Source organism: Streptomyces sp. NPDC041205, assembly GCF_055591765.1.
This window is the reverse complement of the sequence record NZ_JBVIZH010000008.1, coordinates 228,882-448,258: the sequence shown is the minus strand read 5'-3', so window position 1 is coordinate 448,258 and position 219,377 is coordinate 228,882. Positions and strand designations below refer to the sequence as shown.

Sequence of the window (219,377 nt, the reverse complement as noted above, 5' to 3'; positions counted from 1 at the left end):
CCCAACACAAACAACGGCCACACCCGCCGCACCACCAACACCACCACCACAACCACCTGCAACCCCAACCCCGCCCACGGCCCAAACCGCGGATGCTCTTCCCGGGGAAAGCCGCTCCAAAAGGCAACGAAGACGTTGAGTGCGATGAGAGTGGCGACGAGGATGGTGTCCTGAACGGCGCTGCGGCCCAACCATCGAATCGGCCCTGTCACGCGGTCACCCTACTGTCGCCCACACGCCCACGAAGCGGACGTGGTCCATACGAAACAGCGGAGCGTACGAAAGTGGGTAGCGCGCTCCCGAAGTTGCAACCTTGGTCGCTTCCACTGCACACGAAGCGCTCTGCCTCGCTCCCCGCCCCGGTTGTTTGGCTGGTGGGACAACGACAGCCACAGGGGCGGAGGGGCAGTGCCACAGCAGATGCGGCAGGCAGCGCGGGCCGGGGCGGAGGCGTCACATGCGGACGCTCATGTTCCGCTCCCGCTCGGTGTGCCGCGGCCCGCCCGCCGCCCGGACCGGCGTGCCGTCTCTTGGTGGCTGACGCAGAACCTCCTGGTCGTCGTGCCGGTGCTGGCCGCCCTCGTGGCCGCGGCGCTGATCCCCGACGCCCCGTCCTGGCTGTGGCCCGTCTTCGCGGTCCTGTGCCCCCTCGGCGTCGGCTACGCGCTGCTCACGCCCTGGTACCGCTACCGCGTGCACCGCTGGGAGGCGGGTGACGACGCCGTGTGCGCCACCTTCGGTTGGCTCACCCGCGAATGGCGGGTCGTGCCGTTCACCCGCATCCAGACCCTCGACACCAAGCGCGGCCCGCTGATGCAGCTCTTCGGGCTGTCCGCGGTGACCGTGACGACCGCGTCGGCGGCGGGCCCGGTCACCATCGTCGGCCTGGACCGGCGCCTGGCCGAGGAACTGGTCCAGGACCTCACCGAGCGCGTCCGCGCCCTGCGTGAGGACGGCACGTGACCGTGCGTACACCGGTGCTCGACGTGCCGAACCAGCAGCCGCCGACCGCGGAGCAGCCGTGGCAGCGACTGCACCCGCGCATGATCGTGGTCAGCGTCAGCTGGCTCGTGGGCCCGGCCGTGCCCCTGCTCGGCGCCATCCTCGTGGCCCGTGACCTGCTCAACACCCACGGTCTGATCGTGCTCGGCTCCTACATCGTGGTGGCGGGCGTCCAGGCCGGACACGAGTGGGTGCGCTACCGCACCACCCGCTTCCGGATCACCGACAGCAAGGTCGAGCTGCACTCCGGGCTGTTCTTCCGTACCGACAAGTCGATTCCCCGCGACCGCGTCCGCAGCGCCGACCTGACCGCGAACCCCGTGCACCGACTTTTCGGGCTCGCGGCCGTCAAGGTCGGCACCGGGCAGCACACCGCCCGCAGCGAGGACGACGAGCTGGTGCTCGACGGGATCTCGCGCGAGCAGGCGGTCCAGTTCCGGGCGCTGCTGCTGAGCCGCGCCGAGGGGCGGGACACCGGCGGTGAGGCCCCCGCGCTGCCGGTGCCGCTCGCGCGGACGCGCTGGTCCTGGGCCCGCTACGCGCCGCTGACCGTCACCACCTTCGCCGGGGTCCTCGCCGTGGTCACCGGTGTCTCCAAGCTCCTGGACACCCTCGGGCTCGACGTCACCGACAGCGGCACCGCGCGGAGCGTCTGGGACTGGCTGGCCGCCGTGCCGCTCGCCGTGGCGATCGCCGTCGTGACGCTGGTGCTGGTCGCCGTCGGCGTCGCGGGCTCCCTCGTGACGTTCGCCGAGGCCTGGTACGGACACCGCGTCGAACGCGAGCCGGAAGGCGCCCTGCACCTCAGCCGCGGCCTGCTCACCTCCCGGTCGGTGTCCGTGGCCGAGCGGCGGATCTGTGGGGTGGAGCTGAGCCGCCCGCTGCCCCTGCGGCTGCTCGCCGCCGGGCGGCTGACCCTCCTGGCCACCGGGCTCGGCGGCCGCGGCACCCAGTTCCCCGGCGCGTTCGGCCCGGCCCAGCTGATCCCGGCCGCGCCCCTGAACTCCGCGCACCAGATCACGGCCGACGTCCTCAACGAGGCCGCGTCGCCGACCACTCAGGCAGTGCTGCGCGGCCACCCCCGGCCCGCGCTGCGCCGCCGTCTGGTGCGCGGTTGCCTGTGGGCCCCGGCAGGGGCCGCCGCCCTGGCCGGGGCCGGCACGGTCGCCGGAGCGCTGCCCTGGTGGGCCGCCCCCGTGGCCGCGGCGCTCACCGCGGTCTGCGGGGCGCCGCTCGCGGTGGACGCCTACCGCGGCCTCGGCCACGCGCTGTGCGGCGACTACCTCGTCGTACGACAAGGCACGTTCGTCCGGCGCACGGTGGTGCTGCGGCGCGACCGCGTCGTCGGCTGGACCGGCAGACAGACGTACACGCAGCGCCGCGCCGGACTGTGCACGCTGACCGCCACCACCGCGGCCGGGAAAGGCGCCGTCCGCATACGCGACGTCGGCGTCGCCGACGGGCTCCGTTTCGCGGAGGAGGCGCTGCCCGGCCTCGTCGCCCCCTTCTGCGGCGCGCCGACCGACCCGAGCAAGCACCGCGACTAGCACCGAGCCGCACCTCAAGCCCCCGCAAGACCAAGTACTTCGGTGTGATCCGGAGTGGAGGAAGGAACCGTGTTCAAAGCACTAGGACGTTTCGTCGTCGGCCACCGCTGGCTGGTGATCATCGGCTGGCTCATCGCCGGGGCGGCCGTGATCGGCTACGCCCCGTCGCTGACCACCACAACCGATCAGGCCGAGTTCCTTCCCAAGCACTACGAGTCGATCCAGGCGCAGAAGATCCAGGAGAAGGCGTTCCCGAGGGGCTTCAGCCCCTCCGCGATCGTGGTCTTCACGCGTGCGGACGGCAAGCCCCTGGACAAGGCCGACTCGGCAAAGGTCACCAAGGTCGGCAAGGCGCTGCAGGCCAAGAAGTACGACAAGGTCGAGCAGGTCATCACCGCGCCGCCGTCACCGCACAAGAAGGTGCAGACGGTGATGGTGTCGATGGCCGACGTGAAGGCGGGCGACAAGAGCCAGCAGCACGCGGTCGAGGACATGCGCGACGACCTCAAGCCGCTGGTCGCCGACTCCGGGCTGAAGTACGGCGTCACCGGTGACGCGGCCACTCAGCTCGACAACGAGGAAGCGTCCAAGAAGGCCGACGGGCTGATCTTCATCGGCACCATCGTCCTGATCGTCGTCCTGATGACGATCATCTTCCGCAGTCCCACGATCACCGTCCTCACCATCGTCGGCATCACGCTGGTCGCCCAGATCGCCAACGGCCTGATCGCGACCGCCGCCAAGGAGTTCCACCTCAAGGCCGACAGTTCGGTGTCCTCGCTGCTGATCGTGGTGCTCTTCGGCGTCGGCACCGACTACATCCTGTTCCTGATGTTCCGCTACCGGGAGCGGCTGCGGCTCGGTGAGGACCCGAAGACCGCGATGATCTCCGCCGTCGGCCGGGTCGGCGAGGCCATCGCCTCGGCCGCCGGTGCCGTCATCGTCTGCTTCCTGGCGCTGCTGCTCTCCTCGCTCAGCTTCCTCGTCTCCATGGGCCCGGCCCTGGCCATCGCCATCGGCGTGACCCTGCTCGCCAGCCTCACCCTGATCCCGGCGATCATCTCGCTGATGGGCACCAAGGTGTTCTGGCCGTCCAAGTCCTGGCAGCGGGAGCCGCGCGCGGCCCGCTTCGAGGCCGTGGGCAAGTCCGTGGCGCGCCGCCCCGGCCTGTTCGTCATCGGCTCCGGCCTGCTCATGATCGTTCTCGCGCTGGGTTCGTTCGGCTACAAGCCGACCTTCGCGAGCCAGGAGGACGAGAACTCCAAGAAGGAGTCGCAGGTCGCCCTGCACGCCATGAGCCAGGACCTGCCGGCGGGCAGCACCAACCCCAGCACCGTCCTGATGCGCTCCACGAACGGCGAGAAGCTGGACGAGGGCGACATGAAGGCCTTCGTCGGCAAGCTGAAGCAGGTCGAGGGCGTGGGCAGCGCCTCGCGTGCGCAGCTCAGCAAGGACGGCACGGTGGCCGAGTTCAACGCCGTGCTGACCATGGACCCGAACGGCCGCAAGGCCATGGACGTCGTCCGCGGCCCGCTGCGGACCACGGCCCACGAGGCCGCGCCGCCCGGCACCGAGACCAAGGTCGGCGGCGTCACCTCGGTGTTCGTCGACATCAACAAGGCCGTCAACCGGGACTTCTCCGTGGTGTTCCCGACCGCGGCCGTGCTCATCATGCTCATCCTCGGCCTGCTGCTGCGCAGCATCGTCGCACCGATCTACCTGATGATCTCCGTGGCCCTCGGCTTCGGCGCGACCCTCGGCGCGAGCGTCATCCTCTTCCAGCAGATCGAGGGCCAGTCGGGCCTGACCTTCTTCCTGCCCGTGATCATGTACTTGTTCGTCGTGGCCATCGGCACCGACTACAACATCCTGATGGTCGCGCGCCTGCGCGAGGAGGCGAAGGAAGGCCTCGGACCGCGTGAGGCCACCGCCAAGAGCATCCAGCACGCGGGCCCGACGGTGGCCGCTGCCGGTGTGATCCTCGCGGGCACGTTCGCGTCGATGCTGCTCGCCAGCGATGTGTCGCTCGCCCAGATCGGGTTCGCGGTGGCCTTCGGCATCGTCATCGGGGCCTTCGTGATGGCCATGTTCTTCACACCCGCCCTCACCGCCCTGCTCGGCCGGGCCGCGTGGTGGCCGCGCCGCATCCGGCAGGAGCCGCCGCGCCAGGGCACCCCGCCGGGCGCCGGACACCAGCAGCCGGTGCCCGCCCAGGGCGGCAGCCCGTACGCGTCCCACCGGCCCCAGGGACGCGGCGACTGACGGGACCGGATTCCCCCCCGGGTCCGGTCCGCACGAGAAAGGGCCCCCACCGCGAAAGCGGTGGGGGCCCTTTCTCGTGGGGGTTCTCGAAGAGCGTGACCCTGCTGGTGAGTTCCGCTCGGCTGCTACTCGGCGATTTTCGTGCGGCCGACCCAGCGCAGTTTCAGCGGCCCCGACGCGTCGTCGAGCGAAGCCGCGTCGAGCGTGACCGGCGCGTCAATGAACTCGTAGTGCTCGTAGCCATTTCCGTGCCGAATCTTGATCTTCTCGGCGGAGCAGATCACTTCGTTCAACTCGGCGAGGACGACATTCCCCGAAAGCGTACTCGGACCGCCTTCGAGGTGGACGGAGTTCAACGTGATGGCGGAGATGGTGCTGTCGATTCCTCGCATGGGTCACCTCTCGTCTTGACACCTCTGACTTGTGAGATTGTTCTGCGGCCGCGCGGGGTTCGGATAGCCCCGTAGTACCCCTCAATAACCCCTATCGCCGGGGTGTCTCACTCCGTGGAAGTGGGGGAAGTTCACGACCGCACAGCAGTCGGCACCGGCTCGGGGTGCCCTTGCGGCTGCTGCCCGTTCGGCGCGTACGGAAGGGGGCCGGACGCGAGCGCGCTGAACTTCTCGCCGAGCGGCTGGATGACGTTCCGCTCGACCTCGTAGTAGCTCGTGAGCGCCGAGAGCGGCACCCGGCGCAGATGCCAGCGGCCCGTGAGATTGCAGCCGATCTCCGGGTCCGGCGTGAAGTGCCCGGTCAGCCAGCCCTGGTCCTCGCCGTCGAGGGTGTGCTCCAGACGGAAGTGGTTGAACAGGCTCTGCGCCGTCGTGCGCACCGTCTCCCGCGGGTCCTGCGGCCGGGGCTCCGCCACGCCGAACCAACACTCGGGCTCCGCGGCGTCCTTGACGTAGGCGTCGTTGAAGCCGAGCCACGGCCACACGAACGCGATGTGGCGGGCGTCGGCGGTGCGCACGTCGTCGGCGCTGCTGCCGTCCGAGATCCGGTCGGCGTCGATGTAGAACCGGCCCAGCCAGCTCGGCAGCCACAGGTAGTAGGGGTACGAACTGTCGTCGGACAGCAGATAGCTGTTGGCATTCGAGAACAGTTCGTTCCCGGCTATGGGGCGCAGCCGCACCCCGTACTCGGGCAGACTGAAACGCACGCTGAGAACCTCGAAGAACGACCGGACGTCCTGGAAGTAGGCGGCGAACGTGTCATAGGCGCCCGCGGTTTCGGCGACGACATCTTTGCGGAAGATCATGCGGTTTCTCCAGCGGCTCAGGCGTGCGTCCCCAGGCGGCAAGAAGCGCGGGGGCGGAATGTGCTAAGACGTGTACGTGAGCGCGACTGTAGATCAACAACAGAGTGCGGTAAACCATGCAGTGGCAAACATGACCACGCCGTCGACGGCGCGAACTCGCCAGCCATTACCGGCCGTTCCCGAACTCGACACGGCGATAGTCGGAGCCGGAATCAGCGGCTGTCTCCTGGCGTCCCGCCTCGCCCGGCACCGGGAACGCGCCGGTGAATTCCACCCCGGTCGTGTGGCGCTCTTCGAACGCGCGCACCGCGTGGGTGGACGGCTGTGGTCGGTCCCCATGGGCGACGGCCTGTACGCCGACCTCGGGGCGATGCGCCTGCACAGCGGACTGCGGCAGGTCCTCGACGTCGTCGACGAGGCAGGACTCACGGGCGACCTCGTGCCCTTCGACTTCGGACGCCCCGAGAACCCCACCCACATACGCGGCGTGACCCTGCGCCAGCGCCACCTGGCCGACGCCGGGAGCATCCCGTACCACCTCGCGGGCGGCGAACGCGGCCTGAGCCCCGGCGACCTCGTGCTCCGCGCGGCCGACGCGCTCGTCCCCGGCTTCACCGCACTGCGCCGCCGCCACCACGAGGCCCTGGAACGGGGCGACACGGAGCGCGCCGCCCGGTGCGCCACCGCGTTCCGCACCCGCCGCGGCCGGGCGACCGTCGGAGGACAGCCCCTGCGGTGGACCACGTACGCCGACGCCCTGCGGGCCGTGCTCGGGGCCGAGGCGGTCGCGCTCCTCCACGACACCGGCGGCTACGACGTGGCGTACAGCCGGGAGAACGCCGCCGAACAGCTCGGCATCCTCTTCCGCACCCCGCCCCGCGCCGCGTATCTGACGCTGCGCCGCGGCATGCAGAGCCTGCCCCTCGCCCTGCGCGACCGCTTCACGGCGGCGGGCGGCACCCTGCGCCTCGGCCACCGGCTCCTGCGCGTCGAGCGCGCGGAGCCGCGCCACGACCGCGCCGCGCCCGACGGCACCGCACCCCGGGACACCCGCCGCCCCCGCTACCGCCTGACGTTCGCCCTGGAGGACCCCGAAGGCCGCGCCACCGGCGCGTACGCCCACGTCCACGCGCACACCGTCGTCCTCGCCCTGCCCCAGGGCCCCCTGCTGCGGCTCGACGGGGACGGGCTGCCGTTCACACCCCGGCTGCGCGCGGACCTGGCGGCGGTCGAGGCCGTGCCCGCGCACAAGCTCTTCCTGCTGTACCGGACGGCGTGGTGGCGCGGCCTCGGCATGACCCGTGGCCGCGCCACGACGGACCTGCCGCTGCGGCAGCTCTGGTACGGCGGCACCTGCCCGCCCCCAGGCCCCGCCCGCGCCGACGGCCCCGCGCTGCTCCTCGCCGCCTACCCCAGCGGGCCCGCCACGAAGACCTGGGACGCGTTGCGCGAGGCCGGTGCCGTCCCCTGCGATCCCGGTGCCGCCCGCACCGACCCCGGCCCGGCCCTGGTCGAGCGTGCCCAGCGCCTCCTGGAGCGGATGCACGGCCTGCCCCGCATCGAGGCCCCGCTGTCCGTGCGCTGGCAGGACTGGAACCTGCCGCCGCACGACGGGGCCTGGCACGTGTGGCGGCCCGGGCACGACCCCGACGAGATCGCGCCGCGCGTCCGCCGGCCGCTGCCCGGCGAGGCGGTGCACATCGTCAGCGACTGCTGGACGTCCGACCCCGGCTCGATCGAGGGGGCCGTGGCCAGCGCCGAAACCGTGCTGCGGGAGCACCTGGGGTGCGGGCGGCCGTCGATCTCCCAGGCCCGACAAGGTAGGTTCGGGCTACAGATTCATTCGGTTGTGGGGGCTCACACAGGGTGATGCCCCCCCGTGTGGCGTGTGGTGAGGTGTGCTGGCATGGCTGTGCTGACGGCGGGGAAGGTCCTGCGGTTCGACGAGGTCCGCGGTTACGGGTTCATCGCCCCCGAGGTGGGCGACGAGGACGTGTTCATGCACGCGAACGACCTGGTGGACGAGAAGTACCTCTACCAGGAGGGAAGCCAGGTCGAGTTCTTCCTGGAGATGGGGGAGAAGGGGCCCAAGGCGTCCAACATCCGCCTGGTCCACCAGTCCACCTCGCACCAGCTGCCCCGCGGCGGCCTCGCCGCGCGCCCCGCCGCTGCCGCCGACGGCGAGCGCACCGCCTCGGCGGCCGACGCCTTCAGCCAGGAGCTGACCGAGGCCCTGCTCGACTCGGTGGGCTCGCTGACGGGCGACCAGATCAAGCGGGTCAGGGCCTGCGTCCTCGACCTGGCGCAGGCGCGGGGCTGGGTGGCCTCGTAGGTTGGACACGGCGTGGACACGGCCAGGACACGGCCCGTTGGAAGGACACCCCCCTGCGGGACGGGCGCCCTCGGTGGGACGGACACGGCCCGGCCCCGACAGGTCGGGCACCGTCCCGTGGGACGGACAAGGTACGGACAAGGTGAGGAGCGGCGATGAGTGACACCGGCGGAGCCATCGGCATCCACGACGACCGGACCGACGGAGCCCTGCGGGCCCGCGAGGACGGCCAAGTCGTCGGCGAGATCGTCTACTTCACGCTGTCCGAGCCCGCGCCCGCCCTCGTGCCCGTGCACACGGAGGTGCCGTCCGCGCACGCGGGCCGGGGCATCGCGGGCGCCCTCGCCCGGGAGCTGTACGCGATCGCCGCCCGCGAGGGCCGCGCCGTCGTACCGCTGTGCCCATACGTCGCCAAGTGGGCCGAGCGCCATCCGGACGAGGCACCGGCCCCGCCCGCCGCGCTCGTCGAGGCCGCCCTCGCCAAGGCCGAGGCGGACCCGTCGGCGTGGTGACCCTGGCGCTCCTGCACACCTCGCCCGCGCACATCCCCGTCTTCGACGCCCTGCGCGACGCGGACCACCCGGGCCTCACGCTGCGCCACCTCGTCCACGAGGAACTGCTCGCGCGCGCCCGCGCCGAGGGCCCCGACGCCGTCGCCGACGCCGTCCGCGCGGCGCTCGTCGAGGCCGCCGAGGGCGCCGACGCCGTGCTGTGCACCTGCTCGACCATCGGCGGTGTCGCCGAGGCGCGCGCCGCCGCCACGGGAGTGCCCGTGCTGCGCGTCGACCGGCCCATGGCGGCTGCCGCGGTGCGCGCGGGCCCGGCCGTCGCCGTCGTCGCCACGGTCGCCTCGACCCTGGAGCCGACCGCTGCCCTCGTGCGCGAGGAGGCCGCCCGCGCGGGACGGCCCGTCGACATCCGGACCGTCCTGGTGGACGGCGCCTGGGAGCGGTTCGATGCGGGGGACCGGGCGGGGTACCTCGGGCTCGTCGCCGACGCCGTCGAGCGGATCGCGGGCTTGGTCGGCGCGGTCCTCCTCGCGCAGGCTTCCATGGCCGAGGCGGCCGACCGCGCGCCCGCAGGAACACCCGTGCTGAGCAGCCCCCGCACCGGCCTGCGCGAAGCCGCACGCCTGTGCGGGCACACCGCGGCGCGACCCGCGCCGGAACCGGCCGCCGTGCGGCGGACGGATCACCCCCAGGCATGAGGCGTCCGCGCAGGAGCCCCGCCTAGGGTTCGACCATGACCTCACCCGAAGAAGCCGTGATCAGTCCGACGGGCTGGGTGGCCGAACAGGCCCGTCTGTACGAGGAGTCGGGCGGGACGAAGGGCGCCGTCGTCCAGGGCGCTCCCTGTCTGCTGCTCGACTACCGGGGCCGCCGCTCCGGGCAGTGGCGGCGCACCGTCCTCATCTACGGCCGCGACGGCGACGACCATCTGATCGTGGCGTCCAACGGCGGCGCCGACACGCACCCGCTGTGGTACCTGAACCTGCGCGACGAGCCCGACGTCCGGCTGCGCGTGGGCACCGAGCGGTTCGACGCCCGCGCGGAGACCCTTTCGGCCGAGGAAAAGGAACGCGTCTGGCCGCACCTCGTCGACGTCTTCGCCCCGTACGCCGACTACCGCCGGAAGACCACCCGGGACATCCCCGTCGTACGCCTCAGCCGCGTTCGCGACTGACCTGGCGCCGCCGTACGCCGATCGGGTGCCCCGGGTCCGCGGGAGCCCGGGTGGCCCGGATCACCGGGACGGGGACGCGTGGACTCGCCGGGCGTGGGCACGCGAGGCGGGAGAGAGTGGAGACGCCCGTGGCCCGGCCCTCCGGGTCTCCCGTGGGCCGGTTCCGGCCCCGGGCGCGACCCGCCTCCGATCCGCTGGAGGAACCATGACCCACCCGTTCCCCGACCCCGTACCGCCCGGACCCACCCCGGGCCCCCACCCGGACCCGACGCCGGGCCCCGGCCCCGCGCCCGACCCGGGCGGGCCGCCGCGCCCCGTCCCGGACCCCGTGCCGCTGCCGGAGCCGTCGCCGTCCCCGGTGCCGAGGCCGCCGGGCCCCGGCCCGGACCCCGTACCGCCGGAGCCCGAGCCGTCACCCATGTGACCGAGCGCTAGGCGGACACCTCGGAGCGGTCGCCGCCCCACAGCGTGTGGAACGACCCTTCCCGGTCCGTGCGCCGGTAGGTGTGCGCCCCGAAGTAGTCCCGCTGCCCCTGCGTGAGCGCGGCCGGGAGCCGGTCGGCGCGCAGCGCGTCGTAGTAGGCGAGGGCCGCGGCGAAGCCCGGTGCGGGGACGCCCTGGAGCGTCGCGGCGACCAGGACGGCACGCCAGTCGTCCTGGGCCTCGCCGATCTCCCGCGCGAAGCCCTCGTCGGCGAGCAGGCTCGGCAGGTCGGCGCGCGCGTCGTAGGCGGCGCGGATGCGGTCGAGGAACGCGGCCCGGATGATGCAGCCGCCGCGCCAGATCGAGGCGACCTGACCCAGGTCGATGTCCCAGTCGTACTCGTCGCTGCCCGCAGCGATCTCGTGGAAGCCCTGCGTGTACGACACGATCTTGGACGCGTACAGCGCCTGCTCGACCTGGTCGGCGAACGCGGCCGCCTCCTCCTTGTCGAGCGGCTCCGCCTTCGGGCCCGCGAGGCCGCGGGAGGCGTCGCGCAGGTCCTTGTGACCGGACAGCGAACGGGCGAACACCGCCTCCGCGATGCCCGACACCGGCACACCGAGGTCGAGGGCGATCTGCACGGTCCAGCGGCCGGTGCCCTTCTGCTCCGCCTGGTCCTGGACGACGTCCACGAACGGCTCGCCGGTCGCGGCGTCGACGTGCGCGAGGACCTCGGCGGTGATCTCGATCAGGTAGGAGTCGAGGCGGCCGGTGTTCCAGGTGCGGAAGATGTCCGCGATCTCGGCGGGGGAGTATCCGGCGACGTCACGCAGCAGTTGGTACGCCTCGGCGATCAGCTGCATGTCCGCGTACTCGATGCCGTTGTGCACCATCTTCACGAAGTGACCGGCGCCGTCCGGGCCGATGTGCGCCGTGCAGGGGCTGCCGTCGGCGGCCTTCGCGGAGATCTTCTCCAACATCGGTCCGAGCGCCTCGTAGGACTCCTTGGAGCCGCCCGGCATGATGCTCGGGCCGTTCAGGGCGCCCTCCTCACCGCCGGACACACCCGTACCGACGAAGTGGATGCCCTGCTCGCGCAGCTCGCGCTCGCGCCGCCGGGTGTCCGCGAAGTGCGCGTTGCCGCCGTCCACGATCATGTCGCCGGGCTCGAGCAGCGGCGCGAACTCCTTGATGACCGCGTCCGTGGGCTCCCCGGCCTTGACCATGACGACAAGGCGGCGCGGGCGCTCCAGGGCCGCGACGAAATCCTCGGCGGACTCGGCGGCGACGAACTCGCCCTCGTGGCCGAACTCCTCGACGAGGGCACGGGTCTTGGCCGCCGTGCGGTTGTGCACCGCGACCGTGTAGCCGTTGCGGGCGAAATTGCGGGCGAGGTTGCGCCCCATCACCGCGAGTCCCGTGACACCGATCTGCGCTGAAGCACTCATGCTCTGGCTCCTGAGTTCCTGGGTAAACCGAGGTATCGCATCTGTGCGCCAGTATCACCCGGCGGCGTACCGTGACTTCCCGACACCGTGTCCGAAGAAGGAGCCGCCCGTGCCCCATTTCGACCTGCCCTTGGAGGAACTCCGCCGATACCGTCCGGAATTGCCCGAGCCGGACGACTTCGACGCGTTCTGGGAGAAGACCCTTTCGGCCGCGCGTGCACACGATCTGAACGCGCGGTTCGAGCGGGTCGCGACGCCCCTGGCGACGGTCGAGGTGTTCGACGTGACGTACGCGGGCTTCGGCGGGCAGCCGGTCAAGGGCTGGCTCCTGGTCCCCGCGGGGGCGACCGGGCCGCTGCCCGCGATCGTGGAGTACATCGGGTACGGGGGCGGGCGGGGGCTGCCGCACCAGCGGCTGCTGTGGTCGGCCGCCGGGTACGCGCACTTCGTGATGGACACGCGGGGGCAGGCAAGCAGCGGCTCCGCGGGGGACACGCCGGACCCGGTGGGCAGCGGTCCCGCGCACCCTGGCTACCTGACCCGCGGCATCGACGACCCGCACGACTACTACTACCGGCGCGTGTTCACCGACGGCGTGCGCGCCGTCGAGGCCGCCCGCAGTCACCCCCTGGTGGACGCCGCACGCGTCGCCGCGGTAGGCGGCAGCCAGGGCGGCGGCATCTCCATCGCCGTCGGCGGGCTGGTCGGCGACCTCGCGGCGATCGCCCCCGACGTGCCGTTCCTGTGCGACTTCCCGCGCGCGGTGACGCTCTCGGAGCGGCTGCCGTACCAGGAGATCGCCCAGTATCTGCGGACCCGGATCGGCCGGGACGAGCGGGTGTTCCGGACGCTTTCGTACTTCGACGGGGTGCACTTCGCCGCGCGCGGTCGTGCGCCCGCGCTTTTCTCCGCCGCCCTGGAGGACGAGACCTGCCCGCCGTCCACCGTTTTCGCCGCATTCAACTCCTATGCGGGGGCGGAACGTTCGATGGAGGTGTACTCCTTCAACGACCATGAAGGTGGCGGACCTTATCAGGAAGACGTGCAACTCCGGTGGCTTGCGGGGCATTTGGGAAAGTGACTCGGAACCACCCCGTGCAAAGCCCCCTCGGCGCCGTACTCTTGTCACGCCCATGGCCGACCGGCTAGCTTGCGGCCTTGTCCTGTGGCTGAACGTGTGACCAGTCCGACGTGTGTCTGAGGGGGCTTTCATGGCCTTACGAGGCCGGCATCGCCGGTACCAGCCGAGCCGGATCAACCGTGCCTCGCTCACGGTCACGGCGGGCGGGGCCGGCATCGCCCTGCCGCTGATGTCCGCCGGCACGGGCCACGCCGCGGACGTGGACACCTGGAACAAGGTCGCGGCCTGCGAGTCCACCAACAACTGGAGCATCAACACCGGCAACGGCTTCTACGGCGGCCTCCAGTTCACCCAGTCCACCTGGGAGGCCTACGGGGGCACGGCCTACGCCTCGCGCGCCGACCTCGCCACCAAGAGCCAGCAGATCGCCGTCGCCGAGAAGGTCCTCGACGGCCAGGGCCCCGGCGCCTGGCCGGTGTGCTCCCAGCGCGCGGGCCTCACCCGCGGCGGCGACAGCCCCGACATCAGGCCCGCCACCGCCCCGCAGCAGCAGAAGGCGACCGGCGCGGCGAAGACCGACGGCGCCCCCAAGACCCCCAAGCGCACCGTCCGTGACGTCAAGCCCGAGGTGACACCGCAGTCCACCGCGGGCACCGCCCGGATGTACACGGTCGTCCGCGGCGACACCCTCTCCGGCATCGCTGAGGAGCGCCGCGTCCGGGGCGGCTGGCCGCAGCTGTACGAGAACAACCGCCGCTCCATCGGCGCCGACCCGGACCTCATCACACCCGGCCAGCGGCTCTCGCTGCGCGGCGCGGAGCGGGGCAAGGCCCCCGTGCGCCCGCCGGAGCGCCGCACGCCGCCCGAGCGCGAGAAGCGCCCGGAGAAGCGGCCCGTGCAGCACGACGAGAAGAAGCCCGAGAAGAAGCAGGAGCGCAGGCCCGAGCGGGCGCACCCGCCGGCCAAGGAGCACAAGCCCGCGCCCAAGCCGAAGCGGGACACCGCGCCCGCGGGGCGGCAGAAGGCCGAGGCCGCCACGTCCTCGTCCGGCGCGACCGCACCCGTCTCCGGCTCCATCGGCACGCCGTACCACGCCACGGGCAGCTCCTGGTCGAAGGGCTATCACACGGGCGTCGACTTCCCCGTGCCCACCGGCACGTCCGTGAAGGCCGTCGCCTCGGGCACGGTCGTCTCGTCCGGATGGGGCGGCAGCTACGGCTACCAGGTCGTCATCCGGCACACCGACGGCAAGTACTCGCAGTACGCCCATCTGTCGGCGCTCACGGTGAAGGCCGGGCAGAAGGTCGGCCCCGGCCAGCGCATCGGCCGCTCCGGCTCGACCGGCAACAGCACCGGGCCGCACCTGCACTTCGAGATCAGGACGGGCCCCGGCTTCGGCGCGGACGTGGATCCGCTGGCGTACTTGCGGGCGCGCGGGGTGCGTATCTGAGGCTCCGCTCGGCGCACGGGCTCAGGGCCCCGCGCGGGCTCGGCAGCGGCTGTCGCGCGCTCAGGGCACGCTGTGCTGCTCCCGCGCGGGCCGCGTCAGCGACGCCCGCGGGAACGTCGTCTTCATCGACGGCGGCTGGAGCGGCATCGCGGTCAGGGGCTCGGGCACCAGATGCTGTTCCGGAGCGGGCTGTTCGCCGGTCAGCGGGCGGCGGCCCGGCTCGGTCCGGGGGCGTTCGTCGTGGACGGGCCTGCGCTGCTCGGTGACCTTGGTGTCGTCGGCCGTGCGGGCGGCGGGTGACGGCGACGCGGTGGCGTCGGTGTCGGTGCCGTCCAGGCTGTCCAAGGGGCGGTCGAGGAGCTGGGTGCCCGTCCCGGCGCCTGTGGGGCGTTCGCTCGTCGTGGCGGGCGCGTTGCTCTGGTGCGGGGCGCTGATACGTTCCGTCGTCAGCAGGATGAGCCCGCCCGCCGCGACGACGCCGCAGGCCAGGGCGACGGCCGTGCCCGCCGTGCCGTAGCGGAAGGATTCTCCGAACAGGGTGAGCCCGACCGCGGCCGCGATCACCGGGTTCACGACGGTCACCGCCGACAGCGGCGCCGCGAGGCCCGCGCCCCGGTAGGAGGCCTGCGAGAGGAGCAGCCCGCTGACCGCGAGGACCGCGATGACCGCGAGGCTCGGCACCTGCCGCGTCAGCGGCTCGTGCGCGTCCCAGTCCACCGCGACCGTCTTGGTGAACACCGAGGAGATGCCGAAGGCGATGCCCGCGGCCGTGGCGAGCAGCATCCCGCGCACCGCGGGGTGCCGGTGGGCGGCGTGCGCCAGGAGCATCAGCGTGACGACCGCGCCACCGGTGCCGAGCGCGAGCCCGACCCGCTCGGCGTCGGCGAGCGACTGCGAGGCGGTCGCCTGCGTCAGCGAGAGCATCCCGACCAGGCCCACCGTCGCCATGATCGCGCCGCGCCAGGCCGTGGAACCTGCCTTGCGGCGGACGAACACCGCCGCCATCGGCAGCGCGAACACGATCGTCAGGGCGCCGAGCGGCTGCACCAGGCTCAGCGGCCCGTAGGCGAGCGCCACCACGTGCAGCAGGCCGCCGAGGCCGTTCAGGACCACGGCGATCCACCAGGCGCCGTTGCGCAGGGGAGCGTACTGCTGCTCCGCGGACTTGGCCGCCACCTGCTCCTGGATGATCGCCCCGCCCGCGTAGGCCACGGCGGAGATCAGGGAGAGCACGATGGACAGCGCGAGGGCACTCATGAGGTGCTCCCGGGCGCGCGGCACGACCGTGCGGAACGGTCGGCGGGATCCCTGCGCATCCGGTGTGCCCGGTGCGGCGAGCGGTCGGCTTCCATGTTCACCACAATGTCGCGCGGAGCGCGCCAAGTCGTCGTCCCTGAGCAGTCAATCTGTCCTACTACCGATGGAGTACGACCCCCTCCATGTCCTCCCCAGGTCTGGTTGCCCCTGGGAATCGGTGGCCTGCTGTACTGCTCTGGTGACTACTCAGGAGTATCGGGAGCGCGGAATCGACTGGGCCGTCGTCGGGTCCGTGGGCGGCTTCTTCTCTCTCAGGATGGGACAGGCTGGCGGCGGGCGCCATGTGCCGCTGGCAAGTTGCTACGCGAGTGACGGGACGGACGCGGAGGGTGACCCGATCGCCTTCCGGGTGGCCAAGGTCGCCGCCCGCCTCGCCGCCCCCGAGGACCGCGTCGCCGCCTCGGTGGCGCAGCTCGGCCTCGCCGCCCGGCTGTGGTCCCTGGCGCTCGGGCCCGCGGCGCTGTACGGGCGCGTGCCCGACCTGGACCCGGAGCGGCTGCTGTGGGACGCGGACGGCACCTCGCCCGACGATCTGCGGCTCACCGGCGACCGTACGTTTCCGGCCGACGCCGCCCGCGTCCACGAGGTCGTCCACGACCGGCACCTCGCGCCGCTCGCCACCGCCCTGCGCGCCCGCTTCCGGATCTCCCCGGCCCTTTTGCGCGGCAACGCCGGTTCGGCCCTCGCCGGAGCGGCCCGCGAACTGCACGCCTGGGCCGCCCGCGAGGGCCGCCCCGACGTGGGGGAACGGGCCCTGGGCCTCGCCGCCGAACTCTTCGCCCACCCCTCCCTCGCCGGAACCGGAACCCTCCGGGGGACCGCGTTCAGGCGACGCAGCTGCTGCCTCTACTACCGCTGTCCGAATGGCGGCCTGTGCGGCGACTGCTGTTTCGACCGGCCCCCGCAGCGGTCTTCCCACGGAGCGGCGTCTGGGTGACCATGAGGGAGCCGGCCGACGACGGGGGGCTCCGCTCGTGAAAGTGGGACTGCTCACCCGCGAGTACCCGCCGGACGTCTACGGCGGCGCGGGCGTCCATGTCGAGTTCTTGGCGCGGGAGTTACGAAAGCTCACCGACCTCGACGTGCACTGCTGGGGCGAGGGCTCGGCCGACGGCGTCGTGCGCCACCGCGCCTGGGCGGACCTCGACACCGCCAACGACGCGCTGCGCACCCTCTCCGTGGACCTGTCGATGGCGGCCGCGCTCGCGGGCCGCGACCTCGTCCACTCCCACACCTGGTACGCCAACCTCGCCGGGCACGTCGGCAACCTCCTGCACGGCATCCCGCACGTCATGACCACGCACTCCCTGGAGCCGCTGCGCCCCTGGAAGGCCGAGCAGCTCGGCGGCGGCTACGCCCTCTCCAGCTGGGCCGAACGCACCGCCATCGAGGCCGCCGACGCCGTCGTCGCCGTCTCCCGGGGCATGCGCGAGGACATCCTCGGCTGCTACCCGGCCGTCGACCCGGCGAAGGTGCACGTCGTCCACAACGGCATCGACACCGACGTGTACCGCCCCGACCCGGGCACCAGCGCCCTGCACCGGAACGGCATCGACGAGGCCCGCCCCTATGTGCTGTTCGTCGGCCGCATCACCCGCCAGAAGGGCGTGCCCCATCTGCTGCGCGCCGCCCGGCACCTGGACCCCGGCGTCCAGCTCGTGCTGTGCGCGGGCGCCCCCGACACCCCGGAGATCGACCGGGAGTTCCGCAGCCTCTTCGAGGAGCTCGGCCGCACCCGCGACGGCGTCACCTGGATCCCGCGCATGCTGCCCCGCGCCGAGGTCGTCCAACTCCTCACCCACGCGGCGGTGTTCGTGTGCCCGTCGGTGTACGAGCCGCTCGGCATCGTCAACCTGGAGGCGATGGCGTGCGGCACCGCCGTCGTGGCCTCGCGCGTCGGCGGCATCCCGGAGGTCGTCTCCGACGGCACGACGGGTCTCCTCGTGCCCTACGACGCGCGCCAGCCGGAACGTTTCGAGCACGACCTGGCCGTGCTCCTCAACCACCTCGCCGCCGACCCGCGCCGGGCCGGGGCGATGGGCGCGGCCGGACGCCACCGCGCGGAGCGCGAGTTCGGCTGGGGCGCGGTGGCGCGGCGCACGCTCGATGTGTACGAGGGCGTCACAGGGTTACTCAAGTCCTAGAGCGGCAGGGGGCGGCCATGCGCGGTGGACCTTCGGTCCTTGGGATCGTGCTCGCGGGCGGGGAGGGCAAACGGCTGATGCCGCTCACGGCCGACCGGGCGAAACCGGCGGTGACCTTCGGCGGGACGTACCGGCTCGTCGACTTCGTGCTCTCCAACCTCGTCAACGGCGACATCCTGCGGATCTGCGTCCTCACGCAGTACAAGTCGCACTCCCTGGACCGGCACGTCTCCACCACCTGGCGGATGTCGAGCCTGCTCGGCAACTACGTCACCCCCGTCCCCGCCCAGCAGCGCCTCGGCCCCCGCTGGTACCTGGGCAGCGCCGACGCCATCCTGCAGTCCCTGAACCTCGTGCACGACGAACAGCCCGACTACATCGCGGTGTTCGGCGCCGACCACGTGTACCGCATGGACCCGCGCCAGATGCTGGCCCGGCACATCGAGTCCGGCGCCGGCGTCACGGTCGCCGGGATCCGCGTGCCGCGCGCGGACGCCTCGCAGTTCGGCATCATCACCCCGGCCGGGGACGGCACCCGCGTGGAGAGCTTCCTGGAGAAGCCCGCGAGCCCGCCCGGCCTGCCCGGCTCCCCGCACCAGGTGCTCGCCTCCATGGGCAACTACATCTTCACGACCAAGGCCCTGGTGGACGCGTTGCAGCGGGACGCCGAGGACCCGGACTCCGTGCACGACATGGGCGGTTCGATCCTGCCGTCCCTCACCGAGCGCGGCGTGGCGCAGGTCTACGACTTCGGCGACAACCACGTCCCCGGCGAGACCCCCCGCGACCACGGCTACTGGCGCGACGTGGGCACCCTGGACACGTACTACGAAGCCCACATGGACCTGATCTCCGACCAGCCCGCCTTCAACCTGGACAACCGCCGCTGGCCCATCTACACCCACTCAGGCCAGCTCCCGCCCGCCAAGTTCTGCGCGGGCGGCATCGCGAGCGAGTCCGTGGTCAGCCCCGGCTGCGTCATCCGCGGCCAGGTCACCCGCTCCGTCCTCTCGCCCGGGGTGAGCATCGACGAGGGCGCCGTGGTCCAGGGCTCGGTGCTGCACGACAACGTCCGCGTCGGCCGGGGTGCGGTGGTGCGCGGTGCCGTCCTCGACAAGAACGTCGACGTCCCGCCCGGCGCCACCATCGGCGTGAACCCGGAGCGGGACGAGGAGCTGTACACGGTGTCGCAGGGCGGGGTGATCGCGCTCGGGAAGGGGCAGCGGGTGGCGCTCGACGGCGCGTCACCCACGTACCCCTAGAGCACCCGCCGTCCGCCGTACTCCTACAGCACCCGCCTCCTGCGCCCGAGCCAGGTCTGCGCGATGACGACCACGGCCAGGAACCCGCCGCTGACGACCTGTTGGTAGGCGGAGTCCAGGGAGCCGATCTGGTTGATGACGTTCTGGATGACCTTCAGCAGCAGTACGCCGACGAGGGAGCCGCTGAGGAAGCCGAAACCGCCGGACAGGAGCGTGCCGCCGATGACGACGGCGGAGATCGCCTCCAGCTCCATGCCGGAGCCGAGGATGGTCACGCCGGACGCCAGCCAGGCCGCGTTGAGCGCGCCCGCGAGGCCCGCGCACAGGCCGGACAGCGTGTAGACGGCCGTCTTCGTGCGGGCCACGGGCGCGCCCATGAGCGCCGCAGCGTCCTCGTTGCCGCCGACCGCGTACACGTACTGCCCGAAACGGGTGCGCCGCAGCACCACGGCGCCCGCCACGAACAGGCCCGCCGTGATCCACACGGGCGCGCCGATGCCGAGCAGCTTGCCCTGGCCGAGGGTCGCGAAGAAGGAGTCCTTGTCGACGAGGTACGTCTTGGAGCCCTCGTCGGTGACGGCCAGCAGGATGCCGCGCGCGCCGAGCAGCGCGGCCAGCGTCACGATGAACGGGGCGAGCCGGGACCGGGCGATCAGCAGGCCGTTCACCAGTCCGATGAGTCCGCACACCGCGAGCGGGAGCAGCAGCGCCACCGCCGTGCCGTACCGCGAGCCCCATGCCGCGAGCACGCCGCCGAGCGCGAACAGCGAGCCCACGGACAGGTCGATGCCGCCCGTGACGATCACGAACGTCATGCCGAGCGCGACGACGGCCAGGAATGCCGAGGACACCGCCATGTTCTGCGTGTTGTCGGTCGTCATGAACGTGTCGAAGGACAGCCAGGCGGCGAGGACGGCGATCACCAGGGTGACCAGGGCGCCGTGCTGCTGGGCCAGCGCGCTGAGGCGCTCCGAGCGCGTCGCGCCGAGCGGTTCGTCCTGCGGGAGTGTGTTCATGGGCGCGACCGGGCTCTCCGTGCCGACCGTCATCGCTTTCCCCTCTCGCGGGCCGCGTACACGGCCAGGACGATCACCACTGCCTGCGCGATCTGCGTCCACGACGGCGGCAGGTCGTGCTTGATGAGGGTGGCCGTGAGCAACTGGATCAGGACGGCGCCCGCGACGGTGCCGCCGACGCGGACCCGGCCGCCGCTGAGCGGGGTGCCGCCGACGACGACCGCGGTGATCGCGGACAGCTCCATCAGATTGCCGAGCGACGTCGGGTCGCTGGCGGTCAGGCGCGCGGTCGCGAGGACGCCCGCGATCGCGGCGAGGGCGCCCGAGCACACGTACACGAGGACGAGGACGCGGCGCACGGGCAGTCCGGCGAGTCTGGCCGCGGGGCGGCTGTCGCCGATCGCGAGCAACTGGCGGCCGAAGGTCGTGCGGCGGACGACGAACGCGACGAGCAGGGCGAGCGCCACCGCGATGAGCACCAGGTAGGGGACGCCGAGGAGGTCGCCGGAGCCGAGCGAGGCCATCGTCGGGTCGTGGACGTCCTTGAGCTGGGGCAGCAGGACCTGGGCGAGGCCACGGCCCGCCACCATCAACGCGAGCGTGGCGACGATCGGCTGGACGCCGATGAAGGCGATCAGGGCGCCGTTCGCGACGCCGACGGCGACTCCGCCGAGCACGGCGACGAGCAGCGCGATCCACATGCCGTAGCCGAGATACAGGGAGAGCAGGGACGTGGAGAGCGCCATCACCGAGCCGACCGACAGGTCCACGCCCTCGCTGCCGATGGCGAGGGCCATGCCGAGCGCGACGATCAGGACGGGCGCCACCTGGACGGCCTGGGTGCGGAAGTTCTCGGCGGACAGGAAGTGCGGGGTGATGGCGATGTTCACCAGGAGCAGGACGGCGACGCCCAGATGGACGCCGTAGTCCTGGAGCAGGCGCAGGAGGCGGTCGCGGTCGACGCGGGTGCGGCCGCCGAGGCTGAGGTCAGTCATCGTCACCTCCAGGTGGGGCGGGGGCGGCGGTGGGAGTGGCCTGCCCGGCGGGCGCGGCCGCGATGGCGCGCATCAGGCGGTCCTCCGTGACGGCGTCGCCGGTGAGTTCCTCGACGACCGCGCCGTCCTTGAGGACCACCACGCGGTCGCTGCCCTCGATCAGCTCCTCCACGTCCGAGGAGATCAGCAGCACGCCGAGCCCGTCGTCGGCCAGCTCGTCGATGAGCTTCTGCACCTCGGCCTTCGCGCCGACGTCGATGCCGCGCGTCGGCTCGTCCAGGAGCAGCACCTTCGGGTTCATGGCGAGCCAGCGGGCGAGGAGGACCTTCTGCTGGTTGCCGCCGGAGAGCTCACCGACCCGCTGGTGCGGTCCGGACGCCTTGATGCGCAGGCGCTTCATGAAGGTGTCCACGACGCGGTCGATGCGGGCCTCGTCCACCAGGCCGAACCGGGACAGTCCCGGAAGGGCGGCGAGCGCGATGTTCTCGCGCACCGAGAGGCCCGGCACGATGCCCTCGGCCTTGCGGTCCTCGGGCAGCAGGCTCACCCCCGCCCGGATCGCGGCGGGCGTGGAGCCGGTGCGCACGGCCACCCCGGCGACCACCACCCGGCCGGAGTCAGGTGGCAGCGCCCCCGCGATGGCCTTCGCGGTCTCGCTGCGCCCGGAGCCGAGCAGCCCGCCGAGCCCGACGACCTCCCCGGGCCGGATCGCCAGGGACACGCCCCGCAGTCGGTGTCGGACCGTCAGCTCCGTTGCTTCCAGGACAGGCTGGGCCTCGGTGTCGTGGCTCCCGCTGAACTTCGTCAGGCCTTCCTCGCGTACGTCGCCGATGTCGCGGCCGAGCATCAGCGAGACGAGCCGCAGCCGGTCGAGGGCGGCGATCGGGCCGCTGTGCACCGACTTGCCGTCCCGCAGCACGGTCACGGTGTCGCACACCTCGTACAGCTCGTCCAGGCGGTGGCTGACGTAGATCACGGCGATGCCGCGTGCGCGCAGCATCCGGATCACGCCGAACAGTGTGGCCACCTCGCGCGGTTCCAGGGACGAGGTCGGCTCGTCCATGATGACGACGCGCGCGTCGACCGCGACCGCGCGGGCGAGGGCCACCATCTGCTGTGTGCCGACGCCGAGTTCGCGCAGCGGGCGGCGGACGTCGACGCGGACGCCGAGGCCGTGAAGGGCTTGCTCGGCCTCGCGGTGCATCCGGCGGAAGTCGATCAGGCCGAGGCGGCCGCGCGGCTCGCGGCCGAGGAAGAGGTTGCGGGCCACGCTCATCAGCGGGACCAGATTGACCTCTTGGTAGATGGTGGAGATCCCCGCGTGCTGGGCGGCCAGGGGCGTGGTGAACTCCACCTGGCTGCCGTCGTACGTGATGACGCCCGTGCCCGGCGTCGCGGCCGGGTCGGGCCGGTACACGCCGGTGAGGACCTTGATGAGCGTGGACTTCCCGGCGCCGTTCTCCCCGATCAGCGCGTGCACCTCGCCCGCGCGGGCCGTGAAGTCGACGCCGTCCAGGGCCCGTACGCCGGGAAAGGTCTTGCTGAGGCCCGTCACCGAGAGCACGGCGGCCCCCATGACCGGCCGCGCCGCGGACTGTGTCACCGACGGCACGTCAGTACGCCTTGCCGAGGTCCGACTTCGCGTTGTCCTTGGTGTAGGCACTGTCCTTGATGACGATGTCCTGAGCGACCTCGCCGCCCTTGGTGAAGGTGTCCAGGGTCTTGAAGGCCAGCGGCCCGAAGCGCGGGTTGGACTCGATGACGCCGTCGATCCAGCCGTCGACGATGCCGCGCACGGCGTTCTTCGTGCCGTCGATCGTCACGATCTTCACATCGCCGACCTTCTTGCCCGCGCCCTTGAGGGCGCCGACCGCGCCGAGGCCCATCTCGTCGTTCTCGGCGTAGATCCCGTCGATGCCCGGCTTGGACTGGATGAGCTGCTCGGTGACCTGCTGGCCCTTCTCGCGGGCGAACTCGCCGGTCTGCTTGAAGACGACCTTCAGGTCCGGGGCCTTGGCCTTGAGCCGTTCCTGGAAGCCCTTGGTGCGGTCGGTGGTGACGTTGTTGCCTGCCGCCCCGAGCAGGATCGCGATCTCGCCCTTGCCGCCGGTCGCCTCGATCATGCGGTCGGCGGCGCGCCTGCCCTGCTCGACGAAGTCCGAGCCGATGAAGCTCACGTAGTCCTCGCAGGCGGCCGCGTTGATCTTGCGGTCGATGGTGACGATCGGGATGTGCTTGGCCTTGGCCTGGCGCAGGACCGGCTCCCAGCCGTCGGAGTTCAGCGGGGCGATGACCAGCAGGTCGGCGCCCTTGGCGATGAGGTCCTGGACGTCGCTGATCTGCTTGGAGAACTGCGACTGCGCGTTGGCCGTCAGAAGCTTCACGCCGCGCTTGTCGGCCTCGGCCTTGATGGACGCGGTCTCGGCGATCCGGAAGGGGTTGGCCTCCTTCTCGGACTGCGAGAAGCCGACCGTCGCGGACTTCAGGTCCAGCTTCTTGGCGCCGTAGTCCCCGATCACGCAGGTCCTGCCGCCCGCGCCGGGGGAGGAGACGACCTGGCCCGCGTCGCCGTCGGCGGCGGACTTGGAGTCGCCGGAGTCGGCCCCGTCGTCCTCGGACTTGGCGCATCCCGTGGCGGTGAGCGCGAGGCTCGCGGCGAGGCCGACGGCGAGCAGGGTGCTGGCCGAGGCGCGGCCCGCGGAACGGCCCGAGGTACGGCGAAGGAAGATGTTCGGCTTCATGGGAGTCCCCAAACGGCACGGCCCCGGCGCACACTGAGAGCGCTCACGGGAGATACGGGTTTGCGGTCAACTCAGCGGTACGGGGAGCTTTTTACATCGTTGAAAGAGGGCTGTAAACCCTTCGCGCACGCACGCGCCGCACACCGGCACCGCGCCGGGAGGGCCGGAACCGCCCGGAGGCAGAGGGGACTTGGGTCTTGCTCCAGGCGGATCCAGCGTGCGGACACGGCCCCCGCGACTCACCGGCGCCCGAGCGTGCTCTCCCGCTCCACCAGCCGGAACTCCGCCGACAGCGTCCGCCCGCCGGGCTCCCCGTCGCCCGCGAGACTGCGCAGCAGCGAGGCCACCGCGAGCCGGGCGATGGCCTGCTTGTCGGGCGAGATCGTGGTCAGCGTGACGGCGCCGAACTGCCCCTCCGCGATGTCGTCGAAGCCGACCACCGCCACGTCCCACGGCACCCGAAGGCCCCGCTCGTGCAGCACCCGCATCGCCCCGATCGCGACCAGGTCGTTGTACGCGAACACCGCGTCGGGCCGCACCCCGGAGTCCAGCATCCGCGCCATCGCCTTCGCCCCGTCGTCGCGGTTCCAGCCGCCGACCGCACCCACCAGGGACTCGGGGGCGGGGATCCCGGCCGCCGCCAGCTCCGCCCGCCAGCCCTGAAGGCGCAGGTGGGCGGGTCGGTTCGCGGAGTCGGTGCGGGCCCCGAGGTAGGCGATGGCGCTCCGGCCGCGGCTGATCAGGTGGCGCACCGCGGCGCGCGCGGCGGCGACGTTGTCGATGGCGATGTGGTCGTAGGGCAGGTCGTACTCGCGCTCGCCGAGCAGCACCAGCGGCACATCGTCGTTGCGGCCGTCGCGGCCGCGCAGGTCCTCCGCCTCCAGCTCCAGCGGGCTGAGGATCAGGCCGTCGATGACGCGGGCCCGGAAGCCCTGGCTGACCAGGACCTCCTGCTCGCGGTCGCCGCGGGTGTGGTCGAGCAGGACGGTGAAGTCGTGCGCGGCGGCGGCGTCGATGACGGCTCCGGCGAGTTCGGCGAAGTAGGGGTTGCCTAGCTCGGGGACGGCGAGTGCGATGATGCCGGTGCGGCCCTTGCGGAGGTGACGTGCCGTCAAGTTCGGGCGGTAGCCCAGCTCGTCGATGGCCTGCTGTACCCGTGCCCGCATCGCCGGGGTGACGTGCTGATACTTGTTCACCACGTTCGAGACGGTCTTGATCGAGACGCCCGCGCGTTCCGCGACATCCTTGAGGCTCACCCGCACGTGCCACTCCTCGCGTCGATGTGCGCCCCGGCCCCCGGGGCGTTCGGCGGCATGCGCCGCGGCCCTGGACAGCGCGCCCGGAGCCGTGCTGTCATGCCAACTGCCGTTCCTTCCAACGTTGTACAGACTCGTTGTACCGACTGGAGCGACGAGCCGCCACCCTTCCTCGACAAGGAGGATCCGTGCGCCCTAGACGATCAGGAAAGCTCCGGCACCAACTGGCCCTGCTGCTCACCGCCGCCCTGGTGTTCTCGGGGCTCGTCGCCCAGTCCACCGCGAGTGCGGCGGGCGACGAGGCACCCGAGGTCCACGGCCTGAAGGGCGAGTACTACACCCAGTCCGCCCCCGGGGCCTTCGACTTCCACGAGCTCAAGGCCACCGGCTTCGACCGGAACATCGACTTCGACACCCTCGAACCCCGGCTGAACCTCGCCACCGGCAAGTCCGACGACGCCACCGTCCGCTGGACGGGGAAGATCGTCCCGGAGAGGTCCGGTGCCCACACCTTCGCCATGACCGGCGACAACGGCTTCCGCCTCTGGGTCGACGGAAAGCTCGCCATCGACCACTGGGTCGACGACTGGGACCGCGAACAGACCTCCCTGCCGGTCGAGTTGACCGCCGGCCAGGCCTACGACTTCAAGGTCGAGTACTTCGAGCACTACGGCGGCTCCAACCTGCACCTGCGCTGGACCGAGCCCGGCGGGACCAAGAAGGCCGTGCCGCAGTCCGCGTTCCGCCTCCCCGACGGCTGGGACTACGACGGGGCGACCGCCGCCACCGTGCAGAAGGACGGCCGGGCCCTGAGGCTGGAGTTCGTCCAGGAGCTCGCCGCACCCCCCGCCGGTCTCGTCGGCCACCTCGAAGCCGTCATCGGCGGCGCCAAGTGGCCGCTGGACACGGCCAGGCAGGACCCCGCCGACCCGCGCGCCCTGCTCGTCACCCTCAAGCAGCCCGTCGTCGGCAACAAGACCGGCACCGCCCGCGGCACCGCCGATCTGCGCTACGACGGCAAGGGCGGCCTGACCGGCGCCGACGGCAAGCGGGTCGGGGCGTTCTGGAGCAGCGGCGGCAACAAGTCCACGTACGAACTGCGCTCCAAGTGGGCGGACGACGTCGGCCCCGGCAACGCGCTGCCCGAGTATCCGCGCCCGCAGCTGAAGCGCGCCGACTGGCGCAATCTCAACGGCAGGTGGCAGTTCGCCGCGGCCGAGGCGGGGGAGCGGCCGCCGGTCGGCAAGAAGCTCAAGGAGAAGATCCTCGTCCCCTACCCGGTGGAGTCCCAGCTCTCGGGCCTCCAGCGGCACGAAGACCGCATGTGGTACCGCCGCACCTTCACCGTCCCGGCCGGCTGGAAGGTCGGGGACCAGCGGAACGACCAGCGGCTCAAGCTGAACTTCGGCGCCGTCGACTGGCACGCCAAGGTGTACGTCAACGGCACCGAGGTCGCCGACCACAAGGGCGGCTACGACAAGTTCAGCGCCGACATCACCGACGCCCTGAAGCCCGGCCGGACGCAGGAGCTGATCGTCGGCGTGCACGACCCGACCGACGCGCCGGGCGGCCCGAACCCGCCGGTCGGCAAGCAGCGCCTGGACCCGTCGGGCATCTGGTACACGCCGTCGTCGGGCATCTGGCAGACGGTGTGGATGGAGCCGGTGGCCCGCGACCACGCCGAATCCCTGAAGATCACCCCCGACGTCACGAGCAAGCAGGTCACCGTCGAGGCCAAGGGCGTCCGCGCGGGCGTGCCTTTCAAGGCGGTCGCGTACGAGGGCAGGAAGAAGGTCGCCGAGGCGAGCGGCCGCACCGGCGAGCCGCTGAAGCTCACCCTGAGGAAGCCGCACCTGTGGTCGCCCGACGACCCGTTCCTCTACGACCTGAAGGTCACCGTCGGCGGGAGCAAGGACGGGGGCGAGCACGGCAGCCGCGCCGATGAGCTGCGGAGCTACTTCGGGATGCGCTCCATCGCCGTGGAGAAGATCGACGGCACCCCGCGCACTGTCCTGAACGGCAAGCCGACCTTCCTGATGGCCACCCTCGACCAGGGCTTCTGGCCCGACGGCCTGCACACCGCGCCCACCGACGAAGCCCTCGCGCACGACCTGAAGATGCACAAGGAGATGGGCTTCAACTCCGTCCGCAAGCACATCAAGGTGGAGCCCGACCGGTGGTTCTACTGGGCGGACAGGCTGGGCCTGATGGTGTGGCAGGACATGCCGTCCATGCGGGCCGAGCGGAACCCGGACGCCGCCGCCCGCGCCCAGTACGAGCACGAGATGAAGCAGATGATCGACGAGCACGGGAACAGCCCGTCCATCGTCATGTGGGTCACCTTCAACGAGGGCTGGGGCCAGTACGACCAGGGCCGCATCGCCGAACAGGCCAAGGCATGGGACCCCACGCGCCTGGTCAACGGCATGTCGGGGCTCAACCTGGGCGCCGACGGCGGCAAGGGCGACCTCATGGACGAGCACGGCTACCCGAGCCCGGCCCTGCCGCCCCGGCCGGACGGCGAACGGGCCCTGATCAACGGGGAGTACGGCGGCCTCGGACTCGCGGTGCCCGGCCACGCCTGGTCCGTGCAGCAGAGCTACGTCGACGTGGACCCCGCGAAGTACACGGAGGAGTACCTCGGCAAGCTCCGCGAGGTGCGCGCCCTGGCCTGCAAGGGCGGCAACGGCGCCGTCTACACCCAGATCTCCGACGTGGAAGGGGAGTTGAACGGCCTGCTCACCTATGACCGCAAGGTCGTCAAGCCCGATGTGCCACGGCTGCGCGCCGCGCACGAGTCCCTGATCAAGGACGCCTCGCAGGCGCCCGTGCGGGGCTGCGCCTGACGGACCGATGCGCTCCGGTCCGTCCGTGGGGGGCGGGCCGGGGCACATCTCCGTGCTCGCGGCCGTATCCGGACAATCAGGGCCGGGGCGTCCGCACGCCACCCCCGCACCACCCCTTGACGAGTACACGTACGCGCCCGAAGAATGAGCGCGCCCGAGGCAGTGACAACGTTGTCCAAGGAGGCGTTCCCACCCATGAGATGGACCCACCGGCTGCGCGGCGCGGGGACGGCGGCCGTGGCGGCCGCGCTCCTCGGCGGGGCCCTCGCCGTCCCGTCGGCCGACGCCGCCCCGCGCGGCGAGCGCCTGACCGACCTGGTCAACCCGTTCATCGGCACCGAGAACGAGGGCAACACCTACCCGGGCGCCGCCGTGCCCTTCGGCATGGTGCAGCTCTCGCCCGACACCGGCCACAACACCGGCTACGACCACTCCGACACCCACATCCGGGGCTTCTCCGCCGTGCATCTGTCCGGTGTGGGCTGCGGCCTCGGCGGGGACCTGCCGGTCCTGCCGACGACCGGGGACGTGACGGAGACCGACTACGCCAAGTACGCGGCGGAGTTCAGCCACGACACGGAGACGGCGCGCCCCGGCTACTACAAGGTCGGCCTGAAGTCAGGCGTCGACGCCGAACTGACCGCGACCGAGCGCACCGGCGTGCAGCGCTACACGTTCCCGGCCACGGACAAGGCCAACGTCCTCATCAACGCGGGCCAGTCCCTGCACAAGACGGTCGGCACCGACGTGGAGATCCTCGACCGCCGCACCGTCCGCACGAAGATCACCGGCAGCGGCTTCTGCCAGGACACCAAGCCGTACACGCTCTACACCGTCACGCGCTTCGACCGGCCCTTCACGTCGGCCGGGACCTGGAAGGGCGGCACGGTGACGGCAGGCTCCCGGAAGTCCTCGGCCGACGGCGAGCGCAACGGCGCGTACGTCCGCTTCGACACCTCCAAGGACCGCACCGTCGAGGCGACGACCGCGCTGTCCTACGTCGACGCGCGGGGCGCCGCGCTCAACCTCCGTGCGGAGGGCGGGCGTTCCTTCGGTCGTGTCGAGCACGCGGCGCGCGCGAAGTGGGAGGACCGGCTCGACGACGTGCGCGCCCAGGGCGGCGACAAGACGCTGCGGCGCACCTTCTACTCGTCCCTGTACCGCTCGTTCCTCGCGCCCAACATCGGCAGTGACGTCGACGGCCGCTACACCGGATGGGACCAGAAGACCCACCGCGCGAAGGGCTTCACGTATTACCAGAACTGGTCGCTGTGGGACACCTACCGCACCCAGGCCCAACTCCTCGCGCTGCTCGCCCCGCGCGAGTCCCGCGACATGGCCCTGTCGGTCCTGCGGATCGACGCGGAGAGCGGCTGGCTGCCCAAGTGGGGCTACGGCACCGTCGAGACGAACATCATGACCGGCGACCCGGTCACGCCGTTCCTGACCAACGCCTACCAGCAGGGGCTGTTGAAGGGGCCCCCCGGACTGGAAGAGGATGCGTACCGGGCGCTGAAGAAGAACGCCGACGGGGTGCCGCCCGCCGACTCCGCGCCGGTGGGCCGCGAGGCCAACAAGGAGTACATCGCCGAGGGCTTCGCGCCCTACGTCAAGGGCCGCCCGCACGCCAAGCCCGGCGACTCCGACTACGACCACGGCGCGTCGGCCACGCTGGAGTACGCCCTGTCGGACGCGATGCTCGGGCAGATGGCGCGCGAGCTGGGGCACAAGAAGGACGCCGAGCGCTATGCGGCGCGGGCCCAGAATTACCGGAAGATCTTCGACGGTTCGACCGGGTTCTTCCGGGCCCGGGACAAGGCGGGGGCGTTCACCGGGCCCGCCGATCCGGCCAAGAGCGAGGGCTTCCACGAGGGCACGTCCTGGCAGTACCAGTGGCTGGTGCCGCAGGACCTGCCCGGCATGGTGGACCTCATCGGCGGCAAGCAGGCCACGAACAGCCGCCTGGACTCCTTCTTCGCCTACGACCAGCTCCTGAAGGACCCGGCGAAGACCGCCCGTGAGGTGTGGGTCAACGGCCCGTACGACTACTACAACGCGGACAAGTACAACCCGCAGAACGAGCCCGACCTGATCGCCCCGTACACGTATCTGTCCACCGGGCAGCCGTGGAAGACGACGGACGTGGTGCACGCCGCGCTCACGCTCTTCACGGACACCCCGACCGGCATGACCGGCAACGACGACCTCGGCACCATGTCCGCCTGGAACGTGCTCTCGTCCATCGGGATCTTCCCGGTGCAGCCGGGCACGGACACCTGGGGCCTGTCGACGCCGGTCTTCGAGCGGGTCGACCTCAGCCTGGACCGCCGCTATTACCCGAGCGGGCGGTTCACGGTGAAGGCGCCGGGCACGTCGCCGGAGCGGCGGTACGTGCAGTCGGTGAGGGCCGACGGCGCGGACTACGGGCGGACGTATCTGCGCACGGGTGACATCCGTGGGCTGCGGGAGCTGTCGTTCGCGGTGGGGGACAGGCCCTCGGGGTGGGGTACGTCACCCGAGGCGGCGCCGCCCGTGGTGAGGTGAGCGCGCTCGCGGTGCGCGGGTGACCGCTGAGGCCCCGCGAGGCCCGCCCTTCCCGGCGGTTTCCGGGAAGGGCGGGCCTTAACCCGTTGTTAACTGTACGTAGCTAGATCGTACTTGACCGTAATTGTCGGAGGGTGATTGGCTGCTGGCTCCGTCATCGACCAGCCGTCATCGACGCGAGAGCGAGCCATGACCTCTGAGAGCTCGGACCTGCTCGCCCCTCTCGATCTCGCCTTCTGGAGCATCGAGTCCGCCGAACACCCCATGCACCTGGGGGCCCTCGGCGTCTTCGCCGCGGACTCGCCGTCCGCCGCCGCGCACGCCGCCGATCTGCTCGCCGCCCGCGCCCCGGCCGTCCCGGGCCTGCGCATGCGGATACGGCCCGTGCTGCTGCCTCCCGGCGGTGCCCAGCGGCAGCCCGCGCCCGACTTCGACCCACTGGACCACGTCCACCTCGCCCCGCCCGCGGCCGACTTCCACGCGGCGGCGGGCGCGCTCATGGAGCAGCCCCTCGACCGGGACCGGCCGCCGTGGGAGGCGCACGTCCTGCCCGCCGCCGACGGGACCTCGTTCGCGGTCCTGTTCAAGTTCCACCACGCCCTCGCCGACGGGCTGCGCGCCCTCACCCTGGCCGCCGGGGTCATGGACCCGATGGAAATCCCGCCCGCGCGCGAGCCCCGCCCCGTCCCCGGGACGCCGTGGTGGCACGCCCTCGACCCGCGGCGGCTGCCCGACACCGTCGGCTCCGCCCTGTCCGGGGCCCGCTCCGCCGCCGCCGACGTCGGGCGGGCGCTCGACATCGGCGCGTCCGTGGCGCGGGCGACCTGGGGCGTCCGCTCCTGCGCCGCCCTCACCTCCCGGCCCACCGGCACCCGCCGCACCGCGGGCGTCGCCCTGGACCTGGACGATGTGCACCGGGTGCGCAAGACCGTCGGGGGCACCGTCAACGACGTCCTGATCGCCGTGGTCGCCGGGGCGCTGCGGCGCTGGCTGGACGAGCGGGGCGACGGCAGTGAGGGCGTCGTCCCGCGTGCGCTCGTCCCGGTCTCGCGGCGCCGCCCGCGCACCGCCCACCCGCAGGGCAACCGCCTCTCCGGCTATCTGGTCCGGCTGCCCGTCGACGACCCGGACCCGGTGGCCCGCCTTCGCGCCGTGCGTACCGCCATGGACCGCAACAAGGACGCGGGCCCCACCCGCGGCGCGGGAGCCGTCGCGCTGCTCGCCGACCACGTCCTTCCGATCGGCCACCGCGTCGGCGGCCCCGCCGTCGCGCACGCCGCCCGGCTGCTCTTCGACATCCTCGTCACCAGCGTGCCGCTGCCCAGCCTCGGCCTGCGCCTCGCGGGCTGCCCGCTCGCCGAGGTCTACCCCTTCGCCCCGCTGGCCCGCGGGCAGGCGCTCGCCGTCGCCGTCTCCACGTACCGCGGCCGCGTCCACTACGGTCTGGTCGCCGACGCCGCCGCGGTGCCGGACCTGGACCTTCTCGCGCGGTGTCTCGGCGCGGAACTGGCCGCGCTGGTGGCGGTGTGCGAGCGCGCACGGGGCGTGGCGGGCGACCGTTCGGGTTTGGTACCGGGCGCCCGGGCTACGTAAAGTTCCGCTTTTGGAGCTTCCGCGGTCACCTCAGACGAGCCGCGGCACGAGTGCGGTGAGGAACGACAGCGGCCATGACGGTGACAGAGGACAGCCAGCAGCAGGGTGCCGGCGCCGTTGCGGACGGCCGCGGGGGCGACCAGGGGCACGAGGGGCACCAGGGGCAGGGGGCCGCCGCCGACGCCGGGGACTTCGGTCCGTACGGCCCGGGCATCGACCCCGAGCGACTCGCCGTCTGCCTCAGCGTCCTCGACGAGCTGGACCAACTGGACGTCGACCACCCCGACGCGATCACCGTGCGCCGTGCCACCGCCGGGATCTACCGCACCGTGAAGCAGCGCCGCCGCCAGGAGCGCAGGGCCGCCAAGACCGCCCACGACAAGGCCGTCACCGAGGCCACCGCCACCGGCTCCGCGCAACGCATCGACGACGAGACGGAGGGCATCCTGCCCTCCTCCGTCACCGAGGCCGGCCAGATCGCGGGGATACTCCAGCGCCCCCGCTCCTGCTACACCTGCAAGACGCGGTACGTGGAAGTCGACTACTTCTACCACCAGCTCTGCCAGGCCTGCGCCGCCGAGAACCGCGCCAAGCGCGACGCGCGCGCCGACCTCACCGGCAAGCGCGCCCTGCTCACCGGCGGCCGCGCCAAGATCGGCATGTACATCGCGCTGCGGCTGCTTCGCGACGGCGCGCACACCACCATCACGACCCGCTTCCCCAAGGACGCCATCCGCCGCTTCAAGGCGATGGACGACTCGGCGGACTGGATGCACCGCCTGGAGGTCGTCGGCATCGACCTGCGCGACCCCGCGCAGGTGGTCGGCCTGGCCGAGCAGGTCGCCGAGCAGGGCCCGCTCGACATCCTCATCAACAACGCGACGCAGACCGTGCGCCGCCTGCCCTCGGCCTACGCCGCGCTCGTCGAGGGTGAGAGCGCCCCGCTGCCCGCCGGGGAACTGCCCGCCCACCACGTGATCGGCGCCTTCAACTCCGGCGCGGTCGGCGAGCTCGGCGGACCGGCCGCGCTGCCCGTCGGCGTCAGCGGCCTGGACGCGCAGCAGGTCGCCGACCTCGCCCTGGTCGCGGGCAACGCCAGCGTCGAGCGGCACCTGGAAGGCACCGCCATCGACGCGGGCGGCCTGGTGCCGGACGTCGTCGACACCAACACCTGGGTGCAGACCATCGAACAGATCTCCCCGGTGGAGCTGCTCGAGACCCAGCTCTGCAACTACACCGCGCCGTTCATCCTGATCAGCCACCTGCGGCCGATGATGGCCGAGGCCGCGAAGAAGGCGGCCAGCGGACGCGCCTACGTCGTCAACGTCTCGGCGATGGAAGGCGTCTTCGGCCGCGGCTACAAGGGCGCGGGGCACCCGAACACCAACGCCGCCAAGGCCGCGATGAACATGGTGACGCGCACCAGCGGCCAGGAGATGTTCGAGGCCGACGGCATCCTCATGACCTCCGTCGACACCGGCTGGATCACCGACGAGCGCCCCCACCACGACAAGCTGCGCCTCGCCGAGGAGGGCTTCCACGCCCCGCTCGACCTGGTCGACGGCGCGGCCCGCGTGTACGACCCGGTGGTGCGCGGCGAGGCGGGCGAGGACCTGTACGGGGTGTTCCTCAAGGACTACAAGCCCGGCAAGTGGTAGTCACCGCGGCGACCGGAGTGCCTCGCGAATAAGGCATGTCCGGAATCCACCCTTTGTTTTGGCGCCATCGAGCAGACCCGCGCTCATTTGGTTAACCTAGGGCGAACGGACGGCCACGAGGCGCACACCAGCATCTCTACGCCGCCCCGGGACAGGCTGCGACCCGCTGCCGCGATCCCGCCCGGACACGGCGCCACCGCGACCGAGAAGACAGCGCAGTAAGCGCAGCCATCGTTCTTCCGTTACGCGACACAAAGGAGTGCGCGGTGACACCAGATCTGACCAAGCAGGAGAAGCGGCCGGCCGATCGTGGCGGTGAGCGGGGCGGACGTCCCCAGAAGCTCCGCAACCTGGACTCGTGGGCCAAGGCGGCTCCCATCCGGCTCGCCGGATACGAGGACGACCTCGCGGAGCCGCACATCCTCCCCGGTATCGACTGACCCTGCGTGAGTGCGCCCCACGCCCCCCGTCGCGAGTCGCGGCGGGGGGCGCGGCACGTCCGGGGGTGGTTGACCGTACCGCGTGGGGGTGCCACCTCGGCTGCAACTTTCCCAAAAACATTCTGCAAAAAGGCTTTTGGAAAGTGGTCGAGGCGTTCTACGCTCGCCGTATGGCAGACGAAGAGCGCCCGGCGGGCGCCGGACAGGAGGCCGGGGGAGAGCGCGCACAGGACGCGGCGCGGCCCCCGGCCAGGCGGGACCACCTGCGGGTTCTCGACCCGGAGCGGGAGCCCGCCGCCATCAAGGCACTGACCCACCCGCTGCGGGTCCGGCTGCTCGGCCTGCTGCGCATGGACGGACCCGCCACCGCGAGCGAGCTGGCGGCCAGGACGGGCGAGTCGTCCGCCTCGACCAGCTACCACCTGCGCGTCCTCGCGAAGTACGCGTTCGTCGCCGAGGCCGAGCACCGCGACAGCCGTGAGCGCCGGTGGCGGGCGGTGCACGCGGTGACCACCTGGGACCACGCGGCGATGGAGGCCTCGCCGGTCGGCCGGGAGTTCACGGGCAGGATGGCCCGGCGCCAGCTCGACCACCTGCGGGAGTCCCTGGAGTGGTACGAGGCCGACCTGGCCGCCGGACGGATCGGCCGGGAATGGCTCGAGCCGTCCGGCATCACGGACCTGCTGCCGGACCTGACCCCCGAGTCCCTGACCGAGCTCAAGCAGGCGTTCGAGGCCAAGCTTGAGGAGCTGACGGCGCGCGACGCGGGGGACCCGCGCGCCAGGAAGGTCGTGGTGGCCTTCATGGGGCTGCCGGTCGCCGGTCGGCGGGCGAGGGAGGAAGGGGCCGGAGGGCCGGACGGTTCGGCGGGCGCGGGCGGTCCGGCGGCGGCGGTCGGCCCGGGCGAGGGGGACAGCCCGGGCGAGGCAGGCGGTCCGCGCGAAGGGGAGGGCCGGACGGGAGCGGACGGCCCGGCCGGGGCAGGCCGTCCCGGCGACGGGGCCGCCTCGGACCCGGCAGGCGGCACGGCCGCTGGGCGCACTCCCGCCCCGGCGGACGACCCCTCCGAGGAGGGCGCCCCCGCTCCGAGACGCGTGCGGGGCTACACCCATGACTGAATCCCGCGCCTCCATATCCGACGACCCTCGCTCAAGCGGCCCCGGCCCCCTCGACCCCCGCACCGCCCGCCGTCGGTACGTCACGGTCTGCGCGCTGTTCTGGCTGCCGCTGGGCCTGGCCATCGCGCCCATGGTGGCGCTCCTGACCGAGCGGGGGCTCGCCCTCGCGGCCGTCGCCGGATGTGTCGCCGCGCACTCCCTCACCGCCGCCGCCCTCGAACTCCCCACCGGGGGCCTCTCCGACGTGCTCGGACGCCGCGCCGTGCTCGCCGCGGCGGGCCTCTTCGACCTGGTCGCGCTGGTAATGCACGCGCTCGGCACCACCGCCTGGGTGCTCGCCCTCGGCATGGCCCTCAAGGGCGCGGGCCGCGCCCTGTCGAGCGGCCCCGCCGAGGCCTGGTACGTCGACACGGTGCACGCGAGCGCCGGCCCCGACGCCGAGCTGCGCACCGGCCTGGCCCGGGGCGGCGCCGCCACCTCCGCGGCGCTCGCGGCCGGGGTCCTGATCGGCGGCGCCCTGCCCTGGCTCCTCAGCCTCGGCCCCGACCTCGGCGCCCGCCTCGGCGACGCCACGTCCGGGCTCGTGATCCCGCTGTCCGTACCGGCCCTGCTCGGCGCGGCCGTCGAGGTCGGCTTCCTCGCCTACGTCCTGACCGCGCTGCCCGAGCCGCCCCGGCGGCGCACCACCCTGCGCGGAGTCCTGCGCGGCGTCCCCGCCACCGTCGTCGCAGGAGTCCGCCTCGGCGGCCGGGACGCGCTGGTGCGGCGGATCGTCCTCAGCGCCGGTGCCGCGGGCAGCGCGCTGATCACCGTGGAGGTCCTGACCCCCGGCAGGGCCGTCGATCTGACCGGCGCGCCGGAGTCCGGGGCGGTCCTGTTCGCGGGCCTCGCCTGCGCCGGATACCTGTGCTCGATGGCAGGCAGCCACCTCGCGCCGCCGCTGGCCCGGTACGCGGGCGGGAGCGAGCGCGCGGTCCTCCTGGGCCTCGGCGCCGCCGCGGGCGGCCTGCTGCTCCTCGGCCTCACCGCCGTCGCCTCGGGCCCGGCCCCGCTCACCCTCGCGGTGCTCGGCTACGCCCTTGTGTACGTGGGCCTCGGTGCCGCGGGCCCGAGCGAGAACGACATCCTGCACCGGCGCGTCGACAGCGCGGGCCGCGCCACCGCCCTGTCCGTCCAGTCGCTCTCCCTCCAACTGGTCGGCGCCGGAACGGGATTGGTCATCGGGCACCTCCCGGAAGGCTCTCCGCGCTGGCTGCTCGGCGGCGCCGTGATGCTCGCGGGCGCCCTCCTGTGGGTGCGCCGCCGCACGGTGCCGGAGGATACGAAGAGTGCGAACGGTGCGAAGGGCGCCGGGCACGGCAAGGACAGCATGGGGGGCGAGGCGGCGGGGTCGGCGACCGGCGCGGCGAGTTCCCAGCCGGTCCCGCTCCCCTGAGCACGGTGACCACGGCGAAGACCCGCACATCCCGCAAGCCCCCGTAGCCACGCGAAAGGCACGCCCCGATGCGCAGCATCCACGTCATCGCCCACCCGGAGGCCACACACCACGTCGAGAAGGTGGTCGGCGGCTGGCACGACTCCGACCTCACGCCCGCCGGTCGCCGGGCCGCGGCCACCATCGCCCGGGCGCTGCGCGCCGACATCCCCGAGGGCGCGGACGTCGAGCTGATCTCCTCGGACCTGCGCCGCGCGGCGCAGACCGCCGACGCGGTGGGCGAACTGTTCGGCGTACGGCCGGTCCTGGACCGCAGGCTGCGGGAGAAGTCGTACGGAGAGGCGGAGGGCGGACCGCAGGAGTGGCTGGAACGGCGGTTCGTGCCGCCCCCGGCCGACGGCGACAGGATGGGGCACCACGAGGGCGTGCCGGGTGCCGAGACCAGGGGCGAGTGCGCGCGCCGCGTCTACGACGCCATGGCCGAACTGCTGCGGCGCCCCCGCGCGCACCAGATCGTCGTCACGCACGGGTTCGCCCTGACCTTCGTCGTCGCGGCCTGGATCAAGATGCCGTACGAGTCCCTCGGCTCCGTCAGCTTCCGGGCGCCGTCGGGGAGCATCACGCTGCTGCGCGAGGACGACTTCTTCCACAACCGCCAGGTCGTCAGCGTCGGTGACACCCGCCACCTCGCCACGCCCTGACGGGGCCTCACCGCCGCCCGGGGCGGCCTGGCGCCGTCAGGACCCGGAGGCGGTGGTCCCAGCCGAATGAGCCTCTTCTACGCTCATGGCGGTCGCGCCGACCCTCGTCGCCCCGGCCAACTCCCGCCGCCGGGGCGCTGATCTGCCTCACCGGCGAGATCGGCTCGATCCCCGCGCCGCTCCTCGGCGGCGTGCTGCACGCCCTGAACGGCCCCGGGCCGGTGTCGCCTTCACGGCCGTCACCATCGGGGTGACGCTGCTGCCGCGTCGCGTGGGGCCACTGGCACCGGCCCGCTACGAGGCTCCAGGGCAGGCCTCGGACGAGACGCCCGGCGGTACCTCCGGCAACGGCGCGGAGGACGACAGCGGTTCACCGCTCGTCGCGTTCCGGTATGCCGCGCGTCGGCGGCCTCCTGGCCCAGGGCGGTGTCACCGCCCTGTTCAACCTGCCGGTGATCCTGTTTCCGGAGAGCGTGGACACCCGTTTCGGCGGCGGCGAGCTCATGCTCGGCCTGCTGTACACGGCGCCCGCGCGGGCGCGGTCCTCGTCTCGGCGACCAGCGGCTGGGTCACGCGGGCCGCGCGCCCGGGCCGTCTGTTCCTGGCCTCCGCCCGCGTCGACGGCCTCGCGACCATCGGGTTCGGCCTCGGCGGCCAGGTGGCGGTCGCCGTCGTGATGCCGACGGTCGGCGGCGCGGCGGGCACGGTCTACGAGAACCTGGAGTACGCCCTCGTACAGCACCACAGCCCCGACCGGCTGCGCGGGCGCGTCGTCGGCGTCATCACCACCCAGGGCACCACGGGCGACGTGGTCGACGACATGGAAGTCGCGGTGATGGCACGGTGGTTCAGCCCGGCGGGCGCGGCCGTGGTCAACGGCGCGGTGCGCGTGGCGGCGGCCGTGCTGGTGGCGGTGTGCGTGCCCGGGCCGCGCCGGGCGACGCTGCCCGGGTCGGGGGTTCCGGCTCCGGCGGCGCCTGAGGGTGAGGGGCGGGCCGTGGGGCCCCGTTCCTGACGCGGGGCGCTGGCGGCGGCCTGCCCTGGCCGGGTTCGCGGCCGGGGCAGGTCCAGGTCCGGGGCAGGTCCGGGGGCCCGGGTCCGGGGCCGCCGAAAAATCCCCTGCACCGGCCGCCACCTCCGGATACCTTCGCCGCCATGGCATCCGAACACTCCCAGGACCCGCGCCTGGCCGCGCTCTACGACCCGCTCGACCCCGACCGCAGCGACCTCGACCCGTATCTGCGCCTCGCCGAGGAGTTCGGGGCGCGGCAGGTCCTGGACATCGGCTGCGGCACCGGTGTGTTCGCGCTGCTCCTCGCCGCGCGGGGCATCGACGTCGTCGGTGTCGATCCGGCCGCGGCCTCCCTCGACGTGGCCAGGGGCAAGGCGGGTGGCGAGCGGGTGCGGTGGATCCACGGCGACGCGACCACGCTGCCGCCGCTGCAGGCCGACCTCGCGACGATGACGGCGAACGTCGCCCAGGCGATCGCCGACCCGGGGGAGTGGCGGGCGACCCTGAAGGGAGCCCGCGCGGCGCTGCGTCCGGGCGGGCACCTCGTGTTCGAGACCCGCGTTCCGGCGCGGCGCGCCTGGGAGGAGTGGAACCGCGAGGCCTCGTACAGCGTGACGGACGTGCCCGGCTTCGGCGTGGTCGAGGGCTGGTTCGACCTGCTGGAGGTCGACGGGCCGCTCGTGACGTTCCGTGGGAACTGTGTGTTCGCCGACGGGCAGGTCCTGACGGCGGACTCGACGCTGCGGTTCCGCGAGCGGGAGGAGGTCGAGGCGGACCTGGTCGCCGAGGGGTACGCGGTGGTGGACGTACGGGACGCACCCGACCGGCCGGGCCGGGAGTTCGTGTTCCTCGCGCGCAGGCCCGCGACGTGAGACCAGACCGCCTGCGCCCGTCCATGAACCGGGCCCCTCGCCTGAACCAGACCCTCACGTGAACGGCCGCACCACCCACCGCCGCACCACCTCGGCCGCCGCGTCCGCGACTTTATGCCCCTCCGGCCGTGTCACCAGGTCGCTGAGGGCGAACAGGTCGAGGACCCGGCCCAGGTACTCCCAGTCCGCGTCGAGGGGATGGGTGCGCTCTCCCGTACGAAACCCTTCGCGGAAGCCGTCGAGGAACCCGTCGGGGTAGGCGTCCCCGAAGCGCAGCATGTTCGCCGCGTCCCCGTACGGACAGCCGGAGTACGCGAACTCCCAGTCCAGGACGGCGTCCACGCGCCAGCCGGGCCCCGCGCGGGACACCAGGATGTTCTTGGGGTTGATGTCGGCGTGCACCAGGCACGCCAGCCGGTCCACGCTTCCAGCGCGGGCGCGTGGGCCTCGCACAGCTTCACCCAGGCCCGCCGTGCGGCGGTGTCGAGCCGCTCCCCGGGCACCGCGGCCACGCACGTCTCAGCGACCTCCGGCAACTGCCGTGACCACGGCTGCTTGTCCCGCCCGACGGTGAGCCGGTCGTCCGTGAAGAAGCCGGGCCAGCCGAACGTCACGGCCCCGACGCGGGCGACGACCCGGCCGACCTCGGTGCCGAGCGCGGCGAGGGAGTCCCGGTCGACCCCGCCCGCGCCGAGCACGTGACTGAGGGGCGTCCCCGGCACGTACTCCAGGACCATCGCCGCGCGGGCCTCGTCCGGTTCCACCACGGCGGGCAGCACGTGCAGCACCTCGGGCACCGGCACCCGGGCGCGGCCCGCCGCCATCACCGCGGCCTCCACGGCGGGCGCGGCGCCGCCGAGCCGCGCGACCACCCGCCCGCCACCGGCGAGGTCGAGCAGCGCCGTCTCGTGGGAGAACCCGCCCGCCAGCGGGCGCGCCACGACCACCGCACGGCCAAGCGCCTCGCCGATCCGCCGTGTCTCCGCCAGCTCCATGACCCCAGTCTCCCCGACACCACCGGACCGGCGGGGCCTCCCGCACGTGACCGGACCGGCGGACTCTCCCGGACCCCACGGGCCACCGGGGATCGGCCAGCTTCAGCCGGACGTCCGGGAGCGCCCCCAGCTTCAGCCGGACGCGCGGGGCTCGCGAGCTTCAGCCGGACGTCCGGGAATCCCCAGCCTCAGCTGGACACCCGCGGTTCCCCAACCTCAGACGGTCACCCCGGGAATCCCCAGCCTCAGCCCAACGCCCGGGGACCCCCAACTCACCCCGACACCGGACCCCGCACCGCCCCCGTGCTCTCCCGCTCGATCAGCCGCGGCAGCGGCACCTGCACCGTGCCCGAAGGGCCGTCGTCGAGGAGGCCGAGGAGTTCGCGGGCCGCCGTCCGGCCGAAGGACACCGTGTCGCGGGACAGCGCGGTGAGCCACGGGTGCACCATCCGGCACAGCGCCGAGTCCTCCCAGGCCACCACCGACACGTCGGCCGGCACGCCGAAGCCGAGGGAGGCCGCCGCGGCCACCCCGGCCACCGCCATCACGTCGTTGTCGTACACCAGGGCCGTCGGCGGTGTCTCGGAGCCGAGGACGCGGCGCGTGACCGCCGCGCCCTCGGAGTCCGAGTAGTCCGTGGTCACCGACCGCACCTCGGTCAGGCCGCGCCGGTCGGCCTCCGCCCGCAGGGTGCGGATGCGGCGCTCGGTGTGCGCGAGGCCGGGCAGCCCGGCGATGTGCACGACGCGGCGGTGGCCGAGGGCGTGCAGATGGCCGACGACGGACGCCATCGCGCCCGCGTCGTCGGCCCAGACGGTGGAGAGGCCCGGGTGCGACGCGCTCTCGGGATCGGGCACACCACCGGTGACGACTGCCGGAATGCCCAGCTCCGCGAGCAGCGCGGGCCGCGGGTCGTCGGTGCGCGGGTCCACCACGAGCACACCGTCGACGCGGTGCTCGGCCCACCACCGCCGGTACACGGCGCACTCCGCGTCGACGTCCTCCACGACCTGGAAGAGCAGGCCCAGTTGGCGCTCGGCCAGGACCTCCTGGACACCGGAGATCAGCTGGAGGAAGAACGAGTCGACGCCGAGCGTGGCCGCGGGCCGTGCCACCACCAGGCCGACCGTCGCCGCGCCCTCGCCGGACAGGGCGCGGGCCGCGGTGCTCGGGCGCCAGCCCAGTTGCTCGGCGACCCTGCGCACCCGGTCGCGGGTGATCTCGGAGACTCCGGGACGGTCGTTGAGCGCGAAGGAGACGGCGCTCTCGGAGACTCCGGCGCGCCGTGCGATGTCCTTCATGGTCGGCCGGCGTGCCGCTGACCGCTTGCCTTGCACGCGTTGCCCCTTTCCGCCTGCGGCGTTACGCAGGGTCCCTGCCGCGGTACACGCATGCCTTGCCGGGTACGCACGGCGGCTCGACCTCGTACGTACTAATGCGCTTGAGCCCGGTCAGCCTAAAGCGCATTAGCTGTTCCTCGCAAGGGATTCAACCAACCCTTCTGAACAGGGAGTTCGTACCCGCGAACGGGATCCGGGACAGCAAATCGTCCCCAATCCATTGACTTTTTACTTCCGCTCCATGCAGGGTCTGCCTCGGCACGATTCGCCGCGGCCGGCGCCGCGGACCGAGGTCGTGACCGCCCACGCCGGGCCGAGCAAAGGAGCCGTTCACCGTGCGTCATTCCCGGATATCCAGAAGCCCCCGCAGGGCGGTCGTCGCCGCCGCGCTCGCCGCCGTGATGCTGCCGCTCAGCGCGTGCGGCGGCGGCGACGAGGGCGGCTCGTCCGACGCCTCCGGCAAGGTCGAGGGCGAGATCACCTTCCAGACCTGGAACCTGAAGGCCAACTTCAAGTCGTACTTCGAGGGTCTGATCGACGACTTCGAGCAGAAGTACCCGGACGCGAAGGTGAAGTGGGTCGACCAGCCCGGCGAGGGCTACGCCGACAAGATCAGCGCCGACGCCGCCGGGGGCACCCTGCCCGACGTCGTGAACGTCTCGCCCGACCTGGTGGCCCCGCTCGCCAAGGCCGGGATCGCCCTCGACCTCGACAAGTCGGCGGGCAAGTACGAGAAGGAGTACCTGCCGGGCGCCTGGAAGAGCCACCAGGTGCCGGGCCTGGAGGGCACGTACGCCTTCCCCTGGTACCTGAACACCGGGCCGCTGTTCTACAACAAGCGCCTGTTCAAGGACGCGGGCCTGGACGCGAACAAGCCGCCGAAGACCTACGACGAGCTGTTCGCCGACGCCGAGGAGCTGGCGAAGAAGAGCAAGGGCAAGGTCGCGACGCTCGCCAACGTCCCGACGATCGAGGACTTCGGCCGCTACGGCGTGCCCCTGATGAACAAGGAAGGCACCGGCTTCACCTTCAATGACGCCAAGGGTGTCGAACTCCTCACCAAGTACAAGGAGTTGTACGACGTCAAGGCCCTGGACGGGCAGGCGCTCACGGCCACGCCGGAGTCGACCGGCAAGAAGTTCCTCACCGAGGCCGTCGCCATGAACCCGGGCAGCGCGCTGGACCTGGAGAAGTTCAAGAAGGACGCGCCCCGCCTCTACAAGAACATCGGCATCACGCCGCAGATCAGCTCCACCGGCAAGGACAACATGTACGTGATGGGCGTGATGGTGAACACCCGCACCAAGCGGACGCCCGCCGCCGTCGCCTTCGCGCACTTCGTCACCGACGCGCAGCGCCAGATGTCCTTCGCCAAGAAGGTCGCCATCTTCCCCAGCACCAAGGGCTCCCTGGACGACCCGTACTTCACCAAGGAGGACGGCTCGGACGAGACCCGGGTGCGCATTGCCGCCGCCAAGTCCCTGAAGACGGCCGTGAATTACACGCCGGTGCTGTTCAGTGAGCAGATGAAGATCGAGCTGCGCAACGCCGTCGCCCGCGCGCTGCAGGGCAAGCAGAGCCCCAAGGAAGCGCTTGACAACGCTGTCAAGGCCTGCGACCGGCTGCTGAAGCAGAGCTGAGCCCCGAGCGCATGAAGAGCACAGCAGCCGCCTCCGCGCCGGCCACCGCCCGCCCCTCCAGGACAGCGAAAGCCGCCGCCCCGCCGAGGCGCCGCATCCGCCGTCAACTCGTCACCAGCCCCTGGCTGTTCGCCGCGCCCGGCCTCGCCGTCGTCGGCGTCTTCATCCTCTATCCGTTCGTCAGCACCGTCATCAACTCCTTCACGGACAAACGGCAGTTGGTCGAGGGCAAGTACGTCGGGCTCGCGAACTTCCGTGAGCTGCTGCACGACGACATGTTCTGGATCGGCCTGCGCAACAGCACGCTGTACGTCCTGGTGGTGGTGCCCGCGCTGGTCGTCCTGCCGCTGCTGCTCGCGCTGCTCGTGCAGAAGCAGATCCCCGGCATCACGTTCTTCCGGTCGGCCTTCTACACGCCGGTGGTCGCCTCCATCGTCGTGGTCGGCCTGATCTGGGTGTGGATGCTCGACGAACGCGGCCTGGTGAACGCCGTCCTGGAGGCGGTGGGCGCGGGCAAGGTCGGCTTCCTCAGCGACCAGTGGCTGCTGCTGTTCTCCGCCATGGCTGTCACGGTCTGGAAGGGCCTCGGCTACTACATGATCATTTATCTCGCGGCGCTCGCCAACGTGCCCCGCGAACTGCACGAGGCCGCCGCCGTGGACGGGGCCGGGCCGGTGCGCCGCTTCATCTCCGTCACCGTCCCGGCCGTCCGCTCCACCATGGTCCTGGTCGCCGCGCTGTCCTCCGTCGCCGCCTTCAAGGTCTTCTCCGAGGTGTATCTGATGGCGGGGCCGACCGGCGGGCCGGCGGGCGAGGACACCACCCTCGTCATGCTGGTCCAGCGCACCGGCACCGGCCTCACCGGCCGCGTCGGCTACGCCTCCGCGATCTCCGTGGTCATCTTCGTCGTCACCGTCGCGCTGATGCTGCTCGTGCTGCGCGCGGACCGGAAGGAGGACAGGTGATGTCCACGCCGACGACCACCACCGAGGACACCTCCGCGCCCCGGAAGGATCCGGCCGGATCCACGCCCCGCGCGCGCGGGCGCCGTCGTCGGGTCACCGACGAGAACGGGCGCCGCATGCCCCTGTGGGAGCTGGCCCTGCGCTACACCCTGCTGCTCGTCATGCTCGCCCTGATGATCGGGCCGTTCCTGTGGCAGCTCTCGACCTCCCTCAAGGGCCCGCACGAGAACATCTTCAGCTCCCCGCCGAGCTTCCTGCCCTCCGACCCGACCCTGCACAACTACGAACGCGTCGCCGACACGATCCCCGTCTGGGACTACGCCCTCAACTCCCTCAAGGTCGCCGCCGCGAACGTCTTCACCAACTGCGTGGGCGCCGCCCTCGCCGGCTACGCCCTGGCCCGGCTGCGCTACCGCGGCCGCAAGGCCGCCACGCTCGTGTTCATCCTCGCCATGCTGGTGCCCGTCGAGGGCATCATCATCGCCCAGTTCACGACCATGCGGGACCTCGACCTCAACAACACCCTCATCGGCGTGCTGCTGCCCGGCTGCATCTCCGCACTCAACGTGCTCCTGATGCGCAACGCCTTCCTCAACCTGCCCTACGAGGTGGAGGAAGCCGCCTTCGTCGACGGGGCGAACGTGTGGCAGCGGTTCTTCCGCATCGCCCTGCCCGCCGTGAAGGGCACCCTCGCCGTCGTCGCCATCTTCGCCTTCATGGGCGCCTGGGACGACTTCCTGTGGCCCCTCATCGTGCTCAGCGACCCCGACAAGTTCACGCTCACCATCGGCCTCAACTACCTCCACGGCACCTTCGCCAACGACGAACGCCTCGTCGCCGCGGGCACCGTGATCGCCGTGCTGCCGCTGATCGTGCTCTTCGCCTGCCTCCAGCGGTACTTCTTCCGCGGCGTCGGCGAGGGAGCGGTCAAGGGCTGAGGCCCCGCGGCACCCCGCACCCGTTCCAGAACCAGCGTTCAAAGAACCAGGATCCGCATGACGTCTGACGACCAGCGCGGCGCGGCCCCCGCCGCACCGCCCCGCTTCGGCGCCAACTACACCCCCGGCCAGGGGTGGTTCCACCACTGGCTGGACTTCGACATCGACGCCGTACGCCGTGACCTCGACGCCGTCGCCGCCCTCGGGCTCGACCACGTCCGGGTCTTCCCGATCTGGCCGTACTTCCAGCCCAACCGCACCCTGATCCGGCCGCGCGCCGTCGAGCAGCTCGTCGCCCTCGCCGACGCCGCCGCCGAGCGGGGGCTCGACGTGAACGTCGACGGGCTCCAGGGTCATCTGTCGAGCTTCGACTTCCTGCCCGCGTGGACGCAGACCTGGCACCGGCGCAACCTCTTCACCGACCCGGACGTGATCTCCGGCCAGCGCGACTACCTGCGCACCCTCGCCGCCGCGCTCGCCGACCGGCCCAACTTCATCGGCATGACCATCGGCAACGAGATCAACCAGTTCGCCGCCGGGCCGCACCCCGACCCCGACCGCATCACCCAGGAACAGGCCGACGCCTGGCTGCGTGAGGTCCTTGCCGCCTGCGAGGAGGGCGCCCCCGGGCGGCTGCACCTGCACGCCGAGTACGACGCCGCCTGGTACCAGGACGACCAGCCCTTCACGCCCGCCCAGGCCGCCCGGCTCGGCGCCGTCACCGCCGTCCACTCCTGGGTCTTCAACGGCACCGCCCAGCGGCACGGGCGTGACGGCGTCGCCACCGGGCAGCACGCCGCCTACATGATCGAGCTGTCCAAGGCCTGGGCCCTGGAGCCCGGCCGGCCCGTCTGGCTCCAGGAGGTCGGAGCGCCCGCCCCCCTCATCCCCGCCGCGGACGCCGCCGCCTTCACCGAGGCCACCGTCGCCGCCGCCCTCGACTGCGCGGACGTGTGGGGGGTCACGTGGTGGTGCTCCCACGACGTCTCCCGCTCCCTCGCCGACTTCCCCGAACTCGAGTACAGCCTCGGCCTCCTCACCAACGACGGGCGCGTCAAGCCCGCGGGGGAGTCCCTCGCCCGGCTCGCCAAGGAGTGGCGCGACGGGCGTCCGGCGCCCGCGCCCCGGACGACCGCGCTCGTCGTCGACGTCGGCCCCGACTTCTCGCGCCGGTCCGTCTGCGCGCCCGGCGGCGCCGTCTTCGAGGCCTTCGCCCGGCTCGTCGCGGACGGGGTCCGGCCCGCGTTCGTCCTCGCGGAGCGGGCGGAGGACGCGGCGCACCTCGCTGCGCGGGGCATCCGGGAGGTGGTGCGCCCGCCCGAAGTCCTGGGCTGAGGCGGCCCTGCCGGGGGCTCCCCCATCCCGCCCCTTTCCCGAAACTGGGGGCGCTGCCCCCAGACCCCCGCTCCTCAAACTCCCCCAAGCTCTCAAGGAGCAGGGGGGACCCCATGAGGGGCTGGAATACAGCCGCACATGCCCAGCCCGCCCCGGCAACCCACTAGCCCGTCCGGCGTTTGAGGACGAGGCGCGGAGCGCCGACAAGCGGGGGTCCAGGGGGCGGCAGCCCCCGGTTTCGGAGAAGGGGCGGGACTGGGGCGCTCCGCGAGGACCCACCCGCACCACACCACACACCTCCCCCCGAACACGGAGACCCCTCATGCATGACGACCGCACCCTGGTCGAGGGCCGCCTCAAGCGCGTCCTCGACGAGCGCATCCGCCCCGCCGTCTACCCCCACGCCGTCCCCCTGGACATCGCCGTCTGGAACGCCCCGGACGAACCGGTCCCCGTGGCCGAAGGCCTGGCAGCCGAACCCGAGCCGATCGAGGCGGGCACCCGCTGGGGCAAGCCCTGGGGCACGAGCTGGTTCCGGGTGACGGGCACGGTCCCGCAGGAGTGGGCGGGGAAGACGGTCGAGGCGATCCTCGACCTCGGCTTCGACGAGAACATGCCGGGCTTCCAGTGCGAGGGCCTGGTGTACCGCCCGGACGGCACCCCGGTGAAGGGCCTCAACCCGCGCAACCAGTGGGTGCGGATAGCGACCCCCGCGGCGGGCGGGGAGGAGGTGCGCCTGCACATCGAGGCGGCGTCGAACCCGGTGATCCTCGACTACCACCCCTTCCTGCCGACGCAACTGGGCGACAAGGAGACGGCGGGCAGCGAGCCGCAGTACCGCCTGGAGCGCATGGACCTCGCGGTGTTCGACGAGACGGTGTGGCAACTGGTCGTCGACCTGGAGGTCCTGGGCGAGCTGATGCAGGAGCTGCCGCAGGACTCCGGCCGCCGCCACGAGATCCTGCGGGCCGTCGACCGCGCCCTGGACGCGGTCGACCTCCAGGACGTGAACGGCTCGGCGCCCGCGGCCCGAGCCGAGCTGGAGGGCGTGCTCGCCGCCCCCGCGCACGACTCGGCGCACCGGATCAGCGCGGTCGGGCACGCGCACATCGACTCCGCCTGGCTGTGGCCGCTGCGGGAGACGGTGCGCAAGGTGGCGCGGACGACGTCGAACATGACGGCGCTCCTGGAGGACGAGCCGGACTTCGTGTTCGCCATGTCCCAGGCGCAGCAGTGGGCCTGGATCAAGGAGCACCGCCCCGAGGTGTGGGCGAAGGTGAAGAAGGCCGTCGCGGACGGCCGCTTCGTGCCCACGGGCGGCATGTGGGTGGAGTCGGACACGAACATGCCGGGTTCGGAGGCGATGGCCCGTCAGTTCGTGCACGGCAAGAGGTTCTTCCTGGACGAGTTCGGCGTCGAGAACGACGAGGCGTGGCTGCCGGACACCTTCGGCTTCGCGGCGGGCCTGCCGCAGATCATCAAGGCGGCGGGCGCCAAGTGGCTGCTCACGCAGAAGATCTCGTGGTCGCAGACCAACAAGTTCCCGCACCACACCTTCCAGTGGGAGGGCATCGACGGCACCCGGATCTTCACGCACTTCCCGCCCGTGGACACGTACAACTGCTCCATGAAGGGCAGCGAGATCGCCCACGCGGCCAAGAACTTCAAGGACAAGGGTGTCGCCCGGCACTCGCTCGCGCCCACCGGCTGGGGCGACGGCGGCGGCGGCACGACCCGCGAGATGATCGCCAAGGCGGGGCGGCTGCGGAACCTGGAGGGCTCGGCCACCGTCCAGTGGGAGACCCCGGCGGCGTTCTTCGAGAAGGCCGAGGCCGAGTACCCGAACGCGCCGGTATGGGTCGGCGAGCTGTACCTGGAGCTGCACCGCGCCACGCTCACCAGCCAGGCGGGCACCAAGCAGGGCAACCGCCGCAGCGAGCACCTGCTCCGGGAGGCGGAGCTGTGGGCGGCCACGGCCGCGGTCCGGGCCGGATTCCCTTACCCGTACGAGGAGCTGGACCGGATCTGGAAGACGGTGCTGCTGCACCAGTTCCACGACATCCTGCCCGGCTCGTCGATCGCCTGGGTGCACCGCGAGGCCCGCGCGACCTACGCGGCGGTCGCGGCCGACCTGAACGACATCATCGCCGCGGCCCAGCGCGCCCTCGCCGGTGACGGCACCAGCACCCTGGTGTTCAACTCCGCGCCGCACACCCGCGACGGGGTCCCCGCGGGCGCCGCCGCCCTGCCCGTGGCCGCGGGCCAGTCCGCCATCGCCGCCCGCGCGGACGGCGGCTACGTCCTCGACAACGGCCTGCTGCGCGTCGAGATCGACGGGCGGGGCCTGGTCGTGTCCGCGTACGACATCGAAGCGGGGCGCGAGACCGTCGCCCCCGGGCACGCCGCGAACCTGCCGCAACTGCACGCCGACTTCCCGAACATGTGGGACGCCTGGGACGTCGACGAGTTCTACCGCCACTCCGTCACCGACCTGATGGACGCCGAGGAGGTCGTGCCCGGCGACGGCGCCTCGGTCCGGGTCGTGCGCGCCTTCGGCTCCTCGCGCATGACGCAGGTCCTGACCCTCGCGCCCGGCGAGCGGCGCCTCGACATCGACACCGAGGTCGACTGGCACGAGACGGAGAAGTTCCTCAAGCTGGCCTTCCCGCTCGACGTGCACGCCGAGCGGTACTCCTCGGAGACCCAGTTCGGGCACTTCTACCGGCCCACCCACACCAACACCAGCTGGGAGGCCGCCAAGTTCGAGGCCTGCAACCACCGCTTCGTGCACGTCGACGAGCCGGGCTGGGGCGTCGCCCTCGTCAACGACTCGACGTACGGCCACGACGTCACCCGCGACGTACGCGACAGCGACGCCGGTACGACCACGACGGTGCGGGTGTCGCTGCTGCGGGCCCCGCGCTTCCCCGACCCCGAGACCGACCAGGGCGTGCACCGCTTCCGGCACGCGCTCGCGCCCGGCGCGACCATCGGCGACGCGGTGCGCGAGGGCTACCGGATCAACCTGCCCGAGCGGACCCTCACCGGCGGCGCGCCCGTCGCCCCGCTGGTCGCCGTCGACAACGACGCCGTCGTGGTCACCGCGGTCAAGCTCGCCGACGACGGCAGCGGCGACGTGGTCGTCCGCTTCCACGAGTCCCGGGGCGGGCGGGCCAGGGCCACGCTGGCCGTGGGCTTCCCCGCGGGCTCGGTCGCCGTGACGGACCTGCTGGAGCGGCCGCTGGCCGGGGCGGCCGCTCCGGAGCTGGCGGGCGGCGAAGTGGCCGTGTCGTTGCGGGCGTTCGAGCTGGTCACGCTGAGGTTCTCGCGCGCCTGAGCGGCTCAGGCGCCCACGTAGGCCGCGAGGTGCTCGCCGGTCAGCGTGGCGCGGGCGGCGACGAGTTCGGCGGGCGTGCCCTCGAAGACGATCTCGCCGCCGTCGTGGCCCGCGCCCGGGCCCAGGTCGATGATCCAGTCGGCGTGCGCCATCACCGCCTGGTGGTGCTCGACCACGATGACCGACCTGCCGGAGTCGACCAGGCGGTCGAGCAGGCCGAGCAACTGCTCGACGTCGGCGAGGTGGAGTCCGGCGGTCGGCTCGTCGAGTACGTAGACGAGCCGGTCGCCGCCCTTCTCGGCCATGTGGGCCGCCAGTTTCAGGCGCTGCCGCTCGCCGCCCGACAGGGTGGTGAGCGGCTGGCCGAGGGTGAGGTAGCCGAGCCCTACGTCGGCGAGACGGCCGAGGATCTTGTGCGCGGCGGGGGTGTGCGCCTCGCCGGAGCCGAAGAACTCCTCGGCCTCGGTCACGGACATCGCGAGCACCTCGCTGATGTCCCGGCCGCCGAGGTGGTAGTCGAGCACCGAGGCCTGGTATCGCTTGCCCTCGCACTCCTCGCAGGGCGTGGCGACCCCGGCCATCATGCCCAGGTCGGTGTAGACGACGCCCGCGCCGTTGCAGGTGGGGCAGGCGCCCTCGGAGTTGGCGCTGAACAGCGCCGGCTTCACGCCGTTGGCCTTCGCGTACGCCTTGCGGATCGGGTCGAGCAGACCGGTGTACGTCGCCGGGTTGCTGCGCCGCGAGCCGCGGATCGGGGTCTGGTCGATCGACACCACGTCGGCGTCGGCCGGGATCGAGCCGTGCACGAGGGAGCTCTTGCCGGAGCCCGCGACGCCGGTGACGGCGACGAGCACCCCGAGGGGCACGTCGACGTCGACGTGCCGCAGGTTGTGCGCGCTCGCGCCGCGGATCTCCAGGGTGCCGGTGGGTTCGCGCACCGTGTCCTTGACGGCGGCCCGGTCGTCGAAGTGGCGGCCGGTGACGGTGTCGCTCGCCCGCAGCCCCGCGACGGTGCCCTCGAAGCAGACCGCGCCGCCGCCCGTGCCGGCGCCGGGGCCGAGGTCGACGACATGGTCGGCGATAGCGATGACCTCGGGCTTGTGCTCCACGACGAGCACCGTGTTGCCCTTGTTCCGCAGCCGGAGCAGCAGTTCGTTCATCCGCTGGATGTCGTGGGGGTGCAGGCCGATGGTGGGCTCGTCGAAGACATAGGTGACGTCGGTGAGCGAGGAGCCGAGGTGGCGGATCATCTTGACGCGCTGCGCCTCGCCGCCGGAGAGCGTGCCCGCCGCCCGGTCCAGCGAGAGATAGCCGAGGCCCAGTTCCACGAACGAGTCCAGCGTCCCCTGGAGCGCGGTGAGCAGCGGCGCCACCGACGGCTCCTTGAGACCGCGGACCCATGCGGCCAGGTCCCTGATCTCCATCTGGCAGGCGTCGGCGATGCTGACGCGCTTGATCTTCGAGGACCGGGCACCCTCACTGAGCCGCGTCCCGTCGCACTCGGGGCAGGTGGTGAAGGTGACCGCCCGCTCCACGAAGGCGCGGATGTGCGGCTGCATCGCTTCCTTGTCCTTGGACAGGAACGACTTCTGGATCTTGGGGATCAGGCCTTCGTAGGTGAGGTTGACGCCGTTGACCTTCACCTTGACCGGCTCGTGGTGGAGGAAGTCCCGCATCTCCTTCTTGGTGAACCGGCGGATCGGCTTGTCCGGGTCGAGGAAGCCCGACTGGGAGTAGAGCCCCACCGTCCACACGTTGTCCGACTTCCAGCCGGGGATGGTGAACGCGCCCTCGGCGATCGACTTGGAGTCGTCGTAGAGCTGGGTGAGGTCGATGTCGGAGACCGCGCCCCGGCCCTCGCAGCGCGTGCACATCCCGCCGACGCGATTGAAGGTCGCCTTCACGGTCTTCGTCCTGTCCGCGCCGCGCTCGACGGTGATCCCGCCGCTCGCCCGGACCGAGGCGGTGTTGAAGGAGTACGCGCTGGGCGGGCCGATGTGCGGCTTGCCGAGGCGGCTGAAGAGGATGCGCAGCATCGCGTTGGCGTCGGTCGCGGTGCCGACCGTGGAGCGCGGGTCGGACCCCATGCGCTGCTGGTCGACGGTGATGACGGTGGTGAGCCCGTCGAGCACGTCGACCTCGGGCCGCGCGAGGGTCGGCATGAAGCCCTGCACGAAGGCGCTGTACGTCTCGTTGATCAGCCGCTGCGACTCCGCGGCGATGGTGCCGAACACCAGCGAGCTCTTGCCCGAACCCGAGACGCCGGTGAACACCGTCAGCCTGCGCTTGGGGATCTCGATGGTGACGTCTTTGAGGTTGTTCACGCGCGCGCCGTGCACACGGATCAGATCGTGGCTGTCGGCTTCGTGCGGCGCGGGCGACCGCCGGTCCGTCCTGGTGGCCATGGTGGTCATGTCTCCATCTGTCGCGCGGCGGTGCCGTCGGGGATCACGGTGGGTTCGGGGAGGTGCCGGCGGAGGCCTGGTGGCTCCTGCTCACCGCTCGGTGGGGGAGGGCCGGCTGAAGCGGAGCATGTTGCCGGCGGGGTCGCGGAAGGCGCAGTCGCGGACGCCGTAGGGCTGGTCCATGGGCTCCTGGAGGACCTCGCCGCCCGCGGCGCTGATCCGCTCGAAGGCGGCGTCGACGTCGTCGGTCCGGAAGATCACGCCGCGCAGCAGGCCCTTCGCGAGGAGTTCCGCCATGGCCTGCCGGTCGGCGGGTGAGGCGTTGGGGTCCGCGAGCGGCGGCTCCAGGACGAGCTCCACGTCCGGCTGCGCAGGCGAGCCGACGGTCACCCAGCGCATGCCCTCGAACGCGACGTCGTTGCGCACTTCCAGCCCGAGCGCGTCCCGGTAGAAGGTGAGCGCCTTGTCGTGGTCGTCGACGGCGATGAAGGCTTGCGAAAGCGTGATGTCCATGCCGTTCACGCTACGGGCGGGGGCTGCGGTTCGCTTCTCGATTCCTGATCGGTCCGGGGCCGGTCGGCCTTGGGCTGGTCGGCCTTGGCCTGGCCGTTCCTGATCGGCCGGGTGTGGATCTTGGCGATGCAGGCGGGCACGTCGGCGCCCTCGCCATGGGGGCGGGCCCGGTACGCGGACGGGCTCTCGCCGACCAGTTCCGTGAACCGGGAGCTGAACGACCCCAGCGACGTACAGCCCACCTCGAAGCAGACCTCCGTCACCGACAGGTCGCCGCGCCGCAGGAGCGCCTTGGCGCGCTCGATCCGGCGCGTCATCAGATAGCTGTACGGCGTCTCGCCGAAGGCGGCGCGGAAGCTGCGGGAGAAGTGGCCCGGCGACATCAGCGCGAAGCGCGCCAGCTCCGGCACGTCGAGCGGCTGTGCGTACTCACGGTCCATCCGGTCACGGGCCCGGCGCAGCCGGACGAGGTCCTCCAGGTTCACGCGACCACCATCCCACAGCAGCGCGCTGCTGCCCCCGGTCACGCCTGCCTCATCCGCCCCACCTGCCCCGCCCCGCCCCCGGTCCGGGCCTAGCCCGCCTCCCCGGGGTCCCCCGCCCCTGCTTCTCCTGCCTCCAGATGCACCCGCAGCCACTCCTCGACCTCTCCCACATGTGCCGCCGCCGCGGCCCGCGCGGCCTCCGGGTCCCGGGCGACCAGGGCCCGGTGGATGCGGGCGTGCTCCCTGCGGGTCCGCTCGAAGGCGCCCTCCTCCTGGTAGCCGCGCCACACGCGGGCCCGGAACGTGCGCGAGGAGAGGCCTTCGAGGATCGCGGCCATCGTGTCGTTGCCCGCGGCGTGCGCGATGGCCCGGTGGAAGGCGAGGTCGTGGGAGAGGATCTCCTCGGGGTCGTCGGTGGCGTTCATGGCCGCGAGGTGCTTCTCCACGTCGGCCAGCTGGTCGGGGGAGATGCGCGCGGCGGCGAGGGCGGTCGCCGTGGACTCCAGGACCCGGCGCACTTCCAGCAGCTCCACCAGGCGCGGGCCGCGGGACAGATCGGCGACGACGCCGAAGGTCTCCAGGAGGTCACCGGCCTCCAACTGGGTCACGTAGATGCCCGAGCCGTGCCGTGCCTCCAGAACGCCGAGCACCGTCAGGGCCCGGATAGCCTCCCGCATGGAGCTGCGCGAGATCCCCAACTGGGCGGCCAGATCCCGTTCCGTGGGCAGCCGCTGGCCCGGTTCGAGCAGGCCTTCACCGATCATCGCCTTGATCTGCTCGATGGCCCGCTGGGTCACGGTGCCCTTCTGCGCGGGTGCCGCGACGCCCTCCTGCGCGGGCGCGGTGCCCTGGTGCACGGGTGGGGCGCTCTGGGCGCTCTGATCCACGGACCGCTCCTTCACTTGCCGGGTGCCGCGCAGTTTAGCCACAGATGTGGTCGGACCACTATGGCCGAAAACCAGGAAAACTTGCCGTGTAGGGGTGTTGTGGCCGCCAAGTGGTCTGATAAATATTCGCCCACGGTCACTCGACCGACTCGCAGTCCCGTGATGAGTCCCCCCTTGATTCGCTCGATGAGGAGCCGTCAGATGGTCGGCAGTACAGTGCGGAACAGCCCTCGGAGGAAGCGGCGCGCCCAGGGCGTCCGCGTGGGAGCCGCGGCGGCCTGCGCTGCGCTCGCGCTCACCGCCTGCGGCAGTACGAAGGACACCGGGAAATCCGGTGGCGGGGACGGCGGCGAGGGCAAGGTCGGGGTGATCCTGCCGCTGCTGACCTCGCCGTTCTGGCAGTCGTACAACGACTACGTGCCGAAGATGGCGAAGTCCGAGGACGTCGACGCGCTCAAGACCGTCAACTCCAACAGCGACCCCTCGCAGCAGATCACCGACATCAACAACCAGCTCAACCAGGGCGTCAAGGGCCTGGTCGTGGCCCCGCTCGACAGTGCCGCCATATCCGCCGGCCTCGACCAGGCGGAGCGCAAGGGCGTGCCCGTGGTCGCCGTGGACGTGGCGCCGGAGAAGGGCAAGGTCGCGATGGTCGTGCGCGCGAACAACGTCGCGTACGGCCAGAAGGCCTGTGACTACCTGGGCAAGCAGGTCAAGAGCGGGAAGGTCGTCCAGATCATGGGCGATCTGGCCTCCGTCAACGGGCGTGAGCGCTCCAAGGCCTTCCGGGACTGCGTCAAGGACAAGTACCCGAAGCTGAAGGTCCTGGAGATCCCCGCCAAGTGGGAGTCGGACACCGCCGCGTCCAAGCTGGACACCCTCCTGAACTCCAACTCCGACATCAAGGGCATCTACATGCAGGCGGGCGGCGTCTACCTCGCGCCCACCCTCCAGACCCTGAAGTCCAAGGGGATGCTGAAGAAGGCGGGTGCCAAGGGGCACATCACGATCGTGTCGAACGACGGCATCCCGCAGGAGTTCGACGCCATCCGCAAGGGCCAGATCGACGCGACCGTCTCGCAGCCCGCCGACGCGTACGCGAAGTACGGCATGTACTACATCAAGGCCGCGATGAACGGAAAGAAGTTCAAGCCCGGCCCCACCGACCACGACTCCACCATCGTGAAGCTGCCCAACGGCATCCTGGAGGACCAACTGCCCGCGCCGCTCGTCACCAAGGAGAACGTCGACGACGCCAAGCTCTGGGGCAACTCGGTCAAATGACGACGTCAGCGAACCGGCCGGTCGCCGGGCACGGGGGCGTCCCCCTCGTCGAGGCGACCGGCATAGCCAAGCGGTACGGACCCACCGTGGCCCTCCAGGACGGCCGCCTCACCGTCAGGGCCGGCGAGTCCCACGCCCTCGTCGGCCGCAACGGCGCGGGCAAGTCCACCCTCGTCTCCATCCTCACCGGCCTCCAGGCACCGGATGCCGGCACCGTCCTGTTCGACGGCGAGAGCGCGCCGCCGCTCGCCGACCGCGACGCCTGGCGCCGCAAGGTCGCCTGCGTGTACCAGCGGCCCACCGTCGTACCGGAACTGTCGGTCGCCGAGAACCTGTTCATCAACCGCCAGCCCCAGGGCCGCGGCGGACTCATCAGCTGGCGCCGCCTCAAGGCCGAGGCCGCGGAGGTCCTGCACACCTGGGACGTCCACGTCGACCCCGACGCCCGCACCGCCGACCTCAAGGTCGAGGACCGCCAAATGGTGGAGATCGCCCGGGCGCTCAGCTTCGGGGCGCGCTTCATCGTCCTCGACGAGCCCACCGCGCAGCTCGACAACCGCGAGATCGAGCGCCTTTTCACGCGCATGCGGGCCCTGCAGGAATCCGGCGTGACGTTCCTGTTCATCTCGCACCACCTGCAAGAGGTGTACGAGGTGTGCCAGACCGTCACCGTCCTGCGCGACGCCCGCTGGATCACCACCGCCCCCGTCGCCGAACTCCCGCGCGCCGCCCTCGTGGAGGCCATGGCGGGCGAGGCCATCACGGAGAGCAAGGACCGCGCCCGGCCCGAGGTCCCCGCCGAGGCCCCCGTCCTGCTCGACGTGCGCGGGCTCACCAGCCCCTCGTACGAGAACGTCGATCTCACCGTGCGCCGGGGCGAGGTCGTCGGGCTCGCCGGGTCCAGCGGAAGCGGCAAGATCAACCTCGCGGAGTCCTTCGCGGGCCTGCACACCCCGACCGCGGGCACCGCCCTCCTGGACGGCGCACCCCTGCCGTTCGGCGACGTGCCCGCCGCGCTGCGGGCCGGAGTCGGCTGCGTACCGCGCGACCGGCACGACGAGGGCCTCGTGTACGGCATGTCCATCGGCGACAACGCCACCATGAGCGTCCTCGGCAGCCTCGGCCGGTACGGCTTCGTCGGCCCCGACCGCAAGCGCGCCTTCGCGGGCGGTCTCATCGAACGGCTCGACATCCACGCCGAAGGACCCGACCAGCCCGTGTCCGACCTCTCCGGAGGCAACGCGCAGAAGGTCGTCATGGCCCGGGCCCTCGCCTCCGACCCCCGGCTGCTCGTCCTCATCAACCCCACCGCGGGCGTCGACGTGAAGTCCAAGGAGTCCCTGCTCGCCCGCGTCGACCACGCCCGCGACGACGGCACGGCCGTGCTCGTCGTCTCCGACGAACTCGACGACCTGCGCCGCTGCGACCGGGTCCTGGTCCTCTTCCACGGCCGCGTCGTCGCGGAGCACGCGGCGGGCTGGCACGACCACGAACTGATCGCGTCGGTGGAGGGAGTCGGCCACACGGGCCCCGACAGGGGCGCGGGGCCGTCACATGCGCCGCTCAGGAGCCCCGTAAAGGGCGCGGGGAACGGCGCGACCAGCCCCCACCGGCCCGCAGCAGAACCACAAGGAGACCACCATGGCTGACACCAAGGCCCCCTCGGCTGCGAGGACAGCCACCCCTGTCGCCGGGGCCCGCCCCAAGGAACCCCGCTCAGCGAAGAGCATCGTCCTGCACCGGGCCAGGGAACTCGCCCTCGTCCCCGCGCTGCTGCTGCTCATGGTGTTCGGCGCCTTCGTCAACGACTCGTTCCTCACCGAGCGCAACCTCATCTCCATCCTCGGCGCGTCCGCGGCCCTCGCGATGGTCGTCCTCGCCGAGTCCCTGGTGCTGATCACCGGCAAGTTCGACCTGTCCCTGGAGTCGGTCGTCGGCATCGCGCCCGCCATCGGCGCGCTGCTCGTGCTGCCCGCCGCCCAGGCCGGGTTCGGCACCGACCTGCCCACCGCCGTCGGGCTGATAGCGATCGTCCTGGTGGGCGCGGTGATCGGTGCCTTCAACGGCGTGCTCGTCGTCAAGCTGAAGCTCAACGCGTTCATCGTCACGCTCGCCATGCTGATCGTGCTGCGCGGCGTCCTCGTCGGCGCCACCGAGGGCAAGACGCTGTTCGGCATGCCCGAGCCGTTCTTCACGCTGGCCACCTCCACGTTCCTGACCGTGCCGCTCTCGGTGTGGATCGCGGCGGCAGCCTTCGGCATCGCGGGCCTCGTGCTCAAGTACCACCGGGTGGGCCGCGCCCTGTACGCCATCGGCGGCAACCCGGAGGCCGCGCGGGCCGCGGGCATCCGGGTCGACCGCGTCATGCTCGGGGTGTTCGTGGTCGCGGGCGGCCTCGCCGCGGTCGGCGGCCTGATGCAGACCGGCTACGTCGGCGCGATCAACGCCAACCAGGGCACCAACATGATCTTCACGGTGTTCGCGGCCGCAGTCATCGGCGGCATCAGCCTCGACGGCGGCAAGGGCACCATGTTCGGCGCGCTGACCGGCGTCCTGCTGCTCGGCGTCGTACAGAACCTGCTCACGCTCGCCCAGGTGCCGTCCTTCTGGATCCAGGCCATCTACGGCGGCATCATCCTGGTCGCCCTGATGATCGCCCGCGTCACCACGGGCCGCGCCCAGGACTGAGGTCCGCGCCCGCCTGGCTCCCCGTTCCTTTCCGGAAAGGCCTCCTGTGTCCCCAACCCCCGGCCGCGTCACGGCGGTCGACACCTACGACATCCGCTTCCCGACCTCACGGGAACTGGACGGGTCCGACGCGATGAACCCGGACCCGGACTACTCGGCCGCCTACGTGGTGCTGCGCACCGACGCCGAGGACGGACTCGAAGGACACGGCTTCACCTTCACCATCGGGCGCGGCAACGACGTGCAGGTCGCCGCGATCGACGCCCTGCGCCACCACGTCGTCGGCCGCCCCGTCGACGAGCTCTGCGGGGACCCGGGCACGCTCAACCGCGACCTGATCGGCGACAGCCAACTGCGCTGGCTCGGGCCCGAGAAGGGCGTGATGCACATGGCGGTCGGCGCCGTCGTCAACGCCGTCTGGGACCTGGCCGCCAAACGCGCCCGCACCCCGCTGTGGAAGTTCCTCGCGGACGCCGACCCCGAGTGGCTGGTCTCCCAGATCGACTTCCGCTACATCGCCGACGCGCTCACCCCCGAGCAGGCCCTCGCGCTCCTCCGGGCCGGCCGCACGGGCGCGGCCGACCGCGAGGCCGGGCTGCGCGCCCGCGGCTTCCCCGGCTACACCACCTCACCGGGCTGGCTCGGCTACAGCGACGACAAGCTCACCCGGCTCGCCCGCCAGGCCGTCGCCGACGGCTTCACGCAGATCAAGCTGAAGGTCGGCGCGGACCTCGACGACGACATCCGCCGCTGCCGCACCGCCCGCGCCGCCATCGGACCCGACATCCGCATGGCCATCGACGCCAACCAGCGCTGGGACCTCGACGAGGCCGTGCGCTGGACCCGCGCCCTCGCCGAGTTCGACCCGTACTGGGTGGAGGAGCCCACCAGCCCCGACGACGTCCTCGCGCACGCCGCGATCCGCAAGGCCGTCGCCCCGGTGAAGGTGGCCACCGGCGAACACGTGCAGAACCGCATCGTGTTCAAACAGCTCCTCCAGGCGGGCGCCATCGACGTCCTCCAACTCGACGCGGCCCGCGTCGGCGGCGTCAACGAGAACCTCGCGATCCTGCTGCTCGCCGCCCGCTTCGGGGTGCCGGTGTGCCCGCACGCGGGCGGTGTCGGCCTGTGCGAGCTGGTCCAGCACCTGTCGATGTTCGACTTCGTCGCGCTGTCCGGCACCACGGAGAACCGTGTCATCGAGTACGTCGACCACCTCCACGAACACTTCGTGGACCCCGTCGTGATCCGCGACGGTCACTACACGGCGCCCGTCGCGCCCGGCTTCTCGGCGACCATGCGCCCCGAGTCCCTAGCGGAGTTCACCTACCCCGGCGGCGCGTTCTGGGCCGCCGACCTCGCGCGCCAGGCCGAGCCGGCGGGCACGACGGCGACCGCGGCACCGGCAGCGCAGACGGCGAAGAAGACGGCCAAGCGGAAGACGGCACAGAAGGGGGCAGCGGCATGACGGACTTCACCGGCTTCAGGGCTCTGGTCACCGGCGGCGCGTCCGGCATCGGCCGGGCCACGGCGGAGCTCCTCGCCGCCCGGGGCGCCCAGGTGGCGGTGCTCGACCTCGACCCGAGCGGCGTGCAGAAACCACTGCGTGGGTACGCCGCCGACGTCACCGACGACACCGCGGTGCGGGCCGCCGTCGCAGCGGCCGTGGCCGACCTCGGGGGACTCGACGTCCTGGTCAACAACGCGGGCATCGGCGCCCAGGGCACGATCGAGGACAACGACGACGCGCAGTGGCACACCGTCCTCGACGTGAACGTGCTCGGCATCGTCCGCACCACCCGGGCCGCGCTCCCGCACCTGCGGACGTCCGCGCACGCCGCGATCGTCAACACCTGCTCCATCGCCGCGACCGCGGGCCTGCCGCAGCGCGCCCTGTACTCCGCGTCCAAGGGCGCCGTACTCTCACTCACGCTCGCCATGGCCGCCGATCACGTCCGCGAAGGAGTGCGCGTGAACTGCGTCAATCCCGGCACCGTGGACACCCCGTGGGTCGGCCGCCTCCTCGACGCCGCACCCGACCCGGCGGCCGAGCGCGCCGCCCTCGCGGCCCGCCAGCCCACCGGGCGCCTGGTCGGCGCCGACGAGGTCGCCGGGGCCATCGCCTATCTGGCGAGCCCGCTGTCCGGTGCGACCACCGGCACCGCGCTCGCCGTCGACGGCGGCATGCAGGGCCTGCGGCTGCGGCCGGTGGCCCAGTGAGCGGCATAGGTGGGGCCGGTGGGACCGGTGCGACTGATGTGACAGACGGGACCGGCGGCATAGGCGAGCCCAGCAGGGCCAACGGGACTGGCGGGACCAGCAGGGCCAGCGAGACCCGCGGGACCGGCGGGACCGGCGTCGGCGGCATAGGGGAGCGGCCCCTCGGCCGCAGTGGCGTCCGGGTCAGCGAGCTGTCGTTCGGCGGCGCGGGCATCGGCAACCTCTACTCGCCCGTCAGCGACGACGACGCGGCCTTCGCGATCGGCTCCGCCTGGGACGCCGGGATGCGCTACTTCGACACGGCGCCGCACTACGGCCTCGGCCTGTCCGAACGCAGGCTCGGCGCGGCCCTGCGCGGGCGCCCCCGGGACGCGTACACCCTCTCCACGAAGGTGGGGCGGATCCTGGAGCCGGTCACCGGCGCGGTGACCGGCGACGACCTGGCCGACGGCGGCTTCGCCGTGCCCGCCGCGCACCGGCGGCGATGGGACTTCAGCGCGGACGGCGTGCGCCGCTCGATCGAGTCCAGCCTGGCGCGGCTCGGGCTCGACCGGGTCGACATCGTCTTCCTGCACGATCCGGACGACCACGGCGAGCAGGCCTTCCGCGAGGGCTACCCGGCCCTGGAACGGCTGCGCTCCGAAGGCGTCGTGGGCGCCATCGGCGCAGGCATGAACCAGGCCGAGATGCTGACCCGCTTCGTCCGCGACACCGACGTCGACGCCGTGCTGTGCGCGGGCCGCTACACCCTCCTCGACCACCAGGCACTCGCCGAGCTGCTGCCCGCCGCGAGCGCGCGCGGCGCGTCGGTCGTCATCGGCGGCGTCTTCAACTCCGGGCTCCTCGCCGACCCGAAGGAGGGCGCGCGCTTCGACTACACCGAGGCGCCCGGCGAACTCCTCGACCGGGCCCGGTCGTTGCAGTCCCTCGCCGTCCGCCACGGCACCACCCTGCGGGCCGCCGCTCTCGCCTTCCCCTTCGGCCACCCGGCGGTGGCGAGCGTCCTGGTCGGCATCCACGCGCCCGGCCAAGTGGCCGATGCCGCCGAACAGTTCGCGGCCGACGTGCCCGCGGACTTCTGGAAGGAGGCCCGGGCGGAGGGCCTGCTTCCGCCCGAGGTGCCCGTGCCCGGAGAGGGCCTTCCCGGAGAGGTCTGTGCCCCATGAGAGTCGCCCTGCACACCAGGGTCCGCGCTGGCTGCTTCGAGGAGTACGAGGCCGCACACCGCGAAGTTCCGGCCGAGCTCGTCGCCGCCATCCGCGCCGCGGGCGCCACGTCCTGGACGATCTGGCGGGTGGGGTCTCCCCTGCTCGAGCGCAGCCGAGAGCTTGGGGAAGGCACCGACCTGTTCCACGTCCTGGAGTGCGCGGACTACGCCCGCCTCCTCGCCGAGCTGGAGCGGCTGCCCGTGAACGTGGCCTGGCAGGCGCGCATGGCGGAGCTGCTCGACGTGGTCCACGACTACTCCGGCGACGGCGCGGACGCGGGCCTGCCCGTCGTATGGGAACTGCCATGACACCAGGGGTCGTCGACGCCCACCACCACGTGTGGGACCTCGCCGTGCGCGACCAGGACTGGATCACCGGGCCCGCGCTGGCCCCGATCCGGCGGACCTACACCGTCGACGACCTCGCGCCGCACGCGCGCGCCGCCGGAGTCGTCGCCACCGTCCTCGTGCAGACCGTCACCGTGGCCGAGGAGACCCCGGAGTTCCTGGCCCTCGCGGCGGGCAGTGACCTGATCGCCGGGGTCGTCGGCTGGACCGACCTGACCCGCCCCGACGTCGTCGACACCCTGGCCGCCCTCGCCGAACTGCCGGGCGGCGCGCACCTGGTGGGCATCCGTCACCAGGTGCAGTCCGACCCCGACCCCCAGTGGCTGCTGCGCGCGGACGTGCGTCGCGGTCTCGCCGCCGTGGCCGACGCGGGGCTCGTGTACGACCTCGTGGTGCGCCCCGAACAACTGCCGATGTGCGCCGAGGCGGCCGCGCGCCTGCCGCACCTCACGTTCGTGCTCGACCACCTGGGCAAGCCGCCCGTCGCGTCCGGCGGTCTCGAACCCTGGGCGAGGTCCCTGCGCGCCCTCGCGTCCCTGCCGAACACCGTGGCCAAGCTGTCCGGCCTGGTGACCGAGGCGGACTGGGCGTCCTGGACGGTGGCCGGGCTGCGGCCGTACGCGGACACGGCCCTGGAGGCGTTCGGCCCCGGCCGGCTGATGTTCGGCTCGGACTGGCCGGTGTCGGGCCTCGCGGCCTCGTACGGCCAAGTCGTCGATGCGGCACGGGCGTTGACGGAGGAGTTGAGTGCCGCCGAGCAGGCGGAGGTCTTCGCGGGGACGGCGCGGCGGGTCTACGGGCTGCCGGGGCAGGGGTGGGGTCTTCCTGACCGGTGAGGCCCGCTGGACCAAGGGAACTGACGTAGATGAAGTGGGCCGACCCGGAGGGGATGACCGCCCTCATCCCCAGCCGTCACCCGCCCGGTGAAGCGGCCGTGTCGAGTCGCGTCGGCGGCAGGAACTCCCTCACGTACGTCCGCTCCCAGCACGCGCCCGTCGCGCGCAGCTCACGCCACGTCGTCATGCGGTAGCGGTACAGGCGGGCCCGCACATGGAGCGGCGGCCGGTCGGGGAAGGGGCAGCGGCGCAGCAGTCGCAGCGTGTCGGGGTCCCCGGCCAGCAGCCGCTCGATCAGCGGCCCGAACCACGGCTGCGCGTAGCCGGGCGAGAGCGCCGCGAACCACATCATCCAGTCGAGCCGCAGATGGTACGGAGCGAACTGGCGCGGCCACCGCCGTACGTCCCCGGGCTTGCCCTTGAACTCGTACTCCCGCCAAGGGGAGTCCACCCGGGGTACGGGGTCCGACGTCCCCTCGATCACGACTTCATGCCGCACCCGGTTGACGCTGCCGAACGCGCCGTAGGCGTTGACCAGATGCAGGGGGTCGAAGGAGTAGTTCATGATCTGCCGCCGGGAGAGGAGGTTGCGGGCCGGGCGGTAGCTCAAGGTGAGGAGACCCGCCGTCACGGCGATGACCAGGATCTCGTGCCAGAGCGGAGGCGGGCCGAGGTCCGTGGGCGGGGCCGCCGCGTCGCCGAACAGGCGACGGAAGTCGACGGCGCTGAGGGCGAGCGCGATCGTCAGCCAGTTCAGCCAGGAGAAGTTGCCGGACAGGACCAGCCACAGCTGGGTGGCGGCCATCAGGAGGGCGGCGCCCGTCGCGATCGGCTGCGGGGTGAACAGGAGGAAGGGCACGGCGAGTTGGGTGACGTGGTTGGCGGCCGCCTCCACGCGGTGCAGCGGCCGCGGCAGCCGGTGGAAGAACCAGCTCAGCGGCCCCGGCATCGGCTGGGTCTCATGGTGGAAGTACAGGCAGGTCAGCCTGCGCCAGCACGGGTCGCCGCGCATCTTGATCAGACCCGCGCCGAACTCGACCCGGAACAGCACCCAGCGCAGCAGGAACAGCACGAGCACCGGCGGCCCGACGTCGTCCCCCGCGAGGAACACGGCGAGGAAGCCGACCTCCAGGAGCAGCGACTCCCAGCCGAAGCCGTACCAGGTCTGCCCCACGTTCACGATGGACAGATACAGCGCCCACGGCACCAGCCACAGCAGCATCGCGCCCCACAGCGGTAGCAGCCCGTCGGCGCCCGCGAGCAGCGCCACCGCCACCGCGCAGCCCGTCCACGCCCACAGCGCGAAGAACCGGTCCGAGTAGTGGAAGTGGAAGACGCTCGGAGCCCGGCGGAACGGCACCCTCGCGACGAACCGGGGCACGGGCAGCATGCCGCGCTCGCCGATGAGCGCGCGGAACTGCAGCGCGGCGCCCAGGAAGGCGACGAGGTAGACCGCGGCCAGGACCCGCTGGAACACCAGGCGGCCCAGCCAGTAGGAGTCCGCCGTGAACCACTCCACCCCTCCATTGTGGCGGGGAGTGAGGCCGGGCGCCGCTCAGCGGGCCCCGTGGGCCGAGGGCGCCCGCCGCCCGGTTCAGCGGGGCGGCGCGACCAGACCCGTCTCGTACGCGATGATCACGAGCTGCACCCGGTCGCGGGCGTCCAGCTTGGAGAGCAGGCGCGTCACGTACGTCTTGGCGGTGGCGACGCTGATGTGCAGCCGCTCGGCGATCTCGGGGTTGGACAGGCCGCCGCCGACGAGGGTCAGGACCTCGCGCTCACGGTCCGTGATGCCCGTGACGTCCCGGGGCGCCGGGGCGGCCGCGGGGCGGTCGGCGAACTCCTTGATCAGGCGGCCGGTGACGCTCGGCGCGATCAGGCCGTCCCCGGCCGCGACGATCCGGACGGCGGCGAGGATCTCGTCGAGCGCCATGTCCTTGACGAGGAACCCGGAGGCTCCGGCGCGCAGCGCCCCGTAGACGTAATCGTCGTCGTCGAACGTCGTCAGGACGACGATGCGGGTGGCGTCCGTTGCCCGGGTGATCAGACGGGTGGCCTCGATGCCGTCCATACCGGGCATGCGGATGTCCATGACCACGACGTCGGGCCTCAGGTCCGCGGTGAGGCGGACCGCCTCGCTGCCGTTTCCGGCCTCGCCGACGACTTCGAGGTCGTCGGCCTCGGTGATGACCATCTGCAGGGCCGTGCGCACCAGCGGCTGGTCGTCGGCCAGGACGACGCGCACCGGCCGCCGGTCGTCCGCCGGGGCGGCGGGCGCCGTCATCGCACACTCGCGGGAACGGGCAGCCGTGCCGCCACGCGGAAGCCGCCCTCGGGACGCGGCCGCGCGCTGAACTCCCCGTGCAGCAGGCCGACCCGCTCGCGCATGCCGAGCAGGCCGTAGCCGGGAGCGTCCACGGCCGTGCTCCGGGCTGTCCCCGTTCCGCCTGCGGCCGCCGCCTCCCTGCCGGGTCCGCCGTCGAGGACCTCGATCGTCAGCTCGTCGTCGCGGCGGTCGACGGTCACCCGGCAGGAGCGGGTGCCCGCGTGGCGGACCACGTTGGTGACGGCCTCCTGGATGATGCGGTACGCCGACACGTCGATCTCCGGCGGCACCGGCCGGAGTTCGCCGAGCCAGCGCACGTCGACGCGCACGCCCGCGGCCGTGGTGGTCCGCGCGAGCCGGTCCACGTCGGCGAGGCCGAGGCCCGGGTCGAGCGGGGCCGTCTCCTGGGCCTTGCCCGGTTCCGGGGTGCGCAGCGCGCCGAGCATGCGGCGCAGGCCGGACAGCGTCTCGCGGCTCGCCGTCTCGATCTCGCCGAGGGCGCCGCGGGCCCGCTCGGGCTGGGTGCCGATGACGCGGCGAGCCGCCCCGGACTGGAGGGCGATGATGCCGATGCTGTGCGCGACCATGTCGTGCAACTCGCGTGCGATGCGGAGCCGTTCGGCGGTGACGGCCTGGGCGGCGGCCCGCTCGCGAAGCTGCTCGGCGTGGCGCCGTGACTGGTGCGCCGCGTCACCGAGGAGCCAGGCGACCACGGCCGTCAGCGCGACGGTCAGCTCCGCCGAGGTCCCGACGACCCAGCCGAAGGCCAGCCGCGTGAGCAGATATCCGGCGAGCGTGCCGAGCGCCAACGACAGCGCGGCCAAGCCGGTCCTGCGCGGCCGGGCCGAGGCGATGACGTACACCGCGACATCGGCCGCGACGAACTGCAGCAGCGGGATCTCGCCCACGCTCAGCGTCGTCGACGCGCCCGCCGCGGCGAGCAGGATCAGGGAGAGCCCGGCCAGCGGGCTGCGGTGCAGGCGGTGGCCGCCCGCGAAGGCCAGCACGGTGGCGAGGGCCAGCATCGCCAGGCCGTCCCAGCGGAAGAAGAGGACGCCCTGTTGCGCGGGCTGGGCCTCGCCCGGGAGCCGGAACCGGAAGAGGAACGTCAGGGCCGACCCCACCAGCCAGGCCAGCGCCGTCCACGTATGCGGCGGCACGCGCTTGAACGGGGGCTGCGGTGGTGTCACGGACATGTCGACATCGTAATCGCGTGATCAACGGCGGGGATCGGCCCACGGGTGTACAACCAGGGTCGACACCGGGCGGCCCGGATTGTCGGCGCCGGGCCGATGCCGGACGGCCCCCGCCCCGGCACCGTTGACGCATGATCGAAGTCAAGGACCTGACCAAGCGCTACGGCGCGACGACGGCCGTCAAGGACCTCACGTTCACGGTGCGGCCCGGATACGTCACGGGCTTCCTCGGGCCGAACGGCGCGGGCAAGTCCACCACCCTGCGCATGATCCTCGGCCTGAACGAGCCGACGGGCGGCTCCGTCACCGTCGGCGGCCGCTCCTTCCGCGACCGGCCGCGCGGCCTGCGCCACGTGGGCGCGCTGCTCGACGCGGGCGACATGCACGGCGGCCGCAGCGCCGCCGCGCACCTCGCCGTGCTCGCCCGCAGCAACCGCATCCCGCGCCGCCGCGTGGACGAGGTCCTCGCGGAGGTCGGGCTCGCCGGGGCGGCGGGACGGCGCCGCATCGCGGGGTTCTCGCTCGGCATGCGCCAACGCCTCGGCATCGCCGCCGCACTGCTCGGCGACCCGCCGGTGCTCCTCTTCGACGAGCCGCTCAACGGGCTCGACCCGGAAGGGGTGCTGTGGGTGCGCGGCCTGTTCCGGCGCCTGGCCGCCGAGGGCCGCACCGTCTTCGTGTCCAGCCATCTGATGTCCGAGATGGAGAACACGGCCGACGAACTGATCGTCATCGGGCGCGGCGAGCTGATCGCGGCCGAGAGCCTCACGCGGTTCGCGGCCCGGGGCACCGGGGCGAACGTCACCGTGCGCACCCCGCGCGCCGCCGACCTGGCGGACGTCCTGACCGCCGAGGGCGCCGTGGTCCACCAGGACGGGCCGCTGCTCACCGTCACCGGCCTGGACGCGGCCCGCGTCGGCGACCTGGCCTGCGCCCACGCCCTGCCGCTGCACGAACTGGCCCCACGCTCGGCGTCCTTGGAGGAGGCCTTCATGGAACTCACGGCCGGAAGCGTCGAATACCTCGCGGGAGAGACACGATGACCACAGGGACTGCCACCGGTACCGCCCCCTACGAGGCCGGGACGGCCGGTGAGCCCGCCGCCCGCTTCCGCGACCTCCTCGCCGCGGAGTGGCTGAAGCTCTGGTCGCTGCGGTCGACGCCGTGGGCGTACCTGATCACCGCGCTCGCCGTGATCGGCTTCAACGTGGGCCAGGCATACGACACCTACCAGTACTGGACGGACGAGAACGCGGGCGACGCGGACGCGTTCATCCGCGACGGCATCCCCCTCGCCGAGGCCTTCACGTCCAACGCCGTCGTGATCCACCTCCTCGCGGCGGGGGCCATCGGCGCCGTGACGGTCGTGGGGGAGTACGGCAGCGGGCTCATCCGGACGACGTTCGCGGCCGTCCCCGCCCGCCGTGCGGTGATGGCGGCCAAGGCCGCCGTGGTCGCGGTGGTGACCACCGTGTTCGGCGCCCTGGTCGCCTTCGTGTCCTTCTTCTCGACGCAGGCGATCCTGTCCGCCCGGGACATCGGCGTCTCCCTCGACCACCCCGGCGCTCTGCGCGTCGTCGCGGCGTCCGCGCTGCTCACGCCCGTCGCCGCGCTGGTGGGCATGGCGATCGGCACGCTCCTGCGCCACATGGGCAGCACCATGATCGTCACTGTCGCGACGCTTCTGGTGCTGCCCATGGTCGTCAGCCCCGACCGCTACTGGTCCGCCCTCATCGCCCACGCCCTGCCGTACCCGGCGTGGCGACGGCTCACCGAGCCCGGCGCGCACTTCGAGGCGTACCCCTGGTCGGCGGGGGGCGCCTGGACCGTGTACGCGCTGTGGGCGCTGGCCGCCGTGGCGGTCACCGTGTTCAGCGTGGACAGACGGGACCAGTGAGGGGGACTGCGTGCCGGCTCAGTTCGTGTTGAGCGTCAGGCCGTAGTACCGCAGCGTGTCGTCCAACGGCTGGAAGTAGGACGAGCCCTGGAGGTTCACCCCGCCGCAGGACTGGTTCGTCGGGCCGCCCGAGGTCATTCCCTGGGCCTGGTTGCCCGCGATGTACGCGCCGCCGCTGTCGCCGCCCTCGACGCACACCGTGGACCGGCCGAGACCCCTGACCACGGTGTCCGGGCCGCCGTTGCGGTCGGTGTAGGTGACGGTGACGTCGTAGGCGTTGACCTTTCCGCAGGTCCAGCCCGTCGTCGAGCCGGACTTGCAGAGGCTCGCGCCGACCGCCGCGCGCTGGCTGCCGCGCACCGCGACCGGGGCGCCGTTGCCCCAGGTGCCGACCGCCGTCGTGATGGAGGAGCCCGCGTCGACCGTCGCCAGGCCCATGTCCACGCTGTCGCGGCCGAGCGCGAAGCGGGTCGTCGATCCCGAGGCGAACTTGGAACCGTCGAAGTAGAGGCCCGGGTTGCCGGTCACGCAGTGGCCCGCGGTGACGAGGTACTGCTTGCCCGCGGCGTTCCGCGCCCCGAAGCCGACCGAGCACCACGACCCCGGCTGGTTGTTGATGTTCATCCGGCTGCCCGGAGCGACGGCCGCCTTTGCCTGGAGCTCGCGGTCGCTCTTGACGACGCGGACGGCGTCCCCGTACTTGCGGGCCTCCTTCAGGAAGGCGCGCGCGGCCGGGGTGGCGGAGTCGGTCACGGTGACCTTGACCGTGTCGGAGGCCAGGTCGGCCTCCCAGGAGGCGACGCCGCTCGGGACGCGCTTGGCAGCCGTCGCGTCGAGTGCGGCGGTGATGCGCGCCAGTTCGGCCTCGCCGCGGCTCGGTATGCGGGCGGTCAGGCCGGTGGCCTTGACCTTCTTCGCCTCGCGGGCCGCGCCGACGTTCACCGTCAGCGTGCCCTTGGCGTCGAAGAACGCGCCGTCCGTCCGGACGCCGTCCGTGCGCAGCCGGTCAAGTCTCCGCTGCTGGTCGGCCTGTTCGTCGAGGTGTCTCACGGCGGCGGAGTCGCTCACGCCGAGGGTGTCCGCCAGGGCCGCGATCATCCGCGGTTCGTAGCGCGGTGCGGGGGGAGCGTCGGCTTGTGCGCCGGTGGCGCCGGTTGTGGCCACCAGGGCTCCGGCCGCGGCGGCGGCGAGGAGGAAATGCCGAGCATGCGCCATCTGAATGCCTTTCAACTGAGTGGGGGCTCACGGCGGTTCGGTGCACCGGGGTGGGGTCATTCGGTGCACCGAACTGCCATCGGCGCGGTACGCGGGATTTCCCGGACCGGGCCGTGGGCGAAACCCTCCCGTCGCTCCGGGCGGTCACACAAGGCATCGCGGGGCACGGGGTCTTAAGGCGAAAGACGTAAACACTTAATGCGCGAACTCGGGGAATGCGAGGGCGCCGGAGAGCGACGCGGGCGCAACGATCCGTGCTCCTCCAGGGGTTGATGCGGGCGAAAAGTGATGCGGAAGCGGCGTTCCGGATATTGACGTACGCGGCCTCGGCGGGGTTTGGTAGCGGAGCCGTGGGTCGTCATCTGTCATGCCGGGAGGCGGAATTCGTGACGGATACATCCGGGCTGAAGCCGAGCAAGCCGAATCATGGAGAAACCGATACGGAATCGGTCCTTTCACCGGCCCTGTCGGTGGAACGCCCCGCTCCGTTCGCCGCCGCACTGCGCGAGGCGGTACGTCGGCGCGGGCTCCCTCTGGACCGTATCTGCGAGCGATTGTCCGCTCGCGGTATCCGGCTGACCCCCGCGACCCTCAGCTACTGGCAGCGCGACCGCACCCGGCCCGAGCGCTCCGACTCCCTGCGCGCGGTCGTCGCCCTGGAGAGCATCCTCGACCTGCCGCCCGGCGGGCTCTCCGCGCTGCTGCCGCCCCAGCGCCCGCGCGGACGGCGGGTCGCCCGCACCGACGAGCACGCGACCCGCCGTCTCTACGGCCAGGAATCCTGGCAGGAGCAGGCACTCGGAGACGCCTTCGCGGACTTCAACCGGGACATCGTCGTGCTCCTCACCCGCGAGGTCCTGCACCTGGACCGGCGCGGCTGCGTACGCCGCCTGATCGTGAATCACCTGGTCCGCGCCGTCGCCGACGGGCCGGAGCAGATGATGAATCTGCACTTTCTGGACGACCCTGACGGTGGGCTGCCCGAGGCGACCGTGCGCTGCGGGCGGCTGGAGTCGCTGCGGCAGGACGCGGCCTCGGGCGGAGTGATGCTCCAGATCGGCTTCGGCCGTCCGCTGACGCTGGGCGAGACCATGGCCGTCGAGTACGAGATCCGTGCCGCCCCCTACGACCGCCCGACGGGATTCCACGAGCGCGGCATACGCGGCAACCAGGACTGCTACCTCCTGCACGTGTACTTCCCCCACGACCGTCACCCGGCGCTCTGCCACTCGTACTACCGCGAGAACTCCTCCGCGCAGCAGCGCAAGGTGCGCCCCCTGGCCGTGGACACCTCGGGCACGGCCCATCTGTACGCAGCGCAGTGCCGACAGGGCATCTACGGCATGAGCTGGCGGTGGCCGGACGACACCTCTTCCTAGTCCCCGCCCGCTCCGCCTCCGTTTGCGGGGCCCCGCTCCGCCCGCCAGACAATGAGGGACGAATGCCCCGGCAACAGGCGGGAGACCCCCCGTGCGCGCATCCACCAGAACGTGGGCCACGGCCCTCGGGATATCCGCGGCGCTGACCGTCGCGGGATGCTCCGGTTCGGACAGCGGCGGCCAGGAGAAGAAGAAGCAGGCCGACAGCGGCCGTGAGCTGTTCCTGGAACCGGTGGCCGCCCAGGGCCCGGACCCCTTCACGGACTCCACCGCACGAGCTGCCGAGACCCCGCCTCCCGTCACCCGTTCGCAGCAACCGTCCCCAAGGGGCTCCTCCTCGCCCGCCGACCAGGGCCTGCGCTCCCTGGCGGGCGGCACCCCCGGCCTGTACGGCGGCACGCGGCGGACCGGCAGCTGCGACGTCGGCCGCCAGATCCAGTACCTGACCGCCGAACCCGCGCGCGCCCGCGCCTTCGCGGGGGCCGTCGGCATCGCGCAGGACCGCGTACCCGCCTATCTGCGGGGCCTGACGCCCGTCGTCCTGCGCGCGGACACCCGCGTCACCAACCACGGCTACCGCGACGGGCGCGCCACCGCCTTCCAGTCCGTCCTCCAGGCCGGTACCGCCGTCCTCGTCGACGACCGCGGCCTGCCCCGGGTGCGCTGCGCGTGCGGCAACCCGCTGCGGCCGCCGGTCGCCTTCCGGGAAACACCGACCCACAGCGGGCAGCGGTGGCAGGGCTACCGGCCCACCAAGGTGGTCGTGGTGACGCCCGCGCCCCGGCCGATCAACGTCATCGTCATCGTGAACATCGTCAACAACACCTGGATCGAGCGGCGGACCGGCGACGAGCACTGCAGGGACGACCGGCCTGTGCCGCCCCCGAAGCCGTCACCCTTGGATCCCACGGACTCCACGGATCCCACGGACTCCACCGACTCCACGGATTCCACCGATCCGACGGACGCCACCGATTCCACGGACCCCTCCGACTCCGGCGACCCGGACGGCACCCGCGACCCCGACCAGCTCCAGGACCCGTCCGACGGCACGGACCCGTCCGACGGCACGGATCCCTCCGACCGCTCCGACACCACCGACCCGTCGGACGCCACGGACCCGGGCGACCCTTCCGATCCCTCGGACCCTTCAGATCCCTCAGATCCCTCAGGCCCGTCCGACCGTGTCCCCGGCCCCACCACCCCCGACGAGGACGGCACGCCGGCCGACTGCCCCACGCCGGGCACGGGCGACCCCTTCGGCGGCCCCCGGCCCCCGCTCCCACCCGGCTGTCCCTCGCTCCCGACCGGCGCGCGCGGCCGCTGACGGGCGGCTCCGCGCGGGACGCGCCGCAGGTCGGCGGCCGTCCACATGCGGCCGTCCGAGGGTCGGCCTAGCGTTGGCCCATGGACGCGGGCACGGGAGGTGTCGAGGCAGCGCTGCGGCGCTGCGGCGGCTCCGCATCCCCTGCCACCGGCTGCTTCCTCGACACCTACGGCGCCGGGCTCGGGATGGGCAGCTTCGAGTGGGACCTCAGGAGCGGTGAGCTGCTCCTGGACGACGAGGGCCTCGCCCTCTTCGACCTGCGGCGCGACGAGTTCGACAACCGGCCGCAGAGCCTCGCCGTCCGGGTGCCGTCGGGGGAGGCCCACCGCCTGGACGTCCAGGTGTCACAGGCACTCAAGAGCGGCGACTGCGGCTACGGCGCGTACTTCCGGGTGCGGCTGCGCGACGGCAGCCTGCACTGGCGGCACACCCAGGGCCACGTCCTGCGCGACGGCTCCGAGCGCCCGCAGCGCATCGTGGGCATCCTGCGCGACGCCACCCGGGAGCTGAGCGACAGCACCGCGCACCGCGAGCGCGTGGAGGCGGAGGCGGACCGGCGCCGCCGTACCAGCGTCGTCCAGGGCACCACGGCCGCGCTCGCCCACGCCCGGACCGTCGCCGACGTCATCGACGTGCTGAGCGACGCCCAGGGCCTCGCACACCTCGGCGCCTCGCACCTGGTGATGGGCCTGGTCGAGGCCGGCCGGATCCGGCTCGTCGCGGAGGGCCCGCCGGAGGGCTATGTGCCCGGCACCCGTCTGACCCGCGTCGACGACGCGTACCCCATGAGCGAGGCCGTGCGCACGCTCTCGCCGCGGTACATCGAGACGCCGGAGGAGTTCGCCGCCTCCTACCCGCTGCTCTGGCCGCACATCGAGCACCTCGGGATCGCCTCGGCCGCGTATCTGCCGCTGATCGCCCAGGCCAAGCCGCTCGGCGTGCTCGGTCTGCTCTACCAGGACCGCACCGGCTTCACCCAGGAGGAGCGCACCGTCCTGGTGGCGCTCGGCAGCAGCATCGCGCAGAGCCTGCAGCGGGCGATGTTCTACGAGCAGGAGAAGGACCTCGCCCAGGGCCTCCAGCAGGCGATGCTGCCCCGCTCCATCCCCGGCGTGCCCGGCGCCGACATCGCGGTGCGCTACCGCAGCGCGGCGGTCGGCCGCGACATCGGCGGCGACTGGTACGACGTGATCCCGCTGCCCGGCGGCCGCGTCGGCGCCGTCATCGGCGACGTCCAGGGCCATGACACGCACGCCGCCGCCGTCATGGGCCAACTGCGCATCGTGCTGCGCGCGTACGCCGCCGAGGGCCACACCCCCGCCACCGTCATGGCCCGCGCCTCCGGATTCCTGCACGAACTCGACACCGAGCGCTTCGCCACCTGCCTGTACGCGGAGGCCGACCTCAGCACGGGCGTGGTGCAGCTCGTGCGCGCCGGGCACATCGACCCGCTCCTTCGCCTCACCGACGGCACCTGTCGCCGGGTGCCGGTCGAGGGCGGCCTGCCGCTCGGCCTGTCCGCCGAGTTCGGGCGCCTCGACTACCCCGTCACCACCCTCGAACTCGACCCCGACCAGACGCTGTTGCTCTACACCGACGGCCTCGTCGAGGAGCCGGGCGCCGACCTCGACGACGGCACCCAGGCGCTCGCCGAGATGGTCTCCGTCGGCCCCCGCGACCTGGAGGACCTGGCCGACCTGCTGTGCGGGCGGGTGGACGACGGGCGGGGCGACGACGACGCCGCGCTGCTCCTGCTGCGCCGCCGCGTGATGGACGCGCCGCGCTCCGGCGGCCGCCTCCAGCAGCACGTCGCGCCCAACGACCCGGAGGCGCTCGCGGAGGCGCGGCACATGATCAGGGCCGCCGTGCGCGCGTGGGGCGCGCGGGACCGGGCCGACGAGATCGAGCTGGCCGCCGACGAGCTGATCACCAACGCCCTCATGCACACCGAGGGCACCGCCATCGTCACCCTGCGGGTGGTGTCCGGCGCCGACCGTCGGCTCCGGGTCGACGTCGAGGACTCCTCCAGCGCGCTGCCCCGGCTGCGGGCGGCCTCCGACGACGGGGTGTCCGGGCGCGGGCTGCTGCTCGTGGACCGGCTCGCGGACGTGTGGGGTGTCGACTCGCGGGGCGGCGGGAAGTGCGTGTGGTGCGAGTTCGTCGTGCCCGCGCGTGACGGGACGGGTGAGGGGTGAGGCGGTCGTGCCGGAACTGCCGGAGGTCGAGGCCCTGCGGGCCTTCCTCGCCGATGAGCTGACCGGGCGTGAGATCGTCCGGGTGCTTCCGGTGGCCATCAGCGTCCTGAAGACGTACGACCCGCCGGTGACCGCGCTGGAAGGGCGCGAGGTGACGGGCGTGGCCCGCTACGGCAAGTTCCTCGCCGTCGACACCGGCGGCCTGCACCTCGTCACGCACCTCGCCCGCGCGGGCTGGCTCCAGTGGAAGGACCCGCTGCCGAGCGGCCCGCCGAAGCCCGGCAAGGGACCGCTGGCGCTGCGTGTGGCCCTCGCGACCGACGCGGGCTTCGACCTCACGGAGGCCGGTACGCAAAAGCGCCTCGCCGTGTACGTCACCGAGGACCCCGCCGCGCTGCCCGGCATCGCCCGCCTCGGCCCCGACCCGCTGGCGGCGGACTTCACGCTGGAGCGGTTCGCGGGGCTCCTCGGCGGTGAACGGCGCCGCATCAAGGGCGCGTTGCGCGACCAGAGCCTGATCGCGGGCATCGGCAACGCCTACAGCGACGAGATCCTGCACGCGGCCCGCATGTCGCCGTACAAGCTCGCGGGCAGCCTCTCCGAGGAGGAGACGGAGCAGCTGTACGAGGCACTGCGGTCGACGCTGGACGAGGCGGTGACGCGCTCGCGCGGGCTCGCCGCGGCGCGCCTGAAGTCCGAGAAGAAGTCCGGCCTTCGCGTGCACGGGCGGGCGGGCCTGCCGTGCCCGGTCTGCGGCGACACGATCCGCGAGGTGTCCTTCGCGGACTCCTCCCTCCAGTACTGCCCCACCTGCCAGACCGGCGGCAAGCCGCTGGCCGACCGCCGCATGTCGCGACTCCTCAAATAGCCCGCCGACAGGCAGCCCGCCGAAAGGGGCGCCGCTGACAGGAGCCCGCCGATCGGGGCCCGTCGCACCGGCCGCGCCGTCCGCCGCCGGTGCGCGAGCGGGCAACCCCGCTCCCCTGTGCCGGGGTTGCCCACGGCTAACGCGGCCGCAGCGTGAGCAGCCGCTCTCCTTCGTCGTCGCGGACCTCGAACCGGTCGATCCGGTCCGGCGGAAGGGCGGTGCCACCCCGGGTCTCCCACGCCCGCTCCACCGTCCGCCCCGGCTCCGCGGGACCCGGCGCCCGCCATGTGGTCACGACCTCCCGGGACCCGTCGTCGCCGACGGCGACCAGCTCGCACACCCGGCGGCCCGCGCCCCCGTCCCGCACCTGGATCCCGACCTCCGTGCCCCACGCCCGCTCCCTCGCGGTGAGCACGGCCGCCATCCCGCTGCGCCCGTCGTGCGCCGCGACCCGTGCCGCCCCGTCGCCCCCGCCCGCGCTCAGGACCGCCGCGGCGGGTCCGACGACGGCGAGCACCACCCCCGCGGCGACGGCGCAGAGCCACCGCCGACGGCGGGCCCTGCGGACGCGCCCGGTCTCGTCGACGAGGCGGTCGAGCAGGTGGGGGCCGGGCGCCGCGGCCGGATCGAAGACGTACGCGACGGACCTGCCGTGGGTCCTCAAGAGCCTCGCGGGAACGGCGAGTTCGGACACCCGCTCCCGGCAGTGGACGCACTCCGTGAGGTGGTCCTCGAAGCGGAAGGCGTCCGCCTTGTCCAGGACGCCGAGCGCGTAGGCGCCGGCGTCACGATGCCGCTCCAGGGACCTCATGGCGTTCCTTGTCGGTGAGGGTGCTTCTTGCCCTCCCGTACGCAATCGGCCACCGAATCACTCAAGGGCGGACGAGATCGAGTGCCGTGTCGGACGCCGGGCCGGATGTCGAAGAGGATGCCGAACTGGATGCCGAGGTGGACGCCGAAGGGGGGAGCCGTCAGAAGAGCTGGATGGCCAGATGTCCGAGGGGCAGGCCGAGCCGCCACGCGGGGGTCCACACCTTGGGGCCGTCGTCCTCGCCGAGGACCGAGCCGCCTCCGGGCACCGCGTCCAGGTCCGGCGCGAGGAGTTCGGTCTCCTCCAGCCAGCGCCACGCCGCCTCGGCGAGCACGAGGTCGGGCGCGGGGCCGCGCGCGGCCATCGCGTCGGCCGTGACGCCGTCCATGCGCTCGCGGACCCAGTCCTGCCAGTGCTCGTCGTGCGCCGTGAGGGAGAGCCAGGTGTCCAGTTGCGAGACCACGCGGATGCAGGACAACTCGCCGCGTGTGTCCGACAGGAAGATGGTGAGCGCGAGCGCGTCACGACCGGCCCGGTACTCGAAGGACGTGGGCGGCATCAGGTCGCCTGTGCGCAGCAACTCGTCCGCGATGTACTCGGCGTACAGCCAGGCCATCGGGACCGTCAGCTCGTCGCCGCCGGGGCCCTGGGTGCCGTCCGTGCTCTCGTGCAGCATCACGCTCCGCCTTCCTGTGCTCCGTGTACGCGTCACCGGCTTCAGGCCCCCCGACCCGGAACACGGATGAGGACAGCCGATTACCCAACGGGGGTGCTGAGCAAGGCGCTTTACGGAGCCTTGACCTTGGGCCCGGTTTCGCCGCAGGTGAGGGCGGCTGTGTTCTTCGGGTCACATCACTCTGGGTTTAAGTCCGTTTCGGTGAATTGAACGGCATTGCTCCTTGACTCACCCTTGTATTCGTATGTGGATCGTTTTTGCCTAAAAACTCCTCATACGGAAGTCCGGTCGATGACACAGCGCACACGCCCCGCCCGGCCCGACCGCCTCACTCTCAGCAACCGACGCGGCCGCAGCACCCGGCACGCCCGCCGCACCCGCCAGGCACTGGCCGTCCTCACGGCCGCCCTCGTCGGTGCCACGGCGGCCTGCGCCGCGCAGCAGCCGTCCGCCGGGGGCGAGAAGGAGCAGCGGCGGGTGTCCGTGCCCCGGCACCCGGCGCCCGCGCCGTCCGCGGCGGGGGGCGGCGCTGGCGACGCTCGGTCCTTCACCCTGGTCGCCACCGGCGACGTCCTGCCACACGCCTCGATCATCCGCAGGGCGAACGCCGACGCGGGCGGCGACGGCTACGACTTCGCGCCGATGCTCGCGGGCGCCCGCCCCGTGGTCGCCAAGGCGGACCTGGCGATCTGTCACATGGAGACGGTGTACGGCGCGAACGGCGACTACACGGGCTATCCGTCCTTCAAGTCGCCCCCACAGGTGGCCACCGCCCTCAGGGCCACCGGCTACGACGCCTGCTCCACCGCGTCCAACCACACCCTCGACGACGGCGCGGACAGCATCCACCGCACCCTGGCCGCCCTCGACCGGGCGGGCGTCAAGCACGCGGGCTCCGGCCGCACCGCCACCGAGGGCCGCTCCCCGGCGTGGCTGCGCGCCGGCGCCGCGAAGGTCGCCCAGCTCGCGTACACGTACGGCACCAACGGCATCCCCCTGCCCAAGGGCAAGCCCTGGTCGGTCAACCTCATCGACCGGGACCGCGTCCTGGCCGACGCCCGCGCCGCCCGGAAGGCGGGCGCGGACGTGGTGGTCGTCTCGCTGCACTGGGGCAGCGAGTGGCAGGACGCCCCGGACCGCCAACAGCTGAGCCTCGGGAAGCAGTTGACGTCCGCGCGCACCGCGGGGCGGCCGGATGTCGACCTGATCATCGGCACCCACGCACACGTCCCGCAGGCGTACGAGAAGGTCAACGGGACCTGGATCGTCTACGGCATGGGCGACCAGATCGCCGGCGACATGATCAACCACGCGGGCGCCCACGACCCGCGCGGCAACCAGGGCACCGCGGGTCGCTTCACCTTCGCCGCCCCCGAACGCCCCGGTGGCCGCTGGGAGGTGCGCAGGGCCGAGTTCGTGCCGTTCTGGTTCGACACGGACGCGGGCCGCGTCGTCAACCTCAACGCGGCCCTCGCCCGCGGCGCGGACGTCGCCGACGTCCGCGACCGCATCCGCCGCATCACCCTGAGCCGAGGGGCCGCCAAGGACGGTCTGGTGATGGGCCGTTGAGGACCTAGCGCGCCACGCGGTGGCGGAGGTAGGCCACGCGGGAGTTGAAGGTGCGGGACTCGACGAGTTCCAGGTCCACCCGGCGCTCGTCCCGTGGAAAGAACGGGATGCCGCCGCCGACGAGCACCGGGTAGACCATGGCCCGGTACTCGTCGATCAGGCCCGCCGCGGCCGCCTCCGCGGCGAGGGTCGCGCCGCCGATCGCGATCTCGCCCGCACCCGGCTCGGCCCGCAGCCGCTCGATCTCCTGCGCCACGCTGCCCGAAGCCAGGCGGGCATGACCCTCGACCGTCGACAGCGTGGTGGAGAACACCACCTTGGGGAGCGGCTTCCAGAGCGCGGCGAACTCGAGCATGGAGTCGTCGAGCGAGGGGTCCTGGTCGGCGGTCTCCCAGTACAGCATCGTCTCGTACAGCCGCCGTCCCATCAGGTGGACGCCGACCCCGCGGATGTCGTCGATCCAGAAGCGGAATACCTCCTCGTCGGGCTCCGTCCAGTCGAAGCCGCCGTCCGGCCCGACGATGTAGCCGTCGAGCGAGACGCTCATCGAATAGGTCACGCTGCGCATCGGAAGTCCTCCTTGGTGACGGGGCCGCCAGTATGGCTACGGCGTGTTCTTCTCCGCCGTCCCCGCCCCCGTCCGCGCCAGTTCCGACTTGCGGTAGGAGTACGCGAAGTACACCACCAGGCCCAGCGCGAACCACGCGGCGAACCGGACCCAGGTCTGCCACTCCAGGAACGTGATGAGCCAGATCGAGAAGACGACGCCGATCGCGGGCACCACCGGCATGCCGGGACAGCGGAACGTCCGCGGCAGGTCGGGCTGCTTGTAGCGCAGCACGATGACCGCGACGCACACCACGACGAACGCGAGCAGGATGCCGATGTTGGTGAGCTCGGCCGCCTCGCCGATCGGCAGGAACCCGGCGATGGCGGCGGACGCGACGCCCACGATCCAGGTGACGCGCGTCGGCACATGGCGGGTCTCGCTGGTCTTCGCGAACCACTTGGGCAGCAGCCCGTCGCGGCTCATCGAGAACCACACGCGCGTGCAGCCCAGCATGAACGTGAACATCACGGTGAGGATGCCGATGATCGCGCCGACGGCGATGACGTCCGCGAGCCCGCCGAGGCCCGCCGCCTTGAAGGCGGACGAGAAGCCGCTCTCGGGGTCGATGTGCTTGTAGTCCTGCATACCGGTGAGGACCAGGCAGGCGAGGACGTACAGGACCATCGAGATGGCGAGCGAGTACAGGATCGCCTTCGGCATGTGGCGCTGGGCGTCCTTGGACTCCTCGGCGGCCGTGCTCATCGCGTCGTACCCGAACACCGCGAAGAACACCGTGGCCGCGCCCGTGAAGGCGCCGCTGACGCCGAACGGGAAGAACGGCGAGTAGTTGCCCGTCTCGACGTGGAAGAAGCCGACGCCGATGACGAGGAGGACGACGAGGACCTTCAGGACGACGACGATCATCTCGAAGCGCGCCGCGTTCTTGATGCCGAGCGTGAGCATGTAGGCGATGAACAGACACAGGACGGCGGCGAACAGGTCGACCTTGTGGCCGTCACCGGTGCCGGGCGCGCCCAGCATCCAGGTGGGCAGCTCCGCACCCATGTCGTTGAGCAGGAAGTTGAAGTAGCCGGAGATGCCGATCGCGACCACCGCGACGATCGCCGTGTACTCCAGGATCAGGTCCCAGCCGATGAACCACCCGACCAGCTCGCCGAGGACGGCGTACCCGTAGGTGTACGCCGAGCCCGCCTTCGGGATGAGTCCCGCGAACTCCGCGTAGGAGAACGCGGCCGCGGCGCTCGCCACGCCCGCGATCAGGAACGAGATGAGGACCGCGGGGCCGGCCTTCTCGTTGGCGACGGTGCCCGCGAGCGTGAAGATGCCCGCCCCGATGATGCCGCCCACGCCGATCGCGGTGAGCTGCCACAGGCCGAGCGTGCGGGTGAGCTGCCCCGCACCGCCTGTCTCGGTTTCGTCGATACGGTCGATGGGCTTGCGGCGCAGGACGCCCTGCCCCGGTCGTAGTCCGGCCATGAGCCTCACCTCTTCGCTGGCGGCGGTCGGCTGATGGCCGATCATGATGGCCCAGCGGCCGGAGGCGAGGAAGACGCCACGCACCCGCCACGCGCGCGGGCGCGCGCCGGGGACGAGGTTCGCCCGGTCGGCCTACGACGGCCTCCCGAGGTGTCCCGGGGGACGCGCTACGGCACCACGGTGACCGGCCAGCGCCCCGCCTTCACCAGGCGCACCGCGACCGATCCGACGATGCGGTGTCCCGCCTGTTCGGACGCGCCGACCACGACGGCGTCCGCTTTGAGCTCGTCGGCGGCACTGACCAGGCCGTTGTAGGGGTCGCCGCGGAAGGTGTGGAACTCCCAGCGCACGTCGAATATCCCCTTCACGCGCTCCGTGGCGTCGCGGATCTCGGCGATCAGGTTCTCCGCGATCGCCTCGGTGGTGTCCGCGACGGGTGCGCCCAGGGCTGCGCCCGCTGCGAGGACCGGCTGGACGTACACCACCGCGAGCAGCGCCCGCTGCCGCCGCGCCAGGCCTCCGGCATATGCCGCTGCGCGCAGCGAGGAGTCCGAGCCGTCGACCCCGACGACGATTACCTTCGGCCCGTCGGTGCCGCGTTCGAACTGATGGCCCTGCGCAGGAGCGTCTTCCGTCACCCTCCGAGGCTAGCCCAGGTCCCGGGGCAACCGGGCCCGGGGCCCTGGGGTGGGGCGCCCCGTAAGGGGCGCGGGGAACTGCGCGACCAGCCCCCACAAAGCCGCAGACGCGTCTGCCGGGATCTCAGCAGACGCGTCTGCGGATTTTCGCGCGCCGAGCGCGCAGTTCCCCGCGCCCCTTACGGGACGCACCTCGGCCCCGAGAGCGGCGGCCGACGGGCGGCCCGGGCCCGGGGTTCCTAGAGTCGGATGCATGAGTGAGTCCGCGGCCGAGCCGGGCGCAGCCCCCCGCGCGGCGGAGCGACGCCGCACCCTGGCCAAGGTCCCGGAGGGCTTCGCGGTCTTCTTCGGCGCCCTCGGCCTGTTCTGCGCCGTCCTCGCCGTCATCGCGCCGCTGCGGCACCTGCTGCGGCCGGTGATCCGCTTTCTCGACCTGATCACCGTCCCCGTCAGCGCGAACCTCGCGTACGCCGTCTTCCTCTTCCTGCTCGCCGCCGCCATCGCGGCCCGCAAGAAGGTCGCGTGGTGGCTCGTCGTCATCTACCTGGGCCTGCTGCTCGCCTTCGACGTGCTCGGCATCGCCCTCGGCTACTGGGCCGAGTCGGTGCCGTCCCTGGTGGTGTGCGGCGTCGCGCTGGTGTTCCTGATCCTGGCGCGCGGCGAGTTCTACGCCGACTCGCGGCGCGGGGCCGTACGGCGGGCCGTCGGCGTGCTCGCCGCCGGGCTCGGCGTCGCGGTGCTCCTCGGCTGGGGGCTCGTCGAACTGTTCCCCGGGACGCTGCCGCGCGGCGAGCGGCTGCTGTGGGCGGCCAACCGCGTCTGCGGCGGGCTCATCCACGGCCACGACTACTTCGACGGCGCGCCGCCGCGCCCGCTGTTCTTCTTCCTCGGCCTGTTCGGCGCGCTCGCGCTCCTGAACGCCGCCATGACGCTGTTCCGCTCGCAGCGCATGGAGGCGGCGCTGCACGGCGACGAGGAGCCCCGCATCCGCGCCCTGCTCGGCCGGTACGGCGACCAGGACTCCCTCGGCTACTTCGCGACGCGGCGCGACAAGGCCGTCGTCTTCTCGCCCAGCGGCAAGGCGGCCGTGACCTACCGCGTCGAGGCGGGCGTGTGCCTGGCCAGCGGCGATCCCGTCGGCGACCGGGAGGCCTGGCCGCGCGCGATCGACGCCTGGCTGGACGTGGCCCGGCGCTACGCCTGGGCGCCCGCGGTGATGGGCGCGTCCGAGGAGGGCGCGAAAGCCTTCGCCCGCGCCGGGCTCGGCGCGCTGCAACTCGGCGACGAGGCGATCCTGCACGTGCCCGACTTCGACCTGGACGGCCGCGACATGCGCGTCACGCGCCAGGCCGTCAACCGGGTCCGCCGCAGCGGCGCCACCGCCCGCGTACGCCGCCACTCCACCCTCACCGACGAGGAGATGGAGGAGATCATCGACAAGGCGGACGCCTGGCGGGACACCGAGACCGAGCGCGGCTTCTCCATGGCCCTCGACCGGCTCGGCGACCCCGAGGACGGCGACTGCCTGCTGGTCGAGGCCCTGGACGCCGACGGGCGCCTGCTCGCGCTGCTCTCGCTCGTGCCCTGGGGCCGCGACGGCATCTCCCTGGACCTGATGCGCCGCGACCGCAGCGCGCCCAACGGCGTCATGGAGTTCATGGTCGCCGAACTGTGCGCGGTGGCGCCGAAGTTCGGAGTGAGGCGGATCTCGCTGAACTTCGCCGTGTTCCGCTCGGTGTTCGAAGAGGGCGCCCGGATCGGCGCGGGTCCGGTGCTGCGCCTGTGGCGCCGGCTGCTGCTGTTCTTCTCCAAGTGGTGGCAGCTGGAGGCCCTGTACCGCTCCAACGCCAAGTACCACCCCGAGTGGTACCCGCGCTTCATCTGCTACGGCGACACCGGCCCCCTCGCCCGCATCAGCCTCGCCTCCGGGATCGCCGAGGGCTTCGTCTCCGTGCCGTCGCTGCGCAAGCTGTGGGGCAAGGGCCACACCAAGCCCCGCGGCGTCACCAAGCCCGTCACCACCGAGGGCCTGCCGCCCCTCACCGCGCTCGGCCTCGGCGCCGCCGCCGACGACACCGCCCGCGACCCCGTGGAGTCCCTGCCCGAGCAGATCCGCGTCCGGCACCGCACACTCGACCGGCTGCGCGCGGACGGCGTCGACCCCTACCCGGTCGGCATCACTCCCCGCACCCACGAACTCTCCGCGATCCGCCCGGACATGACGGGCGATCAAGTGACGGTCGCGGGCCGCGTCATGCTCGTACGCGACTTCGGGGGCGTCGTCTTCGCCGTGCTCCGGGACTGGTCCGGCGACCTCCAACTCGCCTTCACCCGCGACCGGTCGGGCCCGGACGTCCTGGACGCCTTCACCGCGGGCACCGACATCGGCGACCACATCGTCGCCACCGGCGAGGTCGGCCGCAGCGACTGCGGCGAGCTGACCGTCTTCGCCGCCTCCTGGCAGCTCACCGGCAAGTGTCTGCGCCCGCTGCCCGACAAGCGCCGCGGCCTCACCGACCCCGAGGCCAAGGTCCGCCGCCGCTATCTCGACCTGGTCGCGAGTCCCGCCGCCCGCGACGCCGTGCGCGCCCGCTCCACCGCCGTCCAGGCCCTGCGCCAGGGCCTGCTCGACCGCGGCTATCTGGAGGTCGAGACACCGATGCTCCAGCAGATCCACGGCGGCGCCAACGCCCGCCCCTTCAACACCCACATCAACGCCTACGACCTCGACCTGTATCTGCGCATCGCCCCCGAGCTGTACCTGAAGCGGCTCTGCGTCGGCGGCATGGAGAAGGTCTTCGAGATGGGCCGCACCTTCCGCAACGAAGGCGTCTCCTACAAGCACAACCCCGAGTTCACGATGCTGGAGGCCTACCAGGCCTTCGCCGACTACGACGTCATGCTCGACCTGACCCGCGAACTCATCCAGGGCGCCGCGACCGCCGCCTTCGGCACCCCGATCGCCCGCAGGACCGCCGCCGACGGCACGGTCACCGAGCACGACATCTCCGGGTCCTGGCCGGTCAAGACCGTCTACGGCGCGCTCTCCGAGGCGCTGGGGGAGGAGGTCGACGCGGACACGGAGCTGCCCGCCCTGCACCGGCTCTGCGACCGCGCGCACGTCCCGTACACGATCGACGACGGCCGCGGCGACATCGTCCTGGAGATGTACGAACGCCTCGTCGAGGAGCCGACGACGCTGCCCACGTTCTACAAGGACTTCCCCACGGACGTCTCTCCGCTCACCCGCCAGCACCGGGCCGACCCGCGCCTGGCCGAACGCTGGGACCTCGTCGCCTTCGGCACCGAACTGGGCACCGCCTACTCGGAGTTGACCGACCCCGTCGAGCAGCGCCGCCGCCTCACCGCGCAGTCGCTGCTCGCCGCCGGGGGAGACCCCGAGGCCATGGAGCTCGACGAGGACTTCCTGGACGCCCTGGAGTACGCCATGCCTCCCACCGGAGGGCTCGGCATCGGCGTCGACCGGCTCGTCATGTTCCTCACCGGCCTGACCATCCGCGAGACCCTGCCGTTCCCACTGGTCCGCCGCCGCTGACCGGCCCGCCGCCGCGCACGGCCCGGCTGGTCCCATCGGGTGCATTCACGCGCCCCGCCGGTGTCGCGGAGGTGCCGCGGCCTTCGGCCATGCGACGGATTAATGATGAAAACCGATCAGATGCCTTCGGGGCGCCGGGCGCTGCTCCGCTGTGCCGCCGTGCTCGGCGCGGCCACCACGGCCCGGCTCCTGACCGCGGACACCGCCGCGACCCCCGGCCGGGCCTCGTCCGCGACCGCGGCGGCCGGACCAGCCGCGGGGCCGCAGTCCGGCCGCCTGCCGAAGTCCCCGGCGCGGGCCTCCGCGTACCGGCTGCGTCCCATGACCGGGTACGGGCCCCAGCGTGGCGCCCCCGCACGCCCGCCGGTGCGCCGCGCGCCGATCCTGCGGCTGCCCGGCCGCGTCCGCTCCATGGTCCTGAGCTTCGACGACGGGCCCGACCCGCGCTACACCACGGACATCCTGCGCACCCTGCGGCGGCACGACGCCCGCGCGATGTTCTTCGTGTGCGGGGAGATGGCGGCGGCCCACCCGGACCTGCTGCGCGCGATGGTCGACGACGGGCATGTGATCGGCAACCACACCTGGAGCCACCCGCTGCTTCCGCGCCTCTCGCGCGAGTCGATCCGCCGCCAGATGGAGCGCACCTGCGACATCGTCGACGCCACGGTGGGGCGGCCGCCGGAGTGGTTCCGCGCCCCGTACGGCGCCTGGAACCGGGCGGCCTTCGAACTCGGCGCGGAGCTCGGCATGGAGCCCCTCGCCTGGACCGTGGACACCCTCGACTGGCGCACCCCCGGCACCGGCACCATCGTGCGCCGTGTCCTCGGCGGCGCGGGCCCCGGCGTCGTGGTGCTCTCGCACGACGCGGGCGGCGACCGCTCGCAGAGCGTGCAGGCGCTGCGGGCCTATCTGCCGGAGCTGGTGGACGCCGGGTACCGGCTCACCGTGCCCAGCCGGTACCGCGTCTAGGCGCGGTACCGGCCGAGGCGTCCGGGCGCCGGGCCGGGCCGAGGCGGGCGGGCAACACGGAAGGGGGCGCGGGCTCTGTGCCCGCGCCCCGGTCGTGGCGGCCGCCCGGCCGGGGCGCGTCAGCGCACCTCGACGAGGCGGGCGAACACCACGACGTTCCCGTCGTAGCCGTTCTGCTTGGAGAAGCCGCCGCCGCAGGTGATGACGCGAAGTTCGGGCGTGGCGCCGCTCGCGTACACACGGCCGCCGGGGAAGTTGTTCTTCTCGAAGACCTCGATGCCGTAGATCTCGAAGACGGCCGTGCGCCGGTCCTTGCGCAGGACCTCGACGCGGTTTCCCTTCTTGAGCGAGCCGAGGCCGTAGAAGACGGCGGGCCCGCGCTGATTGTCGACGTGCCCGACGACCACGGCCGTGCCCTTCTCGCCCGGCGACACCGCGCCGGTGAACCACCCCGCCAGATTGGGGTCGTCCGGCGGCGGCGCGTCCACCCAGCCCTCCGCGTCCAGGCCGACCGCCATCACGGGCGCGTCGACCCGGATCGCCTTGACGCGGACGCGGTCGGCGGGGGAGAACGCCAGCGGCGCGGGGCCGTCCGACTTGGCGGGCGCGCGGTCCGCCGCCGCGGCCGACGCGGGCTGCGGCGGGCCGACGTCGAACTCGCCGGAGCCGTTGCGGATCAGGGCGAGACCGGTCAGCAGGACCAGCGCCATGACGCCCCACGGCGCGCGTTTCCGCTGCCTTTCCTCCTCGTCGAATTCTTCCGAAGGCTGGGACGAAGACATTCTCTATCCCCTCTCAACGCGGCATTTCGGCCGCGTCCATTGCGCGTGGGAAAAACGCTATGCGCAGCGCGCGCGGCGTGCGAAAGGGCGGGAGCGAACGGGTGGCGACAGACAGGGGTCTGCGCCATCCGAGTCGTCGCCCGCAGGAAATTTCTGACGGTCCGTGACCTGCGGCAATATCCGCTCGCGCGGAGGCGCCCCGGCGTGTCACCTCACCAGGACGGCCGATTCCCGAAATGCGGCTGCATGCAGGGCGTCTGAGGGTCTATCTGGGAGGCGCTCTCGCCGATCGACCGGGGAAATGGTGTCCCCGGGGCGCCTGCCGCGGAGGAAGATACCCATGCGCAATTCTCGTGCTCTGGCGGCCGTGGTCGCCGCAGGCGCCCTGGTCGGGTTCGCGGCGCCGTCCGCCGCGGCCTGGGCGGAACCGAGCAACATCGTCGCCATGCCCAGCGTCATCGCCCGGGGCGGCCAGCTGACGGTCACCGTCGACGGCAGCTCCTGCAGCTCGCCCGGCAGCTACGTCGAGTCACCGGCGTTCCCCCGGACCAACCTGAAGCACATCCCGGGCGGCTCCACCGCGAGCGCCACGGTCACCGTCAACCACAACGCCCACCCCGGGGCGTACGACATCACGGCGAACTGCGGCGGCAAGCCCCTCACCCGGCCCGCCGCCTTCACGGTCATCCACGGCGGTGTCCGCGGCGGCATCGGCGGCAGCACCACGTCCGGGGCGACGCGGACCGACATGGCGATCGGTGGGGCCCTGGTGGCGGCCGCGGCTGTCGGCGGTGGAGTGTTCTGGATGCGCCGCCGGTCCGAGAGCAAGGCCTGACGGCTCCCGCGGTCGGACGGGCCGTCACGCCCCGTCCGGCACCCACACGGCCGACCGGCCCGGCGCGTCCCCTTCCGCGCCGGGCCGGCCGCCTGCGCCGGGGTGGGTCAGGACTCGTCCTGGCCGGTGCGCCGCCGGGTCCAGTAGTACGCCGTGCCGAGGACGCCCGCGATGAGGGCGCCGCCGAGGGCGAACTGTTGGCCGTCGAAGCCGCCGGAGCTGCCGCCGACGCCGGCCTTGACGCCCCGGGTGTGGTGCGGGGTGGGGTGGTGGCTGGGGCTGCTGCTGGAGTGCCCGCCGACGATGGTCAGGTCGGTCGTGCCCGACTCCTGGCCGCAGGTGAACGTCACCTCGTACATGGCACCGGGCTTGGCGTCCCAGAAGACCATCGCGGTGGCCGACGACTGGCCCTTGGGGATGGTCACGTCGTCGAAGACGCCCGACGTCACCTTGGTGTTGTGCTCGCAGCCGTCGACGCTGAGCGTGACCTGGCCGCCCGCGGCGATCGTGGACGGCGTGACCCGGAAGCCGAACGACGTGATGTTCTCCTCGCCCGCGACGGCCGCGGACGCCGGGGGCGCGGTGAGGGTGAGGGCGGTGGCGGTCAGCAGAGCGGCCGAAGCGACGCGTATCGCGCGCATGAGCAATTCCTCCGGGTCCCCGAGGAGCAGCCGCGGACCTTCTTCCGCTTGCGCCTGATATGCACCTCGATGTCCCGAACGCTAGGCAGGGCCCGGGACACCCGCGATCGGTGTCGTGCGAACGGGGCATTCCTGTGGGCCGGACAGGGGAACGCGACGGCGCGGCGTGGCGGTGCGGGCGCGGGGATGTGGCACGGCGTCAGGCGTGGGCAAGGGCCGGGCGGACCCGGTCGGGCGGGGCTGAAGGCGGACCGGGGCGGAGGGTGGACTTCCGGCGCTCGCGGGTCCGCGCGGGTCACACACCGTGTGCTCGCCGCGCACACATTGGCCCGGCGCACACACTCCCCGTGAGGCGGGGGTGGGGGGTTTGATGACGCATATGCCGCACGGATGGAACGCCACGGGGGAAAACGGGGGCGTCCGGCGGCTGGGCCACCGGTACTTCCCCAGGGCCGGTGGCCCCCGCGGCCGCCGGGCGGGATCGGATCCGTGCCTCCCGAAGGGTTGGTCCCGGCCCGGCCCTGCGCCGCGCCCGCGGCCGCCGACCCGCCGGACACGGCCGGGCGCGCGTCCCGGACTCGTCCTAGCGCGCGTCCGGGAACAGTGACTCGAACGGCTCCGCCGTCGCCGCGATGCCGCGGCTGTAGGGCGCGTCGAAGTCCCAGATGAGGAAGAGCAGGAAGGCGATCAGGGCGGAGAAGAGCCCGGCGAGGATCAGTTCGCGGGCGGTGCGGCGGATCTGGAGGGCGAAGATGAGGCCCACCGTGACGAGGCCGCCGCTGATGAGGCCGAACCAGACGACGCCCGGCATGGTGGCCCCCGCGCTGTCGGCGCGGGCGCCGCGGGCGTCGTCGGCGAGCGCGACCTGGTCGATCAGGGGCTGGTAGGCCTGGGCCTGGAAGTCGGACTTCGGTTCGAAGTCGGTGACATCGTGGCGCAGCCGGGCAAGCAACTCGTCCCCGCGCTCGGTCAGCTCGCTGTGCTTGGTCATGGTGTCCCACTCGGTGGTCACGACATGGCCGACATACGCCCGTACATCGGCACGGATCCGATCCCGGGCCTCCTGCGGGTACACCCGGACCCGTTCATTGACCTCGTGCAGGGCCTGGGCCTCGGCACGCACATGATCCTGGGCGGCGCTGCGGGCCTCCCACACGCCGGCGATGGCGAGGCCGAGGACGATGGCGTACACCACGCCGATCATCATCGTCATGTACTCCATGACATCCGGAGTTTCCGAAGTGTCGTAGTCCGTGGAGGTTCGTCGGTGCCGGAGCACCACGATGACGAGGACGACGGCGCAAGCGGCGGCCATCGCGAGGGTGAGAACAAGCCATTCCGACAAGGGTTCCTCCGGCGGTCAGCGCGGTCGCAGGGCGGCGACGGCGAACACCGCGGGCGCGGTGACGAGCAGGGTGAGCGAGACCAGGGACGGCCCGCCTCGGGGCGGCTGCTTGCGCGGCGGCGCGTGGTACATGGGGTAGGTGACGGGCTGGGGTGACGGGGCGGGTCGACGGGTCCTGGGGGCGGCCGGGGGAGGGGGTGTGACCTGGGGTTTGACGGCCGGTGGGGGAGCGAGGGGCGTGCGGGGCACGGGTGGTGCGGGGGCCGCGCGGGGTGGTGGCGGCGCGGGCGCCGGGGGTGGTGGCGGCTCCGGTGGCGGCGTCGGCTTGGGGGTCGGGGCCGGGGTGGGTGCGGGGGTCGGCTTCGGTGGTGTGGGCTTGGGGGTTGGTGTGGGTTTGGGGGGATGGGTGGGCTTGGGGGGCTTCGGGGTGGGTTTCGGTGGCGTGGGCTTCGGCTTCGGCGGGGGTGTGGGCGGCGGCGTGCACCCCGGCCCGCTCCCCGCGAAGACGACCCCGCCCTGACCGGTCGACGCGGACGCGCACGCGTCGGCGGGCGCCGCCGCGGCGCCCGCCGGTGCGCCGAGGAGCCAGGTCAGGGTGAGCAGCGCGAGGGCGCGCGTAACGGGGGCCGTACGGCCCCTGGAGGATCCGGGCACGATCGAGATCATGGACCGCGCGCCCCCTCGCGCGGGCGCGAGCGGGCGTCGAATCGTCCGAACGTGGGAGCGGCCGTACGCGGGTTCGCGCGCCCTGGAGCCATCCGGGTGCCGACGCGACCCTTTCGGCGGCGCGGGAAACTTTTTTGAGACCGCGTTGAACGCTGCGCCCGGTCCCGCCCGTACCTAGGGCCATGCGTGACGCAGCAGGCGTCGCCGGGCGCTACTGGCGTCACAACAGTCAAGCACACAGCGGGAGTTGAAGATGCAGCATGTATCAGGGGGTTCCCCCAGGGCCTGGCGGAGCGCCTCGCTCGTAGCGGCAGCTGCGGCCATGCTGGCGCTGACGACGGCGTGCGGTCAGGAGAAGGGGGAGCAGACCCCCAAGGGTCAGAACGTGGGCAACGAGGCCCCGGTCAAGGACGGGGCGGGTGCGGGTGACGGCTACGGCTCGGGCGGTGGCTACGGCTCGGAGTCCGGGAGCGGCGCGAGCAAGGCCAAGGCCGCCGGGCAGTTGGCCGTGTGGGACAGCAAGAAGCTCGGCAAGGTCGTCACCGACAGCGCGGGCTTCACGCTCTACCGGTTCGACAAGGACACCGCCGAGCCCCCCAAGTCCAACTGCGACGGGGCCTGCGAGACCGCCTGGCCCGTGGTGGCGGCCAAGGGCGCCAAGGCCGCCCCCGGCGTCGACAAGTCGCTGCTCGGCGAGGTCACCCGGTCCGACGGCAGCAAGCAGCTGACCATCGACGGCTGGCCGATGTACCGGTTCGCCAAGGACGCCAAGCCCGGTGACGCCAAGGGTCAGGGCGTGGGCGGCACCTGGTACGCCGCGGCGCCCGACGGGAAGAAGGCCGCGCCCGCCGCCGACTCGGGCGCGGACTCCGGCGGCGACGCCGCCAAGCCCGCCGACCTCGCCGGACTCTCCACCCGCAACGACCCCGAGCTCGGCGAGATCGTCGTCGACAAGAACGGCATGACCGTCTACCGCTTCACCAAGGACTCCGCCTGGCCCATGAAGTCCGCGTGCACGGGCGCCTGCCTGGAGAAGTGGCCCGTGGTCAAGCCGGTGGCCAAGAACGACACCAAGGGCATCCTGAAGAAGGGCTTCGTCACCTTCAACCGCCCCGACGGCCTCAAGCAGCAGACGATCGACTGCTGGCCGCTGTACACGTTCGCCGGAGACAAGAAGCCCGGCGACACCAACGGGCAGGGCGTCGGTGGCACCTGGTTCGCGGCCGCCCCCACCGGCAAGGCGGTGGGTGCCACGAAGTAGCCCAAGCACTCCATCGGGCACGGCGGCCTCCCCCCCCCGCAGCCTCCCCCCACGCCGACCGGTCCGTTCCTTCCGCACCAAAGGGAAGGAATGGACCGGTTCTTTGGGCTGTGTACGGCACTTGCCATAGGCAGTGACCGAGAACGGACGGCCAATTTCCGTTTTGACTCGCTCCGTTGGCTGACGATCAGTAGCCTCACCTTCGAACACCGGCTCGCCTTGACTACGCCTAAGCCCTGGAGTGTTGATGGAGCGTCCCGACTGGGCCCCGCCGGGCATCGACATCACGATGCCGAGCGTGGCCCGGATGTACGACCACTATCTGGGCGGTTCGCACAACTTCGAGGCGGACCGGGAGGCCGCGCGCAAGGCGATGGAGTTCATGCCGGGGCTCCCCAAGATCATGCAGGCGAATCGTGCCTTCATGCGCCGAGCAGTGCGTTTCTGTGTCGACGAGGGCGTCACTCAGTTCCTCGACATCGGCTCCGGGATCCCCACGTTCGACAATGTCCACGAGGTCGCGCAGCGGGCCGAAAGCGCCGCGCGCGTCGTCTACGTCGACCACGATCCGGTCGCCGTTGCGCACAGCCGTGCGGTTCTCGAAGGCAATGACCAGGCCGCTGCGGCCTACGCGGATCTGCGGAAACCCCGCGACATCCTGGGCAGTTCCGAAGTCGGAAGCCTCCTGGACCTCGATCGGCCAGTGGCGCTTTTACTGGTGGCCATACTCCACTTCGTCGAGGACGCGTACGATCCCTACGCGGCGGTCGCCGAACTGCGGGACGCGCTGCCGCCCGGCAGCCTGATCGCCGTGACGCACGCCTCGTACGAAGGGATACCGGTCCCGCAGGAACAGGCCGACGGGACCGTCGGCGTGTACAAGGACATCCGCACTCCATTGATCATGCGATCGCGTGCCGAGATCGCGCGGTTCTTCGAGGGATACGACATGGTGGAACCCGGCCTCGTGCCGATGCCGCACTGGCGGGCCGACACGGAGCTCGCGGAGGAGGACCCCTGGTCCTTCTCCGGGTTCGCCGGCGTGGGGCGCAAGCGTTGAGCGCGGACCAGGACGGGCCGGAGGACAGACTGCGCAGGTTCGCCACCATCTGGAGCCGCGCACTGTTCCCGGTGACCGCCACCTCGCTCACCCGCCCCGAGTTCGAGAGCCAATTGCTGCCGCTCGCCCGGCAGTTGCGGTCAGCCCTGGAGGAGCGGGTCTTCCGCGCCGCCGGGAGCGAGGCCGTGGGCGCCGCGCTCGTCGGGGCGCACTGCACCGAGCCGGAGGCCCTGAGCCGCACACTCGACGTCGTCGACGCCTACCTGGTGCTGTACTGCGGGGCCGCCGCCACCGACGAGGGCGCGGCCGCCGAGGCCGGTACCGGTGACCGCGAGGAGCTGCGGGCCCGCTGCTCCCGGATCCAGCACGCCGTCGCCGCCGGGTTCGCCCGGGCGCTGCGCGAGCGCACCCGCGCCGAGCAGGAAGCCATATCCCGGGCCGCCCTCGACGCGCGCGGCACCGTCGCCGAGGCCCTGCACGCCAGTGAGGCGCGGTTCCGCGCGGTCTTCCACGGCGCCGCCATCGGCATCGGCATCGCCGACCTCAGGGGCACGGTCCTCGAGGTCAACGACGCCCTGATCCGCATGTTCGGCGGCCTGGAGCACCAGTTGCGCGGGCGCAACGTGGCCGAGTGGACGCACCCCGACGACTCCCCGCACGTCTGGCGCCTCTACGAGGAGCTGGTGCGCGGCGACCGCGAGCACTACCGCGTCGAGAAGGCCTTCTACCGCCCCGACGGCACCGTCCTGTGGACCAATCTGACGGTGTCCCTGCTGCGCGACGCCGACGGTGTGCCGCAGTACCAGCTGGCGCTGATGGAGGACACCACCGAGCGCCGCCTGCTCAATCTGCGCCTGCGCTACGAGGCCACCCACGACGCGCTCACCGGCCTGCCCAACCGGACGCTGTTCTTCGAGCGCCTGGAGAAGGCCCTTTCGGCGGGCGAGGGCGCCCGCTTCGGGCTGTGCTACCTGGACCTCGACGGCTTCAAGACCGTCAACGACAGCCTCGGGCACGCGGCGGGGGACCGCCTCCTCGTCGAGGTCGCCGACCGCCTCCAGGCCTGCGCCACCGCCCCCGGCGAGATGGTCGCGCGACTCGGCGGCGACGAGTTCGTGGCGCTGACCACGGGTGCCGACACCGAGCACGAGGTCGACGAGCTGGCCGGGCGCATCATGAACGCGCTCGCCACCCCGATCCGCGTCGACGGACGCGAACTGACGGTGCGTGGCTCCATCGGCATCGTCGAGGGCCCCGCGGCCGAGCGCGGCGCCGCCGAGGTGCTGCGCAGCGCCGACATCACGATGTACCGCGCCAAGCACGCGGGCGGCAACCGCTACGAGCTGGCCGACCCGGAGGCCGACGCCCGCGCCATCACCCGGCACGGTCTGACCACGGCCCTGCCGGTGGCCCTGGAGCGCGGCGAGTTCTTCATCGAGTACCAGCCGCTCGTGCACCTCGGCGACGGCAGCGTGCGCGGGGCGGAGGCCCTGGTGCGCTGGCTGCACCCGCAGCACGGCGTCATCAGCCCGGACCGCTTCATTCCGCTCGCCGAGCACACCGGTCTCATCGTGCCGCTCGGACGCTGGGTCCTTGAGCAGTCGGTGCGTCAGGCGCGCGCCTGGGAGGCGGCGACCGGGGCGGAGCAGTGCGCCGGCCCGCTGCGCGTCAACGTGAACCTGTCGCCGTGCCAGCTCACCCACCCCGGCCTGGTCTCCGACACCGTCGAGATCCTGGAGCGCGCGGGCCTCGCGCCGGGCTCCCTGTGCCTGGAGGTCACCGAGTCCGCGCTGATCGGCGCCGACGACGACCTGCTCAAGCCGCTGCGCAGGCTCGCCGAGATGGGCGTGGACATCGCGCTCGACGACTTCGGCACGGGCTACTCCAACCTCGCGAACCTGCGCCGCCTGCCGGTCAGCGTCCTCAAGCTCGACCGCGCCTTCACCCAGGGCATGCAGCACTTCCCCGCCGACCCGGTCGACCTGAAGATCATCGAGGGCATCGTGTCCCTCGCGCACAGCCTGGACCTGGCTGTCACGGTCGAGGGCGTGGAGACCGGCGCCCAGGCCGACCAGTTGCGCGAACTGGGCTGCGACACGGCCCAGGGCTGGTACTACGCCCGGCCTGGCCCGCCGGACCGGCTGCACGAGCTGGCCCTCGCGGACGCGACGTGAGCTGGCGGGGACGCCTTGGGTGTGGGCGTCTCCCCGGTGCTGGGGGGCCTTGGCCTCGGCGTTGATGTGGCGTGGCCTTGGCGCTGCGGGCTGCCGCCTGGTGCTGTGAGCGCGGCCGCGGGTGGTTCGTGGTTGCTCGCGCAGTTCTCCGCGCCCCTTCGGGGCGGCTCCGGGGGTGCCCCTGATCTTGCGGACGCGGCTGCGGGTGGTCTGTGGCTGGGCGCGCAGTTCCCCGCGCCCCTTCGGGGGCTGCCTCCGTCACGGGCGTTCGGGTGCCGACGACGTCGCCGACGGTGACGGGCTGGGGTTCTCGACGGGGGACGTGACGTTGTTCGCCCAGGTCGTCGCGAGCACGGTGGCCACGGCCGCCATGGTCGCGACCAGGACGGCGCTCAGCGGCGTGGCGAGCGACGACAGGCGGCGGAAGTTGCGGATGTGGCCCCACAGCAGGTCCGCGCGGCGCACCAGGCGTACCTCCCAGTACAGGGCGAGCCCGAGAGCGAGGACGGTGCTCTGGGCGAGCAGCAGGAACACCGAGAGCGCGACCGGGCCCTGCGGCACCCGCAGCCGCGGCACGAGCAGCAGCACCTGCACCGCGGACATCACCAGCCACAGCCAACCCGCCTTGCCCACGGGGGTGTTGCCCCGCAGCCACGGATACAGGTACCCGTACACGAAGCCGTGCGCGAGCCACACGCAGGTCGGCGCGCCCGCGACGGTCACCGCCTCCGGCACCCCGCTGTAGCCCTGGGCCTGCCATGCCGTCCACGCCGTCCACGGCAGGCTGAGCAGCGCGGTGGCGGCCGCCGCGGTCAGGCCGTTGTTCCAGGCGGTGCGGCCCCCGGAGCCGCCGAGCGCGACGCTCTTGAGCTGCGCCGTCTCGTCCGCCGCGTCCCCCGCGGTGGGCCTGCGCAGGCTCTGCCACTTGTCCTCCCAGTCGTCGGCGGGCAGGGACGTGTCGGCGAGGGTGCCGCGGGACGACGTCAGGAAGCGGTGGCGCCCCTCGGCGAACAGCAGGGCGCGGGCCAGGGAGTTGAGCAGCCGGGCGTGCGCGGCGCCGGTCAGGCGGTGCAGCCTCTTCGCGTGCTCCGCGCGGGCGGGCGGCAGCACCAGATGGGCGCCCGCCCAGGCCATGAACAGCGCGGCGGCGGTGGTCCAGTACGGCAGCCAGGTGTCCGGGGCGCCGATCACGGTCGCGGCCGCGGCGAACAGGAGCAGGGTGACGCAGTCGCGCCGGGCGCCGGGGCCGAGGCGGCGGGGCTCGGTGCCGGTGGAGTAGAGGTGGGCGACGAGCACGACGACGGCCGCGCACCACATGATCTGGGCGCCGGGCGCGAGGGTGCGCACGCCGTAGATGAAGTCGTCGCCGGGCCACTGGCCCGCGAGTTGGGCGAAGAGGTCGCTGGTGGGCGGGCGCTGCGGCTTGCGCAGGGTCGTCCACCACGGGAGCAGGGCGGTGACGAGGACCGCGCCCAGGGCGAGGCGGCCCCGCCAGCCGGGCCGGATCAGCGGCGGAAGCAGCGGGCAGGTCAGCAGGAGCAGGGCGGTCACCCAGGGCACGGGCAGCAGGAAGGCCAGGGGCCAGGAGACGCCGACGGTGCGGTCGTCGATCGTCCAGGCGTTGTCGGTGGGCGACCACTGGAAGTCCCAGGGCAGGACCTGCAGGACGACGGAGGTGGCCACGGCCGTCCAGGCCGCCACGGCGAGCGGCGCGGCCCAGGGGCGCGCACCGCTCCCGCACAGGCCGAGCCGCAGCGCCGCGTACACGGCGCCGGCCGCGACGGACGCGGTGACGAGGCAGGTCACCACCGCCCGGGTCCAGCCGTCGGCGCCCATGAGCCAGGCCATCAGGACGAGGGCCACGGCGGGGGCGGCGAGCATGCACAGCTCCCAGCGGCGCGGGAAGCGTCCGCCGCGCAGGTGCAGGGTGACGGTGACCGCGAGTACCGGCAGGACGAACAGGATGGTGCCAAGGAGCGTGCCCTGGGTGCGGGACTCCAGCGGCAGGGTGTTGGTCATCAGCGAGGTTTGCGGGTAGCTGACGGATCCCCACAGCCAGAACAGCACCCGCCACTTGGTGGAGTAGGCGTGCAGGAGCAGCGACCCGACGGCGAGGAGCAGCGCGGTGACGGTGACGACGATGGCGGCGCGGGTCCGCCGGGGGCTCGCCGCGGAGCGGCCCGGCGCGGTCAGGAAGGCCGTGAGCGCCCCGCCGGCCACGGCGCCCAGGGCGAGCAGGGACAGCAGGGCCTCGGGGCTGCTGCCGGGGCGGACCTGCCAGACCGGCGGACCCGTGTCCTTCTTGGGTGCCGGAGGGCGCACGAACTCGGCGGTGACGAACGTCGACGTGCGCCGCTCGGGCTGGGGCAGCGTGAGCTGGACGGTGCGGGCCGTCTGGCTGGAGGGCTGGCCGTACACGCTGAATCCCCAGCCGTGCGGGACGTCCAGGCTCCACCGCCAGCGGCCCGGAGGATTGGGCACCAGGTGTCCCTTCGCGTCGGGGGCCCGAGAGTTGAGGGCGAAGGAGATCCGACGGCCGGGTGCGAGATCGGCGAACGTGACGCCGTGCTCGGCCGTGACCGTCACCACGCCGCGCGCGGACGCCTGGCTGACAGTGCAGCGGGAGGGGAAGGCCGTTTCCGTCTCCTTCACGGCGGGCCGCATCGCGACGAGGGTGCCGTATCCGCCTGGGACGGCGTTGGACACCTGGCTGAAGGCGGTCGGCGTGGGCCGGAGCCGTTCGACGAGGGGGTCCGACTCGCGCAGCCGGAGCCGGTAGCGCGCGGTGACCCGCCAGTCGTCGCCCTTCGCCCGGCTGATGCGTACGGAGATCTCGCCGCTGCCGCCCTTGCCCGGCAGGAGCTTCGGATCCGCCACGGGCAGGGCCGCGTTGCCCGGAGGCACGATCATCCCCCGCTGCGTCTGCCAGCGTTCCAGGTTCTGCGCGGCCACCTGCCGCCGCGTGGTGTCCCCCCACTCGTCCGACGCCCACACGGCACACCCCACGACCACCGCGCACAGCAGCACCACCACCGCCCTCCGGCCCGCGGTCACCGCTCTGCTCCCCGTCGTCGTGCCCCCGCCCGCAGCTGTTGCCATGGGCGCCCCCTCCCGCTCACGGACGGCCAGGTTAGAGCCGGGCGCACACCTTGGGGGACCCGTCGGATGGCGTGAAATACCCAGCGCACAGGGCATATTGGGGGGCGCGCGTGGGGGCGCGCGCCCCTTGGGGCGACCCTTGCCGGGGCGTCACGACACGGCTACCTCGCCAGCAACATTCGTTGCAGCTCCCGCGCCGCCCGCGGCGGCGCGACATCGCTGCGGTGGGCCAGCGCGATGGTGCGGCGAAGGCGCGGCCGGGACAACGGCGTCATCCGGAGCCCGCTGCCCGCCCGCTCCGCGACCATGCGGGGGACGACGGCGACACCGAGCCCCGCGCGGACGAAACCGAGCACAGCGTCCATCTCGCCGCCCTCGACGGCGAATTCGGGCTCGAAGCCCTCCGCGCGGCACGCGGCGACCGTCAGCTCCCGCAGGTCGTAGCCGTGCCGGAACATCACGAGGCGCTCGCCCTGGAGGTCGGCGACGCGCGCGGTCGCGCCGAGGTCGGGCGCGTCCGGCGACGACACCACCACCAGGTCCTCGCGCAGCAGCTCCACCGTCGTCAGGGCGGGCGACGGCGTCGGCAGGGGAAGCACCACCAGCGCCAGGTCCAGGGCTCCGCGCGCGAGCTGGCGCACGAGGTCGTGGCTGCCGCCCTCCTCGATCAGGAGCTGGATGCCGGGGTGCCGGTCGTGGAAGTCGCGCAGGACCTGCGGAAGCAGCCCCGTGCAGACGCTCGGGGTCGCCCCGAGCCGCACCCGGCCCCGGCGCAGCTGGGCCAGCTCCTGCACCTCGATGCGGGCGGTGTCGGCGTCGGCGAGGATGCGGCGGGCCAGCGGGAGCAGCGCCTCGCCCGCGTCGGTGAGCGCGATGTTCCCGCGCGCCCTGCTGAACAGCTCGGCGCCCAGCTCCTTCTCCAGGGCCCGCACCTGCTGCGAGAGCGACGGCTGGGAGACGTGCACCTGCTCGGCGGCCCGCGTGAAGTGGCGGGTCTCGGCGACCGCGACGAAGTACAGAAGCTGCTGGAACTGCATGGGCACCACGATAAGCCATGCATAGGGAAGGCCTATGGAGATGAGCGCAACCATCTCTTGGACTGATCGGGACCTTCGGCCGTAGCGTTCCTGGCATGGCTCTGGCAACGCGGACGGACCGACGGCCGTCACTACCGCGCACGGTGTGGGACTCCACCGTCGGCAAGAAGACCGTGATGGCGGTGAGCGGCCTGATCATGCTGCTCTACCTGGTCGCCCACATGATCGGGAATCTGAAGATCTTCTTCGGTCCCGGCGACTTCAACCACTACGCGCACTGGCTGCGCACCCTCGGCGAGCCCGTGATGCGCTGGGAGTGGACCCTGTGGGTCGTCCGCGTGGGACTCGTAGCCGCCGTCGTCGCGCACGCCGTGTCCGCGTACCAGCTCAGCCGTCGCGACATCAAGGCACGCCCGAGCAAGTACGTGCACAGGAAGCCGCGCTCCAGCTACGCGACCCGCACCATGCGCTGGGGCGGGATCATCCTCGGCCTGTTCATCGTCTGGCACATCCTCGACCTGACGACGGGCACCGTGCACCCGGGCGGCTACGAGCACCTGCACCCGTACCAGAACGTCATCGACACCTTCTCCACCTGGTACGGCAACGTCATCTACATCACGGCCGTGATCGCCCTCGGCTTCCACGTCCGGCACGGGTTCTGGAGCGCCGCCCAGACCCTCGGCGTGGGCAACGCGACCCGCGACCGCTTCCTGAAGATCTGCGCAGGCGGCCTCGCGCTGCTGCTGACCGTGGGCTTCGTCTCCGTACCCGTCGGCGTCATGACCGGAGTGGTGAGCTGACCGATGAACGACTTCGTTGAGTACACCACCGGCGAGCCCGTCGTCGACACCAAGGCCCCGAAGGGGCCCGTCGCCGAGCGCTGGGACACCCGCCGCTTCGAGGCCAAGCTGGTCAACCCGGCCAACCGCCGCAAACACACCGTGATCGTGGTCGGCACGGGCCTCGCGGGCGGCTCCGCGGGCGCGACGCTCGCCGAACAGGGCTACCACGTCGTGCAGTTCTGCTACCAGGACTCGCCGCGCCGCGCGCACTCCATCGCCGCGCAGGGCGGCATCAACGCGGCGAAGAACTACCGCAACGACGGCGACTCCGTGCACCGCCTCTTCTACGACACCGTCAAGGGCGGCGACTTCCGCGCCCGTGAGTCCAACGTGCACCGCCTCGCGCAGATCTCCGTCGAGATCATCGACCAGTGCGTGGCGCAGGGCGTGCCGTTCGCCCGCGAGTACGGCGGCCTGCTGGACACCCGCTCCTTCGGCGGCGTCCAGGTGTCCCGCACGTTCTACGCCCGCGGCCAGACGGGCCAGCAACTCCTGCTCGGCGCGTACCAGGCGCTCTCGCGCCAGATCGCCGCCGGGAACGTCGAGATGCATCCGCGCACCGAGATGCTCGACGTGATCGTCGTCGACGGCCGGGCCCGCGGCATCGTCGCCCGCGACCTCATCACCGGCAGGATCGACACCTACTTCGCCGACGCGGTCGTGCTCGCGTCCGGCGGTTACGGCAACGTCTTCTACCTGTCGACGAACGCCATGAACTCCAACGCGACGGCCGTGTGGCGGGCCCACCGGCGCGGCGCGTACTTCGCCAACCCCTGCTTCACGCAGATCCACCCCACCTGCATCCCGCGCACGGGCGACCACCAGTCCAAGCTCACCCTGATGAGTGAGTCGCTGCGCAACGACGGCCGTATCTGGGTGCCGAAGGCCAAGGGCGACAAGCGGCCGGCCAACGAGATCCCCGAGGGCGAGCGCGACTACTACCTGGAGCGCATCTACCCGTCCTTCGGCAACCTCGTGCCGCGCGACATCGCGTCGCGTGCCGCGAAGAACGTCTGCGACGAGGGCAGGGGAGTGGGCCCCGGCGGCCAGGGCGTGTACCTGGACTTCGCCGACGCGATCCGGCGCATGGGACGCAAGGCGGTCGAGGAGAAGTACGGCAACCTCTTCGACATGTACGAGCGGATCACCGCGGAGAACCCCTACGAGGTGCCGATGCGGATCTACCCCGCCGTGCACTACACGATGGGCGGCCTGTGGGTCGACTACGACCTCCAGACCACCGTGCCCGGCCTGTTCGCGATCGGCGAGGCCAACTTCTCCGACCACGGCGCGAACCGCCTCGGCGCCTCCGCCCTGATGCAGGGCCTGGCCGACGGCTACTTCGTCCTGCCCTCCACCATCAACGACTACCTGGCGCGCAACCCGCACAAGGACGAGGTCGACGCCGAACACCCGGCCGTCCGGGAGGTCCTCGCCGAGACCGAGGACCGGCTCAACCTCCTCCTCGCCGTCGACGGGGACCGCACCCCGGACTCCTTCCACCGCGAACTCGGCGAGCTGATGTGGGAGTTCTGCGGCATGGCCCGCACGGACTCGGGGCTGCGCAAGGCCCTGGAGCGCATCCCGCAGATCCGCGAGGAGTTCTGGCGCCGCATCAAGGTGCCCGGTACCGGCGAGGAGTTCAACCAGTCCCTGGAGAAGGCGAACCGCGTCGTCGACTACCTGGAGCTGGCCGAGCTGATGTGCCTCGACGCGCTGCACCGCGCCGAGTCCTGCGGCGGCCACTTCCGCGAGGAGTCCCAGACCCCGGACGGCGAGGCCGCCCGCGTCGACGAGGAGTTCTCGTACGCGGCCGCCTGGGAGTTCACGGCCACGGGCGACGCCCCGGTGCTGCACAAGGAAGCCCTGACCTTCGAGTACGTCCACCCCACTCAGCGGAGCTACGCATGAAGCTCACCCTGCGCGTCTGGCGCCAGAAGAACGCCGACGCCGACGGCGCGATGTCCACGTACGAGGTGGACAACATCTCCTCCGACATGTCCTTCCTGGAGATGCTCGACACCCTCAACGAAGAGCTCATCGTCAAGGGCGAGGAGCCGGTCGCCTTCGACCACGACTGCCGTGAGGGCATCTGCGGCGCCTGCTCGCTCGTCATCAACGGCGACGCGCACGGCCCCGAGCGCACCACGACCTGCCAGCTCCACATGCGGTCCTTCGACGACGGCGACACCATCGACATCGAGCCGTGGCGGGCGGCCGCCTTCCCGGTCATCAAGGACCTGGTCGTCGACCGCTCCGCCTTCGACCGCATCATCCAGTCCGGCGGCTACATCAGCGCCCCCACCGGCGCCGCCCCGGAGGCCCACGCGACCCCGGTGCCGAAGCCGGACGCCGACTTCGCCTTCGAGCACGCCGAGTGCATCGGCTGCGGCGCCTGCGTCGCGGCCTGCCCCAACGGCTCGGCGATGCTCTTCACTTCCGCCAAGGTCAACCACCTCAACGTGCTTCCGCAGGGCGCCCCCGAGCGCGAGACCCGCGTCCTCGACATGGTCGCCCAGATGGACTCCGAGGGCTTCGGCGGCTGCACCCTCACCGGCGAGTGCGCGACGGCCTGCCCGAAGGGCATCCCGCTGCCCTCGATCGCGGCGATGAACAAGGAGTGGCTGCGGGCGACGCGGAAGGTGCGCTGACGGCCCGCCGGGCGAAGGCGGGCGCCGACATGCCGCTGGGAGAAAGGGTGCTGACGCCGCGTCAGTGGGCGGGCCCGCGCGGTCGCAGGTCCGCCCCGTACACCGTCTCGTAGTCCGGCACCACGAGCCGCGACTCCGGACTCGCCTCGCGCACCCGCGCGACGAAGTCGTCGAGGGCCGTGCCGTCCTTGCGCGGCGGCTCGCTCAGCGGCTTCTCGAAGTCGTCCCAGTGCACCGGCACGACCACGCCGGGGCGGCCGAGCGCCGCGAGCAGGCGCGGCACGTAGCGGTACGTCGACCCCGTCGACGCCACCGCGATCATCGCCAGGTCCGGGGCGAGCCCCGCGAAGGACCGCTCGTCGAAGTCGCTCGCCCCCATGAACAGCGCCGACGGCGCGCCGTCCGGCGTCACCTTGAAGGCCAGCGTGTCGCCCTCCGGCAGGTCCGCGATCGTCCGGGGCGCGGTCGCGGGCGGCGCGGTCAGGGTGCCGGGCGCGAAGTAGGAGTACGCGGCGTTGCGGCTGTGCCGCGAACTCGCGACCTCCACCACGTACCCGTCGAAGTCGAGCACCTCACCGCCCTTGACGACGACGAGTTGCGCCGCGTCCACGCCGAAGGACCGCAGCACGTGGTACGTCGTCTCGGTGCCGATGACCCGCGCACCCGTGGCCCGCGCGAGGAAGGGCACGTCGTTGAGGTGGTCCCAGTGGGTGTGCGTGACGCAGATGACCTCGGGTGTGCCCGCGTGCCTGCGGACCAGTTGCTTGTCGGTGCGCAGGCGTGTGGCGGGGTCGAAGGCGCCGTTGAACAGGCCGGTGTCGAAGCGGGTGATGTAGGGGTCGACGAGCACGGTGGCCGCCGTCGGCTTCTTCTGCGCCTGCCCCCGTTGGATGTCGATCCGCCACCCCGAGGTGCCGAGCCAGCGGTACGTGACGGAGCCCGCCCTCCGCGTACGACCGGCCGTAGGCGCGGCGTCGGCGACCGCGGTCCCCGAAAGCATCGGCGCGGCCGCCCCGAGGGCGGCGCCGCGCAGGAGGGTGCGGCGGCCGGGTCGTGAGGATCTCCCGTTGGTGTCCATGACGGCAGCGAAGCAGGTGACACGCTGTCATGTCCAAGAGTGAATTGGTCGCGCATTGATATGAGTTGAGATATCACCGCAGGCCAGCCCGTCCGTGTGGCACTGCACGCTGGTCCCTAGGGGGTGTCCGGTGCGTCGTCGGCGGCAGCGGTTTCGTGGTCGGCGGAGTGCGTGGCCAGTTCGGTGGCCCAGGCGACGGACCAGTCCACGAGGGGGCTGAGTGCTGCGCGGGCCCCTCGCCCCAGCGAGGTGAGGGCGTAGTGGCCTTCGGGGGTCTGGTGCACCAGGCGTGCCTCGATCAGCTCGACGAGGCGTTGGCGCAGCACGCTGGACGACATGTCGCCGCAGCGCCGGCGCAGGGCACGGAACCCCAGTGCGCCTTCGTGGAGTTCCCACACCACACGCAGACTCCACCGGCGGCCGAACAGATCGAGCGCGGCCATGAGCGGGCTTCCGGTGGCCGAGCCGCGCACCGGCCGTCCTGGTGTCGGTGTGACCATCGTGCTCCTCCCGCGCTCCTGGAGACCCATGCCCCTGGTGATTCGAATTCCGAAACACTAGCATCGCGGGTGGTTCGGAAACCGAAGCACTCGCGCGAGGAGGACCGCATGACGTTGACCACGCCGTTGTGTCGGCAACTGGGCATCGAGGTACCCGTGGTGCAGGCGCCCATCGGGTCCGCGGTCACCCCCGAGCTGGTGGCCGCGGTGGCGGGCGCGGGAGGGCTCGGCAGCCTCGCCCTGACCTGGGTCGGCGCCCAGGAGGCGGTGTGCCGGATCCGCCAGGTTCGGCGCCTGACGCCGAAGCCCTTCGCCGCGAACCTGGTCCTCGACTTCCCGGTCGACGAGCTCCTCGACGTCTGCCTGGCCGAGGGCGTGCCGGTCGTCTCGACGTTCTGGGGCGACCCCGCGGGCGTTGCCGAACGCGTGCACGCGGCCGGTGCCCTGCATGTGCACACGGTCGGTTCCGTCGCTGAGGCCGAGGGCGCGGTGGCCGCGGGCGTCGACGTGATCGTGGCCCAAGGATGGGAAGCGGGCGGGCACGTTCGCGGCGAGGTCACCACGATGGCGCTCGTGCCCGCGGTCGTGGACGCCGTGCACCCGGTGCCGGTCATCGCGGCCGGCGGCATCGCCGACGGGCGCGGGCTCGCCGCCGCACTGGCTCTCGGGGCCCAGGCCGGATGGCTGGGCACCCGATTCCTGACGGCGTCCGAGGCGGCCACGCACGAGGTCTACCGTCACGCCGTGATCCAGGCGGCACCGCAGGACGCGGTGCGCACAGGGTGCTTCGACGGCGGCTGGCCCGACGCCCCGCACCGCGCGTTGCGCAACTCCACACTCCGGGCCTGGGAGGCCGCGGGCCGTCCAGCGGCGCCGAACCGCCCGGGCGAGGGTGCCGTGGTGGCCCGGAGCGCCGACGGGCGGGCCTGGTCGTGTTACGACGACATGGTCCCCGTGCCCGGCATGGCGGGCGACGTGGAGGCGCTCGCGCTCTACGCGGGCCAGAGCGCCGGACTCGTCCATGGCGTCGCCCCGGCGGGACGGATCGTGGCGGACATCGCTGCCGATGCGGCGGCCCTCACTCCAGGGCCCAGGGCTGTCCGATGAACCGACACCCTGCGCAGCAGCACCCGGGCCGACTCGCGTGCTGGTCGAGACCCCCGGGCTATCGCCCCAGCGCCCGCGCCAGATACGGCCCTGTCCGGCTCCCGGCGACCCTGGACACGTCGGCGGGCGTCCCCGCGGCGACCACCTGCCCCCCGGCGACACCACCCCCGGGCCCGAGGTCCACCACCCAGTCCGCCCCGGCCGCCACAGCCATGTCGTGCTCGACGACGACCACGGAATTGCCCCCGTCGACCAACTCGTGCAGCCGCCCCACAAGGACCTCCACATCCGCCGGGTGCAGCCCGGCGGTGGGCTCGTCGAGGAGGTAGAGGGTGTGGCCGCGCCGCACCCGCTGCAACTCGCTGGCCAGCTTGATCCGCTGGGCCTCCCCACCGGAGAGCTCCGTCGCGGGCTGCCCGAGCCGCAGATAGCCGAGCCCGACGTCGAGGAGCGTGCGCAGGCTGCGCAGCACGGCGGGGGTGTCGGCGAAGAAGTCGGCGGCGGCCTCGACGGTGAGGTCGAGGACGTCCGCGACGGTCAGCCCGGCGTGGGTGACCTGAAGGGTCTCGGGGTTGTAGCGGGCGCCCCCGCAGTCCGGGCAGGGGGCGTACGTGCTGGGCAGGAAGAGCAGCTCCACGCTCACGAACCCCTCGCCCTGGCACGTCTCGCAGCGCCCGCCCGCCACGTTGAAGGAGAAGCGCCCCACGCCGTAGCCGCGCGCCCGCGCCTCGTCCGTCTCGGCGAAGACCTTGCGGACGACGTCGAAGAGCCCGGTGTACGTGGCGAGGTTGGAGCGCGGTGTGCGCCCGATCGGCTTCTGGTCGACGCACACCAGACGGCCCACCCCCGCGAGGTCCTCCGTGATCTCCCCGATCAGCGTGGACTTGCCGGAGCCCGAGACCCCCGTGATAGCGGTGAACGCGCCGAGCGGGAACTCCGCGGTGACGTCCCGCAGGTTGTGCCGCGAGACCGGCCCCACCTTCAACCAGCCGCGCGGCTCCCGCACCTGACGTACCGTCATGGGAGCGTGGTCGAAGAGGAAGCGTGCCGTCGCCGAATCCGCCACCTGCTCCAGCTCCGCCACCGGCCCGCTGTGCAGCACCCGCCCGCCGTGCTCGCCCGCGCGCGGGCCCACGTCGACGAGCCAGTCGGCGTGTCGCATCACGTCCAGGTGGTGCTCGACCACGAACACCGAGTTGCCCGCGGCCTTCAGCCGGTCGAGGACGGTGAGCAGGGACTCCGTGTCGGCGGGGTGCAGCCCGGCCGACGGCTCGTCCAGGACGTACACGACACCGAACAGGCCGGAGCGCAACTGTGTGGCCAGGCGCAGGCGTTGCAGCTCGCCCGCCGAGAGGGTGGGGGTGGCACGGTCGGGGGAGAGGTAGCCGAGGCCCAGCTCGGTGATGGTGCCGATGCGGGCGAGCAGGTCGGCGGTCAGCACCTCGGCCGTGTCCGCCCCGGCTGTTCCCGAGCCCGAACCAGCCGCTTCCTCAAGGCGCTTGGCCAGCTCGGCGAGCGGCAGCGCGGACAGCTCGGCGATGGTGCGGCCCGCGAACGTGACCGCCATCGCCTCGGGGCGCAGCCTGCTGCCGCCGCACGCCGGACACGGCTCGCTGGCCAGGAAACGCTCGGCCTTCGTGCGCAGCGTCTGGCTCTTGGAGTCGGAGAACGTCTTCATGACGTAGCGTCGGGCACTCATGTACGTGCCCTGGTACGGGCGTTGGATGCGCCCCGCCTCGCGCACCGGGTGGACCGTGACGACCGGCTGTTCGTCGGTGAACAGGATCCAGTCGCGGTCGGCCTGCGGCAGTTCGTGCCACGGCCGGTCCACGTCATGGCCGAGGGTGTCGAGCACGTCCCGCAGGTTCTTGCCCTGCCAGGCGCCGGGCCAGGCGGCGATCGCGCCCTCGCGGATGGACAGCGAGGGGTCGGGGACCAGCAGCTCCTCGGTCGTGCGGTGCACCTTGCCGAGGCCGTGGCACTCGGGGCAGGCCCCGGCCGCCGTGTTCGGCGAGAACGCATCGGAGTCCAGCCGCTCGGCGCCCGCCGGGTAGTCGCCCGCGCGCGAGAACAGCATCCGCAGCGAATTGGAGAGCGTCGTGACCGTGCCCACCGACGAGCGGGAGGTCGGCGCCGCGCGCCGCTGCTGGAGCGACACGGCGGGCGGCAGCCCGGTGATCTCCCCGACCTTCGGCGCGCCCACCTGGTGGATCAGTCGGCGTGCGTACGGGGCGACCGACTCGAAGTAGCGCCGCTGCGCCTCCGCGTAGATCGTCCCGAAGGCCAGCGAGGACTTCCCGGAGCCGGAGACGCCGGTGAAGACGGCGAGGACGTCACGCGGGACGTCCACGTCGACCCCACGCAGATTGTGCTCGCGGGCACCCCGGACCCGTACGAAGGGGTCGTGCTCGTGGGCGGGGCGGCTGTGCATGGGCTGGCTCCGTACCGGGCTCGGGGGCAAACCCCACGATTCTAGGCCGGGGCCCGATCCGCACCCCGGGGCGGATCGGGCGGCGGGGCATGACTCCGGGGCCGAGCCCCGGCGGCCGGTGTCAGGGCCCGGGTGCGAGCGCCCCGGGAGCCCGCAGGCCCGCGACCCGCGCGAGCCGCCGGAAGGAGTCCTTGAGGCCCTCGCGGTCGTACGTGCTCGTGGTCACCAGGACCTCCTGGGCGCCGCTCTCCTTGAGCAGCGTCTCCAACTCGGCGGCGACCTGGTCCTCGGTGCCGTGGATGTGCCCGCGCAGCCCCGACTCGTAGAAGCCGCGCTCCTTCTCCGTCATCGCGCCCGTCGCCGCGCGCTCCTCGACGCTCTCCGCGGACGGCAGCGGCGGGAACGTGCCGTGCGTGCGGGAGTACGCCATCGACCAGGCCTCGGGTACGAGCAGACGGCGGGCCGCCTCCTCGGACTCCGCTACGGCGATGGTGCCCGAGATGACCACGTACGGCGCGTCCGACCAGGCGGAGGGCCGGAACGCGGCGCGATAGCGGTCGACGGCGGCGAGCATCTTCTCGCGGCTCCTGATGTCGCCGACGACCATCGGAAGCCCCGCCTCCGCGGCGATCCGGGCCCCCTCGCCGATGGCGAGGACGTACGGCGGGACGCGCATGCCCTCGGCCGGGCGCGCGTGCACCCCCGTGTCCGAGGTGCCGCGGAACCAGCCGAGCAGCTCGGTGAGGTGCTCCGCGAAGTCGTCCGCGTCGTGCTTGTCGCGGCCGAGCGCCCTGCGCACACCGTCCGTGAACCCCACCGAACGGCCGAGCCCCATGTCGATCCGCCCGGGGAAGAGCGCTTCAAGCACCCCGAACTGCTCGGCCACCACCAGCGGCTGATGGTTCGGCAGCATCACTCCGCCCGTGCCCACCCGGATGGTCCGCGTGGCCCCCGCGACCGCCGCCGCGAGCACCGTCGGCGCGGAACCGGCGACTCCGGGCACGCCGTGGTGCTCGGACACCCAGAAGCGGTGGTAGCCGAGCGCCTCCAGCTCCTGGGCGAGGGCGACGGTGTCCCGCAGGGGCTCCGCGCCGTCGTGTCCCTCACGGGTGCGGGAGCGGTCGAGGACGGAGAACCGGACGTTCCCGGCGCCGAGGGCCGATCCCCGCGGCACGTTGCTCTGCTGTTGCTCTCGCACGGGTGCTCCGGGGGACTTGTGGCCGGTGATTTCCTCTGCGGCTTCCATGATCCGCCAGGTGCGCGGGGCGGGCAAAGTGATTCTGATCTCCGGGGCGCCGGGGACCTCGTGGGCGTCCGGCTGCGGCACCCGTGCGCCCCGGAGCCCCTCACCAGGCGGGGTGGCCACCTTTTTGTGGGTACTTGGCGGTGTGCGGCAACGGGGTGATCCTGATGAAGGGCGGCCGCGGGGCCACCGGAGCCGGGTGAGGAGCGGGGTGATCGCGAGATGCGTCAGGAAGCCGACTGGACGTCGATGAGCTTCTGCAGGCGACGGTGGCCCCAGTCGGAGACGGGCCCCAACGCCTCGGAGAGTTCCCGGCCGAACGTCGTCAGGGAGTAGAAGGTCTTCAGTGGAAGCCCGTCATGGACCTCCCGGTGCACCAGCCCGTCGGTCTCCATCTCCCGCAGCGCCTGGGTCAGCACTTTCTCGGTGAGGCCCGGCAGCCGTCGCCGCAGCTCGCCGGGGCGGCGCGGGCCGGATTCCAACTGCCAGAGCAGGGTGGTCTTCCACTTCCCGTCGATCACCGCGATCGCGGCGGTCACCCCGCAGACATCCGGGTCCAGAGCACGGCTGCGCGTCATTTTCGTCCCCCTCAGCAGTCAGTACACGCTCATCAATCGGTACATGTTGTCGATCTATCTATATATCTATCCACGGAGTTGAGTCATGTCCGTACACACGGAACAGTCTGCCGTCACCGTCCTCGGACTGGGGCCGATGGGTCGAGCCCTGGCGGGCGCGTTCCTGGACGCCGGTCTGCGCACCACGGTCTGGAACCGGACGCCGGGCCGGGACCAGGAGTTGGTCGCGCGGGGCGCGGTCAGCGCCCCGTCGGTGGAGGAAGCGATCGCCGCGAGCGGACTGACGGTGGTCTGCGTCGTGAACTACGACGCGGTGGACACCATTCTGCGGCGCGAGGCCGTCACCGACGCGCTCAAGGGGCGCACGGTGGTCAACCTGACCGCGGACACACCGGACCGGGCCCGGGACACCGCGGCCTGGGCGGACCGGCACGGCGTGCGCTATCTGGACGGTGCGATCATGACGCCGACGGTGACCATCGGCACTCCTGCCGGGGTGTTCATCCACAGCGGCCCGAAGGACCTCTACGACGAGCACCAGCCCGTCCTTGAGGCGCTCGGCGGCACCCACACCCACCTCGGTGAGGACATCGGCCGGGCGGCGGCGTACGACATCGCGCTGCTCGACATCTTCTGGACCGCCATGGCGGGCTATGCCCACGCCGTGGCGGTGGCACGGGCGGAAGGGATCACCGCGCGTGAGCTGGCGCCGTTCGCCAAGGGAATCGGCGACATACTCCCGCCCATCTTCGAAGAGCTGTCGGTGGAGGTGGACAACGGAACGGCCTCCGCCGAGGGCAGCCCGCTCACCTCAGCCGCGTCGTCCATGGCTCATATCGTCCACACCTCCGAGGCCCATGGCATCGACGCGGGCGTGATGCGCGCGGCGGAAGGCCTGGCCCGCCGGGCCATCGGACAGGGCCACGGCGCTGAAGGGTTCATACGGGTCGCCGAACTGCTGGGCCGTCGCTGAGGAAGACGCCGCAGGCCCGCTGTCTCCTATCCGCCATGACGCCGCGGCTACGGAACTCGACGACCTGACCGACTGCCAGGAACTGATCCACTTTTCAGGCCGCGGCGAACGCCAGGACCGTGTTGTGTCCGCCGAAGCCCAGGGAGTGGCTGAGTGCCAGGCGTACGGGTTGCGCCCGGGCGGCCGTCGTCACGACGTCGATGCCGGTGGTGCTGTCGTCCGGTGCGGTGAAGTTGGCGGTCGGTGGCACCGTGCCGCTGACGATGCTCAGCACGGTGAGGGCGGCCTCGATGGCTCCCGCGGCCCCCATGGTGTGTCCCAGAACTCCCTTGGCGGATGTGACCGACGGCGGCCGGCGGGGATAGAGCTCCCGGATCACGGTGGCCTCCACGCTGTCGTTGAGGGGCGTGCTGGTTCCGTGGGCGTTGATGTGGTCGACGTCGTCCGGGCCGGCCCCCGTCTGCTCCAGGGCTGTGAGGGTCGCGGCTCGCAGCCCCGTCCCTTCGGGGTGCGGTGCCGTGGGGTGGTGGGAGTCGCTGGTGCTGCCGTGGCCCGCGATGAACGCCAGCGGACGGGTCGCGCGGGAAGCCGCGTGCCGCTCGCGCTCCAGGACGAGCATTCCGCAACCCTCGCCGAGGACGAATCCGTCTCGGTCCCTGTCGAAGGGGCGTGAGGCGCTGCCGGGATCGTGGCTCCGGGGGGACAGCGCGCCCATCTTGGCGAAGGCGGCGGCGCACAGGGGAGTGACCATGGCGTCGGTACCGCCCGCGAGGGCGATGTCGCAGGCCCCGGAGCTCAGGAGGAGGCCGGCGGTGATGAGGGCGGTGGCTCCCGAGGCACAGGCCGTGGAGGTCTGCAGGGAGGGGCCGGTGACGCCGAGTTCGAGGGCGAGATGGCCGGCGGTCATGTTCGGGAGGAAAGCGGGCAGCGTCATGGGCGAGACGACGCTGTGGCCGGTGGTGAGCAGCTTGCGGTGTTGGGTTTCGAGGGTGCCGATGCCGCCCGCCGCGGTGCCGACGACCACGGCCACGCGCGTGGGATCCCACGCGGCAGGGTCCAGGCGGGCGGCGACGAGCGCCTCTCGGGCGGCGGTCAACAGGAAGCGCATGCCGGGGTCGAAGCGCCAGAGCCGCCCCGGCCCGCGTTCCATGGGCGGTACGCGGCACGACATGGTCACCGGGCCGCCGCTCAGGGCGGGGTCGGCCTGGGCGGTGGGTCTGCCCGCGCACACGGTCTCCCAGGTGGGTCGGGCTCCCACCCCTGCGGGGGTCACCAGGCCGACACCGGTGACGGCGATTCTCTCGCTCCCTGGACGGCTTCGCGTCCGGATGCTCCCCGCACGGCTTCGCGTCCGGACGCTCACTGCACGGCCCCGCGTCCGGACGCCGGTTCGTCCAGGAGCGCGGTCACCGACCGGGCCACGTCGGCAACGGTGGGGTCGGCGACGGCGGCGGAGTCGTCGAGCGGGATCTTCCACTCCTCCTGGAGCGTGACGTACAGCTCCACCACGGCGAGGGAGTCCAGGTCCAGTTCGGCGAGGGTGACGTCGGGGCGGACGCGTTCGGCGTCGACCTCGAACTTGTCGCGGAGGAGGGTCACGAGGTGCTCGTAGACGGGGTCCATGGATGGCTCCTTGAGAGGTCGGGCGTGCACAGGGGCGCGGGGTCCAGGTCGGCGGGCGGTGCTTCGGACCGGGGCACGGCGGCGGGCCAGTTCAGCGCGACGGAGGCCCAGGTGAGCCCGCCGCCGAAGGCGGTGAGGAGTGACCGTTCGCCGGGGGCGACGGCTTGGTGGACGGCGGGATCGGCCAGGACCAGCGGGATGGAGGCGGCCGCGGTGTTGCCGAGTTCGTCGATGTTGCCGAACCGGTGCGCGGGGGCGATGCCGAGGCGGTCGCCGACGGAGTCGAGGATGCGCTGGTTGGCCTGGTGGCCGACGAAGGCCCGTACGGTGTCCGGCGCCCAGTCGGCTCGGCGGAGGACCGAGCCCGCGGACTGGGTCATCCGGCGGACCGCGTGGGCGTAGACCGCGCGGCCCCGCATGTGGAAGTAGCGCGCGCCCGGTTCGGGCGGCGGCAGACGCTGCGGGTGGCGGGATCCGCCGTACGGGACGGTGATGAGGTCGCTGCCGCTGCCGTCGGCTCCGAGGTCGACGGCCGTGACGGCTCCGGGGTCGTCCCGGGTGCCCGGACCAAGGAGCACGGCCCCTGCCCCGTCGCCGAAGATCGGCGCGGTCTCCCGGTCCGCGGGATCGACGATGCCGGTGTAGGTCTCAGCGGCGATCACCAGGACCGCGGTGCAGGTGTCGCTGCGGACGAGGGCGGTGGCCGTGGCCAGGGCGTACAGGAAGCCGGAGCAGACGGCCGAGATGTCGAAGGCCGGGATGTGGCCCAGTCCCAGCCGGTGGGCGACGGCCGGAGCAGTGGCGGGGCAGGGGTGGTCGGGTGTGCTGGTGGCCAGCAGGAGCATCTCGGGGCGGTGGCCTCCGGCGGAGGCGAGGGCCGCCCGCCCCGCGCCGACGGCCAGGTCGCCGGTGCTGGTTCCGGGGTCCGCGTGACGTCGGCGTGCGATGCCGGTGCGGTCGCGGATCCAGGCGTCGTCCGTGCGCAGAGCCCCACGTGCGACGACCGTGTCGTTGTCGACGACGCGCGGCGGGAGGCAGGATCCGATTCCGGTGATGACCGCGGTGGAGGGAGCCGGGCGCAAGGAGGACCTCTCGTACGTGTTCATGCGGCGGCGAACGGCGAGGGGGGCTTGGGATGGCCGGCCAGGCCGCCGTCGGGTACGGCCAGGCCGCCGTCGACGACGAGCGCGTGCCCGGTCACGAACGACGAGGCCGGGGAGGCGAGGAAGAGCGTGGCTCCGACCACCTCGTCCACGGTCGCCCAGCGGCCGAGCGGCACATGGCTGGTCAGCCAGTCCGACAGCGGGCCGGTCCCGCTGGCGAAGGCGGTCATGTCGGTGCGCGTCCAGCCAGGACACAGGGCGTTGACACGGACTCCCTGACGGGCCCAGCCGACCGCGAGGCTGCGGGCGAGGGAGAGCTGGGCCGCCTTGGTGGCGGCGTACGCCTCCATCATCGGGGTACCGACGAGTCCGGCGACGGAGGACATCAGGACCAGGCTGGCGCGGCCCGACTCGGCCAGGTGGGGGTGGGCGGCCCGGCACACCGCGGCCGTCGCGTTGAGGTTGACGGCGACGACGGTGTCCCAGTCCTGCTGACGGCTGTTCTGGAGCGGTGCCAGCAGAGGGCTTCCGTCCGCTGCCGTCGGGAGGGTGCCCGCGTTGTGGACGACGACGTCCAGGCCACCCAGTGCGGTGGCCGCCCCGTCGACGAGGTCGGCCGCGACGCCCGGCTCCGCGAAGTCCCCGGACAGGGCCACGGCCTTGCGGCCCCGGTCCTCCACCGCCCGTACGGTGCCTTCGAGGGCGGGCGGCGTCCGGGCGGTCACCGCCAGATCGCAGCCCGCGTCGGCCAGAGCCTCGGCGACGGCCTTGCCGATGCCCCGGGAGGCGCCTGTCACCAGCGCGCGGGCGCCGTCCAGGCGGAACAGGTCCATGGCGTTCATCGAGGGACTCCTTCGGATGCGGGCGCCGGTGCGGCGAAGGTCGCGGTCGTGGTGGATGCGGGTGCGGCGGCCGTCTCCGGGGTGCCGGCGCGGGCCCCGCTCCAGGTGAGGAGTGCGCTGCCCCAGGTCATGCCGGCGCCGAAGACGGCCAGCAGGACGCGGTCGCCGGACTGCAACTGCCCGCAGGCGGCGGCGCGGGCGAGCGCGTACGGCGTGCTCGCGGCACCGATGTTGCCGACCTCGTCGCCGACGACCACCAACCGGTCGGCGGGGATGCCGAGATCGGCGCCGATGCGCCTCAGCAGTACGGGGTTGGGCTGGTGGGCGACGACGCAGTCGATGTCCCGGATGCCCAGCCCACCGCGTTCCAGGGCGTCGGTGATCAGCCTGGGGAAGACGTCGGTGATGAACCGGCCGATGGTGCGGCCGTCCATGCGGATGCAGTGGTCGCCGCCGGCGAGCGTGGCCGCGCTCGCCGGAAGGCGGCTGCCGCCCGCCGGGATGAGGACCCGGTCGGCGAGGGCGCCGTCGGAGCCGAGGCTGAAGTGCGTGAACCCCTGGGAGTCGGCCACCGGTCCCAGGACGGCCGCCGCGGCGCCGTCGGCGAACAGGACGGCGGTGCCCCGGTCGGCCGGGTCGAGGAACTTCGAGTACGTCTCGACGCCCACCACGGCCGCGTACCGAATCTCCTCGGTGCCCCGCAGCCAGTCGTGCGCCACCTTGGCCGCGAAGAGCCAGCCCGAGCAGGCGGCGCTGACGTCGAGAGCGACGGCGCCGGAGGCACCCACCAGGGTCTGGATCCGGCAGGCGGTCGACGGTCCCAGTTCGTCGGGGGTCGAGGTGCCGCAGACCAGCAGTCCGATGTCGACGACGTCGATGCCGGCGGCGTCGGCCGCCGAACGGACGGCGTGCGCCGCCAGGTCCGAGGCCGCCTCATCCGGTCCGGCCACGTGGCGTTTGAGGACACCGGTGCGTTCGCCGATCCACTCCGCCGTCACGCCGGCGCCTTCGGCCACCTCGGCGTTGGTGCGTACCGTCGGCGGGAGATGGGTGCCCATGCCGAGGACGCCGATACTGCGCTCGCACGTCATCGCGTGCCTCCTCGGGTCCAGGTGAGCGTGGCCCGCAGCGCGGTGTCGTAGTCCGTGGCGGCCAGCGGGGAACACACCACGTCATCGGGATGGGCGAACGCCTCCGTCAGCAGTGGGAGATGGGGCCCGACCGCATCGCACAGCTCGTCGGCGACAGCGGACAGGGCCCGGATGTCCGCCGGCCGAAGCGTCTTGTGGGCGAGCAGTGAACCTGCCCAGCGACGCGCGGCCATGACGCCGTGCAGGGCCGCCAGCGGCCGAAGGGCCTGTGCCAGGTCGCGGTCGCGTACCCCGTCCAGCGTTCGGGTGACGTCCTCGGCCACGAGCGCGGTCGCGTAGACGTCGCCGAGGAGGCCGACGTCCTCAAGGAGCGGGTTCCAGGCGTCGAACGGGGTGCTCGGATCGGTGGCGCGCAACTGCTCCGACAGGCGTCGGGTCAGGCTGTCTTGATGCCGACGCACGGTCGCGGGCCACCAGTACGGGGACGCGGGTGGTCCTGACAGGGCTGCCCCTGGAACCTGTCCCCCCTCTTCGGCTTCTTCGGCTTCTTCGACCAGGGCGCGGCCGATGTCGTAGCAGATGAGCTGGCTGTCCCCGCCGGCCGCGTCGAAGGCGTGGTGGAAGCCGTGGTACGCGGCCAGGCCGTTCACATCGAGGTGCCCGGAGAAGCCGCAGCGGCTCTGGCAGTCGGCCGCGACCCGGGCGGCCAGTCGGACCGTGGCCGCCTTGTACGCGGCCAGGGGACGGCTGACGGCGGCCCACGGCGTGAACCCCATCGCCTCGACTTCGTCGCCGGCCGGGGCGGCAGGGGCCGTGAGGGACTCCGTCCACAGGGCACGCGCCCCGTCGGCGGCGCACGTCAGGGCGAACGCGTCGGCCAGCGCCCCCAGCACGGCGCGCTGCTGCGTCCGGTACGCGAGCAACGGGACGCCGGGCGCCAGCCTCCCCTGAGTGCGGCGCTGCCGCGCGTAGTTGACGGCCTGCACCGACGACTGGCGTGCGGTCGCGGCCGCGACCGCGGGCATGGTCGCCCACAGCCCCTGCCCCACACGCAGGGTGCGCTGCAGACGTCGCTCGTTCGACCCGGCCGGGTCGTGGAACGTGCCGTCGGCTCCGACGCTCGCGCCGTCGGCCAGCCAGTCGGCGTACGGGACCCGGACGTGATGAAAGCGCACCAGGACGTAGTCGAGGGGCAGCGCGCCCAGGCCGAGCGGCGAGGAGACCTCGACGCCGGGCCGCAGCCCGTCGTCGCCGGTCAGATCGACCACGAACGCGAAGGTCCCATGGTCGGTTCCGTCCGTGACCAGGCGCGCGAGCACCACGGCCGTCTGCGGTACGTCCAGGGTTCCGGCGCTGCCGAACTTGGCGGCCTGCGGGTCCGGCGTGTGCAGGACGAACGTGCCTGTGGCCCGGTCGAATTCCGCACGCGTCCGGGTGGCGAGGTGGCTGTTGGCCCGGCCGACCTCGGTGATCAGGTAGACGCCCTTGGCCTGGCCTGCCCGCAGCGCCTCCATCCGCGGCCCCAGGTGTTCCCCCTGGCCGTCGGCGAGTTGGGCCATGGACCCCAGACAGAGCAGGTGGTGGACCAGGGCCGCAAGGCACAGGGACGGGTCGGCGACGGCGGTCCAGGCGTGGACGGCGGTCAGCCGCGCCGGATGGTCGAGGAGACGGTCCGCCGTCGGCAGGGTTCCCCCCAGCAGGCGGAGCCGGTGCAGCAGGTGGCCGCCACCGCCGTCGCCTTTCGCGGCGTCGGGACCGCGGGCGGCGAGCGCCTTGTGCAGTGAGGAGAGGAAGGAGGAGTCGCAAGGACCGTGGAGCAGTCGTTGAATCTCGTCACGGGTGGCCACAGGCAGGGACGCGAGGGGCATCGCTGGTTCTCCAGGTCGGGGAGCGGGTGTCACCAGGGGAAGTCGGGTTCCGTGAGAGGCGCGTGGACGGGTGGTGCGGTGTCCGCGGACAGCACCCTGCGGGCGCTGGAGGCCAGGGCGTGCCCTGTTCCCGCTTCGAAGACGACGTCCGGAAGATGCCCGGCCGCCTGGCGCAGGACAGCGGGCACGACGGCAGGCCGTACCAGGCAGTCGGCAAGGCACCGCGCCAGGTCGTCGTCCGGACGGTAGCGGCGCCCGGCCACGGCGGAGTACACCGGGAAGCGGGCCTCGGACCAGGTGCGGGCGCGCAGCGACGTGGCGAACGCCTCGGCCTGGAGGACGAACGACGGGTGGTGGGAGGAGAACGGCAGGCGCAGCCGTGCGGTGGGCACGTCCGAGTCCGCGGCCGTCTTCTCGACACGGACCAGGTCCGGCACGGGGCCGGCCACCACCACCGACCGGTCGTCGTTGACCACGGCCACCACCGCGTCCGCCGCCCCCGCCCGCTCCAGCAGACGGCGGGCGGCGGGCTCCGAGCGGGACAGCAGGGTCAGTCCGCCGGGACAAGAGGCGAGCACGAGTGCGAGATCATGGGCCGCGTGTGCGCCGTCGTGGACGCTGAGGACTCCGGCGGCGGTCAGGGCGGCGATCTCGCCGAAGCTCACTCCGACGGCGGCCTTCGGGGCTCCATAAGCGGCGCACAGCGCCTCGTGGACCGCCACGGACGCGCCGAACAGGACGAGTTGAGCCACGCCGGTGGCCGCGTGCGCGAGCTCCCGGCCGTTGGGGGGATTCGGCCCGAGCAGCCACGGGCCGAGCGGCCGCACACCGCGCGCGACCGCGATGTCGTCGACCTCCTGGAAGACCTGACGGACGACGGAGAGCACGCCTTCGTCGGCGCGGGCAGCGCGTACCAGAGAGCTGACGGAGAAGTCCCCCTGCCCTGGGAACAGATGGACGGAACGCCGCCAGTCGGACGGACGCCCCGGTCTGAGCGCGGTGCTGGTGTACATCTCACCCTTCCGTTCGGACAGGTCAGCTCTGCACAAGGGGCGTACGGCTGCAACGCGTGCCTGCTCAGTGCGCACTGTGCGCGGCCGCCCATGGAGCCACACCCTGAGCCTGCACGACCGAAAGCGCTTCCAGTGGCTATGCGGGAGGCAAACCTGTTGAACACATGCGCGTGTTGAACACCGGTACTGACCAACGGCGAACCGGGACAGGAAGAGGAGCGTGCGATCGCCCCGTACACCGAACCAGGCCCTGCGGGTCCTCCTGGCCGAAGCCGGGTGGACCGGTGCCCACCTGGCGCGCCAGGTCAACTCGCTCGGCGCGGCCCAGGGAACCCCCCGTCACTACGACCGCACCGCGGTCGCCCACTGGCTGGCCGGCAGCCGCCCGCGCCCACCCGTGCCCGAACTCGTCGCGGAAGCCCTCTCCCGGCACCTCGGCAGAACCGTCCGAGTGGAGGACACTGGGCTGCTCGGCACCGGACCGTGGGACCACGGCGTCGGGGCACCGCCGGGTGAAGGGCGCGCCGTGGAACGCCTCGACCAGGTACTGCGCGACACGGGTCGGCGCAGCGTCGCACTCCTCGGCGCCTACTCGCTGGCGGCGCTGGCCGTCCCGCACGGAGCGCTGCCCTCGACAGGCCCGAGCACGTCCGCGGCCGCCCCGCCGACGCGCGTCGGCGGCGCGCACGTGGCCTCCGCCAGGGAACTGCTCTCCCTCTTCTCCCGAGCCGACGCCTCCTTCGGAGCCGGACCGATCCGCGAACCACTGCGCCTGTTCCTCTCGACGACGCTGCTTCCCTGGCTCAGGTGCGACATGAGGCCCGCCGTCCGACGCGAGTTGTTCACCGTGGCCGCCCAGCTCACCTACCTCTGCGCGTTCACCCACTTCGACATGAACCGCCATGCCGCCGCGCAACGCCTCTACCTCACCAGCATCGAACTCGCCCGCGAGGCGGGAGACCCGGTCGGACACGCGCTCGGTCTGCGCGGACTGAGCGTGCAGGCCCACGCGCTGGGGCACTTCGCCGAAGCCCAGCGCCTGGCCGAAGCCTCCGTTCGCACGGGCGCACGTCACGTCCCGCCGCACCAACAGGCGTTCCTCTTCGGGCAGTTGGCGGTCGCCGAGGTAGGGCTCGGTGGCACCCGTGCCACCCGCCTGCTGGCCGCGGCCGAACGGTGCCTGGAGAAGTCGTCGTCCAGCGCCTCACCTGTCGGGGCCTTCCACCACGGCTCCCTGGCCCTTCAGCATGCCGCCGTGGCCAGAAGCCTGGGTGACAACCGCGCGGCCACCCGGGCGCTCGACCTGTCACTGCGGTCCCGTCCGGCCGGTGAACGCCGGTCCGGTGCCCTCGGCCTCGCCGAACTGGCCGAGGTCCAGCTGGTGGCCGGCCACCTCGAGCAGGCGTGCCGGACCTGGCACGACTTCCTCGATGTACATCCCCATGTACGCAGTGCTCGCGCCGACGACCGGTTGCGTGCCCTGACAGCGGCGCTCCGGCCCAACGCCACGCACCCCGCTGCCGCGGCACTCCTGGCGCGATCACGCGAGATGCGCCGCGGCGTCAGTCGCGGCAGCGATAGCACGCACCGTCCCGGACGCGTTCCGTGAGAGATCCGGGCAGGGCCCCGCTCCGCTGTGCCACCACTGCCCCAGCAGGGTGAAATCGGAAACCAAGGTGGATATAAGTCGATTCCGGCCTGTTGGATGGTGGTCGCGGCCTCTCCTTCACTCACCCCCCTTCACCCACGTGTGTTCCTGCGACCCCCACCAGGAAGATGAACCGAAGCGTCCTCTCCGAAGTACTCCACTCCACCACCCCGCACATCGCCCAGGGCGCGCTCGTGGTGGCCAGAGCCTTCAAGCACCCCACGCGCGGCCTGGTCGACTGTCCGGCCCACCACCTGCTCGCCGCGCACGCCCGGCGAGCGGGCCTCACCGCCAACAGCCTCTCCTTACCGGACACCGACCTGTGGGACGCCCTCCCGGAGGCGCCGACCACGGTCTTCACCGTCTCCTACGAGACACCGGAAGGCGGGCATCGCGGCCTCGCCCTCGCCGCGCGCCGCGACGACCCCGCCGCGATCGCCTTCGCACGCCGACAGATCGAGTCCTGGAGAGCCGTACTGCGCACACGCCGGGTGCTGTACGTGGTCGCGCCGACGGCCGGGGGCGCTGCCGACAGCCCTCCAACGCCGGGTTCCACGGTTCCGTCGCAGACCATCGACGGTCCCCGCAGCCCGTGGCGGCCGTGCGGCTGCCCCGCCGACGTCTCGTGCCCCGCGGTCGTGAACGCGCAGCGCGCCGTGCGCCGGTTCCTGGGCCAGGGACACGAGGTGGTCGTCGTAGGGGTACCGGCCGTCGGCTCCGGGGAATGGGCGGCGCGGGCCCTCGGGGGAAGCGCCGTCCTGGTGCGGACCCCGCAGGAAGCGGAGTTCCTCGGCCTCGCCGACCCTGACCGCCTGGCATTCGTCGTCGCCCCCGGTGCCGTCGTGTCCGCGGTGACCGAGATCCTGCACGTGCTGCGCCGACGCTGGCCCCGCCTGCGCGGCCAGCACCCGCGGGAGTGGTGCTACACCATGGACGATCTGCACACGGTCGTCGCTTCGACTCTGGCCCAGTCCGACATGCTGCTGGTCGCGGGCCAGGCTTCCGCTCCCGCGGTCCGGACCGCGATCACACAGGCCGCCGCGGCCCGCGTACGGGTCCGCGACGTGGCCGAGCTGGCGAATCTGCGGCCCAGGGACATCGACGGTGCGACGATCACCTTGCTGGACGTGACGCCGGACGGGCGGAGCCGACGGGAGGTCGGCCAGGCCCTGGACGGTCTGGGACCGGCGAGCCACGTCCGCCGCGAGGCCCGCTCATACCCCGAGCCGTCCCACGACGCCGCCCGCCGGATCGCCGCGAGATGATCCACTCGCGGCCACAGCGGCCACAGCGGCCACAGCGGCCACGCGGGCTCCGCCATGAGCCGGTGGCAGGCGTCGACCAGCGGTGGACGTCGTGGTGGCGCCCCACCCGCTCCAGGCCCACGATGGTCACCGAGGTGTCCACATTCGCCCCGGACGCCGAAGGGTGGATCTCCCGCACCCGGCCGGGGAAGGCCTCCAGCAACGTCCGCAGCCGCGCGGCGAGTTCATGATCGGGCACGACGCTCCGCTCCACCCCGTTCTCCGTCAGGAACACATACGCCCGGCTGTCCGAGAAGAGCACGAGGCCCTCCGAGTCGGCCTTCCCGGCGAAGTGATGGATGCCGGTGGCCCACGAGGGCCGGAGCGCCAGCGCCCGCCAGACCATCTGCCCTGGTAGCCGACGGGGCCTCAAAGCCGGGCAGGCGCCGCACCGTTGAGCGGATCCCGTCCGCGCCGACCAGCAGTTCGGCCTGCCGGACCGTCCCGTCGGGCAACCGCACGCGGACGCGTTCCCCGTCCTGCTCCACCGCCGTGACCGTCAGCCCGTGGCGCACCACCACACCGCACCGCCCGGCCTCCGCGTACAGGAAGCGGTGCAGCAGCGGGCGCGCGATGCCGGCCATCGCCGGTCACCGCGCACCGATCAGACGTGGCAACGGGACCTCGCCCGCGGGCCCGCCGTCCACCTCCACCTGCGTGCAGACGCTCATGCCGTAGCCCTCGGCCAGGCACGCGTCCGCAAGGCCGAGATCGTCCAGCGCGCGCAGCGCGGGACCGGTCAGGCGCAACCCCCAGCCGGACATCGACTCCGACAGGCCGACCTCGGCGATCTCCAGCCGCCATCCCCTGCGTGCCAGGGCCGTGGCCGCTGTCAGCCCGGCCACGCCCGCACCCACGATCACGGCTGTCCGCGCACCGCGAGACCTGTCCATGTGCGCCTCCAGAGCGTCGATTTCCTGGAGACCGTAGGCGGCGGAGGGGTTCCGCCTCGCCCACATTCGGCGAGGCCCATCCGCTGTCGGCAATGAGTCACCCGGGGTCCGCAGGACAGGCCCTAAGGTGGTCCGGCCCCGGGCCTGAGGCAGCCCGCGTACGGCAGGATGCGCAAGCCTCCCGATGTGGCGCCCCCACCTTGGTGACGACGCTGGAAGCACAGCAAGTGACCAGCTCGTTCAAGGAGGCCGTCGTGATGCATCACGAGTTCCAGACCGCCCGGCAGGCCGAGATCCTGTCCCGCGCCGCGCGGCGCCGCCTGGCCCGCGAGGCCGAGGCGGCCGCGAAGGCGGCCCGTACCGCCGCCGACAGCGGCTCCGGCCCGGACAGCCGTACGCACTACGTCCGCACCGCGTGACGGAGCAAGGGCATCGCGGGACCGGGCACCCGGCCGCCGCGGCCCCCGCCGACGTCGAAACGGTCGCCCCGCCTCTCGCACGGCATGCGATGCTCAGCACCATGCAGAACAGGCACACCAGCCCCGTCTTCGTCGGCCGTGGCGCCGAGCTGACCGCCCTCGGCGAGGCCCTGTCCCGGGCGAACGCCGGGGAGCCCCGCGCCCTTTTCGTGGGCGGCGAGGCCGGGGTCGGCAAGACCCGGCTGATCCAGGAGTTCCTCGGCAGGGCCGCCGCGGACGGAGCCGTCGTCGCGCTCGGCGGCTGCGTGGAAACCGGCGCCGACGCCCTGCCGTACCACCCCGTCTCCGCCGCTCTGCGCTCCCTGCGCCGCCAGCTCGGCGCGGAGCTCGACGACGCCGTCGCCGGACAGGAGGGCGAGCTGGCCCGGCTGCTGCCCGAACTGGGGGAACCCTTGGCGGCGCCCGCGGGCCACCTGGAGACCGACGGCCGCGCCCGGCTCTTCGAACTCACCGTCCGCCTCCTCGAACGCCTCGCCGCTGACCGCACCCTCGTCCTCGTCCTGGAGGACCTGCACTGGGCCGACCGCTCCACCCGCGAACTGCTGAGCTATCTGCTGCGCGCCCTCACCGACAGCCGCATGCTCATCGTCGCCACGTACCGCACCGACGACCTGCACCGCCGCCACCCGCTGCGCCCCGCCCTCGCCGAGTACGAGCGGCTGCACACCGTCACCCGCCTCGAACTGCTCCGCTTCGACCGCGCCGAGGTCCGCCGCCAGCTCACCGCCATCCGCGGCGAGGCCCCGGCCGAGCAGGTCGTCGACCGGATCTTCGACCGCTCCGAGGGCAACGCCTTCTTCGTCGAGGAGCTGGCCTGCAGCATCCTCGAAGGCTCCCCGGGCGGCATCAGCGACTCCCTGCGGGACCTCTTGCTGGTCCGGGTCGAGGCGCTGCCGGACGAGGTGCAGCGCGTGGTGCGGATCGCCGCCGAGGGCGGCTCCGCGGTGGAGTTCCCGCTCCTCGCCACCGTCACGGGCCGCACCGAGGACGAGCTGATCGAGACCCTGCGCACCGCTGTCGGCGCCGCCGTCCTGCAGCCCTGCGACGAAGGTGAGTCCTTCCGCTTCCGGCACGCCCTGATGCGCGAGGCCGTGACCGGTGACCTGCTGCCCGGCGAGCGCTCCCGGCTGAGCCGCCGCTACGCCGAGGCGCTGGAGGCCGACCCCGCGCTCGTACGGTCCGAGGAGCGGGCCGGACGCCTCGCCGGGTACTGGTTCGGCGCCCGTGACCCGGCTCGGGCGCTGCCCGCCGTGATCGCCGCTGCGGCCGCCGCCCGGGGACGGCACGCGTTCGCCGAGCAGCACCAACTACTGGAGCGGGCGCTGGAGTTGTGGGACGACACTCCCGAGGATTTGCGCCGTCGGACGATGCGGAAGGGCGTCGAGGACGGCCTTGGCCTGGCCTTCTCCTCGGACGTCCCCGGAGACTTCGTGGACCTGCTCGCCGCGATCGCCGTCGCCGCGCGTCTCGCGGGGGAGCGGGAGCGGGCGCTGGCCCTCTGCAAGCGGGCGCTGCGCCAGCTGGAGGGTGCCCCTTCCGGGCGCTCTCGACCCCGCTCGGGCGAGGGGGACCCCATTCGGGCGGCCTGGTTCTGGACCGAGCGCCACCGGCTGATGCGCGCCCTTTCCCGCTCCGACGGCTGGGACGAGATCGCCCACGCCCAGGAGCTGGTGAAGGGTCTGCCGCCGTCGGTCGTACACGCCGAAGTGCTGATGAACGCGGCGTACTGGTACGCGGTGCACCAGCCGGGGCCGACGGCGCTCGACATCGCTCAACAGGCGGTGGAGCTCTGCCGGTTGACGGGCGCCGAGACCACGGGCCTCGCCGCGCAGCACACCCTGGCCTGGCTCATCATGGACACGGGCGACCTGGAGGCGGGGCTCGAACTGGCCCGCGACGTGTGCGCACGGGAGCTGGCGCCGGGCAACACGGACGTCGTGCTGCGCGGCTACGGCAACCTGTCCACGGCGCTGCACGGCATCGGCCGCTTCGGTGAGGCCGTCGAGGTCGCCGAGGAGGGCACGGCACTGGCCGAGCGGCACGGGCTGCCGGACATCGCCTCGTTCATCGACGGCAACCTCGCCGAGTCCCTCACCCAGCTCGGCCGGTGGGCCGATGCCGACGCGGTGCTCGCCCGGGCCCTCGGCCGCCGCGGAGTGAGCGCCCGCACCTGGGGACAGATCGCCGAGCAGCGGGCCGAACTGGCCCTGGCCCGGGGCGCGTACGACGACACCCTGCGCTTCATCGAGGAGTCCGGCGGCTGGACCACAGGACCCTACCCGGAGCCGCAGCACACCCTGACCGTCGCCCGCGTCACCATCGCCCTCGCGGCCGCCGACGGCCGGATCCTCGACGTCCGCTCCCTCCTCGAGACGGCGGTCGGCGATGCCATCCCGTCCGGCCACCAGCGCTACGGCTGGCCGCTCCTGTACGAGGCCGCGGCGGCGGAGGCGCGGGCCCGCGGGCAGGCGGTGGCCGAGCCGGGGCGCGAGGCGGCGGTGGCGCGGATCCGCGAGGCGATGCGGGGCCAGCCCGAGTTCGTACCGCTGTGGGCCGCGCAGGCCCTGATGATCAAGGCCGAGCTGCGCACGGCCGAGGGCGGCGATGCCACCGCCCTCTGGACGGAGGCCGTGGCCGCCACCGAGCAGCTACAGGCCCCGGTGCTCCTCGCCACCGCCCGGCTGCGGCTCGCGGAGGCCCTGATCACCCATGGCGGCAACGGGTCCCGGGAAGCGGCCGGTGAGCTGCTGCGGCAGGCCGAGGCGGTGGCGCGCGAGCTGGGCGCGGCGCCGCTGGAGGCGGAGATCGCCACGCTGGCCGGCCGCGCTCGGATCCCGCTGCGGCAGGCCGGCGGGGAGGCGGCCCCGCCCCCGGCGGCGGCGCTGGGGCTGACCGCCAGGGAGCGGGACGTGCTGCGGCTGGTCGCCGCCGGGCGGAGCAACCGGCTCATCGCGGAGGAGCTGTTCATCTCGCCGAAGACGGCGAGTGTGCACGTCTCCAACATCCTGGCCAAGCTGGGCGCGTCGGGCCGAGGGGAGGCCGCGGCCATCGCGCACCGGCTGGGGGTCTTCGACGAATGACCTTCCGTTCGCGCTCCGCGAGCAGGGTCAGGCGAGGCCGTCCGGCCCCACGACGTCCACGGGGTCCAGCACGAAGACAGGGATCGTGCGGCCGGCCTTCTCCCGGTAGTCGGCGTACGTCGGAAACGCGGCGACCGCGCGCTCCCACCACTCGGCCTTCTCGTCCCCGGTGACCTCACGGGCCGTCATGTCCTGGCGTTCGGCCCCGTCCTGGAGCTCCACGCGCGGGTCGGCCTTGAGGTTGAAGTACCAGACCGGGTGGCGCGGGAAGCCGCCCTTGGAGCCCACGGCCGCGTACCGCCCCTCGTGTTCCACGCGCATGAGCGGGACCTTGCGGAGCTTGCCGGTCCGCGCGCCGCGCATGGTGACGATGACGACGGGCAGGCCCGTGTCCCACAGCGTGGTGCCCCGCGTACCGCCCGAACTCTCGTACAGCTCGACCTGTTCGCGGATCCACTGCGCCGGACTCGGCTCGTACTCGCCCTCAAGAGGCATCGCGGTCCCCTCCGTCGTCACGTGCGGATGATGTCGCGCCGTTCACCATGAGCCTCGCGCGGGGAGGCGAGGCACTCGCCTCCCACCTTCGTTCCCGTCTCCCGCGGGGCAAAGCGGCAGTCCGCGAAGTTTTTGTGAGCGCTCCTTGCCCCGAGCATGGGCAAACAATGACGGCGGCCGGTGGGGCGCTCGGAGGCTGTCTGGGCAGGGAACAGCAGCAGACCGCCTACGACGGCCTCGGGCTCAGCCAGATCATCTGCACCGCGGCCAACGCCCGGGGCGCCGACGGCAAACAGCTCACCGACGTGGGCGTACGGGTCCATGAGGAGGGCTGCGGAGCGCCCTGGACCGTCCCCTGCAACGCGGCGGGCGACGTCGTCCCGTCTCCGATCCCTCCCCGAACCGGAGTGCCACGCGGTAGGTCGGCTACCTGGTGAACCGGGCCAGATAGGCGTCCGCGCCGTCCGGGTCCATCAGCCACTCGCGGTACGTCGACGGGTCGGCGTAGCCGTTGGCGAACCGGTGGGCGACCTCCGGGTGGTCGAAGGCGGTCTCGATGGCGAGCCGCACCTGCTCGGGCTGCGGTTCGCGCAGCATGAACTCGGTGAAGGCGTGCGTGTGCCGGGCGTTCTCCCAGTAGGCGGCGAAGGTCTCCCGCATCCACCGCTCGTCGAAGGGGAGTTCGCCGCGCTCAAGGACGGCGACGAGGTAACTGGCCGCCGCCCGCGCGGCGTTGTTCGCGCCCTGGCCGGTGATCGGGTCGTGGACGGCGAGCGCGTCGGCCATGCCGAGGACGGGGCGGTCGCCGTCCACGTGTGCCACGGGGCGGCGGACCGTCGGGGTGATCGCGCCGTACAGGGCCGCACCGGGGTCGGTGGGTTCGGTGTCGCGGAAGCGCGCGTACTCCCAGGGCGCGTACGTACGCAGCAGTTCGAGGGCGCGCCGCCAGCCGTCGGCGGCGCCGGGGCGGTCGCCCCAGCAGTCGTAGGCCCCGCCCCACCGCCCTTCGAACAGCACGATGTCGCAGGGCCCGCTGACCGTGAGCGCCCGCATGATGATCACGTCACCGGCGGGCGGCACGCCGGTCGTCCGGACGTACCCGGAGGCCGGGTCGGAGTCGTCGTGGGCGACGCCGTGCACGTAGAAGCAGGCGAGGGTGCGGGGCGGCCGATCGTGGAGCGGCCAGGACGTGTCGTGGCCGAAGAGCGCGGAGAGCTGCCCGCGCCCGGTGGAGAGCACGGTCAGGTCGTGCGCGGAGGCGAGGCCGGCCACGTCGGCGGGGCCGACGGACCGGTACTCCACGCGCCCGCCCCGCTCCTCGAACAGTTCGAGCCACGTGGCCAGCTTGACCCGCTGGTCCACGGAGCGCACCTCGTCGTCGAACGGCGCGGTGAACCGGTGCACCGGCGCGTCCGGTCGCCCCTCCGGCTCCCAGTGGCTGAGTTCGAACCCCGGCATCACGGGTGCGGTGTCGTCCCAGAGCGCGAGCCCGGCCTCCCGCTCGATGCGCAGGGCCGGGCCGAACATGAGCTGGGTCGAGGTGACCCGGCCGCCCCGCACCTCCTCCGGGCGCCGCTCGGCGACCAGCGTGACCTGGCGTCCGGCCGCCAGCAGCCCAAGGCCCAACTGCAGGCCCGCCTGCCCCGCCCCCACGATCGCGATCCCGCGCACCTCGTCCTCCGTTCCGCTCCGGCCGCGTCGGCCGGGCACGGTTCAGTCGTACCCAGGCACCAGGGGCGCCACCGGCTCCCGGGCCGCCGTCCGCGTTCGTTCCGTACGCTGACGACGTGACGCACGACAACAGACCGAAGCGCGAAAGCGCCGCGGCCGAGCGGCCCCTGGCCGTGTTCGACCTCGACGGCACCCTCGCGGACACCGCGCACCGCCAGCGCTTCCTGGAGCGCAGGCCGCGGGACTGGGCGGCGTTCTTCGCCGCCGCCCCGCACGACCCGCCGCTGCCGAAGGGGGTGCGGCTCGCCCTGGACAGCGCCGTGGAGTGCGACATCGTCTACCTCACCGGTCGGCCCGAGCGCTGCCGCGCCGACACCGAGGCGTGGCTGGCCGCGCAGGGGCTGCCTGCGGGGCCGATCCGGATGCGGCCCGACCACGACCGGCGGCCCGCGCGCCGCACCAAGCTGGAGTCCCTGCGGGACCTCGCCCGCGACCGCGAGATCCGGATGCTCGTGGACGACGACGAGTTGGTGTGCGTCGACGCCGAGCGGGCCGGGTTCACGGTGGTGCGGGCGCGCTGGGGCAGCACGTCCGCGGAACTGCGGGACGCGCAGGAGCGCCAAGGCCGTACGTGAGGGCGGGCCGCGTCGGGGCCCGGTGGCTCAGGCCGAGTCCTCCAGGCGGAAGCCGACCTTCAGGCCGACTTGGTAGTGCTGGATGTGTCCGTCCTCGATATGGCCGCGCACCTGCGTGACCTCGAACCAGTCCAGGCCGCGCAGGGTCTGTGAGGCGCGTTCGATGCCGTTGCGGATGGCCTGGTCGACGCCTTCGTGCGAGGTGCCGACGATCTCGGTGACCCGGTAGGTGTGGTCGGACATGGGCGGGCTTCTCCTCTCCGCGGCGTTGCGGTGCCCTCCACCGTAGTGCCGGGGGCGGGTGGGGGCCTGTCGGCGGATGCGGGGGATGCGGGGACCAGCCGGCCGGTGCGGGGGCGAGTCCCGGGCCGTTGGCGGCCGACGGGGCCGGAGTGTGTGAGGGATCGGCGACGGATGTGCCGGGAATCCGTGCCCACGGGTCCACTGAAGTGTCACGGATCGACGCACGCCCCTTGACCTGCGGGTTGGTCCATACCAAAATCCTGCACACCCGTTCGAGCTTCAGCTCTTCCCCACGTCGGGCTTCCCCCGCCCTGTCCGCAGGCAGAAAGTGACCGACGTGAACCCCCGCCGCCTCCGCATCGCCCTCTCCCTCACCCTGGCCCTCGCCTCCACCGCCCTGCTGCCCGGCTGCGGCCATCTGCCCGGGGGCGGCGGGGACGACCGCAGCACCGTGCAGGTGTGGCTGATGCGGGGCAGTGCGTCGGACGCCTTCGTCAAGCGCTTCACGGAGGACTTCGAGAAGCAGCACGGCGACATCGACCTGGACATCCGTGTCCAGGAGTGGACCGGCATCGGCGAGAAGGTCAAGGCCGCCCTGAAGGACGACGACGGACCGGACGTCATCGAGGTCGGCAACACCCAGGTCGCCCAGTACGTCGACCAGGGCGGCCTGGCGGACCTCACCCTGGAGTCCGCGCGCGACCTCGGCATGGAGGACTGGCTGCCGGGCCTCGCCGAACCCGGCCGCTACGACGGCGGTCAGTACGGCATCCCCTGGTACGCCGCCAACCGCGTAGTCATCTACAACAAGGACCTCTTCGCGCGGGCCGGGATCGAGCAGCCGCCGAAGACGCGCGAGCAGTGGCTCGCGGACACCCGGCGGCTCGACTCGGGCGGGAACCAGGGGCTCTATCTGGCCGGCCAGGACTGGTACACGCTCGCCGGATTCATCTGGGACGAGGGCGGCGACCTGGCCAAGGGGGAGAAGTCCGGCTCCTGGCGGGGCACCCTCGACACGCCAGCGGCGCTGCGCGGCATGGAGTTCTACAAGCAGCTCCAGGCGCTCGGCGACGGGCCGCCCGACGCCGACGAGGAGCACCCGCCGCAGTCCGGCGTGTTCGCCAAGGGCGACGTCGCGCAGATCATCGCCGTGCCCGGCACCGCGCGCGCCATCGAGGCGAAGAACCCCGAGCTCAAGGGGAAGCTCGGCTACTTCCCCATCCCCGGCAAGACCGCGGGCAAGCCCGGTGCCGTCTTCACCGGCGGCTCCGACCTGGTCGTGCGGGACGGCACCGACGAGCGCAAGGGCGCCGTCGAGGTGGTGAAGGCCCTCGCCGGGGACAAGTGGCAGAAGGACCTGGCCCGCACGATGGACTACGTACCGAACAAGACGACGCTGGCGTCCGCCGTGTCCGGGGAGGCCGGGGTCGCCGCGATGGCGGTCGGCGCCGCGCGGGGGCGGGCCACGCCCAAGTCGCCCGCGTGGGCGGCCGTGGAGGCGGACAACCCCATCAAGGCGTACATGTCCAAGGTCCTCGCCGGTGGTGATCCGGCCGTCGAGGCCAAGGCCGCGTCCGGCCGGATCACCAAGGCGCTGGACCCCGCGGGGCCCTGAGGCCGTCCATCCGGGCGCGCCGCCCTGTCCACGCGGCGCCGTGGGCAGGGCGGCCGGCATCAGGCCTCCGCTCCGGACACCGTGCTCAGCGACAGCGCGAAGCGGGCCCGCTCGTCCGTCCACCAGTGGGTCAGGGACAGGTCCGCCGCCGCCAGTTCCGACTTCACCACCTCCTCGCGGAACTTCGCGGAGATCTCCGTGCGCAGGTCCTCGCCCTCCGCGAAGTGCACGGCGAGGTCGAGCGCCGGGACCTTCACGGTCTGGGCGGTGCGGGAGCGCAGCCGCATCTCGATCCACTCGTGGTCGCGGTCCCAGACGGCGACGTGGGCGAACGCGTCGGGTTCGAAGTCCGCGCCCAGCTCGCGGTTGATGACGTGCAGGACGTTCTTGTTGAAGGCGGCGGTCACGCCCGTCGAGTCGTCGTACGCCGCGACGAGCACCCCCTCGTCCTTGACCAGGTCCGTGCCGAGGAGCAGCGCGTCACCGGGGGACAGCAGGCCGCGTACCGAGGTCAGGAACGCGGCGCGCTCGGCGGGCAGCAGATTGCCGATGGTGCCGCCGAGGAACGCGACCAGACGCGGCCCCGGCGTGCCGGGCAGCGCGAGGCCGCGGGTGAAGTCGGCGATGAGGGCGTGCACGTCGAGCGCGGGCCGCTCGGCGAGCAGCGCGTTGGCCGCGCCGGTGAGCGCGGACTCGCTGACGTCGACCGGGACGTAGGTGTGCAGGGAGGGCATCGCGTCGATCAGGTGCCGGGTCTTCTCGGAGGAGCCCGAGCCCAGCTCGACGAGGGTGCGCGCGCCCGTCGCCGCGGCGATCTCGACGGCCCGGGCGATGAGGATCTCCCGCTCGGCGCGTGTCGGGTAGTACTCGGGCAGCGTGGTGATCTCCTCGAACAGGGCGCTGCCGCGCGCGTCGTAGAACCACTTGGGCGGCAGCGACTTCGGGGTCCGCGTGAGGCCGTGCAGGACGTCGGCGCGCAGTGCGGCGCCCGCGGCGTCTTCGGGCAGGGTGCGGGTCAGCAGGAACGGGCTCACGCGGTGGGCTCCTTGAGCGGGGTCAGCAGGATGTCGGTGCTGGTGGCGGCGAGCAGGGTGCGGTCGGGCACCTCGCGCCAGGACGGGTCGTCGTCGTAGGGCTCGGAGGCCACGACGGTGCGGCGGCCCGGCCCGGTCAGATACCAGAGGGTGTCGCCCCAGGCCGTCGCGGCGATGGTCTCGCCGTCGGTGAGGAGCAGGTTCAGACGCGAGGCGGGTGCCGCCCGCGCGACCTCCACGGTGACGTCGCCGAGCGCCTGCGCCGCCTCGTCGCCGCGCCGCAGCCGCTCCAGGACCAGCGCCCACACCAGCGCCGAGTCGCAGCGCGCCTCCAGGGCCAGCAGGTCGGCGGGCGGCAGCGTGGTGGCGACCGCGGCGAGCGAGTCAGGCCAGCCCGACACCGCGCCGTTGTGGCTGAACAGATAGGGCCCCGCGGCGAACGGCGCCGCCGCGGCCTCCCCGTCCGCGCCCGCCTCGGTTGCGTCCCGCACCGCGGCGAGCACCGCGCCGGAGCGCACCACCCGGCCCAGGTCCGCGAAGGACTGGTCGCCCCAGATCGGCCCGGCCCTGCGGTAGCGCGCCGGCACCGGATCGCCGTCCGCGTACCAGCCCACGCCGAAACCGTCCGCGTTGACCGTCCCGTGCCGCTGCCTGCGCGGCGCCCAGGACTGCCGGAACAGGCTGTGCGCGGGCTCCACGAGCAGAGCGCCGAGCGCCTCGGGCGCGCCCAGGAACGCGAGGTGACGGCACATCAGAGAACCCCCTCGGAGGTCTCGGCGGCCGTGACGTCGCGCGCCGTGCGGAAGCCGGAGAAGATCTGCCGCCGCACCGGATGGTCCCAGTTGCGGAACGTGCCCCGGCACGCCACCGCGTCGACGGAGAAGGCGCCGCCGCGCAGCACCTTGTAGTCGCCGCCGAAGAACACTTCCGAGTACTCGCGGTAGGGGAAGGCCGCGAAGCCCGGATAGGGCAGGAAGTCGCTGGCCGTCCACTCCCACACGTCGCCGATCAACTGCCGTACGCCGAGCGGCGACTCGCCCAGCGGATAGCTGCCCGCGGGCGCCGGGCGCAGATGCCGCTGGCCCAGGTTCGCCCGCTCCGGCGTCGGGTCCGCGTCGCCCCAGGGGTAGCGCAGCGACCGGTCCTCGCCCGGGTGGTGGCGCGCGGCCTTCTCCCACTCGGCCTCGGTCGGAAGCCGCCGCCCGGCCCAGCGCGCGTACGCGTCCGCCTCGTACCAGCTGACGTGCAGCACCGGCTCGTCGGCCGGCACCGGCTCCAGGGCGCCGAAGCGGCGCCGCAGCCACTGGCCCGCCTCGCGCCGCCAGAACAGCGGCGCCGTCAGCTTGTTGCGGCGCACCGCCTCCCAGCCCCGCTCGTGCCACCAGCGCGGCTCGTCGTAGCCGCCGTCGTCGATGAAACGCTGGTACGCGGCGTTGGTGACCGGAGTGGTGTCGATGAAGTACGGCGGTACGAAGCGCCGGTGCGCGGGGCGTTCGTTGTCGAGCGCCCACGGCTCCGCCGACGTGCCCATCATGAACGGGCCGCCGGGCACGAGGACTTCGGGCGGACCCGTGAACAGGGGTGCCGGGTCCGGGTCCGGCGCGGTGAGCGCGGGGGCGCCCGCGCGGAGCTGATGGGTGATCAGCATCGTCTCGTCGTGCTGCTGTTCGTGCTGCGCGATCATCCCGAAGGCGAAGCCCGCGTCGGTGAGCAGCGAACCGTGGAACGGCGTGCTCTCCAGCACGTCGAGCGCGCGGCCCCGCACGTCGGAGGCATAGCGGCGGGCCTCGTCGGGGGCGAGCAGCGGCAGCGAGGGCCGGGTCGCCCGAGGGTGCTCGAACGCGTCGTACAGGGAGTCGATCTCGGGCCGCAGCGCCTCGCGGCCGCCGACCGCGCGCAGCAGCCACTGCTCCTCCTGGTTGCCGATGTGCGCGAGATCCCACACCAGCGGGGACATCAACGGCGAGTGCTGCGCGGTGAGTTCACTGTCCTCGACGCAGGAGGTCAGCAGCGCGGTGCGCTCGCGCGCGGCGAGCAGCGCGCTCTGCGCGCGGGTCCGCAGCGCCTCGGGGTCGGTCGGGGAGCCGTGCTGGGGTCCCGTCGTGGAACCGGTCATCGGTGTGCGTCCTTCCCGAAGAGAGGGGTCCCGTCCATGGGTGCGTCGGCCCCGTGCGCGCCGTCCGGGTGCGCCGCGTCGAGCAGGTCGTCGGCGGGGCAGCGGCCGCGGGCCACATAGCGGTCGGCGTGCGCCGCGACGACCGACAGGACGTGGCTGTCGGCGCCGAGCCTCGGCAGCGCGTCGAGCGCGGCGGCGAAACAGGCCGCGGCGGCCTCGTGCAGCTCCGGGTCGGCGAGGCCATGGCGCGCCGCGTCCAGCCACAGCGGGCTGTGCGGCGGCGGGGTGGCACCCGCGCGCTCGGCCAGGGGCTTGACGGTGCGGTAGGCCGTCTCCGCGGCGCCCGCGTCGTCGAACAGCGCGCTCGTCACCGCGAGCGGCACGATCCAGCCGTCCTCGCCGGGCTGCGCGTCGACCATCCGCAACTCCAGGTGGCCGCGCGGTCTGACCGGCGGGAACAGCGTGGTGAGGTGGTAGTCGAGGTCGGCGCGGGTGGGCGGGCGCGGTGCGCCGGAGCGGGCCCAGGACCGGAAGCTCAGGCCGTCCGGGACCAGCCAGGGCGCCTCGTCGGAGGGTTCGCCGCGCACGCACATCACGGGTGCGTCCAGGGCGTGCCGGGTCCACGCGGCCCGCGGCTCCTCGTCGAGCGTGGGCGCCCCCGACCTGCCCGGGTCGATGCCCGCCCACACCGCCTGCCGGGTGGAGCGCCAGCCGGTGCGGCGGCCCTCCTGCAGCGGGGAGTTGGCGAACGCGGCGACCAGGACGGGGCCGAGCAGATGGGCCAGGCGCCAGCGGCGCGCGTAGCCCAGCGGCCCGGGCTCCTCGTACCCGGCGTCGAGGCAGATCTGCACGGACGCCGTGGAGCACATCATGCGCCGTCCTGCCTCGCCGGTGCGGTCGAACCAGCTCTCCATCGCGTCGTAGCGCGGCTCGTGCAGGATCCGCGCGGGCGCGCGCCAGGGATCGGCGCCGAGGCCGGTGAGGGTCAGGTCCAGGGAGCGGAGCGTGTCGCGGACGACGGCCAGATCGGCCGATACGGCTGACACGCACTCCATCAGGGACGAGGCGGGAAGCGAGCTGAGCTCAAGCTGGCCGCCGGGTTCGACGGTGACCGTCGAGTGCAGGGGCTTGGTCCGCAGTGCCGCGCGAGCGGCTTCGACACGGGCGGACGACACGGGCGTGCGGGGCGCGTCCGGTGTGTGCAGGAGCCATTCCAGCTCCACACCGGTCACGGCGGGTGGGCCCGTCTTGAAGCAGATGCCGCGCACCAGGGCCTCTATCTCGGCCTCGGTGACGGCTTCGCCGAGGCGGGCTCGGCGTTTCGTACAGTCTCCCTCTGGCATGTCGCGGATCCTCCTGTTCGGCCCGCGCGGGCGGACTGCCCGCGCAGCGCTCGTAACACCCAAGACCGTGAACCTATTTCGCACAAGACTGCCCTCGTGGCCGGGAAATGCCGTTGCGACGGCCGACAGGCACGGCACACCATCTGTTCATGTTCGACACGGGGTATGGACGCGGACACGGCACTGGGGACACCGGAGACGGGGCCATGTCCAGCATGGGGGACAGCACGGCGCACGGCACGCGGAGCATGGTGGCGCGTGGCACGTGGAGCACGATGGCGCACGGCGAGGGGCGCCGGTGAGCGCGCGACTGCGCGGGATCGCGCAGGACACGGTGGACATCGTCGCCGTCGGGGCGTACACGGCGCCGGACGGACGGCGCGTGCGGCTCGCGGCCGCGGTGGCCGCCGCGCGGGCCGGGACCCGGCTGTACGGCCCGGACCCCGTCGAGGTGCCCCCGCGCCCGCCAGGTACGACGACCGTCGAGGTCACGGGGGAGTCCAGCCTGGAGGCCGTCCACCGTCTGCACGGCGCGGGCGGCGGCCCGGTCGCCGTCCTGAACTTCGCCTCCGCCCGCAATCCGGGCGGCGGCTTCCTGAACGGCGCGCAGGCGCAGGAGGAGGCGCTCTGCCGGTCCTCCGCGCTGTACGCCTGCCTTCTGGAGCAGCGCGGCTTCTACGACCACCACCGCGCGCACCGCGACCCGTTCTACAGCGACCGCGTCATCCACGCGCCCGCCGTGCCCGTCTTCCGCGACGACCGCGGCAACCTCCTCGGAGACGCGTACACGCCCGGGTTCCTCACCTCGCCCGCGCCCAACGCCGGAGTGGTGCGGCGCACGGCGCCCGAGCGGGCCGCCGCGCTCCCCGCCGCGCTCGCCGCCCGTGCCGAGCGCGTTCTGGAGACCGCCGCGGCCTGCGGCTACCGGCGGCTCGTGCTCGGCGCGTGGGGCTGCGGGGTGTTCCAGAACGATCCGGCGCAGGTGGCCGAGGCGTTCCGGGCGCCGCTGGGGGCGGGCGGCAGGTTCGCCGGGTACTTCGACCACGTGGTCTTCGGGGTCCTCGACCGGACGCGGGGCGAGACGACACGCCGGGCCTTCGAGCGGGCCTTCGAGGCCGCGGGGGTGACGGGGCGGACTTCGGGCTGAGGCCGTGAGGCCGTGGGGACCGGGGGGCGTGCGGGTGCCCGCGTCAGCCCTGCCCCTGACCCTGCTCGATGCGGTACTGCTCCGCCAGCTCGTCGAAGGTGTCCGTGACGGCCTCCCTGAGGACCGCCGGGTGCGCCTCGCCCACGAACGCCCGCACCCGCTCCAAGACCTCCGCGGCCTTCTCCGCGCTCGCGAAGACGCCGAGGACGAGGAGGCACTCCGGGTCGTCCGCGCCCCGCGCGTCACCCAGTGTGAAGCCCCACGGAACCTCACAGGGCCCGTCGTGGTCCTCGACGGGGCACAGGAGCCGGGCGAGCGGCTCCTGGAGGGCGAGCGCGGCGTCGGTCCCGCCGCAACCGTGGATGTGGATTTCGTAGATCTGCACGCTCTGGACGGTAGGCGGGCGGGGCGGTGGCCGCACGGGGTTTTCGGCGTGGGGTAGGGGGTACTGGGGCCTGCTTGGCGTGTGGCGTCCGCCGGGAGTTCCGTGCCCGCCGAGAGCGCTGCGGCCACCGGGTGTGCCGTGCTCACCGGGCTGCCGCGGGCTCACCGGGCCGCCGGAGCCTTGCGGCGTGCGAGGCCTCCCCGTGCCGCCGCGCGTGCCGCGCGTACGGCCTTACGGTGCGTACGGCCTCACGGCGCGGCCTGCGCGTCGGCCAGCGGCGTCGGCCAGTCCTCGTGCCAGCGCAGGTCGTCCTCCAACTGCGCCGCCAGCGAGATCAGCAGGGGCTCGCTGCCCGCGGGGCCAAGGAGCTGGGCGCCGACCGGCAGGCCGCCCGCGACCCGGCCCGCGGGCACGTTCACGCCGGGCCAGCCGAGCACGTTCCACGGCCACGCGTACGGGCAGGCCGCGATCATCGCCTGGTCGGTGCGCCAGCCGCTGAGCGCGGCCATGGTGCCGACGGGCGGGGGCGGGGTCGCCGTCGTCGGCGCCAGCACCACGTCGTACGTGTCGAAGACCGCCCCGACCCTGCGGTGCAGCGTCGCCTCCGCGCGCCGCGAGAGCCGCAGCGGCGCGCCACCGAGCAGCCGTCCCAGGCGGGCGGCCTCCCGGGTGCGCGGGTCGAGCAGCGACGGGTCCGGCACCCGGCGCACCCAGTCCGCCACGCCCGCCGTGGCCCGGGGCACGAAGGCGAGCCCGATCTGGCCGTAGCGGGGGTCGGCCTCGGACACGTCGTGGCCCAGCGCGGCGAGCCGCTCCGCGAGCGCCACGACCTTGCCGCGCACCAGCGGGTGCAGCCGTTTCGGCGTCGCCGTGAACGGCATGCCCAGCGAGAGGGCGACCCGCAGCCGCCCCGGCTCGCGGGTGGCCGCTTCGGCGGCGCGGATCGCGGGCGGCTGGTGCAGGTCGTCCGCGTGGTTGCCGCTGGCCACGTCGAGGAGCAGGGCGGCGTCGGCGACGGTCCGGGCCAGCGGGCCGTTGACGGTGATGCCGTTGAAGGCCTCCGGCCACGGCCACGTCGAGATCCGGCCGCGCTGCGGCTTGATCCCGACGAGGTGTGTCCACGCCGCCGGAATCCGCACCGAGCCCGCGCCGTCCGAGCCGAGGGCCGCCGGGACCAGGCCCGCGGCGACCGCGGCCGCCGAGCCGCCCGACGAGCCGCCCGGCGTGTACCCGGTGTGCCACGGATTGCGGGTGTCGCCGAAGGCCGGACCCTCCGTGAACGGCCACTGCCCCAGCTCGCACGTGTTGGTCTTGCCGACGATGACCGCGCCCGCCGCCCGCAGCCTGCGCACCGCCTCGGCGTCCTCGGCCTTCGGCGGGAAGTCCCCGGGGCAGCCGAACGCGGTGGGCTCGCCCGCCACGTCGGTGTCGTCCTTCACCGCCACCGGCACCCCGAGCAGCGGCAGCCGCTTGCCCGCCGCCAACTCCCGGTCGGACGCCTCCGCTTCGGCCGTCGCGGCCTCGGCGCGCACCACCCGGAACGCGTTGAGGCGGGGCTGCGCCGCCTCGATCCGGGCGAGCGCCCGCTCGGTCAACTCCCGTGCGGTCACCCCGCCCTCGGCGAGCACACGGGCGGTCTCCGCGAGTCCCGCGGAACGGTCGGCGGTCATGTGGGGGCACCTTCCAGGGGGTGGCACGGCCGTGGGGCGGGGGAGGACAGTGGGTATGCGGGGTACAAGAGGGCAGGGGAGGGGGCCGGCGGTCGGCGGCCCGGGCGGGCAGGTGACCGAACGGTAGCCTCCGGCGGCCCAACGCGGTATCCGGACGGGGGAGTTCACGCCGCTCACCGGGTGTGCCCCGCCCTCGTGGCGGCGCGCGGAGGAGGCGTGCGACGCCCCCGCGGAGCCGTGCGTGCGCCGTCGCGGGCGTGCGTGACGTGCCGCGCGACCAGGCACGACGGCGTGCGCGGCCATGCCCCGCCGCCTGCCTGGCAGCGCCCCCGCGCCCGCCTGGGTGCGCCCCGGGGTCGTCTGGAAGGATTGCGAGGGTCATGGTGCAGATACCGAAGCAGCAGCCCGCGCCGGTTCCGGCGCCGGACGCGCCGAACTCCCCGCCCGACTCCGTGCCGCAGGGCACCCCGCACTCCGTCCCGACGAGCGCCGACGTCGCCCGCCTCGCGGGCGTCTCACGCGCCACCGTCAGCTACGTCCTGAACAACACCAGCGCCGTCCGGATCAGCGAGCCCACCCGCCGCCGCGTCCACGCGGCCGCCAAGGAACTGGGGTACGTCCCGCACGCCGCCGCCCGCAGCCTGCGCGCCGGGCACAGCCGCATGGTCCTGATGCCGACCCCGCAGATCGCCGTCGGCCCGCTCCTCAGCGAGTTCATCAACGAACTCCAGTGGGCGCTCAGCCGGTTCGACTACACCGTGGTGCAGTACGGCAGCCTCGGCCTGACCGGCGAGGAGGCCGCCCGCGCCTGGGCGGAGCTGCGCCCCGTGGCCGTCCTCGCGCCCGACGCGATCGCGCTCGGCGCCCGCGGCGTCGCCGTACTCAAACGCTCCGGCGCCAAGGCCGTCTTCACCCTCGGACCGCAGCGGGCGGACGGCGCCCACGCCCTGCTCATGGACCAGCGCCTGGTCGGCCGCGCGGCCGCCGCGCACCTGCTGGCGCAGGGCCGCCGCCGCATCGGCGTCGTCGTCCCCGAGGAACCCGGCCTCGAGGCCTTCTCCCGGCCGCGTCTGGACGGCGTGCGCACGGCCGCGCGCACCGTCGAGGGCAGCTCGGTCACCGAACTGCCCCTGGCCTACACGGAGGACTCGGCGGCCCGCCTCGTCGACGGCTGGCGCTCCCTCGGCCTCGACGCGGTCTTCGCGTACAACGACGAGTACGCCATGCTCCTGACGCGCGCCCTCCAGGACGAGGGCGTCACCGTCCCCGACGACGTCGCCGTCGTCGGCGCGGACGACCTGATGCTGGCCCGGCTGCTGCGCCCGCGCCTGAGCAGCGTCCGCATCGCGCTGCCGTCGGGCCGGAGCCTCGCGGAACTCGTCGACCGGGTGGTGCGGGAGCCGGGCGGGCGGCCGGAGGTGCACGACGTACTCGGTGCGAGCGTGGTGCACCGCGAGTCGAGCTGACCGAGGCCGGCGCCCGGGGCACCGGTCGGAGCTGTGGAGACGCGCGGGGCGTGGGCGGCGGGGTCGTCCACCCCTCCACCCACGCCCGCGAGCACGCTCTTGACCAGCTCTTACTGCTCCTGCTCCTTGGCCTGCTGCTCCGCCACGGACTTGCGCACCTCGTCCATGTCCAGCTTGCGCGCCTGGCCGATGACGTCCTCCAAGGCCTCCTGCGGCAGCGCGCCCGGCTGCGCGAACACCGCGACCTGATCGCGGACGATCATCAGCGTCGGGATCGACTGGATACCGAACGCGGCCGCGAGCTCGGGCTGCGCCTCCGTGTCGACCTTGCCGAAGACCAGGTCCGGATTGGCCTCCGCGGCCTTCTCGTACACCGGGGCGAACTGGCGGCAGGGCCCGCACCAGGACGCCCAGAAGTCGATCAGGACGAACTGGTTGTCCGTCATCGTCTGGTCGAAGTTTTCCTTCGTGAGCTCCACTGTCGTGCTGCTCATGGTTTGTTCTCTCTTCCTGATGAGGGCGAAGCCGTCGTGCACAACGGCCGGGGCGACGGCCGTATTCCGCGCGCGTACCCGTGTGGCCACGCCGCACACCTGGGACCAGACTGTCTCCATGACGGATGCCACGGAAGCCAGCGAAACCATCACCTACGACGTCGTGGTCGTCGGGGCGGGCCCGGTCGGCGAGAACGTCGCCGACCGGGCCCGCGCGCACGGCCTGAGCACGGCGATCGTGGAGAGCGAACTCGTCGGCGGCGAGTGCTCGTACTGGGCCTGCATGCCCAGCAAGGCCCTGCTGCGCCCGGCCGTGGCCCGCGCCGACGCCCGTCGCGTACCGGGCCTGCGCCACCTCGTCGAAGGCCCCCTGGACGCGGCCGCGGTCCTCGCCCACCGCGACGACTACACCTCGCACTGGAAGGACGACGGCCAGGTGGGCTGGCTGGACTCCATCGGCGTGGACCTCTACCGCGGCCACGGCCGCCTCGCGGGCGCCCGCCAGGTCACGGTCACGGCCGGGGACGGCACGCTCCGGCGGCTCACCGCCCGCCACGCCGTCGCCGTGTGCACCGGCAGCCGCGCCGTCGTCCCCGACCTGCCGGGCGTCGCCGACGCCAAGCCCTGGACCAGCCGCGAGGCGACCAGCTCCGATCACGTCCCCGGGCGCCTCGTCGTCGTGGGCGGCGGCGTGGTCGGCGTGGAGATGGCCACGGCCTGGCAGGCCCTCGGGTCGCGGGTGACGCTGCTCGTACGCGGCGAGGGGCTGCTGCCCAAGATGGAGCCGTTCGCCGGGGAACTCGTCGCCGACGCGCTGCGCGAGGCGGGCGCCGACGTCCGCACGGACACCTCGGTGCGCGAGGTCCACCGGGAGGGCGCCACCCTCACCGTCACCCTCGGCGACGGCACCACCGTCGAGGCCGACGAGATCCTCTTCGCCACCGGCCGCGCGCCGCGCACGGACGACCTCGGCCTGGAGACGGTCGGCCTGGAACCCGGCGCGTGGCTGACCGTCGACGACAGCTGCAAGGTGACGGGCAGCGACTGGCTGTACGCCGTCGGCGATGTGAACCACCGGGCGCTGCTCACCCACCAGGGCAAGTACCAGGCCCGGATCGCGGGCGCCGCCATCGCCGCCCGCGCCCAGCAGGTGCCCCTCCTGGAGACCGACCGCTGGGGCACCCACAGCGCCACCGCCGACCACGACGCCGTCCCCCAGGTCGTCTTCACCGACCCCGAGGCCGCCTCCGCGGGCCTCACCCTGGCCGCCGCCGAAGCCGCCGGACACCGTGTCCGCGCCGTCGACCACGACCTCGCGTCGGTGGCGGGTTCGGGACTGTACGCCGACGGCTACCGCGGCCGGGCCCGCATGATCGTCGATCTGGACCGCGAGATCCTCCTCGGCGTGACCTTCGTCGGCCCCGGCGTCAGCGAACTCCTCCACTCCGCCACGGTCGCCATCGCCGCCGAGGTTCCCATCGAGCGCCTGTGGCACGCGGTCCCGGCGTACCCGACGATCAGCGAGGTGTGGCTGCGGCTCCTCGAGACGTACCGGGGCTGACGGGCGGCCCCGCCCCGGCGGCCCCATCAACGGCGGCCCGGGTCACGGTCGGTCGTACGACGGGCGGGGCCGCCCCGCGCCCTGCCCGTCGCGCAGACCCGTGCGAGCGCGCGGAACGCCTCGTCACCCCGCGCTGCGCACGCCCCGCCCCGCCTGCCATCGCTCGGCCGCCCGCCGCTTCCGCCGCAGCGCCGCCAGCTCCGCCTCGTCCTTGCCGCCCCAGACGCCCGACGTCTGCCCTGACCCCAGCGCGTACGCGAGACACTGCTCCACCACGGGACAGCGCGCGCACACCCGCTTGGCCTCCTCCTGATCCCGTTCGGCCGGTCCTGTCGTCCCCACCGGGAAGAACAACTCGGGATCGGCGTCCGCGCACGCGGCCCGGTGGATCCACTCCTGTCGCAGCGGTACCTCATCCATGGGGCGGCGGGTGCCCGGGGCCGCTCTGGACAAACGACCCCGGTTTGACGATTTCCCCGAGTGGTTACACGTGGATTTCCCGCCCCTGGCCCGGAGCACCCCGGGGCCGGGGCCCGCCGAGGAAGGAGAACCGGCCGTGCCACGAGGGTCGAATGCCAAGCGCGAGCGTCAGTACGAACACATCAAGGAGAGCGCCGAGCAGCGCGGCGAGAAGCCGGAGCGGGCGCGGGAGATCGCGGCGCGCACCGTGAACAAGGAGCGGGCGCGCAGCGGCGAGGCCAAGACCGCCTCCCGTACGTCGACGAAGGACATCTCGTCCGGCCGCAGGGGAGGCCTGCGCTCGCACAGCGGCGCCCAGGGGCCGACCCGCGACCAACTGTACGAGGAGGCCAAGCGGCGCGGGGTGAAGGGCCGCTCGTCGATGACGAAGGCACAGCTGGCGCGCGCTGTGGGCCGCTGAAGGGCGGGGCGGACGTCGGCACGGCCGGCGTCCGCCCCGCGCACGACGTACGCACCTGTGCCGGAGCCTCAGGCCCCGTCCGCGAGGATCCCCTCCAGATGCCGCAGCGCCGTCGTCACCCGCGCCGGATCCTGCTGGAAGAACGGGTCGTCCGGCACCGGCAGCGACCCGGCCAGGGCGATCCCCCGGCCGCGCGCCCACATGGCGTCGTCGGCGCCGACGGCCTCGCGGTACGTGGCGCGGGCCTGCGGGGGCAGGAACATCCACGCCGGTATCAGGTCGCACGCGGGGTCGCCCACGGCCAGCGTGCCGAAGTCGATCACCCCGGTGAGGTGGCCGTCGACGGACAGGAGATTGCCGGTGGCGAGGTCGCCGTGCAGCCACACCGGCGGCCGGTCCCACGCGGGGGCGGCCAGGGCCTCCTCCCACACGGCGGTCACCGCGTCCGTGTCGACCATCCCGCGCAGCTTCGCGATCTTGGCGCGTACGAGGGAGTCGGCGGTCAGAGCGTCGCACTCGGCGCCGACCCGAGCACCGCGGAAGGCATTGCTCCACTGCGGTTCGGGACCGCCCGTGGCATCGATCGACCGCAGCGCGGTCACGAACCCGGCGAGTTCCACCGCCGTCCGCCGCGGATCGGCCAGGCCGTCCGTCGTCGCGGGCTCGCCGTCGAGCCATCGGCAGATCGACCACGGGAACGGATAGCCCTCTCCCGGCTTCCCCCGCGCCACCGGCTGGGAGACGGCGAGCGGCAACCGCGGCGCCAGCCACGGAAGCCAGCGCTGCTCGCGCTCGACCTGGCCGACCCACCGTTCGTAGCGCGGCATCCGGACCGTCAGATCGTCGCCCAGGCGGTACGTGACGTTGTCCATGCCCGAGCGCGGCACCGGCCGGATCGGCAGGTGCGCCCACTGCGGGAACTGCGCGGTCAGCAGCCGCCGCACCAGCGCTTCGTCGACGCGGACGTCCCCGTCCTCGCCCTCCCCGCCGCCTTCTTCGTCATCCTCGTGGTCTTCGAAGTCGTCGTGATCCTCGTACTCCTCGTACGCGAACGGCTTGCCGGCACCACCTGTTGACACTGACTCTCCTCGACGCGACTCGACCGTACACGGCCCGGCGGCCGTGGCCACCGGATCCGCGAAGACCTCATCCCACCTACCGTGCGACCCGTTGTCCACCGAGTTTCCGCACGCCACAGCCATCCCGGCACGCTCATGTGCCCCGGCACGCGCGACAATGAGGCTGCGGCCGAGGGCACGGGACGGCACGCGGAGGACACACAGGCGGACGCACAGGCGGGAAAACGGGAGACGGATGAGCGGGACGGTGGCGGTGCCACGCGACGGGTGGCCGGTTCTCGCGGCGGTGGCCGTGGGCGGCGCGGCCGGGGCGTCGGCCCGCTATGGCGCGGCGCTGCTGTGGCCGGTCGCGCCGGGCGGCTTTCCGTGGACGACGTTCGCCGTCAACGCCGTGGGGTGCGCGCTCATCGGCGTCCTCATGGCGCTGATCGCCGCGGCCCGGACGCCCGCCCTCCGCCTGGTCCGGCCGTTCCTCGGCACCGGGGTGCTCGGCGGTTTCACCACCTTCTCCACGTACGCGGTGGACACCGAGCGGCTGCTGGACGGCGGCCGCCCGGGGACCGGCCTGCTCCACCTGGCGCTGACGCCGCTGACCGCGCTCGCGGCGGTGGGGGCGGCGACGGTGGCGACGCGCCGGGTCCTGGCGGCGCGGCGGGTCCTGGCGGCGCGGCGGGAGGTGGTCGGACGGTGAACTGGCTGTGCGTGGTGGCGGGAGCGGCGATCGGCGCTCCGCTGCGGTACCTGACCGACCGGGCGATGCGTGCCCGGTACGGACCGGCCTTCCCCTGGGGGACGTTCACCGTGAACGTGGTGGGCTGCCTCGTCCTCGGCGTCGTCACCGGCGCCGCGAGCGCGGGCGCGGCGTCCGCGCACACCCAGCTGTTCCTCGGCACCGGCCTGTGCGGCGCGCTCACGACGTACTCGACCTTCGGGTACGAGACGTGGCAGCTGGCCGAGGGCCGGCTGCCGCTCGCCGCGGCGGCGAACGTCGTCGGCAACGTCGCCGTGGGCCTCGGCGCCGCCTTCCTGGGCGTGGCGGGCGGCGAGGCGCTGTGGGGCTGAGCGGCGCCGCACCTCACGAGAGGCACGGCACCGGGACCCTTGGCTCGCCCGGCCGCTGCCTCAGCGGGCCCGGGCCAGCGCCGACGACACCTCCGCGGCCCACCGCCACGGCTGCGCAGTCCCGCCCGGCTGTGAGTTGAAGTACTCCCAGCCCATGACTCCGCCCATGTCCGGGTACTTGGCGACGAGGGCCCGGATCGTCGACTTCAGCCGGGCCGGGGCGACGTAGCCGCTGCCGCCGTTGGAGGGGTCCGTCAGGGTGCCGGCGACCACCTTGGACGCCGGTATCAGCCCGCGCCGGATCACCGCGTCGTAGCTGGACGTGGACGTCATGCTGCCCCAGCCGTTGTAGAACTGCGCGTTGAACCAGGCGATGTCGTCGCCCCGGGCGCGGTACAGCCGCTCGTAGTCGAAGCCCGACAGGTTCCCGCCGCCGCTGAGCGCGGACCCCACCGGGGCGAGCGTGATGAGGAAACCAGGGCCGAAGTCGGCGCGCAGCGCGTCGATGACGCGCACGATGCCCGCGAGGGACATCCGCTCCTCCACATCCAGATCGACACCGTCGAGCCCGTACCGCCGAATGAAGTCCCGCAACAGCGGGTAATACGTGTCGAATTCAGTGTCGAGCCGCGTGAAACTCCCCGGCGCCGCGCCCCCCACCATCGCCAGAACGTGCACGCCCTGACCCTGCATCTCCTTCAGATCCCGCCACATCTGGTCGTACTTCGCGGCGCCCGGCGGATCGTCGTTCAAGTGCACCGGCGCGTAGGGACCGTTGAGGTCATTCAGATGCACCGCGGCGACCAGCACATCGGTCACACCGGTCTTGTTCCTGGTCAGGCCCAGGGGCGAGACGTACGTGCCGTTCGTGTACTGCGTCTGGTAATAGACGACGACACGCTTGCCCACCGCGGCACGGGTCGCGGCCGTGGCCGCCGCACCCGACGTCACGGTCAGGGCGAGGGCACCGAGAAGGACGCTCCGTCTCTTCATCATCCTGAACTCTCCTCCAGGTGTGTCGAATTGCCGTGACACGGTCGTTCCAGGTCCCGGCAATTCTGACGAGGGAGGAGGGTTGAGGCTAGAGTGCGGCGGCAACTAATGCGCTTTAGTTGCCGCCGCGCTCCCCGCCCGATCGTGAGGGCCTGGCCGATGGCTCGGCCCTGGCCGAAGGGTCGGCCCTAGGCCGCGAACTCGCCCGCCAGCGCCGCCGCCATCCGCAGATGCGGCGCCGCCTCGGCGTCCCTGCCCTGGCGTTCCAGGGTGCGGCCCAGCATCAGGCGGGCGTAGCCCTCGACGGGGTCGAGGTCCAGGACCGTGCGCAGTTCCGTCTCGGCGCGGCGGAGCTGTGCCGAGTGGTAGTAGGCGCGCGCCAGCAGCAGGCGCGGGGCGACCTGCTCGGGGACCTCGTCGGCGAGCGGGGCGAGGATGCGGGCCGCCGTCGTGTACTCCTTGGCGTCGAAGAACTGGCCCGCGCGCTCCCAGCGCTCGGCCGCGGTGCCGTGGTCGAAGTAGGTGAACTCCACTGTGTGCCTCCTTGACCGCCCATAACGGTCCTAGAAAGTTGAATATTCCACGACTGGCATGCGCGGCCCGGGACGGGATATCGGATGTATCGGGTGTCTCGTCGAAGACCGGCTCAGGAGGAGGCGATGGGGTGGACAATGAGCCGACTTTCAGGACCCCGTCGCAGAGCGGCATCCGTGGACGTGGCGCGACCGGCGCCACGTAACGGAACCAGCGGCGGCAGCGGACGCGGCGCAAGCGGCGGCCGGTCGCCCGAGCAGAGGGAGCACATGCGGTGAAGGACATCTGGGCCTATCCGCCCGGCAGCGGCCATCAGGGCGTGCCGCAGGAGCCCATGACGGGATTCACGGTCGAGGCGACCGACGGTGTCATCGGGCAGGTGGACCGGCACGTGGACCAGCCGGGCCGCCAGCATCTGGTCGTGGACACCGGAGTGTGGGTGTTCGGCAAGAGCGTGCTGATCCCGGCCGGGGCCGTCACGCGGATCGACCGCGAGGCCGGGACGGTGACGGTCGGACTCTCCAAGGATCAGGTCAAGGAGGCGCCCCGGTTCACGACCGACAGCCAGACGACGGATCCCGCGTATCTCAACGAGGTGGGCGCGTACTACGCCACGCTGGACAGCGGCTCGGAGCTCTGACCCCGGCGCCGCCGCGCGGTGGCGGCGCCGACCGGGCCCGGGTCGGGGAGTTGCCCTGTCCGCTCCGGGTGCTCGGGGCTAAGTTGTGCCCTATGAGCAATCTTGATCGCGAGGCGGTGCCCGCGCTGTGCGGCGGTCGCGGGTTCGTCGTCGCGGAACCGGTGCGGGAACTCCTCAGCCCACGACGTGTGAAGCTCGGCGAGTCGACCGAGGTACGGCGACTGCTTCCGAACCTGGGCCGCCGGATGGTCGGCGCCTGGTGCTTCGTGGATCACTACGGCCCCGACGACATCGCCGACGAGCCCGGCATGCAGGTGCCGCCGCACCCGCACATGGGCCTGCAGACGGTGAGCTGGCTGCACGAGGGCGAGGTCCTGCACCGGGACAGCACCGGCAGCCTGCAGACGATCCGCCCCCGCGAACTGGGCCTCATGACGTCGGGCAGGGCGATCTCCCACTCCGAGGAGAGCCCCAAGTCGCACGCCCGCCTGCTGCACGGCGCGCAGTTGTGGGTCGCTCTGCCGGACGCCCACCGGCACACCGAGGCGCACTTCGAGCACCACGCCGACCTGCCGGTCGTGACCGCGCCGGGCGTCAGCGCGAAGCTGCTCCTGGGCGCGCTCGACGGCGCGGAGTCGCCCGGTACGACGTACACGCCGATCGTCGGCGCGGACCTGACCCTCGCGCAGGGAACGGATGTACGCCTTCCGCTGGAGCCCGACTTCGAGTACGCCGTCCTGTCCATGGCCGGCGAGGCCCACGTGGACGGAGTCCCCGTGCTCCCCGGCTCCATGCTGTACCTCGGCTGCGGCCGCACCGAACTCCCCCTGCGCGCCGAATCCGACGCGGGCCTGATGCTCCTCGGTGGCGAGCCGTTCGAGGAGGAGCTGATCATGTGGTGGAACTTCATCGGGCGGACCCAGGAGGACATCGAGCGGGCGCGGGCGGATTGGATGACGGGGTCGCGGTTCGGTGAGGTGAAGGGGTACGACGGGGAGCCGCTGGCTGCCCCCGAGCTGCCGCCGGTGGCGTTGAAGCCGCGGGGGAGGGTGCGCTGAGCCGGGTGGATGTGGATGGGCTGTCAGGTGTGGTTTGGGTCCCGTTGCGGCTGGTCGCGGCTGCTTCGAATACGAGATCCAGCGTCTGCTGTTGGGTGTCTCCGGGGGCCGCGGTAGCGGACGCCGTGGGAAGGGTGCACCTTCCACATGGCGTCCTTCGTCTCTCCAGGCCCGGTTCGTGCGGGGTACCGAAGATCAGATAGAGCTTCCTGCTGCCCTCGTCGACCCTCTCGAAGTGCAGCGTGTGGGTGAGACCGGCCTGTCGTAGCGTGGCTCGGTATTGCTCGCGCAGGAACGTGAACTTGTGCGAGGAAGGCGGGCTCGAAGATCACCATCACTTCGGCGCTGGGGTAACGCCCCCGACTCCTTGAGGAGTGAGAAGGGGATGTCGGGTCCGCCGAAGCTGTCGAGCAGGACGAACAGCGGTTTCACCAACGTGCCGGTGCTCCGCAGTCTCTGCAGATCACCGGGAGTTGGAGTCCGTTGCGGGCGACCTGATGCGGCGGGACAGTCTCAAGGCGGAGCAGGTGGGCGGTCGCGGGGAGGATGCGTGCGGGTGAGGACCTGGGGACCCGCCGGGGCCTGCGTCACGAGTCATCATGGACGGGCTGGTGAAGCGTCCGGGCCAGGCACTGAATGCTCTCGTCCACACGCTGCAGGTGCCGCAGGACGCGTCGGGTCGCGTTGATGTCCTTGGGGTGCGCCGCACCCTCGGTCATGCCGAGGTGGGCGGGGACCCCGAGCCCGCGTACGAGCGTGGTGTCGCCCTCGCCCTGGACGGCTGGCTGGCTGATCAGGGTCGCGAGGGTGCGGTCGATGCGGCAGGCCTCGTTCACGAGGCGCGGATCGGCGCCGATGTGGAGGCCTGCCGGCACCAGTTCGGCGGTGACAGCCAGGCTGCGGGCGTGGAAGGCCGCCGTTTCCAACAGCCCCAGCACCAGGAGCGCGGTGCGCCGCCGGGACCGCAACGGGCTGATCGGGGTGATCAGCGGCTGCACCGACAGGCGCAGACTGTCCAGGGCCACATCCAGTGCGCGGGCCGGACCAAGCAGGTCCCCGCCGGACTCGCCACCCAACTGGGCCAGCGATTGGGCGACCACCGCGCGCAGCCGCTCCAACACCTCACGCAGCAACTGGTCCGTGCGTTCCCGGGTGCGCACGGGCAGCACGAGGAGCGCAGCGGTCAGCCCGCATGCGATGCCCAGCGCGGTCTCCTCGATCCGCACCACCAGCAGACCCGGGGTGAGGGTGTGGAGCAGCGTGTACAGCATGCCGAGCATCGTGGTGACGAAGAAAGACATCAGCGTGTAGGACACCGCGAGCGTGTAGTACATCCCGAACACGCTGAGGCCCGCCAGGGCGAAGGCCAGCCAGGAGGCGTCGCCTATCAGTGCGGCGAGGGCCAGCCCGGCGACGACACCCGTCACCGTGCCGATCAGGCGTCGGTATCCCCTGACCAGGATCTCGCCGGTGGAGGTAGTGCCGATGAACACTACCCAGCACGTGAACACGGCCCAGTACCAGCGCTCGGGTGAGAGCAGTTCACCGCCGACGACGGCGAGCGCCGACCCGGTCGCGACCTGGAGAGCGGTCCTGGTGGTGGGGCGGATGCGGGGGCCCTGCCGGGGTACGGCGTCCTTCGTCAGGCCGGATCGTTCCGCCTTGAGCTCCGCACGCAACCGTGGTGCCGCGGTGGTTGCCTGGGGGGCCGGGGTCTGTCCGTTGACGGCCAGGCGGAGGCCGGACAGGGCGCGGGCGAGGTCTCCCGCCGAGCGGAAGACGTCCTGCATCGCCGGGGACGCGTCGGACAGATGCTCGTCATCGCGGTAGCCGAGCAGCCGGTCGCGCGCCTCGGCGGGATGGGCGCCCGCCGGGTGCAGCGGCCCCGGGCCGATCGTCGCGCGCAGCGCACGGAGCCGCGAGACCAACGTGGGGAGCGTCGTCGTATCGCGGGTATCGATGGCGGATCCGGCGGGGCGGACCTTCGTCAGGTGCGGGGTCAGGGTGTCGACGTCGGAGCCGGGCTCCAGGACCCGCAGCACGAGGATGGCCAGCCGCTCCACGGCCGTCTCCGCGTCCGCCACGCGGCGCTGGATGGCGGTGGCGGTGCGCTCATCGGGCGTACTGGTTCCCAGCCGGTTCTGGATCATCAACGCGGCCGTGTGCAGACGGGCCGTGCGTCGGCGCAAGGCGGCGATCGCCCGCTCGGCGCGCGATCCCTCCCGCGTGCCCTCGGCCACCTCGATCAACGCGTCGATCACCAGCATCAGACGCAGATGGAAGGCTCGCTGCAGACATGCCAGCGTCCGCCCGGGCGGCGAGCGCAAGACGGCGAACCGGACCAGCGCCGAGCTGCCGAAGGCCACCAGCACGGCCAGGAACAGCCGCGGCAACTGCTCCACGCGGGTCTCGACGAACTGGGTCACGAAGAAGAGCTGAAAGGAGAAGACGCCCAGCGCGGTCGCGCGCCGGCCCAGCCGCCGGATGTAGAGGGCGGCGAAGATCAGCAGCACGAACACCACGTCCGCCGCGACCCGGTACGGCGCCAGCGCGCTGCCGACCGCCATGACCGCCAGGGCGACCGGCACCCCCATCGCGAGCGTCAACGCCTGATCGCGCGGCCGGGGTTCGGTGACCGCGGCCGTGCTGACCATCGCCGTGAGGGCACCCGTCACCAGGATCGGCACCGGGGCATCCAGCGCCGCGAGGACGCCGAGCGTCAGCAGCACCGCGCAGACCGTGCTGAGCGCGGACCACATCCGGATCAGTCCGGGATCGGATGCCAAGAACCGATCATGAACGTCCGCCAACCGTGTTCGTGCCCGCTGCATGCCCCCGCTGCTTTCTGGCCGAGTCGATGGTGAAGGTGTTACGCCGCCGACTCGCCGAGCGAGGCCAGGAAGTCGTCCACGCCGACCACGTTGTGGGAGACCATGTTCAGGCCGCGCATCATCGCCTGATAGGTGACCAGGCCGCCGGGAGCGGCTATGGCGTCGGTGAACGCGGTGACGTGGTAGCCGCGCTCCATCGCGGTGCGGGCCGTCGACTCCACGGCCATGATCCCGGAGACCCCGGCGATCGCCAGGTACTCAACTCCGCGTTGCCGCAGCTGGAACTCCAGGTCCGTGTGCTGGAGAACGTCGAGGCCCTTGTGCGGCGCCAGGACCACGTCGCCCGGCCGGGGAGCCAGCTCCTCGTGGAACTCGGTGTTCCACGTGCCGGCCGTGAACATCCGGTTGTCGAACATCTGCCGGTGGATTCCGGAAACGTGCCTCCAGGCCGTGTAGTCCTCCTCGGTGAAGGAAGTCCTCGAGTAGAAGACGGGAACGTCTTCGTGCTGCCGCACCCCGGCGATGAGCTTCTTCAGGCTGTTGACCGTGTCCAGGCGTTCGTACTCCGGCGCGTAGATGGAATAGGCCTTGCCGTCCTTCGAGAAGTTCTCGTTGACGAGGTCGACGAGCAGCAGCCCCACTCGACCGGGTTCATAGGTGCTTGCCATGGCTGTCCTCCAGCGTGGAAATGGTCAGCGACGGGCCCGCGGCTCCGCGAACCAATCGTTACAAGTAATGACTGTAACGTAAGTGATCGTCGAGTGCTAGCCGCTCCTGACGCCGCCTGCCGCAAGCGCGCGGACGCCAACCGGCAGGGGCGTGGCCGCCGTTGGCGGTGCCGGGAGTCGGGATGTGCTGCTCCCCGGGCATCGCCCAGGTACCGGCCGGGGCCCGGATCGCTGCCCGGCTGTGCGATGGCGGCTCCATGGTCTGCCGGAGGAGGCGGGCCGCGGAGGCCAGGAACCTCGGATCGGGCCGTGCGGTCAGGCGCGGGCGGCGACCTCGACGCGGTTACGGGCTCCGAACTTGCGCTGAATGCCGCCGAGATGGGTCTTCACTGTGGAGAGGGTGACGAAGAGAGCGGCGGCGACCTCGTCGTTGGTCAGGCCTTGGGCGACCATGGCGACGACTTCCTGCTCGCGCGTGGGTGGCATCGGTGTGGGGCGTGGGCATAGGGGTGGGGGTCCTTGCTGGGGGCCGTGTGGCTTGGCGGTCAAGGGCCACACGATGAGTAACGTTACGGGGAAGCCGCGTAACTGAATCCAGGTCCGCGGCCCTCGGGGAAGTCAGTGGTGGCTGCCGGGGGCGGGCGCGGTTCAGGCTGGCCCCGGCCGGTCGCTCGGTCCGACGAACTCGGCGCCGGGGCCGATCGGTACGAGGAGGTTCAGTCCGCCGTAGGGGTAGGCGCGATACCGGCCGCGGGAGCGTTCGGCGTGGTCCCTGTAGACGGCGGTGATGCCGTCCTAGGGATGTCCGCCGAGGGCTCAGCGAGCTTGCTGCGCCGGGTTCGAGGGCGCCGTCTCAGTGGGTGTGGTCCAGCGCGGGGGTGACGGGGTGGGCGAGGAGCTGGTCCATGCGCCGGTGGCTGTCCTCGTCGGCGGGGGTCCACACGGTGACGATGGTTTCGGCGACGGCGGGCAGCTCCATGCGCGTCAGGGACAGCGACAGGTCACCGACCGCGGGGTGGCGGTAGGTCATGGTCTGGGTCGGTGGTGCGGCGACGTCGTGGGCGGCCCACAGCCGTGAGAACTCCGGGCTGATGGTGGCGAGCGAGCGGATCAGCTCGGTCCAGGCCGGGTCGTCGAGGTGGCGGGCGAAGTCGGCGCGGAACGAGGCGACCATGTGGGGCAGGCCGATGTCGCGGTTGACGAAGCAACGGCAGCATTCGGGGGTGGTGAACATCTCCCACAAGACGTTGCGGGAGCCCTCGGGCGCGGTGAGCCGTGGCCACAGCGCGGCGGCCGCCGCGTTCCAGCCCAGCATGTCCCAGCGGCTGTTGATGGCCGCGGCGGGGAAGTCGGAGATGGCGTCGAGGATCGCCTGCAGCGTAGGGGTGATCGGATCGGCGGTGGTGGCCACCGCGGGAAGCGGCACCTCGGCCAGGCGGAACAGGTGAGCGCGCTCGGCCGCGTCCAGGCGCAGGGTGGCGGCGATGGCGGAAAGGATCTGCGCGCCGACGTTGATGGGGCGTCCCTGTTCGAGCCAGGTGTACCAGGTGATGGAGACCCCGGCCAGGTGGGCGACCTCTTCGCGACGCAGTCCTGGTGTCCGGCGGCGCAGTCCTGGTGCCATGCCGACCGCCGCGGGCGTCAGGCGCTCACGGCGGCTGCGCAGGAACGAGGCGAGTTCGGTGCGGCGAGGGGCAAGAGCGGAGTTCACGCACCCATCATCAGCCACCCCCGGCACCGGTTGCCAGGTGCTGCCGGCACCAGCGTCGGCAGCGTCTGGCAATGGTGTCGCGGCGGCCACAGGCTCGTTCTGCGACACCTCGTCCGACAAGTGCCTGGAGGTCTTTGCCGTGCGTGCCGCGCCGTACACCATGCGATTCACCGTCCGCGGTTCCGAACTCGGCCCCCATGAACAGGTGCTGACGAGACCGGACGGCACCCTCGCCGCCGAAGCGCACAGCGTCAGCGGCCTGCCGGCTGCCCGACCCCGGCGACGGGCCGACGATCCGGCGCGCGAGCCGGGCACATGCCGCCAACTCCGTCCTGCTGGACCTGGCGTGAACACGCGCCTCATGCCCGCGACTGAGTCAGCCGGGCCGAGGAAGGTGACATGAAATACCGTCTGGGACGAATAGATCACGGCTTCGTGCCGCGCAAGCTCACGGTCAGTTACGTGGCTGTCTGCACCGGTGCGGTCGACATCGCGGGACTGCGCACCGCGTTCGGGCTGCTGTGCGGCAGGTATCCGATGCTGCGCGGCACGATAGAGACGACCGGCGAGCAGTGCTGGCTGCACATCCCCGACGACGGCACCAGCGCCGCGACCACCGAGCTCATCGAAGGTACGGTCTCCGACTGGCTCGAGCACGGCCTGACGGTCCTGGACCCCGCACGCGGCCTGGCGAAACTCACCATCGTGGCCGAAGGCCAGCAGACCGCGGTCGCCCTGCAGGTGTCTCACGCGATCAACGACGCCACACTGGGACTTCAACTGCTCGAATACTTCTGGCACACCGCCGCCACCCTGCCCGTGAGCGCGGCCTTGTCCGATCCGGCCCCGGTGCACCCGCGCAGCCTCGAAGACGCCTACCGCGCCCGCGCCATGACCCTGCCGGACCTCGCCGTGACGAACTCGGGCCCCGTGCACAGCACCGCCGTCGCTGACACCGGTGCCGACGCGGTCTTCGCTCCCGAGCCGGCCCAGCGGGTCTGTCTGTCGCGCGGCGACACAGCCGCGCTGCTCGCTCACGCGCGGACAGCCGGGACGACCCTGCACGCTCTGTTGGCCGCGGCGATCATCCGTGCCGAACGTGCGACGCTCACCGCACCAGCCGAGGCCCCAGAACTGCCAATGATCATGTTCCACCTCGCCGATCTGCGCCCCCACCTGCAGCCCGTGGCACTCCCCGACGAGGTCACCAACGCCCTGGGATTCACGCCCACGGTCACCGCGTGCGGGCCCGCTTCGGATCTGGAGGTCCTGGCCAAGGAGACGAAGGCGCAGATTGTCGCCGGTATCGAGGGCGGCACGGCACTCGCGGTCATGTTGACCGCGGCGTCTGCCGCCGCGCAGGGCCGCGCGCGTACGAGCGTCGGGAACTTCATCACCAACTGGGGCCCGGTGCCCGAACTCGCTGTGCCGGAGGGGATCGAGATCGTCGACTTCCGCGGCTTCGCCACCTCAGAGGCGGTGACCTGGGTCGGCTACTTCGTCTCCACCTTCACCGGGCGCTGCAGCATCGAACTGGCCTACTCCCCGCAGTACCACCGGCGCGCACAGATCGCGCAACTGCGGGACCTCATCGCCGCGGGTCTGGCCGAACTGACCCACCCCACGGCGCGCTAGCGCGTGGCAGGCGGCCGTCGCGATGTCCGGCTTCGGCCCAGTGCCTCTGGTGCGCCGGTGAGGCCCGGCACCAGCCGACCGGCCGAGCCAGGCGCTGGTGGAATTCGTCTTTCGGCTGCTCCACCGGGCCGTATCCGCTCAGATCATGGAGCTGTGCCCCGGCCTGCCGGTCCTCTCCGTGAAGGGCCCCGTATCCGCATTCCCGGCTCTCACGCCATCCGACAAGGGCAAGTAATGAAGGCTCAGCACCTATCCGTTCCGACGACCGCGGCGAGAGGCAGCGTGGCGCTGCCCGGCAAGGCAGGTGCTTCGTCATGACGGTCACCGCACCCCGCCCTGCCGCCGCACCATCCAGTGCCTCCGTTCCGTCGGCGCGCGTGGTCATCACCACGCTCCTGGCAACGACCTTCCTGGTCAAAGCCTGCGGATTCGCCTACGACTTCCTCGGTTACTCCATCAGCGACGCACACGGCACGACAGCCGCCGGCGGCGCGTTGACGCTCTTCGGGGTCGGCTGGTGTGTCGGGCAACTGGCCAGCGGGGCGATGACGGACCGGCTCGGAGCCCGCACCGCGTGCACGACAGGACTGCTGCTGGCCGCCGCGGTCTGCGCCGGGCTCACCGTGGCCAGCAGCCTGAACGCACTGATGCTGCTCGCCTTCTGCCTGGGCTGCACCATGGACGTGCACAGGCCGGCCGTCTCCGCGCAGATCAACGAACGCCTGACGAATGAGGGAGCGCGCACCCGCGCCCAGGGCTGGGTCTACTGGGTTTCCAACGTGGGCATCTCGCTGAGCGGCGGCGTCGGCGGCTTCGTGGCCCAGGCCCACGGCTACCGGTTCCTGTTCGCCCTCAACGCCGTCGCCTGCGTGGCCGCGGCCCTCCTGGTGCGCCGCATGCTGACCGGCCGCCCCGCCGCACCCCGGGCCGAACACGCGCACGTGACCTACGCACAGATCATCTCCGACGCCCGGCTGCGCTGGATGGTGGCGGCAGCCATCGCGGCGACGACCTGCGCCTACGGGCTGATCAGTGTCCTGCCCCTGGTCATGAGCGCGGACCACCTTTCTCCGTCCGCGTACGGCACCGCCATGCTCGCCAACTCGGCTGCGGTCCTGCTGCTCAGCCCGCCTCTGACCCGCCTCCTGGTGGGCCGCGACGACCGCGTCCGATACCCCATCGGCCCGATGCTCGCCGGGGGCAGCCTGATCCTCGGCGCCGCCATGGCATTGGCGGCACTGCAGCACACCACCGTGGGCTACGCCACCGCAGCGGTGATCATGGTGCCCGGGGAGATCTGTTACAGCGTCGCCGCCGGTGCCTTCGTCGCGACGGCCGCCCCGGCCGGTGCCATCGGCCGTTACCAGGCCGCCCTCAGTGTCGCGGGCGCGATCGCCTCGCTCACCCCGCTGGCCGTCGCCGGTGCCCTCAACGCGGGAGGGCGCCCCCTGGTGGCCGGCCTGCTGGTGGCGAGCGCCGTCCTCGGGGCCCTGGCCTGCGTGCCTCTCTCGCGCACTCTGCGCGCACCGGCCCCAGCAGATCCAGCCGGGCACCGCCACCTGCCGAAGTGACCCTGCGCCAACCACTCTTCCCGCACTCCGTACAGCATCATGAGAGGAACAGCACCATGAAGGTAGCGATCGTCGACGGGTATTCCACCGGGGCGACGCTGGCCAAGCGGCTTGCCCAAGCGGGTGTCGCATGCATTCACGTGCGAAGCCGGCCGGACACCAGCGCCTTCCTCCTGCGCTCATTCAGCCTCGACGACTACGTCCTCGACCTGGGCTTCACCAGCGACTTCGACGACCTCGCGCGGGAGCTCGCGCGCCTGCACGTCTCCCGCGTGCTGGCCGGTACCGAAACCGGCGTCGTGCTGGCCGAGATGCTCGCGAGCGCGTTGAGTCTGCCGACCAACGACCCCGCGCTGGTCGCGGCCCGCCGCGACAAGTCCCTTATGCGGCAGGCGGTCCAGGCCGCAGGACTCGCGACCCCGCACACCACCGTCGCCCACTCCGCCCGCGCCGCAGCCGACTGGTTCACCGCGTCAGGGCTCGACGAGGCGGTGGTCAAGCCCCTGGCCAGCGCCGGCACCGACGGCGTGACGTTCTGTGGCTCGGCCGAAGAAGTCGGCCAGGCCGCCACCGCCGTCTTCGCCACCGCCAACATCTTCGGCGAGCCCAACGAGGCCGTGCTCGTCCAGGAACGCCTGCACGGAACCGAGTACTGCATCAACACGGTCTCCTCCGGCGGAGAACACCACGTCGCCGAGATCTGGCAGTACACCAAACGCCTCGGCCCGTCGGCCGCACCCATCTACGACTTCCAGGAGCCGGTCGAACCCGCCAGCAGCAACGGGCAAGCCCTCCTCGCCTACGTCCGCGACGTACTGGACGCGCTCGGCATCGCCGAGACGCCCGCACACACCGAAGTCATGCTCACTCCCCGGGGACCGGTGCTCATCGAGACCGGGGCCCGCCTGGGCGGAGCCACCGGGCCCGACGTGGTGGACGCCCACCTCGGCCCCTCCCAAACCGCCCTGGCCGTCACCGCCACGATCGACCCCGCGTCCCTGCGCACCCGCAACACCCCCGCCCCGGGCCGAGGTCCGGTGCTGCGATGGGTCGACTTCATCAACCACCACCCCGGCCCCGCCAACCCCGACGCCCTCACCAAGATCGCGGAACTCCCCAGCGTCATCGCCGTCTTCCCCGGCTTCGCCCCCGGCCAGCACCTCGCCCCCACCAGCGACATGCTGACCTCACCCGGATTCGCCTACCTCGCGGCCAGCAACCGCCAAGAGCTGATCGAGGACTACGACATCCTGCGTGCCTGGGAGCACGAAGGCCTCTACACCAGCTGACCACGAAGGCCTCTGCATCAGCTGACGCCGAGACACAGCACGTCCAGCCCCTGCACCGTCAGCAGCGGCTCCACCGGTCCAGAAGTCGCCGCGCACGGTGAGCCCGACCGGCGCATCACTCAACGGCGCCCTGCCGCACGGCCCGATCCCCAAGCCACCGGGCCCACTTCTCCTCGCCAGCGTGGCAGAGCACGAAGAAAGATCATGAACAAGGTCACTGCCCACGAGAACCACACCGTCGCGGTGCTGCACCGGATCGCGGCCCGAGGCAGCCGGGACGCAATCGCCCCGGGCGAGTCGCACCCCCGCGTGCGCGGCTGTAGCGGGCGCAGGCAGCGATCGACGCCCCCTGAAGGGCGCGCTGCCGGCCAGGACGCTCGCAGCAGCGCTTGCACCACTCCACTCCGTACAGCGTCGGCAGCGCGGCTCGCTGCGTGCCGCGCCCGTGTCCGTCGAAGAGAGAACCCCGTGACCAACTCGATTCCCCCCGCCGTAGTCGAAGGGAGAACCCCGTGACCAGCTCGATTCCCCCCGCCGTACCGGCCCAGGAAAACCTGGGGCATCCGGCGGACCGCATCCGCCGGCGGGCGCAGGCGGCGGCCGCCGACACCGAGCGCCGGCGACGCCTGGCGCCGGACGTGCTCGAGGAGCTCCGCGATGCGGGCCTGATGCGTTCCGCAGCGCCCGCACGCCTGGGGGCCGCGCAGGCCCCGCCCGCCGACGCACTCGCCGCCGCCGAGACGATAGCCAGGGGCGATGCCGCCACCGGCTGGTGCGTGGCCATCGCCGTGACCACCAGCCTGCTCGCGGCCTACCTGCCGGCGGACGGCGCAGCCGAGATCTTCGGCGACCCGCGCTCGATCGCGGCAGGCGTGTGGGCGCCGCGGGGGAGGGCCCGCTGCGTCGACGGAGGGGTGGTCGTCTCCGGTCGCTGGCCGTTCGCCAGTGGCATCAAGCATGCGGACCACTTCTTCGGCGGCTGTCTCGTGGACGACGGCCGGGGGAGCGAGGGCGGCGTGCCGGTGCCGCGCACCGTCGCCATCCCGGCCGCGCAGCTGCGGATCCTCGACGACACCTGGCACACCTCCGGACTCCGCGGAACGGGCAGTCACGATGTCGTGGCCGAGAACGTGTTCGTGCCCGCCCACCACACGCTGTCCCTGGCGGACGGCCCGGTGATCGACGCTCCGCTCTACCGGTTCCCGGTCTTCGGGTACTTCGCCCTGGCCGTCGCCGCGGCGACACTGGGCAACGCTCGCGGGGCCATCGATGACCTGAGCGACCTCGCGGGCCGCAGAACGGCCTACGGATCGCGTCGCCCGCTGAGCGAGAAATCGACGACGCAAGCCGCGCTCGCGCAGGCAGAAGCCTCCCTGCGGGCCGCCCGCGCCCTGTTCTACGCGGCCATCGAGGACGCCTGGCGCGCCGCGCACGCCGACGAGACGGTCACGACGGACCTGCGCGCCGGACTGCGCCTGGCGGCCACCCACGCCGCCCGCACCTCCGCGGACGTGGTGCGGGCCATGTACGACCTCGGCGGTGGGTCGGCCATCTACGACGACTCGCCGTTGCAGCGCCGCTTCCGGGACGCGGCCGCCGCCACCGCCCACATCCAGGTCGGCCCGGCCACCTGGGAGACGACCGGCCGCATCCTGCTCGGCATCCCGACGGACGCGGCCCTGCTGTAGGGAGCGTTGCGGCACAGCCCCCGCGGGCAGGCGCGGATCGTTCCCGCAGCCGCCCAGGGCATACGACGGTCCTGCCCCTGGGGCACCGCCTCGGGGCCACTGCACCCCGCCCGGGCCCTCACAGGACGGCATGACCTTGGCCCTGAACTTCCCGCTGTCCGCGGGCACCCGACCAGCCGGAGGCTACTCGTCATGCTCCTGCGCCCTGATGGTGGGCCACAGCATGGCCACCACACGCTCTGCGTGATCGTCCGGGGTGCTCGCTCCGGTCTGCAGGTAGTCGCCGAAGTAGCTGCCGAAGCAGAGAACGACCACGGTGTCGAGGTCGGCGTCCGTGCGCACCGCGCCGGCTTCCTGCAGGTGCCGGAGGGTTCCCAGCAGTTCCGCGCAGCGCGGTTTGTTGCCGTGCTCGCGCATCTGCTCGAACAGGGCCGGTTCGCGCTCGGCCTCGCTCATGAAGTTGCCGTGCAGCGCCATCGCCCGCTGGTTGTGGTAGCGGGGGTCCAGGCGCCGAACGGCCTCGGTGAACGCCTCCAGGGGCGTCATCGAGTCCACGTCCAGGAGAGGGTAGGCCTCGCGCTGCTTCCGCAGGCCGTAGTGGAGCGCGTCCACCACCAGGTCGTGCTTGTTCGGCCAACGTCGGTACAGGGTGGGGCGGGTGACTCCGGCGTCCGCCACCACGTCGCCGATCGTCATCCGCGTGTACCCGTCGATGGCCAGGCGCACCCGCGTGGCCTGCAGGATCGCCTCCTCGATCGCCGGATCCCGCGGCCTGCCGCCGGGATGCGGCGTGCGCTCCTGCGCGGCGGTGCGCGTCTTCGTCCCGGCCGTGCGCCGCGGTCGGTGGGCGCGACCGGCGCTCTTCTCGTCCTTGCTGCTCACAGCGTGTTGTCCCTCCTTGTTGGCGTCCACACTAGCCAGCTCCGGGCCCCCGAAGCAGTTTAATTTCAGACATTGACTGTAACGAAACTTGTGGTGCATGGTTGTCCCGCCGGACAGCGCGCCCCTCGCCGAGCGCGCCACTCGCCAGCGTCTCGCTCGGGCAGCAGTCCCTGGCCGTCGCGCACCCCGGTTCTTCCAGAGCGGGCCAGCCGCACCCGGTGACCCATTCCGGCACCTGCCGAACGAAATCTGCAAGGAATCTCATGAGCACTGAAAAGCACCCGGACCGCACTGCGTCCGCTGTCCCTACGGCCGCAACGGCGCGCGTCACTTCCCTCGCCTCCCTGGCGTCGGCGCCCGCGGTGGCGCAGGACCAGCAGACGGCGGCGGCCAGGCCGACCGTGGTGCTGGTCCACGGGGCCTTCGCCGACGCCTCCGGCTGGACGGAGACCGCCGCCCGGCTGCGCCACCAGGGCTTCGGGGTCCAGGCGGTGGCCAATCCGCTGCGGGGCCTGGACTATGACACGGCGTATCTGAAGGGCATGCTCCAAGGCGTCGAGGGTCCGAAGATCCTCGTCGGGCACTCCTACGGCGGCGCCGTGATCACCAACGCGGCCGCCGACGTCCCCGGCGTGAAGGCGCTGGTCTACGTCGCCGCCTTCGCCCCGGACGAGGGCGAGACGCTCGGCGGACTCCTTGAGCAGCACCCGGACCCGGGCGTCCCGCCGCTGCCGCAGCGGGCCTGGCAGTTCACCCGGCCCGACGGGAGCACCGGCACCGAAGTCATGCTCGACCCGGCCGCGTTCGCCGCCGCGTTCGCCGCGGATGTGCCCGCGAAGACCGCGGCGCTGATGGCCGCCTCTCAGCGGCCCATCGCAGCCGAGGCCTTCGGCCAGCCCGTCCAGCAGGCCGCTTGGAAGACCATCCCGTCCTGGGCGCTGGTGGCCAAGAAGGACCACGCCATCGCCCCGAGCCTGGAGCGCTTCATGGCCAAGCGCGCCGACGCCCACATCACCGAGGTCAACAGCTCGCACGCGGTCATGGTCAGCCACCCCGACGTCGTCAGCGATGTGATCAACCGGGCCTACCACGCCACCCGCTGACCCCCAGGCTCCGCGCGGAAGCCCTCCCCCGCGGCCGCGCGGACGGCGCCCGCCCGGTGGCATCCAACCCATGGCCACCGGGCGGGCCGCCCCTGCCCCACTGAAGTCGCACACATCCCGCTCCGGCGGACCGAGAAATCCGAGGAACCCCATGTCTCTGCTCGACCCTGCCCTGTGGTCCGGAAAGATCAACATCGACGGCTGGCAGGACGCCTCCGGCGGCAAGACGGCCGTCATCAATCCCTCGACCGGCGACACCCTGGAGCACGTCGGATCCGCCGACGGGAGCGACATCGCCCGTGCCGCCTCCCGTGCGGCCGAGGTCCAGCGCGCCTGGGCCGCCACCACGCACACCGAGCGCGCCGCCATACTGCGGCGGGCCGGTGAACTGTTCGCCGCTGCCGCGCCGGAGATCCAGGACTGGCTGATCCGCGAGAGCGGCAGCACGCGGGCCAGAGCCGTCTTCGAGACGGACCAGGCCGTACAGGAGTGCTACGAGGCGGCCGTGCTGTGCTCGCACCCGATCGGGCAGGTCATGCCCTCCGCCGAGCCGCGGCTGAGCATGACCCGCCGGATGCCCGCCGGAGTCGTCGGCGTCATCTCGCCGTTCAACGTACCGCTGATCCTCGCGATCCGGTCCGTCGCCCCGGCCCTGGCGCTCGGCAACACCGTGGTCCTCAAGCCGGACCCGCGCACCGCGGTGAGCGGCGGCGTCACCATCATGCGGATCTTCGAGGAGGCGGGCCTGCCGCAGGGCGTGCTCACCCTGGTTCCCGGCGGCGGGGAAGCCGGTGCCGCGCTGGTCGACGACCCGCACGTGCGCGTCATCTCCTTCACCGGATCCACCGGGGCCGGCCGCAAGGTCGGCGAGGCGGCGGCCCGGGGCGTCAAGCGCGCACACCTCGAACTGGGCGGCAACAACCCGATGATCGTGCTCCCCGACGCCGACCTGGACCGCGCCGTGTCCACGGTCGCCTGGGGCTCCTTCTTCAACCAGGGCCAGGTCTGCATGGCCACCGGACGCATCCTCGTCCACGCCGACATCGCCGAGGAGTTCACCGCGCGTCTGGCGGCCAAGGCCGAGCAGCTCACCGTCGGCGACCCCGCCACCTCCGACGTCGACCTCGGCCCCCTCATCAACGCCCACCAGCGCGACACCATCCACGCCCAGGTCACCACCAGCATCGCCGCCGGCGCCCGGCTGCTGGCAGGCGGCACCTACGACAACCTCTTCTACCGCCCCACCGTCCTCGTCGACGTTCCCGACGACGCGCCGGCCTACGCCGAGGAGGTCTTCGGCCCCGTCGTGCCCGTCCGTACGTTCACCACCCTGGAGGAGGCCGCGCGGCTGGCCGCCGACGACGCCTACGGCCTCTCGCTCGCCATCCTCACCCGTGACGTCATGACCGGCCTCGAGCTGGCCGAGCGCATCCCGAGCGGTCTGGTGCACATCAACGACCAGACCATCAACGACGACGCCCTCATCCCCTTCGGCGGCGTCGGCTGGTCCGGCACCGGCGCCCGCTTCGGCGGCGAGGCCAACATCGACGCCTTCACCGAGACCCGCTGGATCACCGTCCGCGCCTCCCAGCCCGTCTACCCGATCTGACCCAGCCCAAGTCGGCCTGAGCGCGTGCACCCGCTGCCCCGCGGGCGCACGCCGCCACGGCCGCCACATCCGGCGGTCCGGCACCGCCCCTGGTGCCGGACCGGCCCCCTGCCCTCCAGCCCGACCCCGCATCCCCGAAGGGCCCTCCGCGATGTCCGACCTGACCTTCCTCGCCCTCTCCGGCAGCCTGCGCAGCTCCTCCCACAACACCGGCCTGCTGCGCGCCGTGCAGCACCTCGCGCCGCACGGCGTCACCATCGACCTCCACGAGGGACTGGGGCGGCTTCCCTTCTTCAACGAGGACCTCGAGGAAGGACCCGAACCCGCCGCCGTCGCCGACCTGCGCCGCCGCGTACGGGAAGCCGACGGCGTCATCATCGCCACCCCCGAGTACAACTCCGCCATCCCCGGCGTGCTGATGAACGCCCTCGACTGGCTCTCACGCCCCTCCGGACAGCACGCACTGCACCGCAAGCCCGTGGCCGTCCTGGGCGCGTCACCGTCGCAGTTCGGCACCGCCCGCGGCCAGCTCGTCCTGCGCCAGATCCTGCACCGCATCCAGGCCCCCGTGGTGGCCCACCCGGAGGTCACCGTCTTCCAGTCCCACCGGCGCTTCAACGCCGACGGAACCTTCAGCGGTGACGACATCACCGAGAACCTGCTGCGCGCGCTGCTGGCCGAACTGGTCGTCCTGACCGACCTCCACGCCCCCGCCGACGCCATCTGACACCGCCCCGACACCGACTCGCCCCCGCCCTGGCCGAAGAAGCCACCGGGCAGGGGGTGGTGAACGGACCCAGGGCGCACTCCTCAGTCCCGGGACCTCCAGACACACCGCCAGCGCCGCGCCTGGAGAAGGCGGGCCTGCCCCGACACGTACGCGCTCCGCACGCGCTGCCTCCACCTGCAGCAAGGGCCCAGCAAAGGCCGGACTCGTCGTGGCCAGCGAGACGCCGATCAGCGCCGACGGCTCAATGGCCCTCGCCGAGCACTGCCTGGTCCACCGCGCCCTCACCGAGGGCCCGCTCATCGACACCACCCCAGCCCCGGCACATCCGTGAGAAGGCCGCTGTGGTGTCCACCCGCACGGTGAACACCCGAGCGGCGCTGACGGTCAAGGCACCGCGCGGAAGTTCGTCGCGGACACCCGGGTGCCGGCGGCCGGCACGGACATGTCCGGCCTCCGCCTCGCACGCGAGCCTGGAGCGGGCGCGGGACCCGCATCGCCACAGCAAGGATCAAGGAATTCAGCATGGCAGAACTTCGCATACTCATCGTCGGTGCCGGGATCGCGGGCCTGTCCCTGGCCCGGGCCCTGGAAGCCCAGGGCATGAGCGCCGACGTGGTGGAGCGTGACGGCGAACTGCGCTCCGCAGGAGCCGGGCTGTATCTACCCGCCAACGCGGTGCGCGCGCTGAACCAGCTGGGGCTGCGCGAACAGCTCGCCGGGCGGGCACGCCCCGTGACGCGGCAGCGGATGCTCGACCACCGCGGCCGCATCCTGGCGCAGATCTCCCTGTCCAGGATCTGGGGCGAGGTGGGCGGCTGCCTTGCGATCAGCCGCAGTGAACTGCACGCCATGTTGTGCTCCTCGCTCGTCGCCACGCCGATACGGCTCGCCACCGCCGTGACCGGCATCAGCGACGAGGGAACCGTCACGTTCGCAGGCGGAGAACAGCAGACGTACGATCTCGTCGTCGGCGCTGACGGTGTCAACTCCGCCGTGCGCCGCACCGTGTTCTCCCCGGCTGAGCCGCGTTTCCTGGGGCAGGTCTGCTGGAGGTTCATCGCCAAGCAGACGCAAGGCAACGCCGGGAGCACCGATTGGACCGTGCGACTGGGCAGCAGGGGCCGTACCTTCTTGACCGTCCCCCTGACCCGTGAGCTGGTCTACTGCTACGCCGACATCAACAGCGCACATTCCGTGCCTCCGGCCGGTGACTGGCGGTCCCTCTTCGCTGAGTTCGCCGGTCCGGTCCGATCCTTGCTGGAACAAGCGGAGGGCGCGTACTTCGCGCCGCTGGTGGAGATCAGCGTAACGGACTGGGTACGCCCGCACGTGGTGCTGATCGGCGATGCGGCCCACGCCTGTTCACCCAGCACGGCCCAGGGCGGAGCGATGGCCATCGAGGACGCCCTCGTGCTGGCCGACCTGCTCAGCACGGCGAGCCCCGAGTCCCTCGGCACGGCTCTGACCGCCTACCAGGCACGGCGCAAGGACCGTGTCGAGTGGGTCATCAAGCAGAACCACCGCCGCGACAGGACCCGCAACTTTCCCTCGCCCGTGCGCAACCTCACCCTCCGCTTCGGCGCAGAACGCCTCGTGCGAGCCAACCATGCTCCTCTGCACGACGTGCCGTAGCGCTCCGTGGCGCGGCGCGGCGCGGCGCGGCGCGGCGTGGCTTGGCGTGGCGTCAGGCGGGCGGGCGGCGATCACCGGTGGCCAGGTCCGCTATGAGCCGGTCGCGGCTTCGCCGGGACGCTCGTACGCGGGGCGGGCCACAGGGGAGCGACGATGCGCCCGGTCAGGTCGTGCGGCGTGTGCCGGCCAGTGCGCAGGTAGCCGCCGCAGTGGCTGCCGTGACAGTGGGGGACGGCGGCGTCGAGGTCGGCGGGGGAGACCGGGTCCGGCTCGCGTTCGGCCTCGGCCATGAAGGTCCCGTGCAGCGCCATGGCGCGCGGGTTGTCGCAGCACGGATCGTGCGGCTTCGGCGGACGCCGCCAGCGATCCGAGCAAGTTTCGTTACATGACTTGACTGTAACGTAAGTGGTGCAGCAAGATCTTCCACATCGGACGGCACGCCGGGCCAGCCAAGGCCCTCCCTGTGTCAAGTCCCCGCCGCAAGGCGGGATGTGTCTCCTGATTGGTTCGCTACGCGGCGCCTCGCCGCCCTGTCAACGAAGGAACGTCATGAACACCCTTAAGCGCACCCGTGCCGCCGCAGTCGCCGGCGCCGCTGTGGCCGTCATCACCGCCGCCGTGCCCGTAGTGCACGCGGACGCCGACCCCGCCAAGTCGGCGGCGAAGCAGGCCAAGCCGACGGTGGTGCTCGTGCACGGCGCGTTCGCCGACGCCTCCGGCTGGGAGCAGACCGCGTCCCGGCTGCGGCACCAGGGTTTCCCCGTACAGGCGGTGTCCAACCCGCTGCGCGGGCTGCACTACGACAGCGCCTACCTCACGGGTCTGCTGAAGGGCGTCAAGGGGCCGAAGATCCTGGTCGGCCACTCCTACGCCGGCGCTGTCATCACCAACGCCGCCACCAAGATCCCTGACGTCAAGGCCCTGGTCTACGTCGCCGCGTTCGCCCCCGACAAGGGCGAGGCCCTCGGCGGCCTCCTGGAGCAGCACCACGACCCGTCGGTGCCCGCGCTGCCGCAGCAGACCTTCCAGTACACCCGGCCCGACGGCAGCACCGGCACCGAAGTCACCCTGGACCCCCAGAAGTTCACCGCCGCGTTCGCCGCCGACGTCCCGGCTCGCACCGCCCGGTTCATGGCCGCCGCGCAGCGCCCCATCGCGGCGGAGGCATTCGGCGAGCCCGCCAAGAACGCCGCGTGGAAGACCATCCCCTCCTGGGCTCTGGTCGCCAAGCAGGACAAGGCCATCGCGCCGAGCCTGGAGCGCTTCATGGCCAAGCGCGCGGGCGCCCGCACCACTGAGGTCAACAGCTCCCACGCCGTGATGGTCAGCCACCCCGGCACCGTCACCGAGATCATCAAGCGGGCCTATCGCGCCACCCGATGACCTGCCCCGCCACGGACCAGCACCGGGCGCACCACGCCTGCCCGGTGGGCACACCCCTCAGCCCACCGGGCAGGTCTTCCACCTCGTGCTCCCGGTCCTCACGCGACCCGAAAGACACCCCTGTCATGCGCGACCTGCGTTTCCTCGCGCTGTCCGGAAGCCTGCGGCGCCACTCCCGCGACACCGGCCCGCTCCGCGCCCTGAAGAGCCTGGCACGGCCCGCCGCCATCTCGTCCTGCGCCAGGTGCTCCACCGCACCCACACCCCTGTCGTGGCCCACCGCGAAGTCACCGTCTTCCCGCCCCACAGCCGCTTCGACGACACCGGTGCCTTCACCGCCGACGAGATCGCCGAAGGCCTCCTGCGCGACTTCCTGGACGGCCTCATCGACCTCACCCAACAGCGCCGGCGGGCCGCCCCCGCTGCCTGAGCGGCACTCGCTGCCCCGCACCCGCTAGGGCAGCCGACCAGGAAAGGACGAACGCGGTGACCACGGCCAGCACACATGTCACCTTCACCGGCTCGCAGGGCGACCCGCTCGCGGCGCGCCTGGAACTCCCGGCGGACCGGCCCCGCGCGTACGCGGTGTTCGCGCACTGCTTCGCGTGCGGCAAGGACAGCCACGCCGCCAGCCGGATCTCCAAAGCGCTGACCTCGTACGGAATCGCGGTGCTCCGCTTCGACTTCACCGGGCTCGGACAGTCCGGCGGCGACTTCGCCGACACGACCTTCAGCTCCAACGTGGAGGACCTCGTGCGCGCCGCCGACCACCTGCGCGAACACCACCGAGCACCGACCGTCCTGATCGGCCACTCCCTCGGCGGTACAGCCGCGCTCGCCGCCGCCCACCGCGTTCCCGAGGTGCGGGCGGTGGCGACGATCGGCGCCCCCGCCGCCCCCGTTCATGTCACCCGCCTCTTCGGCGACTACCGCACCCAGCTCGCCGAGCGCGGCCAGGCCGAGGCCCGCCTGTCCGGACGTACGGTCCGCGTCAGCAGTGACTTCGTCGAGGACCTCGTCCGGCAGCCGCAGGAGCAGCGCGTCCGATCCCTCGACGCGGCCCTGCTCGTCATGCACTCCCCGTCCGACCAAGTCGTCGCCGTCGACAACGCACGGCACATCTTCGACACCGCCCGCCACCCCAAGTCCTACGTCGCCCTCCCGAACGCGGACCACCTGCTCACCGCCCGCGCGGACGCCGACTACGCCGCCGCGGTACTCGCCGCCTGGGCCAGCCGCTACACCGACATCCCCGCCGCCGCGCCCCGCACACCATCCCGCGACAACGCCTCACCCATCGGCACGAAAGGGCGTCACACGCCATGACCGCACCCCGGGCAGGCGCTGCCCCCACAGACCGGGCGGAACGCTCTCTGCCCGCGGAAGCCCTGCGTGGCACCTACCGGCCCATCACCGGGGCCGGCGAGCCGGTCCTGCACCGGCGCTGCGCCAACGTCACGGAGTTCGGCACCCCTGAGCTGGCCGGCCTCATCGACGACATGTTCTTCACGATGCACGCGGCCCGCGGCGTGGGACTGGCCGCGAATCAAGTAGGCGTCGACCTCCAGGTCTTCGTCTACGACTGCCCGGGCGACGACGGGCAGCGTCACATCGGACACCTCTGCAATCCCGTCGTCAAGACGGATCCGAGCGCGCACCCTACGAGCGCCAAGGAAGGCTGTCTCTCGGTCCCGGGCGCCACTCCTCACGATCTCGCCCGCCCCGGCCGGGTGCTCGTCCACGGCCAGGACAAGAACGGCGATGCCCTCACCGTCGAGGGCGAGGGCCTGTTCGCCACCTGCCTGCAACACGAGACCGACCACTTGGACGGCACCCTCTACATCGACCACCTCACCTCGGCCCAACGCGCCCACGCCCTCCAGGAGTCCATCGAGCGCCGCACGGCGATCCTGGCCGAACGCGAAGCGCGAGCGCGCTCCCTGCGCACCTGACGCACCTGCCGTCGCGGCGCGGCCGCCGACACGTGCGGAAAGGGCAAAGACCCCCTCCAGTCGACAGACCGTCCCGATTTGAAGAGGAATCATGGCCCACAACCTCAGCACCACCGCCGAACAGCACCTCGCACACCCGGACTCCGCGACTCCAGGCGACGATGGCCTGGTGGTCGTGGCCGAGAGCGGCGTCGGCCGCTACGGGCAGCGCGTCACCACCGGGCGCCACGTGCTGGTCGCCGACGAACCCGAGCCGGCCGGCGCCGACAGCGGCCCCGACCCCTACCGCCTCCTGCTCTCCGCCCTGGGGGCCTGCACGTCGATGACGGTACGCATGTACGCCGAGCGCAAAGGGTGGCCGCTGGACCATGTCACCGTCTCCCTGCGCCACGAGCGCGTCCCCGTCGCCGACCGCACCGCGGGCGGGCCCGGAGACCACATCACCCGGGAGATCAGGCTCGTCGGAGACCTCAGCCACGAACAGCGCCAGCGTCTCAGCGCCATAGCCGAAAAGTGCCCCGTCCACCGGACACTGACCTCCCCGACCCACATCACCACCATCCCTGCGCCAGAGCACCACCCCGACGGGCCTCACACCTGACCACACCGCGCAGTCACTTCTCCGCGCGAACCATCACGCCCTGGCGCAGGAGCCCTTCACCACAGCACCGCGTGCGTTGCTGCCCTGGCTCCCCGCGGTGACGGCCGTGCCGACCTTCACGTCGAAGGCACCGCCCGGCTCCGCCCGAGCCGCCGCTGCCTGCGACGTCGCCAGATCAAGCACACCATTGCCGAGCCCCGAGACCAGCGGGCCCACCGCAAGAGACGCGGCAGCAGGGGCGGACCGCCTGCCGGCTTCGACAAGACGAGCTGCGAACGCGGGAACGAAGTGGAGCGGACGATCAACGCGTTGAAGAACTTCCGGGTCGTGGCCACACGCTGCGACAAACGCGCCTACGTTTTCCACGGGACCATCGCCCTCGCCTCGATCCGGCTCTGGCTCCGTCCATGATCAGCCGGGCGGGCCCCAGGCCTGCCCGGCGGGGGAATGCCCTCACGTGTCGGCGCGGCGGAGCCTACGGTTTGTGGGTTACCCAGAGCAGTTCCGCCGGCCAGCGGTGTGCCCAGTCGGGTGGGTCGGTTTCGTTGTAGCCGTTGGGTGTTCCGGGTTCGGGCCGCGGCTCGATGAGGTCGTCGATGATGAGACCCGCGCCGCGCAGGACCTTGACCCAGTCGCCGTAGGTGAGCTGATAGCTGGTCGCGCCGTCGTCTTCGGCGATGGTGTTCAGCCCGAAGTAGTCCTGCTGCAGTGTCGTGGTCACGCGGCTGGCGGCTTCGTCGTAGCAGGCTTCGAACCAGGGGCTGGCGACGTTGAACACCAGGCGCCCGCCTGGGCCCAAGACGCGTGCGGCCTGCGGGACGGCCAGGTGCGGGGGCGCCCAGCTGAGCCCACCGAAGTCGCAGAAGACCAGGTCGAAGCTTTCGGCGGCGAAGGGGAGTTGTTCGGCGGCGCCTTGCACCAGCGGGTAGCGGGCCGCTCCCATCGCGCGTGCCGCTGCGGCGAGTTGGGCTTCGGACAGGTCGAGCCCGACCACCGTGGCGCCTTCGGCGGCGAGGGCCCTGGACCACTGGCCGGCGCCGCAGCCGAGTTCGAGGACGCGCTTGCCGGTGACGTCGCCCAGGGCGCGCAGGTGCGCGTCGGGGATGGAGTACATGCCCCACAGCCGGGGTGTGGCGCCGATGCGCGGGTCGTGCCTGTGCTGGTAGGCGCTGCTGATCTGGTTCCAGAGCCGCCGGTTGGCGGGGATGCTGTCCACGTGCCGACTCCAGCACTGCCTGCCGGGGGCGGTCAACACGATTAGGGCACTGGCGGCCCCCGCATCAGTGCCTACGGTTCCGTGCGATGCCGACCCCTTCGAGGCTGATGCTGACATCTTGATGACCACCCCTGAGGGCTGAAGTGGCCCTGAGCTTCGAAAACGCTCCGATGATTAGGTATGTGGCGGAACTTCATCGGGCGGACCCAGGAGGACAGCGAGCGGGCGCGGGCGGATTGGATGACGGGGTCGCGGTTCGGTGAGGTGAAGGGGTACGACGGGGCGCCGCTGGCTGCCGCCGAGCTGCCGCCGATGGCGTTGAAGCCGCGGGGGAGGGCGCGCTGAGCTGGGCGGACGTGCCGACGTCGGCTGGGATTCCAGTCTGGGGGGGGGATCTCCAGGAACGCCGGAGTGGCGATCACGCGGGCCATGTCGCGCGTCAGCCCGTGAACCCCGGCACCACCAGACCGGACTCGTACGCGATCACCACCGCGTGGGTGCGGTTCTGCGCGCCGAGCTTGGTCAGCACGTTCCCTACGTGCGTCTTCACCGTCTCCAGGCTCACCGAGAGCGACGCGGCGATCTCCGGGTTGGACAGGCCCGTGGCCATCGAGCGCAGCACCTCCTCCTCCCGCCCCGTCAGCGCCGCCTTCGGCAACGCCTCGGCGGAGCCCAGCGGGCGGGCCGCGACCATCCGGCGCAGTGCCGCGGGGAAGAGGATCGCCTCCCCCGCCGCCACCACCCGTACCGCCTCCGCGATCTGCCCGACCGGAAGCCGCTTGAGCACGAACCCGCTGGCTCCCGCGCTGAGCGCGGCGGTGACGTAGTCGTCGTTCTCGAAGGTGGTGATCACCACGACCTTCGGCGGTTGGCCCGCACCGGCCCCACCGCCCGCGCCTGCCGCATTGACCGGATCCGTCGGATCCGCCGACTCGGCGAGGAGTTGCCGGGTCGCCTCGATCCCGTTGCGACGCGGCATCCGCACGTCCATCAGGACCACGTCCGGCCGCAGCAGCCGCGCCTGCTCGACCGCCTCGACGCCGTCGGCGGCCTCACCGACCACCGTGATCCCCGGCCGTGCCGCGAGCAACGTGCGCAGACCGCTGCGGGTCACCTCGTCGTCGTCCGCGATCAGGAGGGTGACTGGGGCGGGGGCGGGGCGCGTGCCGGAGCCGCTCATTCCGGACGTGCTCATGCCGACAACCGTACGGGCAGCCGCACCGCCAGCCGCCAGTGCCCCGGCCCGTCCGGGCCCGCCTCGATCTCGCCGTGCAGCAGCCGCACGCGCTCGGCAAGGCCGGGCAGGCCGTGCCCGGACGTCGGGAAGGCGCCCGGGCCCGTGCCGGAACTCGTGCTCGCCCCTGTCCGGTTGACCACGCCGAGCTCCAGCGCGTCCGGCGCGGCCGCCACGCGCACCTGGATCGGACCACCGGCCCCGTGCCGCAGCGCGTTCGTCAGCCCCTCCTGCAGGATCCGGTACGCCGCCCTGGAGAGCGTCCCCTGCGCCTGGGCAGGCTCGCCCGAGATCTCCGGCTCCACCACCGCGCCCGCGTGCCGCAACCGGTCGAAGAGCTCGGGCAGGTCCGCCAGGGTCCGGGTGGGCGCCGTCTCCGCCTTCTGCTCGCGCAGCACGCCCAGGACGTAGTCCAGGTCCTCCAGCGCGGCCCGGGACGACTCCTCGATGCTGCGCAGCGCAGCCTGTGCGGCCACCGGGTCGGCGCAGAGCACTTCGCCCGCCACCGCGGCCTGGATCGTGGTCGCCGTCAACGTGTGGCCGATCGAGTCGTGCAGCTCGTGGGCGAGCCTGTTGCGTTCGGCCAGCGCCTGCTCGCGCTCCGCCGCCAGGGCGAGCCGCTCGGCCGACGACGGCCCGAGGAGCCTGGGCGCCAGCCACCGCAGCACTCTCGTCACCACCGCGCACACGACCGCCGCAAGCAGCAGGCAGCAGAGCGCCACCACCCAGCTCCAGACCCGGTCCACCCGCACCGACTGGCCGAAGAGGCTCAGCCCCGCCTCGGCGCCGAGCGGCAGGGTCAGGCCCGCGAGGAGCAGCAGTCCGCTCGTCAGCGCCCCCGTCCACCCCAGCGCCACGTGCAGCACCAGCCAGAGCGGCGTCCGCCAGCGGTCGGCGCCCGAGGACACCGCGGCCGCCGGGTCCGGCAACGACACCTTCAGCAGCCGGCGGGCGAAGGCGATCAACGCCCGCCGCGTGCTGCGGGCAAGACCGACCGAGCCGATCGCCGCCGCCCAGACCAGCAGGCCCGCCACCAGCAGCACGCCATAGGGAACGGATGGCAGCACCAGCGTCGGCAGCATCGCGAAAGGCAGCAACGGAAGGCTCGCCAAAGCGCCGCAATAGGCGAACAGCATGCCCGAATACGTGGAGCCGCTCAGCAGCGGCCGGATTCCCCTGATCATGATTCGGCCAGTATGACCGGGTCGCTCCACGACGGCCTCCCCCGATCGAGGGAGCCCCATTTCCCGCCTTACCGCGATGTGCGTACCGGGCTCCGGAAGTCAGGATCGGGGCCTGACCAGTTGACCGGAGGACGGCCGATGAACACGCAATCCAAGAGCACGCCAGGGATACAGACAGTGCCGACAGCACCGACAGTGGCGAATCACACAACGGACCCGTATTTCCCCGGCCCCCTGGGCTCCAGCCGTTCCGGACGGCCTCCGGCCGGCCGGAACGGCGCGGCCGGGCCCGCCGTGGTCCTCGGCATCGTCAGCCTGAGCACCTCGATCTTCTTCATCGGCGGTCTGCTCGGCGTGATCGGCCTGGTCGTGGGCATCGTCGCCCTGGCGAAGGCGGGACCGGCCGGCACCGGCCGCGGCAAGGCCATCACCGGCCTGGTGGCATCGGCCCTCGCGATCGTGGTGGCCGTCCTGGCCGCCGTCTTCATGGCCTGGTACGCCAACGAGACACAGGAGTGCTACCAGCCCGACAGCTTCCACCAGTACACGCAATGCGTCCGCCAGCAGCTCTCCGGTGAGTGACCGGCGACCAGGAACGAGGACGAGTACCACTGTGCGCAACGTGCGAAATGGGCGAGCAGTCGCCCTCCTGGCCATCGGCATCGCGGCGACCTTCGTCCCGGCGCTGACACCCCGGACGACCTTTCCCCCGACTTCTTCAGCATCAGCGACTTCTTCAGCTTTCTCGGCTTCCTCGGCCTCTTCGGCTTCCTCGGCTCGGGTCTCCGCGTCGAAGGACGCGCTGCGGAATTACACGCAGCAGAAGCCCCGTTGGCAGCGCTGCGACGCGAAAAGCCCCGCCGCCTTTCAGTGCGCGACCGTCCAAGTGCCCCTGGACTACAGCGATCCCGGCGGAACGCGGATCGGCATCGCGATATCCCGGCTGAGGGCAGACAGTGCGAAGGAGCGTCGCGGTGTTCTGCTGCTCAACCCGGGCGGCCCCGGAGGGCCGGGACTGAATCTGCCGGTCGGACCGGAGCTGAGCCTCGCCCCGGCGGTGAAAAGGCATTACGACCTCATCGGATTCGACCCGAGGGGGATCGGGCGGAGCTCTCCCGTCGGCTGCGGGCTGACGCGCGAGGAGCAGGACGCGGAGCCCGCGTACCGGGCCGGGACCTTCGCGAAGGACGTGCGGTGGGCACGCGCGGTGGCCGCCAAGTGCCGGGCCCGGGAGGGCGACAGGCTGCGGCACCTCACCACCCGCAACACCGCACGCGACATGGACGTCATCCGTGCCGTGCTGGCCGAGAAGAAGATCTCCTACCTCGGCTTCTCGTACGGCACCTACCTCGGTGCCGTCTACACGCAGATGTTCCCCCGGCGCGCCGACCGGTTCGTACTGGACAGCGCGGTGGCCCCGGCGCAGTACGGGCGTGGCATGTTCCGGAGCATGGCGCAGGCGACCGAGCCCGCCTTCACGCGGTGGAGCGCATGGACCGCCCGGCGACACACGACGTACCACCTGGGCCGCACCCCGGCCCAGGTCCGCGGGACCTTCTGGGACCTGGTCGCCCGGGCCGACCGCAGACCCATCGACGACAACGGCACCCCCCTCACCGGCGACGGCATCCGCGCCGGGCGCGCCAAGTTCTTCCGCGCCAAGGAGGCCGCCGAATGGATCGCCGGGCTGAAGCGGACGGCCGAGGGCGGGAAGCCGAACCCGTCAGGCACGCCCCGGCCGGCCCCGGCCCCCGCCCCGTCGGCGTCACGCCGCGACGTTCCCCCGGACAACGAGGCCGCGGGCGCCTGGACCGTCCTGTGCGCCGACACCCGCGCATCGTGGCCCCGCGATCCCGAGCAGTACCGCAGGGACGCCATCCGCGACAGGGCCCGGTATCCGCTGTACGGCGACTTCGCGTCCACCATCAAGCCGTGCGCCTTCTGGACGCCGGGCAGCGAGCCCGCGACCAGGGTGGACAACAGCAGCAGAGTGCTGATCGTGCAGAACGAGTGGGACTCCCAGACCCCCCTGGCCGACGCCCGGGCCATGCACCGGGCCCTGCGCGGCTCCCGTATGGTCACCGTCGCCGGGGGAGAGGGGCACATCGTCCACGGCACCAACTCCTGCGCGGACAGGAGCGCCACGGTCTACCTGACCACAGGCAGGCTCCCGGCCAAGGACCTGACCTGCCGAGCGTCTGCCGGGCAGTAGGCGGATCCAGCGTTCGGCCGCGGGCGGGATCGTCTTGTCCCGGCCGGCGACCAGCCTCCCCGAGGGGATCGTCCGCCACGCGGCGGCCCGCCGGGCGGAAACGCCCCCGGCGGGCCGCGGGCGCGCGACCGCTAGGACCGGCCGCCCGGGCCCTCGGCGGCCTGCGCGATGACGGCGGCCACGACGGCCGGGCAGGAGACGTGGACGGCGTGGCTGCCCGGGGTCTCGGCGACGATCGCGCCGGCCCGCTCGGACATGGCCCGCTGGGCGGGCGGCAGGATCATCCGGTCGTCGGTGGCCACCGGGTACCAGGACGGCTTGGACTGCCAGGCCGGTTCGGAAACCGCCCCACCGAGCGCGTCGACGCCCCACGGGAGCTGGGAGTCGGCCATGAACGCGGCCTGCTTTACGGGTACGTGGGCGGCGAACGACGCCGCCCCATCCAGTTGTCCAGGTGCACCCGCAGCCACGAGTCGGCCTCTTCCGCCGATGCCAGGACGGCGAGATCGGGATCGGGCCGGTTCGGCCGCCCGTAGCCGGGTTCGAGCCAGCGCCCGGCCGTCGTGGCCGTGCGCGGCAGCCACGACATCACCGCCCCAGTCACCGCCTCGGCTTCGTCCGGGGACTCCTCTTCCTTGAACCGGCCACGGCCGACGAAACGACGTCGAAGTCCCGGCCCGGCAGGGAGGCCAGGCGGCGGGCGAGTTCGTCGGGCCAACGGCGGTGCCCGTCCTGGCCGAAGGGCGGGTTCAGTCGCGGAGGAGTTCGGCGACGTGGGCGTAGGAGTCGTCCGCGTAGCCGGCCGCCATGCCCCGGCGGGCGATGTCATGGGCGGCGGAGATGACCGTGCTGTCGACGCCGCGACTGCGCGAGGCCTCAAGGACATGGGACATGATCGCCGTCGCCGAGCGGAGGTTGGAGCCCCCGGCAGGGTAGCCGCCGCTGTCGACCTGCTCGGCGAACGCGTCGATCACATCGGGCAGGAGACCAGCGACTCCCTTGGCGTAAGGGGCCAGTTCGGCGGCGGTGACGCCCTCGGACCCGGCGAGGGCGAAGGCGTGGACGACGCCGGTGAGTGCCGTCCAGAAGACGTCGAGCAGCGCGACGTCGTGCGCTCCCGCGCGGCCCGGGTCGGCGCCCAGGTACACGCAGGTGCCGCCGATGGCCTGGAGGGTGTGCTGGTGGCGTTCGTACAGGTCGGCCGGGCCGCTGTGGAGGACCAGGGTGGACGGGCCGCCGACGAGGTACGTCGGGACCATGATCGCGCCGTCGAGGTAGCCGATGCCGTGCGCGTTCGCCCACTCCGCGGTGGCGCGGGCGTCGTCGGGGGTACCGGCGGTGAGGTTGACCAGGGTGCGGCCCTTGAGCGCGGCGGCGTGCGGGGTGATGACGGCACGGACGGCGTCGTGGTCCAGCACGCAGATCACCACGAGGTCGCTCGCCGCGATCGCCTCGGCGGCGGTCGTGGTCTCGACGGCGCCGTTCTCCACCAGGGCGTCCGCCCGGCCAGGGGTACGGTTCCAGACGGTTGCGGGATGGCCCGCGGCCAGGAACGCGGAGGCCAGGGCCCGGCCCATCGGGCCCAGGCCGAGAACGGTGACGGGGGAAGCGGACATGGGGAACGCGGGCATGGGGAACTCCGAGGTCGTGACGGTGACCGATCCGCACACGTGCGGGATGGGTGTGGCCGTCGGGGTGTTCGAGGGCAAGTGGAAGTCGTTCGTCATGTGGGCGCTCTCCGAGCGTCCGCGCCGCTTCGGTGAGACCAGGCGGCTGGTCACCGGCATCAGCGAGAAGGTGCTGACGCAGCAGCTCCGCGAGCTCCAGGCCGACGGGATCGTGCACCGGGAGGACTACGACGAGGTGCCGCCCCGGGTCGAGTACTCACTGACCGAGCGGGGCCGTCACCTCTACGAACTGCTGGAACTGCTCTCAGCCTGGGGTAGGGACCACCTGGCCGCGAGGACAGGGGCGGAGTCGGACGACGGTCTTGGCGCGCTTCAACAAGACTTCCCGGTCACCGGTCCTTGATCAAGTACGTACCTTCAGGTACGTGCCGACCGGCCCCTCCCGGCTCGGCCTTCGCGGCCTGCCGCGGCACGCCGACGGCGAGTGGCAGATCGACGGGCCGCTCGCCGGGTGCGGGATCCGATGGGGCACCGAGAGCGTCCGGGTCGTGATCGCGCGCCGCCTCCCACGTCCCGGCCATGCGCGGCTACAGTTCCTTGCCCCCGACGGGCGGACGGCGCCTCCTGACCCAGAGCAGCAGGACCACCGAACACACGGCGGCGAACGCGCACCACGTCGAGACGTACTCCTGCCGCCACAGCACGACGGACACCGCGGCCCCGAGGGCGACCAGGACGCCGAACTGGACGAGGCCCCGGTCGCCGGACAGGAGCAGGGAGCCGATGGTGGCGAAGAGGTAGCCGACGACGATCAGCTCCGTCTGCGGCAGCCCCAGGGAGTAGCCGACGGTGTGCCCACGGATCTCGGCCGTCACGGTGCGGGTCGCCAGCGCGTGGGCGAGCGCCGCCGCCGTCGCGGCCCCCGCCGCCAGGGGGATGAGCAGACGGCGGCGGGCGCTCGGCTGCGCGGCGCACAGCACGGCCGCCGGTACCCACAGCGCAAGGAGCGGGAGCGCGATGACGGCCCAGGCGAGAGTGGCGGGCCCGGTGCCGCCGTCGTTGTGCCAGACGGCGGCCTCGATGATCTGGTGTGCCCCCAGGACGAGCGGCAGCGCGGCCAGCGGCAGGTCACGGGGCCGTCGGGCCGCCAGGGTCACCGAGGCGACCCCCACGACCGCGATGCCCGCGCCCGCCACGAGGTCGGCCGTCGCGCTCCAGCACATGGCAGCAACGCTACGGCCGACCTGGTGTCGGAGCACGCCGGGCTTCGCCGGGGCGGGCCCGCGCGCGCGAGCCGACTGCTTCACCGCCGCGTGCACCCACCGCACCCTCCTCCGCGGGATGGTGCCGATGGCGTCGGTGATCGGACGGGGGATCGAGGCGGGTGGCGGTCAGTCGGGTGGGGAGAGGGCGCAGGGTCGGCGCGCAGCGCCGCCGCCCGCAGCTCGGTCACCACGGCGATGGCGGTGCACTCGGCGGCGCGGGCCTCGATCGCGGTGCGGTCACCCAGGACCAGGAGTGTCTGGCTGCAGGCGAAAAGAGCCTTCACCCGGGCCGGACCGGGGGCGGTGTCGACGGCCAGCGCCCGGTCCAGGAAGTGCCGGCCCTCCTGGGGAAAGCCACAGCCGTACCAGAAGAACCACAGTGCCCCGGCCAGTTCCAGCGCTCCCTGGCCGTTCGGCTGAGCCAGGGAGAACTCCAGTGCGGCGCGCAGGTTGTCGTGCTCGGTGGGCATGCGGTCGTACCAGGCGAACTGGTCGGGCCCGATCCAGGTGGCGTCTCCTTCCTCGGCCAGGCGCAGGTAGTGTTCCCGGTGCCGGCGGCGCAGCGCGTCCTGCTCACCCAGAGCGTGCAGCCAGTGGGCGCCGTACTCCCGGATGGTGTCCAGCATCCGGTACCGCTCCCCGTCCCCGGTGGGCACCCAGGTCAGGATCGACTTTTCCACCAGGGCGGCCAGCAGAGCGGTGACCCGCTCGCCGGGCAGATGCTCGGCTTCTTAGTCCTCGTGCTCGGTGTGGCCGAGAACCGTACAGCGGTCGGCCAACCGGCGGTTGAGCTCGGCCAGCGGCCCTGACCGCCGCGGCCAAGACCCGATGACTCGGCGACCGACAACGAAGCGGCCATCGCTCACTTCGACCGATCCGCAGGTGTGGGCGGAAGGTGAGATGAAATCCGGCGATGTGCAAGAAGTGCGGTGTACGAAAGCGCAGTCAGCGCCTCGAAAGTGGCTCCGACTCAGGCCTGCCGTGCGCGAACTCAACGGGAACCGTTGAGGGAATATCTGCAAGAGAAGAGTGTGGTGGGCAGAAGTCCGGCGCGACGCGGCGGTCACGCCGGCAGATGACTATGGACACAGCCATCCCGTTGTGCGAAGCGGTATTTCGTGCCTTCCTCCATGGGTCCGTACGGTCGGATTCATGGAGTGGAATTTCTCGACAGCAGATCAAATCGCGACTGCCTTGCGTGCCGGTGAAGTGACTTCCGCGGAACTGACCGATGAGGCGATCGCCCGTATCGAGCGGGACGACGATGCGATCAACGCGATCTGTGTGCCGGACTTCGACCGTGCGCGGGCAGCCGCGCGCGGTGCCGACCGGGCGCGCTCTCGCGGTGAGGACCGGCCTCTGCTGGGCATTCCGGTAACGGTCAAGGAGTCGTACGACATCGCGGGGCTGCCCACGACCTGGGGTATGCCGCCGCACCGGAACTTCGTGCCCGCCGAGGACGCGGTGCAGGTGTCGCGGCTGAAGGCCGCGGGCGCGGTGGTGCTCGGGAAGACCAATGTGCCCTTGGGGCTGCAAGACATACAGACCTTCAATGAGATCTACGGCACCACCAACAACCCGTGGGACCACCGTCGTACGTCGGGCGGGTCCTCCGGCGGCTCGGCGGCGGCCCTGGCGTCCGGATTCGGCGCGCTGTCCATCGGCTCCGACATCGCCGGTTCGTTGCGCACCCCCGCGCATTTCTGCGGCATTTACGCGCACAAGCCCACACTCGGCCTCGTGGCGAGCCGCGGCATGGTCCCGCCGCCCGGGCCGGCCCTGCCGGTCGAGCACGACCTCGCGGTCGTCGGTCCGATGGCGCGCACCGCTCGCGACCTCACGCTCCTGCTCGACGTCATGGCCGGACCTGACCCGCTGACGCTCGGCGCGGCGTACCGCCTGACGCTGCCGCCCGCCCGCCACGAACGGCTCCGCGACTTCCGGGTCCTGGTCCTCGACGAGCATCCGCTCATTCCGACCGGGGCCGCCGTGCGGGAGGGTGTGGGCCGGGTGGCCGACGCGCTTGTCGACGGGGGCGCCCGCGTCGAACGGCACAGTCCGCTGCTGCCCGATCTGACCGAAGCCGCCATGCTCTACAGGCAGTTGCTGTTCTCGGGCTCCGTCGCACGTTTCCCTGTCGAAGCGTACGAGCAACTGCAGGCCCGCGCCGCCGCACTGAGCGCCGACGACCAGAGCCTCGACGCGGCGATGCTGCGCGGCATGGTGTGCAGCCACAGCGACTGGATCGAGGCGAACAGCCGTCGCGAGCTCCACCGCCACGGCTGGCGCCGATTCTTCGCCGAGTTCGACGCCGTGGTGTGTCCCATCACGCCCACTCCCGCGTTCCCGCACGACCACAACCCCGATCCGAGGGAACGCCGGATCGACATCGACGGCGTCGGGTACCCGTACTTCGACCAGCTCGTCTGGGCCGGTCTGGCCACTATGCCCGGTCTGCCCGCCACCGCCGTACCAACGGGCCGGTCCGCCGAGGGCCTGCCGGTGGGAGTGCAGCTCATCGGTCCGATGTTCGAGGATCGCACTCCACTGTGGCTGGCCGAACGGCTTGAGCGGAAGATCGGCGGCTTCCAGGCGCCGAAGTAGTGCGTACTGCTTGAGTGTCCGTCGAGGGCGAGGTGCGGATCACGGTGAGATCCCCCTCCGCACCCGATGCCGTTCAGCCCGGTCCTGCTGCGGGTGAAGACTCCGGTCCTCCTGGCCCCGGCAAGGTGAAGACCCTGCCGGGGTCCCGTCATGTCGCGGCACCACGGATCGCCGCACGATGATCCATCAGCCCATCAACGGAAGAGCGTGACATGACCGTCACCTGGCGCAGCGCGGTCGCCTACGCGCTGATCGTCACCATCGGATCCTGGACGACCGGCGCCGTAGTCGATCTTGCCTGGTCGGCGGCCGCGGACAGCCTCGACTCCTGGGTGTCGCTCTGGCCGGGGAACCCCCTGACCTACGTGTTCCTGGCCGTGACCACGCTCACTCTCACCCTGACGCGCCGCTTCACCGCTCCTATGCCGTGGTGGCGCGTCCCGCTCGTCGACGGTGGCGCCTACCTGCTTCGTTCTGCTGCTGTGGGGCGGCCTCTCCGCGTGGCGGGACGGAGCCACCGTGCCGGTCGACGACGCGTTCGTCACGGCGGGCTTCGCCCTGCTCACCCTCCAGCTGCCGTCCGCGCGGCTGCCTCTGGCGCGCCCGCCACCTCCGCGTCGTCCTCGACCAGGGCGACGGCGGTACGACGGCCACCCGAGCGACCGGACAGTGACTGCCGTCAGGCACCCTGCCGCCGGACGTGGAGACCGCCTCCTGCCGCAGCACGGAAGCGCTGACCAACACGGCCCGGCACGCGCACGCCCGCCACGCCCTCGTCACCCTCGCAACCGACGACGACTCACTGCGGATCGTCGTCAGCGATGACGGCACCGGCATCGGCGCGGCAGCCACGGGCATCGGGCTGACCATGCACGAAGACGATGAGGCGCTGTTCGGCGCCGCGCGCGCCGGCGCCCTCGGACACCTGCTCAAGGGCGCCGACCGAGCCGAAATCATCCGCGCGATCCTGGCCGTCGCAACCGGGGAAGCGCTGTACGGCGCCGCCGTCGCCCACAGGATCGTCAACTTCTTCACCGATGCGCAACAGCAGTACGCCGCCCAAGCCGTCCCCGAGCTCACCAGTCGTGAAAGGGACGTTCTCGCTCTGGTCGCCGTCGGCCACGGGAACCGCGAGATCGCCCGTCGACTCGTCCTGTCCGAGAAGACGGTCCGCAACCACGTGTCCGCCATCACCGCGAAGCTGCAGGTCCATGACCGGGCCGCCGCCGATGCCGCGGGCCGCGGTGCCGGCTTGGGCGAAGGCAGCCCTCCCCGAGACGGAGTCATGCCCCGATGGCAGCGCTGCGACCTCAGAGACGGGGGTGCCCGCAGGTAGGATCCAGCGCAGCGCACGCTGGGGGCGACGTGCCGAGCGCCCGGGGGAAAGACGGGGTCGGGCCCGCCGTACCGCTTGCGTGCTTGAAGGCATCAACGGGGTGGGGCGGAAGATGTTCACCGAGGACATCGGGGACACCGGGCTGCGGTTCGCGCTGCTCGGTCGGCTGCGCGCGTGGCGTGGCGACAGGGAGCTGGAGCTCGGCTCCCCGCAGCAGCAGGCGTTCCTCGCGGTGCTGCTGCGTAAGGAGCGGGCCGCCTCGGTGGCCGACGTCGTGGAGGCGCTGTGGGGCGTGAACCCGCCACCCCCGGTGGGGACCCTGCGGACGTACACCTCGCGGCTGCGCAAGCTGCTCGAGCCGGAGCGGGCCGCGGGCGAGTCCCCCCGGGTCCTGGTGTCCGTCCCCGGCGGTTACGCGCTGCGTGTGCCGCGCGAGGCCGTGGACCTCGCCCGGTTCGAGAACCACGTCGCCCCGGCGGGCCGGACCCGGCCCGCCGAAGCGCTCGCCGTCCATGACGAGGCCCGCGCCCGCCTCACCGAGGCGTCGGCCCTCTTCGGTGACCGCCGCAACCGACTGTGGGAAGGGCTCACCCTCTTCCGGCTCGCGGAGAACCGGCTCGCCACCGGCCGCGCCGAGCAGGCCGCGCCGCTGACCCGCACCGCGGCCGCGATGCTGGGGGAGGCCAGGAACGACTGGGGCCCCGCCCACGCCCTTGCCGTGCTCGGCTCCGCCCTCGACGGACTCGGGGACCATGACGGCGCCCGGGCGCACCTGCGCACCGCGTATGAGATCTGCGCCCGTCCGGGCATGCCGGAGGCCGACGACCTCCTCGCCCTGCTCGGCGCCGGGCCCGGGCGCCGGGACCGGGCCGAACCGGCACCGATCGCCTGACGAGAGCGGCCTGCTCTCCTCGCGTGCCGAACCTGTCACGCCAAAACCGGTGACACGGGCGGTCCTCCCTCCCGTGGCCTCTCGTCAAAGGGCCTCTCGTCAAAAGGCCTCTCGTCAAAAGGCCCGCACGCGCCTGGTCCTCACGCCGCCTCGCCCTCACGCCACCTGGTCCTCACGTCATTCGGAGACATCCCATGCCCTCCACTGCCTCGCCCGGCCACTCCTCCGGCGGCGAATCCCGGCGAACCACCGCCTGCCGCTTCACCGTTCTCGGTCCCCTTCGCCTGCACGACGGGTCGGCCGAGGTGCCCGTCGGCGCGCCCCAGTCGCAGGCGGTGCTCGCGGCCCTGCTGCTGCGGGCGCGTACCCCCGTGTCCGCCCGGGAACTGATCGCCGCGGTCTGGGGTGACGAGGCCCCGCTCGGCGCGCTGGGGTCGTTGCGCACCCATGTCTTCACCCTGCGTCGACTCCTTGAGCCCGGCCGGGCACCCCGCGCCACCGCACGCACGCTGCTGACGGCGGGCGACGGCTACACCTTGTGCGTCGCCCCGGAGGACGTCGACCTGACGGTCTTCGAGCTCCGTACGGCCGAGGCACGGCGGGCCCGGGCCGCCGACCGGCCCGAACAGGCGCGGTCACTGCTCGTCTCCGCGCTGGACCTGTGGCGCGGCACGCCGCTCGCCGGCGTGCCCGGCCCGTACGCCGAGGCCCAGCGCTCCCGCCTCGAGGAACTCCTCCTGTCGGCAGTCGAGGCCCGCTGGGAGGCGGAGATCGCGCTCGGCGGGCACGACAACGCGCTCGGCCCGCTGCGCGTCCTCGCCGCCGAACACCCGTGGCGCGAGCGGATCCACGAGCTGTTGATGACAGCGCTGCACCACGCCGGGCGGCAGGCGGACGCACTCGACGTCCACGCGCACGTCCGCCGCGCGCTCGCCGAGGAGCTGGGCATCCGCCCGGGTCCCGGCCTGGAACGGCTCCAGCACCAGATCCTCACCGCGGGACCCGGCCGGCGGGCGGGCGACGCGGCCGGGCTCCGGGCTCCGGACCGGTCCTACGGTGCGGCTCAACTGCCGCAGGACACCGCTGACTTCACGGGCCGGGGCGACGAGGCCGACCGGCTGTGCGCCACCCTGGACAAGGGCGGGATCGTCGCCGTCAGCTCCATCAGCGGGATGGGCGGCATCGGCAAGACCGCCTTGGCCGTCCACGTGGCCCGGCGGATGCGCCACCGCTTCCCGGACGGGCAGCTCTACGCGGACCTGAGGGGAACCGACCCCCGTCCCGCGGAGCCCATGGAGGTCCTTGGCCGCTTCCTGTGCGTACTCGGCGTCCGCGCCGGTCACCTACCGACGCTTCCCGAGGAGCGGGCCGCCCTCTACCGCTCCATGCTCGCCACCCGCCGGGTGCTCGTCGTCCTTGACAACGCCCGCGCCCCGGCCCAGGTGCGCGACCTGCTGCCCGGCGCGCCAGGCAGCGCGGTGCTGCTCACCAGCCGCTCCCGGCTCGTCGGCCTGACCGGGGCCACCCTGGTGGACCTGCGGCCCATGGCACGGGCGGAGGCCCTGGAACTGCTGGCCCGGATCGTCGGCGAACAGAGCGTGTCCGCCGAACCGGAGGCCGCCGCCGAGGTGCTCGACGCCTGCGGTCATCTGCCGCTCGCCATCCGCATCGTGGCCTCCCGCCTTGTCGCCCGGCCGGACCAGACGCTCGCGGAGACCGCCGCGCTCCTCGCGGACGAGCGGCGCCGCCTCAGCGCGTTCAGGGCGGAGGACACCGCCGTGGAGACGACCTTCCGGCTCGGGATGGAACTCCTTGACGCCGAGCACGTCCGCGCCTTCCGGCTCCTGTCCCTGCCCGAGATGCCCGAACTGAGCGTGCCGGTCGCCGCGGCGCTGCTCGCCCGGCCGGAGCGGGAGGCGGAGGAGCTGTGCGAGTCGTTGGTCGACCTGAGCCTCCTTGAGTCGGTCGCCCCCGGCCGCTACCGCTACCACGACCTGCTCCGGCTCTTCGCCCGTCAGACCGCATGCGCCGAAGTGCCGGACCGCGAGCGAACCGCCGCACTCACCCGCCTCCTTGAGTTCCGCCTCGCCACCGCACTCGGGGCCCACCGGGCGTCGCTGCCCGACGACGTGTTCCCCGGGCACGTGGCCCCGCTGCGCTCGGAGGGCCTGGACTTCACCGGCCCGCAGGAGGCCGCCGCCTGGCTGCTCGACGAGCAGACGTCGCTCCTGGGGCTCATCGAGCAGGCGGCGGGTGACGCCTCCCTGTCGCTGACCGTCTGCGCGGACCTGCTCCTGGCCGCGGACCCGCTCGGTCGCCTCGGCGCACAGCCCTACGGCATCGAACGCGCCGCCCGGACCCTGGCCGAGGCCGCGCGCGCCGCGGGCCACCGCACCGCGGAAGCACGCGCCCTGTACATGCTGGGCAGCTCCGTGCAGCACCGCTTCGCCATGCGGCTCGGCGCCCCCTCCCTGGACCGGGCCATCGAACTGTGCCGGGAGGCCGGGGACCGGACGCTGCTCGCCCACGTACTGATCACACGGGGCGGGGGCGCCCTCGCCCTGCGCGACTTCACCACCGCGCACGCCCTGCTGAGCGAGGCCCTGACCCACTGCAGGGCCCTGGCCAGCCGCGGCATCGAGGCGTACGCGCTGGGCTTCCTCGGCCTGGCCCTGCTGGCCACCGGCCGGGCCGAGGACGGCCTTGCGCACTGCCGCGAGGCCGTCGCCGTCACCCGGGCGACCGGGGACGTCGCGGGTCAGGCCAACGCGCTGCACAACCTCGGCCAGGTCTGCCTGCGGACCGGGCGGACGTCCGAGGCCTTCGACAGCCTGCACGAGAGTCTGCGCCTGTGGCGTGAGACGGGCTCCCGCTTCCGCGAGGGCCTCCTGCTCGGCGCGATCGCCCAGGCCCACAACGTCTCGGGACGGCCCGTTGAGGCCGCCGAACACGCGGCACGGGCACGGGACATCGCCGAGGCGCGCGGCGACGCGGGCATCCTCGCCCGCGCTCTCGCGCAACTCGGCCACGCCCACCGGGCCCAGGGCGACACCGACCGGGCCGAGGAGCACTACCGCCGTGCGCAGAGCGTCTTCCGCGAGCTCGGCCTGCCCGACGCGGACGACATCGCGCGGCACCTCAGGGAGCTCTGACGCACGGCGGTCGACAACAAAGCCCGAGCCCTCGGCCGGGGCGAGCGGCTTCCAGCCCTGGCCGGAGTCCCGCTTCCAGACCTGGGGCGCCGTGAAGTTGCAGGTGTAGAGCTGCACCGGGGTGCTGTCCCCCGGGTTCCCGCCGGTGACGTCCAGGCACTTGCCCGACTGCGGGGTGATGAGGACGTCACCCTGGTAACGGACCCACTTCTGGGCGCCCGAGCCGTTGCAGTCCCACAGTTGTACGGGGGTGCGGTCGGCGGTGCCGCCGGACGCGACGTCCAGACACTTGCCGAACGCGGTCATCGTGGCGCCGACCTCACGGGGCTGCTCGTTGTAGGTCCATCTCTGGGACTCGGTGACCTGCCGGAACTGGTTGGGGTCGGTCATGAGACGAGCAGGCGCAGGCCCAGATCCGCTGCCTCCAGGTCGGCGAGATCGCTGTTGCGGTCGGCCCAGCGGCCGGAGTGCAGGTCGTCGCGGAGGCTTCGTACCGCCCGCTGTTCGGGCTCCGGTCCGACCCTCGTCCAGACCGACATCGCACGGCGCACGTGCTCCTCCAGGTACGCCTCAGGGCGGCGCCAGTACGCCTCGAACAGGCCGTCGGCGCAGTCCCACGGGACGGGCACCGGCTCGGCGCGGGCGCCGATCGCGTCGGCCATCCCGGCGAGCGAGGGGAAGTCCGCGAGGACGTCGGCGAACTCGGGCAGGTAGTCGCGGGTGAGCCAGAACCGGTCCTGCCAGCGGGGCTCGTCGGTGTCGAACGTGAGCACCACCACGCGGCGGGCCACGCGCCGCATCTCGCGCAGCCCCGCTATCGGGTCCCCCCAGTGGTGAACGGTGGAGACGGCCATCGCGACGTCGAAGGACCGGTCCTCGAACGGCAGGCTCTCCGCGGCGGCGGCCACGCACGGCGCGGAGCCTGCGGGCCGCTGGCCCCGCATGACCGCCGATGGCTCCACCGCGGTCACGTCGCGGTCGGCGGGCTCGTAGGAGCCGGTGCCGGCCCCGACGTTCAGCACCGTCCGCGCGTCCCCGAGCGCGTCCCAGATCTGTGCGGCGATCCGCGGCTCGGTGCTCCGTGTCGCGGTGTAGGCGCCGCCGATCGCGTCGTACAGCCGTGCACCGAGTATTTCCAGTTGCTCCTCCGGCGTCACCTTCAGTCCCTTCGCCCGTGCGTCGAGTTCCTTGTCGATGGCCGTCACCATGGCGTCGGCGCGATCACGCCGCTCAAGGAGCAGGCCGCGCAGTCGGCGCAGGTGCGCGACCGCGTCGGTGGTCGGGTCGTCGACCAGTTCCGCGACCTCCCGCAGGCCGAAGCCCAGCCGCCGATACGCCAGCACCTCCCGCAGTCGCTCCACGTCGTGCGCCGAGTAGGCCCGGTAGCCGGCGCCGGTCCGCGCCGACGGCCGGACCAGCCCGATCTCGTCGTAGTGATGCAGCGTGCGGACGCTGACGTCGGCCAGGTCGGCCACGCGTCCCACAGTCCAGTGATCTTCCACGGCACCGACTATGCGGCCTGACGCCACGTGAGGGTCAAGAGCCTCCTGCGCGGGACGACTCGAGAGACCACGCGGGACGACTCGAAGGGTCAGCTGTCGCCGACTTCGCGTGCCACCCGCTCCAGCCGGCGCCGGTAGTCCTCCCACCACGCCGCATCACCCGGTGGCAGGTTGTCCTTGCCCGGCAGCCACCCGGCGGAGCCGTCGATGAGTTCGCGCAGGACATCCGCGTGGCCGGCGTGCCGATGGGTCTCGGCGATCAGGCGGACGATCACGTGGTGCAGCGTCACCTCCCGGTGTTCCTCGTGCCACCACGGGACATGCCCGACCGCGTCCAGCGCGAGCGTCTCCACCGTGGTGTCGGAGTGTTCCCAGGCCTGTCGGTACAGCCCGACGATCTCTGCACGCGACTCCTCCGCGGTGGCCCACATGTCCGCGTTGTCTTCGGCGTTCTCCGTGTACCACCAGGGCGGGCGCGCCTTGTCGAAGTACGGTCGTCCGAACGTGTCGCCGAGGTACCCCAGTTCCACCGACGCGACGTGTTTGACCAGCCCCAACAAGTTGGTGCCTGTCGGGGTGAGCGGGCGGCGGACGTCGTACTCGCAGAGTCCGTCCAGCTTCCACAGCAAGGCTTCGCGGGCGTCCTGCAGGTAACGGAGAAGGTCTGCTTTCGGGTCCGATGGCAGCATGCCGGGGAGTGTTCCACCTGGCACTGACACCGGGCACCGAGTTGTACGGGTCACACGGCGGGGAGCGATTCCCCGCCATGATGAGAGGCGTTCCGCGCGCTTCCTCGGCGCCCAACTGACCTTCGGGCGCCGCATCCCCGGCACGGCATGAGCATGATGCGTCGCCAGATGATGGCCGAAGGTAGCCCCTGTGAGGCAAAGGCCTCTGAGCGGCGTGTTTGCATGTGTTGATGATCGTTAACACGCAGGAAACAGCCGCGCCGCGGACGTACGTGGACCGCGTTCTGGAGCACTGGTACGAGGACGAGGGCGCCGAGGCGCTCGTCCAGGGGACGCAGCGGCTGACCAGAGGGGAGGCCCGGCAGCGGCTGTTCAGGCTGGGGCACGCGCTGCGCGGGCAGGGGCTCGGGCCCGGCGACGGAGTGGGGCTGTTCCTGGCGAACCGCGTGGACTCCGTCCTGGTGCAGCTCGCGGTCCATCTCATCGGCTGCCGCGTCGTGTTCCTGCCGCCCGAGCCGGGGCCCGGTGAACTCGCCGCGCTGGTCGAGCAGTCCGGGGCGCGCGCCGTGGTCACCGATCCGCTCTTCTCGCGACGGGCCGCCGACGCGGCCGGGCGCAGCGTCCACGCGCCCGCGCTGCTCAGCCTCGGCCCCTGTGAGCAGGAGTGCGCCGACCTGCTGTCCCTGGCGGCCGACTGCCCCACGACGCGCCCCGATGGCGTGCCCGCCCCCCGGCCGGACGAGGCCGTCACCGTCCTCTACACCGGCGGCACCCTGGGCCGCCCCAAGCTCGCCGCCCACAGTCACCGGCTCTACGACACGCTGCTGGGTCTGGTGGACGACGACCCGCAGGGCACCGCGTTCTTCCCGGCCATGAACGCGGCCACGGACAGGGTGCTCACCGCCACGCTGCTCACGCACGGCAGCGGCCACCTCACCTCGATCCAGGCGCTGGTGACGGGGTCCGCCCTCGTCGTGCTGCCGGAATTCGAACCTGGCGCGGCACTGACGGCGCTGCGCGAGGAGCGGATCACCGCCACCATGTTCGTCCCGCCGATGCTGTACGCCCTGCTCGACCATCCGGAGTGCGTGCCGGGCGTCCTCCCTGCGCTGCGGCGGATCGTCGTCGGCGGCGCGGCCTCGTCGCCCAGTCGGCTCCGGCAGGCGGTCGAGGTCTTCGGGCCGGTGCTCAGCCAGGGCTACGGGCAGTCCGAGGCGCTCGGTATCGCCTCGTTCGGCGCGGAGGAGCTCGCCTCGGAGGGAGCCCGGCGGCCCGAGCTCTGGCGCAGCTGCGGCCGTGCGATATCCGGCACCGCGATCGAGATCCGCGCCGAGGACAGCGCGGCGGCACTGCCCGTCAGGCAGGTCGGCGAGGTGTGCGTCAAGGGCGAGACGGTGATGCTCGGCTACTACGAGGACCCGGAGCGCACGGCGGCCGCGCTGCACGACGGCTGGCTGCGCACCGGGGACATCGGCTACCTCGACGCCGAGGGCTACCTCTATCTCGTCGACCGGGCCAAGGACATCATCGTCACCGGCAGCACCAGCGACAACGTCTACTCCAGGGTTCTGGAGGACTTCCTGCTCACGCTGCCCGGCGTACGCAACGCGGCGGCGCTGGGTGTGCCGGACGAGGAGTACGGGGAGGCCGTACAGATCTTCCTGGCCACGGCCGCGGGCGCGGATGTCGTCCCGGAGGTGGTCGGCGCGGCGGTGACGGCCGAGTTGGGGGAGTTGTACACGCCCCGGAAGACGGTCCTCCTCGACGAACTGCCGACGACCAAGGTCGGCAAGGTGGACAAGAAGGCGCTGCGAGCCGCGTGGACGGGCGGGGCGACGGGCACGGCGTAGGAGCTGGTGCGTCGCGCTGAACGCGGCGGCCGCTGAGCCCGACGAGCCCCCACCGGAACTGCTGTTGAGCCCCTGAGCGTCTCGGCCCTGGAACACATGACTGAATGGGGCAGGTGGGCATGGAGTCGCTCGCGGCGCTGCTGGGGGAGTTGAAGGAGCGGTCCGGGCTCAGTTTCGGAGTGCTGGCCAAGCGGCTCCACATCAGCGCCTCGACGTTGCACCGGTACTGCAACGGGGACGCGGTGCCCGCCGAGTTCGCGCTGGTGGAACGCTTGGCCCGGAGACCAGGGCAAGCCGTTCCGTACCAGTGGTGTGAAGGGGCGCCCCACGTACAAGTGGGGAGGTTCGGACGAGTGGATCAGGAATACTCCCGGCCCGGGCATCGCCTCACCCGGCCGCTTCCGTTGACCTCAAGTCCCGTTCAACTCTTAGCGTGGCGCTGGACTGATCGCGCCACAACGGACTGAATGAGGACGACGTCGATGAGCACTGCCGCAGCACAGAGTGACGCCCGGCGGGCCGTGAGCGTGATCGGGTTGGGCGAGATGGGCTTCGCGCTCGCGAGCGCGTTCCTGGACGGCGGACATGCGACCACGGTGTGGAACCGTACGCCGGAGAAGGCCGACGCTTTGGTCGCCAAGGGAGCCGAGCGGGCCGTGACCATCCGCGACGCCGTCGCCGCCAGTTCGCTCGTGGTCGTCAGCGTGAAGGGCAACAGCACGGCCCGCGAACTGCTCGCATCGTCGGGGGACGCGCTGTCCGGCCGTGCCGTGCTCAACCTGACGGACGGGACGTCGGCGGAGTCCAGGGCCGTGGCCGAGTGGGTCGCGGGCCAGGGCGCGCAGTACCTCCACGGGCAGATCATGACGATCGCTCCGGGCGTCGGGGGCGCGGAGAGCGTCGTCTTCTACGGTGGCTCGGACGCCGTGTACGAGCGCTACCGGCCGACGCTCCGGCTGATCGGCGGCCGGGGCACCCTGGTCGCGGACGACGCCGGTGTGCCGACCCTGTACGGAATGGCCGTGCACGGCACCATGTGGGGCACCCTCAACGGCTTCCTGCACGCGGGCGCTCTGCTCTCCAGCGAGGGCATCGAGGTGAAGCGGTTCCTGAACGACGCCCACGCGTCCGTCTCCGCGCTCCTCGGGTACCTGCCGACGATCGCCGACGAGGTCGACCGCGGTGCGTACGCGACGGAGTTCGGCGCGCTCCAGCACCACCGGCCCTCCGTCGAGGACCTGGTCCGCGAGAGCGCGGCGCGGAACATCGACGCCGGCTTCCCCCGCTACACCCTCGGCCTGGTGGACAGGGCGGTGGAGCAGGGGCACGCCAACGACAGCTACGCGCGTCTGGTCGAGTACTTCAGGAAGTAGATCTCGACGCGGACGAGGAGCACGCGGGCTGACGGCCTGTTGCCGAGCCACCGGGGTGCCCGAGTAGGGTCGGAGGCTGCGTGACGGCTGACGGCTGCGTCCTGGCCTCCCGGTCCTTGCGGGGGCAGACGCCTACGGGCCCCTCCCGGCCCCACCCGGGAAGGGCCCAGGCACGCGCGTGTACGGGAGGTCCTCGTGCGCGCCGGGCACCGGGATGCGGCTCCCGACGTCTCACGGGCAGTACTGCGGGCCCCCGGGTCCGTACCCCCCACACAAAGAGTCGCGCGTGCGCGGCCGCAGATCAGGAGCACCAGTGCAGGGCATCCCCCACATAGCCAGCACACCGCACGACGGACGATCGTCGCCCGTACCCCCTGCGCGCGGGGCGCGGCCCTCGGGCCGCGACATGACACCGCGCGTGCCGTACGAGGCGATGGCGCCTCACGAGGCGCCGGTGGCGCGGCATCCCCGTGCCGCCGACGAGCCGCAACTCCCCGTGTTCATCGACGAGTCGGGCTGGCGCCGACGGGCACTGCAAGGCGTCGCGGTGGTCGTGAGCTGCGCCTGCGTCGGATACTTGTTGTTCGTCGGCACACTGATGAGCGGGCTGCTGCGGCCCGCCGGCACGCATCCGCCGAGCACGGACGGCTCGGTGCCCGCCGGTCCGGACACCGGCGAGCGGGCACAGGGCCCCGGCGCACCCGGGCGAACCGACCCCCACGCGGACCGCGACAACCACCGCCGCCCGTCCACCGGCAGATCCGTCCCGCCCCCGGCCGGAGGCCCGGGGCAGTGAGGCGCGGCGCCGCTGTCCGCCGCCCGCCGCGCGGACACTGGCTCGTGCTCCTCCTGGTCCTCCTCGTGGTCGCCGTCACCCTCCTCTTCGAAGGCTGGACGACCCACCAGGTCGACGCCGCGCGCACCAAGCCGCCGTGCACCCGGCCGATCCCGCGCGAGGCGGACGACGGGAAGCCGCTGCTGCGATTCGGCCCCAAGGGCGTCACCACCGCTTCCATGCCGCCGGGCACCGTCGCGCTCACCTTCGACGGCGGGCCCGACCCGGTGTGGACGCCGCGCCTGCTCGACCTGCTGCGCAGGCACCAGGCGCGGGCGACCTTCTTCGTCTACGGCAAGGACGCGGCCCGCCACCCGAAGCTGATGCGGCGGATCCTGTACGAGGGGCACGAGATCGGCTCGTACACCTACAGCGGCGGCGACCTCGGCGTCGCGTCGCCGCTGCGCGCCCGCCTCGAACTGTCGCTCACCCAGACCGCGCTCGCCGGCGCGGCGGGAGTCGACACCACCCTGCTGCGGCTGCCGCACACCACGGCCGCGGACACGCTCTGCGGCCCCCAGTGGCCCGCGGCGAAGCGCGCGGCGGAGCAGGGGTACCTGGTGGTCGCGTCGGACTACAAGGACCGCAAGCCGTGGCGGGGCCTTGTGTCGCAGCACAGCCAGACCGACCTGGGCTACCGCGAGGCGGAGGACCTGCTGAAGGACCGCCGAGTGCAGCGGTTCACCACCATCAGCGGCGGGCTCGGGCGGCCCTCCTTCGTCGACGAGGTCCCGGTCGCCGAGGAGGTCAAGGGCGCGGGCCTGATCTGGGCGAAGAAGCTCGGGCAGGCCTTCCTCACCGTGATGGTGTGGACGCTGACCCTCGCGGGCACGCTCGGCGTCCTGCGGATGCTCCTGTTCGCGGTGTTCGCCCGGCTCCACGTGCGCAGGCTGCACCGGTACCGGCCCGGCGCGCCACGCCTTCGCGAGGTGCGGGACCCGGTGACGGTGCTCGTGCCCGCGTACAACGAGGAGGCCGGCATCGCCTCCACCGTGTACTCGCTGCTCGCCTCCACGCACCCGCACTTCCAGATCATCGTGATCGACGACGGCTCCACCGACGCCACCGCCGACATCGCCGAGTCCATCGCCGACGCCGACCCGCGCGTGACGGTGATCCGCCAGCCCAACGGCGGCAAGCCCAGCGCCCTCAACACCGGCTTGGCGCACGCCCGGTACGACATCGTCGTCATGGTCGACGCGGACACCATCTTCGAACCCGAGGCCCTCGCCCGGCTCGTCCAGCCGCTCGCCCACCCGGCGGTCGGCGCGGTCAGCGGCAACACGAAGGTCGGCAACCGGCGCAGCCTGATGGGCAAGTGGCAGCACCTGGAGTACGTACTCGGCTTCAACCTCGACCGGCGCATGTTCGAGGTCCTGGAGTGCATGCCGACGGTGCCGGGGGCGATCGGTGCCTTCCGCAGGGACGCGCTGATGGGCGTCGGCGGTGTCAGCGACGAGACCCTCGCCGAGGACACCGACCTCACGATGGCGCTCTGGCGGGCCGGTTGGCGTGTCGTCTACGAGCAGTCGGCGGTCGCCTGGACCGAAGTGCCCGGCACCCTGCGGCAGTTGTGGCGCCAGCGCTACCGCTGGTGCTACGGCACCCTCCAGTCGATGTGGAAGCACCGGCGCGCGGTCGTGGAGGTCGGCCCCGCAGGGCGCTTCGGCCGTCGGGTGCTGCTCTACGTCACGCTGTTCCAGATCGTCCTTCCGCTGTGCGCGCCGGTCGTCGACATGTTCGCGCTGTTCGGGGCGCTGTTCCGCGACCCCGTGGAGGCCGCCCTCGTCTGGTTCGGGTTCCTGTCCGTCCAGTTGGTCACCGCCGCGTACGCGCTGCGGCTCGACCGTGAACGGCTGCGCGTGCTGTGGGTTCTGCCGCTCCAGCAGTTCGTCTACCGGCAGTTGATGTACCTGGTGGTCATCCACTCCGTCACCACGGCGCTGCTCGGCACCCGCCTGAAGTGGCACAGCATGAAGCGCGCCGGGACCGCCGACCCGTATCTGCTCGACGCGCCGCCCGAAGAGGCGCGGCGGAGCCTGCAAGGGAGCCGACCATGACAGACCCGCTCGACCAGCGGGCCGGGCACACCCTGCCCGCGGGGGAACCCGGCTCTCCGGGAGACTCCGCTTCCCCGGAGGGCTCCGCCGCGCCCGATCCGATCGAGCGCTTCACCGACCGCCCCAGCTCCCGCTACGGCCCCCGGCGCGCCCACGCCCGGCAGCCGAAGAGGAAACGCCGGAGGCTGCGGCGGGCGGCGCTCGTCCTCCTCGCCGTGGTGGTCGTCGCGGCGGGCGGCGCGTACGGGTGGGCCGAGACCCGGCTCCAGCGCGACGTCGACCTCGGCGCCTACGGAGACCGGCCGCCGCCCGGCGAGGGCACCAACTACCTCATCGTGGGCTCCGACAGCCGCGACGGGCTCTCCGAGGGCGATGTGCAGGACCTGCACGCGGGCGGGGGCGGCGGGCGGCGCACCGACTCGATGATGCTGCTCCACACCGGGGCCCACGGCACCAGCATGGTCAGCCTGCCACGCGACTCCTGGGTCACCGTGCCCGGCCGCCTCGACACCCTCACCGGCAAGACGAAGCGCCCCGAGGGCGACAAGCTGAACGCCGCCTTCGCCTACGGCGGCCCCGAACTCCTGGTCCACACCGTCGAGAAGAACACCGGCCTGCGCATCGACCACTACGCGGAGATCGGCTTCGCCGGGTTCGTGAACATAGTCGACGCCATCGGAGGTGTACGGATGTGCCTGGACCGGGACATCAAGGACAAGAAGTCGGGCGCCGACCTGCGCAGGGGCTGCCAGACCCTGAACGGCAGGCAGGCACTCGCCTTCGTACGCCAGCGGCACCAGGAGCGGGAGGGAGATCTGGGCCGCTCCAAGAACCAGCAGAAGTTCCTGTCGACCCTCGCCCACCAGGCCGCCCGCCCCGACACGCTCTTCGACCCCACGGAGATCGGTCCCGCCCTCCAGGCCGGGCTCGACACCCTCATCGTCGACAAGGACATGAGCCTGCCCGACCTCGCCACGATGTTCCGCGCCGTGCAGGGCGTCGCGGGCGGCCGGGGCAAGCAGATCAACGTCCCCGTGTCCGGCATCGGCGTCCCCACGCCCAAGGGCAACGTACTGAAGTGGGACCCCGAGCGGTCGGCCCGCCTCTTCGCCGACCTACGGCACGACCGGCCGGTGACGGAGACGGGGGAGACGTCCCGGCAGCGCGAGCGGGGCGGGGCCCGCCCGCCTGGCTGACTTTCCAGGGGGGCGCGCGGCTTCACGATTCGAGGGGGTACCTCGTCGTACTGCATGAGACCGCGGTCATCAGCCCGCTGTGGCCCCGTTCGACGCAGGAGGTACTCATGAGGATTGTCGTGGCAGGCGCCGGGTACGCCGGGACGCTGGCGGCGAACCGGCTGGCGAAGAAGGTGCCGGACGTGGAGATCACCGTGGTCAATCCGCGGGCGTACTTCGTCGAGCGGGTGCGGCTGCACCAGCACGTCGCCGGAACCGGGAAGGCCGCGACGCCGCTCGCGCGGATGCTGCGGGACGGCGTCGCGTCGCGGCCGGCGGCCGTGGAGAAGGTCGGGGACGGCGGTGTGACCCTGGATTCCGGGGAGTTCGTCCGGCGCCCGGCGGCGCGTACGCGCCGGGCTCGAACGGCTGGGGGTCTCGGTGCTCGAGGACACCGTGACGGAAGTGCTGCGGGGGCAGGGGGAGGACGGGGCTGACGGGCTGCGCCTGCGACTGGGGTCGGAGGGCTCGGGCAAAGAGGGCGGAGCCATCAGTTCCGATCTGACGCTGTGGGCCGTTCTCGGCAGCGTTCCCGGCCTGGCCGAGCGCAGCGTCCATGAGACCAAGTCCACGACACATGAAGCGTGACGCATGAAATGTGACACATGAAAGGGGTCTGCCATGTCGTGTTCGCGTGTGCCGCATCGACGCGAAGGAGGCCGGGCACTCGTGGTCGGGCTCGGGATCTCGGGCATCGCCACCGCCGTACGGCTGCGGCAGATCGGTTGGGATCCCGTCGTGGTCGAGCGTGCGTCCGCCCGGCGCCCGGGCGGGTGGGGTGGGGCTCGCGGCGGCTAGGGGCCGATCAGGCCCACGGCGTTCGCTCGGCGACTGCCGCGCTACTCCGGCACCAGGAACTCCCGCAGGTCCACGACCCCATAGCCCGCCGCCGTGATCGCGTCGAGGATCCGGGGCAGCGCCTGGGCGTCGAGCACGACCCCGCCACTGCTGCTGCCCACGTGCATCTGGATGATCGCACCGGGCGCGAGGGCGGCGACGGCCCGCTCGACCACCCGCTCCACGGTCATGCCCCGGCCTGGCCCGAGATAGCCGTTGGTGTCGGCGGTGAACTCGATCGCCGCGTACCCGAGAGCGTTGACGTCGGCGACCGACGCGGTCGTGGTGGAACTGTAGGGGAACCGGAAGAAGGGCATAGGCTCGGTGCCCGCCGCGGCCCGGATCGCCGCGTCGGCGCGGCGCACCTCCCGCTCGCGTTCGGCGGTGCTCAGGCCGTCGAAGTACGGGTGGCTGTAGGAGTGGTTGCCGAGGCCGTGCTCGGCGCCCATGGCCCGCACCGCCGAGGGGTGGGTCTCGGCGTACCTCCCGGTCGGGAAGAACGTCGCCGCCAGATGCCGGCGCCGCAGCTCGGCCAGGACGACGTCGACGCCGCTCTCGTCCCACGCCGCGTTGAAGGTCAGCGCCACCGCCTGGCGTGCCGTGGGCAGTCGGCGGATCTCCCTGCCAAGCAGTGCGGCGGGCGGGCGCGGGCGTGCCGCCGTGGCCCGTCCTGCCGCAAGGGGCACGAGGCCTGCGGTCGTCAAAAGGCCTGCCAGGACGGCCCGTCGTGTTGAGTCCATGGCTCGCGAGTCTGCGGGAGCGGGCTCCGTCGCTCCCGCAGGCCATGCCGCGCAACCGGGTGGTCCCGGCAGTGCCCCGGAGAGGGCGGCGTCGTGGACGTCCCGGTGTCCCGCCACCAGGACGCCTCAACGCGGCTCCACCGTCGGAGAGTTGGGTATGTGTGCGATACCACTGGGTGCTTGCGCCTGGACACGGGGCGCCGCGGGTCCGTTGACTTCTCTCGGCGACGGGACGCTCACCGCTCGTCGAGGACGGGCGGCTGCGGGCCCGGCGCAGCCACGCTTCCCCGCGCCGCCGCACTCGTCCACGCCCACGACCAGACGGAGTCCCCGTACGCCCCCTTCCGCATCCCCGACCGGACCGGAGCCATGAGAACACCTATCGGCAGCCCGCTGCCCCACATGCGCGCCTACATCCTCAACCCCTGTCTGGCACCGCTTCCGACGGGTGTCGTCGGCGAGTTGTACATCGCGGGGCAACTGGCCCGCGGCTACCTCGGCCAAGCGGGCCTGACCGCCCAGCGGTTCGTCGCCGACCCGTTCGGCCCGCCCGGCTCCCGCCTGTACCGCACCGGGGACCTCGCCCGCTGGAACGACGACGGGCACCTGGAGTACGCGGGCCGCGCCGACACCCAGATCAAGATCCGCGGCTTCCGCGTCGAACCCGGCGAGGTCGAAGCGGCCCTCATCGCCCATCCCGACGTCCAGCAGGCGGCCGTCATGGCCCGGGACACGCCCGCGGGGAAGCAACTGGTGGCGTACGTGACAGGTGCGGGCGTCGACGTCGCGGCGCTCCGCGCGTACGCGTCCGGCAAGCTGCCCGACTTCATGGTCCCGTCGGTCTACGCGGTCCTGGAGCGGATCCCGCTCGCCCCCAACGGCAAGCTGGACCGCGCCGCCCTGCCCGCGCCCGACCCCACCGGCGGCGCGGTGACGTACCGGGCCCCGCGCACCGCGGCCGAGGGGACGCTGTGCGCCCTGTTCGCGGAGGTCCTCGGCGTGGCACGGGTCGGCGTCGACGACGACTTCTTCGCCCTGGGCGGCCACTCGCTGCTGAGCGTGCGGCTGCTCGCCCGCGTGGACGCCGAGTTCGGCGTGCGCGTCGCGCTGCGGGACTTCCTCACCGGCTCACGGCCGGGCGACCTCGCCCGGATGGTCGCGGACACGGCGGCGGGCCGCGTGCCGGACGCCCCCGCCGTGGTGCCGTGCTCGGAGGCACGGCTGGCCCCGGGCCTGCGCTTCCCGGACGCCGGAGGCTTCGGCGCGCCCCCGCGGCAGGTGCTGCTCACCGGCGCCACCGGGTTCGTCGGCGCCTTCCTGCTGCGCGAGCTCCGCACCCGGACCGACGCCCAGGTGCACTGCCTGGTGCGCGCGGAATCGGAGCGGGCCGGGCGGGCCCGTCTGCGCGCCGTCCTCGACTCCTACGGCATCGACCCGGACATCGGCTCCGCGCGCGTGCACATCGTGCTCGGCGACCTCGCGCGCGAGGGCCTCGGTGTCGACGCGGCCCACTGGGGACGGCTGCGGAACGAGGTCGACACGATCGTCCACGCGGGCGCGCACGTCCACCACCTGTCGTCGTACGAGCGTCTGAAGGCGGCGAACGTGGGGGGCACCCGGACCCTGTTGCGGTTCGCGGCCGAAGGCAGGCCCAAGCGCTTCCACCACGTCTCCACGCTGGGCGTCTTCGGCGCCGGAGACACTCCCCGCCTGCTCACCGAGGACTCGCCGGTCGCGCGGGCCCGGCACCTGTCCGCCGACGGCTACGGGGCGAGCAAGTGGGTGTCCGACGTGATGGTCCAGGACGCCGTCGCCCGCGGCGCGTCGGCCCGCGTGTACCGGCTCGGGCGGATCTGGGCCGAGTCGGAGCGGGGCACCATCAACCCGGACGACATGTTCTGCCGCCTCCTGGCCAGTTGCGCCGCCCTGGGCTGCTATCCGCAGGACGCGGCGCTGCGGGCCGAGTTGCTGCCCGTCGACGTCGCGGCCCGCGCCCTGGTGGCCCTCGCCCGCACCGCCGACGGCCCGGACCCGGCCGTGGCGCACCATCTGCACCACCCCCGGCAGACCAGCGTGGGCGCGTTCCTGCGGGTGCTGGACGAGCGGCGCGGCGGCCGGTCGGAGCCGGTGGGCCTCGGCGTGTGGCTGCGCCGCCTCAGGCAGGCGGGCGAGGCCGGGCGCGACCTGCCGTTCCTGCCGTACCTGGACGTGTTCCGGCAGTTCGAGGACGGCCTCGGGGACACGGCGGACCTGCCGTGCGACACATGGCGCAACGAGCGGACGCTGGGTGCCCTGGAGCGGATCGGCGTGACCTTCCCCGACGTTGACGCGCGGATGATCCAGGACTTCTGGCGGCACCTGGAGGCGGTCGGGGAGATCGACTGAGGCGGCGGGGCGTGAGCGGAGGCGCGGCCGGGTCGGAACCCTGCCCTCCGCTCCTTCCTGCCGCACGTGCTTCCGGCGCAGACTCACGGGTCGATTGGCCGATAGGCGTACACGTATGACTCGTTTGGCCCGACGCCGGGACGCGGCTGTCCACCGGGGCCCGGAGGACCTGCTGCTGCGCCCCGAAACCCCGGACCATACCCGCAAGTTGATGCACCAGGCGGCGCTCGGCGGCGTAGCGGTCCGCGCGCCGCACGTGTGGCAGCGGGCCCGGGCGGAGGTGGTGCGCCCCAAGCTGGTCGCCGCCCTCACCGAGGAGGTGGGACACCGCAGGGCGGACCCCCGTCAGCGAGCCGCGGGACGTGCTGGACGCCGTGCTCGGCGCGTGCCCTCCCGGTGAGACGGACGACCGGACCGTGGCCGAGCTGCAGCTGATGATGTTCCGGGCGGTCATGGCTCCCCTCAGCGCCTCCCTGGCGTGGTCGGTGCTCCTTGCCTGTCTGCACCACCGGGTGGCCTCGCCCTGGCCGTGGCCCGCCGACGACATCGTGCGCGAAGCGCTGAGGCACCGCCCGATGGCCTGGATGCTCGGCCGCGTCCTCCCGGACGGCGTCAAACTCGGCGGCACCGCCTGCGAAGCGGGCGACCTCGTGTCCGTCAGCCCGTACCTGCTGCACCACGACCCCCACCACTGGACCGCCCCCGACGCGTTCCTGCCCGAACGCTGGGCCGGGACGACCGCGCGGCGCGGGCCCTACATCCCCTTCGGCGCGGGCCCCTTCACCTGCGCCGGTGCGGCGGTGGCGCACGCGCTGATCACCGAGTCGCTGACCGCCCTGTCCCGCGACGCCCACCTGGCCGTCACGGGTGGCGACACCCGCCCGGCCATGGCCGAGGGCAACGGCCCACGGCCGTTCACGCTCCGCCGCACGCCAAAGCCACCCGCCGAGGACGACACCGGACACGACACGGGCGGGAGGTGAACAGCAATGGCCGCGATGCGTCGCATCTTCACCAACCAGCCGGCCCGCCGCTGGTACTGGTACTGACTTTGACAGTGCCACCACCGGCCCGGACGTCGCCCGGACGTCCGGGCCACCCAGGCGACGCCCCCGCCCGCGCGTCGCCCGCTCAGCCGCCCAGACACCACTCGACGAACACCGCGATGCTGGGGTCCACACGCCCCTGCTCGTCCGCCACCGCCGCCGTGCAGAAGAACCGGACCTCGCCGAACTCCAGGCCCATCGCCTTCACCAGATTCCACAACCCCAGCCGCTCGCACAGCCACTCCCGGATGGCGTCGCTGTCGTCCGGGCGGTCGGGCAGCAGGGCGGGCTGACCGGCCAGCAGATCCCGCTTGCTGACGGCGACGGCGAGCCGTGCCTTGCCCAGGCGGGTGCCCATGGTGCCGATCGTCTGCACCGAGGGCGAGAACACGTCCTCCGGGTCGACCGTCGAGGCCAGCGTGCGGTCCACCTTCGGGCCCTGAGGGGCGAGGCGCGTCCAGAACGCGTCGACAGCCATCGGGTCGAGGACGAAGACGAAGGTGCGGGCGTCGCGGACATAGCGCAGCGCGTCGGTCTCCTCCCGGTTGACGAACCGCTCGCCGGCCGTGTCGAAGAGGTGCACAAGGCGCTCGGCGCGGCCGTCGCCGAGCACGAACGAATGAGCACGGGGCAGCGCCTTCTGCGTGGGGCGGGTGTGGCCCTGGATCTCCAGGACCTCGTTCAGGACCCGCTGGTTCGCGGTCGACTCGGGGTCGGCGAGCCGGACCGCCCGGCCGCCGTTCGCCGCCGCGTCCTCCAGCGACTTCACCATCGCCGCCATCAGCTGCGTCTTGCCCGCCGCCCGGCCGCCGACCAGCGGCAGGATCAGCTCGGGCATGTGCCCGGCGTCCGGGTTCATCGGCTTGCCGCAGTGCTCGTGCACGCAGAAACCGCCGAGGCGGGCGTCGCGGCTCATGAGCAGCAGCAGGGTCGGCATCCGGTCGCCGCAGGCGCACCGCCGCCGGAAGAGGCCGAAGGTGCCCGGGCGGATGTCCGCGTGCCGACGCCGACAGGTCGTGCCGGGGCAGTCGTACGCCGGGTGGGGGACGCGCTCGAAGCAGCTCGGGCACAGCATGCCCCGCGGTAGCCCGCGCAGGCTCATCGCCGCACGGTCGGCGGCCCGCAGGGCGAGCGCGGTCAGCCGGGCACCCATGGCCAGCAGGCCCACGACGAGCGCCTGGACGCCGAGGAGCACGCCCCACAGCGGCAGCGTGACGGCGGCGCCGAGGCCGAGGCCCAGATAGAGGGTCAGGCCGTACGGGATCGAGACGGCCCGGTGCACGGTCGGCGCGGTGAACTGGTGGCCGGTCACCCGACGGTAGGAGTCGTTGACCGAGCGGACGTACAACCGCCGTCCCTGGGTGAGGAGTTGGCGCAGATCGCAGACGGCGGGGCCGAAGAAGTAGTTGCGGTGGGCCAGTTCGTCGGCGGGGCGGTACGGCGGGATCGTCACGAACTCGGGGGTGCGCAGGCGCAGCACGCCGTGCAGCAACTGGACGTAGCGCCACAGCAGTTCACTGACCAGTGCGGCCCCGCGCAGCACCGCGATCAGCGGAACGACGAACAGGTAGAGCAGCAGCAGGACCAGGTAGAGCGCGGGGATGACGATGAAGGTAAGGATCTCGTCCATCCAAGAATCACCCCTCTTCCGGCCTGCGGGCGTCCGAGGAGCGCCGCTGGGTGAACTTGCGGCTCCACTTCTTCACGCGGCCCAGGCGGTTCTCGGCGTACTCCTGATAGGTGTCGGCGAGCCCCGTGTCGTACGGGCGGAGCGCGCGGGCGAGGCGGTCCAGCTCCGCGGCCGGCCAGTGCAGGGCGATGTGCAGGCGCAGCGCCCGGACGATCTCCAACTGCGCGTGCGGCAGCCCGGCCCGTTCGTCGTTGATCGCGACCACTCCGGTGACATGGCTGAACAGCACTTCGTCGGGTCGGCCCGAGGCGACCGCGGCCTTCTGCACGGCGCGCAGATAGCCGTCGGCCAGGGTGTAGCCGAACTCCCTGATCTCCGTGCGCAGCCGTGCCGGGTCGGCGGGCAGCGGCAGCATGGCGGGGACGAGACGGTGGCGCTTCAGGGCCAGCGGCGCCGCCCAGACGTCGATCTGCGGGATCCGGAACGCGCGGGCCAGCGCGGTGGCCTCGGTGGCCTCGCGCAGGGTCGCGTCCAACTGGAGGGTGACCTGCACACACTCCTGGGTGACGGGCCGCAGCCAGGCGTAGCGGCCCGGCGCGGAGAGCGTTTCGCACAGCGCCAGGCAGGCCCGCAGGGCCCGCTCGTCGCGGATCTTCTGCTTCACCGCGCGGTCGAACCACTCGCCGACCGCCTCGGTCACCGGCTCGTCCGACGGCAGCCGGCGGGCGATCTCGATGGCCTCCTCGTGCGTCCAGGTCGGCGACGGCTGCCGCCACAGCCCCCGCAGCAGCGCCGCGTCCGGCGAGGCCTCCCCGCGCGCCGCCAGGATCTGGAACAGCAGCTCGATCGTGCGGGCGGGCTGCCGCTCGGCCTGCGCCACCCAGTAGTGCTCAAGGAGCCGCTTGCGCCCCCCGAGGTCCCGCTCGACCAGCAGATCGGCGGGGAACTGGGTGAACAACTGTTCCTGACCGCCCCGCTCGTCCAGGACCTCCTGCACCGCCGTCGTCAGCGCCGCCCTGAACTCCGGGAGGGCGTTCACGAGGCGGGCACACTCCTCGCGCAGTCCGCGGCCCGCGTCACTGGAGCCGAGCAGGGCGCGGGCCAGGTCCAGGCTCTGGGCCGCGAGCAGCTCCGGTGCCGGGTCGAGCCGCGCGCCGACCGCCCACAGCAGCAGCCGTACCCGCTGACGGCTGGTGGTGGCCTCGTCGAGCAGTCGCTGCCACAGGGCCGTGGCCCGCCGTGCCTCGGCGGGACGGGTGATCGGCACCGGGCCCCGCGCGTTCTCCACGCCGGTCATATAGGCGCGGATCCGGGACTGGTGGAGCTTGCCCTCCAGCTCCTGGTGCAGCGCCCTGTCGCCGCCCGCGTCGGCGGCCGCGCTCAGCCGTGCGAGCTGGTCGTCGTCCAGGTCCCGGTGCCGGTGGTGGATGTCCGCCGCCACCGCCGCCCGGCGCGGCCCGAGATGACCGGCGTCGGGCAGCCAGTCGATCACCGCGCTGACGTCGGCGTCCGTCAGCTCGATGCCGCCCGCAGCCGCGGCCGCCGCCACCGGGGCGTGCCAGTCGCCTAGCGCCCGCTCCTGGCCGTTCGTGTACTCGGCCGTCCAGGACCACACCGAGCGGATCGAGCCGACGCCGATCCGGGTCAGCAGGTGGATCAGATGGTGGGTCGGCACCACGTCGGGGAAGCGGCCCGCGTGGAAGTCGAAGACGGTGTACGACTCCTCGTCGTCGGGCCCGAATCCGGGCTGCGCCTCGGGCACCGTGCCGATCAGATGCAGTCGGCTGCGGGTGGGCCGCAGGAGATAGGTGGCGAAGGTGAGGGTGCGGGCCAGCGGGGGCGGCAGGAGGTAGGAGACGGCCGCGAACCAGTGGGCGATCCGGTCCGTCGTCTCGTCGACCACGACGACCGAGCCGTCCTCCGCGAGCGCCGCGAACACCGCCGCGAGCAGGGCGGGGAGTTGCCCGGCACCCGGGTGCGCGCGCAGGAACGCGTGCGCCGAGCGCGGGGACAGCGGGCCGCGCGGCAGGGGCGCGGGCAGCTCCGGGATCTCGGTGGTGTCGGCGACCCGGGTGGTCCACACCGGGGAGTCCCACAGTTCGATGGCGAGCGGCCCGCCGTCGCCTCGCGCGCCGTCGCCCTCGGTGTGCAGGGCGTGGGCGAAGTAGTTGCCGAAGCGCCGCGCCGAGTCCCGGCCGACGTACCGCACGCACAGCGTGGTGGCGCCGCCCCGGCGGTCCCGGGTGTGGCACAGGTTCACGGGGCAGCGGGCCAGCAGCTCCGGGGCGTCCGACTCGAGCAGGGAGCGCGGCGGTTCGTACCCGGCGAGGCCCTCCACGCGGTGCCGGGTCTCGGCCGAGACCTGCTCGCTGACCGCGTTGAACTGGAAGCCGGACGAACCGCTGAGCCCGTGCTCGCAGGAGGTGTAGTAGAGCTGCTGGAAGCCGCTCATCCGCGGCCCGCCCTCGGCACCGAACCGAACTCGCTCAGCAGCCACAGCAGCGGGTCCGCGACCCGGTAGGGCTGGATGCCGGTGGCGGCGACCCGGGCCTCGGGTGTGGCACTGCGGCCCAGCGCGGAGACACCGAAGTAGCGGTAGCGGGCGAAGGTGTTCTCCAGCGACTGGTCGATGGGCACGCCGTCCCACTGCTTGAGCAACTGGCGCACCTCCTCGTGCACGCTGAGGCTGTCGCCGACGTCGAAGCGGCCGCGCGCGGGCGCGTGCGAGCGCAGCGGGCTGCCGTTCTCCATCAGATGCCAGAAGGCGTCCATCTTCGAGAAGACCACCGCGATCGGGGTGTTGATCTTCGCCGCCCTGCCGCCCCGCGCGGCGAGGAGCATGCCGCTCACCCGGCTCAGTACGTTGATCGGCGGGTCGATGCCGTCGGTGCCCGGCAGGGCCGTGCCGGGTGCCGCGTTGTCCCGGGCGCCCGGCATCTGCAGCGGGTCGAGCAGCAGGATGATGCCGTCCGCGTTCGTCAGATAGCGGGTGTTGAGCTCCACGCTCTCGCGGCTGTTGAAGTCCTCGCCCGCCGTGTCGAAGAACGAGAGCACGCTGTGCTGCGGCCGCTCCCTGAACAGCACCTTGCGACGAAGGCCGAACCTGAACACCAGCGGCTCCACCCGGTTGGCGTTGGTCGTCGCGGTCTGGGTCGGCGGGAACATCTGCCGGTCGCGGTAGAGCCGGTCCTCGTACTCCGAGCTGTAGCGGCGCATGGTGGTGTCGTCCAGGCCCATCAGCGAGGCCCCGTAGGCCTCACCGACCTGGTTGCGCATCTCGTGCAGGAGCACGGTCATGTAGATCGTCTTGCCGGAGGAGCGCGCGCCCACCATCGCGATCAGCCGGTTCTCCACCATCCCGAACTGCACCGGCAGTTCGACGTGGCAGACCGGGCACACGCGGTAGGTCGTCTCGCCGTCGCAGTCCGGGCACACCGCCGTCGACTTGCGGCCGTCGGCGGCGAAGTCCGGGCCCACGTCGTGGCTCGGGCGCCTGCCGAAGCGTTCGTCGAGCACCGGGTCGCGGCGCCGCTGGCACTGCTTGCGGGTGCGGCTGAGCCGGCTGTTGCAGCGGAACCGGATCTCGCGCGGGGCGAAGGTCTCGTAGCAGTAGGGGCAGGTGAGTCGTCTGGCCATTCAGGTCACTCGCAGCCGGTGCAGCGCCGTGGGGCGGAGGTCGATTTCGGAGTCGGGATCGGGGCCGGGGGCGTCCGCCGGGAAGCAGACGAGCCAGGAGGGGCCCCGGGTGCTGGGGAAGGGGAACTTCACGACGAGCGGGGCACCGGCGGGCAGGCGTTGGGCGGGGACCTCGTGCAGGACGGTGCCCTCGGCCGTGCTGGTCGGGCGGTAGCGGCCGAGGCCGTGGACGACCCGGACAGCGGGGAGGTCGCAGCCGGTGCGGGTGGTGAAGGCGATGGTCGCGACGCGAGTGCCGTTGAGGCGGCGGCGCAGGGTGGGTTCGTACTCGACGATGGGCGGTTCGGCCGGGATCCGCAGGGAGGCGGCGCCCTCGGTGTCGACGCCGGGAGCGGGGACCTGGGCCTCGACGGTGAGAGTGACGGCGCCCCGGCCCAGGCGGAGGTCCAGGCCGCCGTCGTGTTCGTAGACCCGGCGCTGACAGCGGATGTCGCCGTCGCGGGGGCCGTCGCCGCCGGCGGTCACGTCCTCGCGGCGCCAGCGGACCCGGGCGGTCAGGGCGGCGTCGGGCCAGGCCCAGAGGATCAGGAGGTGGTCGTCGCGGCGGATGGCCTGGAGTTGGGTCACGGGGACGGAGCGGAGGGCGCGGGGCGCGTCTGGTTGCGGCTGAGTTTCGGGTGCGGGTGTGGCTTCGGGGGTGGGTTGGGGTGCGGGGGCGGGGGTGGCTGTGGTGGGTGGTTCGGTGCGGGGCGGTGGGGGTTGTTCGCGCGGTTCCCCGCGGCTCGTGGTCGTGGTCGTGGTGGGTGGTTCGGTGCGGGGCGACGGGGGTTCCTCGCGCGGTTCCCCGGGCTCCTTCAGGGTCTCCTCGGCCGGGGTGCCCATGGGTTCGGGATCTTCCACGGCGGTGGGCCAGGCTTGCGGTTCCGGGTCCTCCAAAGGAGGGGGGAAGCGGGGGCTCGTCGGTGCCGGGCCGGTGGCGACGCGGAGGAGGCCGAAGTCCTCCAGGAGCAACAGGCCGCGTACGACGGCGAGTTCGGGCGTCCGACAGCGGATCGTGAGGCCCTGGGCCTCGGGGAGGCTCTCGATGTCCGTGCGGCGGGCGGGCGCGGTGTACAGGTCGCCGGAGAGGAGTACGGCGTCCGGGGCCGCCGTCGCCAGTTCCTGGGCCAGTGCCGCCAGGGCGTGGTCGTCGCCCAGTTGTTCCGTGCGCGTGGTGACGACGCGCACCGTCAGGTCCGGGGTGATGGCGAGGACCGTGAGGTCCACCGCTGTCCCGGTCTGGTCGGCCACCAGGACCGTGCGGTGCACGCCCTCGGCTATCGCGCCGTAGTGCAGGGCCGCCGCGACCGGCTCCGGGACGATCCTGCTGACGCGCAGGCCGACGTCCTCGGCGGCGCGTCGCAGCCGGGCCTCGGCCTGGCGGTCGGCGGACGCGGGCAGGGCGACCACCGCCTCCTCGTCCGTGGCTCCGGCGCCGAGCGCGGTGAGTGCGGTGGCGGGGTCGGCGACTGCGTCCGCTCCGGACAGGTCCGTCACCGTCACGGTGGGGCGGCCTTCCGGGTCGAGTCGGCCGACGCGGCCGACGCGGAGGCCGATGGCGATGCCGAGCATGTGTTCAGCCGTTCCCTTCCTCGGTCCGGTCCCACGACTTCACGGTTCCGAGCCGTGGCGCCTCGGCCCTGACCGGCGGTTCCCCCGCCCCGGTCCGTGGCTCCTCCGCCCTGACCCACGGCGTGCCGTCGGCGTCGACGCCGAGCCTGATCCGGCTGCCCGGGGGCGGGCGGCGGGTCAGGAAGTGCGTGACCACGGCGGCCCGCAGCCGCTCCAGCTCGTTGCGGATCTGGCGGCCGCCGTACGCCTGGTGCTCCGGGTCGCTCATCCGCTCGGTGATCCAGGGGTGCAGGCTGTCCGGGTCGGGGACGAGCTCGACCTGGTGGCGTTCGCGGACGGACTCGGCGAGCTGGCCGAGCAGCCGGTCGGCGATCCGCACGATGTGCTCGCGGCGCAGCATGTCGAAGACGACCACGCCCGGCTTGAGCCGACCGTAGATCTCCGGTCGCCCGATCGCCCGGAACTTCTCCTCGACGGCCCGGGTGAAGTGCGCCTCCAGGGCCGCGTACGGCACGTCCTCGTCGCCGTCGGACAGCAGGCCCTGGACCGCGTCCGCGCCCGTGTTGGAGGTGAAGATGATCAGGCACTGGGAGAAGTACGCGGTCTGGCCGCGGCCGTCGGTGAGGCGGCCGTCCTCCAGGATCTGCAGGAACTTGTCCAGGACCCGCGGATGCGCCTTCTCGATCTCGTCGAAGAGAAGCACGCTGAACGGCCGTTCCTGGACGCGGCGGGTCAGCTCGCCGCCCTGCTCGTGGCCGATGTAGCCGGGCGGCGCGCCCGCGAGCCGCTCGGCAGCGTGTTCCTGCTGGTACTCGCTCATGTCGAAGCGGGCGTACGCGCTCTGGTCGCCGAACATCAACTCGGCCACGGCCTTGGCGAGTTCGGTCTTGCCGACGCCGGTCGGGCCGACGAAGAAGAAGGCGCCCCGGGGCCGTGCCGTGCCGGAGCCCCCGAAGTCGACGCCCACGAAGGCGGCTTGGAGAGCGGCGGCCACCGCGTCGACGGCCGTGGACTGGCCGACCACCCGATCCCCGAGGACGTCGGCGGCCCGGGCGACGGTCTCCCGGTCCAGCTGGGTCCAGGGGTCGACGCTCACGTTGAGCCGGTGCAGCTCCAGGAGCTTGTCCGGTTTCTGTACGGGCGCGTCGCGCAGCCACGAGGTCCGGGCGAGCGCGTCGATGTCCCAGCCGCGCATGCCGTCGGTCGCGCCGACCAGGGCCTCCAGGTCGTGCCGGGTGGCGTCCGGCGCGCCGTTGAAGTCGCCGCGCAGCCAGCTCAGCCACAGGCGGCGCTCGCTCGGGTCCGGCGGGCCGACGTGCAGGGTGGCGATCCGGGGGTCCTCCAGGTGGAACCAGCCGGGCAGCCGACCGACGTCGCCCACCGCGCACAGGACGGCGTTGCGGGCGTGCGGACGGCGTCCCGCCAGGGCCGAGTGCGCGGGCACGGCGTCCGTCATCGCGGCGCGCAGCCGGAGGTAGCCGGCGTTCGACTCGGGCTGGCCGGGCGGGAGATGGTGGTCGACGTCCTGGAAGACGAAGGCCGTGGCCGCGTCGGGGGAGGCGGCGAGCCGGTGCGCGACGGCGACGGCGTCGTCGAAGGCGCGCGGCGGTGCGGCCTGGCGCGGGGCGAGCAGGCTGGACCGGTCCCGGCGGCGTTCGACGCCGCGCTGGGTGCGCGGGTCGGCCCGTGGCCGGTCGTCCTCGGGGGCGGCCGAGTCGGCTCGCTGCCGGTGGCCGCCGGGTGCGGCCGAGCCGGTCCGCTGCCAGTCGCGGCCAGGTGTGGCCGAGCCGGTCCGCTGCTGGTCGCCACCGGCTGTACGAAGGTCGGGCCGCCGGTCGTCCTCGCCTGCGCGCGCGTCGGCCCGCCGTTCGCCCCCGGGCGTGCCCGGTTCCTCGTTCCTCGCGGCGCCGCCCGGCCGGTTCGCCGCCAGTCGGGCGAAGCGTTCCGCGTGGCCCGGCAGCGGGAAGGTGAGCCCGGCCACCGGGTCCCACCAGCCCACCACGTCGGCGCCGCGCACTTCGAGTACTCCGGCGACCAGCTCACGGAACGAGGCGGGCCGGTCCTCGAACCACCAGCGGTCCCGGATCTGCCCGCTGATGACCACCTGACGGCCGCGCCGCAGCTCCCAGCCGAGCGACACCGCCCACAGGGGCATCATGCCGTCGGCGGTGACGGGCCCCGTACCGCCGTCGTCCTTGGTGAAGTCGAGCGCGCTCACGGGGCCGTCCACCTCCAGGAGGTGTCCCGGGGCAGCGGTTTGGCGCGTCGGCCCGGCGGCTTGCCGTCCCAGGTCAGCTCACCCGGTACGAAGCCGTCGTCGCCGCCCAGCGCCTCGTGCACGCGCTCCAGGAGCGCCTCGGTGGTGTCGCACACCGCCTCGTCGCGCGGGGCGTGCAGCGTCACGTCCGGCTCGCCCTCCACGCGGTAGACGAGAACGGGCGTGCCGTCGTCCCCGACGCCGACCGTGGTCTCGTACGTCGCCCCGGTCGGCCGCGTGAAGTGAAGCCGGAAACTGCCGCCCTCGTCCGCACCGCCCTCGAAGGCGAAGCCCTCGCCGGTCATCGCGTCCCGGAGCGCCGCCACCAGGTCCCGGCTCCGCTGATACGCCAGCTCCAGCTCGTCCAGGCGCCGCTCTGCTTCGGGGAGCCGGCCCTCCAGCTCGGCCACGGCCGCGAGCGCCCCGGTCGCCGAGCGCGCGGTCAGTGCCTCGGTGGCGGCGCGCAGGGCGTCCCCGATCTCGTCGGCGAGGCCGGGATCGCCGAGTTCGGCGGCGGTGTCGAGGACGCCCAGGGCCGCCGGGCGCACGACGTCGAGCCGCCCGGCGGCCTCGGCGAGGGCCAGCTCCAGGGCCGCCGCCGCGGCCTCGGCGCGCTGCCGCTCCGACGCCTCGCGTTCCTGCTCCACCTCCTCCCGCTCCCGCTCCGCCCGGGCGTCCCGCTCGGCGGCTGCCCGTGCCTCCGTGACCGTCGCCGCATGCCGGGCGATGGCGTGCTCGACCGTGCCGAGCAGGGCGTCGAAGCGGACCTGCCGGTCCGGACCGGTGGCCGCGCGCAGCTGGTCGAGGAGCTCCGCGCAGCGCCTGTGCCCGTCCGCGTCGAGGGCGGCGCCGTCCGGGCCGGTCGCGGCGAACCCGCGCTCCAGGTCGGCGAGGACGGCGGCGGGGTCGTCCGCGGGGCCGTCGGCCGCTGTCGGGCGCAGGCTCACGACCCGGCCGCGCAGGTGCTCCACCGCGTCCCCGACCTGCTCCCCGCGGCCGACCCGCCCCCGCAGCTCGGCCAACTCCCTCTCCAGGGAGCCGACATCGGCCCGAGAACCGGACCGCCGCGCCTCCTCGATGAGCTGCCGCACCTCGTCGAGGCCGCGCTCGTCGGCCCGGTTCTGCTCCGCCCGGGCGCGGGCGAGCCGGACGCCGCGCTCCGCCTCCCGACGGTTGGCCAACTCGGCGTCCCTGCGAGCAAGTTCGGTTCGGCGGGCCGCCAGCCGGGCCCGCTGGGCGGCACGCTTGCGTTCCCTGGCCAGGCGCTCCTCGGCCCGACGCCGGCGCTCGGCTGCCTCGCGTTGGGCGTACAGCACGCCGATGCGGACGCTGCTGTACTTCGGTGATCCGCTCATCGTTCCCTCCGTGCCTCGGTGTGCAGCACGAACCCCCGCGCCGCGAGCCGGTCCTCAAGTCTTCTCCGGAATCCGGGAGTCGGCGGCACTCCGGCCCAGGAGAGCGATCCGCCCGACTCCACGGACAGCTCGACCCCGGCGGTCGTGTCCGGCTCGGCCAGGCTCCGGGCGTAGCGGTCGGTGAGCGGGATCAGCCGCTGGTTGTCCGAACCGCGCCAGCGCAGACTGCCGTGCCGCGCCGCCACGTAGGGCCCGTCGACCAGCAGGTCGAGCCGCTCCAGCAGGGCGAGCCTGTCCGGCCCTCCGCGCCGCAGCGCCTCGTGCCGGAAGCCGGAGTACGCCATCGCGCCGAAGTCGGGCCGCCGCTCCCGTACCGCGTCGAGCAGCTCGGCCAGGGCCCCGGCCTGACTGAAAGGCTCACCGCCGGAGAAGGTGACGCCCTCGATGTCCTCCAAGTGGCAGAGCCAGTGGGCGAGTTCGGCCACCGAGTGGCTGGTGCCGCCCTCGAAGGGCAGGGTCTCCGCCGCCACGCAGCCCTGACAGCGCAGCGGGCAGCCCTGCACCCAGACGACCGCGCGGGTGCCGGGGCCGAGGACCGTGCAGCGGTCCAGCGTCCGGGCGACGGATATCCGTGTCCCCTCGCGCGAGCTGTGCCGTGGGTGGGGGAGGGGTGTCACGCTTCCTCCTGCGGCTTGTCGGGGTCGGGGTAGCTGTCGGAGCCCTGCTCGGCCTGGTCGCACCACGGGCACCACGGCCGTTCCACGGTGTGGACGTGGCGGGCGTTCACCGCGCACACGCGCAGTCGGCCGGGGGCCAGTTCGGCCGCGAGCGCCTCGGCCCACACGACCGCCGAGGGGCGGCGGGCCGCGTCCGTGAACGCCGTCCGGAACAGCTCCACGAGCCGTCTCGGCAGCAGGTCGGCGGGCGGCACGGAGCGGGGCAGCAGCACCGACCCGCGGTCCACGATCCGGCAGCGGCCGTGGAGGACGTTGTCGTCGTACGACCGGTAGTCGCCGCCGTCCGCCGGGTGACCGGCGAAGGGGTGCAGCCCGGCCAGGAGCAGTTGGTGCACGAGGACGGCCAGGGCGAAGTCGTCGGACGCGGTGTCCGGCGGCGTGCCGGTGGCCGCGCCGAGCCGTTCGGGGGCCGTGTAACCGGGGGTGCGCATCCGGCCGGGGAACAGCTCGCGGCCGTCCGTGAACTGCCAGGAGTCGACGTCCGCCATACCGACCCGGCCGTTCTCGCCGACCCACAGGTTGTCGGTCTTGAGGTCGCCCACCACATAGCCCTCGGCGTGCAGTTCGCCGAGGAGCCGGGCGAGGGCGAGGGCGGCGCGCAGGGCGGTCGCCCAGGTCGCCCGGGGCAGGAAGGCGTGCCGGGCGGAGGCGCTGAGGAGATGGCTGAACGGCTGGTAGGAGTGCCGCATGTCGGGCATCACATAGCCGTCGACGCGGTCCACGGCGGCGCTGTCGGCCGTGCGCACCGGGACCAGCGGCCAGGCGAGGCGGACGGGGGCGCCGGAGAGCAGGCCGACGGTGCGGGGTTCGCGGCGCTGGCGCACCAGGCGGGCGACGCGGCGCCGGTAGGCCTCGGGGTCGGGCGGGTCGGGGACGAGCTTCGCGACGAGGGGGCGGGCGTCGTCGACGCCGTACACGAACCCCTCCGAGCCGCTGCCGATCTGCTCGGTGAGGCGCCATGTGTGTCCGTGGCCGGACACCACTGTCAGTCCCACACTCACCCCCCTTCGACGAGAGCACACAGGATGGTCAGATCGTCACCGGTCCGTCCGGCCTCCGGCCCGGAGAGGCGGCGGCGCAGGGGCTCGGCGTCCCCGTGGTTCTCGCGGAGCGTGGCGGCGAGGCCGAGGAAGAAGCCATCGGCCGGTAACGGCCCAGCGTCCGGGGGGAGTTGGTGGACGGCGGGGTGGTCGAGGGTGAGGGCGGCGCAGCCGTCGGTGGCCAGGACCACCCCGGCGAGGTCCGGCTCCCAGACGACGAAGGTGCGCACGCGCAGGGCCGCGCCGGGGGAGGAGAGGAAGGGGGCGGGCGCGGTGGGCGGAGGCAGGATCAAGTGGCAGCGGTCGTCGCGGGTCAGCAGGGTGCCGAAGCCGTCGCCCAGCGAGACGAAGGCGGTCCAGGGCGGGGCCACGACCGCCGCGGTGAGGGTGGCTGCCAGCGCGCCGGGGTCCGCCGCACCCGTGTCCGCGCCAAGGGCCCCCGAGGCCGTGCCCGGGCTCGCTGAACCGGTCTCCGCGCCCGGCACCCCCGCCGCCGCGCCGGGGCCCGCTGCGCCCGCATCCGTACCCGTCACCCCCGCCAGCGCGCCGGACCCCACCGCACCCGCACCCCCGCCCAGCACCCCCGCCACCCCGCGCAGGTACTCCTCGACCACCCGCGCCCCGCGCCCCGCGATCCACCGGGTCCACGCCTCCGGCGTCGCCTCCGCACCCGGTATGCCCTCCGCCAGCAGGCGGCAGGCCGCGTCGACCGCCAGGTGGGCGCCCAGGGCGCTGCGGTCGCGGCTGCCCGCGCCGTCGGACACCGCGAGGACCGCCGTGTCGCCCAGGTCGACGGCCTTGAACGCGTCCTGGCAGCCTTGCGCGTTCGCGAGATGGGCGGTGCCCTGGACGGAGGCGCCCGCGATGATCACCTGAGGTCCCTCTCCAGGCGGTCCATCCGGGCGAGCCGGGCGGCGCGGTCGTTGACCTGCTGGTGGATGACGTCCGCGTCCTGGTCCGGGCTGCTGTCGTCCGTGCTCTGGAACAGCAGGTCGAGGATCCGGCCGAAGTCCAGGTCCGCCAAGGGGGACGTGGCCTTCGGCGCGAGGACCCGGAGCATCGGCAGGTCCGCGCCGTGCACCCCGATCACCTGGAAGACCCACTCGCCCCGCACCTCGCCCTGACGCACCCGCCCCGCCGCGCTCTCCAGGGCCGTCGCGTCCAGGGGGCGGCCCTGGGCGTCGCTCGGCGCGCCGTCCGTCAGGACCCACACGAAGGGACGCCGGACCGGAACCCGCTGTCGTTGCAGGGCGCGGTAGCGGGCGCGGGCCAGCTCCAGGGCCGTCTCCACGGCTTCCGTGAGCCGGGTGAGACCCTCGGCGCGCAGCGTGGGCGGGTGCATGCTGTCGACCGGGACGAAGAGCCGGTCGGTGGCGGCCTCCTCGACCGGGACCAGGCGGCCCGGTCCCGGATCGTAGACGCGCACGGCCGAGTCGAAGGTGAGGAGGCAGACCTCGACCCGGGTGCGCAGGCGCTCCTGCGCGCGGACCCCGTCGAACCAGCGGTTCAGCGCGCGGTTCAGCTCGTCGATCCGCGGGTGCTCCTCGGGGCGCCCCATGGAGGCGGAGGTGTCGAGGAGGAGGAGCACGGGCTGCCGTTCCTCGTACCCGCTCCCGAACCCGATGCCGTCGACGCTCATGCGGCCGTCCCCTCCGTGTCGTCGGCGTGGGCCACAAGCCGCCGCCGTCCGGGATCGTGGCGCACGGTGACGTCCGTGCCCGGCGGCAGCCCCGGCGGTTCGGGCACCATGCGCAGCAGGACACCGTCGACGAGTACGTACGTGTCCGGGGCGGGCCAGGTCACCGTGCGGCCCGCGCGGCCGTGCGCCCATGCAGCCATCCCCCCGGTCATAGGGTCACGGTAGGTGGCGTCGTCCCCAACATGCTTGGTCCTTACGTGAATTGACACCGCGTCGATATCGGTGGCTGCGGAGGTGCGGGCCGCCGGGGTAGGCTCCCCCGATGTGTTTTCCCCGGGCGGCCCGCCTCTTCAGTGAAGCGGACCGGCCGGGCGCGGACTGGTCGTGACCCGGTCGGGTCCTGGCCGGGCGGCGGGCCGGATGGTGGGCCGGGTGCCGGGTTCAGCGCCGCAGCGGCTCCTTGATCGCCGAACGCAGCGGTTCGAGGAGCTGGTTGGTCTCCTTGATGCCCTCCGGTGAGCCGAGGTCCGGGATGCCGCGGTGCGGCAGCGCTTCGAGGGGGCCGCCCACACGGTCCGCGAGGCGGTCTCCGAAGAGCACGAGGGCCCGCTGCGACGGATTGCGCCGCGACTCCCAGATCATCCCCATGGCCTCGGGCGCCTGGGCCCGGATCTCCCGCGCCCAGAGCCGCGTGCGCGCGTAGTGCTCCGGACCCTCGCTCTCCAGCAGGAGGTTGTCCTGGCAGACGGCGGCGAGGGCCGCTCCGGAGCGCAGCGAGACCAGCCGCAACTCGCACCGGGTCCGCACCGGGTTCAGCGACTTGCCCCGTACCCACCGCCAGGGGACCAGCCGCATGCTGGTCTCCTGGTCGAAGGCGACCGAGCGCAGCAGGGTCTCGGCGAGCGCGGTCTCGGGGTCCGTCGCGGCGTACAGGCAGGGGTAGGGATCCTCCGGCGTGCCGTGGAAGCGGCCGGGCGCGGGGTCGTCGGCGTCGAACGGCTTGAACTGCTCGGCCGCGAACCGGGACGAGTGCATCCGCCACAGATGCGCACCGGCGGGCAGCATCTCCCAGTGCGGCCGGAAGCGGTACGCGGAGGGCGCCACGGTGGTGTCGTGCATCAGCTTCCCTCCGCCAACGCCACGGCCGCGCCCACCAGTTCACGGTCCGGCCGGATGCCGAGGAGGGCGGCGGGCGGACCTCCGCCCAGCCAGGGATTGCCGCTCAGCCACCAGTCGGCGGCGCCCCACGGGTCCGCGTCGGCGAGCAGCACCCGGTTGACCTCGAGGACGACCTCGTACGGCGCGCCGCCGCCGGGCTCGAACTGGAACTCCGGGTAGCGGTCGCCCCGTTCGGGGTCGTCGAGCCGGATCAGCTCGGGGGGCGGCGGGGCGCCGCCGTACCGGGTGCGGACCTCGGCGGCCGACAGGGCGGGCGCGCGCAGCAGCCGGTCCTCGGCGGCGGCGATGACGGCCGCGGTGTCGGGGGGCGGGTCCGGGTCGGGCGTGATCCGGGCCAGAAGGACCCGCGACCGCAGGACGGCGAGGTGGCCGACCGGTGCCGGACCTGCGAGCCGGACGGAGTCCAGGGCCTCCCTGACGGGATGGTCGAACGGCAGCGGCACCAGGGACAGGCGTACGGCCTGGAAGGCCCGGCGCGCGGCCCTGGCGTCGCTCGTCGGGATGTCGGCGAGCGCGCGCAGGCGGGTGAGCAGCAGTTCGTACTGCTCGTCGGTCAGCTGGTCGCGGACGCTGTCCAGGTGTTCGTCGACGAGGCCGAGCACCTTCGCGCCGTCGTCCTCTCCCCGGTTCATACGCCCCCCTCTCCCCGGCCGGGGTGGCCCTGATGGATGAACGCGGCCCAGACGGCGGGCCGTTGGAGGTCGGGGCGACCGACGTCCCCTCGCAGCTCCGCGCTCAGGCATCCCGGATCCTGCCGCTCCGGGTCGAGCATCCACAGCTGTGCGGCCCGCAGCGCGTCGACCGGGCTGAGCCCGGCCCGCAGATGGTGGTGGAAGACCGTCATCAGGAGCATCGACGCGCCGTCACGCGCGGTCCACCGCGACCCCACGACATCGCGTGCGCCGCCCGAGACGAACGCTGTGGTGAGGGTCAGGGCCTCGTCGTGGTCGCGGGTGCTCAGGTCGGTCTCGCAGGCGCTCAGGACGATCAACGGGCCGTCCGGTGCGTCCTGTTCGGCGGGCTGCGGGCGGTCGAGGAGGCGCGTCACGGTGAGTCGGCCGATGCTCTCGCCCGGCTCGGTGGGGGCGAGGTGCAGGGCCGACTCCGTCGGTCGTGTCCCCGCCATGCCGTGCGTGGCGAGATGGACCATCGAGTGGTCCTGGCCGAGGAGGGCGAGCACCTGGTCGGGGGTGCCGGTCGGCACCGAGTCGGGCGGGAGCGTGGCGAAATCGCCGTACAGCCGCGCCCCCGGATAGAAGGCGTTGCGCAGCTCCAGGACCTCGAGTTCGGCGTACGTCAGCGAGATGCTCGGGTCGGCCACCATGGCCGGGGCCGAGATGGGGTCGCGCGGCGCGCGTTTCGCCGTACGCAGGAACTGGCTGCCGGAGGCCGCGTAGCTGATCACCAGGGCCTCACAGAGGTAGTCGTGGGGGGCGTCCGCGGGGAAGCGGGCCGCGTGCCAGGGCACGAGCCCGAGGCGGCCGCAGGGGACCAGGACGACCCGGGGAGCGCGGTGTTCGGCCGCGTCCCGCGGGAGGTGTTCCGTGAGGCCGGGCAGGACATGGGCGAACACTTCGTACGCCCAGTCGCACAGGTCGGCCAGGGCCTTCTCCCAGACGCGTTCCGCCGCTTCGTCGACGTGGTCCGGGGGGCGGGCCGCGGCCGCGTCCAAGTACCGCTCCAGCGGGGCGCTCCGCGCCGCGGAGAGCGCGGGCAGCGGGCCCACGCCGACACCGATCTCGGGGCCCACCGCCAGCACCATGCCGGGGGCCTCGCCGTCGCTGCCGGGCACCAGATAGATGAGGGCGTCCGCGCCGGCCTCGCCCACGCCGTCCGCCAGTTCGCGCAGGGTGGGGGTGGCGAACAGCCCGCCCTCCTGCCGGTAGCCGAGGGCTTCCAGGGCCTGGCGGCGCAGGGTGCTCGGGAGCTCGGCGGGCAGCTCGGCGCTGTCGGCGGCGCCGGACTTCCGCCAGGCGGCGGCGAGTTCGGGATGACCGCGCTCCGCAAGGAGTTCCGGTACGGCCCGGGAGGTGGCTGCCGCCTGTAGCACCAGCGCCCTGCCCAGTTCGAGGGCGGTCACCGCGTCGGGCACCCGCTCGTGCGCGGCGGCCCACAGGGCGGCCCGCAGGCAGAGGGAGGCACCGGTGCGGGCGGTCGTCAGACGGTGTTCGGCGCCGTGCTGGAGGAGGACGTCGGCGGCGAGGGTGGCCATGGCCTCGTTCGCCGTGTCGGTGACGGCGTCCGCGTCGGGCTCGCTGTGCTCCCGGTGCCAGCGGGCGCGGTAGGAATCGGCGAGCGACCACAGGGAGTCGGCGGCGACGCGCGGGGCCCGGCCGTGCCGGATGTGCTCGCGGAGCCGTTCCAGGGTGGTGATGGCGGCATCGAGGTCCGCCGGGTCCTTGGTGAAGTCGTAGCGCATGCGGAGGCGGGTCGCGGCGGAGTGCAACTGGTCGGCGGGCGCGTCCGCTGGCGGCACCTCCCGGTCCGGGATGCCGCTGCCTTCGCCGCTGAGGAGCGAACGCATGGCCGCGGCCTCGGGAGCGATGGCCGCGAGTACGTCGTCCCCGATGGGGAGCTTGCTGTTCCCCGCGGCCGTCCTGCCCTCGTCGAGGTCCGCGAGGCCGCCCAGGAGCAGTTCCTTGTCCTGGGTGCACCGGCCGAGCAGCATGCGGGCCATGGCACGGGCGAGGACGGCCACCGCGCGCAGGGCATGGTCCTCGGGAACGGTGTCGGCGAAGGCCTCGGCCCTGGCCAGCAGGGCCCGGAGCCGGTCCACGTCCTCGGTCTGCCCGGCGGTGCGGGCCTCGGCCATCAGCTCCATCGCGTCGGCCATGACCGGGAAGAGGTCGGCCATGGGGATCGGGCTCTGGGACTTGCGCCGCAAGTAGTCGGTGACCGTCCGGGTGTGGGCGAGGCCGAGGGCCTGGTCCTGAAGGGTGCCGCCGGCGCCGTCGCTGACGCCGAGCAGCAGTGCCATCAGTCCGTCGAGGGCGTCCTTGTCCGGCATGTCGTCCGGCAGCCCGTCCCGGGCGGCGCGCAGCCGCCCGAGCTGCTGGTTGAGGGCGGCCGGGTCGCCGCCACCGGCATGGTTCACGAAGTCCACGGACGTGGTCTGGACGGCCTGCCAGGCGGCGAGGAGCCGACGGACTTCGTCGGGGGTGCGGGGCGCGGCCGGGGCGTCGGCGTCGGCGGGGGCGGTGTTCGAGGAGCCCGGGGCGTCGGCGGCGGAGGTCCGGGTGCGGGCGTTGTCCTCGGCGGCAGGGGACGGAGTGTTGGCGGCAGGGCCCGCGGCGTGGTGCGTGGTGCTCGTGCCCGCGTCGGTACGGGGCGCCGTGCCCGGACCGGCCTGCGGACCCGCGCCACCGGTCATCGTCGCCAGCAGGTTCATCATCGTCTGCCGCAGCTGGTCGGTGCCCGGGAGCCCGTCGTCGGGTACGAGGCTCGTGAACAGCTCGGTGAGCCCGGCGGCGGAGGGCTGGGTGTGGAGGTCGCGCACCTGCCGCAACTGCCCCAAGGTCTCCGGCGGCAGCGGGAGTTCGGCCGCCTCGGTCACCAGTTCCTGGACCTCGGCCGCGAAGGCGGCCATCCCGCTCGGCCCGTTCCGCATGATCATGTCGAACAGGGCGGTCGCGTCCGGCTCGGGCGCGAGCCCGCCCAGCATCTCCTGCAGCGGCATCGCGTGCGTCAGCAGGAACAGCGCGGCCCACCGCCTGTCCTCGGTGCGGGCCGCGGCTCCGATCGGCGTCGCCGGGTCCCGTGCGGCCCGCAGCATCGTGTGCGCCCGCTCCCGGTCCTCGGGGGTGCCGCCCCCGGCGGCGTGGCGCAGGGTGAGGGCACCGCCGAGCCATACGGTCACCGAGCCGCGCAGCTGCGGATCGTGGTCCAACAGGTGGGAGAGCGCGTCGAGTTCCGTGATCGACTCGTCATGGGCGCGCGTCGGTACGGCGACCATGGGCGGCGTCGGCAGCAGCGCCTTCGCCCGCTCGACGGCCTCACCGGCCCAGGCCCGCACGGCCTGTACGCCACCGCTCTCCTCTTCTTCCCCCACCGGCACTCCTGACGTCCTGATGATCCCAACAGACCGTTCCTGCCTCCATGATGACGAGATGTCAGCCCTGATGAAGCCCGATCGCCGAGCTTTTCGTCCGGTGCCCGATCAACGCCCGGAACTCGCCCGGAACGCGCCCGGACCGGTTCGGGCGGAGCGTGACTCGGGGGCGGTGGAGGGGCCCGGCCGGGACGGCCCCTAGGCTCCGAGGTCCGCGCGCATCCCCCTGCGCAGCTCCCGCAGCCGTTCCCACAGCGCGTCGATCTCCCCCTGCGCCGCGTCGAGTGAGTCGCCCGGCCGGGGAACGCCGTCGTCCAGGCGCCGGAGCCGGCCGTAGAGGGCGCCGAGCGCGTGGGTGGCCTCTCCGGCGAGGGCGAGTACCGGGTCGGGCAGCCGCATCTGGGCCTCCGCGTACACGTCCCGGTGCAGGTCCCGGGCCTCGGTGAGGCGTTGTCGTGCCGCGCGTGGATCCTCCGCGCGGGCCAGGGCGTGGGACTGGTCGGTGAGGGCCGCCAGGTACTGCCGCGATGCCGTGTTGAGCGCGATGCAGCAGGCGCGGCGCTCCTCGGTCTCCCTGGCCCATGCCTGGGTCCGCTCGGCCCGCTCCTGTTCGCGCTGCCGACTGCGCTCGGCAGCGCGCTGGGTGAGCAGGGCCGACAGCAGGGTTCCGAGCACGCCGACGACTGCCACGATCAGCGCGCCCGCACCAGTGACGTCCATCGCCCTCACCCCCGTGCCGCCGCACACCTCCAGCGAACCGGCGCCGTGCGTCCCGGGGAACCC

General features: G+C 72.6%; 187 protein-coding genes and 7 pseudogenes. 103 read left to right on the top strand and 91 right to left on the bottom strand.

Annotated features, from left to right (window positions below; genetic code table 11):
* Positions 1-212: hypothetical protein (locus tag ACZ6BG_RS31740; protein WP_380839950.1), on the bottom strand; the 212-nt coding region annotated here is incomplete at its 3' end.
* Positions 213-408: 196 nt separating this feature from the next.
* Here ACZ6BG_RS31740 and ACZ6BG_RS31735 point away from each other — a divergent pair.
* The 3 genes from ACZ6BG_RS31735 to ACZ6BG_RS31725 all read left to right on the top strand — a co-directional run bounded on the left by ACZ6BG_RS31735 (position 409) and on the right by ACZ6BG_RS31725 (position 4,811).
* Entirely contained in the window at positions 409-963 is a 555-nt protein-coding gene (locus ACZ6BG_RS31735) for a PH domain-containing protein (RefSeq protein ID WP_469007677.1), read from the top strand.
* Complete coding sequence (locus ACZ6BG_RS31730) at positions 960-2,549, top strand: PH domain-containing protein (RefSeq protein ID WP_469007676.1); 1,590 nt, start codon at positions 960-962, stop codon at positions 2,547-2,549. Before ACZ6BG_RS31735 ends, ACZ6BG_RS31730 begins: the two co-directional genes overlap by 4 nt.
* Before the next feature lie 69 nt (positions 2,550-2,618).
* Entirely contained in the window at positions 2,619-4,811 is a 2,193-nt protein-coding gene (locus ACZ6BG_RS31725) for an MMPL family transporter (protein ID WP_469007675.1), read from the top strand.
* A gap of 125 nt (positions 4,812-4,936) precedes the next feature.
* On the opposite strand, the gene ACZ6BG_RS31720 is transcribed toward ACZ6BG_RS31725, so the two are convergent.
* Positions 4,937-5,203, bottom strand: a complete 267-nt coding sequence (locus ACZ6BG_RS31720; RefSeq protein WP_405652471.1) for a DUF5988 family protein — start codon at positions 5,201-5,203, stop codon at positions 4,937-4,939.
* A gap of 131 nt (positions 5,204-5,334) precedes the next feature.
* A complete protein-coding gene (locus ACZ6BG_RS31715; RefSeq protein ID WP_469007674.1) occupies positions 5,335-6,069 on the bottom strand; it encodes a hypothetical protein in 735 nt (244 codons plus the stop codon).
* Positions 6,070-6,199: 130 nt separating this feature from the next.
* Between ACZ6BG_RS31715 and ACZ6BG_RS31710 the strand changes: the two genes are divergently transcribed.
* The 6 genes from ACZ6BG_RS31710 (at position 6,200) to ACZ6BG_RS31685 (ending at position 10,508) form a co-directional block, all read left to right on the top strand.
* The gene (locus ACZ6BG_RS31710; protein ID WP_469007673.1) at positions 6,200-7,939 is read left to right on the top strand and encodes a flavin monoamine oxidase family protein; all 1,740 of its coding nucleotides are present in this window, start codon (positions 6,200-6,202) and stop codon (positions 7,937-7,939) included.
* 42 nt (positions 7,940-7,981) lie between these two features.
* Positions 7,982-8,401, top strand: a complete 420-nt coding sequence (locus ACZ6BG_RS31705) for a cold-shock protein (protein ID WP_469007703.1) — start codon at positions 7,982-7,984, stop codon at positions 8,399-8,401.
* A gap of 155 nt (positions 8,402-8,556) precedes the next feature.
* Positions 8,557-8,913 carry a GNAT family N-acetyltransferase gene (locus ACZ6BG_RS31700; RefSeq protein WP_469007672.1) on the top strand — a complete coding sequence of 119 codons (357 nt, stop codon included), beginning with the start codon at positions 8,557-8,559 and terminating at the stop codon, positions 8,911-8,913.
* Positions 8,910-9,608, top strand: coding sequence for an aspartate/glutamate racemase family protein (locus ACZ6BG_RS31695; RefSeq protein ID WP_469007702.1), 699 nt, complete (start codon positions 8,910-8,912; stop codon positions 9,606-9,608). Before ACZ6BG_RS31700 ends, ACZ6BG_RS31695 begins: the two co-directional genes overlap by 4 nt.
* Before the next feature lie 35 nt (positions 9,609-9,643).
* Positions 9,644-10,084, top strand: a complete 441-nt coding sequence (locus tag ACZ6BG_RS31690) for a nitroreductase family deazaflavin-dependent oxidoreductase (protein WP_469007671.1) — start codon at positions 9,644-9,646, stop codon at positions 10,082-10,084.
* Between the two features lie 205 nt (positions 10,085-10,289).
* Positions 10,290-10,508, top strand: a complete 219-nt coding sequence (locus tag ACZ6BG_RS31685; protein WP_380843630.1) for a hypothetical protein — start codon at positions 10,290-10,292, stop codon at positions 10,506-10,508.
* A gap of 7 nt (positions 10,509-10,515) precedes the next feature.
* Here ACZ6BG_RS31685 and gndA read toward each other — a convergent pair whose 3' ends face one another.
* Entirely contained in the window at positions 10,516-11,955 is a 1,440-nt protein-coding gene (gndA, locus tag ACZ6BG_RS31680) for an NADP-dependent phosphogluconate dehydrogenase (RefSeq protein ID WP_469007670.1), read from the bottom strand.
* A 109-nt stretch (positions 11,956-12,064) separates the two neighbouring features.
* On the opposite strand from gndA, the gene ACZ6BG_RS31675 reads away from it, so the two are divergent.
* Both ACZ6BG_RS31675 and ACZ6BG_RS31670 read left to right on the top strand, forming a co-directional pair.
* Entirely contained in the window at positions 12,065-13,036 is a 972-nt protein-coding gene (locus ACZ6BG_RS31675; RefSeq protein WP_469007669.1) for an acetylxylan esterase, read from the top strand.
* 130 nt (positions 13,037-13,166) lie between these two features.
* Positions 13,167-14,486: a transglycosylase family protein gene (locus ACZ6BG_RS31670; RefSeq protein WP_469007668.1), complete on the top strand. Its 1,320-nt coding sequence runs from the start codon at positions 13,167-13,169 to the stop codon at positions 14,484-14,486.
* A 60-nt stretch (positions 14,487-14,546) separates the two neighbouring features.
* Here ACZ6BG_RS31670 and ACZ6BG_RS31665 read toward each other — a convergent pair whose 3' ends face one another.
* Positions 14,547-15,743: a DMT family transporter gene (locus ACZ6BG_RS31665; protein ID WP_469007667.1), complete on the bottom strand. Its 1,197-nt coding sequence runs from the start codon at positions 15,741-15,743 to the stop codon at positions 14,547-14,549.
* 316 nt (positions 15,744-16,059) lie between these two features.
* On the opposite strand from ACZ6BG_RS31665, the gene ACZ6BG_RS31660 reads away from it, so the two are divergent.
* Genes ACZ6BG_RS31660 through glgC form a run of 3 tightly spaced genes read left to right on the top strand, consistent with a single transcriptional unit; the run spans position 16,060 to position 19,209 of the window.
* Positions 16,060-16,740 carry a (2Fe-2S)-binding protein gene (locus tag ACZ6BG_RS31660; protein ID WP_469007701.1) on the top strand — a complete coding sequence of 227 codons (681 nt, stop codon included), beginning with the start codon at positions 16,060-16,062 and terminating at the stop codon, positions 16,738-16,740.
* Positions 16,741-16,777: 37 nt separating this feature from the next.
* Positions 16,778-17,947 (top strand): glycogen synthase, encoded by a 1,170-nt coding sequence (gene glgA / locus ACZ6BG_RS31655; protein WP_469007666.1) that lies wholly within the window; start codon positions 16,778-16,780, stop codon positions 17,945-17,947.
* A gap of 17 nt (positions 17,948-17,964) precedes the next feature.
* Positions 17,965-19,209, top strand: coding sequence for a glucose-1-phosphate adenylyltransferase (gene glgC, locus ACZ6BG_RS31650; protein ID WP_469007665.1), 1,245 nt, complete (start codon positions 17,965-17,967; stop codon positions 19,207-19,209).
* Between the two features lie 23 nt (positions 19,210-19,232).
* Here the strand turns inward: glgC and ACZ6BG_RS31645 are convergent, their stop codons facing one another.
* The 5 genes from ACZ6BG_RS31645 to ACZ6BG_RS31625 form a co-directional block, all read right to left on the bottom strand.
* Positions 19,233-20,258, bottom strand: a complete 1,026-nt coding sequence (locus ACZ6BG_RS31645) for an ABC transporter permease (RefSeq protein ID WP_469007664.1) — start codon at positions 20,256-20,258, stop codon at positions 19,233-19,235.
* Positions 20,255-21,220, bottom strand: coding sequence for an ABC transporter permease (locus ACZ6BG_RS31640; protein ID WP_469007663.1), 966 nt, complete (start codon positions 21,218-21,220; stop codon positions 20,255-20,257). The genes ACZ6BG_RS31645 and ACZ6BG_RS31640 overlap by 4 nt, the downstream gene beginning before the upstream one ends.
* Complete coding sequence (locus ACZ6BG_RS31635; RefSeq protein ID WP_469007700.1) at positions 21,213-22,784, bottom strand: sugar ABC transporter ATP-binding protein; 1,572 nt, start codon at positions 22,782-22,784, stop codon at positions 21,213-21,215. The genes ACZ6BG_RS31640 and ACZ6BG_RS31635 overlap by 8 nt, the downstream gene beginning before the upstream one ends.
* A 49-nt stretch (positions 22,785-22,833) precedes the next feature.
* Positions 22,834-23,961 carry an ABC transporter substrate-binding protein gene (locus tag ACZ6BG_RS31630; protein ID WP_469007662.1) on the bottom strand — a complete coding sequence of 376 codons (1,128 nt, stop codon included), beginning with the start codon at positions 23,959-23,961 and terminating at the stop codon, positions 22,834-22,836.
* Between the two features lie 239 nt (positions 23,962-24,200).
* Entirely contained in the window at positions 24,201-25,223 is a 1,023-nt protein-coding gene (locus tag ACZ6BG_RS31625; RefSeq protein WP_469007661.1) for a LacI family DNA-binding transcriptional regulator, read from the bottom strand.
* 182 nt (positions 25,224-25,405) lie between these two features.
* On the opposite strand from ACZ6BG_RS31625, the gene ACZ6BG_RS31620 reads away from it, so the two are divergent.
* From ACZ6BG_RS31620 to ACZ6BG_RS31575, 10 genes and pseudogenes are all read left to right on the top strand, one after another.
* Positions 25,406-28,063, top strand: a complete 2,658-nt coding sequence (locus tag ACZ6BG_RS31620; RefSeq protein ID WP_469007660.1) for a PA14 domain-containing protein — start codon at positions 25,406-25,408, stop codon at positions 28,061-28,063.
* A 195-nt stretch (positions 28,064-28,258) separates the two neighbouring features.
* A complete protein-coding gene (locus tag ACZ6BG_RS31615) occupies positions 28,259-30,607 on the top strand; it encodes a GH92 family glycosyl hydrolase (protein WP_469007658.1) in 2,349 nt (782 codons plus the stop codon).
* 189 nt (positions 30,608-30,796) lie between these two features.
* A complete protein-coding gene (locus ACZ6BG_RS31610) occupies positions 30,797-32,200 on the top strand; it encodes a wax ester/triacylglycerol synthase family O-acyltransferase (RefSeq protein WP_469007657.1) in 1,404 nt (467 codons plus the stop codon).
* A 74-nt stretch (positions 32,201-32,274) separates the two neighbouring features.
* Positions 32,275-33,858, top strand: a complete 1,584-nt coding sequence (locus ACZ6BG_RS31605; RefSeq protein ID WP_469007656.1) for an SDR family NAD(P)-dependent oxidoreductase — start codon at positions 32,275-32,277, stop codon at positions 33,856-33,858.
* Positions 33,859-34,124: 266 nt separating this feature from the next.
* Positions 34,125-34,298 (top strand): hypothetical protein, encoded by a 174-nt coding sequence (locus ACZ6BG_RS31600; RefSeq protein ID WP_169786629.1) that lies wholly within the window; start codon positions 34,125-34,127, stop codon positions 34,296-34,298.
* Positions 34,299-34,561: 263 nt separating this feature from the next.
* A pseudogene (locus tag ACZ6BG_RS31595) lies at positions 34,562-35,179 on the top strand (helix-turn-helix domain-containing protein); the annotation flags it as partial.
* 229 nt (positions 35,180-35,408) lie between these two features.
* On the top strand, positions 35,409-36,851 hold the full coding sequence (locus ACZ6BG_RS31590; RefSeq protein WP_469007655.1) for an MFS transporter: 1,443 nt from the start codon (positions 35,409-35,411) through the stop codon (positions 36,849-36,851).
* Positions 36,852-36,919: 68 nt separating this feature from the next.
* The gene (locus tag ACZ6BG_RS31585) at positions 36,920-37,552 is read left to right on the top strand and encodes a histidine phosphatase family protein (protein WP_469007654.1); all 633 of its coding nucleotides are present in this window, start codon (positions 36,920-36,922) and stop codon (positions 37,550-37,552) included.
* Positions 37,553-38,210: 658 nt separating this feature from the next.
* Positions 38,211-38,567, top strand: coding sequence for a hypothetical protein (locus ACZ6BG_RS31580; RefSeq protein WP_469007653.1), 357 nt, complete (start codon positions 38,211-38,213; stop codon positions 38,565-38,567).
* A 140-nt stretch (positions 38,568-38,707) separates the two neighbouring features.
* Complete coding sequence (locus ACZ6BG_RS31575) at positions 38,708-39,436, top strand: class I SAM-dependent methyltransferase (protein WP_469007652.1); 729 nt, start codon at positions 38,708-38,710, stop codon at positions 39,434-39,436.
* Between the two features lie 54 nt (positions 39,437-39,490).
* On the opposite strand, the gene ACZ6BG_RS31570 is transcribed toward ACZ6BG_RS31575, so the two are convergent.
* Entirely contained in the window at positions 39,491-39,859 is a 369-nt protein-coding gene (locus ACZ6BG_RS31570) for a phosphotransferase (RefSeq protein ID WP_469007651.1), read from the bottom strand.
* Positions 39,860-40,703: 844 nt separating this feature from the next.
* On the bottom strand, positions 40,704-41,768 hold the full coding sequence (locus tag ACZ6BG_RS31565; protein ID WP_469007650.1) for a LacI family DNA-binding transcriptional regulator: 1,065 nt from the start codon (positions 41,766-41,768) through the stop codon (positions 40,704-40,706).
* Positions 41,769-42,172: 404 nt separating this feature from the next.
* On the opposite strand from ACZ6BG_RS31565, the gene ACZ6BG_RS31560 reads away from it, so the two are divergent.
* The 5 genes from ACZ6BG_RS31560 to ACZ6BG_RS31540 all read left to right on the top strand — a co-directional run bounded on the left by ACZ6BG_RS31560 (position 42,173) and on the right by ACZ6BG_RS31540 (position 49,986).
* Positions 42,173-43,411, top strand: coding sequence for an extracellular solute-binding protein (locus ACZ6BG_RS31560; RefSeq protein ID WP_469007699.1), 1,239 nt, complete (start codon positions 42,173-42,175; stop codon positions 43,409-43,411).
* 11 nt (positions 43,412-43,422) lie between these two features.
* The gene (locus ACZ6BG_RS31555) at positions 43,423-44,376 is read left to right on the top strand and encodes a carbohydrate ABC transporter permease (protein ID WP_469007649.1); all 954 of its coding nucleotides are present in this window, start codon (positions 43,423-43,425) and stop codon (positions 44,374-44,376) included.
* On the top strand, positions 44,376-45,314 hold the full coding sequence (locus ACZ6BG_RS31550) for a carbohydrate ABC transporter permease (RefSeq protein WP_469007648.1): 939 nt from the start codon (positions 44,376-44,378) through the stop codon (positions 45,312-45,314). The genes ACZ6BG_RS31555 and ACZ6BG_RS31550 overlap by 1 nt, the downstream gene beginning before the upstream one ends.
* Before the next feature lie 57 nt (positions 45,315-45,371).
* Positions 45,372-46,649, top strand: a complete 1,278-nt coding sequence (locus ACZ6BG_RS31545) for a glycoside hydrolase 5 family protein (protein ID WP_469007647.1) — start codon at positions 45,372-45,374, stop codon at positions 46,647-46,649.
* 322 nt (positions 46,650-46,971) lie between these two features.
* A complete protein-coding gene (locus ACZ6BG_RS31540) occupies positions 46,972-49,986 on the top strand; it encodes an alpha-mannosidase (protein ID WP_469007646.1) in 3,015 nt (1,004 codons plus the stop codon).
* A 5-nt stretch (positions 49,987-49,991) separates the two neighbouring features.
* Here ACZ6BG_RS31540 and ACZ6BG_RS31535 read toward each other — a convergent pair whose 3' ends face one another.
* The 4 genes from ACZ6BG_RS31535 to ACZ6BG_RS31520 form a co-directional block, all read right to left on the bottom strand.
* A complete protein-coding gene (locus ACZ6BG_RS31535) occupies positions 49,992-52,391 on the bottom strand; it encodes an excinuclease ABC subunit UvrA (RefSeq protein WP_469007645.1) in 2,400 nt (799 codons plus the stop codon).
* Between the two features lie 90 nt (positions 52,392-52,481).
* Positions 52,482-52,904, bottom strand: coding sequence for a VOC family protein (locus ACZ6BG_RS31530; protein WP_469007644.1), 423 nt, complete (start codon positions 52,902-52,904; stop codon positions 52,482-52,484).
* Positions 52,905-52,909: 5 nt separating this feature from the next.
* Complete coding sequence (locus ACZ6BG_RS31525) at positions 52,910-53,389, bottom strand: helix-turn-helix domain-containing protein (RefSeq protein WP_469007698.1); 480 nt, start codon at positions 53,387-53,389, stop codon at positions 52,910-52,912.
* An 89-nt stretch (positions 53,390-53,478) separates the two neighbouring features.
* Positions 53,479-54,246 carry a FadR/GntR family transcriptional regulator gene (locus ACZ6BG_RS31520; protein WP_469007697.1) on the bottom strand — a complete coding sequence of 256 codons (768 nt, stop codon included), beginning with the start codon at positions 54,244-54,246 and terminating at the stop codon, positions 53,479-53,481.
* Between the two features lie 231 nt (positions 54,247-54,477).
* Here ACZ6BG_RS31520 and ACZ6BG_RS31515 point away from each other — a divergent pair, with 231 nt between their 5' ends.
* The 8 genes from ACZ6BG_RS31515 to ACZ6BG_RS31480 all read left to right on the top strand — a co-directional run bounded on the left by ACZ6BG_RS31515 (position 54,478) and on the right by ACZ6BG_RS31480 (position 62,859).
* Positions 54,478-55,560, top strand: coding sequence for a sugar ABC transporter substrate-binding protein (locus ACZ6BG_RS31515; RefSeq protein ID WP_468460776.1), 1,083 nt, complete (start codon positions 54,478-54,480; stop codon positions 55,558-55,560).
* On the top strand, positions 55,557-57,209 hold the full coding sequence (locus ACZ6BG_RS31510) for a sugar ABC transporter ATP-binding protein (protein WP_469007641.1): 1,653 nt from the start codon (positions 55,557-55,559) through the stop codon (positions 57,207-57,209). Before ACZ6BG_RS31515 ends, ACZ6BG_RS31510 begins: the two co-directional genes overlap by 4 nt.
* Positions 57,202-58,248: an ABC transporter permease gene (locus ACZ6BG_RS31505; protein WP_469007640.1), complete on the top strand. Its 1,047-nt coding sequence runs from the start codon at positions 57,202-57,204 to the stop codon at positions 58,246-58,248. The genes ACZ6BG_RS31510 and ACZ6BG_RS31505 overlap by 8 nt, the downstream gene beginning before the upstream one ends.
* A 46-nt stretch (positions 58,249-58,294) precedes the next feature.
* Positions 58,295-59,716, top strand: a complete 1,422-nt coding sequence (locus ACZ6BG_RS31500) for an L-fuconate dehydratase (RefSeq protein WP_469007639.1) — start codon at positions 58,295-58,297, stop codon at positions 59,714-59,716.
* Complete coding sequence (locus ACZ6BG_RS31495; RefSeq protein ID WP_469007638.1) at positions 59,713-60,468, top strand: SDR family NAD(P)-dependent oxidoreductase; 756 nt, start codon at positions 59,713-59,715, stop codon at positions 60,466-60,468. Before ACZ6BG_RS31500 ends, ACZ6BG_RS31495 begins: the two co-directional genes overlap by 4 nt.
* A 146-nt stretch (positions 60,469-60,614) precedes the next feature.
* The gene (locus ACZ6BG_RS31490; protein ID WP_469007696.1) at positions 60,615-61,634 is read left to right on the top strand and encodes an aldo/keto reductase; all 1,020 of its coding nucleotides are present in this window, start codon (positions 60,615-60,617) and stop codon (positions 61,632-61,634) included.
* Positions 61,631-61,984: an L-rhamnose mutarotase gene (locus ACZ6BG_RS31485; RefSeq protein ID WP_469007637.1), complete on the top strand. Its 354-nt coding sequence runs from the start codon at positions 61,631-61,633 to the stop codon at positions 61,982-61,984. The genes ACZ6BG_RS31490 and ACZ6BG_RS31485 overlap by 4 nt, the downstream gene beginning before the upstream one ends.
* On the top strand, positions 61,981-62,859 hold the full coding sequence (locus ACZ6BG_RS31480) for an amidohydrolase family protein (RefSeq protein ID WP_469007636.1): 879 nt from the start codon (positions 61,981-61,983) through the stop codon (positions 62,857-62,859). The genes ACZ6BG_RS31485 and ACZ6BG_RS31480 overlap by 4 nt, the downstream gene beginning before the upstream one ends.
* A 76-nt stretch (positions 62,860-62,935) precedes the next feature.
* Here the strand turns inward: ACZ6BG_RS31480 and ACZ6BG_RS31475 are convergent, their stop codons facing one another.
* From ACZ6BG_RS31475 to ACZ6BG_RS31465, 3 genes are all read right to left on the bottom strand, one after another.
* Positions 62,936-64,378: a lipase maturation factor family protein gene (locus ACZ6BG_RS31475; RefSeq protein ID WP_469007635.1), complete on the bottom strand. Its 1,443-nt coding sequence runs from the start codon at positions 64,376-64,378 to the stop codon at positions 62,936-62,938.
* A 75-nt stretch (positions 64,379-64,453) separates the two neighbouring features.
* On the bottom strand, positions 64,454-65,143 hold the full coding sequence (locus ACZ6BG_RS31470) for a response regulator transcription factor (RefSeq protein ID WP_469007634.1): 690 nt from the start codon (positions 65,141-65,143) through the stop codon (positions 64,454-64,456).
* Entirely contained in the window at positions 65,140-66,381 is a 1,242-nt protein-coding gene (locus tag ACZ6BG_RS31465) for a sensor histidine kinase (protein WP_469007633.1), read from the bottom strand. The genes ACZ6BG_RS31470 and ACZ6BG_RS31465 overlap by 4 nt, the downstream gene beginning before the upstream one ends.
* 131 nt (positions 66,382-66,512) lie before the next feature.
* On the opposite strand from ACZ6BG_RS31465, the gene ACZ6BG_RS31460 reads away from it, so the two are divergent.
* Entirely contained in the window at positions 66,513-67,424 is a 912-nt protein-coding gene (locus ACZ6BG_RS31460) for an ABC transporter ATP-binding protein (RefSeq protein WP_469007632.1), read from the top strand.
* Positions 67,421-68,278: an ABC transporter permease gene (locus ACZ6BG_RS31455; RefSeq protein ID WP_469007631.1), complete on the top strand. Its 858-nt coding sequence runs from the start codon at positions 67,421-67,423 to the stop codon at positions 68,276-68,278. The genes ACZ6BG_RS31460 and ACZ6BG_RS31455 overlap by 4 nt, the downstream gene beginning before the upstream one ends.
* 18 nt (positions 68,279-68,296) lie before the next feature.
* Here ACZ6BG_RS31455 and ACZ6BG_RS31450 read toward each other — a convergent pair whose 3' ends face one another.
* The gene (locus ACZ6BG_RS31450; protein ID WP_469007630.1) at positions 68,297-69,493 is read right to left on the bottom strand and encodes a S1 family peptidase; all 1,197 of its coding nucleotides are present in this window, start codon (positions 69,491-69,493) and stop codon (positions 68,297-68,299) included.
* Between the two features lie 554 nt (positions 69,494-70,047).
* Between ACZ6BG_RS31450 and ACZ6BG_RS31445 the strand changes: the two genes are divergently transcribed.
* The 4 genes from ACZ6BG_RS31445 (at position 70,048) to ACZ6BG_RS31430 (ending at position 75,262) form a co-directional block, all read left to right on the top strand.
* The gene (locus ACZ6BG_RS31445) at positions 70,048-70,872 is read left to right on the top strand and encodes a hypothetical protein (protein ID WP_469007629.1); all 825 of its coding nucleotides are present in this window, start codon (positions 70,048-70,050) and stop codon (positions 70,870-70,872) included.
* 91 nt (positions 70,873-70,963) lie between these two features.
* Positions 70,964-72,199 carry a DUF6777 domain-containing protein gene (locus ACZ6BG_RS31440; RefSeq protein WP_469007628.1) on the top strand — a complete coding sequence of 412 codons (1,236 nt, stop codon included), beginning with the start codon at positions 70,964-70,966 and terminating at the stop codon, positions 72,197-72,199.
* 80 nt (positions 72,200-72,279) lie between these two features.
* Positions 72,280-74,394, top strand: coding sequence for a SpoIIE family protein phosphatase (locus ACZ6BG_RS31435; protein WP_469007627.1), 2,115 nt, complete (start codon positions 72,280-72,282; stop codon positions 74,392-74,394).
* Between the two features lie 7 nt (positions 74,395-74,401).
* Entirely contained in the window at positions 74,402-75,262 is an 861-nt protein-coding gene (locus ACZ6BG_RS31430; RefSeq protein ID WP_469007626.1) for an Fpg/Nei family DNA glycosylase, read from the top strand.
* Positions 75,263-75,398: 136 nt separating this feature from the next.
* Here ACZ6BG_RS31430 and ACZ6BG_RS31425 read toward each other — a convergent pair whose 3' ends face one another.
* Positions 75,399-76,073, bottom strand: coding sequence for a zf-HC2 domain-containing protein (locus ACZ6BG_RS31425; RefSeq protein ID WP_469007625.1), 675 nt, complete (start codon positions 76,071-76,073; stop codon positions 75,399-75,401).
* 160 nt (positions 76,074-76,233) lie between these two features.
* The gene (locus tag ACZ6BG_RS31420; RefSeq protein WP_469007624.1) at positions 76,234-76,749 is read right to left on the bottom strand and encodes a hypothetical protein; all 516 of its coding nucleotides are present in this window, start codon (positions 76,747-76,749) and stop codon (positions 76,234-76,236) included.
* Positions 76,750-77,040: 291 nt separating this feature from the next.
* On the opposite strand from ACZ6BG_RS31420, the gene ACZ6BG_RS31415 reads away from it, so the two are divergent.
* Positions 77,041-78,318 (top strand): CapA family protein, encoded by a 1,278-nt coding sequence (locus tag ACZ6BG_RS31415; protein WP_469007623.1) that lies wholly within the window; start codon positions 77,041-77,043, stop codon positions 78,316-78,318.
* 4 nt (positions 78,319-78,322) lie between these two features.
* Here ACZ6BG_RS31415 and ACZ6BG_RS31410 read toward each other — a convergent pair whose 3' ends face one another.
* The 3 genes from ACZ6BG_RS31410 to ACZ6BG_RS31400 all read right to left on the bottom strand — a co-directional run bounded on the left by ACZ6BG_RS31410 (position 78,323) and on the right by ACZ6BG_RS31400 (position 81,003).
* Entirely contained in the window at positions 78,323-78,886 is a 564-nt protein-coding gene (locus ACZ6BG_RS31410) for a dihydrofolate reductase family protein (RefSeq protein WP_469007622.1), read from the bottom strand.
* A 36-nt stretch (positions 78,887-78,922) separates the two neighbouring features.
* Positions 78,923-80,365 (bottom strand): amino acid permease, encoded by a 1,443-nt coding sequence (locus ACZ6BG_RS31405; RefSeq protein WP_469007621.1) that lies wholly within the window; start codon positions 80,363-80,365, stop codon positions 78,923-78,925.
* Between the two features lie 167 nt (positions 80,366-80,532).
* Positions 80,533-81,003 (bottom strand): universal stress protein, encoded by a 471-nt coding sequence (locus tag ACZ6BG_RS31400; RefSeq protein ID WP_469007620.1) that lies wholly within the window; start codon positions 81,001-81,003, stop codon positions 80,533-80,535.
* A gap of 253 nt (positions 81,004-81,256) precedes the next feature.
* Between ACZ6BG_RS31400 and lysX the strand changes: the two genes are divergently transcribed.
* On the top strand, positions 81,257-84,559 hold the full coding sequence (lysX, locus tag ACZ6BG_RS31395) for a bifunctional lysylphosphatidylglycerol synthetase/lysine--tRNA ligase LysX (RefSeq protein ID WP_469007619.1): 3,303 nt from the start codon (positions 81,257-81,259) through the stop codon (positions 84,557-84,559).
* Positions 84,560-84,664: 105 nt separating this feature from the next.
* Positions 84,665-85,531 (top strand): polysaccharide deacetylase family protein, encoded by an 867-nt coding sequence (locus ACZ6BG_RS31390; RefSeq protein WP_469007695.1) that lies wholly within the window; start codon positions 84,665-84,667, stop codon positions 85,529-85,531.
* 119 nt (positions 85,532-85,650) lie between these two features.
* Here ACZ6BG_RS31390 and ACZ6BG_RS31385 read toward each other — a convergent pair whose 3' ends face one another.
* Entirely contained in the window at positions 85,651-86,313 is a 663-nt protein-coding gene (locus ACZ6BG_RS31385; RefSeq protein ID WP_469007618.1) for a class F sortase, read from the bottom strand.
* Positions 86,314-86,653: 340 nt separating this feature from the next.
* On the opposite strand from ACZ6BG_RS31385, the gene ACZ6BG_RS31380 reads away from it, so the two are divergent.
* Positions 86,654-87,148, top strand: a complete 495-nt coding sequence (locus tag ACZ6BG_RS31380) for a hypothetical protein (RefSeq protein ID WP_468460724.1) — start codon at positions 86,654-86,656, stop codon at positions 87,146-87,148.
* Between the two features lie 107 nt (positions 87,149-87,255).
* Here ACZ6BG_RS31380 and ACZ6BG_RS31375 read toward each other — a convergent pair whose 3' ends face one another.
* Positions 87,256-87,789 carry a hypothetical protein gene (locus ACZ6BG_RS31375; protein WP_469007617.1) on the bottom strand — a complete coding sequence of 178 codons (534 nt, stop codon included), beginning with the start codon at positions 87,787-87,789 and terminating at the stop codon, positions 87,256-87,258.
* A gap of 583 nt (positions 87,790-88,372) precedes the next feature.
* A complete protein-coding gene (locus ACZ6BG_RS31370; protein WP_469007616.1) occupies positions 88,373-89,134 on the bottom strand; it encodes a bestrophin-like domain in 762 nt (253 codons plus the stop codon).
* A gap of 919 nt (positions 89,135-90,053) precedes the next feature.
* Here ACZ6BG_RS31370 and ACZ6BG_RS31365 point away from each other — a divergent pair.
* From ACZ6BG_RS31365 to ACZ6BG_RS31355, 3 genes are all read left to right on the top strand, one after another.
* Entirely contained in the window at positions 90,054-91,061 is a 1,008-nt protein-coding gene (locus ACZ6BG_RS31365) for an SCO0930 family lipoprotein (protein ID WP_469007615.1), read from the top strand.
* 247 nt (positions 91,062-91,308) lie between these two features.
* On the top strand, positions 91,309-92,121 hold the full coding sequence (locus tag ACZ6BG_RS31360) for an SAM-dependent methyltransferase (RefSeq protein WP_468460714.1): 813 nt from the start codon (positions 91,309-91,311) through the stop codon (positions 92,119-92,121).
* Positions 92,118-94,295 (top strand): putative bifunctional diguanylate cyclase/phosphodiesterase, encoded by a 2,178-nt coding sequence (locus ACZ6BG_RS31355; protein WP_469007614.1) that lies wholly within the window; start codon positions 92,118-92,120, stop codon positions 94,293-94,295. The genes ACZ6BG_RS31360 and ACZ6BG_RS31355 overlap by 4 nt, the downstream gene beginning before the upstream one ends.
* A gap of 258 nt (positions 94,296-94,553) precedes the next feature.
* Here ACZ6BG_RS31355 and ACZ6BG_RS31350 read toward each other — a convergent pair whose 3' ends face one another.
* The gene (locus ACZ6BG_RS31350; RefSeq protein ID WP_469007613.1) at positions 94,554-97,394 is read right to left on the bottom strand and encodes a hypothetical protein; all 2,841 of its coding nucleotides are present in this window, start codon (positions 97,392-97,394) and stop codon (positions 94,554-94,556) included.
* A gap of 161 nt (positions 97,395-97,555) precedes the next feature.
* The gene (locus ACZ6BG_RS31345; protein WP_469007611.1) at positions 97,556-98,431 is read right to left on the bottom strand and encodes a LysR family transcriptional regulator; all 876 of its coding nucleotides are present in this window, start codon (positions 98,429-98,431) and stop codon (positions 97,556-97,558) included.
* A 95-nt stretch (positions 98,432-98,526) separates the two neighbouring features.
* Between ACZ6BG_RS31345 and ACZ6BG_RS31340 the strand changes: the two genes are divergently transcribed.
* From ACZ6BG_RS31340 to ACZ6BG_RS31330, 3 genes are read left to right on the top strand one after another with little or no spacing between them, the layout of a single operon-like run.
* Complete coding sequence (locus ACZ6BG_RS31340; protein WP_469007610.1) at positions 98,527-99,234, top strand: succinate dehydrogenase; 708 nt, start codon at positions 98,527-98,529, stop codon at positions 99,232-99,234.
* A gap of 3 nt (positions 99,235-99,237) precedes the next feature.
* Complete coding sequence (locus ACZ6BG_RS31335; RefSeq protein WP_469007608.1) at positions 99,238-101,187, top strand: fumarate reductase/succinate dehydrogenase flavoprotein subunit; 1,950 nt, start codon at positions 99,238-99,240, stop codon at positions 101,185-101,187.
* The gene (locus tag ACZ6BG_RS31330) at positions 101,184-101,927 is read left to right on the top strand and encodes a succinate dehydrogenase/fumarate reductase iron-sulfur subunit (RefSeq protein WP_469007605.1); all 744 of its coding nucleotides are present in this window, start codon (positions 101,184-101,186) and stop codon (positions 101,925-101,927) included. Before ACZ6BG_RS31335 ends, ACZ6BG_RS31330 begins: the two co-directional genes overlap by 4 nt.
* Positions 101,928-101,988: 61 nt before the next feature.
* On the opposite strand, the gene ACZ6BG_RS31325 is transcribed toward ACZ6BG_RS31330, so the two are convergent.
* Entirely contained in the window at positions 101,989-103,005 is a 1,017-nt protein-coding gene (locus ACZ6BG_RS31325) for an MBL fold metallo-hydrolase (RefSeq protein ID WP_469007604.1), read from the bottom strand.
* Between the two features lie 116 nt (positions 103,006-103,121).
* Positions 103,122-103,505 carry a winged helix-turn-helix transcriptional regulator gene (locus tag ACZ6BG_RS31320; protein WP_469007603.1) on the bottom strand — a complete coding sequence of 128 codons (384 nt, stop codon included), beginning with the start codon at positions 103,503-103,505 and terminating at the stop codon, positions 103,122-103,124.
* Between the two features lie 108 nt (positions 103,506-103,613).
* On the opposite strand from ACZ6BG_RS31320, the gene ACZ6BG_RS31315 reads away from it, so the two are divergent.
* Positions 103,614-104,612 (top strand): NAD(P)H-dependent flavin oxidoreductase, encoded by a 999-nt coding sequence (locus tag ACZ6BG_RS31315; protein WP_469007601.1) that lies wholly within the window; start codon positions 103,614-103,616, stop codon positions 104,610-104,612.
* 58 nt (positions 104,613-104,670) lie between these two features.
* Here ACZ6BG_RS31315 and ACZ6BG_RS31310 read toward each other — a convergent pair whose 3' ends face one another.
* The 3 genes from ACZ6BG_RS31310 to ACZ6BG_RS31300 form a co-directional block, all read right to left on the bottom strand.
* Positions 104,671-107,043, bottom strand: a complete 2,373-nt coding sequence (locus ACZ6BG_RS31310) for an ATP-binding cassette domain-containing protein (RefSeq protein ID WP_469007600.1) — start codon at positions 107,041-107,043, stop codon at positions 104,671-104,673.
* Between the two features lie 121 nt (positions 107,044-107,164).
* Positions 107,165-108,316, bottom strand: a complete 1,152-nt coding sequence (locus ACZ6BG_RS31305) for an LLM class flavin-dependent oxidoreductase (RefSeq protein WP_469007694.1) — start codon at positions 108,314-108,316, stop codon at positions 107,165-107,167.
* A 197-nt stretch (positions 108,317-108,513) separates the two neighbouring features.
* Positions 108,514-108,864, bottom strand: a complete 351-nt coding sequence (locus ACZ6BG_RS31300; RefSeq protein WP_469007598.1) for a winged helix-turn-helix transcriptional regulator — start codon at positions 108,862-108,864, stop codon at positions 108,514-108,516.
* A gap of 85 nt (positions 108,865-108,949) precedes the next feature.
* Between ACZ6BG_RS31300 and ACZ6BG_RS31295 the strand changes: the two genes are divergently transcribed.
* Positions 108,950-109,837 carry an NAD(P)-dependent oxidoreductase gene (locus ACZ6BG_RS31295; RefSeq protein ID WP_469007597.1) on the top strand — a complete coding sequence of 296 codons (888 nt, stop codon included), beginning with the start codon at positions 108,950-108,952 and terminating at the stop codon, positions 109,835-109,837.
* Between the two features lie 94 nt (positions 109,838-109,931).
* Here ACZ6BG_RS31295 and ACZ6BG_RS31290 read toward each other — a convergent pair whose 3' ends face one another.
* Genes ACZ6BG_RS31290 through ACZ6BG_RS31260 form a run of 7 tightly spaced genes read right to left on the bottom strand, consistent with a single transcriptional unit; the run spans position 109,932 to position 117,377 of the window.
* Complete coding sequence (locus ACZ6BG_RS31290; protein WP_469007693.1) at positions 109,932-111,167, bottom strand: beta-ketoacyl-[acyl-carrier-protein] synthase family protein; 1,236 nt, start codon at positions 111,165-111,167, stop codon at positions 109,932-109,934.
* A gap of 29 nt (positions 111,168-111,196) precedes the next feature.
* Positions 111,197-111,460 (bottom strand): acyl carrier protein, encoded by a 264-nt coding sequence (locus ACZ6BG_RS31285; RefSeq protein WP_469007596.1) that lies wholly within the window; start codon positions 111,458-111,460, stop codon positions 111,197-111,199.
* The gene (locus tag ACZ6BG_RS31280; protein ID WP_469007595.1) at positions 111,433-112,566 is read right to left on the bottom strand and encodes a beta-ketoacyl-ACP synthase III; all 1,134 of its coding nucleotides are present in this window, start codon (positions 112,564-112,566) and stop codon (positions 111,433-111,435) included. Before ACZ6BG_RS31280 ends, ACZ6BG_RS31285 begins: the two co-directional genes overlap by 28 nt.
* Positions 112,563-113,405, bottom strand: coding sequence for an SDR family NAD(P)-dependent oxidoreductase (locus tag ACZ6BG_RS31275; RefSeq protein WP_469007594.1), 843 nt, complete (start codon positions 113,403-113,405; stop codon positions 112,563-112,565). The genes ACZ6BG_RS31280 and ACZ6BG_RS31275 overlap by 4 nt, the downstream gene beginning before the upstream one ends.
* Positions 113,402-114,496, bottom strand: a complete 1,095-nt coding sequence (locus ACZ6BG_RS31270; protein WP_469007593.1) for a 3-oxoacyl-ACP synthase III family protein — start codon at positions 114,494-114,496, stop codon at positions 113,402-113,404. The genes ACZ6BG_RS31275 and ACZ6BG_RS31270 overlap by 4 nt, the downstream gene beginning before the upstream one ends.
* Positions 114,493-116,364 carry an acyl-CoA dehydrogenase gene (locus ACZ6BG_RS31265; protein ID WP_469007592.1) on the bottom strand — a complete coding sequence of 624 codons (1,872 nt, stop codon included), beginning with the start codon at positions 116,362-116,364 and terminating at the stop codon, positions 114,493-114,495. Before ACZ6BG_RS31265 ends, ACZ6BG_RS31270 begins: the two co-directional genes overlap by 4 nt.
* Positions 116,365-116,393: 29 nt before the next feature.
* Positions 116,394-117,377 (bottom strand): acyltransferase domain-containing protein, encoded by a 984-nt coding sequence (locus ACZ6BG_RS31260; RefSeq protein ID WP_469007591.1) that lies wholly within the window; start codon positions 117,375-117,377, stop codon positions 116,394-116,396.
* A 220-nt stretch (positions 117,378-117,597) separates the two neighbouring features.
* Between ACZ6BG_RS31260 and ACZ6BG_RS31255 the strand changes: the two genes are divergently transcribed.
* The 3 genes from ACZ6BG_RS31255 to ACZ6BG_RS31245 all read left to right on the top strand — a co-directional run bounded on the left by ACZ6BG_RS31255 (position 117,598) and on the right by ACZ6BG_RS31245 (position 120,520).
* Positions 117,598-118,986 (top strand): hypothetical protein, encoded by a 1,389-nt coding sequence (locus ACZ6BG_RS31255; protein WP_469007590.1) that lies wholly within the window; start codon positions 117,598-117,600, stop codon positions 118,984-118,986.
* 167 nt (positions 118,987-119,153) lie between these two features.
* Positions 119,154-120,290 carry a 4-hydroxy-3-methylbut-2-enyl diphosphate reductase gene (locus ACZ6BG_RS31250; RefSeq protein WP_469007588.1) on the top strand — a complete coding sequence of 379 codons (1,137 nt, stop codon included), beginning with the start codon at positions 119,154-119,156 and terminating at the stop codon, positions 120,288-120,290.
* Between the two features lie 62 nt (positions 120,291-120,352).
* Entirely contained in the window at positions 120,353-120,520 is a 168-nt protein-coding gene (locus ACZ6BG_RS31245) for a hypothetical protein (protein WP_469007587.1), read from the top strand.
* Here the strand turns inward: ACZ6BG_RS31245 and ACZ6BG_RS31240 are convergent.
* Positions 120,515-121,222: pseudogene (locus tag ACZ6BG_RS31240) on the bottom strand (FAD-dependent monooxygenase). The gene ACZ6BG_RS31245 and the pseudogene ACZ6BG_RS31240 overlap by 6 nt on opposite strands.
* Positions 121,223-121,476: 254 nt before the next feature.
* On the opposite strand from ACZ6BG_RS31240, the gene ACZ6BG_RS31235 reads away from it, so the two are divergent.
* Entirely contained in the window at positions 121,477-121,641 is a 165-nt protein-coding gene (locus ACZ6BG_RS31235) for a hypothetical protein (protein WP_469007585.1), read from the top strand.
* 101 nt (positions 121,642-121,742) lie between these two features.
* Positions 121,743-124,781, top strand: a complete 3,039-nt coding sequence (locus tag ACZ6BG_RS31230; RefSeq protein ID WP_469007584.1) for a helix-turn-helix transcriptional regulator — start codon at positions 121,743-121,745, stop codon at positions 124,779-124,781.
* A gap of 27 nt (positions 124,782-124,808) precedes the next feature.
* Here the strand turns inward: ACZ6BG_RS31230 and ACZ6BG_RS31225 are convergent, their stop codons facing one another.
* Positions 124,809-125,276, bottom strand: a complete 468-nt coding sequence (locus ACZ6BG_RS31225) for a nitroreductase family deazaflavin-dependent oxidoreductase (RefSeq protein WP_469007692.1) — start codon at positions 125,274-125,276, stop codon at positions 124,809-124,811.
* Between the two features lie 167 nt (positions 125,277-125,443).
* On the opposite strand from ACZ6BG_RS31225, the gene ACZ6BG_RS31220 reads away from it, so the two are divergent.
* Positions 125,444-125,713, top strand: a complete 270-nt coding sequence (locus ACZ6BG_RS31220; protein ID WP_469007583.1) for a hypothetical protein — start codon at positions 125,444-125,446, stop codon at positions 125,711-125,713.
* On the opposite strand, the gene ACZ6BG_RS31215 is transcribed toward ACZ6BG_RS31220, so the two are convergent.
* Positions 125,703-126,986 (bottom strand): styrene monooxygenase/indole monooxygenase family protein, encoded by a 1,284-nt coding sequence (locus tag ACZ6BG_RS31215; RefSeq protein ID WP_469007582.1) that lies wholly within the window; start codon positions 126,984-126,986, stop codon positions 125,703-125,705. The genes ACZ6BG_RS31220 and ACZ6BG_RS31215 overlap by 11 nt on opposite strands.
* 77 nt (positions 126,987-127,063) lie before the next feature.
* On the opposite strand from ACZ6BG_RS31215, the gene ACZ6BG_RS31210 reads away from it, so the two are divergent.
* Positions 127,064-127,582, top strand: coding sequence for a phosphatase domain-containing protein (locus ACZ6BG_RS31210; RefSeq protein ID WP_469007581.1), 519 nt, complete (start codon positions 127,064-127,066; stop codon positions 127,580-127,582).
* A gap of 27 nt (positions 127,583-127,609) precedes the next feature.
* Here ACZ6BG_RS31210 and ACZ6BG_RS31205 read toward each other — a convergent pair whose 3' ends face one another.
* Complete coding sequence (locus ACZ6BG_RS31205; protein ID WP_469007580.1) at positions 127,610-127,825, bottom strand: dodecin; 216 nt, start codon at positions 127,823-127,825, stop codon at positions 127,610-127,612.
* Between the two features lie 337 nt (positions 127,826-128,162).
* Between ACZ6BG_RS31205 and ACZ6BG_RS31200 the strand changes: the two genes are divergently transcribed.
* Positions 128,163-129,440, top strand: coding sequence for an extracellular solute-binding protein (locus ACZ6BG_RS31200; RefSeq protein WP_469007579.1), 1,278 nt, complete (start codon positions 128,163-128,165; stop codon positions 129,438-129,440).
* 59 nt (positions 129,441-129,499) lie between these two features.
* Here ACZ6BG_RS31200 and egtD read toward each other — a convergent pair whose 3' ends face one another.
* From egtD to egtA, 4 genes are read right to left on the bottom strand one after another with little or no spacing between them, the layout of a single operon-like run.
* Positions 129,500-130,474 (bottom strand): L-histidine N(alpha)-methyltransferase, encoded by a 975-nt coding sequence (gene egtD, locus ACZ6BG_RS31195; protein ID WP_469007578.1) that lies wholly within the window; start codon positions 130,472-130,474, stop codon positions 129,500-129,502.
* Positions 130,471-131,226 (bottom strand): ergothioneine biosynthesis protein EgtC, encoded by a 756-nt coding sequence (egtC, locus tag ACZ6BG_RS31190; RefSeq protein ID WP_469007577.1) that lies wholly within the window; start codon positions 131,224-131,226, stop codon positions 130,471-130,473. The genes egtD and egtC overlap by 4 nt, the downstream gene beginning before the upstream one ends.
* A complete protein-coding gene (gene egtB, locus ACZ6BG_RS31185) occupies positions 131,226-132,590 on the bottom strand; it encodes an ergothioneine biosynthesis protein EgtB (RefSeq protein WP_469007576.1) in 1,365 nt (454 codons plus the stop codon). The genes egtC and egtB overlap by 1 nt, the downstream gene beginning before the upstream one ends.
* Positions 132,587-133,933: an ergothioneine biosynthesis glutamate--cysteine ligase EgtA gene (gene egtA, locus ACZ6BG_RS31180; RefSeq protein WP_469007575.1), complete on the bottom strand. Its 1,347-nt coding sequence runs from the start codon at positions 133,931-133,933 to the stop codon at positions 132,587-132,589. The genes egtB and egtA overlap by 4 nt, the downstream gene beginning before the upstream one ends.
* A 298-nt stretch (positions 133,934-134,231) precedes the next feature.
* Here egtA and ACZ6BG_RS31175 point away from each other — a divergent pair, with 298 nt between their 5' ends.
* Positions 134,232-135,080, top strand: coding sequence for a TIGR02452 family protein (locus ACZ6BG_RS31175; RefSeq protein WP_469007574.1), 849 nt, complete (start codon positions 134,232-134,234; stop codon positions 135,078-135,080).
* 43 nt (positions 135,081-135,123) lie between these two features.
* Here the strand turns inward: ACZ6BG_RS31175 and ACZ6BG_RS31170 are convergent, their stop codons facing one another.
* Both ACZ6BG_RS31170 and ACZ6BG_RS31165 read right to left on the bottom strand, forming a co-directional pair.
* Positions 135,124-135,465 (bottom strand): hypothetical protein, encoded by a 342-nt coding sequence (locus ACZ6BG_RS31170; protein ID WP_469007573.1) that lies wholly within the window; start codon positions 135,463-135,465, stop codon positions 135,124-135,126.
* 248 nt (positions 135,466-135,713) lie between these two features.
* Entirely contained in the window at positions 135,714-137,135 is a 1,422-nt protein-coding gene (locus tag ACZ6BG_RS31165) for an amidase (RefSeq protein ID WP_469007572.1), read from the bottom strand.
* 380 nt (positions 137,136-137,515) lie between these two features.
* Between ACZ6BG_RS31165 and ACZ6BG_RS31160 the strand changes: the two genes are divergently transcribed.
* Complete coding sequence (locus ACZ6BG_RS31160) at positions 137,516-138,601, top strand: LacI family DNA-binding transcriptional regulator (RefSeq protein WP_469007571.1); 1,086 nt, start codon at positions 137,516-137,518, stop codon at positions 138,599-138,601.
* 110 nt (positions 138,602-138,711) lie between these two features.
* Here the strand turns inward: ACZ6BG_RS31160 and trxA are convergent, their stop codons facing one another.
* Positions 138,712-139,095 carry a thioredoxin gene (trxA, locus tag ACZ6BG_RS31155; protein ID WP_385711466.1) on the bottom strand — a complete coding sequence of 128 codons (384 nt, stop codon included), beginning with the start codon at positions 139,093-139,095 and terminating at the stop codon, positions 138,712-138,714.
* Between the two features lie 118 nt (positions 139,096-139,213).
* On the opposite strand from trxA, the gene ACZ6BG_RS31150 reads away from it, so the two are divergent.
* Complete coding sequence (locus ACZ6BG_RS31150) at positions 139,214-140,656, top strand: dihydrolipoyl dehydrogenase family protein (RefSeq protein WP_469007570.1); 1,443 nt, start codon at positions 139,214-139,216, stop codon at positions 140,654-140,656.
* A gap of 123 nt (positions 140,657-140,779) precedes the next feature.
* Here the strand turns inward: ACZ6BG_RS31150 and ACZ6BG_RS31145 are convergent, their stop codons facing one another.
* Complete coding sequence (locus ACZ6BG_RS31145) at positions 140,780-141,076, bottom strand: WhiB family transcriptional regulator (protein WP_469007569.1); 297 nt, start codon at positions 141,074-141,076, stop codon at positions 140,780-140,782.
* A 136-nt stretch (positions 141,077-141,212) separates the two neighbouring features.
* Here ACZ6BG_RS31145 and ACZ6BG_RS31140 point away from each other — a divergent pair, with 136 nt between their 5' ends.
* Positions 141,213-141,536 (top strand): plasmid stabilization protein, encoded by a 324-nt coding sequence (locus ACZ6BG_RS31140; RefSeq protein ID WP_469007568.1) that lies wholly within the window; start codon positions 141,213-141,215, stop codon positions 141,534-141,536.
* Between the two features lie 68 nt (positions 141,537-141,604).
* Here ACZ6BG_RS31140 and ACZ6BG_RS31135 read toward each other — a convergent pair whose 3' ends face one another.
* Positions 141,605-142,615, bottom strand: a complete 1,011-nt coding sequence (locus ACZ6BG_RS31135; protein ID WP_469007567.1) for an aminoglycoside phosphotransferase family protein — start codon at positions 142,613-142,615, stop codon at positions 141,605-141,607.
* 235 nt (positions 142,616-142,850) lie between these two features.
* Between ACZ6BG_RS31135 and ACZ6BG_RS31130 the strand changes: the two genes are divergently transcribed.
* Both ACZ6BG_RS31130 and crcB read left to right on the top strand, forming a co-directional pair.
* Positions 142,851-143,306, top strand: a complete 456-nt coding sequence (locus ACZ6BG_RS31130) for a fluoride efflux transporter FluC (protein ID WP_469007566.1) — start codon at positions 142,851-142,853, stop codon at positions 143,304-143,306.
* Complete coding sequence (gene crcB / locus ACZ6BG_RS31125) at positions 143,303-143,677, top strand: fluoride efflux transporter CrcB (protein WP_469007565.1); 375 nt, start codon at positions 143,303-143,305, stop codon at positions 143,675-143,677. The genes ACZ6BG_RS31130 and crcB overlap by 4 nt, the downstream gene beginning before the upstream one ends.
* A 60-nt stretch (positions 143,678-143,737) precedes the next feature.
* Here the strand turns inward: crcB and ACZ6BG_RS31120 are convergent, their stop codons facing one another.
* Together ACZ6BG_RS31120 and ACZ6BG_RS31115 are read right to left on the bottom strand one after the other, a co-directional pair.
* Positions 143,738-144,673, bottom strand: coding sequence for a glycosyl hydrolase family 18 protein (locus ACZ6BG_RS31120; protein WP_469007564.1), 936 nt, complete (start codon positions 144,671-144,673; stop codon positions 143,738-143,740).
* Between the two features lie 185 nt (positions 144,674-144,858).
* Positions 144,859-145,203 carry a tetratricopeptide repeat protein gene (locus tag ACZ6BG_RS31115; RefSeq protein ID WP_468460622.1) on the bottom strand — a complete coding sequence of 115 codons (345 nt, stop codon included), beginning with the start codon at positions 145,201-145,203 and terminating at the stop codon, positions 144,859-144,861.
* Between the two features lie 275 nt (positions 145,204-145,478).
* Here ACZ6BG_RS31115 and ACZ6BG_RS31110 point away from each other — a divergent pair, with 275 nt between their 5' ends.
* Together ACZ6BG_RS31110 and ACZ6BG_RS31105 are read left to right on the top strand one after the other, a co-directional pair.
* Positions 145,479-145,844 carry a PRC-barrel domain containing protein gene (locus tag ACZ6BG_RS31110; RefSeq protein WP_469007563.1) on the top strand — a complete coding sequence of 122 codons (366 nt, stop codon included), beginning with the start codon at positions 145,479-145,481 and terminating at the stop codon, positions 145,842-145,844.
* A gap of 92 nt (positions 145,845-145,936) precedes the next feature.
* The gene (locus ACZ6BG_RS31105) at positions 145,937-146,902 is read left to right on the top strand and encodes a pirin family protein (protein WP_469007561.1); all 966 of its coding nucleotides are present in this window, start codon (positions 145,937-145,939) and stop codon (positions 146,900-146,902) included.
* A 587-nt stretch (positions 146,903-147,489) separates the two neighbouring features.
* Here ACZ6BG_RS31105 and ACZ6BG_RS31100 read toward each other — a convergent pair.
* The 4 genes and pseudogenes from ACZ6BG_RS31100 to ACZ6BG_RS31085 all read right to left on the bottom strand — a co-directional run bounded on the left by ACZ6BG_RS31100 (position 147,490) and on the right by ACZ6BG_RS31085 (position 152,112).
* Positions 147,490-149,688 carry an FUSC family protein gene (locus ACZ6BG_RS31100; protein ID WP_469007560.1) on the bottom strand — a complete coding sequence of 733 codons (2,199 nt, stop codon included), beginning with the start codon at positions 149,686-149,688 and terminating at the stop codon, positions 147,490-147,492.
* Positions 149,689-149,771: 83 nt separating this feature from the next.
* Complete coding sequence (locus ACZ6BG_RS31095; protein WP_469007559.1) at positions 149,772-150,401, bottom strand: cysteine hydrolase family protein; 630 nt, start codon at positions 150,399-150,401, stop codon at positions 149,772-149,774.
* A gap of 315 nt (positions 150,402-150,716) precedes the next feature.
* A pseudogene (locus ACZ6BG_RS31090) lies at positions 150,717-150,884 on the bottom strand (helix-turn-helix domain-containing protein); the annotation flags it as partial.
* Positions 150,885-151,254: 370 nt separating this feature from the next.
* The gene (locus tag ACZ6BG_RS31085) at positions 151,255-152,112 is read right to left on the bottom strand and encodes a helix-turn-helix transcriptional regulator (protein WP_469007558.1); all 858 of its coding nucleotides are present in this window, start codon (positions 152,110-152,112) and stop codon (positions 151,255-151,257) included.
* Positions 152,113-152,511: 399 nt separating this feature from the next.
* Here ACZ6BG_RS31085 and ACZ6BG_RS31080 point away from each other — a divergent pair, with 399 nt between their 5' ends.
* From ACZ6BG_RS31080 to ACZ6BG_RS31065, 4 genes are all read left to right on the top strand, one after another.
* Positions 152,512-153,747, top strand: coding sequence for a phthiocerol/phthiodiolone dimycocerosyl transferase family protein (locus tag ACZ6BG_RS31080; RefSeq protein ID WP_469007557.1), 1,236 nt, complete (start codon positions 152,512-152,514; stop codon positions 153,745-153,747).
* A 314-nt stretch (positions 153,748-154,061) separates the two neighbouring features.
* Positions 154,062-155,318 (top strand): MFS transporter, encoded by a 1,257-nt coding sequence (locus tag ACZ6BG_RS31075; protein WP_469007556.1) that lies wholly within the window; start codon positions 154,062-154,064, stop codon positions 155,316-155,318.
* Between the two features lie 56 nt (positions 155,319-155,374).
* Positions 155,375-156,607: an ATP-grasp domain-containing protein gene (locus tag ACZ6BG_RS31070; protein ID WP_469007555.1), complete on the top strand. Its 1,233-nt coding sequence runs from the start codon at positions 155,375-155,377 to the stop codon at positions 156,605-156,607.
* Positions 156,608-157,119: 512 nt separating this feature from the next.
* Positions 157,120-158,295, top strand: coding sequence for an acyl-CoA dehydrogenase family protein (locus ACZ6BG_RS31065; protein ID WP_469007554.1), 1,176 nt, complete (start codon positions 157,120-157,122; stop codon positions 158,293-158,295).
* A 183-nt stretch (positions 158,296-158,478) separates the two neighbouring features.
* Here ACZ6BG_RS31065 and ACZ6BG_RS31060 read toward each other — a convergent pair whose 3' ends face one another.
* On the bottom strand, positions 158,479-159,177 hold the full coding sequence (locus ACZ6BG_RS31060) for a TetR/AcrR family transcriptional regulator (RefSeq protein ID WP_469007553.1): 699 nt from the start codon (positions 159,175-159,177) through the stop codon (positions 158,479-158,481).
* Positions 159,178-159,440: 263 nt separating this feature from the next.
* On the opposite strand from ACZ6BG_RS31060, the gene ACZ6BG_RS31055 reads away from it, so the two are divergent.
* From ACZ6BG_RS31055 to ACZ6BG_RS31035, 5 genes are all read left to right on the top strand, one after another.
* On the top strand, positions 159,441-160,280 hold the full coding sequence (locus tag ACZ6BG_RS31055) for an alpha/beta fold hydrolase (RefSeq protein ID WP_469007552.1): 840 nt from the start codon (positions 159,441-159,443) through the stop codon (positions 160,278-160,280).
* Between the two features lie 151 nt (positions 160,281-160,431).
* Positions 160,432-161,889 (top strand): benzaldehyde dehydrogenase, encoded by a 1,458-nt coding sequence (locus ACZ6BG_RS31050; RefSeq protein WP_469007551.1) that lies wholly within the window; start codon positions 160,432-160,434, stop codon positions 161,887-161,889.
* A 151-nt stretch (positions 161,890-162,040) separates the two neighbouring features.
* A complete protein-coding gene (locus tag ACZ6BG_RS31045; RefSeq protein ID WP_469007550.1) occupies positions 162,041-162,616 on the top strand; it encodes an NADPH-dependent FMN reductase in 576 nt (191 codons plus the stop codon).
* A 211-nt stretch (positions 162,617-162,827) separates the two neighbouring features.
* Positions 162,828-162,950 (top strand): hypothetical protein, encoded by a 123-nt coding sequence (locus ACZ6BG_RS31040; protein ID WP_469007549.1) that lies wholly within the window; start codon positions 162,828-162,830, stop codon positions 162,948-162,950.
* A 191-nt stretch (positions 162,951-163,141) separates the two neighbouring features.
* Positions 163,142-164,251 (top strand): FAD-dependent monooxygenase, encoded by a 1,110-nt coding sequence (locus ACZ6BG_RS31035; RefSeq protein WP_469007548.1) that lies wholly within the window; start codon positions 163,142-163,144, stop codon positions 164,249-164,251.
* Positions 164,252-164,322: 71 nt separating this feature from the next.
* Here the strand turns inward: ACZ6BG_RS31035 and ACZ6BG_RS31030 are convergent, their stop codons facing one another.
* Positions 164,323-164,562, bottom strand: coding sequence for a hypothetical protein (locus ACZ6BG_RS31030; RefSeq protein ID WP_469007547.1), 240 nt, complete (start codon positions 164,560-164,562; stop codon positions 164,323-164,325).
* Between the two features lie 238 nt (positions 164,563-164,800).
* Between ACZ6BG_RS31030 and ACZ6BG_RS31025 the strand changes: the two genes are divergently transcribed.
* The 6 genes and pseudogenes from ACZ6BG_RS31025 to ACZ6BG_RS31000 form a co-directional block, all read left to right on the top strand.
* Complete coding sequence (locus ACZ6BG_RS31025) at positions 164,801-165,634, top strand: alpha/beta fold hydrolase (protein WP_469007546.1); 834 nt, start codon at positions 164,801-164,803, stop codon at positions 165,632-165,634.
* 271 nt (positions 165,635-165,905) lie between these two features.
* Positions 165,906-166,064: a hypothetical protein gene (locus tag ACZ6BG_RS31020; RefSeq protein WP_469007545.1), complete on the top strand. Its 159-nt coding sequence runs from the start codon at positions 165,906-165,908 to the stop codon at positions 166,062-166,064.
* Between the two features lie 56 nt (positions 166,065-166,120).
* On the top strand, positions 166,121-166,960 hold the full coding sequence (locus ACZ6BG_RS31015) for an alpha/beta hydrolase family protein (RefSeq protein WP_469007544.1): 840 nt from the start codon (positions 166,121-166,123) through the stop codon (positions 166,958-166,960).
* Complete coding sequence (gene def / locus ACZ6BG_RS31010) at positions 166,957-167,586, top strand: peptide deformylase (protein WP_469007543.1); 630 nt, start codon at positions 166,957-166,959, stop codon at positions 167,584-167,586. Before ACZ6BG_RS31015 ends, def begins: the two co-directional genes overlap by 4 nt.
* Positions 167,587-167,677: 91 nt before the next feature.
* Positions 167,678-168,187, top strand: a complete 510-nt coding sequence (locus ACZ6BG_RS31005; RefSeq protein WP_469007542.1) for an OsmC family protein — start codon at positions 167,678-167,680, stop codon at positions 168,185-168,187.
* A 141-nt stretch (positions 168,188-168,328) separates the two neighbouring features.
* Positions 168,329-168,598, top strand: a pseudogene (locus ACZ6BG_RS31000) (IS5/IS1182 family transposase); the annotation flags it as partial.
* A 64-nt stretch (positions 168,599-168,662) separates the two neighbouring features.
* Here ACZ6BG_RS31000 and ACZ6BG_RS30995 read toward each other — a convergent pair.
* Complete coding sequence (locus tag ACZ6BG_RS30995; RefSeq protein WP_469007541.1) at positions 168,663-169,403, bottom strand: class I SAM-dependent methyltransferase; 741 nt, start codon at positions 169,401-169,403, stop codon at positions 168,663-168,665.
* Positions 169,404-169,583: 180 nt separating this feature from the next.
* On the opposite strand from ACZ6BG_RS30995, the pseudogene ACZ6BG_RS30990 reads away from it, so the two are divergent.
* Positions 169,584-169,748: pseudogene (locus tag ACZ6BG_RS30990) on the top strand (pirin family protein); the annotation flags it as partial.
* A gap of 94 nt (positions 169,749-169,842) precedes the next feature.
* Here ACZ6BG_RS30990 and ACZ6BG_RS30985 read toward each other — a convergent pair.
* Together ACZ6BG_RS30985 and ACZ6BG_RS30980 are read right to left on the bottom strand one after the other, a co-directional pair.
* Positions 169,843-170,598, bottom strand: a complete 756-nt coding sequence (locus ACZ6BG_RS30985) for a response regulator transcription factor (protein ID WP_469007540.1) — start codon at positions 170,596-170,598, stop codon at positions 169,843-169,845.
* Positions 170,595-171,821, bottom strand: a complete 1,227-nt coding sequence (locus ACZ6BG_RS30980) for a sensor histidine kinase (protein ID WP_469007539.1) — start codon at positions 171,819-171,821, stop codon at positions 170,595-170,597. Before ACZ6BG_RS30980 ends, ACZ6BG_RS30985 begins: the two co-directional genes overlap by 4 nt.
* A 195-nt stretch (positions 171,822-172,016) precedes the next feature.
* On the opposite strand from ACZ6BG_RS30980, the gene ACZ6BG_RS30975 reads away from it, so the two are divergent.
* A complete protein-coding gene (locus ACZ6BG_RS30975) occupies positions 172,017-172,403 on the top strand; it encodes a DUF4190 domain-containing protein (RefSeq protein WP_469007538.1) in 387 nt (128 codons plus the stop codon).
* 40 nt (positions 172,404-172,443) lie between these two features.
* The gene (locus ACZ6BG_RS30970; protein WP_469007537.1) at positions 172,444-174,033 is read left to right on the top strand and encodes an alpha/beta hydrolase; all 1,590 of its coding nucleotides are present in this window, start codon (positions 172,444-172,446) and stop codon (positions 174,031-174,033) included.
* A 131-nt stretch (positions 174,034-174,164) separates the two neighbouring features.
* On the opposite strand, the gene ACZ6BG_RS30965 is transcribed toward ACZ6BG_RS30970, so the two are convergent.
* The 3 genes from ACZ6BG_RS30965 to ACZ6BG_RS30955 form a co-directional block, all read right to left on the bottom strand.
* Positions 174,165-174,425: a hypothetical protein gene (locus ACZ6BG_RS30965; protein ID WP_469007536.1), complete on the bottom strand. Its 261-nt coding sequence runs from the start codon at positions 174,423-174,425 to the stop codon at positions 174,165-174,167.
* A 14-nt stretch (positions 174,426-174,439) separates the two neighbouring features.
* Entirely contained in the window at positions 174,440-174,637 is a 198-nt protein-coding gene (locus ACZ6BG_RS30960; protein WP_469007535.1) for a hypothetical protein, read from the bottom strand.
* A gap of 145 nt (positions 174,638-174,782) precedes the next feature.
* Positions 174,783-175,664, bottom strand: a complete 882-nt coding sequence (locus ACZ6BG_RS30955) for an NAD(P)-dependent oxidoreductase (RefSeq protein WP_469007534.1) — start codon at positions 175,662-175,664, stop codon at positions 174,783-174,785.
* On the opposite strand from ACZ6BG_RS30955, the gene ACZ6BG_RS30950 reads away from it, so the two are divergent.
* On the top strand, positions 175,663-176,064 hold the full coding sequence (locus ACZ6BG_RS30950) for a winged helix-turn-helix transcriptional regulator (RefSeq protein WP_469007533.1): 402 nt from the start codon (positions 175,663-175,665) through the stop codon (positions 176,062-176,064). The genes ACZ6BG_RS30955 and ACZ6BG_RS30950 overlap by 2 nt on opposite strands.
* Here the strand turns inward: ACZ6BG_RS30950 and ACZ6BG_RS30945 are convergent.
* From ACZ6BG_RS30945 to ACZ6BG_RS30935, 3 genes are all read right to left on the bottom strand, one after another.
* Positions 176,051-176,242: a hypothetical protein gene (locus ACZ6BG_RS30945; protein WP_469007532.1), complete on the bottom strand. Its 192-nt coding sequence runs from the start codon at positions 176,240-176,242 to the stop codon at positions 176,051-176,053. The genes ACZ6BG_RS30950 and ACZ6BG_RS30945 overlap by 14 nt on opposite strands.
* Positions 176,243-176,248: 6 nt before the next feature.
* A complete protein-coding gene (locus ACZ6BG_RS30940) occupies positions 176,249-176,884 on the bottom strand; it encodes a DUF6629 family protein (RefSeq protein WP_469007531.1) in 636 nt (211 codons plus the stop codon).
* Positions 176,885-176,964: 80 nt separating this feature from the next.
* Complete coding sequence (locus ACZ6BG_RS30935) at positions 176,965-177,606, bottom strand: hypothetical protein (RefSeq protein WP_469007530.1); 642 nt, start codon at positions 177,604-177,606, stop codon at positions 176,965-176,967.
* A gap of 472 nt (positions 177,607-178,078) precedes the next feature.
* On the opposite strand from ACZ6BG_RS30935, the gene ACZ6BG_RS30930 reads away from it, so the two are divergent.
* The 4 genes from ACZ6BG_RS30930 (at position 178,079) to ACZ6BG_RS30915 (ending at position 184,910) form a co-directional block, all read left to right on the top strand.
* Positions 178,079-179,530 carry an amidase gene (locus ACZ6BG_RS30930; protein WP_469007691.1) on the top strand — a complete coding sequence of 484 codons (1,452 nt, stop codon included), beginning with the start codon at positions 178,079-178,081 and terminating at the stop codon, positions 179,528-179,530.
* A gap of 700 nt (positions 179,531-180,230) precedes the next feature.
* A complete protein-coding gene (locus ACZ6BG_RS30925; protein WP_469007528.1) occupies positions 180,231-180,866 on the top strand; it encodes a LuxR C-terminal-related transcriptional regulator in 636 nt (211 codons plus the stop codon).
* 79 nt (positions 180,867-180,945) lie between these two features.
* The gene (locus ACZ6BG_RS30920) at positions 180,946-181,758 is read left to right on the top strand and encodes an AfsR/SARP family transcriptional regulator (RefSeq protein WP_469007527.1); all 813 of its coding nucleotides are present in this window, start codon (positions 180,946-180,948) and stop codon (positions 181,756-181,758) included.
* 194 nt (positions 181,759-181,952) lie between these two features.
* The gene (locus tag ACZ6BG_RS30915) at positions 181,953-184,910 is read left to right on the top strand and encodes an AfsR/SARP family transcriptional regulator (RefSeq protein ID WP_469007526.1); all 2,958 of its coding nucleotides are present in this window, start codon (positions 181,953-181,955) and stop codon (positions 184,908-184,910) included.
* An 87-nt stretch (positions 184,911-184,997) separates the two neighbouring features.
* Here ACZ6BG_RS30915 and ACZ6BG_RS30910 read toward each other — a convergent pair.
* From ACZ6BG_RS30910 to ACZ6BG_RS30900, 3 genes and pseudogenes are all read right to left on the bottom strand, one after another.
* Positions 184,998-185,300 (bottom strand): annotated as a pseudogene (locus ACZ6BG_RS30910) (ricin-type beta-trefoil lectin domain protein); the annotation flags it as partial.
* A complete protein-coding gene (locus ACZ6BG_RS30905; protein WP_469007690.1) occupies positions 185,297-186,394 on the bottom strand; it encodes a MerR family transcriptional regulator in 1,098 nt (365 codons plus the stop codon). The gene ACZ6BG_RS30905 and the pseudogene ACZ6BG_RS30910, both read right to left, overlap by 4 nt.
* A 107-nt stretch (positions 186,395-186,501) precedes the next feature.
* Positions 186,502-187,101, bottom strand: a complete 600-nt coding sequence (locus tag ACZ6BG_RS30900) for a DinB family protein (protein WP_469007525.1) — start codon at positions 187,099-187,101, stop codon at positions 186,502-186,504.
* Between the two features lie 230 nt (positions 187,102-187,331).
* Here ACZ6BG_RS30900 and ACZ6BG_RS30895 point away from each other — a divergent pair, with 230 nt between their 5' ends.
* The 7 genes and pseudogenes from ACZ6BG_RS30895 to ACZ6BG_RS30865 all read left to right on the top strand — a co-directional run bounded on the left by ACZ6BG_RS30895 (position 187,332) and on the right by ACZ6BG_RS30865 (position 194,891).
* Positions 187,332-188,951 carry a class I adenylate-forming enzyme family protein gene (locus tag ACZ6BG_RS30895; RefSeq protein ID WP_469007524.1) on the top strand — a complete coding sequence of 540 codons (1,620 nt, stop codon included), beginning with the start codon at positions 187,332-187,334 and terminating at the stop codon, positions 188,949-188,951.
* A 104-nt stretch (positions 188,952-189,055) separates the two neighbouring features.
* Positions 189,056-189,232 (top strand): annotated as a pseudogene (locus ACZ6BG_RS30890) (helix-turn-helix domain-containing protein); the annotation flags it as partial.
* A 201-nt stretch (positions 189,233-189,433) separates the two neighbouring features.
* Positions 189,434-190,324 (top strand): NAD(P)-dependent oxidoreductase, encoded by an 891-nt coding sequence (locus ACZ6BG_RS30885; protein WP_469007523.1) that lies wholly within the window; start codon positions 189,434-189,436, stop codon positions 190,322-190,324.
* Between the two features lie 433 nt (positions 190,325-190,757).
* Positions 190,758-191,120 carry a hypothetical protein gene (locus ACZ6BG_RS30880; RefSeq protein WP_469007522.1) on the top strand — a complete coding sequence of 121 codons (363 nt, stop codon included), beginning with the start codon at positions 190,758-190,760 and terminating at the stop codon, positions 191,118-191,120.
* Positions 191,117-193,219, top strand: a complete 2,103-nt coding sequence (locus ACZ6BG_RS30875) for a bifunctional polysaccharide deacetylase/glycosyltransferase family 2 protein (RefSeq protein WP_469007521.1) — start codon at positions 191,117-191,119, stop codon at positions 193,217-193,219. The genes ACZ6BG_RS30880 and ACZ6BG_RS30875 overlap by 4 nt, the downstream gene beginning before the upstream one ends.
* Complete coding sequence (locus ACZ6BG_RS30870) at positions 193,216-194,415, top strand: LCP family protein (protein ID WP_469007520.1); 1,200 nt, start codon at positions 193,216-193,218, stop codon at positions 194,413-194,415. Before ACZ6BG_RS30875 ends, ACZ6BG_RS30870 begins: the two co-directional genes overlap by 4 nt.
* Before the next feature lie 107 nt (positions 194,416-194,522).
* Positions 194,523-194,891 carry a hypothetical protein gene (locus ACZ6BG_RS30865; protein WP_469007519.1) on the top strand — a complete coding sequence of 123 codons (369 nt, stop codon included), beginning with the start codon at positions 194,523-194,525 and terminating at the stop codon, positions 194,889-194,891.
* A gap of 402 nt (positions 194,892-195,293) precedes the next feature.
* On the opposite strand, the gene ACZ6BG_RS30860 is transcribed toward ACZ6BG_RS30865, so the two are convergent.
* On the bottom strand, positions 195,294-196,031 hold the full coding sequence (locus tag ACZ6BG_RS30860; protein ID WP_469007518.1) for a polysaccharide deacetylase family protein: 738 nt from the start codon (positions 196,029-196,031) through the stop codon (positions 195,294-195,296).
* Positions 196,032-196,400: 369 nt separating this feature from the next.
* Here ACZ6BG_RS30860 and ACZ6BG_RS30855 point away from each other — a divergent pair, with 369 nt between their 5' ends.
* Positions 196,401-198,416 carry a thioester reductase domain-containing protein gene (locus tag ACZ6BG_RS30855; protein WP_469007516.1) on the top strand — a complete coding sequence of 672 codons (2,016 nt, stop codon included), beginning with the start codon at positions 196,401-196,403 and terminating at the stop codon, positions 198,414-198,416.
* A 416-nt stretch (positions 198,417-198,832) separates the two neighbouring features.
* Positions 198,833-199,399, top strand: coding sequence for a cytochrome P450 (locus tag ACZ6BG_RS30850; RefSeq protein ID WP_469007515.1), 567 nt, complete (start codon positions 198,833-198,835; stop codon positions 199,397-199,399).
* 148 nt (positions 199,400-199,547) lie between these two features.
* On the opposite strand, the gene ACZ6BG_RS30845 is transcribed toward ACZ6BG_RS30850, so the two are convergent.
* The 15 genes from ACZ6BG_RS30845 to ACZ6BG_RS30775 form a co-directional block, all read right to left on the bottom strand.
* Positions 199,548-201,092, bottom strand: a complete 1,545-nt coding sequence (locus ACZ6BG_RS30845; protein ID WP_469007514.1) for a TRAFAC clade GTPase domain-containing protein — start codon at positions 201,090-201,092, stop codon at positions 199,548-199,550.
* 7 nt (positions 201,093-201,099) lie between these two features.
* Positions 201,100-203,544 (bottom strand): GTPase-associated protein 1-related protein, encoded by a 2,445-nt coding sequence (locus ACZ6BG_RS30840; RefSeq protein ID WP_469007513.1) that lies wholly within the window; start codon positions 203,542-203,544, stop codon positions 201,100-201,102.
* Entirely contained in the window at positions 203,541-204,728 is a 1,188-nt protein-coding gene (locus tag ACZ6BG_RS30835; protein WP_469007512.1) for a TRAFAC clade GTPase domain-containing protein, read from the bottom strand. The genes ACZ6BG_RS30840 and ACZ6BG_RS30835 overlap by 4 nt, the downstream gene beginning before the upstream one ends.
* On the bottom strand, positions 204,729-206,339 hold the full coding sequence (locus tag ACZ6BG_RS30830; RefSeq protein ID WP_469007511.1) for an Hsp70 family protein: 1,611 nt from the start codon (positions 206,337-206,339) through the stop codon (positions 204,729-204,731).
* Between the two features lie 4 nt (positions 206,340-206,343).
* On the bottom strand, positions 206,344-208,557 hold the full coding sequence (locus ACZ6BG_RS30825) for an AAA family ATPase (RefSeq protein ID WP_469007510.1): 2,214 nt from the start codon (positions 208,555-208,557) through the stop codon (positions 206,344-206,346).
* Positions 208,554-209,951 carry a hypothetical protein gene (locus ACZ6BG_RS30820; protein ID WP_469007509.1) on the bottom strand — a complete coding sequence of 466 codons (1,398 nt, stop codon included), beginning with the start codon at positions 209,949-209,951 and terminating at the stop codon, positions 208,554-208,556. The genes ACZ6BG_RS30825 and ACZ6BG_RS30820 overlap by 4 nt, the downstream gene beginning before the upstream one ends.
* Complete coding sequence (locus ACZ6BG_RS30815; RefSeq protein ID WP_469007508.1) at positions 209,948-210,628, bottom strand: 4Fe-4S single cluster domain-containing protein; 681 nt, start codon at positions 210,626-210,628, stop codon at positions 209,948-209,950. The genes ACZ6BG_RS30820 and ACZ6BG_RS30815 overlap by 4 nt, the downstream gene beginning before the upstream one ends.
* Complete coding sequence (locus ACZ6BG_RS30810; protein ID WP_469007507.1) at positions 210,625-211,683, bottom strand: hypothetical protein; 1,059 nt, start codon at positions 211,681-211,683, stop codon at positions 210,625-210,627. The genes ACZ6BG_RS30815 and ACZ6BG_RS30810 overlap by 4 nt, the downstream gene beginning before the upstream one ends.
* A 2-nt stretch (positions 211,684-211,685) precedes the next feature.
* The gene (locus ACZ6BG_RS30805) at positions 211,686-212,600 is read right to left on the bottom strand and encodes a protein phosphatase 2C domain-containing protein (RefSeq protein ID WP_469007506.1); all 915 of its coding nucleotides are present in this window, start codon (positions 212,598-212,600) and stop codon (positions 211,686-211,688) included.
* The gene (locus ACZ6BG_RS30800) at positions 212,597-213,367 is read right to left on the bottom strand and encodes a vWA domain-containing protein (RefSeq protein WP_469007505.1); all 771 of its coding nucleotides are present in this window, start codon (positions 213,365-213,367) and stop codon (positions 212,597-212,599) included. Before ACZ6BG_RS30800 ends, ACZ6BG_RS30805 begins: the two co-directional genes overlap by 4 nt.
* Complete coding sequence (locus ACZ6BG_RS30795) at positions 213,364-213,567, bottom strand: hypothetical protein (RefSeq protein WP_469007504.1); 204 nt, start codon at positions 213,565-213,567, stop codon at positions 213,364-213,366. Before ACZ6BG_RS30795 ends, ACZ6BG_RS30800 begins: the two co-directional genes overlap by 4 nt.
* 241 nt (positions 213,568-213,808) lie before the next feature.
* Positions 213,809-214,486: an RES family NAD+ phosphorylase gene (locus tag ACZ6BG_RS30790; RefSeq protein WP_469007503.1), complete on the bottom strand. Its 678-nt coding sequence runs from the start codon at positions 214,484-214,486 to the stop codon at positions 213,809-213,811.
* The gene (locus ACZ6BG_RS30785; protein WP_469007502.1) at positions 214,486-215,178 is read right to left on the bottom strand and encodes a hypothetical protein; all 693 of its coding nucleotides are present in this window, start codon (positions 215,176-215,178) and stop codon (positions 214,486-214,488) included. The genes ACZ6BG_RS30790 and ACZ6BG_RS30785 overlap by 1 nt, the downstream gene beginning before the upstream one ends.
* Entirely contained in the window at positions 215,175-218,594 is a 3,420-nt protein-coding gene (locus tag ACZ6BG_RS30780) for a CHAT domain-containing protein (RefSeq protein ID WP_469007501.1), read from the bottom strand. The genes ACZ6BG_RS30785 and ACZ6BG_RS30780 overlap by 4 nt, the downstream gene beginning before the upstream one ends.
* A gap of 198 nt (positions 218,595-218,792) precedes the next feature.
* Positions 218,793-219,314: a hypothetical protein gene (locus ACZ6BG_RS30775; RefSeq protein WP_469007500.1), complete on the bottom strand. Its 522-nt coding sequence runs from the start codon at positions 219,312-219,314 to the stop codon at positions 218,793-218,795.
* Positions 219,315-219,377: the final 63 nt, after the last annotated feature.

Coding starts and splice junctions, on each gene's coding strand:
- ACZ6BG_RS31660 (WP_469007701.1), top strand. CDS start 16,060: ATGGGACAGGCTGGCGGCGGGCGCCATGTGCCGCTGGCAAGTTGCTAC.
- def (WP_469007543.1), top strand. CDS start 166,957: ATGACCGCACCCCGGGCAGGCGCTGCCCCCACAGACCGGGCGGAACGC.
- ACZ6BG_RS31515 (WP_468460776.1), top strand. CDS start 54,478: ATGGTCGGCAGTACAGTGCGGAACAGCCCTCGGAGGAAGCGGCGCGCC.
- ACZ6BG_RS31150 (WP_469007570.1), top strand. CDS start 139,214: ATGACGGATGCCACGGAAGCCAGCGAAACCATCACCTACGACGTCGTG.
- ACZ6BG_RS31350 (WP_469007613.1), bottom strand. CDS start 97,394: ATGGCAACAGCTGCGGGCGGGGGCACGACGACGGGGAGCAGAGCGGTG.
- ACZ6BG_RS31260 (WP_469007591.1), bottom strand. CDS start 117,377: ATGTACACCAGCACCGCGCTCAGACCGGGGCGTCCGTCCGACTGGCGG.
- ACZ6BG_RS31055 (WP_469007552.1), top strand. CDS start 159,441: ATGAGCACTGAAAAGCACCCGGACCGCACTGCGTCCGCTGTCCCTACG.
- ACZ6BG_RS30835 (WP_469007512.1), bottom strand. CDS start 204,728: ATGGCCAGACGACTCACCTGCCCCTACTGCTACGAGACCTTCGCCCCG.
- ACZ6BG_RS30915 (WP_469007526.1), top strand. CDS start 181,953: ATGCCCTCCACTGCCTCGCCCGGCCACTCCTCCGGCGGCGAATCCCGG.
- ACZ6BG_RS31435 (WP_469007627.1), top strand. CDS start 72,280: ATGGACGCGGGCACGGGAGGTGTCGAGGCAGCGCTGCGGCGCTGCGGC.
- ACZ6BG_RS30900 (WP_469007525.1), bottom strand. CDS start 187,101: ATGCTGCCATCGGACCCGAAAGCAGACCTTCTCCGTTACCTGCAGGAC.
- ACZ6BG_RS30980 (WP_469007539.1), bottom strand. CDS start 171,821: ATGATCAGGGGAATCCGGCCGCTGCTGAGCGGCTCCACGTATTCGGGC.
- ACZ6BG_RS31645 (WP_469007664.1), bottom strand. CDS start 20,258: ATGACGGTCGGCACGGAGAGCCCGGTCGCGCCCATGAACACACTCCCG.
- ACZ6BG_RS31105 (WP_469007561.1), top strand. CDS start 145,937: ATGAGCAATCTTGATCGCGAGGCGGTGCCCGCGCTGTGCGGCGGTCGC.
- ACZ6BG_RS31340 (WP_469007610.1), top strand. CDS start 98,527: ATGGCTCTGGCAACGCGGACGGACCGACGGCCGTCACTACCGCGCACG.
- ACZ6BG_RS30950 (WP_469007533.1), top strand. CDS start 175,663: ATGGGGAACTCCGAGGTCGTGACGGTGACCGATCCGCACACGTGCGGG.
- ACZ6BG_RS30795 (WP_469007504.1), bottom strand. CDS start 213,567: ATGGCTGCATGGGCGCACGGCCGCGCGGGCCGCACGGTGACCTGGCCC.
- ACZ6BG_RS31415 (WP_469007623.1), top strand. CDS start 77,041: ATGACACAGCGCACACGCCCCGCCCGGCCCGACCGCCTCACTCTCAGC.
- ACZ6BG_RS31685 (WP_380843630.1), top strand. CDS start 10,290: ATGACCCACCCGTTCCCCGACCCCGTACCGCCCGGACCCACCCCGGGC.
- egtC (WP_469007577.1), bottom strand. CDS start 131,226: ATGTGCCGTCACCTCGCGTTCCTGGGCGCGCCCGAGGCGCTCGGCGCT.
- ACZ6BG_RS30820 (WP_469007509.1), bottom strand. CDS start 209,951: ATGAGCGGATCACCGAAGTACAGCAGCGTCCGCATCGGCGTGCTGTAC.
- ACZ6BG_RS31690 (WP_469007671.1), top strand. CDS start 9,644: ATGACCTCACCCGAAGAAGCCGTGATCAGTCCGACGGGCTGGGTGGCC.
- ACZ6BG_RS31325 (WP_469007604.1), bottom strand. CDS start 103,005: ATGGACACCAACGGGAGATCCTCACGACCCGGCCGCCGCACCCTCCTG.
- ACZ6BG_RS31535 (WP_469007645.1), bottom strand. CDS start 52,391: ATGGCCACCAGGACGGACCGGCGGTCGCCCGCGCCGCACGAAGCCGAC.
- ACZ6BG_RS30785 (WP_469007502.1), bottom strand. CDS start 215,178: ATGAACCGGGGAGAGGACGACGGCGCGAAGGTGCTCGGCCTCGTCGAC.
- ACZ6BG_RS30880 (WP_469007522.1), top strand. CDS start 190,758: ATGGCGCCTCACGAGGCGCCGGTGGCGCGGCATCCCCGTGCCGCCGAC.
- ACZ6BG_RS30865 (WP_469007519.1), top strand. CDS start 194,523: ATGAGGATTGTCGTGGCAGGCGCCGGGTACGCCGGGACGCTGGCGGCG.
- ACZ6BG_RS31590 (WP_469007655.1), top strand. CDS start 35,409: ATGACTGAATCCCGCGCCTCCATATCCGACGACCCTCGCTCAAGCGGC.
- ACZ6BG_RS31280 (WP_469007595.1), bottom strand. CDS start 112,566: ATGAACACGTACGAGAGGTCCTCCTTGCGCCCGGCTCCCTCCACCGCG.
- ACZ6BG_RS31575 (WP_469007652.1), top strand. CDS start 38,708: ATGGCATCCGAACACTCCCAGGACCCGCGCCTGGCCGCGCTCTACGAC.
- ACZ6BG_RS31270 (WP_469007593.1), bottom strand. CDS start 114,496: ATGACGTGCGAGCGCAGTATCGGCGTCCTCGGCATGGGCACCCATCTC.
- ACZ6BG_RS31365 (WP_469007615.1), top strand. CDS start 90,054: ATGCAGCATGTATCAGGGGGTTCCCCCAGGGCCTGGCGGAGCGCCTCG.
- ACZ6BG_RS31330 (WP_469007605.1), top strand. CDS start 101,184: ATGAAGCTCACCCTGCGCGTCTGGCGCCAGAAGAACGCCGACGCCGAC.
- ACZ6BG_RS31450 (WP_469007630.1), bottom strand. CDS start 69,493: ATGGCGCATGCTCGGCATTTCCTCCTCGCCGCCGCCGCGGCCGGAGCC.
- ACZ6BG_RS31120 (WP_469007564.1), bottom strand. CDS start 144,673: ATGATGAAGAGACGGAGCGTCCTTCTCGGTGCCCTCGCCCTGACCGTG.
- ACZ6BG_RS31425 (WP_469007625.1), bottom strand. CDS start 76,073: ATGAGGTCCCTGGAGCGGCATCGTGACGCCGGCGCCTACGCGCTCGGC.
- ACZ6BG_RS31665 (WP_469007667.1), bottom strand. CDS start 15,743: ATGAGTGCCCTCGCGCTGTCCATCGTGCTCTCCCTGATCTCCGCCGTG.
- ACZ6BG_RS31005 (WP_469007542.1), top strand. CDS start 167,678: ATGGCCCACAACCTCAGCACCACCGCCGAACAGCACCTCGCACACCCG.
- ACZ6BG_RS31130 (WP_469007566.1), top strand. CDS start 142,851: ATGAGCGGGACGGTGGCGGTGCCACGCGACGGGTGGCCGGTTCTCGCG.
- ACZ6BG_RS31230 (WP_469007584.1), top strand. CDS start 121,743: ATGCAGAACAGGCACACCAGCCCCGTCTTCGTCGGCCGTGGCGCCGAG.
- ACZ6BG_RS30940 (WP_469007531.1), bottom strand. CDS start 176,884: ATGTGCTGGAGCGCGACGGCCGACCTCGTGGCGGGCGCGGGCATCGCG.
- ACZ6BG_RS30800 (WP_469007505.1), bottom strand. CDS start 213,367: ATGAGCGTCGACGGCATCGGGTTCGGGAGCGGGTACGAGGAACGGCAG.
- ACZ6BG_RS31630 (WP_469007662.1), bottom strand. CDS start 23,961: ATGAAGCCGAACATCTTCCTTCGCCGTACCTCGGGCCGTTCCGCGGGC.
- ACZ6BG_RS31560 (WP_469007699.1), top strand. CDS start 42,173: ATGCTGCCGCTCAGCGCGTGCGGCGGCGGCGACGAGGGCGGCTCGTCC.
- gndA (WP_469007670.1), bottom strand. CDS start 11,955: ATGAGTGCTTCAGCGCAGATCGGTGTCACGGGACTCGCGGTGATGGGG.
- ACZ6BG_RS31710 (WP_469007673.1), top strand. CDS start 6,200: ATGACCACGCCGTCGACGGCGCGAACTCGCCAGCCATTACCGGCCGTT.
- ACZ6BG_RS31375 (WP_469007617.1), bottom strand. CDS start 87,789: ATGCGCGCGATACGCGTCGCTTCGGCCGCTCTGCTGACCGCCACCGCC.
- ACZ6BG_RS31385 (WP_469007618.1), bottom strand. CDS start 86,313: ATGTCTTCGTCCCAGCCTTCGGAAGAATTCGACGAGGAGGAAAGGCAG.
- ACZ6BG_RS30930 (WP_469007691.1), top strand. CDS start 178,079: ATGGAGTGGAATTTCTCGACAGCAGATCAAATCGCGACTGCCTTGCGT.
- ACZ6BG_RS31540 (WP_469007646.1), top strand. CDS start 46,972: ATGCATGACGACCGCACCCTGGTCGAGGGCCGCCTCAAGCGCGTCCTC.
- glgC (WP_469007665.1), top strand. CDS start 17,965: ATGCGCGGTGGACCTTCGGTCCTTGGGATCGTGCTCGCGGGCGGGGAG.
- ACZ6BG_RS30845 (WP_469007514.1), bottom strand. CDS start 201,092: ATGGACGAGATCCTTACCTTCATCGTCATCCCCGCGCTCTACCTGGTC.
- ACZ6BG_RS31225 (WP_469007692.1), bottom strand. CDS start 125,276: ATGCCTCTTGAGGGCGAGTACGAGCCGAGTCCGGCGCAGTGGATCCGC.
- ACZ6BG_RS31145 (WP_469007569.1), bottom strand. CDS start 141,076: ATGGATGAGGTACCGCTGCGACAGGAGTGGATCCACCGGGCCGCGTGC.
- ACZ6BG_RS31455 (WP_469007631.1), top strand. CDS start 67,421: ATGACCACAGGGACTGCCACCGGTACCGCCCCCTACGAGGCCGGGACG.
- egtA (WP_469007575.1), bottom strand. CDS start 133,933: ATGCCAGAGGGAGACTGTACGAAACGCCGAGCCCGCCTCGGCGAAGCC.
- ACZ6BG_RS31080 (WP_469007557.1), top strand. CDS start 152,512: ATGAAATACCGTCTGGGACGAATAGATCACGGCTTCGTGCCGCGCAAG.
- ACZ6BG_RS31050 (WP_469007551.1), top strand. CDS start 160,432: ATGTCTCTGCTCGACCCTGCCCTGTGGTCCGGAAAGATCAACATCGAC.
- ACZ6BG_RS30840 (WP_469007513.1), bottom strand. CDS start 203,544: ATGAGCGGCTTCCAGCAGCTCTACTACACCTCCTGCGAGCACGGGCTC.
- ACZ6BG_RS31310 (WP_469007600.1), bottom strand. CDS start 107,043: ATGCACAGCCGCCCCGCCCACGAGCACGACCCCTTCGTACGGGTCCGG.
- ACZ6BG_RS31610 (WP_469007657.1), top strand. CDS start 30,797: ATGACCTCTGAGAGCTCGGACCTGCTCGCCCCTCTCGATCTCGCCTTC.
- ACZ6BG_RS31300 (WP_469007598.1), bottom strand. CDS start 108,864: ATGACGCGCAGCCGTGCTCTGGACCCGGATGTCTGCGGGGTGACCGCC.
- ACZ6BG_RS31510 (WP_469007641.1), top strand. CDS start 55,557: ATGACGACGTCAGCGAACCGGCCGGTCGCCGGGCACGGGGGCGTCCCC.
- ACZ6BG_RS30885 (WP_469007523.1), top strand. CDS start 189,434: ATGAGCACTGCCGCAGCACAGAGTGACGCCCGGCGGGCCGTGAGCGTG.
- ACZ6BG_RS31605 (WP_469007656.1), top strand. CDS start 32,275: ATGACGGTGACAGAGGACAGCCAGCAGCAGGGTGCCGGCGCCGTTGCG.
- ACZ6BG_RS31545 (WP_469007647.1), top strand. CDS start 45,372: ATGACGTCTGACGACCAGCGCGGCGCGGCCCCCGCCGCACCGCCCCGC.
- ACZ6BG_RS31285 (WP_469007596.1), bottom strand. CDS start 111,460: ATGGACCCCGTCTACGAGCACCTCGTGACCCTCCTCCGCGACAAGTTC.
- ACZ6BG_RS31640 (WP_469007663.1), bottom strand. CDS start 21,220: ATGACTGACCTCAGCCTCGGCGGCCGCACCCGCGTCGACCGCGACCGC.
- ACZ6BG_RS31205 (WP_469007580.1), bottom strand. CDS start 127,825: ATGTCCGACCACACCTACCGGGTCACCGAGATCGTCGGCACCTCGCAC.
- ACZ6BG_RS30895 (WP_469007524.1), top strand. CDS start 187,332: ATGATCGTTAACACGCAGGAAACAGCCGCGCCGCGGACGTACGTGGAC.
- ACZ6BG_RS31460 (WP_469007632.1), top strand. CDS start 66,513: ATGATCGAAGTCAAGGACCTGACCAAGCGCTACGGCGCGACGACGGCC.
- ACZ6BG_RS31295 (WP_469007597.1), top strand. CDS start 108,950: ATGTCCGTACACACGGAACAGTCTGCCGTCACCGTCCTCGGACTGGGG.
- ACZ6BG_RS31220 (WP_469007583.1), top strand. CDS start 125,444: ATGACGGCGGCCGGTGGGGCGCTCGGAGGCTGTCTGGGCAGGGAACAG.
- lysX (WP_469007619.1), top strand. CDS start 81,257: ATGAGTGAGTCCGCGGCCGAGCCGGGCGCAGCCCCCCGCGCGGCGGAG.
- ACZ6BG_RS31165 (WP_469007572.1), bottom strand. CDS start 137,135: ATGACCGCCGACCGTTCCGCGGGACTCGCGGAGACCGCCCGTGTGCTC.
- ACZ6BG_RS30965 (WP_469007536.1), bottom strand. CDS start 174,425: ATGGCCGACTCCCAGCTCCCGTGGGGCGTCGACGCGCTCGGTGGGGCG.
- ACZ6BG_RS31585 (WP_469007654.1), top strand. CDS start 36,920: ATGCGCAGCATCCACGTCATCGCCCACCCGGAGGCCACACACCACGTC.
- ACZ6BG_RS31025 (WP_469007546.1), top strand. CDS start 164,801: ATGAACACCCTTAAGCGCACCCGTGCCGCCGCAGTCGCCGGCGCCGCT.
- ACZ6BG_RS31345 (WP_469007611.1), bottom strand. CDS start 98,431: ATGCAGTTCCAGCAGCTTCTGTACTTCGTCGCGGTCGCCGAGACCCGC.
- ACZ6BG_RS31390 (WP_469007695.1), top strand. CDS start 84,665: ATGAAAACCGATCAGATGCCTTCGGGGCGCCGGGCGCTGCTCCGCTGT.
- ACZ6BG_RS31485 (WP_469007637.1), top strand. CDS start 61,631: ATGAGAGTCGCCCTGCACACCAGGGTCCGCGCTGGCTGCTTCGAGGAG.
- ACZ6BG_RS31160 (WP_469007571.1), top strand. CDS start 137,516: ATGGTGCAGATACCGAAGCAGCAGCCCGCGCCGGTTCCGGCGCCGGAC.
- ACZ6BG_RS31035 (WP_469007548.1), top strand. CDS start 163,142: ATGGCAGAACTTCGCATACTCATCGTCGGTGCCGGGATCGCGGGCCTG.
- ACZ6BG_RS31275 (WP_469007594.1), bottom strand. CDS start 113,405: ATGAACGCCATGGACCTGTTCCGCCTGGACGGCGCCCGCGCGCTGGTG.
- ACZ6BG_RS31700 (WP_469007672.1), top strand. CDS start 8,557: ATGAGTGACACCGGCGGAGCCATCGGCATCCACGACGACCGGACCGAC.
- ACZ6BG_RS31410 (WP_469007622.1), bottom strand. CDS start 78,886: ATGCGCAGCGTGACCTATTCGATGAGCGTCTCGCTCGACGGCTACATC.
- ACZ6BG_RS30790 (WP_469007503.1), bottom strand. CDS start 214,486: ATGCACGACACCACCGTGGCGCCCTCCGCGTACCGCTTCCGGCCGCAC.
- ACZ6BG_RS31470 (WP_469007634.1), bottom strand. CDS start 65,143: ATGACGGCGCCCGCCGCCCCGGCGGACGACCGGCGGCCGGTGCGCGTC.
- ACZ6BG_RS31505 (WP_469007640.1), top strand. CDS start 57,202: ATGGCTGACACCAAGGCCCCCTCGGCTGCGAGGACAGCCACCCCTGTC.
- ACZ6BG_RS30945 (WP_469007532.1), bottom strand. CDS start 176,242: ATGGCCGGGACGTGGGAGGCGGCGCGCGATCACGACCCGGACGCTCTC.
- ACZ6BG_RS30830 (WP_469007511.1), bottom strand. CDS start 206,339: ATGCTCGGCATCGCCATCGGCCTCCGCGTCGGCCGCGTCGGCCGACTC.
- ACZ6BG_RS31615 (WP_469007658.1), top strand. CDS start 28,259: ATGAGATGGACCCACCGGCTGCGCGGCGCGGGGACGGCGGCCGTGGCG.
- ACZ6BG_RS30955 (WP_469007534.1), bottom strand. CDS start 175,664: ATGCCCGCGTTCCCCATGTCCGCTTCCCCCGTCACCGTTCTCGGCCTG.
- ACZ6BG_RS30860 (WP_469007518.1), bottom strand. CDS start 196,031: ATGGACTCAACACGACGGGCCGTCCTGGCAGGCCTTTTGACGACCGCA.
- ACZ6BG_RS31715 (WP_469007674.1), bottom strand. CDS start 6,069: ATGATCTTCCGCAAAGATGTCGTCGCCGAAACCGCGGGCGCCTATGAC.
- ACZ6BG_RS30775 (WP_469007500.1), bottom strand. CDS start 219,314: ATGGACGTCACTGGTGCGGGCGCGCTGATCGTGGCAGTCGTCGGCGTG.
- ACZ6BG_RS31360 (WP_468460714.1), top strand. CDS start 91,309: ATGGAGCGTCCCGACTGGGCCCCGCCGGGCATCGACATCACGATGCCG.
- ACZ6BG_RS31265 (WP_469007592.1), bottom strand. CDS start 116,364: ATGCCCCTCGCGTCCCTGCCTGTGGCCACCCGTGACGAGATTCAACGA.
- ACZ6BG_RS30985 (WP_469007540.1), bottom strand. CDS start 170,598: ATGAGCACGTCCGGAATGAGCGGCTCCGGCACGCGCCCCGCCCCCGCC.
- ACZ6BG_RS31530 (WP_469007644.1), bottom strand. CDS start 52,904: ATGGACATCACGCTTTCGCAAGCCTTCATCGCCGTCGACGACCACGAC.
- ACZ6BG_RS31045 (WP_469007550.1), top strand. CDS start 162,041: ATGTCCGACCTGACCTTCCTCGCCCTCTCCGGCAGCCTGCGCAGCTCC.
- ACZ6BG_RS31495 (WP_469007638.1), top strand. CDS start 59,713: ATGACGGACTTCACCGGCTTCAGGGCTCTGGTCACCGGCGGCGCGTCC.
- ACZ6BG_RS31030 (WP_469007547.1), bottom strand. CDS start 164,562: ATGGCGCTGCACGGGACCTTCATGGCCGAGGCCGAACGCGAGCCGGAC.
- trxA (WP_385711466.1), bottom strand. CDS start 139,095: ATGAGCAGCACGACAGTGGAGCTCACGAAGGAAAACTTCGACCAGACG.
- ACZ6BG_RS31465 (WP_469007633.1), bottom strand. CDS start 66,381: ATGTCCGTGACACCACCGCAGCCCCCGTTCAAGCGCGTGCCGCCGCAT.
- ACZ6BG_RS31335 (WP_469007608.1), top strand. CDS start 99,238: ATGAACGACTTCGTTGAGTACACCACCGGCGAGCCCGTCGTCGACACC.
- ACZ6BG_RS30855 (WP_469007516.1), top strand. CDS start 196,401: ATGAGAACACCTATCGGCAGCCCGCTGCCCCACATGCGCGCCTACATC.
- ACZ6BG_RS31420 (WP_469007624.1), bottom strand. CDS start 76,749: ATGCTGCACGAGAGCACGGACGGCACCCAGGGCCCCGGCGGCGACGAG.
- ACZ6BG_RS31555 (WP_469007649.1), top strand. CDS start 43,423: ATGAAGAGCACAGCAGCCGCCTCCGCGCCGGCCACCGCCCGCCCCTCC.
- ACZ6BG_RS31320 (WP_469007603.1), bottom strand. CDS start 103,505: ATGGTCACACCGACACCAGGACGGCCGGTGCGCGGCTCGGCCACCGGA.
- ACZ6BG_RS31070 (WP_469007555.1), top strand. CDS start 155,375: ATGAAGGTAGCGATCGTCGACGGGTATTCCACCGGGGCGACGCTGGCC.
- egtB (WP_469007576.1), bottom strand. CDS start 132,590: ATGACCGGTTCCACGACGGGACCCCAGCACGGCTCCCCGACCGACCCC.
- ACZ6BG_RS31315 (WP_469007601.1), top strand. CDS start 103,614: ATGACGTTGACCACGCCGTTGTGTCGGCAACTGGGCATCGAGGTACCC.
- ACZ6BG_RS31075 (WP_469007556.1), top strand. CDS start 154,062: ATGACGGTCACCGCACCCCGCCCTGCCGCCGCACCATCCAGTGCCTCC.
- ACZ6BG_RS31670 (WP_469007668.1), top strand. CDS start 13,167: ATGGCCTTACGAGGCCGGCATCGCCGGTACCAGCCGAGCCGGATCAAC.
- ACZ6BG_RS31250 (WP_469007588.1), top strand. CDS start 119,154: ATGAACCGAAGCGTCCTCTCCGAAGTACTCCACTCCACCACCCCGCAC.
- ACZ6BG_RS31480 (WP_469007636.1), top strand. CDS start 61,981: ATGACACCAGGGGTCGTCGACGCCCACCACCACGTGTGGGACCTCGCC.
- ACZ6BG_RS31550 (WP_469007648.1), top strand. CDS start 44,376: ATGTCCACGCCGACGACCACCACCGAGGACACCTCCGCGCCCCGGAAG.
- ACZ6BG_RS31405 (WP_469007621.1), bottom strand. CDS start 80,365: ATGGCCGGACTACGACCGGGGCAGGGCGTCCTGCGCCGCAAGCCCATC.
- ACZ6BG_RS31720 (WP_405652471.1), bottom strand. CDS start 5,203: ATGCGAGGAATCGACAGCACCATCTCCGCCATCACGTTGAACTCCGTC.
- ACZ6BG_RS30870 (WP_469007520.1), top strand. CDS start 193,216: ATGACAGACCCGCTCGACCAGCGGGCCGGGCACACCCTGCCCGCGGGG.
- ACZ6BG_RS31380 (WP_468460724.1), top strand. CDS start 86,654: ATGCGCAATTCTCGTGCTCTGGCGGCCGTGGTCGCCGCAGGCGCCCTG.
- ACZ6BG_RS31095 (WP_469007559.1), bottom strand. CDS start 150,401: ATGGCAAGCACCTATGAACCCGGTCGAGTGGGGCTGCTGCTCGTCGAC.